This is a genomic window from Streptomyces sp. V1I1, from assembly GCF_030817355.1.
Lineage (GTDB): Bacteria > Actinomycetota > Actinomycetes > Streptomycetales > Streptomycetaceae > Streptomyces.
Genome location: NZ_JAUSZH010000001.1, coordinates 282,711 through 511,127, shown reverse-complemented (window position 1 = coordinate 511,127; position 228,417 = coordinate 282,711). Strand labels below are relative to the sequence as shown.

The following is a 228,417-nucleotide window of genomic DNA, read 5'->3' as shown; positions in this document are numbered from 1 at the left end:
ACGCCTCGTCGGGGATGGCCAGGACGGCTCGTTTGACGGACGGGTTCATGCCGGTGGTGATGGAGAAGTGGGTGCCGGCCCGGCGGCAGGCGGCAATGACACCGGCGTTGTAGAACTGCGAGTCCGCGCGCAGGATGCGGGTGCCGGTGCAGCCGGCCTCGGCGGCGGTGGCCAGGGCCTCGCTGACGAATTTGGGGGCGCCGCGGGAGTCGGCTGCTTTGCCGCGGCGCATCCGTACTGCGGCGATCACCGGCCTGGAGTGTGGGGTGCAGATGGTGGCCAGCAGGGGATGCAGCGTGCGGATGCCCTTGAACCGGCCGTACTCAGCGCCCTGCTTGGCCCGGCCGTAGACCCGTTTGTGGGTGGAGTCGACGTCGATGAACGCCTTTGCGTCAGCCCCGGTAAGCAGAGGGGTGTGCGCGGCCAGTGCGGCCAGGAACCTGCGGTGCACGGCGTGGAGTTGGAGGGCGTGACCGTGGGTGAACGCACGCAGGAACGTGCCGAGCGTGGACGGGGCACGGACCCCTCGGAACAGGGCCGGCATCGCACCGTGCCGCAGGACACCGAGGTCGTCGATGCTGTCCGCGCCCGCGGCCATGCCGCCCACGATGCTGGTGACCTTGGCGTCCGCCGCCGCACCCGCGCCGTTCTTCGCTCCGGGCAGCTTCACCATCTCGCCCGCCAGCCGCGCCAGACCGCACCGCTCGGCCAGCCGCATCACCGGGACCAGCCCAGCCTGCGCGATCAGATTCCGGTCGTCGAACACAGCGGAGACCGCCGCCGGGGTGTGGGAAACTTTCATCTACGAGGTGCCTTGCTGATTGTGCGTGATGGTTGTGTGGTAACTCCCATCTTCGCAGGTCAGCAGGCACCTCTCTTCATTTCTCTATCCACAGGACACGGGACAGTCGGTGGATCGAGGCTAAGCGGCCGATGATGCGTTTCACCGCTGTGCCTCCCTGCGGCTCTGGCACCGCTTGCACTCCGGGAACCGGCACGGGGGGTAGTTCGGTCCGGGCAGGTAGACCACGCCAGAGCACACGTCGAGCGCGCCGCCGTACTTGGTCCACCACCCCTCGGGGGAGTTCCCGTACGGGCCGTCAGGGTCGTCTATCAGGGTCACAAGCTCCGGGGCCGGTAACGGGGTCGGTCCCTGTCTGTGAAGCCTGGCGGTGCCCGTCATGACGGGCACCTGCCGATGTCCGCCGACGCGACCATCAGTGACCCTCCGGGTGCCGCGCCATCAAGACGTTGGCGTCCGTCACGGTGGTCATGTCGCCGCCCGCGCGCGCACGGTCCCGGACGTTCGCCAGCTCGGTGCAACCGGCGCAGCCCGGTACCGGCTGAGGTTCCGGCTCCGTCATCAGCGGCAGTTCCACCGGCTGCCTCGGGTAGGTCTTTGGCTTGCTCATGCCGACCCCTTCGCGTCGTCCGTGTGGTGACAACGCGAGGAACGGCGGAGTCTCAACACCCAGCCGATTGCACGTGATTGCAGAGCGATCACCCGAGTGAGTCCATTGCCGCAGTGATCAGCGCGCGTGCTCTTGCCCCGTAGACCGCCATGTCGGCCAGCATGGTGAACGTGTCGGCGTACGCGCCCACTTCGCTGGGCTGCGTGAGCGTGAGATAGCCCGAGACAAGTTCGACGTTGACCTGTCCCGTGTCGTAGATCCAGAAGCCCTCTACCGGCATCCGTGACCGGCCGAGACGGGTGGGCACCACGCCCAAGCTGACGTTGGGCAGTGAGCCGACCGTGAGCAAGTGTTCAAGCTGCTCAAGCTGTGTGTCCGGCTCGCCAAGTCCGTTCCGTAGGACCGACTCCTCAACCAGGAACGCGAAGCGTCGGATCCCCTCGTACAGCACGCGCTGACGTTCCATGCGCACTGCCACGGCGTCGGCCACGTCATCGACCGCAACCCGCCTTCGCTGCACCGCGCGCAACACGTCTTCGGTGTAGCCGTACGTCTGAATCAGTCCGGGCACGAGCCATGACGAGTAACACCGGAACCAACGGGTGCGCTCGTACAGCGGCAAGCGGGCTTCCTGGGCACGTCGCAGCCCAGCGCGCTCCATCCGACGCCAGTCCACCCACATGCCTTCAACGGCGCGCAGAGAGGCAATGAGATTGTCCGTCTGATCCTCCGCGCCGCAGGCTCGACACCACGCACGAATGTCGTCAGCGGAAGGCGAGGTCTTCGCGGTCGAGATCCGGGACACCTTCGATGGATGCCACCCGCACGCCTGGGCGAGTTCCTTGCCGTCCAACCCGGAGTCCTTGCACATCTCCCGAAGACGATCGGCAAGGACCTGCTGGGCTGCCTGGACGCTTGATGATCCTGATACGGGCATGGTGGAGAGCCAGTCAGACCGGCTTGTACTCCTCATGTGGCGTAGCCCGCTCCCAGACCGCTTCGAACGCCGACCGGACCAACTCCACAACGGGCGCGTCCGTGCACCACTCCCGGTCAACCACCTCTCCGATCCCGGAGAAGTAGGTGAACAGCACCGAAGAGTTGTCGAACATCCACAGGTCGGTTCCGGGTAGCGCGATGTCGGCCGCTTTCCGCCGGGGCAGCCAGCGGACCAACTCACCCGCCACCACGTTCGGGAGCGTCACGTCGTACTCGTAGTGGATGTAGTCCGTCACTGGCTCGGACACGATCCGGGCACGTCGCATCTCCACACCGCGCGCTGTCGTCTCGGCCACCACGTCAAGGAACGGACGCCACCACGACGACCGGTCAGCGGGGTCAAGGCGCTTGCCGTTCTGCCACGCGATGAACTCCGGGTCGCTGGGCTGGTAGGCGTCGCGCATCTCCAAGTGCACGGCTGAATGCCGCGCCTTGGCCAGACCCTCGTGTACGGGTGTCGTCATCGCTGCTACTCGCTGTCGGGTCGGGGGATGTACTGGATCATGACCTTGGGCAGCCTAATGATCGTCTCGTGGTCCGGAACGTCCGTGGAGTGACCGGGAATTGAGCCGATCTCCTGGCACGACTTCACGTCTTCTTCCGTGGCCTTGTAGGACTGGATCAGTAGATCCCCTGTGTCTTCGTCCAGCCAGATAGTGGGTGAGTCCGTGTCGGGCGTGTTCGGGATGATCCCAAGGAAACGTAGCTTCATGACTTCTCCCTCTGTCGATCCGATTGCGCTCGATTGCACGACCATCACCCTGCCGGAGCACAGCGTCAAGGCCACCTGTCAGCAAGGCACTTGCTGGAAATGGTCACGCTGCGCATCTCGCCGACTGAGCGGAGAGTGATGGGATCTGTCGAAAACCCCTGAAGCCCAGGTCAGAGACTCAGCCCTCAGGGAGCGAAAACGGCCTCCCCCGGATTCAAAACGCGGCCAGCCTGCACGCACCTACTGGCCATCGCTCCATGCCTCTCAATGGCGAACCCCAAAGGGTGCGCACTGGGTCACGCTTCACCCTGTCGGCCCAGCCTCCCTGGGCGCACCCGCCCGTCGACTTGCAAGCACACCGACAGCGGTTCGGCCACAGCGAGGTCGGTTGGTCCGGCGGCGACGCGGCGTACCCGCCGCCCGGACCGTCGCCCTGGGTGGCTGTTACTGCCGGGCCGATCCCCTCGTCCTCATGCCATGGCGGCGCAGCACGGATCGCGGAAGTGGGATGCCATGCTCACTGTGCCTGGGGATGAGCTCTGCGGTGGCAGTTGGAGGTACCTGTCACACTCGCCGGATGACGAACGAGGGTGGGAGCGCGGGTCTCGTGGACGTGCGGGCGCTGTTGCTGCGGACGGACTGGAACGCCGTGGAGCACTGCTGCCCGAATGTGGCGCCGAGGACGCCGGTGACCCTTCGACAGTTGCTCGATGACGATCCGCGGGTTCAGGGAACCGCGGTTCGGGAGCTTTCCGCCGCGGTGACGCACTCAGGAAGCTTCTACAGTGCCACGGCGCCGGCCGCGTTGTTCGTCGCAGCAATTCTGGGCGATCCGCGGACGCTGGCATGGGTGACCCTATACGGGACCCTCGGCGTCCGGGCGCTGCCGGGCGACCTGGGGCAGGCGTGGTCCTCGGCCCCGTCGTTCAGGCGATAGCGTGCGCTCCTGGAGAAGGGGAACTGTGCTGTTCTACGAGGGCCTCGCGTACGACGATCTTGTCGACTGGGCTGGTGAGGGAGGCGTTACACGGGCCCATCGCCAGACCGTGGCCAAGTGGCGCATCCCTGAGGCCGACAAGGCGGTCCTTGTCGACGTCGGCGTCCCCCACAGCGACGACGTCCCCCCCACACGAGTGTGCTTCCAGACGGAAGCGGAGCCAGCGGTAGCGACCGCTGACGGACGACTGCTCTACCTGCTCGCTGAAAATCAGAGCCCAGTCCACCCCGGACTCGTCCTGACCTGGTCGTGGGCCGTCGAGCCAGACACCGGTGTCGTCTATTACGTGATGCCGGACGGCGAGGCCTGGTTCGCCAACTCCTCCGTTGTTCTGTGGCTCCAATGCCTGCACCACTACGGACTGCGCGTCGACACCTGCGACCTGCTGCTCAACGCGGACTTCCACGAGGAGGACACCGTCCTGGCCGAACGCGAGGAACTCGCCGCGGAACTCAAGGAATTCGACCCGCCGGCATTCGCCGGGTACGAAGAGTTCATCTGGCCGGAGTACCTCGCCCGCTGGCTCTGGTAACACGAGCTTCATCACCGCTGTCCATCCCTGCCTCCTGTTCTGGCCCCGGAAAGTGCCGCGCCTCTGGCACTTCGGTCGCGTACGATTTCATCCGTGACGAATCCCGAGCAGCTTCCCGGCGCGGACCGTGACGACCAGGAGCACGACGGCGACGTCTCCGCGGTGCGCGAATCGGTCGTCGTGAGAGAGCGAACGAAGACGACGACGTGCTCCTGGTGCGGCAAGACGATCGTGTACGCGGGCGTTGGCCGGCCCCCGCAGTACTGCCGTCACTGCGCAAGCGGGTGCCTCCACTCGTAGGCGTCCCCCGGCAGACACACCTTCGAGGGCCCCGGCGGACCGTGGTGCGCGTCCGGGGCTCGGTCCGCTCGACGACTTCGCGCAGCGGCTCGGTCGTCTGACAGCTGCAGGACGCCGTGCCGTCCGAACGCCCCGCCGGGTTCCATGACGTGCTCGTGCGGGTCCCGAAGGAGACGGCGCGCGTCGTGCGCGAGCTCCAGGAGCAGACCGAGCAGTGCGTCACGGTGGTGCCGCCACGGCGCCCGCCCCGCCCGTCCGCACCGGATGTGGTCTTCGACGGTGGCGTGTCCGCGGTGGCGGACTTCCAGGAGCTGCGCGGAGCCGCCACCGGAGTAGGGGGTGTCGGTAAGGAACGCCTGGTGCCGCAGGCCCTCGTCGTGATCGAACAGGGACAGTTGGGCGCCGGGGTGTGGTCGCTCGCGCCGCACGATGATGCGGGTGCCGGCCGGGTAGCCGGCAAGGTCGACCATGCCGGTCAGCTCGGCGACCTCGGCGCCGTCTCGGAGTGTCCCGTTCTGGTCCAGGGCGGGGTGCCAGACCTGTTCGGGCAGGGTCCGGATCGCGCGGCGGATGGGCTCGGTGACCGCGTATCCGACCGAGAACCGCAGGTCCAGACCGTGCCCGCGCAAGGTCCGGATGTGGGTCAGGAAGGCTTTCGCGGATCCGGCGCTGTCGGCGCGGACCAGGATCTCGGTGCCGTGCCGGTGAGCGTCGGGGATCTGTGTCAGGGCGTCGTTCAACACCGCGATGTGGTCGGCGGCGGTGTTGGCTCCGGAGTTGCCAGGCCGGAGCCGGCCGGACATGCCCTCGCCGGTGTTGGACAGGAAGCACACCAGCGGGTGGAAGCCGAAGCTGCCCTTATAGGTCGGTGCGGCCTGCTCTTTCTCCGAGTGGCAGGTGATCAGCGTGGCGTCGAGGTCCAGGACCAGACCGGGCAGTTCGCGCCCTGTGGCCGTCACCGCGGGTATGCCCTCGCCGGTCTCGGCGGCCTGCAGCCAGGCCACTTCCCGGGCTGAAGCTCGGGCAGCTCGCAGCGAAGCGAGTACGGCGTCGTCGGTGTCGGCGAGCAACCGCCAAGCCGTGGGCGTGGAGGCGACCGGGCCGAACACCCCTGCCTGGTCCCGCAGCACAGCCAGATCCGTGATGGCCTCACCGCCATCGGCGAGCATCACCGCGAGATCGGTGGCGATCCGGCCCGGGTCATGACCAGTGCCGCGCGGCCGAAGTGGCCTGAGCGCGGTGGAATACGCGGTGGTCAGCCCAGTGACATCGGCAAGATCAGCCAGCAACCGTGCCCCGGCATGCCCGACCACCCCCAAACCGTCAGCGGAGACATGGAGCTTGGGACGAGAACCGATACCCTGCACGCAGAAAGTGCCTTCCGCTTGGACTGACAGAACCCCTAGACAAGGTTCATCGTCCCAGCTCAGAAGGCACTTTCGTGTCTCTGCCTCGCGTTCGGCCTCATCCCAACCGAAACGGCGAGGTTAGCAGTCGACGGAGGCGGCACGCAGGATGTTGGCGACTGTGAGACCGGCGGGTCCTGCGCCCACGATGACGACGCGGACGCGCTGTACCGAGGCCGAGTAGGAAGGGGAGGAGTCGACAGTCATCCGAGCATTATGGCGGTGAACTGTCAAAGTGGGCTCCGCTCATGGAAGCGCGGCGGTTGTCCACTGGGCGCAGACACCAGCCGCAGCGCCGCCCAACGGATAACCCGCGCCCTTCCCATCTGTTCCGTCGGCCCCGCCACTTCATTCGCGGCTGTGCCGTACCACAACCGAGCGTCCGCGGGGCGGAAATGGCGCCGGGACGGCTTGATCCGCGATCCGCGATCTGTTTCCGGACAACGATCAGGAACTTGCGAGTCGGCAGGCAACCCGTGGAGGTTTCTCCCGATCTCACATGCCGGCCCACGATTCCGCTCAGCACCCGTCGGACCGTAGCCGGTCGACGGTCTGCCCGTGCGCCGCCTGTTCAGCCTCATGTCCAAGTGGCACTCGCAAGCGAGGAACTGATGACCAGACAGCACCGCAATCGTTTATGGCGTTCGGCGCTCGCCGCCTCCGCAGCCCTCACCGTGGTCGCCGGCGTGGCAGCCGCCACGCCCGTGGGCAAAGCGGCGGAGTCCTCACCCAAGCTGCGTCTGATCGCCGCGTCCACCTCGGTGACCCTCGACCGGTGGGAAGGCGAATCGGGGGTGTACCTGGACCTTGGTACGTACATCACCTCCGAGGGCGCTCCTCTTGAGTTCAACGTGACGCGTAAGTCCTACAAGGACCCCCTCGTCGCCAAGCAGATCATCCGGGAGGGGAAGAAGACCCGGACCAGGACGCTTCCGGCGGGTCTGGTCAAGGACTTCTCCGGCCTGCCGGGCTTCGTCGAGGTCACCCTCACCGACGCCCGCGGCAAGGTAGTGGCGAAGCGGACGGAGACCTTCTGTCCCAACAATGCGTCCGGCCGCATCCGCCCCGACGCCCCGGCCAACTCGAAGTATCCCGAAAGCTGTCCCACGAACCCCTTCACACTGGGCTCGGTATGGGGTGTGGAGAAGGGCTGGGCGTCCAACACCTATGCGGGCTACTACTCCAGCCCGGTGGACGTGCCGGCCGGGAAGTACACCGCCAAGGTGTCCGTGACGAAGGTCTACCGCGACCTGTTCAATCTGCCGGACGAGCCCAAGACGCTCAAGGTGACCGTACGCGAACGCAAGCCTGAGGAGGGAGGCCCAGGCGCAGCGGCCGGGGGCTCGCACGATTCCATGGCTTCCGGACACTCCGGCCACGGAGCGGGGCCGTCCGGGCAGGCGACGAACGGGTCGGGTCACGCCTACCACGAGGGCCGCGGCGCCGATGCCCCCGCGCCGCCCGCACTGCCGTACGCGCTCAAGTCCGGCCGCTCGATGGCGCATCTGGGCGACGGGCCCGGGCACACCGACGGCTCCCGGATCGCCCCCGCGCTGAAGGCGAACGCGAAGCGCCCCACCGGCCGGGCGAGCGTGCCGAACGTACCCAAGCCCGACCTCCGCTCGCTGCCCGCCTGGGACATCGGTATCTCTGACGGAGAGGACGGGGACGTCCCGGGCAAGGACTACATGGTCTTCAGTGCCAATGTGTGGAACGCGGGCCCGGCACCGCTGGTCGTGGACGGCTTCCGCAGCCCGGGCAAGGACCTGATGGACGCCTATCAGTACTTCTACGACGCCTCCGGGAAGCAGGTCGGCTACTCGCCCACAGGCACCATGGAGTGGGACCCTCGCGTGGGCCACGAGCACTGGCACTTCACCGACTTCGCCAGCTACCGCCTGCTCGGCGCCAACCAGAAGGAGATCGTGCGCAGCGGCAAGGAAGCCTTCTGCCTCGCCAACACCGACGCCATCGACTACACGGTGAAGAACGCCAACTGGCACCCGAACAACACGGACCTGTCCACCGCCTGCGGCCAGCAGAGCTCGCTTTCCGTACGGGAAGTGCTTGACGTCGGTTCCGGCGACACGTACACGCAGTACCGTCCAGGCCAGTCCTTCGACGTCACCGATCTGCCGAACGGCACGTACTACATCCAGGTGATCGCCAACCCCGAAAAGCGGCTCTACGAGAGCAACCTGAACAACAACGTCGCGCTCCGCAAGGTCGTCCTGAGCGGCAAGACGGGTGCCCGTAAGGTGACCGTCCCTCCTCATGACCTGATCAACGCCCCCTGACATCCCACTGGTCAGGGTGATGTGAGGTCACGGGCCCGGTCGCGCTCTGGCGCGACCGGGCCCGTGACATGTGACCCGCTGCGGGGATACGGGGGTGTCTCAGGATGACGCGTGCAGCGGCGGTGCGTAGGCGGGCAGGGACTGGAGCCAGTCGACCAGGATCCGGTTGACCTCGGTGGCCCGCTCCTGCTGCACCCAGTGCCCGCAGCCTTCAAGGATGTGCGAGGAAACCAGGCCGGGGAGGGTCGTCGGGTAGGCCTTGATGGCGTCGGCCATCCAGGTGGTGGGGGCGTCGAGGTCCCCTCCGATGAACAGCGACGGCTGGGTGATCGGTGCCCCGTCCCATGCGGCGAGGTCCTCCCAGTCCCGGTCGACGTTACGGTAGCGGTTGAGCGGCCCTGTCAGTCCGGTCCGCTCGAACTCGGCTGCGTAGAAGTCGAGGTCAGCCTCTGTGAGCCAGGAGGGCAAGGTGTCGCTGACGAAGCGGTCGGAGAGCTTTGCGTCTTTGGGGACGAAGAAGAGACTGCCTTCGCCGGCCGGTGGCATCCTGTCGGCGGAGAGCCCGGCGTAGAACCCCGCCAGCCAGGCACGGACATCGAGTTCGATCTCCGTCTCGGCCCGTCCGGGCGCCTGGAAGTAACTGACGTAGAACTCCTCGTTCCCGCCGTTCCGGGCGAACGCATCGGTGGGCCGGAACCCGTTCCGCGGCGAGTAAGGAACGCTCAGCAGCCCGACGGCGGTGAAGATGTCGGGCCGCAGCAGCGCCGAGTTGGCGGCGATCGGTGAACCCCAGTCGTGGCCCACGACCACCGCGGTCTGTGCGCCGAGAGCGTCCACGACTCCGACGTTGTCGGCGACGTGGGCCAGCATCCGGTACGCCTCCACCTCGCGAGGCTTCGACGAGCGGCCGTAACCGCGGACGTCGATGGCGACCGCGTGGAAGCCTGCCGCGGCGAGAGCCGGGAGCTGGTGGCGCCACGAATACCACGACTCCGGAAATCCATGGACCAGGAGGACCATAGGGCCGCTGCCCTGCTCCACCAGATGGATACGACCACCGGGGACCTCCAGCAATCGGTGCTTTGCATCCGGCACCGGGGCAGAAGCCGAAGGGGCGGGCTGCGACATGTGTCCTCCTGGAGCTTTGGTGACGTCGTGCGGGCCATGGAGGGCACCCTCGTCGGCGGGACCTGCTCGCGCCCTCCACCACGATCATGGGTGTGCGCCGTGGCGGTCGCGAGAAACGTTGCCGGTTCGGCAAGCCGGGTCGAGACGGGACTGGTGCGCCCGGCCGGATACTGAGCCGACGGGTCAGTCCTGCCCTTCCTCCGCCGCCGCGGATTCCGCTGCGGCGGCGGCCGATTCGGCGGCATCCACGAGTTTCTTCATCTCGGTGACATCCGACGGTCCGGTGGTCACGGTGCCGTCGGTCGGTCCGCTGCCCTTCCCGGCGCTGTCCTGCCCGCAGCCGGTGAGGGCCGTGAGGAGCACAAGGGCGGTCGCGACGGCCGTAGCCGTACGTCGGCAGGGCATCACTTCTCGCTCCCGTTGTTGTTCGCCTTGCACCAGGTCTTGACTGCGGTCAGGTCCTTCTGGCGCTTCTCGAGCGTGGGAACGAGGGAGCGGCGGAAGGTGAGTTTGTCGTTGAGGAAGGTCTCGATCTCGGTGTGACCGGCCGCCTTGGCGTTCTCCACCCGCTTCTCCAGCCGGGCGATGGAGCCGCGCTGCGTCGCATCCCCGTCGAGGCGGTCCAGTGCCCGCTCAAGACGCTTCTCGATCTTCGGTACCCGCTTGCACAGCGCCTGCGCGCCGTCACCGGTGGGCGCGGTGTCCGGCGATGGTGTGCCCCCGCCGGCGGAGGCTGTGCCTGCCGCGGCGGTGAGCAGTGCTGTGACGCTGGTCAGAGCCAGGGCAGCGGTCCTTGCGATCCTCATGACGGTGTCTCCTCCGGGAATGGGAACGGGAATGGCGACAGCAACGGGAACGAACGGGGCGAGGCCCGGTTGCCTGCGCGTGCCCAGAAGTTAGGAGCTGTCCTTGTGGAAACCTTGTGGGTGCTCCGCAGTTCCGATCAGCCAGTCCCGCTCGGCCGGCAAGAGGATCTCGGTCTGCCTGCTCTCTCGGACGGGGAGCCGGACCTCGATCCGCGTGCCACTGCCGCCAGGCCGGTCCTGGACCTGGACACGGCCTGCGTGCAGGGCGGTCTGCTGCGCGACGAGAGTGAGGCCGAGCCCTGAGCCGGGGCTGTCGGGCCTGCGCTCGAAGCGATGGAACACCGTGTCACGGCGTGACGGCGCGATGCCGGGCCCCCGGTCGTCCACCGTCAGCACCGCGACCGACCCCGCGGGATGTCCGCCCCCTCGCAGGCCCAGCTCTATCCGGGCCCGTCCGTCGCTGTCCCGCCCGTGAACCATGGCATTGGCCAGCAGGTTGTCGACGATCGTCCGTACTCCCGGCTCCCAACCATGCACGCTCAGGCGTGGCATGACCGGCACAGTGATCTCCACCGCGGAATGCCTGCGCCGGGCATCGGCGACCGACGCGTCGATCACCTCCGCGAGGTCCACCCGGCCGAACGCGTCGGCCTCGATCAGGTCGCCCCGCCCGAGTTCCCTCAGCATCACCAGCAGGCCAAGCAGCCGGGAGTGCTCACTGTGCAGATCGTCCAGCACCTCCGCCCGGTCCGCCGGTCCGAGGTCGGGGTGCTCGGTGAGGATCTCCAGGTTGGTCTGCATGCTCATCAGCGGGGTGCGCAGTTCATGCGCCGCGGCGGCCGCGAACGACCGGGCGGTGGCCAGGGCACCCGTGGTCCGGGCGGCCTGTTCGTCGTAGCGGGCAAGTACCGTCTGGAGCGTCCGGGCGAGATCGTCGACCTCGGTGACCCCGGTGCGTGTGTGGTCGAGCCTTGCCGTATCCGCCCTCGGGTCAAGACCGTTCGTACGTTGCTGCAGCCGGCGCAGCGGGCGGCTCGCCCGTGAGGCGACAGCCAAAGCCAGCAGACCGGAAATCGGAGCGGCCAGCAGCGCCACGGTCACCACGCGCCGACGTACGAGAGCCAACTGGTCCTCGCTCGTGGTATCGGGGGAGAACAGCCACAGCGTGCCATCGACACCAGGACGCGAGCCCTGCACGCGGACCATCAGCACCCGCCAGCTCCTGGCACCGTCCTCGACGGTGACCGGCCCGCGCGTGCTGTCCGGGAGGGGCACGGAAGCATCGGGCTGCGGTCCGCCCGAGACGGTGCCCTGCGGTCCGGTCAGCCGGATGCCGACATCCAGGCCTGAGGCGTACAACTGCCGCTCACGCGCCTGCTCGACCACCGCAGGACGGTCGGCGGCGGTGGCCCGCAGCAGCCGCCGGGCATCCTTGGCCACCACGACCGCGCGCTCACGCAGATGCGTGTCCTGCTCGGCATGCAGATCACGGGAGACCAACTGGAGCAGCAACCATCCCGCCGCCAGCACCAGGACGGGCACGGTGGCGCCAACGGCGAGAGCGATACGTGTGGACAGCTTCACGTGCTCCGGCCCCCGTTGTGCGAGCGATGGTCGTCCGAGGGATGGTTGTCCGAGTGGTCGTTGTCCGAGCGCAGGACGAAGCCGACTCCCCGCACCGTATGGATCATGCGTGCCCTGCCGCCGCTCTCCAGCTTGCGCCGCAAGTAGCTGACGAAGGTGTCGACGGCATCCGTGCGCACGTCGAAGTCGTACCCCCAGACCCGCTCCAGCAACTGGCTCCGGGTGAGCACGATCCCTGCATTGCGTGCCAGGACCCCCAGCAGCTCGAACTCCCGCCGGGTCAGCGTCAGCAACTCATCGCCCAGCCGCGCCTCGCGCGCCGCGGGATCCAGCACCAGATTGCCGATGCGCACCACGTCCGTGGCCCTCGGCGGCCGCCGACGCAACAGCGCTTCCAGCCGCAGCACCAACTCCTGCAACGCGAACGGCTTGACCAGATAGTCGTCGCCACCCGCCTGCAGCCCGGCAATCCGGTCCGTCGTCTCATCCAGCGCGGAAAGCATCAGCACAGGCACGTCGTTACCGTCGTCGCGCAGCGCCCGGCACACCTGAATTCCGCTGAGATCGGGCATGGATATGTCCAGCACGACCACATCCGTCGGCCCCCGGCGCACATGGACCAGGGCGAGCCGCCCTCCCTCGGCCAGGGCCACCGTGAAACCGGCCAACCGCAGTCCACGCGCCAGCGAACGCCGGATGGCCGGGTCGTCATCCACCACCAACACCTGTCCCCGACCCACGTCACCAGCCATCCGCCCCTCCCGCCTCTCAGTACTCCGCGCCACGCCGGTACCCGCCCCATCGTGCGCTTCCGGGACGACGCGCGGCCCGCACCGTTATAGGCGTACAGGATGGCAAGCATCGAACCGCGACCGGCCCCGAGTCAGCGAGGCGCGTACACGATCCAGATCTGTCCCGAGACGAAGGCCATGGACCTGCCGTCAGGCGTCGTGAATGCTGTCCCGGACTCGGCATTGCCACGTTCCCACTGGGCCTCGTGTGCTTTGCCGTTGCGCAGGACGAGCGCGGTGCCGGAGCCCACGGTCTCGGTGTACGGAGACGTGTTTCCCCCTCGGTCGTGGAAGCGCGACGGGCGCACGGTCACATACTGCACGACCACGGTGGCCGCTCCCAACTGCCGCCCTGCCGGTGTGCGGGAGGGGGCCCCGTCCATCGCCACCAGCCACTGTTGCCGGGCTGCCGACCAGGTGAAGCCGAAGCGTGCGGCTGGATAGCGGACGCTGTACTCGGTCACCGGTCTGCCGCCCGGCGGCGGGGGACCGAAGCCGAAGCCGGCGTACTTGGCGGCGTTCACACCGGGCGGGTCGTGCAGGGCGCGCTCGGGTCGTAGATAGAGGTTGTGCGGGGCGGCTCTGTCCCGGCTGCGAAAGTACGCGTCCGGTGCCTTCTCCGGTGGAAGTGCGTCCACAGGAGCTGCCTCGATGAGCGGCAAGAGCTTGGTCTGTGCCCCGGAGAAGGCGAGGGTCGGCCGGTCGAACTGCCGGAGCAGCTCCAGGTCGCTTTCACGGGCGCTGCGCACCGGGCCGACGACGGGCGGCAGCTGGGAGGAGTAGACGGCGAGTATCCGGCTGAGCCCCGCCTCAACTTGCTCTACGTAGACGATGTCCGCCTTTTCGAGCCCTGTCTGGGGCCGGGCCGGCGCGACGTTGTCGATTTTGACCGCGAGGATGTGGGAGCCGGGAGCGGATTCGCCGGCGGACGGGGACCGGCCGTCCGGCGTCTGCGTACCCTCGCCGCCCTGGCACCCCGACACGGCAAGGGTGAGTGCGGCCGTCAGCATCGCGAGTATGGCTGTAGCTGATCTCATCTTCGTTTTCGCGGGCATGGCCGACGCCCTCGGGGAGCACTACGAATGGGTGGCACCTTCATACACCCTCGAACGCCCATCCGAACAGGTGTCAGGTGCAGCAGCTTATGGACGATCAGAAAGGCCGGTCAGAAAAACCGCCCACCAGCGCCGCGGTCATGGCCGGCAGCCGGTTCAGAACCGCCCATGTCCAGTCTGAAGGGCGGGTACGTGTCGGTCATGAGGCCCGCGTAGGCAGCAACCCGAAGCACCCAGCGGTTGAGCCCGATGATGAGGTCGAACAGGTCCTTGGGGTACTTCTCGGTGAAGGCGAGGATGACGGCGGCGATGATGGCCAGCACGAAGACAAGCCCACCGCCGCACGAGCCGGAGCCGTACCCGCCGACGAAGAAGCCGATCACGATGTAGTGAGGGATGGCGAGCAGCCACCACTTCACCAGGACAAGGCCGCGCGACAGCCGCTCCGGGTAGGCGATGTCCAGCCGGGCCGGGTAGTCGGGCTCCGCGCCCAGACTGAACGGCGGGTAGCGGTCGGTGGCCAGCGCTCCGTACCCCGTAGTAAGAGACCCTCCAGGTCCAGCGCAGCACGCCGACATTGAAGTCGAACAGCGGCCGCGGATAGCGCTCCGTGATCAGGATGGCGAAGAACGCGACCACGCTGACCAGCATGAAGGCGATCCACAGGAAGATCAGCACAACGTAGTGGGGGATCAGGAGCAGCCATTTCACCAGCCACAACCAGCGCGACAGCGGTGCTTCCAGCGCCGCATCCACTCTCACCGGGTCGTACGCCGCTGGAGGCGTCGTCATGGCTGTCAGCTCCTTCGTACACGAGGCCTTGTAGATCGAGGGGCTGATTCCAGGTTGGGCCGGACCCGGGTCCGGCGCGAGCTCTGGACTGGCACATGGTGTCAGCCGTTCCAAGTCGATGGTGGTGTTGAGGAATTCTCGTAGCCGTCGATATCGGACGTATCGCGGTGACCGTGTAACGCGTCATCCGCGTGCGACGCAGTTCCAAATAGGGAAGCGGACAGCGACCCTTATGCGGCCACGGCCGGGATTTCTCCTGTGGGGGAGGTAGCGCCGTGCGGTGGCCGCTCTTCCGTGCCGTCGAGGCGGTGTACGCGTGAGATTGGGACTCCAGTGAGTAATACCGAACCCCTGCCGGAAAACCAGCGATACGACCTCAACCAGGGCGGCAACCAGCGATACGACCTCAACCAGGGCGCCAACCACCGCTACGCACGCGGCGGGGACGGCTCCGCCGCGCGACGGGCGGCCCTGGTCATCCACACAATCGCGGACATCGCCGCCGTATTCCTGGGCATGTGGATCCTGCTCTACCTGCTCGAAGCCAACCAGGCGAACGTCTTTGTCGAGTTTGTGGAGGGAATGGCGGACTGGTTGGCCTGGTGGTCACAGGACATTTTCACAATGGACACAGATGGCCTTCGCGTCCTCCTTAATTACGGCCTGCCCGCCGCAATTTACCTGCTGGTCGGGCACGGAATCGCCGCGCGGCTACGCCGCCTCTGACTGTGAGCCGCGGGCCGGAATCAGGCCGTGTTCCGCAAAGCCGGGCGTCCACCAGACGCGGACGTCAGCGGTGACCGCGAACGCCTCGATGCCGTCGAGCGACTGGATCCATTCGCGGGCGTCGTCGCCCATCGCGAACGCGGCGGTGGCCATGGCGTCCACCTCGGTGAGGTGCCGTCCGACCAGGGTGATCGAGACCAGCCCGGTCGCCGGCCGTCCGCTGTGCGGGTCCACGATGTGGTGGCCCCGCTCGGCGGTGCCGGATGTTGCGACCGCCAGGTCACGGCCGCGGACCACGGTGGTGAGGTCGCCGGGGTGCAGAGGATGGGCGACACCGACACTCCAGGGCCGGCCGGGCGCGGCCTCACCTCTTGCCTGGATGTCGCCACCACCGTTGAGGCAGTGGTGCCGGGCGCCCGCCTCGTAGAGGATCTGTGAAGCTCGCTCCACCGCCCAGCCCTTGACCATGCCGGACGGGTCGAGGCGCCCGCCGGGCGTCGAGCTGAACCGTCCGCCGCTGGTGCGGGTGGCGGTCCGGCACAGATCGAGCACCTCGGCCACCTCCTGGTCGCACTGGCCGACGGTCAGCTCACCCCGCCCGAGGCGGCTGATCTGGCTGTGAGTGCGATAGGGGGAGAACACCGCGTCGACCCGGTGCAGCCAGGCCACCGCGTCGGCCATCGCCCGGGTCACTGCGCGGGTCGGCTCGCTCCGGACGGCGAACGAGAACACGGTGCCCATCGCATGCTCCACATGGCGCAGGACCCGGTCCTCACCCACGGGCCCGGTCCAGCGCACTTTGCAGGGAGGAGATGTAGCCCTCGCTGGTGAAGGTGGCGCCCGACACGGCGTCGATCTGTGCGTTCTGCGCGGCCAGTGCCTGCTGGGTCAGTCGCGGCACGGCCTCGGCGCTGGGGCCGCGCTCGTGCACTCCCTGCAGGACGTCCACCGCGGTCAGCCTGCCCTGGCCCATGGTGATCCTGACCTGCACCGGTCCCTGGGCGGTGGTGACGGTGTCCCCGGTGAAAGTGCCTGACAGGCGGCCGGGGTCCCGGTTGGCCGAGGGGCTGCCGCCCGTCGGCCCGTCGTCGGGCGTGCCGGTGGTGGACGGCGTGACCGGCGGTGTGACCGGCGGCGCGGACGCGGCGGTCGGACTCTGGTGCGGTTTCAGTGACAGCATCAGCACCACGCCGGCGACTGTCGCCGTGGTTGCCAGTACGGCTCGGCTCACAGCGGTACCTCCTCAGAACTCGAACGACTCGTGGTGGATGTGGCGACCCGGCACCCCGGCGTCCCGCAGGGCGCTCTTGGCGGCCGCGGTCATCCCCGGCGGCCCGCACAGGTAGACCTCGTGGTCCGCCAGGTCCCCGATCGCGTCGCGCAACGCGTCCGCCGTCAGCGGCAGGGAATGCCCCGCGCCCTCACCGATCGCGTAGAGCACCCGGGCACCGCGCGCGGCGGCTATCTCGTCCAACTCCCCGCGCAGCGCCAGATCCTCCTCGCGGCGGGCGTAGTAGAGCAGGGTCATTTCGCCGGGCAGAGTCTCGAACAGCGCGCGCAGCGGGGTGATGCCGACGCCGCCGGCGAGCAGCAGCACCTTGGACCGGCTGCGGCGCGCTGCTGTGAAACCTCCGTACGGCCCCTCGGCCCACACCCGGGTACCGGGCCGCAGCCGGGCCACCGCACGGCTGTGGCCGCCGGCCTCCTTGACCGTGATCCGCAGATAGCGGGAGTCGGCCGGAGCGGACAACGAGTACGGGTTGGCGGCCCACCACATTCCCGGGGCGAGGAAGCGCCAGCGGAAGAACTGTCCCGGCTCCGCGCCGAGGCGGTCCAGCTTCTCGCCGGTGAGGTACACGGACACCACTCCGGGCGCTTCGGGGTGGACCTCGGCCACTCGTAGGCGGTGGCGCAGCGCCCGCAGCAGCGGGCTGAGGAAGCGGTACCGCAGCAGCAGCGCCGCAACTGTGAGGTACAGCGTGTACCAGGCCAGCCGCGCAGGACGGTCCGCCATGAAGTCGGCACCGTTCGACAGCTGGTGGAAGAAGGCCAGATAGACCGCGAGATAGGTGCAGAAGTGCAGGTAGTGCCACGTCTCGTAGCTGAGGCGGCGACGCGCGGCCCTGGCTGACACAGCGCCGACCACGACAAACAGCAGCATGCCGATGGTGCCCTTCAGTACGTCCGGGTACCGCAGCACCAGGGTCGTCGTCATGTCCACGACGCTGGTGCTGGAGGTGATGGAGTACCCCCAGATGATCAGCAGCGTATGAGCGAGGGCGAGGGAGACGGTGTACCGCCCGCCGATCGCATGCCAGCGGGCGAGCCGGTCGCTGCCCACGCCCCGGTCGAGCGCCGGGATCCGCGCCATCAGCGCGAGCAGAACGGCGCAGGCATAGCCGGCCAGGAGTCCGGTGATGCGGCCGGCGCCCGTCAGCCAGCCGTCGATGCCGACGACCGAGGGCGTGTTCCGCCACCACAGAGCGAGTACCGCCGCCGCACCGGCGTGGATCACCACCAGGACGGCCGTGGCAGGCGGCCGCCACGGCCGTCGTGTCGGCGGCGACGCGTGTCGCGGCACGGACGTGGCCGCGCCGGTGTGCTGGACGGTGGTCATCAAGGCTCCCCTTCAGCTGGACTCCGGGTGTCGGCCTGGGATTCCGTGGGCGCCAGGGCCCCGGAACCGGCCGGTGGCTCACCCTGGCAGCGGAATTTCTGTGTTTCCTCTGAAGACGGGCCCTCGCCGGGGTCGACCGGAGGACTCAGAGGAAACACAGAGGTTGGGGCGGGATACTGCGAGGACCATGGACACGCACGCCACTCCCGCGACCGACGACGTCTCCACAGCGTCCGCGCCCGCCCTCACCGACAGGCCCATGGCCGACGCCTCTGCCGCCGCACCGGCCGCTCTGCGTCGTCCCGACGGCACGCCGGCGCGAGTGCTTGTGGTGGACGACGAACCCGACCTGGCCGGCATCCTCTGCGACGTCCTGCGTTCCGAGGGCTGGGAGGTCAAAGCAGCCGGCACCGGCGAGGACGCGCTGGCCACCGCCTCGCAGTTCCATCCCGATGCGGTGGTGCTGGACGTGATGCTGCCCGACATCAACGGTCTGGAGGTCCTGCGCAGGCTGCGCGCCGCGGCGCCGGGGGTGTGCGTGCTGTTCCTGACCGCGCGGGACGCCGTGGAGGACCGCATCGCCGGGATCACCGCAGGCGGCGACGACTACGTCACCAAACCGTTCAGCCTGGAGGAGGTACTCGCCCGGCTGCGCGGGCTGCTGCGCCGCGCGGGAATGACGCGTACGCCGGACACCGGCAAACTGCTGGCCGTCGGCGACCTGGTGATGGACGAGGACGCCCGCGAGGTGTCGCGCGCCGGACAGGTGGTGGATCTGACGCCCACCGAGTTCGAACTGCTGCGTTTCCTGATACGCAACCCGCGGCGGGTGCTCAGCAAGGCACAGATCCTGGACCGCGTGTGGAGTTACGACTTCGGCGGCCAGGCCCATGTGGTCGAGCTCTACATCAGTTACCTGCGCAAGAAGATCGACGCCGGACGCACCCCCTTGATCCACACGGTGCGCGGAGTCGGCTACGTACTCAAGCCGGACGTGCGATGAAACGTCTCTCGATACCGTCCGCCCGAAGCCTCAGGGTGCGGCTCACCCTCGGCCTGGTGGTGCTGCTGGCTCTGAGCTGCCTGGCGGTCGGCGTCGCCACGACCGCTGCTCTGGAAGGCTTTCTCGTACGTCGGCTCGACCAGCAACTGACGGCGGTCGGCGGCCATTTCCCGGCCAGCCTGGATCCTGCCAAGGCGTCAAAGGCGTCCGCGTCCGGCCCCGACACTCGCGGGCAGTCCACGGGCACCTTCGGCGCCTGCGTTCTGGACGGGTCGGTGACCCAGGCCGCCGTGGTCCGCGACCGGACCGAGATCTCCGTGCCGCTGAGCGCGTCCGACCGCGAGAACCTGGTGCGGGTGCCCGCCGACGGCCAGGGCCGCAGCGTCCACCTCTCCGCGCTGGACGAGTACCGAGTGATGGGAATCCGCGGCCCGGCGGGCGATGTGCTGATCACCGGGTTGCCGCTGCGACCGGTGGAGGAGACCGTACGCCGGCTGCAACTGGTCGAGGCAGTGGTGTTCGGCGGGGCTCTGCTCGCTGCCGGTGTCGCCGGCGCTCTCTGGGTGCGGCTCTCGCTGCGCCCGCTGCGGCGGGTGGCCGCGACCGCCTCCCGGGTTGCCCAGCTTCCACTCGGTGGCGGCGAAGTGGCCATGCCGCAGCGCGTGCCGGACACCGATCCGCGGACCGAGGTGGGCCGGGTCGGCAGTGCGTTCAACAGGATGCTGCAGCACGTCGAGGACTCGCTGGCGCGCAGGCATGCCAGCGAGCAGCGGCTGCGCCGCTTCGCCGCCGACGCCAGCCATGAACTGCGCACCCCGGTTGCTTCGATTCGCGGCCACGCGGAGCTCGCGCTGCGCAGCCAGGCGCCGATCCCGGACGAGGTACGGCAGCGGCTCGGCCGGGTCCAGTGCGAGTCGGTGCGGATGGGCGAGCTGGTGGACGACCTGCTGCTGCTGGCCCGGCTGGACGCCGGCCGCCCGCTGGCCAGCGAACCGGTGGACTTGACCCGGCTGGTGCTCGACGCGGTCAGTGACGCCCGCGCCGCCGGACGGGACCACCGCTGGATCATGGAATTGCCGGAGGAACCGGTGGTGCTGCGGGGCGACGAGCGGGGGTTGCAGCAGGTGCTCACCAATCTGCTCGCAAACGCCCGTACGCACACACCGGCGGGTACCCAGGTCACCGTCCGCCTCGTGGAGCGGGAGGACGAGGTGGAAATCCTCGTCCAGGACGACGGGCCAGGTGTGCCCGAGGGGCTGCAGTCCGAGGTCTTCGACCGGTTCGTACGGACCGATGACGGCCGGGCGAGAAGCGTCGGCGGTACGGGCCTGGGGCTGGCGATCACCCACGCGGTGGCCACCGCGCACGGCGGGCGGGTCGATCTGACCAGCCGCCCCAGCCACACGGCCTTCCGGGTGTGCCTTCCGCGACTGGTGGAACCGTAGCGCGGCAGGGCAGATCTGTGCCGCCGTGCCCCGCTCGTCTATGCCTGGACCAGTTCGGCCGACGGGTTGGCGCCGGCGGACATGGCCTCGCCGAGCGCGTGGCGCAGTACCCGTTCCCGCTCATGCGGACCGGTGGCGGCGAGCAGTGCGGTGAGCACGGCGATCCGGGCCTGGCCGGCCCGCAGTGTGCCGGTCGGCACGGCACCCGCGGCCACGAGGTCGACCGCGCCGCCGTGGGTGTAGATCTCGGTGACCGGCCCGGCCTGGACCCGGGTGGTCAGGGCGACGAGCACACCGCGGGAGGTGGCGGCGGAGACGGCGTCGACGATCTCGGGGGTGGCGTTGCCGGCGCCGGTGGCGACCAGGACGATCCCTTGGGCCCCCGCGTTCACGGCCGCGTTCAGCAGCAGCGGGTCGGCGTCGGCGTGGTGCATCACCATGTCGACGCGGGGCAGGGTGTCCGGCATGCCGGGCAGGGCCAGCGCGGCCGGGCGCTGGGGGTGGCGCAGTACGGAGATCCGGCCGAAGCCGACGTTTCCGATGCGGGCGCCGGACGGGTCGCCGAAGGCGTCGGCGGCGAGCGTCTGCGTCTTGACGGTGCCGCGGGCGGAGTGCACCTTGCCGTCGAAGGCGACCAGTACCCCGAGACCGCGCGTCGTCGCGGCGGTCAGCAGCGCGTCGTGGAGGTTGCCGGGTCCGTCGCCGTCGGCCGCGTCGAGCGGAAGCTGGGCGCCGGTGAAGACGACCGGGCGCGGGTCGTCGTGGTGGAGGTCGACCAGGAACGCCGACTCCTCCAGGGTGTCGGTGCCGTGGGTGACGACGATGCCTTGCACGCCGGGGTCGGCGAGCACCTCGTGCACCGTGTGGAGCAGGGTGAGTTGGTGAGCGGTGGTGAGGCGCGGACTGTTCACGCTGAACAGATCGACGACCTCGACGGTGACGCCCTCGGGCAACGGGGCGGTCGCCATGACCTCTTGGCCACCCGCGTCGGCGGCGAACCCTGAACCTTGCCAGCGGCTGGCTATCGTCCCGCCGGTGCTGATGACGACGACCCGTCCCACAGCGCCTCATTCCTTGTTCGTGCCGCAGGTGTGGCGGCGAATTTTGGCGAGGCACGCTGCCCGGCCTCGCTCGTGGCCCTGGCCGGGCTGCGCCCCATGGCTGACCCGGGGATGCCGGAGCAGTCGAACGCAATGATAGGAGCCTTGCCCCGCAATATGATCGCTCATTTTGACTTCATTGCAACACGAGCTGGTGGATAATTGCGCCATGGATGGAATTGACCGAGATATCTTGCGTGAGCTTCAGAACGATGGACGGTTGAGCAATCAGGAGCTGGCGCAGCGGGTGGGTCTGACCCCCTCGCCGTGCATGCGCCGTGTCCGGCAACTGGAGCAGGACGGGGTGATCCAGGGCTATCGCGCGGTGATCGACCCGGAGGCGGTAGGCCGGAGCTTCGAAGTCCTCGTCTCCATCGAGGTGAAGCGCGATCGCGAGGTGGTCGAGGCCTTCGAGGCCGGCCTCCAGGACATCCCCGACGTCATCGAGGCGTACCGGCTTTTCGGGAGCCCGGGATGCCTGCTGCGTATCGCGGTCGCGGATCTGCGCGCGTACGAGCGGCTGTGGATCGAGAAGCTGACCGCGCTGTCCGGTGTCACAGAGGTCAACTCGCAGATCGTCATGAAGCGGATCAAGGAGCCTCGCGGTCTGCCGGTGGACGGCTGACGCCTCGGGCTCCGGTCCGCCGGTTCTGATGGCGGCGAGAACACGTCATGCCATCCCGGCGCCCGCCCGCGGTTCGGGAACGCGGCTGTCACCTGTGGGAACACGTGGGCCGGCACTGCGGAGCATGCGCTCGAGCGGGTGCTCCACCCAGTGATAGGCGCATGCGGAAAGGGCCAGACTGGCCACGATCACCACCAACCACACCTGGGCTGTGCCGAGTACGTCCTCCGGGCGTCCGTACCTCCCCAACCACACCCGGATGACGATCTCGTGGATGAGGTACCAGGCGAACGACCAGTGCCCCAGCCGCACTGCCCATGCTCCGCCGAGACCGGTCCTCCGGCCGTCCAGGTCCGCGCGGGCGGCCGCTGCCACAAGCAGCGCGAAGACGGGCGCGGAGAGCAGTTGCGAGGCCTGGTACGGGCTGTACCAGAGGGCGTCGGGAACGGCCTGAGACCAGGGCACCAGCGCGAGGTGCCAGCCGACGGTCAGTACCACGGCGGGCCACAGACCGATGGGCGGCCGCCGGCCGCGGGCCACCGCGAGGCCGGCCACGACGCCGAGGAGGAACTGCAGCGTGCGGGTCAACGGCAGATAGTCGAGGGCCCAGACCCGCAGGCTCGGGTCGACGATCAGGGATCCGCTCAGCCACACGAGGACGGTGCCCACACAGGCCATGACCCGGATCCGGCGGCGGCCGCGGGCTGAACGCAGGGCCGGGAGGGCCATCAGCAGCGGGAAGACGAGATAGAACCATGCCTCGTCGCTGAGTGACCATGCGGCCGGGTTTCCGCCCTTCAGTACGGCGTTGTCCGGTATCCAGGCATGGATGAGGAGCAGCGACGCGACCACGGCCTTGGCCGACACCGCCTTGCCCAGCGCGACCCAGACCCCGACGGACAGCACAGTCGTGGCCGCGAGGAGCGGCCAGATACGGGCGAAGCGCCGCCAGAGAAAGACCTGCGTGGGAACCTGCTTGCCGTCGTACGTCCATGCCAGGACGAATCCGGACAGTACAAAGAAGAAGGTCACTCCGGTGCGGCCGTACCAGACGGCCTCGCTGGCCCCGGGTATCCGGCCGACCTGCCGCGACAGGTGGTACAGCACCACCAGTAGAGCCGCCCAGAAACGCAGCCCGGTCAGGGAGGCCAGCCTGTCTCTGCCGGACAGCTCGGTGGAGGATCGGCGGGGGCGGGGCCTGTGTTGCATCGAGTGATTATGGCCAGCGATCAGGGCCTTCTTCACGCAGGCCCCGCGCTCGCCTTGCCCGGCGACTTCCCCGGCCTCGCCGCACGCGACCGTGGCTTGTCCCAGTTTTTCAACTCCTGCCACAGACGGGCTGGATAGTCCTATTATTGGCGCCTTGCTGGGCCCAATTTGGGGGGTGCCCGGCCTGACCCCGAGGGACGTTCATGCTCCGTACCCGCTCCATAGCAATTGCCTCGACCATCGCGGCCTTCGCCGGCCTCATCGCCCTGCCTTCGCCCGCGCAGGCGGCCGGCTCGGTCCATCTGTACAAGATCTACTACGACAGCCCCGGCTCGGACCGTGGCGCCAACTCGAGCCTGAACGCGGAGTACGTGCAGATCCGCAACACCACCGGCGGTGCGGTCAGTCTGAAGGGCTGGGTGCTGGTCGATGCGAAGAACCACAAGTACACCTTCGGCACCTTCACGCTCGCCAGGGGCAAGACGGTTACGGTGCGCACCGGCAAGGGCACCAACACCGCGGCCAACCGCTACCAGGGCCGCGCGTGGTACGTGTGGAACAACGACAAGGACACCGCCACCCTGAAGAGGGCGAACGGGACCAAGGTCGACACCTGCTCCTACAACTCGACAAGGGTCGACTACAAGATGTGCTGACCGGCGGCTGGGCGCCACAGCGGCCGACGGGCCCCGCCCAGGGGAAGCCGTCGGCCGCAGTCGGGCGGCATGGCCCGTCAGGGCGTCAAGGTCGCTGATTCAGGCTCGCCCTCGTCCTTCGCCATCTGCGCCTGAAGCCGCGAGTGGTGGCGGCTGTACAGCACATACACCGCCAGGGCCACAGCAATCCAGCAGGCGAACATGGCGTACGCCGGCAGCGGTAGTCCGTAGAGCAGGTAGCCGCAGAAGGCGATGGACAGCACCGGCACCACCGGGTAGCCCGGGACCTTGAAGCCGCGTTCCAGATGGGGCGCCCTGCGGCGCAGGATGATCACGCCGGCCGAGACGACGGTGAAGGCCACCAGCGTGCCCAGGCTTGTCAGGTCCGCCAAGATGTCCAGCGGGAACACCGCGGCCATCAGGGCCACGAACGCACCCACGATGACCGTGCCCAGCACCGGGGTGCCGGTGCGGCGGTCGACCCGGTGGAAGGCGGCGGGGAGCATTCCGTCGCGGCCCATGGAGTACAGGATGCGGGTCTGTCCGTACAGCACCACGAGCGTGACGCTGACGATGGAGAGCACCGCGCCCGCCGAGAGGACCACCCCTGGCCAGCCGGCCCCGGTGACCTTCGCCAGGATCGCCGAAAGGCCCGCTTCCTGGCCCGCGAACGCCGTCCACGGCTGGGCGCCGACGCCCACCAGGGCCACCAGCACGTACACCGTGGTGACCACGAGGAGTGCGCAGATGATCGCCAGTGGAAGCGTGCGGCGGGGGTTGCGTACCTCTTCGCCGGCCGTGGAGACGGCGTCGAGACCGATGAAGGAGAAGAAGACCGTGGAGGCCGCGGCGCCTATGCCCGCCATGCCCATCGGGGCGAAGGGGTGCAGGTTCGCCGAGTCGAAGCCGGTGACACCCAGCACCACGAAGAGCGCCAGCACCGCCAGCTTGAGCAGCACCATCACGGTGTTGACCATCGCCGACTCCTTGGCACCGCGCACCAGCAGTACGCAGCACAGCAACACCAGTACGGCGCCCGGCAGATTGAGGTAGCCACCGTCGCCGGGTGGTGCGGATATGGCTGCCGGCATCTGCACGCCGAAGAGGCGCTGGGTCAGGTCGTTGAGGTACTGGCCCCAGCTCACCGCGATGGCCGCGCCGGAGACGGCGTACTCCAGCAGCAGGCACCAGCCGACCGCGTAGGCCGCGAACTCGCCGAGCGTGGCATAGGCATACGAGTACGACGACCCGGAGACCGGTACGGCGGAGGCGAGTTCGGCGTAGCACAGGGCGGTGAGGGCCGCCGTGACCGCGCCGATGGCGAAGGAGAGGATGACCGCGGGACCGGCCTCGGGGACAGCCGCGTTGAGGGCGAAGAAAATGCCGGTGCCTATCGTGGCGCCGATGCCGATCATCGTGAGCTGGAAGACGCCCACGGTGCGGCGCAGGCCGCCGCCGTCGGCTGCTTCGGCGTCCGCGAGGAACGCTTCCACCGGCTTGCGTCGCAGGAGTTGGTGGCGGAGTGTCACGTCGAGTCTCAAAGCAGCCTCATTCCGGGGAGCGGGGGGAGTCGTCGTCAGGGGAGGTCGCGGCGCATCAGGTCTGCGTGGGTCTCCCGGCGCACCACCGCGCGGGACTGCCCGTCGTGGCAGAAGACCACCGGCGGCCGGCAGGAGCCGTTGTAGTTGTTGGAGAGGGAGTAGGTGTAGGCGCCCGTGACGGGTACGGCGATCAGGTCGCCCGGGCGCGGGTCGTCCAGCAGTACGCCGGCGCTCAGCGTGTCGCCGGATTCGCAGTGCCTGCCGACGAGCCGGCACGGTTCGCCGCCGCCCACCCGCGTGGCGACCGTGGCCTCGAACCGCTGCCCGTACAGGGAGACTTCGAGGTTGTCGCCCATGCCGCCGTCCACGGCGACGAAGGTCTCGCCACCACCACGTTTGACCGTGACGACGCGGTAGAGCGAGACTCCCGCCTCGGCCACCATCGACCGGCCGGGCTCGACGATGACGCGGGCACTGGCGGGCAGCAGCGCGTCGGCCGCGGCCGTCAGGGTGTCCAGGTAGTCCTCGACGCTCGGAGGCCGGTCTTCGTACGTGTAGCGGGAGCCGAGGCCGCCGCCGAGGTCGTACACGTCGAAGTCGCCGAGCTCCGCCACCGCCTCCACGGCCTGGACGAACGGTTCGCTGTCGAGGATCTGCGAGCCGACGTGCACATGCAGCCCGTCCAGCCTCAGCCGGTCGCTGCCGCGCAGCCGGGCGATCGCCTCGCGGGCCTGGGGCAGCAGCAGACCGAACTTCGACCCGCGCTGGCCGGTGGAGATCGCCTCGTGGGTGTCGGGGCGGACGTCGGGTGTGACTCGGACCAGGACGGGCTGCTCGCGGCCGGGGGTGCCGGCGAGGATGCGTTCCAGGCGGTCGATGTCGTCGAAGTTGTCGATGACGACCAGGCCCGCCCCGGTCTCGACGGCCGTGCGGAGGTAGTCGTCGGTCTTGGCGTTGCCATGCACGATGACCTTCGCCGGGTCGGTGCCTCCGGCCAGGGCGAGGGCCAGCTCGCCGTCGCTCGCGACGTCGATGGAGAGGCCCTCCTCGGCGAGCAGCCGGTAGACCGCCGTGCAGGGAAAGGCCTTGGAGGCGAAGGCCACCGCCGAGTTCGGCCGACGGGCGGCGAGCCCGTCGGCGTAGCGGCGGGCGCGGGCGCGCAGCGCGCCCTCGTCGATGAGCAGGGCGGGGGTGCCGTAGCGCTCCGCCAGCTCGGCCACATGGCATCCGCCGATGCGTAGGCCCCCGTCGGGTGCGGTGACGGTGCCGGGCGGGAAGAGTCCGAGCAGATCGTTGTACGAGGGCTCGTCGTACGGGAGGCGGACGGGCGTCGCGGTCCCGGGGACCATGGGCCTTCTCCTTGATAGGTGTTGCTGCGTGCCATCGGGCCGCCGCGTGCCGGCTCCCGGACGGGGATCGGTTCCGCACCATGCTGAGGCCGCCGCCGGTCCCCGTCGTTGGCGCGATCGCCTAAGGTCTGGCCATGGAGATGACGGATTCGCCAAACCTGCCGAGCCTCGGCGGCACCAGCGAGGAGCTGTTTGCTCTGGCCAACGCCGTCGCCGCGGTCATCGGCGGTTCCGTGGCGATTGAGGACCTCGACCACCGGGTGCTCGCGTACTCGTCGATCCCGGGCCAGCGGATCGACGATCTGCGCCGACGCGGAATCCTGGAGCGGCGCGTCCCCGACGATCCCGAGCAGGTGCGCCAGTACCGGGAAGTCCTGGCCGCGCCCGGAGCCGTACGGCTGCCGGTCATCGCGCCCGACGAACTGCCGCGTGCCGCCGCCGCCATCCGGGCGGGGGACCTGCCGCTGGGCACCATCTGGGCGATCGAGGGGGTGTCCCCGCTCGACGCGGCGGGCAACCGGGCGCTGCTGGACGGCGCGCGACTCGCGGCGTTGCACATGCTGCGCCGCCGCAGCTCGGCCGAGCTCGACCTGCGGGCGCGCGAGGACGCGCTGCGTGCCGCGTTGCGAGGCGACCAGACCGAGCAGGAGATCCGCTTCCACCTCGGTCTGCCCGAGCGGCCGCAGCTGATGCTCCTTGGGTTCGCACCGGCCGCGTACGGAACCGACCGAACGGGCCCGGCGGTCGTCCGGCTGGGCGCCGCGGCCGCCCGGCACTGGGCCGCCGTGCACGACGAGGCGGCCGTGGCCACCGTCGGCCGTACCGTCTACACCCTGCTGCCGCAGTCCCGTCCCGCCGAGGCCCGCCGCCTTGCGGAGCAGGCCATCGCCGCACTCGGCCGCATCCTGGAGATACCGCTGCGCGCCGCCGTCAGCCGCGCTGCGGGCGGACCGGCGGAACTGCCGGAGCTGCGTGCCGAAGTGGACGACATCCTCCGAGTGACCACCGCGTCGCCGGACACGCCGGCCGTCGCGGGACTCGCCGAGACGCACGCCCAGGTGCTGCTGCTCCACTTCGCCGACGAGCTCGCCCGCCGGCCGCGGCTCCGCCATCCCGGCATCGATGCCATGCTCGAACACGACCGCGTCCGGGACACGGATTACGCCGCGTCAGTCGCCATCTGGCTGGACGCGGTCGGCAACGTGGGCGAGGCCGCGAAACGGCTGACCATCCACCCCAACACCCTCAAATACCGGCTCCGCCGCGCCCGCGAGCTGTTCGGGATCGACCTTGACCACCCCGACGTCCGGCTCTCCTGCTGGCTGCAACTGCGGCTGACTGGGGCCGACGCGTGCGCGCAGGAGGCTCGTGTGCGGTCCGGCCCGTCCTGACCCGGTGACCTGCTCGCGGCGCTGTTGCGGTGAGGGCCATTCGCCGATAGGCGCCCGACCTTCGGCTCGCGAAGCGCGGTGTCCCTCCTGCCCTTGGCGGACCTCCTCATCGAGCCTGTCAGGATGAGCCGCTATCGTGCAGTTGTGACCGGTTCTGCAGAGCCTCCACTGCTCTTCCTCGATGTCGACGGACCACTCATTCCATTCGGCGCGGCGCCGCAGCAGTATCCGGACGGATATCCGACCTGTCCGGCGGGTCCCGAACCATGGGAGGCCGACTCGAATCCCCTTCTGGCCAGGATCAATCCCAAGCTCGGGCCCCGATTGACGGCGCTACCGTGCGATCTGGTCTGGGCCACAACATGGATGGCCGAGGCGAACGAGTGCATCGCCCCGCGGATCGGCCTGCCGGAGTTGGCAGTGGTGATCTGGCCGGAGCCGTCCGACCAGGATGAGCAGGATGGGCGGGACGGACTCCATTGGAAGACCCGCGCCCTCGTCGACTGGGCAGCGGGACGCTCATTCGTCTGGGTGGACGATGAGATCACTGATATCGATCGGGCCTGGGTATCCGCACACCATCGAGGACAAGCCCTGCTCCATCGCGTCGACCCCCACCAGGGCCTCACCGAAGCGGACTTGGTCGCCCTCAACGAGTGGTTGCGAAGGACTCACGGGACGCCCCCGTCGCGTGGCGCGGCTTAAGACTGCCCCTCTCGCGCCGCGGCATCGCGAAGGTCCGCGCGGCGGACCGACTGGCTCGAAGCGGCCATCGACAACGGCGAGTTCACCCTGGACGAGCAGCTGCCAGGCCGGCCGGCCTGCAGACCACGCGGCTGGTCGCCGCCACCAAACTGAAGAAGTCGGTGCGGACGCGGTCAAAGCACGAGGCCCTTGGAGCGCGCGGAGATCACCGCGCGCTCCAAGCGATCAGCGGGCTCACGCCGTTCGGATCAGGCTGGCGCCGTGTCGTACCACCCTTCTAGAGAAATTTCGCCCCGGCGCGACGCGTGCCCGCAGGCATGTCGATCCCACCGGGTGTGTCCGGGTCAGGCGTCGAGGACGAGCAGCTGGGCGGGGTCCTGGTCCCAGCCAATGCACACGTCCGCGTCTAGTTCGGCGGCAGTGCGCGAGGTCGGGGACATCTCACGCATCAGCAGCTCGTGTTCCCCCACACGCAGCCGGTGGCGGATGGTGGCGCCGAGATTGGTGGAGGACACCACTCGGCCCTTCGCGCTGTTCTCCGCCCGTTCGGCGGGAATGAACGCCAGATGCTCCGGGCGGATGGACACCGCGTACCGATCGCCCTTGGCCCCGCGGTCCCGTACTCGGCAGATCCCTAGCCGGCCGAGGTCGACGACGGCTGTGTCGCCCGAGCGTTCCACGATGCTGCACGGCAGGAGATTGGTGTCGCCGAGGAAGTTGGCCACCCAGTCGGTCGCGGGATGCGCGTACACGTCCTCCGGAGCGCCCTGTTGCACGATCCTCCCGTCGCGCATCACGACGATTCTGTCCGACATGGACATGGCTTCGTCCTGGTCGTGGGTGACGAACAGCACGGAGATGCCCAGCGACCGCTGGATCGTCTTGACCTCCTCCTGCATCTGCTCGCGCAGCCTTTTGTCCAGCGCTGCCATCGGCTCGTCCAGGAGCAGTGCCGACGGATTGAAGACCAGGGCGCGTGCCAGCGCGACACGTTGCTGCTGTCCTCCGGACAGCTGGCGCGGGCGGCGGTCGCCCAGCTTGGCCAGGCCGACGCGTTCGAGAGCCTCCTCGGCCCGCTGACGCCGCTCTGTCGGCCGGACCTTGCGCATGCGCAGGGCGAACTCGACGTTCTCCCGGGCGCTCATGTGGGGGAACAGGGCGTAACTCTGGAACACCACACCGAGGTTGCGGTCTTTCGGCGGGAGCTTGTCGACCCCTTCGCCGTTGATCAGCACCATGCCGGAGGTGAGTTCCTCGAAGCCGGCGACCATCATCATGGTCGTGGTCTTGCCCGACCCGCTGGGACCGAGAAGGGTCACGAACTCGCCGGGCTGCACGGTCAGATCGAGGTCGTCGACCGCGGTGACGTCGCCGTAGGTCTTACGCACCCGGCGCAGTTCGATGGAACCGTTTTCCTGATTCCCGACCACCGGCGAGGCAGCCGTCGGGAGCGTAGCGGACGTTGTCATGGAACTCACCCTGTCTGGTCGGCGGCCGCCGCCGTCAGCGGCAGCATCCGGGCGATGGAACGGCGGCGGAGCATGAAGAAGACCTGCACCAGCAGTCCGACCGTGGCGACGGTGACCAACATGGCCGAGGAGACAGCGATCTTCGGTGTCAGGTTGTACTGGATGTCGGTGAACATCTTCACCGGCAGCGTGGTCGCGCTCGGCGACTGGAGGAACAGCGCAATCACCGTCTCGTCGATGGAGACGGAGAAGGCGAACAGCGCCCCTGCGACGAGACCGGGCCGGATGACCGGGAGGTACACGAACCGTGCCACGGACGGTGTGCCGGCTCCCAGGCTCTGCGCGGAGCGCACCAGGGCCGGATTCAGGCCGGAAAGGCTGGCGCGGACGGTGAGGAACGCGTACGGCGTCGCGATCACGGCGTGGGCGAGGCCGATCGGAAGAATCGTGCCGACCAGTGCGACGGAGTTGAAGAACTGGTAGAAGGCCAGCGCCAGCACAACGGGTGGGACGATCATCGGGGCGAGGATCACCGCGGTCACTGCGGACCGCCCCGGGAACTGCCGCCCGTGCAGGGCTACGGCTGCGCTGCCGCCCAGCAGCACCGCGAGTACCACGGCGATTCCCGCGGTCTGCAGGCTCGCCAGTACGGCCGACATCCAGGCCGTGTCGGTAAGGAACCCGGTGACCGCGTCGGTGGAGAACCGATCCGGCGGGAAGGTGATGTACCGGCTGTGGTTGAAGGCCATCGGCACCACGATCGCGGTGGGTACGACGAGGAACACGAAAACCGGTACGGCGGCCAGCAGCGCCGGGGAGAACCGAGAATTAGCCGACCTCATGGGTACCTCCTGCGCGGAGGATCCGCTGGTACACCGCCACGAGCACGCTCACGATGGCGGTCAGCGCGAGCGCGAGCGCGGAGGCGCCGGCAAAGTCGGTCAACTCCATGGCGTAGAAGTCGATCTGATTGGCAATCATCATATCCCCAGGGCCACCGAGCACGACCGGAGTGATGAAGAAGCCGGTGCTGATGATGAACACCAGCAGCCCCGCGGCCGAAACGCCCGGCACGGTGAGCGGAAGGATGACCCGGCGGAAGACCGACAGCTCGCCCGCGCCGAGGGAACGCGCGGCCAGCTCCAGCCGGTTATCGATCGCGGCCAGCGCGGCGAAGATCGGGAACACGGCGTAGGGAAGGAGGTAGTGGACCATGCCGAGCACGACCGCGAACCGGTTGTGCAGCAGCGTCAGCGGATGGTCGGTGAGTCCGAGCCCCTGCAGGGCTCCGTTCACCAGACCGTTGTCCTGCAGAAGGACCGCCCAGGCGAAGTTCTTCACCAGGACACCGGTCCAGAAGGGCAGCAGCACCAGGGCGAACAGGACGACCCGCATGAGCGCGCTACTGCGCCAGATCACCCAGGCCAGCAGGTAGCCGATCACGATGGTCACGAGCGTGGAGACCGCGCTGATTTCGAGCGTGTTGATCAACGACCTGATCACCAGCGGGTCGCCCAGCACCCGCTCGTAGGCCTGGTTGTGCGTGCTGGAGGAGACGAGTGTCCCCAGCGGGGTCAGAAACAAGATGGCGTCGAATGCGGCGATCGGCGCGAGGAGCAGCAACCACGCCCCGCGGACGCGGAAGGCGCGTCCGCGGGGCGTGGCGCAGGCCTGCACAGGCGCTGCGGCGGCGAGGGGCATCGTCAGCTTCCCGCCTGCCACAGCTTGAACCTCTGCTCCGTCGCCTTGAGGTTCTCCGCCCACCATGTGTCGTCGCGTACGAGAATGCTGTCCGCCATCTTCGGGCTGGTGGGAAGAGTGTCGGCGACCGCGGCGGGCAACTTCGCGAGCGCGGGGGTGTTGGCCAGCGTCAGGTTCGTCGTCTGGTCGAAGTCGGCCCCGGCGTCCGCATCGTTGCTCATGAAGTTCATCAGCCGGAACGCTGCCTCCTTGTTCCTCGCGCCCTTGGGGACCACGAAGTAGTCGCCGGCAAGGACGGCGTTGGAGGAAGTGAAGTTCAGCCGGGCCCCGTCCTTGCGGGCGGCGTTGATCCGGTTGTTGAAGCTGGTCGACAGCGTGACCTCACCCGAGGTCAACTGCTGGACCGGCTCCTGGTTGGCCGTGTGGTAGATCAGCTTGTCGCGTCCGGGGTGCTGCGCCAGGTAACGCAGCGCCGCGTCCACATCCAGCGGATAGATCTTGTCGAACGGAACACCCTCGGCCAGCCGCGCCGCTTCCAGCACCGAGCTGTCCGACAACTGCCCGTACACCGAACGCTTGGTGGGATATCTGCCCTGATCGAAGAATTGAGCCCAGTTCTTCGGTGCCTGCGCGTCGGGGATGTGCTTTTGGTCCCAGGCCATCACGAACAGGAAGCTCAGGTACTTGATGCCGTACTCCGCCTTCGCGTAGGAAGGCAGCCCCTTGTCGCTGATGATGCCGTAGTCGAATTTCTCGAGCAGGCCTTCCTTGACGGCCTGGACGTACTCCGGAGCCGTCAGCTCCACCAGGTCCCACTGCACGTCGCCGGACTGCACCTGCGTCTTCAGGGCCGCCAGGCTGGTGTTGGCGAGCAGCGTCGAGCGGATGCCCGTCTTCTTCTCGAACGGCTTCAGGATGGTCTTCGTCAACTGGTCGTTGTAGGAGCCGCCGTACGAGGTGACCGTCACGGCCTTGTTCGCCGGTGCGGCATTGGAGGACTTGATGCTGCAGGAGGTGAGCAGGCTCCCCGCGAACGGGACCGCCAGCGCCGCACCGGCTCCCGTCCTCAGAATCGACCGCCGGCTGATGGGTGTGGTTGGCTGCGTCATTTCGGCACGGCCTCTCTGGGAAATTCCACGCATGCGGGAATAGGGCGATGACAACTTCAGGCTGAGCAAAGGGGGATCTACGCCATCTCATGGCGGAGTGGGGAGTGCGGCCGCACCGCTGGGGCCGTCGACGAATCGCTGTGGCTTTGCGGGTTCCGCTTATGCCATGGCGCGTCGCGAACCTTTGGATCTTGAACGATCCATGATTCGTCACGGTGGCTGCGTCACACCGCCGACCGCGTGCCGCAAACCATAGGGTCCGGTTGTCTGGCCGTCAACGACTGTTTTTCCAGCATGCAGAGTCGGATGAGGCGAGGCGGAACCGGGATCCGTTGGCTGAGGCCGAACGGGTGCGCCTTTTCAGGCGGTCCGGCCCGATGATGCACCCTTTCCGTATGTGCAGGACATCCACTGAACAGCCGACCAGTGGATGGAACGTACACTTCCGGCCCGCTGGTGGCCGACTTAGGTTCGTACCGCGAGACGGCAGTCGACCGTTCGCGGCCCCGGGCGACCCCCACGCAGGCCGTGCGGTTCCGCCCCGCACCCGGCACTCCCGCCCAAACCTGGGTCCGACGTCACACGGACCCGGCTCCGCCTACTGGCGTACCCCTCGAACACGCTCCACCGCGTTTGCCGCACTGCTGCGACGACGCGGCCCACAAACACACCACGACTAACACACCACCACGGCCCGTGCAGCGGCGCGGCGGATCGGAGGATCGCGCGGCCATCGACTACATCGTGGTGATCGCCTACCTGCTCAGCCCCGCAAAGGCAGTCAGATTGTGACTGCGCTCGGGGCGACGCGAGCGCAGTCCTCGCACCGCCGCCCGCAGCGGCGGACCGAGGAGGAGCCCCCCGAGCAGGCCGATGGCAAGGCCGAAGAGGGGGCCGCGGCACAGCACGCTCGGCAGTCCGCGGAACTGTCGTGGAAGCGTGCTGAGTCCGCGTAGCGAGTTGAGGTCTTCTCGTCTGTGCCGCAGCGGAGGCTGGACGGCACATCCGCCCCCCGCTGGGCAGGTCAGCCAGTTCCACAGTGTTCTTCAAGTGCGACAGGTGTGGGTAGCATCCGCCCTCAACAGTTGTACAAGGAAGGTGAGCTGTCATGCCCGAGGGCAATCCCACTCTGCAGTCCCAATACGCCAAGCAGGTCGACGCCGATCTGGAGCGCAACACCAGAGAACAAGAACACATCAGGTCCGAGGCTGCCGCCCTGCAGGCCCAGCTTGAGGAACTCCAGAAAGACCACGAGCTGCTGGTGAGTTTGCAGGCGACCCTGGGCACTCCACCCGTGGAGCAGGCCAAGGCGGCCAAGACGGCAACGGTTCCCAGGGCACGGCGCACAAAGACAAGCACCGACACCGACAAGCGCCCCAGGAAGACGGCAAAGCCGAAGACCGAAGCGAAGGGGAAGGCGAACAAGGCTGCGCCTCCACTGCGGGAACTCGTCGTCGCCGTCCTTGCCGGGCACCAGGAGCCAAGGTCGGCAGCCGAAGTCGCCCAAGAGCTGGCACAGACACACCCCGAACGCACGCTGAGCGTCACGGTAGTTCGCAACGCCCTCGAGGCATCAGTAGCCAAGAACCAAAGCGTGCGAACCAAGCAGCAGAAGTCCGTCTACTACAGCACCATCAAGAAGGAGTCTGCAGCGGAAGAGCCGACTGCCGCCCGGAGCACAGTGGACGCATAGCCGCCCCCTGGTGTGTGCCCGCGGTTACCGCCTCGGCGGGGCCGAGTTGGAGCCGGGCTGGGGGCCGTAGGCGGTCAGGAAGCGGTCGCGGAAGGTGTCCATCCGCCAGACCGGGGCCTTCGGGCCGGGCTTCAGGCCGTCCTGCCAGCCCCAGCCGGAAATCTGGTCCATAACGGCCGGATCGTGGGCGACGATCGCGATCGGTACGTCCCGGCTTGCGTCCTCGCCGGTGACTATCGGGGCGGGCTGATGGTCGCCGAGGAAGACGAGCACGGTGTTGTCGTCGCCGTACTTCTCCACGTAGGAGATCAGGCTGTTCAGCGAGTACTCGATGGAACGCCGGTACTCGGTGCGCACCTTCTTGGGGTCCTTCCACACCTCTTTGGGGTCCTTGCCCGCCTTGTTGATGGCGTCGTAGACCGAGCCGTCACCGACCTCGTCCCAGCCGATCATCTTGGGGATGGGCGCCCAGGGGTTGTGGCTGGAGACGAGGATGATCTCCGCCATCATCGGCTCGCGGCCCGGCTTGCCGTGCTCCAGGCGTTCGAAGGCGGACAGGCTGTACTGGTCGGGTACGGGTGCCCAACTGAAGTTCGGGCCTTTGTACCCGAGGTACCGGGAGTCGTAGATGCTGTCGAGGCCGTAGAACTGCCCCTCCGGCCAGGACCGGGTGACGCCCGGCATGATGCCGACCGTCCGCCAGGTGCCCGCGCGCTGGAAGGCGCCGGTGAGGGCCATGCGGTCGCTTGAGGTGACGCTGTCGTAGCGCTTCTGGTTCTTGATCCACAGGCCGGACATGAAGGTGGAGTGGGCCAGCCAGCTGCCGCCGCCCGCCGTCGGCGAGGTGAGGAAGGCGCTTTGGGAAGAGAACCCGGCCGCGCGCAGCCGACTGGTCCCGTCCGCCAGCAACGCGCCGACCTGCGGTGCCATCCGCGGGTCCTGGACCGCGCTGCGGCCGTAGCTCTCGATGAAGGCGAAGATGACGTCCTTGCCGCGCAGCCCGGTCAGCAGCTGGTCGGCCGGGGTGTCGCGGAAGTCGTCGGTGGCGGCCTCCTTGGCGAACTCCCGCTCGTCCTTCAGGCCCGCAGTCACCTGGTACGCACGGTCGTGAAGGAGCGCGGCCGTGCTTCTGGAAGCGAGCGGTGCGCCGGCTATCTGCACGCCGAGCGCTGCGCAGGTGATCCAGACGGTCCCGAGTACCAGGAGGGTACGGATCGCAGCGGCTCTGAGCCGGACCATGAGGTGGCTCAGCCGGACAACCGCCAGCGTCATGAGGACGAGCAGGGCGAGGACGAGGACCACGACCCCGATGACGGCACCGATCGCGCCGGCCTGGCCGACCGAGTCCCCGAGGAACGCCTCGGCGTCGTCGAACAGGATCCAGTCGAGCATCGGGTCGAAAGGCCGGTCGAGAGCCGAGTAGAAGCCGATGTCGAGGAACTTCAGGATGGTCAACAGGCCGAGGCCCACCCCGGCGAGCACAGCCACCACCTTTTTCGCCTTCGGGGGCAGGACGAGCAGCAACGCGGCGCCGAAGATCCCCTCCACCGGGATGCGCGCGAACGCGCTGGGCGCGAGGCGGGTGGGCTCGTTCGGCAGGAGGAGGGCGAAGAGCACAAGCACGGCGGCCAGGGCAGTGGTCACCCAGGTCACGTTCCGAGCCGCGGTGGGGTGCTTGCCCCGCCAACCGCCGCCTGCGACAGCCTCGTCCGCGTCGTCCGCGTCGTCACTGGCGGCGTCGCCTGCGGTGGCGTCCTCACCAGCGCCGGTGCCGTCACTCGCGGCGGTGTCCTGACCAGCGGCGGTGTCCCCCGGCGGCAGGTCCTCCCCCGTGGGTGCCTTGTCCGTATTCGGCAGCTGACGAGAGCGCGTGAAGAGCGACAACCCGAAGGTCCTTCCGTGCGAAGCCCGGTGGTGGCACGACGGACCAGGCTCTGGAGGTCGGGGCCGCCGTTATCAGTACGGCTTGCAGGCGGCTTCAGTTCAATCACCAGGGTCGCCCGCGCGGGGAGCGTACGCCGGTGAGGGTGAACCGGGCCACCGGCGAGTGCCCGCGACCGCTGGGTGGCGGGCCGGGGTCGACACCGACGACGGGTGCCCCGATCTGCCGCTCGCCGACGAGCAATTCGGCGCGCTGGACACGCGACGGAGGACTGGGCGTCGGCGGCACTTCACTCGTGCCGGCCGGGCAGTACGAGACTGACCAGCTACTTCGCCGTTCTATAAACGCGGTAAGTGTGGGTAGCATCCGGCATCAACACACCCACGAGGAAAGAGAGCTGTCGTGCCCCAGGACAACCCCACCCTGAAATCCCAATACGCGCAGCAAGTCGCTGCCGACATCGAGGCCAACGCGAGGGAACAAGAACGCCTCGAGTCCGAGGCTGCCGCACTGCAGGACCAACTCGAGGCGCTACAGCAGGATCACGAGCTGTTGGTGAGCATGCAGGCGGCCCTGGGGGCCGTCCCCGCAAAGGAGACCACGGCGGCAACGGCCTCAGTGGTTCCCGGCGCACGTCGCGCCGGCACGGTTGCCGGCAAGGGCAAGCGCCCCAAGAATGCGCTAAAGCCGAAGGCAGATGCGAAGGCACAACCTGCCGGTCCGCCGCTGCGCGAACTCGTCGTCGCCCTGCTCGCCGAGCACCAGGAACCGCGGTCAGCGGCCGAAGTCACCAAAGAGCTGGCGCAGGCACACCCGAAGCGCACGGTGAACGTCACACTGGTGCGCAACGCCCTGGAAGCATCGGTCGCAAAGAACCAAAGCGAGCGCACAAAGCAGCAGAAGTCCGTCTATTACAGCGCTCTCACCGGCAATCCCTCCGCCGAACAACCGGCTCCTTCGGCTGGGTGAGACCTGGGTTGTGTTTTGGGCTTGTGGTCCCGTCAGAGTTCGCAGACACGGTCCTGCGTCGCGGCAGCCGTGCGGTGCGGCATGGTCCGAGCGGACACGTTCACGGTCCTGTGCTGCCCGGGGTTTTTGTGCTGCGGGTGCGGTAAGTCGCCAGCCCCCACTGGTGATCGACGATGAGGGTCAGTCCGTGGTGGGTGAAGACGGGCAGAAGTCGTTGGATCCGTGCCTTGAGCGCCCGAAGTGTCATGGGGAGGCAGGGTGTTCCCAGGAGCAGTCTGAGGTGGTGGCAGCAGATGGGGGCCTGCGCTCTGATGATGACGTCGAAGAGGAGGCGCTGGCTGGCGGTTCCTGCCGTTGATGGGGATGGTGCGGGCAGTGGTGGGCGGCGTCTGAGGTTGGCGTGGATGCGACAGGCGAGTCCCGGGGAGGGCTGAGTCGGGTCTGCCATCGTCGCCGCCGTTTCTGCATCGTCCCCCTCGGAACGCCACGCCGCGCGCCGGGCAGGTGGCGACCACCCTAGTTGCAGCGTGTGTTCCGCTTGTGGCGGGCACGAAAATTCGACGGCAGGCTGCCCGGGCGGGAGCGGTGACCGCGGAGGGCGGCGCCGGCCTGCTCAGCGGGGACCCGTCACCTCAGTCCCGGGAGTGCCCAGGGCCAGGGTGCGGTGGCTGCCGCCTCGTCGGCGTTGGAGTTCAGGCAGGTGATCACGACGGACGGCCGGACACGGCGGTGGAGGCCAAGTGATCGCTGAGCAGCCTCATGACCTCGGTTTGCTGATCGGTGAGATAGAAGTGCCCTCCCGGCAGCACCTGGAGGTCGAATCCGCCCCTGGTGTGATCCTCCCAGGCCAGGGCCTCCTCGAGGGAGGTCTTCGGGTCCTCGTCCCCACGATCGCGGTCACGGGGGAGCTCAGCACCGCCCCCGGCCACCGGGAAGTGGAAGCTCGCCGAGCCCCCGGCGTGTGGAAAGCAGACCAGACGGTCACCCCCGTCAGGAGCCGGATGGAAGCGCCGGCACCACAGACCCTCGTCCACAGAGGATGAACTCATGGGGCTGATCCGTCCTTTCCAGTAGACCGGCGCCTCGGGAGTCGGTGCGAAGCGGGCGACGGTGGTTCGAGCCGATTCGGGAGATGCGGGCTGCTGCCCTGGACGTATCCAGGCAGTACGGGCTCCGCTGCGCAAGGGCTGACCGCAGGATGCTGGGGAAGTCTGGTCATTTCCCCGGTACTTCACGGCGCGACCTGCGACTTCGATTGGTCCGCTTCGTGAGCGCGACGTAGTCTCACCCTGGCCAAGCGTGGCGAGTGGCTGCTCTGCGCCGAAGTCTCGCGAGGTCAACCACCACAGGTGCACCGACGGGAGACTGCGATGATCGACGAGTTGCTGCCGGACTCGGCCTCCGTGGCGGAGATCTTCGGCGACCCGCCGGCCGGGGCGCTTCTGAGCGAAGAGGAGCCCTTCGTCTCGCGCGCGGTTGACAAGCGCAAACGGGAGTTCGCGGCAGGCCGCTGGTGCGCCCGCCGGGCAATGGCCGGGATCGGCGCGCCGCCCGCACCGATCCTGCCGGGACCGCGCGGGGAACCGCGATGGCCGTCCGGGGTCTTGGGGGCCATCACCCACTGTGACGGGTACGCCGCCGCCGTCGTGGCGCGGCAGGGGGACGTGCTCGCTCTGGGCGCCGACGCCGAGCCCGCAAGTCCGCTGCCGGACGGGATCCTGGAGGCCGTGGCGCTGCCCGGGGAGCGTGCCGGGCTTCTCCGGTGCCGTCGCCGCGAACCGTCGCTGCCCTGGGACCGGCTCCTGTTCAGTGCCAAGGAGGCCGTGTACAAGGCGTGGTTCCCGATGACCGGGCGTCCGCTGGAGTTCGAGGACGCGTTCATCACCTTCGACCCGGACGGCGGGACCTTCACCGCAGAGCTGCTGGTGCCCGGATGGCGGCTCGGTGACTCCGTGCTGACCGGATTCGAGGGGCGCTGGGCCGTGCGGGCGGGCCTGGTCATGACGGCAATCGCCGTACCCTCCGATCGCTCACGCACGGCGCACGGAGCCGGGATTGCGATGGGGGCACGGCGCTGACAGTCTGCACACCCGACGCCGACGCCGACGGCCCACGTGGCGAAGCCGCGGCGACGCGTTCTTGCGGTCGGGGCGTTACTGCGCCGCCCTTCCGGCGTCGAAGAACGTACCGAGACCCCGGCGCCCGGAGACCCCGAGCCGGTCTGTGTGCGATGACCGTAGGCGATGTCTTCGAGCAGCGCGAGGACGACGGCTGCGTCGTGTTGCGCGTGAGCGAGCCACCAGAGCACCTGACGGAAGCGGTGGAAGAGGCGGAGCAGTGTGTCCCTCCCTGGCCATCACGGTGGACTCCACCGCACCTTGACCACACTCGCCACCGGGATGGAAACGTGAAGGCTCTCGTGTTGTCCGGGGGCGCGGGTACGCGCCTGCGGCCGATCACCCATACGTCCGCGAAACAACTGGTGCCCGTCGCCAACAAGCCGATCCTCTTCTACGGTCTGGAAGCGATCGCGGCAGCGGACATCGTCGAAGTCGGCATGATCGTCGGGGAGACGGCCAAGGAGACCGAGCAAGCCGTCGGCGACGCCTCCGACTTCGGACTCAAGGTCACCTACATCCCGCTGTTCATCACCAACCTGCTGGACGGCCTGACAGTGCCGCTGTACGGGGACGGGCTCAACGTCCGCGACTGGCTGCACATCGACGACCACGTGCGCGGTGTCGATCTCGTCCGCACCAAGGGCGTTCCCGGCGAGGTCTACAACATTGGCGGGGGCACCGAGTTGAGCAACAAGGAGCTGACGGCCCTTCTGCTGAAGGCATGTGGTGCCGGCTGGGAGATGGTGGAGTACGTCGAGGACCGCAAGGGCCACGACCGGCGCTACTTCGTGGACTGGAGCAGGATCCACGACGAACTCGGCTATGTGCCGCGCAAGGAGTTCGCGAGCGGACTCGCCGAGACCGTCGTCTGGTACCGGGACAACCGGCCCTGGTGGGAACCGCTGAAAAAGCACGTCCTGGCGCCTGCGCCCGCCGGACGGGCCGGGGGCCGCGGGTGATTCCCCTGCGCGAGGTCGCGGTCGTCAGCGGGTTAAGCGCGAGCCGCTACGCGCCAGGAGCTCGGTACTGGATTTCCTCGGCCTTGCGCAGGGCGTCCATTGTTTCGCCAACGGTCAGAAGGACTGTCGTTTCCAACGAGCTAAGCGCACGGCCGCCAGTAATCGCCAGCGCAACGGCGGCCATGGAAACGTTGTCGGGGGCTTCCCACAGGGTGTAGCCGTCGTGTCTGCCGAAGGCGTACCAGAACCCATGGAGCTTGCCACCGACCGACTCGACATACGATTGAGCGGCCTTTCCACGGTCCTCTGGGTTGCCAATCAGCCTGGCCCAGGTCTCCGGCGTGTAGCTGAACCTCGTCAGATAGAGCGGCATTATCTCTCCCTCTCATTCGCCGGTTCCGCGCGAGTTTCCGTCAGGCATCGAACTCTAACCGGCGGAAGCAGCCTGAGGCGGGCTGCAATGCTTGTGCGTGTCATGCACCACCCCACAAAGCAGAAGCAGCAGCGTCCGTATTCTCAACTGCAGACAATTCTAGAAGCAGCAGTGGGTGGAGTACCGCTCCGAGATCACGGCGTACGAGCTGCGGAACAATCTGCTATCCGGATCGGCCGCGCAGCAACGGGCGGGCGGCGTGACGGGTTCGAAGAGATCAACAGCCGTATAAAGAAGGCCTGTTGGGTCACCCGCTCAGGTCGTAGGATCGGCGCACGACCTGGGGGAGGTTTCGTGCCCTATGCGCGAACGTTACGGACCTGCTGTGCGGTGCTGGCGGGCGGACTGATCTGGAGCGGCTGCTCCTCCGAACCGGAACCAGCGGCCAAAAGGGCAAGTCCGACGACGACCGCGCAGCAGAAACCGAGCCCCACCGCGACGCCGAGTCCCACCGGGATGGACTTCACCCCCGGCCCCGAGCGTGCCCCCAAGACCGCCGCGGACGGTGTGCGTCTCGCCCGCACTGTGGCCGCCGGACCCGAGCACTTCGGCCCCGGCTTCGTCAGACGCGCGCCGTACGAAAGCGATCCGGCCGTGTGGGCCGTCCTTGACGGGGACTGCCTCTGGCAGCAGTCCCCGCTGCCTTCCGGCGTGCTCGCCAGCCTCACCCGCCACAGCGAACTCCCTGCCCAGGGCGGCAAAGGCCCCCTAAGCGTCTCCGCCGTCGTGACGGTTCACCGCGATGTCAGGGGCGCCGACTGGGAGTTGGCCCGCACCCTCGAGGAGGTGCTGCGCTGCCCCCAGCAGCAGCTGAGCCGGAGTGAGAAGATCACCGGTCTGCTTTCCCAGGGCACGGTGTTCGGTGCCGGCGGCAACCGCTACGCCGACGACGCGCTCGGCGAGTTGGGCGAGTACTACAGCGACGATCTCGGCGGCCCTCACCCCTACTACTGGGACCAGGCGCGCATCGGCCAGGTGACGGTCGCGGTCGTGAGCAAGGGATCGAAGGGCCGTACCAAGGAGGAGCTGGACGCGGCTACGAGCGCCGCCGTCAGCTCCATGCTGATCCGCCTTCAGAAGGAACTGGAGGCCGCTCAATGACAAGTGAGCTGCTGCCTTCCGATCCTTCGCGCATCGCGGGCTATCGTCTCCTCGCCCGGCTCGGCGAGGGCGGCATGGGCGTCGTCTACCTTGGCCGTACGGACCAGGGCGCGCTCGCGGCTGTGAAGGTCATCCAGGCCGAGTACGCCGCCGAGCCCGACTTCCGCGCCCGATTTCGCCGCGAGGTCGAGGCCGCCCGGCGGGTCACCAGCCCCTGGGCGGTGCCCGTCACCGGTGCCGACCCTGACGCGGATTCACCCTGGCTCGCCACCGCCTTCGTGCCCGGGCCCTCGCTCGCCGAGGCGGTCGCGGCCTGCGGCCCGCTGCCTCCGCGGTGCGTACGGGTGCTGGGCAAGATGCTCGCCGGGGCACTCGACGCGGTGCACGCCGCGGGCCTGGTGCACCGCGATGTGAAGCCCGGCAATGTGCTGCTCGCCCTGGACGGCCCGAGGCTCATCGATTTCGGCATCGCGCGTTCCGCCGACGACACGGCGATCACTTCGGCGGACATGATCGTCGGCACGCCCGGCTTTCTCTCGCCCGAGCAGGCGGAGGCACGCGGCGCGGAGACGGGAGGGCCGAGCGACATTTTCTCGCTGGGCTGCCTGTTGGCGTACGCGGCGACCGGGCGGCCGCCGTTCGGCGCGGGCGCGGTCGACGCGCTGCTGTATCGCACGGTCCATGACGAGCCCGATCTCGACGGCGTGGACGAGGAGACAGCCGGGCTGCTGGCCCGGTGCCTGGCCAAGGACCCGGCCGAGCGCCCCACTGCCGCGGAACTCGACGAGGGCCTGGTCGACGACGCACCCGAGGACAGTGTCGACTGGCTGCCCGACGACGTCGTACGGATGATCGCCGAGCGCTCCACCGAGATGCTCGCGCTGCCCGACATCGAGCCGACCCGGGCCGATGCCGCGAGCGACGAGACACCGGCCGCGGAAGCTGCGGAACGTCAGGCGTCTGCCTCCCGGCGAAAGTTCCTGCTCGCCGCCGGAGGGGCCGTCATCCTCGCGGGTGGCGGTGTGGGCGCCTGGGCAGCGCTGCGCGACGACTCCTCACCTGCCGCGGACAACGCCGCGCAGGCCCGCGGCTGGACCATCGGCGTACAGGCCGATCTCAGCGGCGAGAACAAGGCCGCCGGCCGCGCCCAGGAACAGGGCGCCCGCCTCGCCGTCGAGCAGTTCAACTCCCGCCGGGACAAGCCCTTCAACCTGGGCCTCAAGGCGCTCGACGACGGTGGCAGCCCCGCGCGCGCGCCGGCCGTCGCCAAGCAGTTCACCGCAGACCGCAGGGTGCTCGCCGTGCTCGGCCCGACCGGTGATGAGACGGCCCGGGCTGTACTGCCCACCTACGACGAGGCGCTGCTGCCGCTGATCGCCGTCTCGCCCGGCGCGATGGATCTGCCGAAGGCGGACAACCGTTCCTTTCTGGCGGCCCGGCCCGGAGACGCGATGGTCTCGGTGCCCCTCGGCCTCTATCCGGCGGCCGAACACAAGTCGGCCCGCCCGGGCCTGCTCCAGGACCGGACAGCGGGCCAGTACGGCTGGGAATCGGTCACCATCGCCAACTACGGCATGCGCGCCTTCGGGCGCGTCCCCTATCCCCGGGTCGTGCCCGCGAACCTCGAGGACTTCAAACCCGTGATCGCCGACATGCTCAAGGCCGGTGTGGACTCCTTCAGTTACTGCGGCTACGCGGAGGGGGCGGGCCGGTTCGCCCGCGATCTGGCGGCGGCTGGCTTCACCGGACCGCGCATCGCCCCGCAAGCGGTGCTGGACTCGCAGTTCGTGGAATCGGCGGGGGAGGCCGCAGAAGGCTGGATGCTCGCCGCGTCGTTCGTCGACCCCGCCGCCGTGCCCGCGGCGAAGACGTTCACCTCCGCCTTCCGCAAGCGGTACAAAGCCGCCCCCGGCTACTTCGCGGCCGAGGCGTACGACGTCGTCAACCTCGTCATTCAGCAACTGGTCGCACACCACAAGCAGCAGCGGAGCGTGCCGGACCGCAGGACTCTCGTCGGGTTGCTGCGCAGGAGCAGCTACCGGGGCATCACCAAGCCGTACGCCTTCCGGCCCGAGGACGGGCGCTTCAAGGCAGGGGGCGTCTTCTACCACCGGGTGGAGGACGGCGCCTTCCGCCATGTCGGCCCCGCGCCCTCGACCTGGTGACTGTTAATGCAGTCACTCACTGCGGGCGATCCGCCCGGTATCGGGGGCCATCGGCTGCTCGGCCGGCTCGGCGCGGGCGGCATGGGAGTGGTGTATCTCGCGCGCTCGCCGGGCGGCGCGCTGGTCGCGTTGAAGGTGATCCGTGCCGAGCACGCGGCCGACCCCGTCTTCCGGGCCCGTTTCGAACGGGAGGCGCGGGCGGCGAGCCGAATCTCGGGCCGCTGGACGACCACGGTCGCCGCCGCCGACCCGCAGGCCGATGAGCCCTGGCTGGCCACAGCGTTCGTCCCCGGGCCCTCGCTTTCGGAGGCGGTGTCCCGGTACGGGCCGCTGCCGGAGCCGAGTGTGCGCGTCCTGGGCGAGCGGCTGGCCGAGGCGCTCATCGAGGTGCATGCCGCGGGCCTGGTGCACCGTGATGTGAAGCCGGGCAATGTACTGCTCGCGCTGGACGGACCCCGGCTGATCGACTTCGGCATCGCACGGGCGGTCGGCGCGACCGCGCTGACCGCCACCGACTTGGTGATCGGCTCGCCCGGCTACCTTTCGCCGGAGCAGGCGCAGGCCGGCCGGGCAGGTGAGATCGGCCCGCCCAGCGACATCTTCTCGCTGGGTTGCGTCCTGGCATACGCGGCGAGCGGCCGCCGCCCCTTCGGCACCGGCACTCCGGCGGCCGTGTTGTTCCGCACGGTGCATGAGGAGCCCGAACTCGACGACCTACCCGGCCCGTTGCTGTCGCTCGTGACCGCCTGTCTGGCCAAGGCCCCGGACACACGGCCCACCGCTGACGGCATACGGGCCGAGCTGGCCGGTTCCGTCAGCCGGCCCGGCGAGTGGCTGCCGTCCGAGCTGCCCCGGCTGATTGCGGAACGCTCGGCACAGGTCCTCGAACTGCCCGACCCCGAGCCGCAGGAGACGACGCGGACTCATAACCGCGTCGCGGCGGCTCCCAATCGCCGCCGCTTCCTTGCGCTGGGCGGCTCGGCGGCGACAACGGCCGCGATCGGCGGAGGCATCGCGGCCTATCTGGCGAGCCGCCCCGACCGGGGCGGAGACGGTGGACAGGTCTCCTCCGGGCCGCTGCCGCGTCACACCGTCGGCCTCCAGACGGATCTGAGCGGCGGTGGCAAGGCGGTGGGCCGGGCCCAGGAACGAGGCGCGCGTCTTGCGGTCGAGGAGTTCAACGCCCGTAAGGACCGGCCTTTCGAGCTGACCCTCAAGGTCCTCGACGACGGCGGAGAGCCGACCCGGGCCCGGGCAGCCGCTGCCCAACTCGTCGCGGACCGCGCGGTGCAGGCGGTCATCGGCCCCTCCTCGGTCGCCGCCGCGGAGGCCGTTGCGGCTCAGTACCAGAAGGCGCTGCTGCCCGTGCTGACAGTCTCCGTCAGCACAGACCGTGTCTCGAGCGCCACCAATCGCGCTTTCTTCCAGCTGAGTCCGGACAGCAGCGTTCTCACCCTGGCCATGGTCCACTACTTCACCGTGGTGACGAAGGCGGACCGCACGGCGATAGTCGAGGATCTGGCGGCCGGGAAGGCGGGCTGGGAGCTGGCCAACAGCATCCAGGCGACGCCCCCGTCCGAGGGCGTCACCACGGTGCATCAAGTGGCGGCGACGAGCGACGACTTCGGGCCGGCCGTGGCTGCTGTGATGGCCGCCCGCGCCCAGGGCGTCGTCTTCGCCGGTACCTCCCCGCGCCGGGCCGCGCTCTGCGCCCGAGCGCTCCATGAGGCGGGATTCAAGGGCGCCCCGATGGCAACCGGAGCCGTGCTGGAGCCGGCGTTTTTGTCCGAGGCCGGTACGGCGGCCGAGGGCTGGCTCTTCTCCACGGCCTTTGTCGACGCGGCTGAGCAGCCGGGAGCCGAACATTTCGTCGCGGAATTCAAGAAGCGCTTCGGGGTGAGGCAGGTGGATCGGTACGCAGTTGAGGCGTACGACGCGCTGTTCCTCGTCGCCCAGGGTATGAGCGCGCTGGGCAAGGGCGGTGTGGAGCGCGGTGCGATGGTGCGCAGACTGCGGGAGCTCTCGTACAAGGGACTGGCGAAGACGATCGCCTTTGAACCGCTCACCCGGGTGATGCCGCCGGAGAGCGGCCAGTTCCTGTACCGCGTGGAGGGTGGCCGGGTGCGTTTTCTGGGGCACTACGCAAAGGTCAGGAGCGCGGGCTCCTGACTTCACGCGCCGAGAGTCTGCCTGGCCTCAGCCCACAGCCGCTCGAACTCCTCTGCGGGGACCTCACTGGCATGCGGCTGGTCCTGCCAGCCGTCGAGGCTGCCCTCGGCGAGAACGCCGTACTGCCGCTCATACCGGCCCATCGCCGCGAGATCGGCGTGGTCGCGCAGATGCAGCACCTCCTCAAGGGAAGCCGCTGTCACGGGCTTCGAGTCCGCCCCGCGGACCTCGACCTGACGAACCGCCCAGCTTTCGTCATCTGCCTCGAAGTACAGCCACAGGTCTTCGTCCTCGTAATAGGTGCGGAACCAACTGGTCATGCCGCATTCTCGCCCACCCTTCGGCCATGGACGCCACCCCGCCACCTGACCAAGAACATAGGGGCACCCCCCTCGCGCGTGCGGTCGTTATTCGCCTCGCCAAATGTTGTCGAAGGCCGCCCCCTCGATGGCTCGCCGTTGCCGTTCGACCGCCAGTTCCCTCAATGCATCATTGACGGCGGCGAGCACTGTCGCCACCGCGTCGTCGGCCACGCCGGGGGAGTCTCCAGCCCGCTCGTCGCCGATCCCGACGGACGCCGCAAGGGCGGCGAGGATGGGCTCATCCGATGTCCAGCGGTCCACCGCCAGGCGGCGAGCCGGCGAATCGGTCAACACCATCCGGCTGGTCCCGAACGGCATCCAGCGGTGGCGTCGTTTCCGAGTGAGCTGCCCTTCCGCCTCGAGCGCGGCCAGATAGGCCGCGGACAGGCCGCGGCCTCTGCGCCACAGCCAGTCGCCGACCGACTCGTACGGCGCTTGTCGGGCAAGCGACGACGCGGCCTCATCCAACAGGTGATCAGTTACTGCTTGCCCGTTGCTCGGCACGATGTGACCGCCATCCAGTCTGATGGCTTGAGCACCCAGGAGGTCGATCGCTTCGGCTCCCGCGAGCGCAAGCGACAGATCGCCTCGCTCCGGAGGGCTACCGGACGCCATGTCCATGGTGACGATCAACAGGTCTCGCGGTGTGGTCATGAATGGCTCCACGTCAGGGGCATCAGCAACCAGCCTGCCTCGGCGATTGTCGCTCGTGGTGACCACGACTGCCAGTGAGGGACACGGCATTCCCAGGGTTGAACCTGTCCTTGCCGCGAGGTACAGGCGGCAAGCCTGGCGAGTGCCGAGGCTCGGGCCGGGCAGCAGGCGAGTGCCGGCGACGCGTCGCTGAGCAGCTGGTCCGGCACCCCGCGTGAAGTCGAGCGGCAAGGTCAGCTGCCGTTGTCGGTGGCCGCCGCGATCGCTGCACGGATTTACTGCGCGTAGCCGGCGGCCGTGAAGTCCTGCCCGACACCGTCAACCAGGATCAGGTCACTGATCGTGTGGGTCTGTGCACAGGGCCAGGATCTTCCCGTCTCATGCGAAGGACCCCGCCTGAAGCCTCGCATCCCACCCCGTCTCCCGCCCGGTCGCCTTCCGTGCCCGCGCCGGGGGTGCTGCGTTCCTGAGGCACTCGACCGCACACTCCGCGCAGCGCGTGGAGTGTGCGGACAGCAGAAAGCTACGAGTGACGGACATCGCCGACCGCATCGAGCGGTTCCAGCGCCGCTACGCGTCCCCGGCCTCCGGGGACTGACCGCCGGATGTCCTGATGGGGCCGCCGAGCGGCGCGGCCCCCGCAGCCTTGGGCGGATCAGGACTGCTCGGATTCCGGGATCAGATGCATCGCCGCCTCCTCCGCCGAGGCGGCGCCGTCAATGCCGATGTCGGTAGCGATCAGATCCTTCTCCTCGTCGGAGTGGGCCCCCTCGTCAGGGGCCACAAGACGGCCGGCGCGGTCCGCCCCGACCTCGTCGTCGATCAGCTCGCCGTCGGTGTCCCAGGCGTCCCCCAGCCCGTCGCCCGCGGAAACAGTGACGTCCGGTGCCTCCTCGGCCAGCCGCTCATCAAGGCTCTCGCCCCGGCGCTGCTCCGCTGCAGTGGTGCCCACCCGCTCCACGGCCCACGGCCTCTCCGGCGGGGAGTACCCGTCGGAGAGGATCTGCAGCGCGGGATTCTCGAGCGTGTCCTCGGCGTCCAGCAGTCCGGCGTCGTCCTGCACCTCGGACCCGTCCGGCTGGTAGACCTCGTCGCCCATGGAGCTCTCGCTCATGTCTCCTCCTTACGGCCCCGTGCTTTCAGTTTCCGCCAGGCTGCGGCGCCGGGCGCCCCGTGGCGCCCAGGCAGCGATCTCGTGGTCCGTGCCCAGACGCGGGAGCGCTGTTCGAGGACCCTCCTGGCGTGTCCTTGGGGAGGTGGAGGGTGCCTGGGTCGGGTTGGTGGTCTCCGTGGATTTCCGCATTGCGTTTGCCGTAGGCGTCGCGGACCAGCTGCTCCAAGGAAGCGTTGGTGGTGGCGAGTTCCGGGTCCAGGGAGAGCAGAGCCGTGGCGCCGGTGGCCATCTGCGCACCGCCCGCCCGCGTTGGTGATGCCGTCGGTGGCGGTGATCGTGACGGTGGCTCGGCGCGACAGTGCGGCTACGACGCGGCGTGAGCCACATCTCTCGCCCTTTGCCTCAGAGGGTCATTCTGGCGTGCGGGCACTCAGTGGAATCTGAAATTCCAGATATGCCTCCTTTGCTAAAGCTTGAGACCTGCACCCTTGCGATCCGAGTGAACCGCCGTCAAGGATATGTATGCGCTTACAGGGGGCGTATGCGTGCCTGCCTGCGGCGTTCCCAGGGTGCCGCCGGAAGACAGCCCGTTGCACGTAATTCGTCCCGCAGTGGAGAACTCGGAAGGAGATCAATGTTCGCCGTGCCGTCACTGGGGACCGACGGCCCCCTGGTCGGGCGGGAAACGGAGACGGCCCGGCTCGCGGGGATGGTGGAGGCCCTCGGGTCCACGCGGGGCGCTGTGCTGGAGATCGCGGGAGATCCGGGCATCGGCAAGACCCGGCTGTTGGGTGTTCTGGCGGAGCTGGCCGAGAGGCGCGGGGTTCGGGTGGCGCGAGCCCATGCCACGCGCCGGGGCACTGCCCCGTACCAGGTGTTCCGGGACGCTTGGGGGGACCGGTCAGGCTTCTGCCGGTTTCCGGCCACCGCCGACGGTCTCGGCGCGACGCCGGCACCTCAGCGGCCGTTGACTGTCGACGGATCGCTGTTCCGCGCCATTCGAACCCTTCTTGCGGACTGGGCAGTAGAGGGGGGAGGAGGCCTGCTGCTGCTGGACGACTTCCACCTGTGCGACCAGGAGTCGGCGGCTCTCGCCGCCCAGCTCATCCGCACCCCCATGTCCGGTCCCTTCCTTCTCGCCATGGCACACCGCCCCCGGCAGACCCCCGCCGCGCTCCTTGAGGCACTGGACTGCGGTGTGCAGACCGGATCCGTGGTGCGCATCGAACTGGCTCCGCTGGACCCCGGCGCGGTGGCCACGCTGCTCGAAAGCTGGCGGGTGGGTGTGGGCTCTTCCGCCTTGGCGGGTATGGCGTCCAGCGGTGAGGCTTTGGCTGGTGGCGGCGGCTCGAATGGGCGGCTCGACTCCAGTGCGTACGCCGGGCCGTTGTATGACGCTTCCGGGGGCACCCCTCGCAGTGTCCGGATTCTCGTGGCCGCGGGGTGGCGGCCCGACGGGTACCCGGAACGCCCTGGTGCCGACCGGGACGGGCTGCTGCGTGAGGTGGCGGGGCTGACCGCAGAGCTGGATGCGCTCACTCCGGACGCTTCTACGGCCGCAGACGCGGCGGCCGTTCTTGGTGACCTGTTCTGCCCTGCGGACGTGGCGGAGGTTTCCGGACTCGGTCTGGGCCGCACATTGGGTGCCCTGGCCGAGCTCAGCCGTGGCGACGTGGTGCGACCGCTGGCGTGTGGCGGGCGGTTCGCCTTCCGTGACCGCGTGCTGCGCCATGTCGCCCATGAGCGTACGGAGCCTTGCGTCCGGCTTTCGGTCCACCGCCGGGCGCTGGAGTTGTTCACCCGACGCGGTGCCTCCGCCGCAGCGCGGGCCCGGCACGCCGAACATGTCCTGGGCGCGGACAGCACCGCGGCCCTGAGTGTACTGGCCGAGGGCGCAGCAGAGGTCATTGCCGAAAACCCCGGTACCGCGGCCCGGTGGCTGCGCCTGGCGCTGCACGCCCTGCCGGGCCACGACCGCGACAGCCCGCCCCGCACCACACTGATGCTCGCCCGCTGTCGCGCCCTGTCCGCCGCCGGACGTCTCGAGGAAGCCCGCGCCCTCGCCCATGAGTTGCTGCGCGACCCCTCGAACCTCCCTGCGGACCTGCGGTTGAGTACATACGCTGTCTGCGCCGGGATCGAGCGGCTGCTCGGCCGGTACGAAGAAGCCGAGGCCTTGGCACGTACCGCTCTCGATCGGCTGCCGCGGCCCCTGCCCGCCCAGGCCGCCGAACTGGCCTTCCAGTACGGACTGGTGCACCTGCTGCGCGGAACCTACCAGCGGGCACGCCCGACGGTCCGCGAGGCCGCGCGGGCGACGGCGAAGGCCGACGATGCGGCACACATGGAGCTTCGGGTCCTCGCGGCATGCGGCGACGCCTACCGCGGAGACCTGACCACAGCCGCACCCGAAGCCACACAGTTGGCAAGGCTGGTCGACGCCCTGCCGGACGCCAGGGTGGCACGTCCCCCCGAACTGCTCGCCATGCTCGGTTGCTCCGAGCTCTACATGGAGCGCTTCTCGGACGCGTCCCGGCATCTGCGCCGGGGACTGACGATCGCCAGTGGCGGCCCGCAGCAGCGCATCATGATGCATCATCAACTGTGGCTCTCCACTCTCGACCAGTGGACCGGGCGACTGGACGGGGCCGAGCACCGGGCACGGGAGGCGGAAGGCCTCGCCCGCGCCATCGGGGCGGACGACGCGGTGGGGCTGGCCATGACCATGCGTGCCTCTGCACTGATGTGGGCCCGAGGACGACGGGAAGCAGCCGAGATCGTCGCACTCGCCGAGCAGGGCGCCCGCAATACCTTGCCCGGCCGGAACTGGTGTGTGAGCTCCGCGGCCGGACTGCTGGCCCAGATACAGCTGATGAACGGGGACCCCTCCGGCTGCCTGCGGACCTTGCTCGAGCAAGGGGGCGGTGAGAACCTTCCGCTGCTCCAGCGGCCGTTCCGCCCCTCGCTGCTGGCCATGCTGTCCACGGCGGCGCTCCAATGCTGTGACGTAGGCGCCGCCCGCCGCTGGGCCCGGCACGCGGACGCGGCGGCGGAGCAGCTGGGACTGCCCGTCCAGCAGGCGTACGTCCACCAGGCGCGGGCCCTGCTCCATGTTTCGGACGGCGAGTACGACGCGGCGGCCAAGCTGTTCGAGCAGTCGGCGGAGGCTTTCCGGCTCGCCGGGATGCCGGTGCAGCACGCCTGGACTCTGGTGACCGGAGCCCGCTCGGTCGAGGCGGCGCACGGCCCGGCGATCGCACTGCAGTGGCTGGACACGGCGATGTTCGTGTCCCGGACTTGCGGGGCACTGCGCGTCCGGGAGCAGGTGATACGGGTACGGGGCAAGCTTGGGACGCGCGGGTCCGCTCGCTCCTCAGCGGCCGCCGTGGGGCCGGCGGAGCTGGGCCTGCTCACCGAGCGGGAGCGCGAGATCGCCCAACTAGCGGCTGCGGGCAAACGCTCGCGGGAGATCGGGGAGCAGCTCTTCCTCAGCCCCAGGACGGTGGAGACCCACCTGTCCCGGATCTACCGCAAACTCGACGTCTCCTCCCGCGCTGCCCTGGCCCGCATCCTCCACCATGCCTCCGTCGACCACTGATTCCGCGACGGCTCCGTCTCCTCGCGGAACAGCCGCATATGTATGCCACCTGTGGAGGCCGCCCGGGCGTGCCCGCCTCACCTTAGGTGTGGCCCAGCTTGCAGGCTCTCAGTCGAGTCCTGCGGGCTGCTACGACCAGGCGCTCGGTCTTCGAGTCGTTCCGGGTGAGCCAGGGCGGCCAGCTGGGTCAACAAGGGTGTGAACGCGGCCTGGAGCCTCTGCGGGGCTTTGCCACTGGCAATCCCCAATGTCGCCGAGGCGCGGTCGGCGCGAGCTCGGGCGCTTCGGGAACGCCGCCTTCCAACGGGCCGAGGGTCCCACGGACCAGCTGGACATCGGCAGGCTTCCAGGCCCCGAGTGGCCTGTGACCGCGAGTGGATGACGACGAGCCGGACGGCGTCGGCGGCGGCCGAAGTTGTGGGGTCTTCCCCAATGCTACGGGCCTGGTTGGCAGAAGAGACTCAGCGTGAGCCCGGGGCCGGACCCGTTTTCCCCGAGGCTCCCAATTCATGCCAACCCCCCAGGAGAGGTCTGTTCTGTGACCAAACGTCATGGGCGTCATGCCCGACCGAAACGCCAGAACCCGGTCGTGCGTCGCGCAGCGATCGTCAGCGGCCAGGCGATCGGAGTCTCCGCCCTGCTCGGGTCGCTCGCCGGTACAGCCAATGCGGCGGCCGGCGACCCGGGGCACGTCCGCATCACCGTGGTCGGCGACTCGTACACCAGTGGCGAGGGTGCTTCGGCGGGTACGTACAAGACCGTGCAGGTGACTGGAGCCGAAGGCTCGGTCCTGAACCAGATCGACCCTGCCCATCAGTCCGCGTCCGCCCCGACTCTCCGGGCCATCGACAAGATCGCGCAGGAGAATCCCAATGTGACGTTTGACGTGACGTTCGTCCCGGTCTCGGGGGCGACCCGCGCCTCGTTGTACGAGACGGTACGGCCGGGGACGGAGTTCGAGCATTCGCCTCAGATAGACGCGGTCAACGGCGCCAACATCGTGATCGTCGGCGTCGGCGGCAACGACGCGGGGTTCGGCAACCTGGCGCAGACCGTGGTCACTTCCAGGGAGTCGACCACGGAGCAGAAGTTTCCCGGCCTGATGGGACCGCTGCAGGACGGGACGTACCTCGACGCGCAGGCGGCGGTGTACCAGGACATCGCCTCCCGGGCCGCTCCGGGCGCCACGATCGTCACCCTCGGCTACCCGAAGGTCATGCCCGACACCATCCCCGGCGGCTCTCCCTCGCCCGTGAGCGAGTTGCTGATCAGCAACCGCGAGGCCCAGCTGGTCAATGAGTTCGGGTCGACCATCAACTCGCTGAACCAGCAAGCGACCCAACTGGCGGCGCAGCAGACCGGTGCCAACGTCACGTACGCGGATGTGTCACAGGCGCTGTCCGGGCACGAGCTGTTCTCACCGCAGGAGGGCCTGAACGGCCTCGACTTCCTCAACGTGCAGGGTTCGTACCACCCCAATGACCTCGGCCAGGCACTCATCGCCAACACTCTGACTCCGGCAGTGAACGGGGCGGTCATTCACGAGCTGGGCAACCAGGGACTCGTCGGCCCGCCGGCCCCGGAGCCGGACCCGCTGCCACCCGTCGACCCGGCGCCGGAGAACCCTCCGGCGCCGGCTGACCCGGTGGTGCCGGATCCGATCACGGATCCGATCACGGACCCGGTGGTGCCGGATCCGATCACGGATCCGATCGCGGACCCGGTGGTGCCGGATCCGATCACGGATCCGATCGCGGACCCGGTGGTGCCGGATCCGATCACGGATCCGATCGCGGACCCGGTGGTGCCGGATCCGATCACGGATCCGATCGCGGACCCGGTGGTGCCGGATCCGATCACGGACCCCATCACGGACCCGGTGGTGCCGGATCCTGTGGTGCCGGATCCTGTGGTGCCCGACCCCATCACGGATCCGGGCTTCTCCGACCCGGGCTTCTCCGACCCGGGCTTCACGGGCCCCATCACGGATCCGGGCTTCACGGACCCCGGTTTCTCCGACCCCGGCTTCACGGACCCCGGTTTCTCCGACCCCGGCTTCACGGACCCCGGTTTCTCCGACCCCGGCTTCACGGACCCCGGTTTCTCCGACCCGGCTTCACGGACCCCGGTTTCTCCGACCCCGGCTTCACGGACCCCGGTTTCTCCGACCCGGGCTTTTCCGACCCCGGTTTCTCCGACCCCGGCTTCACGGACGTCGGCTTCTCCGACGCGGGCTTCTGACCCAGGAGCAGACGTCCCAGCGTTCTGACCCGATCACGGCCCGTGTGCCATCCGGCTGAGGGGCGTGAGCTGAATACCCTGCGCTGCAGCCGTGCGCGGATCGCGTGTGAAAGTACGCGCGATCCGCGCCGACACGCAGGCGATCGTCAATCTGGCCATTGCCCTGCGGGAGTTGCAGGACACCGCCCGTGCGGAGGAGGCGGCCGTCGACTGGTCTGTTAAGGCATCGTGCTGGATCGGGGCCGGAAGTAGGTGCCGGACGACTGTTCTCCGGTGACCGTGGCGACACAGCGGAATACGCGCAGACCGTTGGTGTATTCGGTCTGCGAGGGCGGGAGCACATCGACAGTCCACCCGGTGGGGGCGATCTTCAGTGCTTTACCCAGCCGGGACTTCGTCATGACGTCGCGTGAGCAGAGCTTGCGCACGTCCGGGTGGTTCGCCAGTTCCTGCTGGTTGATGGTCATCCCGTCCGTGGGCAGCGGGGCGATGGCAAAGGTTTCCCACGGGTGCTCAACCGTGCAGTCCGAGCGGTTGACGCTGACGATTCCGGTTATGACGACCATGCCGCCCCAGCACTCGGCGGTTGTGGTGCAGCGGCCGTTCACACCGTCCACCGATGCCGCCGGGCAGTCCTTGGTGGTCGTCGGCACCTTGAAAACAGTCTTGGCGGACGATTTCTCGCCTTCGGGAGTCGTGCCTCCTGTGGATGTGCGAGAGGGCGAGGCAGACTCATTGGCCGACTGTTGGTTCTGGTAGGCCAGCACTCCGGCCGTGCCGAGGACGGCCGCGGCCAGTGTCAGGACCGGGACGACCAACCGCAGGCGGAGACCCTTCCTCCCCCGGCCCGCTGTCACGACGGGCTGCGTCTCCGCGCCACTTCCTGAACGCAGAGACGGAAAGCCCTGTGTCGCCTGCGGCAGCGGGGGATTCCCGCTCGCCGGGGTGGACTGGACGTACGGGGCGGCGGGCGCTGTGGTGTTGTGGAGGTCGAGGCCGGCAAGGGCGTCCCGCAATGCCTCGGCGCTCGGCAGGCGGTGGGCGGGGTCCGGGGCCATGGCCTGCCTGAGGACCTCGGTCAGCGCAGGGGGTGCGCCCGGCAGGTCGGGTATGGGCAGGCCGTGCCGCGTGATGAGTTCCGCGATGCTGAGGCTGCCCTCTTCGGGGAAGTGGGGCGGGCGGCCGAGTACAAGGGCGTAGATGGTCGCGCTGAGCGAGTACACGTCCCCAGCCGGCGTTGGATCGGTCAGGAGGAATGCCTCCGGCGGGGCGTACGCCGGGGTCAGCGCTTCCCTCGTCACCGACAGTTCGTGCCCCGGTCGCGGCATGGCGGCGAGCCCGAAGTCAGCAAGAGCGACCCCGCCGTACTGGTTGATCATGATGTTGCCCGGCTTGATGTCCCGGTGCAGCACTCCGGCGGCGTGCGCCGCGGCCAACGCGTCGGCGATGCGCACGCCAACATCTCGCGCCTCCTGCAGAGGAAACGGACCGTGTCGGTGGAGCCGGTCGCCCAGAGAACCGCCCGGGCACAGTTCCAGCACCATGTACGGGCGGCCGTCGGCGAGTACACCGGCGTCGTACACCGCGACCACATGCGGGTGGCCCGACAACTGTCCGGCCGCGGTGACCTCGCGCATGAACCGCTGACGGTCGCGGGCGGAGGACAGCACACGGCCGTCTATCTTGAGCGCGACCTCCCGGCCCACGGCGAGCTGGCGCGCGCGGTACACGGTGGCGAACCCGCCCTGACCGAGGACTTCGACGACCTCGTATCCGGGCAGGTCCACGTGTTCGGTCCGCATCTTCGTATCCCCCAAGAAGGCTCCCCCAGCTGTGTGGACGTGCCGTGTATCAGGGGGTAGAGCGAGACTGTAACCCACGCCGCCGACCGGGCATCCATTCCGGGCTGAGCCTCCCAATCGGCCCTTGTCGGAAGCATCGGTAGAACTACGTAGCCGGGTACGGAGGTTCTCCGACCGGCCACGGGCGAACTGTCCTTTTCGGCCGACCTTTGCGAGGCATCGCCGGCGCCCGGCCACCCGCTTGGGGGCGGCCGGGCACTGCGCCGGGGTGTTCGGGGGTGTTGCTGGCGTGGCCCACTCGGGGTGACGCGGGCCGGTGCGGCTGGGCCCGGTCAGCCGACGGTGTGCCAGGAGGCCCGCACCAGCGCGCGTTCGGTCGCCGCGAGGTGTACGGCCGTGCCGAGCCACGCCCAGGCGTAGCGGTCGGTGTCGGGGTCGGTGAGCCGGCCGAAGGCGTCCCGGCCACGGCGGTCCGCCTCGGCGGCGAGCTGGGCGGCCAACTCGGCGGCGGCCTGGAAGCCCGCGCGGCGCAGCGGCGCGAAGCCGTCACCCCCCACGGTGCCACCGGTGCGTGCGAACTCGCCGACCGACCGGCGGCCTCCGGCGACGGCCAGTTCCACCAGGTGGCGAAACTGCCACAGAGGGGCGTCGGCCATCGGGTCGGGCAAAGTATGCGCGAGTGCGGGCATGGCGGGACACGCCTCGCGCGGCGGGAGATGCGAGCCCTGGAGGCGGTCGTATCCGAGATCGGCCCGGTCCAGCCAGCCTGCGGGCAGGCGCAGGGTCGCCTCGGCGTACGGCACCGGGCCGACGGCGAGCGGGCGCAGGGTCGTGGCCCGGTCCGGGTCGAGCCGTCCGAGCACGCGTATCCGGAGGCCGGGGCGGGAGGCGAGCTGCTGGAGGTTGGCCGTGTGGGCGAGATCGGGGTGCCCGCTGGCGGGCACCAGCCGGATCAGGGGACCGGTCGGCGCGGCCGGTGAGCCGTCCACGGAGGGCGCCTGCTCCTGACCAGGTCGCAGCTCGTGCGCGAGGAGGTGATCGCCTGCGGCTCCGGCCACCACCATGTCGCAGCCGACGAGTTGCCCGACCGCCTCCGCCCGCTCCGGGTCGTCGCCGGGTGTTGTGGACAGCAGCGTGGCGACTGCTTCGGCCAGCGGGCGGGCGAACAGGGCGGCCATCGGCCCGGAGGACCAGGGCAGGCCCGCAAGCGGGGTGGCCCGTACGCCGCGGCCGGAACCCAGGCGGCCGTCCGGCGAGACGGTTGCCCCGGTGACCAGCAGGCCGCCGCGGGCGAGTTGGGCGTGATCGAGGGTGGCCGCGCCGAGGGCGACGGTGGCGGTGGCTGCTCCGCGGGCGCGGGCGGGGCCGCCCGGCTTGACGTCGGCGACCGAGAACCACCGGCCGTCCTCAGCGAGGAGGTGGGTAACGACGCCGCCGTATCCGGTGGCGCTGATCACCGGTTCGCGACAGACCCCGTGGACCCGGAGACTGCCGCCCGGCTGGTAGCCGCGGCGGGCCGTGCCGATCAGAGCCGGGTCGGGCTCGGACGCTGCCAGCAGCCCCGTGGTGAGCAGCAGTTCGCGCAGTGCGGAGACCAGGTCGTCCAGGCGGTGGCTGTCGTGCCGGGCGCGGGCGCTGCGCAGCCCGCGGACGACGCGCAGCGCGGCGGCCTCGGCCCGGTGCAGTCCGGCCAGCCGGGCGGTGTGGGCGGCGCGCAGCAGATCGGCCTGCGGCACCGCACCCGCGGCGGGGACCCCGGCCGCGAGCGCGGCCGCCGCGGCCGACCACAGCCCGGCTGCGGCGGCCACTTGGGCCGCGGTGGGCCCTGCGCTCCCAGGGTCGGCGGGGAGGGTGCCGATGCCCGCCGGGGACGCGGACGGGCTGCCCGCCGATGCGTACGGAGCCGGGGTGTGGCCTGATGCCACGCCTCGGTCTGATGCCACGCCTTGGTCTGATGAACCGTCATCCGGAGGAGCGGTCGGCGCCGGTGTGGTGTCGGGGTCGGCGACTGGGCAAGCGCCGAGGACGGCCGCGCGATGCAAGCAGCGGGGGGCGAGCAGGCAGGTGCAGCGTGCCTGGTCCGCATCGGTGACTGTGCCGGACCGTCCCGGCGCCAGGGTGACCACGGCGTCCTCGCCGCAGCTGATGCTGACCGTGTCGCCGTCGGCGGTGGCGGGGGCAGCGGCGTACTGCTCAATCGCCGCGTCCAGCTTCTTGCGCAGCCTGGCACTGAGGTTCTCCACGGCGGCGGCGGACACGTCAGCGGCCACCGGAGGGAGCGGAGTGGTCATGGTGGGAGGTGTCATCGGGGTTCTCCGCGCAGGCGGTCGCCCACCCAGCGGGCGAGGGCGAGAGGGCTGAGGGCGGCCACGGGCATACCGGCCGCGACGAGTTGCTGGGCGACGGGCACCGAGTACCGGGGGGTCCCGGTGTCGTCCAGGGCGGCGCAGCCCATGAGGTGGACGCCGGACGTGGCCAGGGCGCGGACCTCGCCGAGCAGACCGCCGAGTGGGTAGCCCTCCTCGAAGTCGCTGACGACCACCACAAGGGTGCGGCTCGGTACGGTCACCAGCGAGCGGGCATGCGCCAGTCCGGCGGCGATGTGGGTTCCCCCGCCCACGCGCACCTCCAGCAGCAGCGACAGCGGGTCGGTGACCCGGTCCGTCAGGTCGATCACCTGGGTTGAGAAGGCGAGGAAGTGCGTGGAGAGGGTGGGTACCCCGCCCAGCACGGCGGCGGTCAGCGCGGACCAGACAACGGATGCCTCCATGGAGCCGGACACGTCGACCACGAGGATCAGCCGCCAGTCGGCCTCGCGGCGGGAACGGGTGCTGAACACCGGCCGCTCCGGCACGACGACGGTCCGGCCGTCGTCGAGGCGGCGGGTGTGGGCGAGGTTGGCCCGCAGGGTGCGGGGGAGGTCGAGCCGGCCGCCGGGGCGGCGGGTCGGGCGTGGTGTGGCGAGCCCGGTCAGGGCGGGACGCAGGCGGGTTGCCAACTCCCTTGCAAGCTCGTCGACCAGGCGGCGGACCAGCGGCCGGAGCCGGGCCAGTTGCTGTTCCGGCATGCCTCCGGCCAGGGAGAGGACGGACGTCAGCAGTTCGACTGAGGGGCGCACCGAGGCAGGGTCGAGTTCGGCGAGGACGTCGGTGCGGCCGGTGTCGGCGGCCCGGCCGAGGACCTCCTCGCGGACCTCCGCGCCGAACAGGGCGTCGAGTTCCTCGGCCCACTCCCGGGCGGTGGGGAAGGAGCCTTCCTGCCCGCCGGCGTTGCCGTCGGGTCCGCGCCCGATGTCGGCGGCGCCCTCCCCTCGGCCTGCGCCGTACAGCTCGTCGAGGGCGTGCGCATAGCGGCGTGCGCCGTCGGGCAGCCGCTCGGTCTGCCGTCCGAGGAGCAGCCGCCACCGGTCGGCCGGGGCGAGGCGGCGCGGGGCCGCCGGGGGTGCTGTCGCCTTCTCGGTGGCCGGGCCCGCTGGAATGGGGGGCGCTGCCGTGTCCCCCGTTCCCGGGTCCGCTCCCGTCCCGGCGGCCGAACCGTGGTGCGGCGGGGGTACGGCGCAGGCGTCCCCCACGACGCCGGACACCGGCTGGCCGGACGCCGTGTCCGTGGGGGAGTCCGCGAGGGACGACGCGGGGGAGTCCGCGAGGGAGTCCGGAAGGGGGATCCGCAGGGCGCGCAGGGCGGCGAGCCCGGCGGTGTCCGCAGCAGTCCACAGGGCGAGCAGTTCCGGGGCTGCGGTCAGTGTCAAATCGAGCCGGTCGCCGAGGCGTTCGGTGACGGTGTGCAGCAGCCGGTCGCGGGCGGCCGGGGCAAGGGTGTCGAATCCGCCGCGCAACGCCGGCAGTCGATCGAGGAAGCCCTGGTCGGTGAGATCGTCGATCCGGTCCAGCAGCGGGCCGAGGGCGGCCGGGGCCGACTGGAGCAGTGGGCCCGCCGCGGTGAGGAGGCCGGTGAGCAGACGGGACATTCGGTGGCGCCCGTCGGGGCCGGTTGCGGCGTCGACCCACCCGGCTGCACGGGCGCCAAGAGTGTCGGGACCGTCCAGGTCCAGCAGGACCCTGGCCGCCAGGGCGGTTCCCTGGACGAGCGGGGAGCCGGTACGCGCGAGCGTGCCCAGAGCGCCGTCCAGCCGCAGGCCCAGACGGTGCTCGCCGGCCCGGGTGACGAGGGCGACGAGGGCGGCGGCATCGTCCGGCTCGTCGCTGCCGGCCAGACCGGGCAGCGCGCGGACGGCGGCCTCCAGCAGAGTGTCGGCCAGTGCGACGGCCCGCTCCCGCCCCGTCGGAGTGGTGCCGGGCAGGTGCTGACGGCGCAGCGTCTCCAGCAGGTCCAATGCTTGCAGCAGTTCAGGGAGTGTGGCGCTGGAGGGCAGGACGTCGGCGGCATCTTCGAGACGGTCGGCGACAAGGTCGGGAAGGTCGCACTGGGCCGCCGCGCGCAGGCCGTGGATGATCAGCGCGCAGGTGGCTCCGCCGTCGGCGCAGTCGCGGCGGAAGGCGTCGCGCAGTGTTCCGGCGGCGGCCTGGGCGGCGGTGACGCCGCGGACTCCCGCCAGGTCCAGCCGTGCGGGCACGGCCGGCGTCCAGGAGAGCCGCCACCGGGTGGTGAGCGCGGTCGAGTCCCCGGTACCGGCCACCTCGATCTGCTCGCCGTATCCGGCGCCGCAGGCCAGCAGTTGCTGGAGCAGGATCTCGCGGCGGCGGTCGAGGTCGGAGCGGAGCGGGTCGAGTCGGACCTCCCGGGGCTCGGGGCTGTCCGGACAGGGCAGGCGCAGCGCGGAGAGTTCAGCCTCCACGGACGGGCCGAGCCCGGAACGCGGCGTGCCGGGAGCGGTCCTGCCGCGGTCGGTGCCGACCAGGACCGTCTCCAGGGCACGAGCCAGTGCCCGGCCCCGGCCGAGCGGTTCGCCCTGGCTGAGCACAGTCGTCACGGCTTCCAGCAACTCGCCGCGGCCCGGCGCGGGCAGGGAGCGCAGCCGTGCCAGGTCACAGGCCAGCCGCAGGGCCTCGGCGGCCTCGCCGGTGCCCGCGGTGTGCCCGGCCGCGCGCAGTTCCCGGCACAGGCCGGTGATCGCGCGGGCGGCGGCAGTCTTCACCCGGTCGGGATCTCCGCCGGCGGTGAACACGGCCTGCTGCCAGCGCGGGTCCCGGATGCCGGCGGGGTAGCCCGAGCGGGAGTCGAGCAGGTCGAAGGAGTACGGGACCAGCGAGGTGACGGGCGCAGGGGTCGCGTCCGCCACCGCCGCGGCCGAACCCACTGCCTGCGCCCGCCCGTTGTCCGGTCCGGGCTCTGTGGCCCCGCCGGTTCCGGGCGCGGCGGGAGTACCGCCCTCGGCAACGGCGTGGCCGGGCGCGGTGCCGCCGGGCACCGCATCGGACCCGGCCGGATCCGGCGCGGTCCCGCGCGGCACCGCGAGGCCCGCTGTGGACCCTCCAACATCTCCCGGATCGCCGCGCCGACCGCCTCCGTTGGACGCCGGACAGTTGGCACCGTCCGCGTCGAGCCGGACCGCGGCAGGTCCAGCCAGTGCCGGGGCGTGGAAGGCACCGACCACCGCGGCGAGCCGCCGCCCCGCGGCGCCGGCTCGCGCGATCACATGGCGCATGTGTGCCTCGCGGGCCAGGTCTGTGGCCGGTACGCCGCCGCGGGCCCGCGCGTCCTGGCGCAGCGCCCAGCCCACGCCGAGCGCCGCCCGCCGCAGCGACTCGGGCCCGCAGCCGGGGGCCAGCACCTCCACCGCGCGGTCCCAGAGGTCGTCCCCGTCGCGGCCGGTTCCGGCTGTGGCGAGCCCGTCGGCGAAGGCGGTCCCGGAGCGGGCCGCCTGGTCCGGCACCGCCGTGTCCTGCTGTGCCGCATCGGTCGCGGACCAGCCGGGGTCCGACAGCGGGAGGTCGCAGCAGAGAACCTCTACCCGGTGCTCGCGGGCCCAGCGGATGGCGGCCAGCTCCGGCGAGAAGTCGGCGAACGGGTAGAAGCCCAGCCGCCCGCCCTCGCCGATCCCGGCAAGCGCCACCGGGGCGACCGTGCCCGGATCGGCGAGATACGGCAGCCACGGCTGGAAGTCCGCCGGCAGCTCGACGCAGACCACCTCGGCGCCTGCGGCGTCCAGCAGGGCTGGGACCGCGGCGGCCAGTGCGGGGCTGTGGTGGCGCACGCCGAGGAGGTACGGATCTGCGGAGCCCGCGAGGGCGGCCACGGCGTCCCGGGGGTCGGTGGCACCGGTGGTCGCGGCACCGGGCTCCTGGGCCACGGCGGTGATTGTGGACTGATGGATCGTCAACGCAGGTTCTCCCGGAGGTCCCAGAGGCGGCGCCACAGGGCGGAGCCGTCCTCGGCGCGGCGCCGCACCGGGCCGTCCCAGTAGCCGAGCAGTCGGCCGTGGTCGGCCGGGTCGTCCTTGCGGACGACCCCGAGGAGGTGTCCCGGCACCAGGTCGAGGACATCGCCACCGGGCAGGTAAGCCGTGGCCACGGCGAGCGAGGCGGCGACCTGCACCGCCTCGGCGGTGGACATCACCGTGCCCGGCCGCTCCACGTCCCAGCCCTCGGCGGACCGGCCTGAGCGCAGATCGCGGAAGACGGTGACCAGCGCCTCCAGCACGGCGTCGTCCACGCCGAAGGCGGCACCGGCCCGCTTCACGGCGGCCGTTGCCTGACCGCGTACCAGGGAGGTCTCGGCGTCGGCGTCGGCGATAGGGTCGACGGTCTCGAAGTTGAAGCGTCGCTTGAGAGCTGCCGACATCTCCGAGACGCCCCGGTCGCGCAGGTTGGCGGTGGCGATGACGGTGAAACCGGGGGTGGCCGCGACCAACGCGTCGGCGGTACCCGCGAGTTCGGGCACGCTGAGCCGCCGGTCGGACAGGATCGACACCAAGGCGTCCTGCACCTCGGGCAGGCAGCGTGTGATCTCCTCGACCCGGGCGACCCGCCCGGTCCGCATCGCGGTGAGTACGGGCGAGGCGACCAGCGCCTGCGGCGTCGGCCCCTGGGCGAGCAGCAGGGCGTAGTTCCAGCCGTAACGGAAGGCGTCCTCCGTGGTGCCGGCGGTGCCCTGGACAGTGAGGGCGCTGGTGCCGCAGACTCCGGCGGCCAGCAGCTCGGAGAGCATCGACTTGGCGGTGCCGGGCTCGCCGACGAGCAGCAGGCCGCGCTCACCGGCGAGGGTGACCACGCACCGTTCCACCAGGGCGCGTTCGCCGACGAACTTGGGGGCGATCGCCAGCCGGGCAGGCAGCTCGCCGTCGGCACGGCGCGATTTCGGCAACTCCAGGGTCTCGTCGCCACTGCCGCATATGAAGGTGACCACGGCGCGTGGGGTCAACGCCCAGCAGGGCGGGCGGGGTCCGTCGTCATGAGCGGCGAGGAACGCGAGCTCGGCGGCGTACCGCTCTTCGGCAGGCAGCACCTGCCGGGCGGTTGGGGCCGTGGCCTGGTCGGCGGTCAGGGTCATGTGAAGTCCTCTGTGGTACGGGCTGTCTTACGTCGTGGTGGTGTCAGGAGGTGGTGCGGCGACGACGGGTTCGTCGCCGCACCACTCTCACAGGGTCAGCGGCGCCTGCCGCGCCGGACCTTGAGTTCCGCGAAGCGGGGAGCGTCGCCTTCCCGGATACGCTGCCAGGCCCTGCGGTAGAGGTCGGCGGCGGGTTCGGTCGGGACGAGCACACCCAGTGGCGCACTCTCACCGCTGACCAGGTCGTACAGCGGCAGCTTCCACTGCTCCAGCGGCAGCCGCGGGGCCTTGAGGTCGACCCAGCCTCCCGGCAGGAAGAGCGAGCGCGCGGCGCGGGTGCGGCTGGCTTCGACCACCAGGTCGGTGGCGGCCAGTTCGGCGCGGGCGGCCTTGAGGCGGGCGGGCTTCCAGCCCGTCCACCTCGCGGTGTTGCGGTCGGTGGGGTCGGGCATGGCGAGCAGAGTCAGGTAGAGCGCGGCGGTGTCCTCGCTGATGCCGTACTCCTTGGCTGCCTCGGTGACCAGTTCGGGCACCGACAGGGTGGGGTCCTGCGCCCACCAGGTGCCGTCCTTGCCCCGCTCTCCCGCGGCCGGGTCGCCCGGGTCGGCGAGGAACGCTTCGAAGCGCGGGTCGCGGGCGAGACGCAGAGCCACCTCGGCAGGGAACGGCTGTTGGTCGTCGCCGCGCAGGGCGGACAGGTAGGGGTCTTCGCCGGTCGCGTCCAGCAGTGCCGTACGGATTCCCGGCGCGGGCTGGTCGTCGTGGGTGGCCATGATGACGGCGCCGTAGCGCTCGTAGCCCTCGCCGACCTCAGTCGGGGCACCCGCCACCTTCCGGAAGTCGGGAAGGCCGACGTACCGGCCCAGGTCGAGCATCAGCTCGGGGTTGGCCAGTCGGTCCCGTACAGCGGTCAGCGCGGTGGGCAGGGCAGCGCGTATCCGGTGGCCCGCGGGCAGCCGATGGGCGAGCCAGGCGGCCAGGGCGACCGAACCGATCAGCGTGTTCGCGGTGAACCCGTTGGCGTCCTTGTCCTTGTCGGCGGGGCGGACGCGGTCGCCGCTGACCGCCCAGGCCAGGTCCCGGTTCAGCTCCGGCGCGGCGGCCGGGTCGAGCAGGGCGGGCAGCGCGCGGGCCGACTGCCACCATGCGGGCTTCACGGCGCGAACCGCCTCCGCGAGCAGCCCTTCGGGGACGGCGACCCGCCTGCCCACCTTGCTGTTCCAGATGTCCGCCGCCGCGGCCACGTCCGGGCCGTCCTTCCACAGCCGGGCGGGTTCCGCGGGCAGCAGAGCCGCGACGACCGCACGCCGGATGTCGGCGCCCAGCTGGCGCAGCTCATCTCTGGCCACGGCCGATTCGGCCACCTTCACCCCGAGCGTCGTCCGTGCCTCGGTCGGCAGGAAGCTGCGCTCGTACGTGTCCACCTGCGGCATCCCGGCCACGACCAGCCGGGCCATCGTCTCCGTGACCCCGGTGAGCCGCGCGAACTCCTCGGCCGCCTCCGGGAACCAGGGCGCCGGGCCGCACCCGGCCGACTCGGTCAGGAACGCCCCCAGCCAGCCCGCTTCCCGGGTCTCACCGACGCGGGACGCGGACAGCACGGTGTAGGGCGCGGGAACGTCGAAACGCCCGGACGGATCGTGGAAGAGCGCCGTGAACTCGCAGCCGTTACTGTCCGAGCTCCCCGTGTCCACGAAGGCCAGGAAGGCGCCGCCGTTCAGCTGAAGCAGCCCGCGCCAGGTGCCGTCCCGCCGTGCACCATCCGCCTTGGTGAGCAGGTTGTCGTCGAGGTGCAGCCGGAAACGGCGCCAGCGGGCGGGCTCGTCGGCCGTGGACAGCCCGAGTGAGTCCAGTTCGCGGAGCAGTTCGTGCAGTGCCTCCCGGTGCTCCTGCTCGGCGACCACCGATGCGGCCCGGAATGCCATAGCAGCGCAGGTGTCTAGCAGGGTTTCCCAGTTCAGGACGGCTTGCGGGAGTTCCGGCCCGTCGAAGTGCAGGCGGACTGCCGGGGCGGGCTCAGGAGCGTCGCGCAGCGCCTGGCCGATCGTACGTAGCTGGCGGAAGGCGCTGTCGGACTCCCCACTGCGGTACCACCGGTAGCCGCTGGAGCCACCGAGGCCGCTGATCGCTTCCTCGAGCAGCTCGTCGGCGGGGCCGGCCGGCGAAGCCTCCAGGTGCCCGCCCTCGAGGGCCTGGGTGAGCCGGGCCGCCACCGAGTCGAGCGAGGCCTGCTGCGCGGCGGCGAACCGCACCACCCCGGCGATGCCCGTAACCAGCGCGTCATGGCTGACCTGGGGCAGCAACGTACGGATCAGGGCGGGCAGTTCCTCCTTCTCCCCGGCGTTGGCGGCCTTCAGCAGCGCTGCCGTGGTGTCGCGGTCGATCCGGCGCAGGGCCACGGAGCCCTGCGGGTCCCGGGGCTGAAGGCAGTGCCAATAGCGCAGTGGCGGCAGGATCAGAGTGCCTTCTGCGAACGTTCCCGGGGGATCGTCCGTCTTCGCCACCGCCGTGACGACGCCGTCCGGGTCGACCAGGCTGACCTTGTAGCTGCCCTGGACGACCGCCCGGGGCCGGTCGTCCCCGGGAAAGACCACTGCACGGGACGGCCGTTCGGAACCGTTCGCCATGGTGACGGTGTGTCCGGCCAGATCCTCGCCGCGCAGTGAGCCGTCGGGCAGCCGCACCACCCGCCAGCCGAGCAGTCCGTTCACCGGGAACCCGGCGGGAGTTGCTTCGGCCGACGGGGCGGGCAGCAGCCAGCCGGAGTGGAAGGTGCTGCCCGCCGGGGCGTTGCGCAGCGCGTCGGCGAGGAAGCCGGGCATGCCCTTACGTCCGTGCTCCCCGGTGGCCGGGTCGTACTCGTACCACCCTGCGGTGTCGTGATCCGACCCGTCCCACGTCCACACCCAGTACGAGGTTCCGTCGGTGATCACTGACCGCTCCTCGGGCAGTGCGGTGTCCCCGCGGTGCAGCACTCCGGTGCCGGTGGTCCGCCCGCCGCTGGGCAGCGGCAGGGTGGTCGCCCCGGTGCTGCGATACCAGTTCATACGCGTGCCTCGGGTACTGCTGCCGCCATCCATCGGCTTCAGGCGGTCGGCGGAGGTGTGCCAGTATCCGCGCAGCCCGTTGCCCAGTGCCCGGGAGTTCCAGTAGACGAGCAGTTCACCGTCCACGTGGTGGAAACCCGGGTCGCCCCAGCCGTCCCCGGCCGGTATCCGCAGGTCGTGGGTGAGTACGGTGCCTTCGGCACCGATCACCCTGGCCTGCGATGGGCGTGCGACGATCAGATGGGGCCAGGCGTCCGCGATGATGAGGTCGTCGACGTCCTTCGGGGCTACGAGGGCGGCTGCCGCCTCCTCCCACGCGGGCCAGCTCAGTTCGTCGAAGAGTCCGGCCCTCAGCGCCCGGGCGAGTACGGGGGCGAGGTCGGTTCCGGCAGCCTCGCGCACCTCGTCCTCGGCGAGCACCAGGGCCTCGCCCGGCAGCCAGGCCAGGCGTCGCAAAGCGTCGGGCAGTTGCGGCAGGCCGGCGGCAGACGACTGCTGGGCCACCTCGCGCGTCCACTCGGCCAGCATCGGGCGCCCGCCGGGGGACTGGGCCAGCACTCGAAGCGCCCGCAGCCCGTCCTGGTCGTTGCTCAACCTGTTCGCCCCGCGGTGGAATGCGGGCCGGAACCGGGGGTCGGCCTCCAGCGCGACCAGATCGCGCTGCCCCTCGTCCATCGCCCACTGCTCCAGGCTCAGCCCGGTGTTCTCTTCGGGGTCGGCGACCGGCACGCCCAGCGACAGCAGCAGGTCCAGCAGGTCTACGTCGTGGTTCGTGGTCGGCAGCGCCCGGCCCGACCCGGCGAGTTCGGCGCGCAGCTGGTCGGCCATCCGCTCCACCAGCGGGTAGAGCACCGGCAGGCGGGTACATTGCCGCCAGCCGGACCTCCGGAACGCCAAGAACCGCTCGAACCAGCCCGCGGTGCCGTCCCCGGGGCGCTCTTCCCCGGGCAGCGTGGCGTCGCAGAGCCCGGCGGTGGCGCCGGACTCCTCCAGCAACTCCAGCCACAGCCCAGGCATTTCACCGTCGCCACTGGAGGGAATCAGGCTCAACAGCGTTCCGCGCGTCGCGGGTTCCTGCCGGGCCAGGGCCACCAATGCTGGACGATGGGCCTTCCACCAGCCCGTCGCTGCCCGCAGCGTGGCGGGCAGGAGCAGCAGCTCGGCCAGGTAGGCCCGCTCCTCGGCGTCCGCGTCCGTACCCGCCGCCCGCGCCAGTCGGCGCAGGTCGCCCGCCATCTGCGCCGACGGCTGCAGACCTCCCGCGGTACGCCGCACGCACAGCCTGCGGAACCGTCGGAATGCCTCCTCCGCGGGCACCCGCGCGGCCAGTTCCTTCGCGTACCCCGACAGCACCTTCACCGGCAGTGCGCCGGCCAGTGCGAACTCCAGGAACACCTCGTCCAGCCGGTCCTCGTCGACCTGCAGGCCGTGCCCGGCCTCGGCCTTGCGGGCCTGGGTGAACATCTGCGCGGCGTATGTTGCGTTCTCCACCGCCAGGAAGACTCGCCCGGCCTGCTCGTAGAAGGTCGGCAGGAAGTGCGGCACGGCGGCGGCCAGTTGACCGGCGAGCTGCTGGTATGCGTCCAGGGCCACCTTCGGCTTCGACTTCGCCTGCCGGGCCGCCCGCTCCAGCTCCGGGACCACGGCCAGCGCGTGGTGGCCGTCCTCCGGGTGGTGCACCAGCACCCACTCCGGGAAGCCCAGCGACTGCCGCAGCCCCAGACCGACCTCTGACGGCTCGGCGTCCTGCTCCAGGCCCAGGAAGCCGGCCGCCAGATCCTCCGCCGCGCCCAGTTCACCCGCGACCAGGCGCACCACCACCCGGTCGTCCAGCCCTGGATGCCGGTACGTACGCGCCGTCAGCGGCACCGCCCGCTCGCCCGCACCCTCCGTACCCGGCGGCAGTACCGCCCCGGCCGTCAGCAACTCCACGGCCTCCCTCTGCGATACCTCAACCGTGTTACTCATGCGTCCTTCCCCTCCTCGACCGAGCGGCCGGCGTACAGCGCCGCGGCCATGCGCATTCCCTCGGACCAGGCCACCGGGCTGACCTCCCGCAGGGGGAGCGACCGGCCGTCCAGGTCGTGCCAGGTCAGGCCGCCGGTCTCCGACTCGCCGTCCCAGTAGGGCTCCCCGATCCACACGGCGGCCTCCGAGGTCCCCCCGGCGTCCCGCACCCGGTGCGTGGCGTACCCCCCGGAGACCCGGTAGCCGAGCGAGGTGGCCCGAGCGGCGAGACCGAACCGCGAGGCGAACTTCCCGCCGGCGAACTCCCGTACCTCGGTGGCCTTCTCCGTGAGGTCGGCGTCGGCCGGCTTGGCCCAGGTGGCCCGGTGGATCTGCTCCACCCCCTGCACCACGCCCAGTTCGGCGGCGAACTCCCGCAGGTCGTCCAGGTCTTCCAGCAGCACCGGATGAGGCAGAGTCACCGTCCTCGGCGAGAGCCGAACCGTCTCGCCGTCCAGGTTCACCACTCGCAGCTCGCCGGAGTCGGTGGCGTCCCGCAGGAAGCCCACCTCGTCCGGGTCGTCGCCGACCACGACCAGGTCGCGCAGCGCCGACTGCCAGGCCTCGTCCGCCCATACTCTGGCCAGCAGCCCGGTCGGAACGGGCAGCGACGACACCATCCAGGTGTCCACCTGCGCCAGGCAGGTGGTGGCATGCCGGTCCAGCCACTCGGAGAACCGGCGCAGCCGGTCCACCTCGGGGTGCTCCCGCAATGCCTTCGGCAGCGACTTCAACTGCCGCCCCGCAGCCCGGCCCGCTGTGGCCCTCGCGGCCACCCGGCCCTCCACCAAGGCGATTTCATAGCCGTCGCCGGCGGACAACCAACCCATCGGTCCTCACCTCTTGCCATCAAGGAATCATCGAAATACGCAGGGGGAACCGGACCCCTCGGTAGTGTGCGGAACCCTAGCCACAGCCACTGACAAGCGAACTCATGGCACCGACAGCGCATTGGGGCACCGGCACCCGTACTCGTGTGTGTACACGGGGACCAACGGCCGGTGGCGGGCGGCGTTGTACGGACGAATGATGTCCGCTGCTGCGACTACGGGGCATCAGCGGACCCCATGTGCCATCGCGGCGGCGCCGGTCAGCCGCCGAGCGCATCGACGCCGTCGGTATCGTGACGCACCAGGCTGTCGAGAGGCCGACTTTCCCGGACCCCCATGCCGGCGGCATCAGCGAAACTGCGTAATTCGTTACGTAGACACGCTGTCTGGCCGCCGTGGGCGCCGGGCTGTGGTGGGTGTTCACGGTGCCCGCGCGGAGGGTGGAGGGTGTGTCAGTGCCCCAACTTATGCTCAGGCTGAAGCTTGTAGGGGGCAGCCCACCGTTCGCTTCTCCGACACGGCTCACCCGGCCGAGGCGGGATGCAGAGACATTCTGCTGCTGGGGTCAGGGCGAGGCGAGGAGGAGCGCAGGTGTTCGTGGTGCCATCGCAGGAGACGGACTTCCCCATGGTCGGGAGGGCAACGGAAGCCGCGCGTGTAACCGGCGTCCTGGAGGCTCTAGCGGCAGGACAGGGGATCGTCGTGGAGATCGCCGGGGATCCAGGGATCGGTAAGACCAGCCTTCTGGGCCTGCTGGCCTCTCGCGCCGCGGCAACCGGTGCACGAGTGCTGCGAGCGCACGCCGTACGCGACACGAGAATCCCCTACCAGGTATTCAGGGACGCATGGGACGGTCACGCCGTTGGCGGGCCCGGCGGAAACCGGGGCGCCCCGGGGCTGCCGCCGTTCCCGGCACCACCCGCTCCCGCACCGGCACACTCCGACTTCCAACTGGGCACAGAGGTGCGGAGCGCTTTGGGGCAGTGGGCGTCCCCGCGCGGCGGCGTGCTGGTGCTGGACGACCTGCACCATTGCGGCCGGCAGTCCGCAGCGCTCGCCGCTCAGCTCGTGCGTACTCCCGTGCCCGGCCCCTTCGTTCTTGCCCTGGCCCATCGCCCCCGGCAGACCGGCTCGCTGCTGCTGGAGGCGCTGGAGCACGGTGTGCATACCGGAACCGTGCTGCGCGTGGAACCGGACCCACTGGATGTCGGCGAGGTGGCGGCGCTGCTGGACCACTGGCGCACCAATGGCAGTGCCGCCACCGAGCGTTCACCCCACGCCTCCTTGCCAGGCCAGGAGTCCATCTCGTGGGCCGGTTCCTGGGAGCACCTCGGTCCTGAAACGTACGCCGAGCAGTTGCATGCCGCTTCCGGTGGCAACCCTCGCAACCTGCGGATCCTGGCTGCCGCGGGCTGGCATCCCGACAACTGGCCGGAGCGCCCCGGAGTGAATCCTGACGGCCTGCTCCGTGAGGCCGTGGCGCTGACGGCCGAACTCAACGCTCTCAGCCCGGACGCCACGACGGCAGTCGGCGTGGCAGCCGTGCTCGGCGACCCCTTCCTTGCCGGGGACGTCGCCGAGGTCTCCGGACTCGGCCTGGAGCGCACCCTGGGTGCCTTCGGCGAACTCGCACGCGGAGACCTGATACGGCCGTCGCACTGGGGCGGCCGGTTCGCGTTCCGCCACCTCGTACTCGGCCATGTCGCCCTGGAACACGCGAACCCCTCGCTGCGGCTGCCCGCCCGCAGACGTGCCCTCGACCTGCTGACCGAGCGCCGGGCCCCTGCCGCCGCACGCGCGCGGCACGCCGAGCACCTGCTGGGCGCGGACGGCGACGCAGCCCTCCAGGTCCTGATCGAGGGCGCGACGGAGGCCGCAACCGAAACGCCCGCTACCGCAGCCCGCTGGTTCCGCCTGGCACTTGACACCCTGCCGGGCGGCGAACGGATCAGCGCGTCACGGGCCAACCTGGCACTGGACTGCTGCCGCGCACTGACCGCCGCCGGACGCCTCCGGGAGGCCCGTACCCTCGCTCACGACGTGCTCGGCCATCACTCGGACCTTCCCGATGAGCTGCGGCTGAAGGCCTACGCGGTGTGCGCCGATGTCGAGCGGCTGCTCGGCCGGTACCAGGAGGCCGATGCGGTCGTGCACGCAGCCCTGGATCTGCTGCCGCACCCGCTGCCGGAGCCGATGCCCGACGCACCCGGCCGGCTGATCCTGGCGTACGGGCAGGTGCAGGTGTGGCGCGGCACCTACGGGCAGGCACGCGCCCTGGTCCGGGAGGCGGCGCGGACGGCAGGCGAGGCCGACCAGGCATGGGGGACGGCGGTGCGCGTCCTCGCCGCTTTCGGCGAGACCTACCTCGGAGACCTGGTGAAGGCCGCGCCCGAGGTCACACGGTGCGCCCGGCTTGTGGACGGCCTGCCGGACACAGTGGCCGCGGACATGCCCGAGACACTGGCGTTGCTCGGCTGCGCCGAGATGTACCTGGAGCGGTTCGTGGATTCCTACCGGCATCTGAGCCGGGGGCTCGAAGCCACCAGCGGCGGCAGCCAGAAGCACGTCCTGATGAACCAGCTGATGGGCCTGTCCATCCTCGACCAGTGGACCGGCCGGCTGGAGGACGCCCGGCGCCGGGCTCGGGAGGCGGAAATGCTCGCCCGTGCTCTCGGCGCGGACGACGGCGAGGGACTGGCCATGACGATGCGCGCCGCAGCCCTGATATGGACACGCGGGCGGCGGGACACCGCCGGGCTGGTCGCGCTCGCCCAGAAGGGCGTTCGCAAGACCTCCCGCGGGACCGGCTGGTGGGCCAGTTCCGCGGTCGGGCTGCTCGCTCACACCCAGTTCGTCGGTGGAGACCCGGCCGGGTGCCTGCGTACCCTCCTTGAGAAAGGCGGCGGCGAGGAACTGCGGCTGGTGCAGCCTCCGTTCCGCCCGTCGCTGCTGGGCATGCTGTCAACGGCGGCGCTGCGGTGCGGCGACATCGGTGCGGCCCGCCGCTGGGCCCAGGCTGCTGAGACCGCCGCGCAGCAGCTGGAACTGCCGATCCAGCTGGAGTACGTCCGACGGTCGAGAGCCGCACTCCACGCCACCGACGGCGAGCACGACGCCGCGACAGAGCTCTTCCACCAGTCGGCGGAGGGTTTCCGCCGTGCAGGCATGCCGGTCCAGCAAGCCTGGACGCTGGTGACCGGAGCGCGCTCGGCCCAGGCTGCACAAGGCCAGGACGCGGCCCTGACCTGGCTCGATTCGGCCCTGGAGATATCCCTCGGCTGTGGCGCCCTGCGCATACGCGAGGAGGCGGCACGGGTCCGGGCACAGGTCCAGGCGACACGGGAGTCGGCCGTTCCGGGTGAGAGCGCGACGGATCAGGAGGCTCCGGACGTGCTCACGACGCGTGAGCGCGAAATCGCCGAACTGGCGGCAGCCGGCAAGCGTTCACGAGAGATCGCCGATCAGCTCTTCGTCAGCACCAGAACCGTGGAAACCCACCTCAGCCGGATCTACCGCAAGCTCGGTATCTCCTCCCGCATGGCCCTGTACCGGGCCCTTCAGCGGATGCCCGACGCCGACGACCGGTGAGCGGGCTGCGCTGGTCCGGCCGTACTCGCAACCCACCGGAGAGCCGCGCACCAGGTTTACGTAGTTCTACGGATGTGTCATGCACAGGAGGCTGCGAGCCTGGGCTTCACAGCCGATCGCGATGGCGCTGCCTCTCCGAAAGAGCACTCCTCATGAGCTTCCCGTTCATCGGGGCAGGTGACGCCGCTTACTTCGAGCGGGCTGAAATACAAGTCCTGTTCAACCGCGAGCCATCGGCAGCGGAGCGGGCCGCCTACGCGATACGCGGCATCCGGGATATGGCCGGCGGGCCGCGGTGAGAGGCGGAAGGAACAACATGTCCCCCACGCCTCGTTCGGCGACGCCCCTGGCGGACCGGGAGCGAGAGGAGGCACGCCTGCGTCTCGCGGTCGACGCCTGTGCCGAAGGCCGGTCGACGGTCGTCGAAGTCACCGGCGACCCCGGACTGGGCAAGACCAGGCTCCTGACGGAACTCGCCACGCGGGGCACGGGAGAGCGGGCTGGCCGTGCTGTCCGGCCGGGCCTCGGAGTATGAGCGGGAGCGCCCCTTCGGGGTGGTCGCCGAATCACTGCGTGCCTGCCTGGAGGACACGGAGCGCCTCGCGGAAGCGGCCGTGGACGATGGGACGCGGGAATTGGTCGACATGGCGTTGACCCATCCGTCCAAGCCCGCTCCCTCCGGCACGCCGCCGCTCGTCGTCGAACGGTTCCGACTGTTCGGAGCGGTGGCGCGGCTACTGGAGAGAACAGGCCGGGACAGAGGTGTCCTGCTGTGCCTCGATGATCTCCACTGGGCCGACGACGGCTCGCTGGAGCTGCTGAATTACCTGCTACGGCACCCCCCTCAGGCGCCCGTGGTCCTCGCCTGCGCCTACCGGCCGCGCCAGGCCCGGCCGAGGCTGCTCACATGCCTGTCGGAGACCGCCGACGCCTACCGCGCAGAGCGGCTGCGGCTCGCGCCGCTGGGCCGTGAGGCCGCGGAACTCCTGTTCGGCGCGGCGCTGCCACAGGAACAGCGTGACGCGCTGTACGACGCCGGCGGCGGCAATCCCCTCTATCTGGAAGTGCTTGCGCGGCTGGCGGAGCGGCCGCAGGAGGTGGGCGCGGGGCGCTTCGCCGACCTGCCCCGTTCGCTGCGGGCCGCCCTGGTCAGGGAAGTGGCGCTGCTCGACCCGTCGCAGCTCACCGTACTGAGGGCAGCCGCCGTGCTCGGTGACCCCTTCGATCCGGAACTCCTCGCGGCCGTCGCGGACTTTCCGCGCAGAACAGCCCTGGAGACACTGGACATCCTGGCCCGGATGGACCTGGTCCGTCCTGGCGGGCCCTCCGGCGCGCCCGGGCGGATGCTGGAGTTCCGGCACCCGCTGCTGCGGGAGCTGATCTCCAGTGAGTCGCCGCCCGGCTGGTGGCTGGCGGCACACGGCAGAGCCGACCGGGCGCTGCGCGACGCCGGAGCCGGCCCGGTCGAGCGGGCTCCCTATGTCGCACGGTCGGCCGAGCCCGGCGACTTGGACGCGGTTCAGCTGCTGTGCGAGGCGTCCGAGCGCACCATGTACTCCGTGCCGGCGACCGCCGCGTCCTGGCTGAGGGCCGCGCTACGGCTGCTGAAACCCGCCGACGGACCGGACGAGGCGAGGTTCGGCGTGCTGCTCGCGCTGTCGCGTGCCCTGGGGCTCACCGGCGACCTCGCGGGTTTCCGGGAATCACTGGGGGAGGCGCTGGAGCTGCTCCCGCCCGACCGGCGCGACCGGCGGGTCCAGGTGGTGACCCTGCAGGCGCAGGTCGAGCGCATCCTGGGCAGCCTCGGCGAGGCACAGGCCGTGCTGGAGGCGGAGCTGGCCGCCTGGCCCGAGACCAGCGCCGTCGCCAACCCGTTACGCCTGGAGCTGGCGACCGTACGGATGGTCCAGCGGGCGTACGACGAGTCGGCGGCGTACCTGGACACGGCACTTGGTCACGCCACGCGTACCGGAGACCGGGGAACGCGGACCGCCGCCGCCGCGTGCCGGGCCCTGGGCGCCGCCTACAACGGCGAGACCGAGGCACTGCTGGCGCATGCCACGCGGGCCGCGACGGTCGTGGACGCCATGGAGGACGAGGAACTGACTGCCTTCCTCGATCCGTTGAGCCAGCTGGGCTGGGCCGAACTGCTCGCCGAGCGCTATGACGACACCGTCCGCCATGCCAGCCGCGGCATCCGCATCGCCCGGCGCACCGGGCAGAGCCATGTCCTGCCCTACCTCCTCCTCGGCCACGCGTGGGCTGTGCGTGAGGTGGGACAGCTCGCGGACGCGGTCGGATCGGCGGAGGACGCCGAGGAGATGGCGTATCTGCTGGACCAGTCCGATCTGCTCGGCTATGCGCTGGCGCTGCACGCGAAGGCGGTCGTGCTGCGCGACGATCCGATGACCGCCGCGCCCCTCGCCGAGCGCGCCATGCGGACCGTCCGGGCCCGCGGCCGACTGTGGGGGCTGACGGCCGGAGTGCTCGCTGCCATACGTCTCGAGCAGGGGCGGCTGGAAGACTGCGTCACGCTCGTGCAGGAAGTCATGGCCCGGCCGGAGCACTCCGGGCCGACGCACTCCGTCAAGGCGGCCTGGTACAGCACCGCCGCACAGGCCGAGGCGGCGCGTGGCCGGCCAAAGGCGGCACGCGCCTGGGCGGAGCGCGCGGCGGAAGCGGCCGCAGCCGTGGGGCTGCGAGGCCAGCACGGATACGCGGCCGTCGCGCGGGCCTGCGCCGTGGATGGAGACACGGACGCCGCCGTCGAGTCACTGGCCTCGGCGGCGGTGGACTTCGCGTCCACCGGGCAGGTATTCGACGAATGCCGGGCCTGGCTGTCGCTCGCCCAAGTGCTGTCCGAGGCGGGGCGGCTGGACGACGCGGTGGAGAACGTCCGCCGGGCCAAGCAGACCGCGATGGCGTACGGCGCGCGTCACCTGCATACGCAGGCGGTCAACGCGCAGCGCCGGATCGGGGCGCTTGGGCCGCGGGCGCGTGACGCGGCACCGTCCGCACTTTCCCCGCGTGAGCGCGCGATCGCCGAGATGGCGGGCCAGGGCCTGTCCAACAGGGACATCGCGCAGGCGATGTTCCTGTCGGTCAAGACGGTCGAGGCCCACCTGACGCGTGCCTTCCGCAAGCTCGGGGTCGATAACCGGTGGGCCCTGACCCGACTCTTCGGCGACAGCGGCGCTGCTCAGGACGGAGACGTCAGGTGACCAGCAGCCCGCCCGGGCCCGCGGCTTCGGCGGCTCGGCGCTCGAGCTCGGCCATCAGCCGGCTCTCCTGGTCTCGGTCGACATCGTTGACCACGTCCCAGGGGACCGGCTCGTACGGATCCAGCCGCCGTAGATAGCGGCGGTGGTCGAGGCCGTGCGCGGCGAGGGCCTCCCGGAGCTGTTCGGCGGAGAGCTTGGCCGGATCCGTGCCCGCGTCGTGCAGCGTCTCCAGGACGTACCCGATCCTCCGGTCCCCGCAGGCACACGCTCTCCAGGAGGAGCCGGCTCGATTCCACTACCGGCGCCATTGGCATGGGCCGTGCCGGCCAGCGAGCCGAGCAGGGCCGAGGCGCTGAGCGCCTGGCCGCCAACGATGGCGGCACGCCGGGCCACGACGCCACGGCGCGACGGTCTGGCGTGCCGCCCTTGATGCTTGCCTCTCTGGTATTCGTCAGACGCTGGCGGCCCATACGGCGATGCGTTCGGGGGGACGGTGGCACCGCCGTACGGGCGGATATCGATCATGTGTTCTGTGCGGGCGCCTAGCATCGGGGATCACCCCACACTTGCGCCGATGATGTTTGTGGCTGCACGCGCGCGGAAACGGCGCGAAGCCCCTGGTGGAAGCGGTTCGCGTGGTCGGTTCCCAAGTCGCTGTGCAAGCAGGTGGGTTCGGCGCCGCTCGGCGCAGCGTTCAAAGGGGCTCATGCGGACCGGGTGCGTAGCCCCGTCCGGGGTTCGCGACGGCCAAGCGAAGGATCAAGGCCCGGATGCGCCGTTCTTGCTCATGTGCTACAGGGGCGCTAGCTTGATCCTCGGGACGGTGAATGCGCTTACACCCTGGTGTGCAAGCGAGAGTGGATGGTTTTCGGTGAGTGTGCCCACGGTGTATGACGTTGCCGAGCGAGCAGGCGTCTCGATCGCGACAGTCTCCCGTGTCTACCGCAATCCGGATGCCGTACGCGCCCAGACCCGGGACCGCGTCCTGGGGGCGGCTCGCGACCTGGGTTACGTGCCGAGCGGTAGCGCCCGCGGCCTCGCCAGCCGCTCCACCGGAGTGCTGGGCCTGTGCTTTCCCGACTACGCCGACCCAGAGGCGGAGAACGCCCAGGACGACGACGTCGAGGCGATGCTGTACTCCGACGAGATCATCCGAGGCATGGAGCGGGCGGCGCGTCGGCACGGCTATGCACTGCTCATCGCGGCGTCGCTCAGCGGAGGTCCAGAGGGGTTGGTGGCGAAGGTCGCGGGCCTGGTCGACGGCTTCGCCGTGCTGGCCGGGACGATTCCCGCCGAGGATTTGGAGGTCATCTCGCGGCGGATGCCGGTGGTGATGCTCGCCGGGCCCCGCGGGATCGACCACTTCGACCACATCGAGGTGGCCAACTTCGACGGCCAGGCGGAGCTGACGCGGCACTTGGTGAAGGACCACGGCCTGACCCGGCTGGCGTTCGTCGGCGGCATGGCCGACTCCCCGGACGCCGAGGCCCGCTTCCAGGGCTATCGCGCCGCCTGCCGCGAAGCGGGTCTGCCGGTGCCCAGCGTGCCCGATGTGCGAGGCAAGTTGACCCAGACCGAGGGGCGACTGGCGGTTGAACGGCTGCTGGAGCGGGGCGGCAGGCCACCGCAAGCCATGCTGTTCGCCAACGACCAGATGGCCGTGGGTGGCCTGCATGCCCTGGAACGGCTCGGCCTGCGGGTGCCGGACGACGTGGTGGTGACCGGATTCGACGGGATCCCGCTGGGCCGGACGATCCGACCGGCGCTGACCACCGTGCGACAGCCGATGCGTCGGCTCGGCGAGGAGGCGGTGGAGCTGCTGCTCAAACGGTTGCGCACGCCGGACCGGGCGCCCGAGTCGGTGATCCTGCCGGTGACGCTGACCCGGCGCGCCAGTTGCGGCTGCATCGTGGCCTGAGCCACGTCTCTTGCCTCTTGTCTCAGGGGTCCCTTTCGGGTCCCTTTCGGCGTGCGCTCACGCAGCGGAATCTGACATTCCAGGCAGAGTCCCCGTTATCAAAGCTTGATGTTCACGCCCCTTGCGGGGCTGAGCGGCCTGCCCTCAAGGTCTTGTATGCGCTTACAGGCAGCGCATACATTTTCGCCGGACTCAAGGAGAAGTCCCATGCACCGCACCACTAAGGTCGCCGTCGGGGTCAATGCGCTCCTGGCTTTGTTCACCATCACCGCCTGCGGCGGCGATTCCGGGGGTGCCGGCGCCAAGGCCGATGCCAAGCAGACGCTGACGGTGTGGGCCATGGGCACGGAAGGGCAGAAGCTCGCGGACGTCGCCAAGGCTTACGAGAAGCAACACCCCAACATCACCATCAAGGTCACCCCCATCGGCTGGGACACCGTCCACCAGAAACTGGTCGCCGCGGCCGCGGCCGGGACGCTGCCCGACATGGCGCAGATGGGCTCGACCTTCATGGGTGAGTTCGCGGGCATGGGCGTGCTGGAGCCGGTCGACGAGACCACGTTCAGGAAGGACGACTTCTTCCCGGCCGCGTGGAACGGCAACGTCGTCGACGGCAAGACCTACGGCGTCCCGTGGTACGTCGACACCCGGGCGCTCTACTACCGCACCGACCTTGCCCAACAGGCCGGGGTCACCGAAGCTCCCAGCACCTGGAGTGACCTGCAGAGTCTGGCGTTGGGCTACCAGAGCACCGCGAAGACCAAATGGGGCATCTCACTTCAGCCAAGCGGCCTGGACACTTGGCAGAACTGGCTGCCGTTCCTGTACTCGGCAGGCGGTGACCTGGTGAAGAATGGAAAGCCGACGCTCGACACCCCTGAATCGGTACGTTCGTTGACCGAATACCGCACCTACTTCGACAAGGGCCTCGCCAAGAAGAGCGTTGCGCCCGGCTACGACGTGGTGAAGGACTTCGGCAACGGCTCGGTGCCGATGTTCTTCTCCGGACCCTGGCAGATCACCAACATCAGTACCCAGTTCCCCGCGTTGAAGGGCAAGTGGAAGGCTGTCGCCGTCCCCGGCGACAAGACCAGCGCTTCCTTCGCGGGCGGCTCCAGCCTCGTCACCTTCAACAAGAGCCCGCACAAGGCGGCGGCCACCGAGTTCCAGAAGTACCTGACGTCCGCCCGGCAGCAGGCCGACTGGTTCACCAGGACCAGCGATCTGCCCGCGAACAAGGCTGCTTGGCAGCAGGCGCCGCTCGCCTCGGACGCAGGTCTGAAGGTGTTCGGCAACCAGATGGCGACCGCCAAGGCAGTGCCGCCGCTCGCCAAGTGGGCAGAGTTCGGCGCGCAGTTGGACTCCGCGATCGAGAGCGTCACCCAAGGCAAAGCCAGCCCCGCGGAGGCCGCGAAGAAGATGCAGTCCGCGACTGAGGGCCTTGTGGGCTGACAGAGATGGGCGCCACCACTGACACCCCGATCGAGGCCGGCGCTGCGCCGGGCCGTCCGGCCAGCTTCGTCGCCGACCGGCCCCGGCGCTCGAGGATGGGTGTGCAGCATCTCGCCGGATGGCTGTTCTCCACTCCCTTCCTGGCAGTGTTCGGCACCTTCATGGCTCTGCCGATCCTCGCCACGCTCGTGATGAGCTTCACCGACTTCGGCCTCGGCAACGTGACCGATCCGTTCTCCGCGAAGTTCATCGGCTTCGGCAACTACACGAGGCTCTTCCACGACGCCACGTTCGTCGACGCTCTGCTGAACACCGCGTACTTCGTCGTGGTCGGCGTACCGCTCACCATCGCGCTGGGCATGGCGGCGGCGGTCCTGCTGAACTCGGGGGTGGACCGGGCACGCACGTTGTTCCGCGTCGGCTTCTACGCGCCAGTGGTTACCAGCATCGTCGCGGTGGCGGTGGTGTGGCGGTTCGTCCTCGATCCGTCCGACGGCCTCATCGCTGGTGTCGCCTCCGAAGTCGGGCTGACCGCGCCGGACTTCCTCGGCAGTGAGACGCTCGCGATGCCCTCGCTGATCGCGCTGGCGGTGTGGCGGAATCTCGGCACAGTGATGGTGCTGTTCCTCGCCGGCCTGCAGGCCATCCCGGGCGAAGTGCGAGAGGCGGCCCGGTTGGACGGCGCCGGCGCGTGGGACGAGTTCCGCCGGATCACCGTGCCGTTGCTGCGCCCCACCACGCTGTACGCCACGGTCATCACCACCATCGGATATCTCAATGTCTTCGAGGAGCCGTTCGTGATGACGCAGGGCGGACCCTCCAACAGCACGATGACGGTGTCGCTGGACATGTACCGGGAGGGCTTCAACTTCTTCCACATGGGCTACGCGAGCGCGATGGCCTATGTGCTCTTGGTCGTGATCATGGCCATCACGATGCTTCAGCTCCGCCTGCTGAAGGACAACACCACATGAGCCGCGCGCGCAAGACACTCACCCTGGCCGTACTGTGCACGGCTCTGGTCGTGATGGCCGCACCCTTCGTGTGGATGACGCTGTCCGCGTTCAAGACCAAGCCGGAACTGGCTGCCTCACCGCCGGTGTGGATCCCCACCGAGTGGACCCTCACCAACTTCCGGGACCTGCTCGACCGCCTCGACCTGCCGCGCTACTTCCTGAACTCGACACTGGTGGCGACCTTGGTCACCGCCTGCAATCTGGTCTTCTGCTCGATGCTCGGCTATGCGCTGGCGAAGCTGAACTTCGCCGGCCGTAAGCAGCTGTTCGGGCTGGTCCTGGGTGCGCTGATGGTGCCTGGCAATCTGATGCTGCTCCCGCTGTTCGTACTGATGAGCAAGTTGCAGCTGCTCAATTCGTACGCGGGCCTGGTGCTGCCGTTCGCCGCAGGCGCGTTCGGGGTGTTCCTGATGCGGCAGTTCATGATGTCTGTGCCGGACGAGCTGCTGGAGGCGGCCCGCCTCGACGGGGCGGGGGAGTGGTACATCTTCTGGCGGATCGTGATGCCGCTGGTCAAGCCCGCGCTCGCGACGCTGTCGATCCTGACGTTCCTGGCGTCCTGGAACAACTTCGTGTGGCCGTTGATCGCCACCAACGATCCGGGCAAATACACCTTGCCCGTCGCGCTGGCCACGTTCGCCACCGACCCGAACCAGGCGGGCGGTTCCAACGGGATGCTGATGGCCGGGTCCTTCCTGGTCATTCTCCCTGTCTTGTTCGTCTTCATCGTTCTCCAGCGCTACTTCACCCAGGGCATCGCGACCGCCGGCATGAAGTAGGCCGCGTTGCGAGCAAGCCCGCCAGCCATCGAGGAGCACTCATGATGGACCGTCGTACCTTCCTGTCTGCGGGCGCGGGCGCGGCCGCAGTTGTCGGCCTCGGCGTGGGCACGGCCGCCGCCGCCGAACGTTCCGACGACGCTCCGCTGTACCGCTGGTTCCAGGCGACCTACCGTTCGATGGAGGCGCTCACCACGCCGCTCGGCCTGCCAGCCGACACCCTCGACCTCAGCGGCCGTAGCCCTGTCCGCTCCGGCAACACATCCCCGACCAACATCGGCTGCCTGCTGTGGTCCACCGTGGCCGCGGGCGGTCTCGGGGTGACCGGCCGGACCGAAGCAGCCCGCCGGATCGCCCGTACCGTGCGCGCCGTCGAAGGCCTGGAACGGGCGCACGGCTTCTGGTTCAACTGGTACGACCCGGCGACCGGCGCCATTCTCACCAGCTGGCCGGGCACCGGTGCACCCGTACGCCCCTTCCTGTCAACGGTCGACAACGCCTGGCTGGTGACGGGTCTGAGGATCGCGGCGGACGCGGTGCCCGTGCTGCGCGGGCGGATCGAGCGCCTGCTCGCCGCCTGCGACTGGTCCTTCTTCTACACGCCATACGACGCGGCCGACCCGGTCAAGGGTCCGGGCCAGCTGCTCGGCGGTTACTGGACGGACGACAACACCGTCACCGGATTCCATTACGGAGCGCTCAACACCGAGCCGCGGATGGCCAGTTATCTCGGGCTGGCCGACGGCACCCTGCCGCCCTACCACTACTGGCACCTGTTCCGCACCCTGCCGCCACAGTACGGACAGGAGCAGGTCCCACAGGGCTCGAACCGCACGGTCGACGGCGTCGAGTACTTCGCCGGGCACTACACCTACCGTGGGCGCTCGCTTGTCCCCTCCTGGGGTGGATCGATGTTCGAGGCGCTGATGGTGCCGCTGTTCGTGCCCGAGCGCGAGTGGTCGCCGCGCGCGTGGGGAGTGACCCACTCCCGTTATGTCCGCAGCCAGATCGAGTTCGGCCTGACCGAGACAGGTACCGGCTTCTGGGGCCTGTCGCCCAGCAATGTTCCTGAGGGCGGCTACCTGGCCTACGGCGTTCCCTCTATCGGCATGACGACCGATCACTACGCCTCCACGGGGGCGATCACCCCGCACGCCTCGTTCCTCGCTCTCCCGTATGCCGAGTCCGAAGCCGTCGCCAACCTCCGGTCGCTGGCGGGCGAGTTCGGTGCGTACGACAAGACCTACGGTTTCCGCGACTCGGTCAATACCGCCACCGGCCGCGTCTCGGACTTCGTTCTCGCCCTGGACCAGGGGATGGTCCTCGCCGCCCTCGCACAGCGGCTGCGCCCGGGTCTGCTCCAACGGCCCTTCCGCAGTGGCGGGTTCACCTCCCGCGTCCGTCCGCTGCTGGGCCGTGAGGACTTTCTGCTCGGCTGAGCCGACCCTCGATCCGCCCGGCCGGCTTGTTCCCGGCAATTCCGCACACCCCGCACACGAAAGGCTGGTCCTGTGACCGACACCACGGACAAGTCCGCTGCTCGCTTCGACTGGGAGCAACGGATCGGCGTCCTCAGCGACCAGCGGTTGACCGGCATCGGCGCACTTCCCGCGCCGCGGGGCCTGACCGCTGACCACGGCGCTGGGCTCGTACGCCTCGACTGGCAGCCTGTGGAGGGCGCCCTCGGCTATCTGGTGCACCGCGCCGACCACGCCGACGGGCCGTTCCGGCCGCTGGACCACCTGGGCGGCGACGTTCTGGCCGTGCCGCATCCGCCGTACGCGGACACACTGGTCGAGCCAGGCCGCACCTATTGGTACAAGGTCGCGACGTGGAGTGACGAGGGCGCGGGAGCACTGTCCCAGACGGTGACCGGCACTCCCGCGGCGGGCGACGGGCGCCCGGCCGCCGTCACCGTCTCGGTCGCCGCCGCCGCCGAGCCCGTCCCGATGCCCGACGTGTGGCGGCGCATGATCGGCGCAGAACACTTCTCCCTGCTGGTCCGGGACGGGCCCGGCCCGGGCGGGTCTGATGTCGCGCAGGAGTACGGGCAGGCGCTGAGGATTGTCCGTGACGAGATCGGAGTTCGTTCGGTGCGGGCGCACGGCACCTTCCTGCCGGAGATGGTGACGGTCCGCGCTGACGGGTCCTTCGACTTCTCCGGCCTGGACGAGGTCTACGACAGGCTCCTGGCCGGCGGTCTGCGTCCGGTTGTCGAACTCTCCTTCATGCCGGTGGAGTTGGCCTCCGACCCGCAGTACACGGTCTTCGACTACAAGGCGCTGGTCTCCACCCCGAAGGGCTGGCACCGCTGGGGCGACCTGTGCCGCGACCTCACCGTCCACCTTCGTGAGCGCTACGGACCGGACGCGGTCGCGACCTGGGAGTTCGAGGTCTGGAACGAGGCCAATCTTCAGGTCTTCTGGAACGGCACCCAGGACGACTATCACCGCCTCTACGAGGTCGCGGCGCGCGCGGTGAAGTCCGTCGACGAGCGGATCCGGGTCGGCGGCCCCTCGTCGGCGGCCGCCGGCTGGGTCGGCGCACTGCTGGAGTACTGCCGCGAGCGCAACGTGCCGGTCGACTTCGTTTCCACCCACACCTACGGCAACGCACCGCTGGACTTCCGGCCGCTCACCAAGTCCTTCGCCAAAGCCACCGACAAGCCGGAACCGGAGATCCTGTGGACCGAGTGGGGTGTCACTCCGACCCATTTCCACCGGGTCAGCGACGCTGTGTTCGCCGCACCCTTCGTACTCCGGGGCATGAAGAGCGCCCTTGCCTCGACCGATTGCCTCTCCTACTGGGTCGCCTCCGACCAGTTCGAGGAACTCGGGTGGCCGCCCAAACTGTTCCACGGCGGCTTCGGCCTGCTGACAGTCGGCAATTTGCGCAAGCCCCGCTTCTGGGCGCTCTACCTGCTGTCCCAGCTGTCCGGGGGACGGATCCCGGCCGTGGCGAGCGGGGACGGCGCCGAGGCGACGGTGGAGGCCCTGGCCACGCGTGGTGAGGACGGCACCACAGTGGATGTCCTGGTGTGGAACGGCACCCTGGATCAGTCGAAGATCGACGGAGCCACCGTACTGGACAGGTCGGTGACCATTGAGGTGTCCGGACTGCGCCCCGACATGCCCTACCAGGTGTCCTCACGGCGGGTGGACGAGACGCACGGCAATATCCAGCGTGTCTGGGACGGGTTCGGTGGTGGTGACTGGCCCGACGCCTCGCAGTGGGAGGCGTTGCATGCGGCCGACACCCTGCCGATCGAGCCGCTTGCGCAACTGACTGCCGACGCCGATGGCACGGCATCGGTCACGATCACCGTTCCGATGCCGGGCATACGGTTCCTGCGCCTGACGGGGCGCTGAACTCCGGGGGCCGGGTGGACCTGACACCACCCGGCCCCCGGGACCGGCAACAAGCGGTTCGGGACCTCCAAATGACGGCGCACGCGGGACACCGCGCAGCCCCGCGAGCACACGAAGGCGGACCGGGTGATGTGTTACGACCAACCTTCCACCCACCTTGCTATGGCGCCTGAAGCTATTCCCCAGAGCAAGAACTGAGGGTCTCCTGTTACGAATGCGGCGCCCCGCCCCCTGGCCGTGCTCATCGACAGCCTGAGACTCAACCCCGTCGGCACCCCGGACGCCTACCCCCGACCTCCAGCGCCGCGTCCCGGACACCCAACTCGCCGCACTCCTCCCCGGCCGAAGCCCCTGACAACTGACCAGAGTTCGTCGTTCAACCGCAGACGGGACCCCCCACCCTCAAGGTGCCTGATGTTCAAAAGACTTGGTCAATCTCCCTCCACAGCACTTGATACTCATCCGGCACGGGACGACGAGACGTTACGCCGTGCGTGCCAAGACACTGCGATGGGCCGCTGGGAAGCGGCCCGTGACCTGCTCCAAGCCACTGGTCAGGACTGGGACCGCCGGATCTTCCGGCTGCAGGTCCTCGCTCATGGCGCAGCCGGGCTGCGGTGGGCGGAAACCTGGGCCAACGCTGAACGGGCCAACCCGGATGCCCTCGTGATGCTCGCTTACGTCCAAGCCGTGCGCTCCCTCCTCGTCGGCCCGGAGAGTGGGCGGGAGCTGCTGGAGCAGGCATGGGCGACCTGCCAGGACGCCGCCGAAGCGTTGGAGAGTGATCCCTCCCCATGGGTGGTGCGGATAGTGCTGCTGCGCGTGCACTGCCCCGACAGGAAGACGCTCATGGAGTTATGGAGGGAGGTACGCGCTCGCGACCCGTACAACCGGGAGGCCTATCACGAGCTGCTGACCTACGTCTTCGAGCGCCACCACGGCTCGAACGGAGAAATGCACAACTGGGCCCACGAGCTGGCCTCCTTAACGCCGCGCGGCACGCCTCTCGCGGTGCTGCTCCTCGTCGCGCACGCCGAGAGCCACCGCATTCGGCTGGAACAGAACAGCCGGACCTACGGGCTGACCATCCACCCGTGGCTGGACTGCCCGGACATCGATCGAGTTCTGGACGGCTGGTGGCGCTACCGGGCTCCGCAGCCGCACGCGCATTTCATGGACGACGCCAACTATCTGGCACACGCCTTGTCGTACGCCAATCGTCACGAGGAGGCGTTCGAGGTCTTCGAGGCCATCGGCCCGTATGCCGCACGCCTGCCCTGGGCTTACTGCGGAGACCCGGCACAGCTGTTCCTGCGCCATCGGGCCTGGGCCCAGAAGGCGATCGACCCTCGCTGACCCCATGATCCGCCGACCCGGGGCAAATCCCGGAATCCACGTGTCCGTCCCTGCCTGAAAGGAACCCTTCTCCGGTGCCCTTCGACATTCCCCCCGTCTCGGACGAGGAACGCCTGCGCCAGCTGGGCTATACCCAGGTACTTGCCCGGCGTATGTCCGGTTTCTCGAACTTCGCCGTGTCCTTCACCATCATCTCCATCCTGGCCGGATGCCTGACGCTGTACGGGTTCGGTATGAACACCGGCGGCCCCGCGATGATCATTTGGGGCTGGGTCGCCGTCGGTCTCATGACGCTCTTCGTCGGTCTGGCCATGGCGGAGGTGTGCTCGAGCTATCCCACTTCGGCCGGCCTCTACTTCTGGGCGCACAAACTGGCCCCGCCCCGTACGGCGGCTGCCTGGGCGTGGTTCACCGGCTGGTTCAACGTGCTCGGCCAGGTCGCAGTGACCGCAGGAATCGACTTCGGCGCCGCCTCCTTCCTCAATGCCTATCTGGACCTGCAGTTCGACTTCGCGGCCACCCCGGGGCACACCATGATGCTTTTCGCCGCGATCCTGGCTCTGCACGGGCTGATCAACACTTTCGGCGTGCGCCTGGTGGCCATCCTCAACAGTGTGAGTGTGTGGTGGCACATCACCGGTGTCCTCGTCATCGTCGGCGCGCTCGCGCTCATCCCCGAAAAACACCAGTCCGCGGACTTCGTGTTCGGGAGCTTCGTGAACAACACGGGCTGGTCTTCCACCTTCTACGTCGGCGTGCTTTCCCTGCTGATGGCTCAGTACACCTTCACCGGTTACGACGCGAGCGCCCATATGACGGAGGAGACCAACAACGCCGCCGTGGCCGGGCCGCGGGGCATCATCCGCTCCATCTGGATCTCCTGGGTCGTCGGCTTCGTGCTCCTGGTCGGGCTGACCTTCGCGATCCAGGACTACGATGCGGCGCTGGGCAGCTCCACCGGCGTCCCGCCGGCCCAGATCTTCATGGACGCCGTCGGCGTGGCCGGCGGCAAGATCCTGCTGCTCATAGCCATCGGCGCCCAGCTGTTCTGCGGGATGGCCTCCGTCACCGCGAACAGCCGGATGATCTATGCGTTCTCCCGAGACGGGGCGCTGCCCTTCTCCCGCGTCTGGCAACGCGTCAACCCCAACACGCGTACCCCCACCAACGCGGTCTGGCTCGCCGCACTTGGTGCCCTGGTCCTCGGCCTGCCCTACCTGATCAACATCACCGCCTACGCCGCCGTTACCTCGATCGCGGTGATCGGCCTGTACATCGCCTATGTCATCCCCACATTCCTGCGTTTGCGCAAGGGGGAGGGCTTTGAACGCGGACCGTGGCACCTGGGCCGGGCCAGCCGCGTCATCGGCACCATCGCGGTGATGTGGGTCGGCTTCATCACGGTCCTGTTCATGCTCCCGCAGGTCAGTCCTGTGACGATGGAGACCTTCAACTACGCCCCGATCGCAGTCCTCGTCGTGCTTGGCTTTGCCGCAGGCTGGTGGCTGGTCTCGGCCCGTAAGTGGTTCCTCAACCCCGAGGGTGACCGCAGGCGTCGCGCCCGCCACGCCATCGGTGTCCGCCTGGATTCGGTTGACTGATAGGTGTGCAGGTACGAGGCAGGTGCTCGACGCCCTCGATCCGGCCACAAGCTGATCGCGTGGCCGCGCAGCGGCGGGGGTCTGCCGGCGCCACTCAACCGAGCTTCAGGCGCTGTCCGGCACGGTGGAGGCTGCGCGGAGCCGACTCAAAGTGCTGTACGACGCCAGTGTGAGCATCGGCACCACCCTCGAGGTGACCCGGACCGCCGAGGAACCGGCCGAGGCGGCGGTACCGCAGTTCGCCGACTTCGTCACTGTGGACCTGGCAGAGTCGGTGCTGCTCGGCGAGGAGCCGGGACGCTGCACCATGGCGCGGGCCGGCCATCCCCTGCCTGCGCTCGTCCGCCCTGACGGCACCGTCGAGTTTCTCGAGTTGCCCGCCGGTCCACCGCTCGGCCTGGGCGGTCTACCCTTCGAGGCGGCCGAGCTGGAGCTGCCCGAAGGCAGCAAGCTGGTCCTCTACACGGACGGCCTCATCTGGAACCGGGAGCGGGACATCGGCAGCTGCCTCGAAGTCCTGAGCAGCACCCTGGGCACCTTCGACGGAGGGCCGGAGGAGACGTGCGGCGCGGTGATGAAGGCCCTGCTGCCCTCTCGCCCGAGCGACGACATCGCCCTGCTTGTCGCCTGGACCCGCGTTCTGCCGCAGGATCAGGTCGCGCGCTGGGACGTGCCGCGCGACCCCGCGGCCGTGGGACATATGCGTGCTGTCGTCGCCGGTCAGCTGGCCGACTGGGACCTGGAGGAATCCGGCTTCATCACTGAGCTGATCCTCAGCGAGCTGATCACCAATGCCATCCGCTACGCCACCGGTCCGATCGGCGTGCGGCTGATCCTCGACCGGGAGCTGACCTGCGAGGTTTCCGACGGCAGCAGCACCGCGCCCCATCTGCGCTACGCGGCCGACACGGACGAGGGCGGGCGGGGCCTGTTCCTCGTCGCCCAGTGCGCCGACCGCTGGGGCACCCGATACACCCCCGAAGGCAAGGTCATCTGGGCCGAACAGCCGCTTCCCGACCGGACAATGGACTGATTGGCCCCGCACCCGGTGCGCATCAACACCATCGCGCCGGGGCTCGTACCCTCGGCGACAAGTCTCCTGGCTGCCGCCGCCTCCACCGTCGCTGCGAACGCAAGGCCGAGCACTTCCTCGTCCGCGGCGGTGTAGTAGTGCCTGTTGGTGCGGAACAGTCCAGGACGAGAAGGGGAAGCTCAAGTCCGGGTTCCCTCGGCCCAACGCTGCGCAGGGCGTTGTCCTCAGGCAGCGATCTCGGGCACTCCGAGCAGGAAGCTTCAACTGCCCGTCTCCCGCGCGCTCCAGTAGAGAAATGTGCCAACCGGATCGTGGTCCGGGTTCTGGACCTGGGCGAGGTCCCACGGGTACAGCGTCATATGGCGGCCGATGCGGCGGAAGGCCCGGGCCGCTTCGGGAAGGCGCTGGGTGCGGATCAGGGCGAACGCCAGGAGGTTGAGGTCGGCCATCGCCTGGGCGTGCGGCTGGGCGGGAGTGTCGAACCAGCGGGTCAGTGCGGTGTCGATCTCCTCGGCGACGCCGGGGCCGTGCCAGTGCGTGCCGGCGCCGAGGGCGTCGGGGCTGCCCGGGCGTAGGCGGTGGCCGTAGTGCTCTGTGCGGGCGGCGAGGGGGAGCAGGGCGAGGGGCGAGCCGTGCGGTGCGGTTTCCGCGACGCGTCTGGCGAACCCGGACATGCCGACGAGGGACCCGCATTCACGAGGGGAGATGTAGTGCAGGAGTTCGTGGTGCGCGTGGCGGTTCCAGGGATCTCGTACGGCGATCTCGTTCCAGACCGGCTTCGCATGCCGCACCGGTACGCGCATGGCGCGCAGCAGGGACAGCAGTGCGATCCAGGGAGTGGGGTCGGCCGGGCAGGCTTCGGCGGCGCGTATGCAGAGCTGTTCGGCGCGGGCGGCGGCTTCCCGGCCGTGCTCGGGGGCCCGGCCGGCCAGCACTTGGGCCTGGACGACCGCCGCGTCAGGCGAATCGGGGCGGGCGGTGGCCCAGCGGTCGGCGACTGCTGGCGGCAGGGTCCGGGCGAGTACGGAGATCCGGTGCGTACGGCGGTCCCAGTCGTGGCCGGTCGCGCGGAGAAGATCGGAGACGGGCTGTCAGGCCGCGCCGGTGTGGTCGGCGCCGAGGCCGTGCAGTTGGTGGGAGGGGCGGATCTCGGCGAGGACGCGGCGCAGGTCGCGGTCGTCGAGTTCGGGGCTGATGCGGACCTGACGGATCCGGCCTCGGCGTCGCAGCATCTGGGGTCCTGGAGGTGAGTGGGGTGCCGTGCCGGCAGGTACGGCGGCACGGCACCCCGGTTCGGTCAGCAGCAGCGGCTGCTCGGATGGGAGTCTTGATGCCGGGTGCGCATGTGCTCATACTCCCGACGGGTCGGGACGGGGGCGGACGGATGGTGGCGGCGGTGCCGTTCGCAGTAGCGGTCGTACGCGGCCTCGCCGGTGAACTCCCGTACGTACCAGCGCAGTCCGTCCAGCATGCGACGGAGCGTCATTCGCGGGCTCCGGCGAGCGCCTTACGGGGTTGCGGCACCGGCACGTCGATCTGCGAGGCGACGTACGGTACTTCGGTGGTCGGCAGCGGGGCGGCCGAGCGCAGGGCGCGGGCGCACACCACAGCCGCGTTGACCATCACGGTCACGACCAGCAGGAGGAAGAGGGCGATGAGGACGCCGTCGACGGTGGAGTTGGTGACCACCGTGTGCATGTCCTCCATGGTCTTGGCGGGAGGAAGGACGGTGCCGGCGTCGATTCCGTCGGCGTAGCGGGTCCGCTGGGCGAAGAAGCCGACGCGCGGGTCGTCGGAGAAGATTTTCTGCCAGCCGGCGGTGAAGGTGACCGCGACCACCCAGGTGAGCGGGACGGCGGTGACCCAGGCCCAGCGCCGTCGGCCGGACTTGACGAGGACGGTGGTGCAGACGGTGAGGGCGACGGCGGCGAGCAGTTGGTTGGCGATGCCGAAGAGCGGGAAGAGCTGGTTGATCCCGCCGAGCGGGTCGGTGGCGCCGGTGTAGAGGAAGTAGCCCCAGGCAGCGACGACCAGCGCGCTGGTGATCCAGATGCCCGGCTTCCAGTTGACGCGGCCGATCGGCTTCCAGACGTTGCCGAGCATGTCCTGGAGCATGAAGCGGCCCACCCGGGTGCCGGCGTCGACCGTGGTGAGGATGAACAGCGCCTCGAACATGATCGCGAAGTGGTACCAGAAGGCCTTCATCGCGGCGCCGCCGAAGACCCTGGAGAAGATCTCCGACATGCCGACCGCCAGTGTGGGTGCGCCGCCGGTGCGGGCGATCAGCGTCTGTTCCTCGACCGCCTTGGCGGCGGCGGTCAGCTGGTCGGGGGTGATGCTGAAGCCGAGACCGGCCACGGCCTGGGAGGCGGATTCGGCAGTGGTGCCGAGCAGCCCGGCGGGGGCGTTCATCGCGTAGTACAGGCCCGGGTCGAGGACGGCGGCCGCGATCAGGGCCATGACGGCGACGAAGGACTCCATCAGCATCGCGCCGTAGCCGATCATCCGGACCTGGGACTCCTTCTGGATCAGCTTCGGGGTGGTCCCGGAGGCGACCAGGGAGTGGAAGCCCGACAGTGCGCCGCAGGCGATGGTGATGAACAGGAACGGGAAGAGAGAGCCGGCGAAGACCGGTCCGGTGCCGGAGGTAGCGAAGTCGCTCACCGCCTCTGCCTGCAGTTTGGGAGCGGCCACCAGCACACCGACGGCGAGCAGCGCGATTGTGCCGATCTTCATGAAGGTGGAGAGGTAGTCGCGCGGCGCCAGCAGCATCCATACGGGCAGGACGGAGGCGACGAATCCGTAGCCGGCCAGGCAGAAGACGAGGGTCGTCGGGCTCCAGGTGAAAGCGCCCGCGAGTGAGGAGTTCTCGACCCAGCCGCCGCCGACGATGGCGAGGAGCAGCAGCGCGACACCGATCAGACTGGTCTCGGTAACCCGTCCCGGGCGCAGGATGTGCAGGTAGAAGCCCATGAAGAGGGCGATGGGGATGGTCATGGCGACCGAGAAGGTGCCCCACGGGGAGTGGGCGAGGGCATTGACGACGACCAGCGCCAGCACGCCCAGCAGGATGATCATGATGACGAAGACCGCGATCAGCGCGGCCGCCCCGCCCACCTTGCCGATCTCCTCGCGAGCCATCTGCCCCAGGCTCTTGCCGTCCCGGCGCATGGACAGGAACAGCACCACCATGTCCTGCACCGCCCCGGCGAAGATCACGCCGACAACGATCCAGATGGTCCCCGGCAGATACCCCATCTGGGCCGCCAGCACCGGCCCGACCAGCGGCCCGGCCCCGGCGATCGCGGCGAAGTGATGGCCCAGCAGCACCCGGCGGTCGGTCGGCTGGAAGTCGACCCCGTCCTCGAGGCGCTCGGCGGGGGTGGCCCGGCTGTCGTCGAGCTTCAGCACACGGCGGGCGATGAAGCGTGAGTAGAAGCGGTACGCGATGGCGTACGAGCCCAGCGCCGCGACCACCAGCCAGACGGCGGAGATCTCCTCGCCCCGGGCCAGGGCCACCATGCCCCAGGCGAAGGCGCCGAGCAGGGCGACGCAGGTCCACAGCAAGATCGATCTCGGGTTTGCGCTGTTCATCCGGTTCGTACGGACGGATCCGGGCATGGCGGCTCCTCACCTTGGCAGGCGAATAGACGTGATCAACGGGGGAGAGGTGTACGGGAAACGGCTCGAGAGGTGTGCGGGACAGGGGCCGATCAGGGCTCGGGCGGGCGCCGGGTCAGCAGATACGCCGCGAGCATGGCGAGGCTGCACCCCGGCACCCAGGCGAGCTGGTACCAGTAGAAGAACGGCACCCCAGCCAGCTCCGGCCGGTCCTGCGCGTACCAGGGCACCCAGAGCAGGGCGACGACGGGAGCGACGAGGCAGGCGCCGGCCGCGACCCGGCGCCAGACGTGGTGGGGGAGCACGATCCGAACCACTGTGACCTCCTCATTCCTGTCGGTCTGTGCAAGAGTTGTCGGCGTCCGCGATTCGGTTGACAGCAAATTTCCAGAAGATTTCCCAGGGTTTCCTGTCATCGCAACCGGCCCCCCGCGCAACTCGTAGGCGACAGGGCTCGCGCACTCCCAGGACACCAAGGACGGTGACCGATGACCGAAGGCCCCATGGCCGCGGCGTTCCTCGCCGTCATCGGTGGTGCGTCCCTGCTCGCCGTCACCGCCCGCCGACTGCACGCCAAGGACGACCTGCCCTCCCTGGAAGGCTGGGCGCTGGCCGACCGGAGCCTCGGCACCATCTGGACATGGCTGCTGCTGGGCGGCACGATCTTCACCGCGTACACCTTCGCCGCCGTACCCGGCCTGGTGTACGGCAACGGGGCGCCCGCCTTCTTCGCCCTCCCCTACACCGTGATCGTCTGCCCGCTGGCCTTCGTCCTGCTGCCCCGGATGTGGAGCGTTGCGCGGGACCACGGCTACGTCACCGCTGCCGACTTCGTGCGCGGACGCTACGGTTCGGCGCCGCTGGCCCTGGTGGTCGCGCTCACCGGCATCCTCGCCACCATGCCGTACCTCGCCCTGCAGCTACTGGGCATCCGGGCGGTGCTCACCGCGGGCGGGCTCTACCCGAGTGCCGCCACCGGTGACCTGGTGATGGCGGCAATCTTCGCCGGTCTCGCGGTGGCGACCTACCGGCACGGTCTGCGCGCGCCCACCGTCATCTCGGCGCTCAAGGGTGTGGCGGTCTTCGGCTCGGTACTCGCCGTCTGCTGGCTCGTCCTGGCCCGGCTCGGCGGACCCGGTGCGGTCTTCGACGAGGCCGCCCGCCGGCTCAGTGGTCCGGACGCCGGCAATGCCTCCCTCGTCCTCTCACCGGACCAGCAGCCGGCCTTCGCCACCCTGGCCCTGGGCTCGGCACTGGCCCTGCTGATGTATCCGCACGTCCTCACCGCCGCCTTCGCCGCCTCCGGCCCGCGGGTCCTGCGCCGGGTCGCCGTCGCCCTGCCGGTCTGGACCGCGGTGCTCGCCCTCTTCGGCCTGCTCGGCATCGCGGCGCTCGCCTCGGGCGTACGCGCCCCCGAGGGCGGCGCCGAGGCCGCGGTCCCCATCCTGGTGGACCGCCTGATGCCGGCGCCGCTCGCTGGTCTGGTCTTCGGCGCGATCACCGTGGGAGCGCTGGTCCCGGCCGCCGTCATGTCGATCGCGGCCGCGACCTCGTTCGTACGCAATGTGTACGTCGAGTACTTCCACCCCACCGCCACCCCCAAGCGCCAGGTGCGGATCGCCAAGGCGGTCTCCCTCACCGCGAAGGCGGGAGCGGTCGCGTTCGTCTTCGGGCTGCGGGATCAGGACGCCATCAACCTCCAGCTCCTCGGCGGCGTCTGGATCCTTCAGATCTTCCCCGCGGTGGCCATCGGGCTGTTCACACGCCGGCTGCACCACCGGGCGCTGCTCGCGGGCTGGGCCGCCGGGATGGTGTTCGGCACGGTCATGGTCGTACGGGAGGGCTTCTCGCCAGTCGTACCGCTCGGCCTGCCTGGCATGTCCGGTCATCCGCCGGAGATCTACGCGGGGCTGGCCGCCCTGATACTCAACCTGGCGGTCGCGCTGGCCGGCACCGCGGTGCTGGACCGGATCGGCACACCCCGGGGTACGGACTCCACCGCACTGCCCCCTTGTCTGACAGCCAGGCACCGGCCCGGGACGGGAGCGAACAACCCATGAGACGCACCATCAGAAGCACGGCTGTCCCGCTGTCCGCGGGACAGCCGGTGGTGAACGGCGGCGCAGCCGCGGACAAGGCCCTGCCGCGCCAGGTTTCGGCCGACCCGGTCGAACAGGAGCGAGAGGCGGCCGTCGCCCTGCTCTTCGACCAGCACTACGCCTCGATGCTCCGCCTCGCCGCGCTGCTGGGCGCCGACGACCCCGAGAACATCGTGGCCGAGGCGTACTACCAGATCTACCGGAAGTGGCGGAGACTGCGCGATGCCGACTCCGCGGAGGCGTATCTGCGCTCCACCGTCTGCAATCTGACCCGGATGCGGATACGCCATCTCCAGGTCGCCCGCCGGCACGCCGAGGCCCCGTCTGCCGACCCGGTCACCTCCGCCGAGAACTCGGCCCTGCTCCGTGACGACCAGCGGGTGCTGGTCGACGCCCTCCAGCAACTGCCCGCCCGGCAGCGGGAAGCCCTCGTGCTGCGCCACTGGCTCGGCCTCAAGGAACGCGAGATCGCCGCGGCGATGGGCATTTCGCCAGGATCGGTAAAGACCCACACCGCGCGCGGCCTCGCCGCTCTCACTCAGGCGATGGAGGCACGGCGATGAGCACCACCCCGGGTGCCCCAGGTACCGAAAAGCAGCTCCGCGAGGCCCTCGAAGCCCTCGCACATCAGGTGCAGCCCGCCCCCGACGCCTATCGCGCCGCCCGCGGCGACTGGCTCCGCAGGGAACGCAGGCGCCGCCTGGTCCTGGCGGTCCTCATCACGGTCGTCTTCGCTCTCGCCGTACTGATCGGCCTCTGGGTCCTCAACCAGACGCCTTCCGGCTCCGGCGCGATCTTCAGCGGTGCCCACAGCCCGGTCGCCTCGGCATCCCACGCGCCGGTCCGGCCGGTCATCAGCCCATGAACGTCCAGTGCCGCTCCGCAGGCGGCTGACGCGGTGGGGGTTGGTGCAACGCTCGCGGCGGCGGCGGCGGCGGGGGTGTCGGGTGGGGTGCGACATTCCCGCTGCCGCCGGGCGCGTGTCAGGCGTCAGGCGCGTCGCCGCAGTCTCCTTGCGACGACGAACACGATCACGCCCAGCCCTGTCGCCCCGATCGCGGCGAGTGCGACGGGGACCGTCGAGCCCGACCCGGTTGCCGCGAGGTCTCCGGAGCCGCCGGTGGTCACGCCCTCCGTGCCCCCGGCCGTGCCGGAGCCTCCGGACGTCTGGCCGGTGCCGCCTCCGCTCGTGCCGCCGGCGGCCGCGGTGGCGGTGACCGTCAGGAAGCCGAGGTTGTTCCGCCCGGGAGCCGCCCTCCCCTGACTGAGGAACACCACTCCTCGCGCTTCGTCGAGCGTCCGGGTGGCCGTGAGCGTGAAGCCGAGTACGGGCTTGATGCCCGGCAACAGCTCTCCAGGAACCCTGCACCGGTACAGTGCGCCCGTCGGGACAGGAGCGTCGTCCTCGGGACCGTCACCGAACGTGGGATCCGTGTAGTTCTCCCAGTGCGTGGTGTTGGGCGTGGCCTTGCACCGCTTGTCGAACCCCAGCACCTTCAATCCGCGCGGGATCTCGACCATCACGGCCTCTCCGGGGCCGCGATACGTCGCCCGGCCCCGGTTGGTCACTCCGACGACGGCGGTGAACCGCTCGCCGACGCGTGTCTTCACGGTCGCGCCCGCGGCTGCCAGATCGGCCACCTGGCCCGTGTCGAACCCGACGATCACGGAGTTGTCGGAGCCGTCGATCTCGCGGGGCGGCGGTGCGGCCTGCGCAGCCTTCTGCTGCGGCTTGGGCGCGAGCTTCAGCACGCCCGAGGTGCCGCGCACGCCGCGGGGCTGCTCCGGGACATTCGGCAGCACCATGTACTCCAGCCTGCTGAACTCCTCGTACTTGCCCATTCCTACCTTCAGCGGCGGGGACAGCACGTGCCGCGCCGAGTCGGCCGGGAGCGGGGTGTTGAGCAAGCACACGGCGCCGACCTTCGGGGACTTGGCGTTCTTGGGGTCGCGGGTCTGGTACCAGCAGTTGGTGTAGCTGCCGAGCAGCTCCGCCCGGTCGTCGCCGTCGAAGCCCCAGATCCGCAGATAGGTGCGCGGCACGGTCTGGCTTCCCGCGTTGGACACCTCCAGCGGCAAAGGGACGCTCCCGCCGGCGGGCACCCGGATCCGGTACTGCGCCGGCGGAGTCAGCACCAGGTCGGCGGCCTCGGTGACCGTGACGGCCGTCGTGAGCCGGCTCTCCTTGCCGAGCGGGGTGTTGGCCGAGCGGGCGGTGTACGTGACCTGTCCCGTGGCGCCGTTCGCCGCGCCGGCCTTGGCACGGACTTTGTAGGAGTACGTGAAGCTGGGCTCGGCGTTCCAGCGCACTTCGACATCGCCGACCGGGCACGTGGCGACCGCCCCCGCCACAGCACAGTCCGCTGCGAAGCGGAACTCCGCGACATCCTTGGCGCCGGTGGTGTCGATCACCAGCTCGACGTCCTCCACCAGATCCTGCTGGGGACGGACGTTGACGAACTGGATCTGGACATCCTTGAACCGGGCGTCGTTGGGTACCGCGCCTGCGCGGGCCACCTCGTGCTTCGGCGGCGCGTACACCGCGAAGTAGCCTTCCGGTGCGGGGTCGGCGGCAGAGGGCGGCGCGGCGGCCAGGCCGAGGCCCAGCACCATCGCGGCGCACCAGGCCAGAGCGGCGCGCGCCCCGGTGGTCAGTCTCGGTCTCATGGTCGGCCTCTCCAATGGCGCCGGCCCGTGGCCTCGGCCGATCGCCTCCGGTGGAGGTGGGCGTATCGGTGGCGGCCCGTCAGGCGCTGGTCCTCGCACGTTGGACTCGCAGTCCGCCGTTGAGGTTGTACGCGCGGATGGTCGGACACAGCCCCGAGCCCCGAGGGCGACACCCGCCGAGGCGGCCGCCGGCGACTGGGTCGTGGTCACCGTCCCGCTGAAGAACTACCGCCAGGTGCCGGTGGCACCGCTGGCGGGGAAGGTCGTTCTCGACACGAACAACTACTACCCCGAGCGTGACGGACGGATCGCCGAACTGGACTCGGAAGAGACCACCACCAGCGAACTCCTCCGGCGGCATCTGCCGGACTCCCAGGTCGTCAAGGCGTTCAACAACATCTTCTACGCGCATCTGGCCGCGCTGGCCCGGCCCTCCGGCGCTGCCGACCGCTCGGCGCTGCCGACCGCCGGCGATGACCCTGAGGCGAAGGCCGCCGCCACCCGGCTGCTCGATCTCCTCGGATACGACGCCCTGGACGCGGGGCCCCTCGCCGACAGCTGGCGTTTCCAGCGCGACACTCCGGCCTATGTCGTTCCGTACGCGAAGAACCCGCAGGGTCGCGGCATCTCCATGGACGACCCGGGAGCGAGCGCGGACTTCGCGACGCTGCGCGCGGCCCTGGCCGCGGCCGAGCGCGGCTGAGGAGCGACCGAGCTGGGCTGAGCTGGTCCTGCCTTCCAAGCGTAGGCCTGAGCTTAAGCCTTAAGGTCCGTCAGATGCCGGGTCGTCGGGCGCAGCAGCGAGCAACTCTCGTACGCGGGGTATCACTTCGCGCCCGTAGAGCAGGCACGCTCGGCGGCGAACGGTCCGTCGGTGCCGAAGGCCAGGGCAGCGAAGCGTTCGCCGATGCGGCGGTGTGTGGCGGCGTCCGGGTGGAGCTGGTCGGGCAGCGGCAGCTCAGCGAAGTCCGCCTCGCCGTAGAGGTCGTGGCCGTCGAGGTAGTGCAGGTTCGGGTCGTCGGTTGCCCGCTGCTTCACGACGCGGGCCAGTTCGTCCCGGATGACGTTGAGCGTCAGCTTCCCGCTGGCCCGTTCCGCGGGGTCGCCCGCGGCCCGGAACTGCAGCTTCCCAGTGCTGAGGTTGCTGAAGTCCGGGGCGCTGGGGCCGGGAGTGTCCTCGTGGATGGGGCACAGGATGGGCGAGACGACCAAGAGCGGAGTGGCGGGGTGGCCCTCGCGGATGGTGTCGAGGAAGCCGTGCACCGCCGGAGTGAAGGCACGCAGACGCATCAGGTCGATGTTGATAAGGTTGATGCCGATCTTGACGCTGATCAGGTCCGCGGGGGTGTCCCGCAGGGCGCGGGCGGTGAACGCATCGAGCAAAGCGCTGCCGCCCAGACCGAGGTTGATCAGCTCCACGCCGCCGAGGGAGGCGGCCAGCGCCGGCCAAGTCGTGCTGGGGCTGGCTGCGTCGGAGCCGTGGCTGATCGAACTGCCGTGGTGCAGCCACACCCTGCGGCCCTGTTCCGACACGGCCTCGACGGGGGCGTCAGTGCGCAGGGCGACCAGCTGGGTGATCTCGTTGTGCGGCAGCCAGATCTCGACATCCTTCACACGGTCGGGCAGACCGGTGAACCGGACGGTGCCGACCGGGCCGGGCCGGGTTTCCGCAGACCCGGTGGCCATGTCCACCATCAGGACGTTGCCGCCGGTGACACTTGCCCGCCCGGCCAGACGGCCATCGACGAGCAGGTCGTACACACCGTCCGGACGAGGCGGGGCGCCCTGGTAGGCCACCTTGGTGCGGAGCGTGTCCAGCTCGACGGCGGTGGCCCGGGTGCGGAGGACCAGCCGCACTCCGGAGGGCTGGGCCTCCGCCATGGCCAGCTGCCCGTCGGCGCACTGCGCGCGGGCCCGGGCGGGCAGCCGGTGCGGCAGCACCCCGTGCTCGGTGCGCTCCAAGTCGAGTGCGCCGCGCAGGAGGTCCGCGGTGACGGGCCTGGTGATCCAGGCCGTTGTCCGGGGCGTGGTGGAGGAGCCGGGGACGTCGTCGTGCTGGTGGTTCATGATCTCAGCCTGTCAACCGGATTCCTGATCCGCACATAGTTTTTTGGCCCACCACCCTCGTGGTTGAGGCCGACGGTCGCCGTCCGCCAGGCGATCAGCGGGATCATCCACCGGCTCGGCACCGTCTGCCGTTGTGCAAGCCATCCGCCCATGATCGGGGAGGCAGCTCTGGTCGTGGCGACAGGGGAAGAGCATCGATCTGCCCGTCGGCGATACGGACTTGGTCACTGTGGGTGCGGTGAGTTCAATGGACGGGGTGTGCCTCCTCCGCTCCCGGGTGTTCGAACTGGGTGCGGTACAGCTCCTCGTAGCGGCCGCCGGCGGCCAGGAGTTCAGTGTGGGTTCCGCGTTGGACGACCTTGCCCTCCTCGACGACCAGGATCAGGTCTGCGGCTCGTACGGTCGATAGCCGGTGGGCGATCACCACGGCGGTACGGCCCGACAGTGCCTCCCCGAGGGCCTCCTGGACCGCCGCCTCGGAGGTGGAGTCGAGGTGGGCGGTCGCCTCGTCGAGGATGACGACTCGCTGGCGGGCCAACAGCAGCCGGGCGATGGTCAGCCGCTGCCGCTCGCCGCCGGAGAGCCGGTAGCCGCGCTCGCCGACGACGGTGTCCAGGCCGTCGGGCAGCGAGGCCACCAGCCCTTCCAGGCGGGAGCGGCGCAGGGCATCCCAGATGTCGTCCTCGGTGGCGTCGGGCCGGGCGAGGAGCAGGTTGGCGCGGACGGATTCGTGGAAGAGGTGGCCGTCCTGGGTGACCATGCCGATCGTCTCGCGGATCGAGTCCGAGGTCAGGTCGCGTACGTCGATGCCGTTGAGCCGTACGAAACCGGCGTCGGCGTCGTACAGCCGCGGCATCAGTTGCGCGATCGTGGACTTGCCCGCGCCGGAGGAGCCGACCAGCGCGACCATCCGGCCGGGTTCGGCGCGGAAGGAGATGCCGTGCAGAACCTCTGTGCCGCCGCGGGAGTCGAGAGTGGCGACCTCTTCGAGGGAGGCGAGGGAGACCTTGTCGGCGGAGGGGTAGCCGAAGCGGACCCCGTCGAACTCCACGGACACCGGACCGTCCGGCACCCGGCGGGCGTCCGGCTTCTCGGAGATCAGTGGTTTCAGGTCGAGGATCTCGAAGACCCGCTCGAAACTGACCAGTGCGCTCATCGCCTCGACACGGGCGCCGGCCAGTGCGGTCAGCGGGGCATAGAGGCGGGTGAGGAGCAGGGCGAGGGCGACGACGGCTCCCGGGTCCAGGCTGCCGCGCAGTGCGTAGTAGCCGCCGAGTCCGTAAACCAGGGCGAGGGCCAGTGCGGACACCAGGGTGAGGGCGGTGATGAAGACGGACTGGGCCATGGCTGTACGGATGCCGATATCGCGCACCCGGCGGGCCCGGGCGGCGAATTCGGCGGACTCGTCGGCGGGGCGCCCGAAGAGTTTGACCAGGGTCGCGCCTGGGGCGGAGAACCGCTCGGTCATCTGGGTGCCCATGGCGGCGTTGTGGTTGGCGGCCTCGCGCTGCATCTTGGCCATGCGGGAGCCCATCCGGCGGGCGGGGACAACGAACACCGGCAGCAGGACGAGGGCGAGCAGGGTGATCTGCCAGGAGATGCTGAGCATCACGGCAAGAGTCATCAGCAGGGTGACGAGGTTGGAGACGACGCCGGAGAGGGTGTTGCTGAAGGCCCGTTGGGCCCCGATGACGTCGTTGTTGAGCCGGCTCACGAGTGCGCCGGTGCGGGTGCGCGTGAAGAAGGCGACTGGCATCCGCTGGACGTGGTCGAAGACCGCCGTGCGGAGATCGAGGATCAGCCCCTCGCCGAGATTGGCCGACAGCCAGCGGGTGAGCAGACCGAGCCCCGCTTCGGCGACGGCGATGACAGCGATCAGCAGCGCGAGCCGGGTGACCGTGCCGGTCTGCTGGCCTTTGACGATCGCGTCGATGACGCGGCCGGCGAGCACAGGTGTCGCCACGGCGAGCAGGGCGGTGACCACACTGAGCAGCAGGAAGCGGTACAGCTGCCGACGGTGCGGCCGGGCGAAGGAGACGATGCGGCGCAGGGTGGCCCGGGAGAAGGGTCTCCGGTCCTGCTGGGCGTTCATCGCGCTGTGCAGCGATGTCCACGCGGTGACTTCCATGTCCATGGGGTGCCTCCGGAATCTGGTGGTGGGCCGACGCGGTTCCCGTCGGCCGGTGTGGCCCGGGGCGCACCCAGAACGCTATGACCTAAACCAAACTTGAGGTCAACCGATTCCTCTCGGTCCTTCAGCGGGCCAGCTATTCCAGGTTCACTTGCCACTCATGCGCTGTCGGCGGTCGGCGGGTTGACCATCGCCTTTCCTGCGCCCGCTGGATCACCGGCCAGAGGGTTGAGGCCGCCGGCCCTCTGTTCCTGGGCCCGGCGGGGGAGCGGTGCTGCGGTGCCACCTTGCAAAGCAAGGTCAATCGGTTGACTGGACGGCGTAGGCATCCTGCGCGGCCAGGACCGTCGGCATCTGCCTCTGCAGCAGACCGAGGAGTTCCGTCAGCTTGTCGGCGGTCTCGCGGCCCATGTCTGTCGGGGACTCATCCGTGTCGAGCCAGCGAAAGGACCTGCCCTCATGTCAACAAACTCGCCATCTGCACCGAGCGCAGGGCCCGTGTCATCGAGGCGTTCATCGCGCTCGCCAACGCGATCACCATCGTCCGCCGATTACCGGCCCAAGCCTGGACCAGCCATCGCTGGGACACCCGGCCCAGCCGATGCCCCTGACCTATCCGCGCGATCTCCAAGAACAACCTCAGGGCGAAGAACACCTGTTCAGTCGATGATCGCGGTGGCTTCGACCTCAACCAGATGGTCGGGTACGTCCAGTGCTGCAACGCCCAGCAGCGTGCCCGGCGGTACCGGGGTGACCCCCAGCTTCGCGGCCGCCCGAGCGACTCCCTCTCCGAAGAGGGGCATCTTGTCGGGGGTCCAGTCGACGACGTAGACGGTTAGTTTCGCTACGTCGTCGAAGGAACCACCGACCCCGGCCAGGGCGGTGGCGACGTTGAGGTAGCACTGCTCGACCTGAGCGGCGAGGTCACCTTCGCCGACCGTGACCCCATCGGCATCCCAGGCGACCTGCCCGGCGATGAACACCAGCTTCGACCCGGTGGCGACCGACACGTGCCGGTACGCCTCGACCTTCGGCAACCCGTCAGGGTTCACCAGGGTGATGGCCATGCTGCCTCCTTGTTGCGAGAGCCCGTGGGCCCGCTTCCACCAAGCCACAACGCGCTTGGTCACTTGTGGTTACTGAGGAACCGTAGGAGAGTGGCCGCTGACATGGAAGAACGCACTTTTCAGTGACTGGGGAACCTTATGGTGACCAAGCAGTTCAGCCGCTCGCCCAAGGAAGCAGACCTGACGCGCGCGGACTCTTTGGCGCGGGAAATCTTCTCGGACGTCGCCAACAAGTGGGCATTCCTGATCATCGAGGTTCTCGGTGAACGGACCCTGCGCTTCAGCGAGTTGCGAAATGAAATCGAGGGCATCAGCCACAAGATGCTCACCCAGAACCTGCGCATGCTGGAGCGCAACGGCCTGGTCGAGCGGAACGTCCACCCCACCGTGCCGCCGCGGGTCGAGTACACCCTCACCGAGCCGGGCCAAGCCCTACGAGGGACGGTCGATGGAATGTGCGGCTGGACCCACCAGTACCTCGGTCACATCGAGGCCTCCCGCCGCCGCTTCGACATCTGAAGCTGGGTTCAGGGACGAACTGGCCGCGCAGCCAGGGGAAGTCGGCTTCATCCACGATGATCGTGCCGAGAAGAGCGTCCTTGCGCATCAGCCGCCACACGCCGTCATCCGCGGTCATCCTGGCCTCATGGATTCAGCCGTCCGGCTCAGGCCCGGAGCCCTGCCTGGCAGGAGCGCCGGACAGCAAGAGGTTAAGGAGGGCTCGTTCGTCGTGTTGGCTTGAAGTAGGGCTAGCCCCCATGTAGTTGTTGAATAACCGATTAGCATCTGGCCATGGACTGGGGGACCTTGGTGGGTACCGCGCTGGGCGCGGCTGTCGGCGTGGGGACAACCATGCTGGCCGAGCGTTCGCGCTGGAAACGTGATCATTCCTCTCGCGAGCAGTCCGTCAAACGACAGCTCTATGGTGAATACCTTGCGGCGCTCTCCCTGACCACGCACCGGTTGCGCGACCTGAGACGTTCCCCATCGCTGACGCTTGAGGACCGGGTGCGGCAGGCGGGCGAGATCTTGGGCTCCGGCGGCGCCTACGGGCTGCGCTATCAGATGCTGATCACGGCCCCCGAACCGCTGGGACACATGGCGGATCAGGCATTCACGAGACTTCGTGATCTGCGTGACTGCTTCGATGAACCCGACGTACGCGCGGACCCTCAGTGGAGCGACGCACTATCGGCGCTCACCGACACCCTCAAAGCGCTCCGGGCAGCAATGAGGGACGACCTCTCCGCTTCCTAGGCATGGGGGGCCTAGCGGAGAGCTTCGAACGGCGCTTCGGGCTTGGTCACTCGTATCGGTATTCGCCCGACGTGGAGGCGGCCTTCGTCTGATCGTGTGCTCCGACCAAGGTGCACGTGACCACGACGAAGGCCATGATGGTGAGCCTGCCGGTCGATGATGTCCGGCGGGAAGCGTTCGCGGAAGCGTCACGCTTCCCTTTCGCCCTCGCCACCACCCTCAGTACCTCCGAACGCCCCTCCCGCTGGGGCCAGTTGGAGTCGCTCCGGCGGGCCGCTGAAAGCCGCCCTAGCCAGTTCACGGGAACGGACAGCGGTTCGGACGGCACCCGGGCGTCGGCCCGGGAGCCAAATGTCCACGAGTTCTGACAGCGCCGCACCTTCCTTGCAGGTCGAGTATCCGGGGCACTCCAAGCTCAGTCAGAAGCAGGTTCAGGACAGGTCGAACTCCACCTGTACCGGCCCCGATGCGGCTAGGCCAGGTGTGCGCGGCAGCTAGCGCGCGCCCTTCACGGCAGCGGGACGGGGCCCGGGCGCGGACCGCGTCCGACGCCGCGGAACAGACACTCTGCGTCTTGGACTTTGTCGGCGTACACCCGAATGTGCTCAGCCGCGTGCACAGCTACGTACCCAGCTTCCGTGTCGTGCGGGATCACCTGTCCCAAGTCCCCTCATAGGGCCGAGATACCAATGGCGTACCGGCCGGCGTGCGAGCTGCTCGCCACTGCTGTCGGCCGCGACCTCGTGCCGGGCGCAGCCGAAGGGACGTCACGTCGTCGAGTGACGCCCCATCGTGATGTGGTGCAAGACACGCTTGTGCGGTACATCGAGCAACGTGCGTTGTGAGTCCGAGTGGTTGGTACGAAAAGAGATCAAGGAAGTGGCAAAAGGTGACCAACCGCAAGATTCTGGCCATGACGGCACTGTGCGTGACCGCCACCGTCGGCCTGACCGCCTGTGGCGAGTGGTGTCCCGGCACCGCGACGCCTCTCTGACCTGCGGTGATGTCGCTGGTTGCGGGTGATGCGCAGGTTGGTTGGGCGTTGCGCAGTTTCGCTGGGCCGCGCCCACCCCGCCTGTATCACGTCTCTCTCAACCGACCTGCTGACGCAGCGATTTGACCCCCACGCGCAGCCTGTGAGGCTACTGCACGCCGGGCGTCAATTCGATGCGCATGCCGTCGGCTTCCCGGAGGACGTAGACATGGTCGGTCCTCGCGCTCCAGCCGATGGGCACGGCGTAGTAGCGCCCGTCGCGCGCCGCGATGAGCCGCAGGCCCGTGTACAGGTACCGAAGGTGGACACTCTCGCCGAGGTCTTCAAAGTAGAGGTCGGTGACCGGGAGGTCAGGCCGAGCCGTTCGGCGCTGAAGACGACGAGGCCGGTGCGCTGGACCACGTCACGTGCGGCGTTCCTGGCGTGCCGCTCGCCGAGCTGGCCGGCGGCCAGGGTAACGGTCCAGAGCAGGAACACTTCGGCGGCGAAGATCGGTACAGCTGTGTCCCGCAGGCCCCTCGGAGTGTGATCGACGTCGATCTGGCGCGCCTCTCCCAGCAGCAGGCCGAGGCCGATGAGGAGTGGACCGAGGCAGCGGTACGGCAGAAGCAGTTGCCATACCCACCACAGGACGAGCAGGATCAGGCCGGCTACCACGACGACCAGGTAGTAGCGAGCCAGCGCCGAGGTGCCGAGCGAAGCGCCGTGCACCACGCCGCCGGGGAGTGCTTGCCGCGGCCGGCGTCCGCTGATGGCGACGGCGATGAGCAGCACGACGGCACCCACGAGGACCGGGAAGGTCATCAGATGCAGGCTCTGCAGAACGGATTCGGCGAAGCCGAATCCGAGGAAGAGCATCCACGCCCAACTTCCACCATAATGCGGGCGATGTTCTGGACTTCGCAGGCGGCCTTGAGCGTGGCCGAGAGCTTGTCCGGCTCCCCACCGCCCACTCCCCATGGCAGGCCCAAGGATCAACTCGCCATGTAGAACACGCTCTTACCAGTCCACGCGGACGTCCCGCCGCTCCGGCGGACCCTCGACCGTGTGTACACGTCCGAGTCGGCGCTCGGCGGGCTGCCGCAGGCGTCAACTCCTCGAGGAATCGACGAGATGTGGGCCACATTCCGGAAGGCAGATTGAGACAAGGCCGCACGGGCTGCGTATCGCCTCACAACGGAACAGCGAAGCCCGACCCGTGCCGCCCGGCTCTCCGTCACAGACCCACCCGTGACCACCATCCGACGTTTTGATGCGTATCCGCCCATGAAAGACATCCCTGGCCTGTCCGCGACAAGACATTCCATGGACGTTGGTTGAGGAGGACTGCCGGTGGGATCCAACGACACCGAACCTCAGCGAGCTCACAGTCCAGGTCCTGATCTCGCGCAAGAGATACGGGACTCCTTCCAGGCCGTGCTGGACGCCTTGGACGCCGCACGCGCCGACCTCTACGCGGTCGACGAGCAGCAGGGCCGGCCCGAGTCCCCGCCGCCGTCCTGGCAACAGCCCAGCGAAGCGGCCAGGGACGCAGGCTTCACTCATCCGACCCCCTCCCTGTCCTCGCCCCCGGCTCCGCCCCCATCCCGACGGACACAGCCGGTGGGGCCTGGGCCCGAGCGCCTGGATCCGGATCCTCCGCACGCCGTCGAGCCGTATGTGGTGGAGCCGCTGCGGACCGGTGGCGTACGGCAGGTCGACGCTCCGGAGGATGTCGTGGTGGAGCCGCTGTGGTTGCGCGCCACGCATCTGGAGCCTGTTCCGCCCCCGTCATTGGGAACGCCACCGCCGGTGGGAAAGCCGCCGATGGCCAGTGGCGCAGGCCCGACGTACGCCGCACCGCCGCTGACCTTCCCTCCCCCGCAGGAGGGCGCGCGCGGCCGGACCGGTCCGCGCCCGTACACCAGAGCGTCGGCTACCCCCGGGCGCCCGGCCCCGCCCTCGGACCAACTCCTCGCCCCGTCCTCGGAGTCGCCACCGCCACCCGTCCGCGCGCACGCGAGGAACAGAAGCCGAGGATGGCGGCGCTTCACCAACCGGCGGGACACTCGTGTCGCCGGAGTCTTCGGACTGGGCGCTGTGAGCGGACTGATCCTCGCCTCTTCGCTGCTGGGCAGCGACAACCCCGCACCGGCGGTCCCGTCCGCGCCCTCCGAGCAACTTGACCGGCCGCCGCTGCCCGACAACCCCGCACCCAGCCTCCCCGAGATTCCGGGCACGGGTGTGCTGCGCCAGGGCGACAGCGGGCATGGGGTATACGAGTTGCAGGTCCGTCTGCTCCAGGTCCCGAACATGTACGACGGCGGCGCCATCGATGGTCGCTACGACAAGGAGGTCCGATCGGCCGTGGCCAGATTCCAGCAGTGGTACGGCGTCCGCGGTGACGAGACGGGCGTCTACGGCGACAACACGCGCCTCGCCCTCATGTTGCGAACCAAGTAGGACTCCGCTACTTCCCCGCCGGCTCGGGTGACGTTTTCGCTGGTCTGACCTCGACTGGCGTCTTCAGTAGGTGTTTTTGAACCTCGGCTGTCAGTCAGCGCAGGTCAGCCACTCGACGGTCCGGCGGATCCGCCGGAACCGTCGAGGGGAGCGCCACGGATGTGGCTGTCGGCGTACAGGTTGACGTGCGCTGCTGCGCACGGATTAATGTGCACGGCCTCATCCCGGACCGGCACGGGGAGGACTCAATGCGGAGGCAATGTCGTCGCTGCGGCCTGCGTGAGGTGTTCCAGCAGCGCCACAGTCGCTGGTGGGTCGGGCGCTTCTCCGTGCACCGCAGCGTTGATCAACCGTTCCTGATCGGGTAGGCGTACCAGCCTTACTGAGGCGTTGCGTTGGGCGGCCAGGGCCAGGGCCGGCAGTGTGGTGACGCCCAGCCCGGCCGCGACGAGTGCCTGTACTGCGACGTAGTCGTCGGTGGTGAAGGCGATGTCAGGCGTGAAACCGGCGGCGGCGCAGGATCGCACCAGGTGCTTCCGGCATCGCTCGCACCCCGTGATCCACCGACGCATGGCGTGGTCGGCGAGAGTGTCGCCGGGCAGGCTGGTCGGGGTCACGAGGTAGATCGACTCGGTGAGCAGCGGCGTTCGGCGTAGCCCGTCGTCGGCCGGTGATGTGTCTGGGTAGGTGAACAGCAGCGCCACATCGACCTCGCCCGATCGCAGCAGCCGTGCCGCATCGGGCGGTTCGGCCTCGGTGAAGCGCAACTCGACATCAGGGTGGGCGGCGGTGAACGCGGCCGCGGCCCGCGGGACGAACGTACCCAGGGCGGAGGGGAACGCGGCCAGGCGGACCCGGCCTGCACGCAGCCCTGTGTGCGCGGCAAGTTCGGCCTCTGCCGCGTCGAGGCGGCCCAGGATCTCCTCGGCGCGCTCGGCCAGCATCCGGCCCGCGTCGGTCAGGCGAATGCCGCGGCCCACCCGCTGCACGAGCTTGCTGCCGGTCTCGGTCTCCAACCGGGCCAGGTGGTGGCTGATCGATGGTTGTGCATAACTCAGTGCCCGGGCCGCGGCAGTAACCGAACCGTGTTTGGCGACCGCGGCAAGCACCCGCAGGCGGGTCACGTCGAGCATGGCATCCAACCTATCAATCTTATTGATGAGTCTACATGAACAATGGCATTGGACCTATGGGATGGTCGGGCCCACGATGGCAGCATGGAACACGAACTCACCTATGCCGACGTCCTGGCTGCACGAGACCTCCTGGCCGGGCACCTACCCGTCACGCCGATGTGGTCTTACCCGGCGCTCGATGCAGTGACCGGCGCAACCGTCTATGTCAAGCATGAGAATGTGCAACCGGTTGGGGCCTTCAAGGTGCGCGGCGGGCTCACGCTGCTCGCCACCATGGCTCCGGCGCAGCGAGCCCGCGGACTGGTCACCTATTCCACAGGCAACCATGCGCAGTCGCTGGCCCATGCCTGCGCCGAGTTCGGCGCCCCCTGCACGGTGGTGATGCCGGCAACAGCCAGTATGGAGAAGGTGCGTGCCGTACGCGCGCTCGGTGCCACGGCGGTTCTGCACGGCGCGGACATGGCCGCGGCACAGGAGCGTGCCGAGCAGCTGGCGGCTGACGACGACCGGCATCTGGTGAGCCCCGCCGACACCCCGGCCCTGCTGGCCGGCGTCGGCACGGCATATCTGGAGATCTTCGAGGCTCGGCCCGACCTCGACGCCGTGGTCGTACCCGTCGGCAGCGGCACCGGGGCCGCCGCGGCCTGCCTTGTCGCCGCGAAGCTCGCGCCGGACTGCCGGGTCGTCGCGGTGCAGTCGTCCGCCGCGCCCGCGGCACATGATTCGTGGCGGGCCGGTGCCTGCGTACGGCGTCCCGATCGGACCGCCGTCGAGGGCCTGGCCACGGGACGCGGGTTCACGCTGCCACAGCAGCTCATGCGTGCAGGCCTCGCCGACTTTCGCCTGGTCTCCGACACGCAGATCTTCGAAGCACAGCGGCTGCTGGCCAGTCACGCGCACACCCTTGCCGAAGCCGCCGGCGCAGCCGCGCTGGCAGCCGTACTGGCCGACCCGGACGGCTTTGTCGGACAACGCATCGCCGTGGTGTGCACCGGAGGCAACGCCTCTGCTGCCGAGATTGCCGCACTGGCCGACCGCGCCGCGGACGCGGTGGCCGGCCATGTTCAGGACTGATCCACGATGACCAACGATGCGTTCGTATCGCCTCTGCTGTTCGCGGTGGTGGCGACGATAACCCCCGGCGGTGCCACGACACTGGTGACGGCGTCCGGAGCGCATTTCGGCTTTCGCCGCTCCGTGCCGCTCATCGCAGGCATCGCCATCGGCCTCGCGACGCTGGCGGCCGCGGCGGCCGCCGGACTCGCAGGTCTCCTCCTCGCAATACCGTCGCTACAGCTGATCGTGACCTTGACCGGATCGGCCTATCTGATGCGACTGGCCTGGAGGATCGGCAGGAGCGGACCGCCGAGTCCGCCAACGAACGTGCCTGCACCGACGAGCCTCATCGGCGGCATGGGCCTGCTCTGGCTGAATCCCAAAGGCTGGACCATGACCCTCGGCGCGGCTGCATCCTTTACTGCCGTGGCAGGCGGACCGTTCCACCTCGCGGCGTTGCTCGGGACGGTGTTCGGTTTCGCGGCCGCTGTATCGCTGACGCTGTGGTGCGCCGCCGGGCTGCTGCTCGCCCGGATGCTGCGGACAAACCGGCATTGGCGGGTGCTGAACACCGTGCTGGCCCTCCTGCTGATCGCCTCGATCATCCCGATGTGGTTGGGGTAGCGGACTACAGCGCGGTGACCGTTCCCCACCGACGAGGCGAGAGGCTGCCGGCTCGACCGATCAACTCGTGGCGCAGCAGTCCGTGTCCACCGGCCCGGTCCGGTCGTCCGCCCGCACGTGCCTGCAGCCCCAGGCGACCAGTGGCCCAGCTGGTCGCGGATCTGTCCGATGATCCCGGCGGCGGCCCACCGGGCCATGAAGCCCCAAACGGTCCGCCAGGGCGGGAAATCCGCAGGCAGGGACCTCCGCCCACACCTGGCCTGTCCGGCCCGTGCACCTAAACCCTCACGGCCCGGTCCGGGACGGCCACTCGGCTCGAAGAACCAGTGGTCGCCACCCGCCACGGCGTGGGCAAAACCGTGAAACGCCCCGAGAACATCGCCGAACGCAACCAACTCAGACCTCAAAAGACAAGCTCAGGGCTCCGGGGAACTGCCAGGAGCCAGCGCCGGTGCCGCGTGCAGCGGCCCGGCTTGCCCGCTGGCCGGCCTACTGCAACCAGCGGCGACGCCACTCCGGCGATCGGCTACCTCACCCCGGGTCGAGTTCGAACGGTGGATGATCACATCACGTAATCTGTCACGCGTCGCATGAAACCCGGTGCCCACTCCCGAGGTTCAACCTCATGCAGGTGGCACGCGCAGTGTGTGGACAGTCCAGCGAGAGGAATCCGATGATTTTCATCACGGCTAGGTTCAAGGTTCGCCCTGAGTACGCCGACCGGTGGCCTGAGATCGCCGCCGACTTCACCGCCGGCTCGCGCGGTGAGCCGGGCTGCCTGTGGTTCGACTGGTCGCGGAGCATTGAGGACCCCACGGAGTACGTGCTGGTCGAGGCCTTCCGAGACGACGATGCCGGGGCAGCGCACGTGCACTCCGAGCACTTCAAGACCGCGCAGCGGACTCTGCCACCCCACCTGGCCGAGACACCCCGGATCGTGAACGTGAAGGTCCCGCATGACGACTGGTCACTGCTGGGTGAGATGGCCGTCACCGGCGTGGAATAGCCCGCTCTGTCCGCGACGGGGGACGTAGACAGACCGAGGCGGCGGTGGGGCGGCCGCTACCCGTGGGCGTGGACGAGGAGGGTGCCGCCCTTCCGCGGTCCGGCCGGGGCCGGCAGCACGCGGGCGGTCGCTGCGGCGAATCCGTGCCCGGCCAGGATCTCCATCCACCGGTAGGGCTCGTAGTCCCACCGCTTCACCGCGAGCTGGTCCTCGTCCTCGGACGGGTCGATGTACGAGGCCTGGCAGCCGTAGCAGCCCTCTACCGGCGGGCGCTGCGAGAACGCGAGCACGCCACCCGGCGCCGGAGATCAGGCGGGAGCGCAGTCTGTGCGACACCGCACCAGCCTGCGACAGCCGCGGAGGCCGATGACATCGTTTCCGCCTTGACGGTGGTACCGCACGGCGCGGTCGGCGTTGACCTGGCCGCCGTCGGCCTCGTCGTTGACAGCGGTTGTGTACGTCATGCGCGGCGGATTCCGTCAACGCCATCCGCTTGCCGAAGCCCGGCATCGCATTGCCGAGAACCTGCACGGTGCGGCGCTCGAGGCGGGTGCGATTCCCAAGGCGCTCCAGGCATCAGGCATCCAGGAAAGCTTCTCTATCGTGACGGAAATTACATTTCTCCGATTTCTCCTATTTTCTGGATTATTCTGTGCGAATTCACTCGTGCAGGTCTGCTCTGGCTGGCCAAACGCACCATTCCGGCGGTCGGCGCTACAGGGAGAGACATGGGACGCGCACGCAGCGCGACGGGCAACTGGCGGATCGTTCTGTCCGTCGCAGGTGGGGCTGTCGTGCTCGGGTTGGGTGGCCTCTACGTCACCGGGCTGGTGGCCGGTGACGACATCGCAGAGGGCACAAGGGTGCGCGCGGTCGACATCGGCGGAATGGGCCGAGCGGAGGCCCGGCAGGTCCTGGACCGAAGGCTCGGGCCGGTCTTCGCAGCGCCGGTCGCGTTGAAGATCGGTGACCGCATAGAGAAGGCCGATCCCGGCGCGCTCGGGCTGTCCCTCGACACTGCAGCGACCGCCGACCGTGCCGCAAGGGCAGGATCCGATCCGGTAACGGCAATCGGCAGGCTCTTCGCCTCCGGCGGCCGGGACGTCGAGCCGGTAATACGCATGGACGAGCGGACGAGCCGGGCGGAAGCCGACCGTATCGCCGCGGCCAGCAAGCGGCAGGTCCGGGATGGGGCGATATCGTTCGAGAAGGGGAGAGCGAAGGCCGTCGCTCCGGTCACCGGCGTCGCCATGATCACAGACAAGGCGCTGGACACTATCCGCGACGGCTACCTCCGCACTCCGGATGCCGCCCCCGTCGTGATGCCGGTGAGGCAGACGCAGCCGCGGATCGGCCCGCACGAGACCGAGCGGGCCATGAACGAGTTCGCCCAGCCCGCGATGTCCGGACCCGTCACGCTCACCCTCGCTGAGAAACGCATATCCATTGGCACCGCCGCGCTCGGCAGGCATCTGACGATGAAGCCCGACAGTCGAAACCGCCTCGTGCCGGCCCTCAACTCCAAGGGTTTGCTCGCCGACCCCGCTGTCTCCCGCCCGGTGCGCGACGCCGCCCAGGGCCCTCGGGATGCCGTGCTCCGGCTCGACGGCGACGACCGCGTGGTGGTGGCCCAGGAAAGCTCCGTGGGGCGGCAGGTCACCGCGAAGGCATTCGGCGAGGCCGTGGTACCCCTGCTGACCGGCTCCGGCGCGGCCCGCACCGGTGAGATCGCCACCGTAGTGGTCCAGCCGCAGCTCACGAGTGCATCGGCACAGCGGCTCGGCATCAAGGAGAAGGTCTCCTCATTCACCGTCGCTTTCCCGCCCGCCCCTTACCGCAGCACCAACATCGCGCGCGCGGTGGAGTTCATCAACGGCTCGGTTGCCCTGCCCGGACAGGAATGGAGCTTCAACCGAACGGTCGGTGAGCGTACGAAGGACAACGGCTTCGTCGACGGCATCATGATCAACAATGGTCAGTACGTGAAGTCGCCCGGAGGCGGCGTCTCTGCAGTCGCCACCACCATGTTCAACGCCATGTTCTTCGCGGGCGTCAAGCCGGTGGAGTACGGCGCCCACTCCTTCTACATCGAGCGCTACCCCGAAGGCCGCGAAGCCACGGTCGCGTGGGGCACCCTCGACCTGCGCTGGACCAACGATTCTGGTCACGCCCTCTACATCAAGGCCGAATCCACCGACACCTCGGTGACCATCAGCTTCCTCGGCACGAAGAAGTACGACGAGATACGTGCGACCAAGGGGCCGCGCACCAACATCAAGCCGCCGGGCACACGCACGGGCAGCGGCCCGACGTGCGAAGTCCAGAGCCCACTCGAAGGGTTCGACGTCTCTGTCGGCCGCGTCTTCGTGCAGGAGGGCCGGGAGGTCAAGCGCGAAGACTTCAAGACCCACTACACGCCTCGCGACAAGGTCACGTGCACCCCGGAGGAGCCGGCCTCCGCAGCGGCGGTGGGCCGACCGGACGCACCCCGCGCGACGGCAACGAGTGACAGCGCCCCTCGCGGCTGATTCGTTGTCCGTGTAGTCGCGAAGCTGCCCAGTCGGGTACGCGTGAACGGGTTCTTTCGCTGATCGACACGCCCCGCAAATGCCGGGGCCGCCCCGGCGGCCTTGGTGGGTCCGGACCTGGCAGGTCAGACCTGGCCGGCCTGCTCCAGTGCGGTGCAGCAGGTGTCGACGATCAGGCGGGTCACGACATACGGGTCGACGTTGGCGCCAGGTGGAGGGCGTACGGCCGTCGTAATCGCTGGAGGAGGGCGCGGCTCCCGACGCCAGACAGGCACGTACTCCGTCGGCGTCGCCCAGCCCGCTTCCGGTACGCGCAGGCGCTGGGGGACCGCGGGGCCCTGGCCATCCGCTGCGGCAGGATCCCGGAGGGCCGTGCGGACCTCCAGGAGGCGGTCGGACGGAGATGTAGAGGCTGCACAGGCTGAGCAACAGGGCGCAGGAGAGAACGACGACGACGGCGCTGTTGCCGCGTCGGTCGGCACGAGCGGGCAACGTGGGCGGCCAGGGTGCTCCACCGCTTCGGCGGCATCGTGGTTGCACCCCGGCTTCACCGCCCCGGTCAAGTTCGCGGACGGCAATCCCTACGGCACCTCACACGTGGACGCCCAGGGCACGAACCCGGTGGACGACAGACACCACCCGCGCCGCGGCCCGGCACCAGGCCGAGCGCATGGTGAAGATCGCGGCGCAGCTCAAGGCACGCCTGACCACCCTGACACGCCGCCGAGTACAGGCCCGTACGTCGGCGTCGCCGTTCCCGGCGGCGCCGAGGCCGCCGGGCGCCCTGTTCTCACCGGCCTCTTGTGGCTTGAACGGTGGTTGCAACCGTGCCCAGTGCGGTGAGCTGAGGCTCGGGATTCGCCTTGGGGGCGACGGCCGGCACCGTTGTGGAGACGTTCCTGAACCCGGCGGACGGTGGTCGCCGTAGTTGAGGTCGAGACCGTGAAGGTCAGCGGGGGGTGAGCACCATGCGGAAGCGGGCGGTGCCGGACATCATCTTCTGGTACGCCTCATCGGCTTGGTCAAGCGGCATGATCTCGGTCATCGGGCGGATCCCGTGCAGGGCGCTGAACGCCATGGTGTCCTGCACGTCCTGCGCGGTGCCGGACGGGTGGCCGCGGATGATCTTGCCGCTCATGAGCAGCTGGTTCGGGCTGACTCCCAGCGGCTCGGCGGTCGCGCCGATGACCACCAGCTCGCCGCGGGGGGAGAGCCCTTCCACGGTTGCCGTCGCGGCGTCGGAGTTGGCGGCGGTGGCCAGGACTACCTTGGCCCCGCCGAGGGACTGCAGGGCGTCTGCGACGGTGGTGTCCGCGGTGCTGTCGATGTAGTGGTGCGCGCCGAGCTGCTTGGCGAAGTCCGCCTTGGCGGCCCCGCGGGCGATCGCCACGGTCTCGAAGCCCATGGCGGCCGCGTACTTCACCCCCAGGTGGCCCAGGCCCCCGATGCCGAGTACGGCGACCAGATCGCCCGGCCGTGCGGAGCTGCGCCGTAGCCCGTTGTACGTGGTCACCCCCGCGCAGGCCAAGGGCCCCGCATCCGTGGGCGCCAGCGCGTCGGGGATCCCGGCCAGGGCGTCGGCCGGTGCGATCACCGCCTCGGCGAAACCCCCGTCGTACGCCCATCCTGGGACCTTCAGGTTCTCGCACACGATGAAGTCGCCCTGTCGGCAGCGCCTGCAGTGGCCGCAGCTGCCGCCGAACCAGCCCACCGCCACCCGGTCGCCCACCTGCCAGCCGCGGCTTTGCGTTCCCTCGCCGAGCTCCTCGATGCGACCGGCGATCTCATGCCCGGGGACCAACGGAAACCGGACGCCCGGCAACAGGGCGTTGACGAAAGCGGCGTCGCTGTGGCAGATCCCGCAGGCGTCCACGGCAACCCGCACGTGGCCGGGTCCCGGCTGCGGTACCTCACGCTCGACGATCTCGAACGGCCCGCCGGCGGTGGCTACCTGAGCAGCTCGATAGGTACTCATCTCGACCTCTCCCGGGTACTGCTAGGAACGGTCCCCCGGAACCATGGGACCATGTCCGGCCCTGTCGCGCGCGCGGGCCTGCGCGCCTTCGTCACTCGCCTCGCCAAATGTTGTCGAAGGCCACTTCCAGGCAGGAACTTGCTCCCCGAACAGGGTTCAAGAGCGACCTTCACGCGGGTGTCGCCGGACACGAGAACGTCAATCGTTGTTGGACACGGGAAGTGTCAGTGATCCCGTGAGCGGTGCTGTGGCCGCACCGGGGCCAACGCCTGGCTGGGTACCGGCTGGCTCATCTCTCCACCCGGAGATCGCCCCCAAACGCCGCAAGGCTGCCTCCTGGCGTGACTGCGACGTCCGATGATGGCGAAGGCGTCACAGGCGTACGGCGACCAGGGCGATGTCGTCGCGGGCGCCGCCGCTGACGCCGAGGCGGGCGAGCAGGGCGTCGGCGAGGCGCTCGGGGCCGAGTCGGGCGTAGCCGGCCAGGGCGTCGGTCAGCCGGTTGAGGCCGGCGTCGATGTCTTCGCCGCGGCGCTCGATGAGCCCGTCGGTGTAGAGGACGAGGGTGTCGCCCGGGGTGTAGGGGAGGCTGGCCTGGGGGCGGGGGACGTGCTCGGGGCGGGCGCCCAGCGGTGGGTCGGTGGCCCGGTCGAGCAGCTGGCAGGTGCCGTCATCGACGATCACCAGGTCGGGTCCCAGCACCAGGTAGGGGCTCGGCGTGTCGGCGAACAGCGCCGCGTAGTCGATCTCCGGTGATGTCACGTGCTCCCTGCCAGCGTCGGTGAACCGCTGCCTCTTAATCTACGAAGCATCCGCCGCTCGCGCCCGCCGCAACATCATGTGCCGCACGCTGTGGAGAGCGATGTCCGACCAGGGGGGCCGAGCAACCGCCGAGGATCGTGCGGGGTCGGTGGCTGGGGCTCAGCCGGAGGAGTGCGGAAACACGCCCCCGGCTCCGACGACGTGCCTCAGGCGTGCAGATCGTCGTTGAGGCGCTGGCGCAGCAGCTGGAGCACCGCGGTGTCGGCGAGATCGCTGAGCAATCGCGCCGGGTTCCCCCCCCGCACCCGGATCGCCGACGACGCCCAGAGTTTCACCGGCGTCAGGCCGTTTCCTGCGGAGTGTCCCCAGTCTTTCGTCATCGTCATGCCCGAGAGTGGTGCGTCGTCCTGGTGGGCACGGTGTGGCTACTTCAGCAGGTCGTGGTCAGCGGTGAGGTAGCCCGCTTGGAAACGGCTTTTCGGCGCCGAGCATGTCGAAGATCTCAGCGATGTATTTACGGCAGGTGCGCAGGGAGAAGCCGAGGCGGCGGGCAATGGTCTCATCGCGAGCGCCTTCGCCGAGCAGATGCAGGATGTTGCGGTGGACGTCGCTGAGGGCGGTGAGGTCGGGGCGGTTTTCGGCGAACGGCGTGCCGAGGTCCCAGGCCCTTTCGAACGCGCTGTGGAGGAAGGCGATGGTGGAGGGGTCGCGTACGACGGCGCCGCCGCCGGGGAGGGAGTGGTGGGGGATGAACGCAACGGCACGGTCGAAGACGATCAGGCGGCCGAAGAGTTCGGGGCAGGTACGGACCTCGGCGCCGGCGCTGGTGACCTGGTAGACGTAGGCGCGGGTGGGCGGATGGTGGCGGGCGGAGTGCTGGTAGAGGGTCCGCATGCGCACACCGCGCTCAAGGAGTTCGAGGTCGCGGGCGACGGCCTGTTCCAGCTGTTCGACGGGACGGCCGCCGCCGGGCTGGCTGCTGATCATCTCCGTCTTGCAGCCGCGGCTGGCCTCGTCGACGAGCGAGACGACATCGGACAGCGAACCGAAGACTTCCACCGAATTCTGGGTGGGCCGTGCGGTGCCCAATACGGAATAGACATCTCGCAGGTGGTTCGCCCCACCGCGAGAGCAGCGATTGCTGCCGTGACGCCGTTCCCGCCCACCCGGTCCAGGGTGCCCCGCGGCGCATGACCCGCCGATCCCGGCAACGCGGTCACGTACGGGCCGATACAACGGCGCAAGCCCCGCCGATCCAGATCTGGTGAACTGAACGGCGGCGTGTGCTCGCCGATTCGGCCACCGCAAGCCGTTCCCTCGCCGGTGCGTCACAAGGCACAGTGCATGAACGCGAGGTGCTGCGCGCGAAGCCCCATTCGCTGCCGGGGTTCACGACGTCGTCCGGGAGAGGATCGGTATGGCGGGCAATCAGCAACCGGATATGGGTGAGTTCGGCGAGCTGGGCGAGGGATACGACACCTCGTTCGACGGCGAGGCTGCGGCCGCGAGCCTCGGCCGCCTGGCTGCTCGGCTGCCGGTCGCTCTGCTGCAGGTGTGGCGGCTGGCCTGGGCCGCGAGCAGGCGCGGCGCGGTACTGCTGGTAGTCGCGCAGCTGGTAGCCGGGGTGGCCACGGCGCTGGCGCTCATGGCCACTGCACGAGCCCTGGGGTCGTTGTTCGCCTCAGGTCCGGCGCCGGAGCGAGTCAGCGACGCCCTGCCGGCAGTGGCCGCCGTGACGGTCGCCACGGCGATGCGGGCTGTGTTGGAGACGGTGGTTGCAGCAGCCCAGGCGCGGCTGTCACCGGGAGTGCGGCGGGTGGCGGAGGACCGCCTGCACGCCGCGGCGGTCGGCGCGGAACTGGGAGCTTTCGACGACGCCGACTGGCACGACACCATGGCCCGCGCCCGCGACCGCGGCATCGACCACACCCAACTGGCCCTGGGCCACGCAGTCGAGTTCCTCGGGGCAGCGGTGGGCCTGCTCGTCGGCGTCGGGGTGGTGACGGGGCTGCATCCGGTACTGCTTCCGCTGCTGGCCCTTTCGATAGCCCCGCAGGGGTGGGCCGCGCTGAGTTCGGCACGTATCGGCTTCGTGGGGATGGTCCGCCAGATGTCCCTCTACCGGCGACTGTGGCTGTTCGCCGATCTCCTCACCTCCCGGGAGGCGGCAGCCGAGGTCAGGGCCTGCACCGCTGAACGACCGCTGCTGAGCGAATTCCGGCGGCTGGCCTCGCTGGTGGAGCGGGAGGAGATCCAAGTGGGGTATTCCCAGACCCGGGTGGGAGCGGTCGGCCGCGCACTGTCGGGCCTGGCGCTGGCGGCCGCGTACACCGCTCTCGGCTTGCTCGTCCATGCTCAGGTCGTGCCACTGGCCGTGGCCGGGACCGCCGTTGTGGCGGTACGTGCCGCCAGCGGCTCACTCGCCACGCTGATGGTGGCCGTCGACCGGCTCTACGAGAAGTCCCTCTACATCACCGACCATCACGCCTTCCTCGCCGAGGCCGCGGCCCGCTCCCGCCCGCCGACCGGCCGACCCGCCCCCGCCGGGTTCACCGAAATCCGGCTGAAGGACGTCCACTTCTCGTATCCGGGCAGCCCGCATCCCGCGCTCCTCGGCATCGACTTCGTCCTACGGCAGGGCGAGACGGTGGCGTTGGTCGGCGAGAACGGATCCGGGAAGACGACGCTGGCCCTTCTGCTCGCCGGTCTCTACCTCCCGGACAAGGGGACAGTCCACTGGGACAGTACCGATCTGGCAGATGTCGACCCTGCCGGGATCCGTGAGCAGGTGGCGCTGGTGATGCAGCAGCCCACGCGCTGGCCCGTGACGGCGCGCGGCAACATCGCCCTGGGACGTGCCGACCGCTCTGACGTGGACGGCTCCGCCTTGCTGCGCGCCGCGCGCGACTCCGGAGCCCATGAGGTGATCGAGCTGCTGCCGTACGGCTACGAGACCTTGCTGTCGAAGAAGTTCAGGGACGGCGTGGACCTGTCCGGCGGTCAGTGGCAGCGAATCGGCGTCGCCCGCGGCTTCTACCGCGACGCCCCCCTGCTGATCGCCGACGAGCCGACGGCCGCGCTGGACGCGCGCGCCGAGCAGGCGGTGTACGAGAACATCCGGCTGCTCGCGGCGGGCCGCACCGTCGTCCTCATCACCCACCGCCTTGCCTCGGTGCGGGACTGCGACCGGATCGTCGTCCTGCGGCGGGGGGAGGTGGTCCAGCAGGGTACGCACGAGCACCTGATGCGGGCGGGCGGCGAGTACGCGGACATGTACCAGATCCAGGCGGCTGCCTACACCGACCGGCCTGGTGCGGGTGGCCACGGGTGACTTCCCGTCCAGTACCGCAACGGTCTTTGGCGTGACTGGTTGCCAGACTGTTGGTTGGCCTGGGCGTGGGTGGGGACCTTGGTGATGTCAACGCCCCTCCGGGACTCCACGAGCCCCGCCCTGCGCAGCTCGCCGAGCAGCCGCCCGATCACCACGGGGTTGGTGTTCGCGCTGGTCGCGATCTGCTCGGAGGTGGCGACCTCGTGGCCCTGGCGCTGGTAGAGACCGATCCAGGCCAGCGCGTGGGCGGCGATGGTCAATCTGCTGTTGGCGCTCATGAACCCCTCCTCTGGCCGCATCGCGCACCCCGAAGGACGTCGCGCCTTCGGGGGCGCGCACCGCTGACGAGCACCACCAGCACCATGGCGCACACCCGGCGTGCGGTGAGCCGCTCGCGCGGCACGACGAAGCCGACCATCGCCCCCACGGCAGGGCTCAGCCCGAGCATTGGCGGCCGCCGCGCGCTGAACCCCCACCGACCGCACGCCCTTCTTCCGGAAGCCAGTGTCGTCAACGATCAGGACCGCCTCCGGGTCGCCAGGGTGCTCGACCACGTACTCGGGCACGTCATCCAGGACCTCACCAGCCTCCCGGTCAATCCGGTTCAAGAGCCGATGGATGCGATCCGGGCCTGCATGCCCGGCCTCCTCCGCCAACGTCCAGCCGTTCTTCCGCTCCAAAGGAGCGATCAGCCCCCGCATGCACGCCAACGCCGACTCACGCGGCTCGACCCTGGCGAACCGACGCAAGAACATACAGCTCAGCCAACCCCGCCCACCGCTCCCCGTCATCCGCCCGCACCGTCTCCCACCCCCATAACCAGCACAAGGCCCCCAGCTACTCCACCGTCACGCAAAAAACCTTGCAGTGCTAGAGCCCGTCGAGCAGCAGCAGCGACGGCACCGTCCCGTCGCCGTCGCCGTCGAAGTTGACGGAGCGGCACATCCGCAGGAGCTGGTGCAGGGCGCCCGAGCTGCCGGGCAGCAGGCTCGCCGTCACCGTGTGGGCCACACCGTCGGAGAGCGGGCCGTACTCCTCCAGGCCGGTGAGCACGATCGCGTCGAGCCGCCCCTGTGTCAGCTCCTCGCCGCCCAGGTGGGCGCTCAGCGGCCCCGGGGCTCCGCCCAGTACCGTGTCGACCATCTCCCACGAGCCCAGGTCTCCGTGGCACAGGGTGTAGTCCCAGCCGAAGCCCGTACGCCAGGTGGCGGCCGCCGCGCGCACGGCACGGTCGAGGTGGTCGGGTGCACCGGTCCTGGAGTAGAGGTCCCAGGCGGCGAGGCCGACGCCCGTACTCCCATGGCACCACGAGTCGAGATACAGCGACTGGTCCGCTTCCCTGCGGTCGAGCCAGCTACCTGCTTCCGGCCGGTACAGGCTCTCCTGGAACGCGGTGGCCGCCTCGCCGAGATCCAGCCAGCGCTGCTCCCCGGCGGCGAGGCCGAGGCGGGACAGGGCCCAGCCGATTCCGGCGGCTCCGTGGGCGAATCCACCGATGCCCTGGGGGAAGAGCTGAGTCGGCCAGGTGGCGGTGACGCCGGTGGCGGCCTCCTGTACGGCGGCGCAGTCTGCCAGGTGCCGCGCGGCGGAGTCGGCCACGTCGAGCCACACGGTGTCGCCGGTGTGCCGGGCCAGAGCGAGGAGAGGGACGATGAGTCCGGCGGCCCCGGCCGCGATGTCGAGCATCGAGTCGTCCGCGAACAGGCCGGCGGCGCGCCCGGCGTGACGTTCCGCGCGGTCCAAGTCCTGAGGGTGGCCGGACGCACCGTACATCGCCAGCCAGGTGCGCACGGCCGAGCCGATCCCGTCGAACGCGCCGAGGCGGCCGGTGGGCACGGCGTCCTCCATGGCCGCCAGCGCGCGGACCGCGCCGTCGGCCACCCCTTCCAGGCCGTCCACCGGCGGTACGCGACCGGCGCGCGATTCGGCCACATAGGCATGCAGGGCAAGGGCCACGCCTGCCTGGCCGCTGTAGAGGTCCGCGGCGAACGGTCGGACGTTGAAGCCGCTGTCCGTGTACACGGGACCGATCCAGGTGGCGGTCCCGTCGTCGCCCATGACGGCCCGCGCGCACAGGTCCTGGGCCAGCCGGCGGGCGAGGGCCCGCCGCCGTTCCTCCAGGTCGCCGCCACGGGGCACCACCGGACGATGCCGGTCACCTTCCGGCATGGCGCTGCGGTCGCGGTAGACGCCCAGCAGCGAGGAGCGGATCACGCTCTCCTCGAACCCCGGGCTGCCCTCCCGCCAGCGCACGACGCTCTGGTCGATCAGCTGACCGGGCGCGCCCCATGTGGTCCCGCGTGGGCCGTCCAACTGGCCGCGCTCGGGCCGCATCGTAAAGAAGGGAATGTCCCCGTCGAGGAGATCGGCGACTTCGGCATCCACGACCTCCTCGCTGGAAGGGGCGCCGTGCAGCGCTTTCGCCTGCCGGGTCAGTACGTCGCGGGCGCGATCGAGCGCCGGCGCCTCGTCGTGAAGGGAGGCGGGGTGCCACAGCATCCTGGCGACTTCGACGTAGACCTGGGTGGGCCGCAGCACCACGCGCAGGTCGCAGCCGGTGAAGACGTCCAATGCCGGGCGCAGCTTCCCGGAGCGGTCCATCGCGTCCAGGCGGCCGCGCAGATCGCGGTAGCCGCGCACGATGTCGTCCTGGTGAGCGATCGGGTCGGGGTCGGGGGCGGGCAGGTTGGCCGAGCCGGGTATGTCTGCGGGTTCCATCGCCAGCCGTGCCTGGTCGGTGCCCGCACCGGCGATCACTGGTACCGGTACGAGTGGCTGCTGGCCGGGCAGCGCGCCGACCGCCGACATGTCCACGCCCTGCAGCGCGAGTTGGGACAGCCGCATGGGCAGCAGTCCGGTGCGCAGCACGGTGCGACGCACCGAGGCGGCAGCCCTGTCGAATGCGTCGCCGAGCTCGCTGGCGCCCACGTCAGGCTCGGGGCTGAACAGAGTCTCGCAGTCCACGACCCAGGCCACGGGGCCGCAGGCGATGACGTTGTCCGCGTGCAGGTCGGTGCCGCCGAGCAGCTGAACGACACACATCCACTCGCCCAGCCCCTGGTAGAAGCGCGACTGTTCGGCGGCGTCGGCGCAGTACCGATGGCCGATGTGCTCGGCCCAGCCGTAGCTTTCGCCCTCCACGACGCGTGGCACCTGGATCCGCCCCTCGGGCGGAGTTCCGGCCAGCAGCACGTCGAGCGTCGCGGCGAGCGCGGTATCCACGGTGAGGGAGCGCGGCTTGTACACCGTGCGGCCGCCTTCGAACCGTAAGAGCGCCACGGTCCGGCCACCGCGGTGCGAGTCTCCCGCGTCCATGGAGATCTCCATCAGTTCCCCCGGCAGGGCTCCGAGGAGATCGTGCAGCCGCGGGCGGTCTGCGGCCAGCCGCTGAGCGAGGGCGAGCACCGCGGTGCAGCGGTTGCGGACCACGCGGTTCAGGCGGGGAGTGAATGCCGGATAGTGCGCGTCGAGCGCGCTCCAGAACGGGGGGTCAGCGGCGAGTTCGAGAAATTCGTCCCAACGCTGCTGTGAGGTCCCGCGGGTGAGGCGGCCAGACATACGTGCCGCGTGCAGTTCGAGCAGGAGGAGGCGATTGGCTTTGGGCCGTACAGCGCCGAGCAGGCAGCGGCGGGCGGCGAGTAGCAACGTCTCCCGTTCGCCGGCCGACAGCGGGTCCGGCACCGTGCGCAGCCGCCGCCGGAGACGGTCGAGTGCGGGCGCGACCAAGGGCTCAAGCGCGGCGTCGAACTCTCCCGCGTCGTCGTACGCCACCACAGGACGGGGCCGGACTGGGAGCGCCATACGCGCATCTCCTCCCATCGATCACGGACCCGTCTCCCGAAGCCGACAACTGGCTTCGGGAGACGGGTCGTTGGGGATCAGATCAGCAACAGGGCCGGGTACGCGATCCAGAGCACGCGGTGCCGCATGTCAGCGCAGCCACGTCGATCTCGGTGAGCCCACGTTCGGTCGCGGAACCGCCGATGTACAGGGAGCCCGCGGGATTGCCCGCGCCCTCGGCCGATTCGGCGCCGGAGCGCCAGGCGCTGACCACACTGTCCGTAGAGGCATTCGATGCGAAGTGCATTGCGATACCTTTCCGCCGATGCCCGTGCGTCCGCCGGTGCGTGCCGGGGTTGCCGGTCACCGGCCCTTGGCTAGGGAAGTACGGAAGGGTCACGGTAGCGCCGGAGTGGAACGGAAGACAGGCCTTCCATTTGGTGCGACGTGGTGCGACGTGGTGCGACAACGGCGTTAGCGGCTCAGCCCAGGTAGAAGTCCTTGCGAGCGGCCACGAACGCCCCGACCGATTGGGCAGGTAGGCCCGTCACGCGTTCGACGTCGTCGGTCGCGCGGTCGTAGCGGTTCTCGCGGTGCAGTCGGGCCATGGTGGCGATGTTGCTGTTCGGTGTGCGGCGGCCGGCCCACCTTGGCGAGTACCTCGGTCCGCCACTGGTCCAGCGGCACGTCCACGTAGGACACCGGACGCCCCAGCGCCCGTGAGAACTCCTCGGCCATCTCGGTCATGTCGACCGCGCGTGGCCCGGTCAGCTCGTAGGCGTGTCCGATGTGCGGGGCGGGGTCGCGGAGCACGGTGCGGGCGACGTCGGCCACGGCGACCGGCGAGGTGCGCCCCGCGCCGAACGGCAGCGCGATCGTGCCGTTCTCCTGGATCGACCGTGCCGGCAGCGTGGTGAACAGCGGGTTTTGATGAGTTCCTCACGGGTCATGGTGGAGCGGCCGGGGATTCCGGCGTCCGCGGCGCGCTGGTAGAGCTCTGCCTTGGCCAGGGAATCGAATGACGAAGCCTTCGTCTGCTTCTTGGCCTTCGCTGTCTTGCCGGTTCGGCGGAAGGCATAGGCGGCGTGGCTTGTGCGGCACGGTTTCCGCGGTGGCAGAGGTGAATACGACCGTTGGGCTCAGCGGTTTCGTGAGCCGGTCGGCGGCCCATGCCTGTGCTCGGCGAGGACCGCGTGCAGGGTGGACTCGACCTCATGCTGGACGTCCTCGCTCACTGTGTGTCCGGCGTCGGCAGCCATTTGCCGCGCCTGTCGGGCCAGCGCGCCGACCAGGGCGTGCTGCTGGCGGCTGAGCTCGCGCAGCACCGCACTTGCGCTGGGCGGCCCGGTTCACTCGCCGAGGAGCATCCGATCGAACGGCATCGGGTTGTCGTACGGGTTGTCGATGGTCGGCCCGTCCGCCGGTCCACCTCGCGCGCGAGTTCCCGGGCTGCTCGTAAGAACCGGCTGACCAGCGACGCCTGTAGCAGCGCGGGCAGGCGCTTACGCGGCGCCGACGGGAGCCGACGCGAACGTCGGCTCCCGTCGGCTCGTGGGCGTGCGGGTCCGTGGACCGTCTGAACGTCGACGTCTGTCTGTGACGCTGCCCGCCGCGGACGTGGCCACTGGCATCAGCACAGGGTGGCGACGGCCGTGCGGTGAAGGAAGCCCTCGGCCCGGTCCCACGACCAGCCGTTCTCGACCACCAGGGTGCGCCAGCCGGTGGGGCCGAACCAGAACCACAGCAGGTCGGCAGTCTCCTCCACCGGGCAGGAGGGCGGTGGAGTCAGGGTGTGCAGATGGCGGGAGGCGGCGTGGAGTGCGTCCCGGTAGGCGGCGGTGGCCCGCTCCCACAGTGCCTCGCCGTTCTCGTGGACCGGCAGCGCCTTGCGGATCGCTTCGTGCACCGTGAACTGCCCCTCGTTGCCCCTGCGCGTGCCGTGGGCCAGCGCTTCGAGCACCGCTTCGCGTGTCCGCAGGGCGAGCAGTTGCCGCATGGACCGTTCGTAGCCGGAGGCGACCACGCCCTGGTCGACGATCCGGTCCAGGATGTCGCCCTTGCTCCCGACGCTGGCGAAGACGGTCTTCGACGCGACCCCGGCCGCCGAGGCGATGTCCGCGACAGTCACCCGCCCATAACCCCGCTCGGCAAACAGTTCGGCGGCTCGCTGCAGGATCAGCGCGCGGGTCCGCGCGGCGGCCTGCTCGCGGAGGGGGGAGACGTAGGCGCGCTTGGAGGGCATGCCGCCATCCTAACCGCGTTGATCCTATAGCTTCCCTATTGATTAGGCGTCATATAACCTCAATAATCGGTCGGCACCGAACGCTCGACGCGGGCAGCCCTGCCCACCGGATCCGCCGTCACAGCGCAGCGCACCGCCGACGAAAGGCATGCACATCATCGGAATGGACACCACGGACCTGGCCCACGGGCTCTTCCGGATCCTCGAGACAGGGGATCCGGCCCTGGCCGCCGATGTGGTGCACGAGGACTTCCGCAATCGCGAAGCGGCCGGGGCGCCGCCGGCGTGCGCGACCCCGGGACCGGCAGGCGTGCTCGCCTCGGGCGCCTGGATGCGGGCCGCGTTCAGCGACATGCGGCTGCCCGTCCTCGGCACTGCCCGCAACGACGCACAGGTCTGGGTACGCCTGCGCATGCAGGGCCGCCACACCGGTGCCTTCGTCCGCTTCCACGACGGGGTCCTTGACCAGGCCATACCCCCCACTGGGCGGGAGATCGACGTCGAACAGATCCACGTGCTCGACCTCCGAGACGGCAAGGTGATCGGGCATGAAGCGGTGCGCGACGACATCACCATGCTCGGTCAGCTCGGCGTCTTTCCCCCGGCCCCGGCCACCGCGCTACGCATGCTCACCTGGCGGGTGACCGGACGAGCCACCCGCGCGGCCACCCAGGTCACGGCACAGACAGCCGAAGCAGCCGCCCTGCTGCCGCACAGGCCGGCTGGGAGCGCCGACCGGGTTTGAGCAGTGCACCGTGGTCTGCGACGGTCGACCTTCATACCAGGGATACAGCGCGCCCTCTCAACGGCCACGTCCTATCAACTACGTGTCTTTCCTGCGTCGCCGCGTCGAGCTGCATGGCGCAATGTGGCGAAGGACATCACGGCGAGGGCCGCGGTGGCTGCTGCCAGCAGGATCCAGCAGAGGGTTGGTGGTCGCTGGCCTGCCCAACTCGCGCCAAGGGCACCACCACATGGACCTCGCCCGAGCCTGGCTGTAGGACGGCAACTGCTCGGCGATCCGCCGCCGCACCGGCAGCGGATCCCACGGCGACTGGCTCACGAACTGCTGGAGGGCCTGCACGTTCCCGTCCGGCAACCGCTAAGCCATCGGCTGGATCGGCTTACGCCGCCCATCCAGCATCAGACCCCGCAGATAACACCCGCCCCACCGACACGTATCCCGCCGCGGAAGCGAGGCGAACACATCAGCAACGAACTCCGATAACTCACCCCGGAGCCGTTCCACCTCCCCGAGCATCATCCCTCCACCATGCCCCCGACCAGCCCAGATCGGCAGACCTCACGAAGCACTACTAGCAGTGTCTCGCCGATCCGGCCGGAGGGTGTCGTCGATCCAGTCGAGGATGACGGTTTCGGCCAGGGCGCGGTTCTGCTGTTCCTGGTGGTCGCCGGCGCCGTCGGCCGGGGTGAACTTCTGGAGGATGGTGGGCGCTTTGAGGCGGGCAAGGGTGGCTTCGGCGTTGCGGGCGAGAGGGTCGGCGTCGGCCATGGTCCCGAGCACGGGGCAATGGATGCTGTCGCTGTGTCCTTTCAGGGTGAACGCGGCGATCTTCCGGAAGTAGTCGCGCAGGTCGCGGGCGCCGTTGATCCAGAACCCGCGCTGGATGAGGCCCCACTTCGGCCGGGGAGTTCATGGACAGCCGCGTTGAGGACTGGATGGTGCTCGCGGACTTCAAACGGCGGAGGCGCCCCCCCAACCGGGCACCCCCGGCAACTGGCCCGGCACCGCACCATGGTGCCGGGCCGGTTCGCGTCAGCGGAACCACGCCGGGTCTCCGTATCGCCGCCGACTACCGCCCTGCGGTCGTGTCGGAGCCGGCGGAACCACCCGCTGGAACAACTCCCGCAAGGAAGAGGGTGCACCGCGATGGCGTCTCGCTGCACCGCTGGGCGATTCTCGCTCGCTGGTTCGACGGTTCCTGGCACTCGTGGACCCGGCGAGAGAAGTCGGCTGGCAGTGATGAGAGTTCGAGTGGCCTGGCCTTGGACGCGGTGCGGCCGTCCGATCCCTGGCCGAGATGGCCGAGATGGCCGAGATGGCCGTGGTTGCCGGGTGCGTGCTGGGGGAGATCATGCGACAGGTACCGCCGGACACGATCTCCCCCCACCGTTTGTGCTCGGTCGGTGCGATGCTCGTCGGCCGGGGCGAGGAGCAACAGGCCCCGCGCCCCGGCCGGCCGCTTCACGCGCTCTCTGCCGCGACAACGCACATCGGACCTGCTGTCAGGGGCAGTTGACCATCGAGTCGCCGGTGTCGCGGTTGCAGGAGTCGAAGGCGAGACCGCCGTCGAGGCTGTCGTTGGCGTTGACGCCGTCGGTGGCGTTGAGGGTGTCGTTGCCCTCATTGCCGCTCAGGGTGTCGTTGCCGCTTCCTCCGGCCAGGGTGTCGTTAACCGGTGTTCCCGTTGAGGGTGTCGTTGCCCTCGTTCCCGTTGAGGGTGTCGTTTCCGGCATTGCCGTTGATGGTGTCGTTCCCTCCCAGCCCGGAGATGGTGTCGTTCCCAGGCCCACCGTTGATGGTGTCGTTGCCCGGAGTCGCTGCCGTGAGGCCGAAGACCCCGGTCGGGTCGTCGCCGACAAGATGATCCGCGCGGGGGCCGCCGTTGAGCTGGTCCTTGCCGCCGCCCCCGTAGAGAGTGGCGGGAACATCCAGATTCGGGGAGACCGTGATGTCGTCATCGGCGTCCTGGCCGTTGACCTGCACGGCCGTGGGGAGCGGGCACGCCGCGGTGTTCTCCGACCGTGCCTCGCAGGGGGCGACGGCGCGCACCCCGTCCGCGTTGTCCGACACGAGGACGACGCTGCCCTGACGGCGGATGGTGATGTCATTGGCCACGCCCTGATCCGCCGTGACGAGCAGGGTGCCGCCGGCCATCTCGACCACCGTGGCGCCCGCGAGGTGCCGGGGCTCGGCGGTGAGCGGGGCCGCCGAGGCCGAGGTGCCGGCCAGCGCAGCGCAGAGGAGCGCTCCGGCCGACAGGATCACGTAGATACGTCGCGCTGTCATGGTTGTGCGTCTCCTTCGTCGTGTCGCTGGCACTGCGGGCCTGTCTCCGCGCCGTTCGCGCTCGCCGGTCACGGGCACTCTGTGACACTGTCGCCCAGGTCGGCCGTGCAGCTGTCGACCTCTGTGCCCCCCTGGACGTAGTCGTTGCCGCTGACCTCGTCGACGGCGTTGATGCTGTCCCGGCCCGCGCCCCCTTCCACGAAGTCGTTGCCGGTGCCCGCGATCACCTGGTCGCCGCCGTTGCCACCGCTCACCACGTCGTTCCCGGCGCCTGCGTTGATGACGTCGGAGCTGGCCCGGCCCTCGATCGAGTCGTTCCCGGCGCCGCCGAAGATCCGGTCCGGGCCGCTGGCGCCGATGAGCGTGTCGTTGCCGTCTCCACCCGAGAGGAAGTCGGAGCCTTCGTCGCCTTCCAGAGTGTCGTTGGCGCTGCCGCCCTGGAGGCTGTCGTCACCCGCGCCACCGACGAGGGTTACCCCCGGACTCGCCAGGGAGGAAGTGACGTTGTCGGCCTGGTCACCGGCGTTGACGACAACCTCGGTGAGGCTGCCGGCGCCCGGACAGACGGCCTCTGTGGCGCTGACCGCGGTGCACCCGCCGAAAGCCACGATGGTGTCACCGGTGTCCCTCACCCGGATCGTGTCGCCGACCTGCCGCACGGAGATGGTGTTGCCCAGGCCCACGGCGGCGGTGACGGTGACCGACGTGCCGTTCTTGCTCACCAGCGTGCCGGCCACAGCGGAGCCGGGCGGCTGGGTACCGGGGGTCGCACTCGCCGGGCCGGTGAGGCACAGCGTGAAGCCGAACACCGTTGTCAGGAGCGCAACGGTGCGATGAAGCGCCTTGTCCATGGCCTGCCTCCTGGAAAGCGTGCGGGATCGTTAATTCGGCTCGAAATGCTTTCGTGGCCCAGTGGTGACATAGCGCAGCGGCGCCACCCGCATGCCTGGAACGGTGTTTGCAGCTTGGGTGCGTTGGGCCGTTCCACGGGCCCGCGAATTGTTGCCTCGTCACCTTGGTACGGGACAGCGGAATTTTGCCCGCCGGAAACGGCCTCTTACGGTGTGCTCGCCTTCCCGGCGTTCATGACGGCAGTACGGCAGTGCGTGGTGGTTCACAGCAGAACTGGGCGTGCATTGTCGGAAACGTCGCCACGCATCGGATGATGCCAGGCGCCCCCTCGGGTGCCGGGCCTGAGTATGCCGTGTGGAGACCTTGTGGAAGAGAGGGTTTAGCGCCATTGAAAGGACAATTCCGCGAGTTTCTGACGTGCGGTGCAGGCCGTGCCGGCGGCAGGAGTGCTGCGGAAAGGAACGCGTCCAGGGTGGCGGAAAACACCACTCATGGCTTCCGGAGCGCAGGCATGAGTCGTGCCCCCAGCCGCGTACGAACGGCTACGGGCTGCCGCGGCTTCGTTCGCCGGCGATCCCGCGGCTGCACCCTTCGTCGCTTCGCCCACGGAGCTCGTGCAGGCGCAGGCCGAACGCACCGGCTTCGTTGTGCTGCACGAGTGGGCCGAGATCCTGGACTGGCACTTCCCGCCCCAGCAGCCCGATGGCACCGGCCGACTGACTCTGGTGCTCCCATGCGGGCAATGGCGTGGCGGCTCGGTTGGTCACCGGGCCCAGCCCGGGCGCGTGAGTGGCGGGCGCCTGTGACCCGTCATCGAGCTCTGCAGATGTCAACACAGTGCGCGCACCGGCAGGTTGACGCCATCGGTCAGCGTGCTGGTGCTGACCACGGCCGGCAGGCTGCCGCTGCGCAGCGCGTCCTCAACGGCCTCCAGCACGTCGTTGGGCAGTGCGGCTGCCCCTGGGCGATGTGGTGGGCCTCGTCCACCACGATCAATGTCACGTCCTTCAGCGCCTGCTCCGGGCCGTTGGCGCAAGGCGTGTATCAGGCGCTCGGGAGTGATGACCTCGATTCCGGGAGCTGCTCTTCCTGACCAGGAAGCTCCCAGAGGCCAGGGGCCAGGGACCAGGGAACTCGGGGAGGTCCGCCGACCGATGGAAACGTCGAAAGGTTTGCGCGCCGCCCCGAAGACCAGGACATGAACGAGGGGGCAACCCGGCGTGTTGATTCTTGTCCCAGACCGCGCTGCGGCCATCATCCGCGAGTCCGGCTCCTGGGGGGCGGCTCTCACTGCGCATCAGCCAGCCCGAACAGCTCGCTGTGGGCGGTGGCATCTCCGAACACGAAGGCTCCATCTTCCCGGTGGATCCGGCCCCGTGCAGCGGCTGCTGGGCAGTTGCGACTCTGTTCCGACCGGCTGTTGGTACGGGTTAGCTCGCAACTCCACCTGGAGTGGCTCGACTTGTGCATCCGGAAGGACGCGGCGCATGGCCCTCGACGAATTCGAAGCTGCTGTGCCCAGCGGATACAAGACGCGTGGAGGATCGCCCGGCGCCCTGACACTGGTCATCTGGCCCGTGCTCCTGCTGTCACGTCCAGTGAGAGATGCGGTCCATCGAGGGCTCGGAAGACAGGGAATGGCGCGGCGGGCATCTGCTCGCAGAGGGAACGATCTACGTGAACAGCGGCACGGCCGTCAGCGCGTTGGACCTGGGCGGCGGCGCGTAACCCGGCGAGGGGTTGCGATCCCGCAGTGTGCCGTCCGAGGCGAGTCGGCGCAGCCGTATTGCCGTGGACCACAGGAACCTAGGCCACCGCCGCACTCGCCGGTGCGTCCCTGGGCGCCGCGCCAGCCCTTTTTGGACGGTGTCCTCATCAGCGTGATCGAGCATGTCAGCTGCGTCCGTTGTGGTGTTCTTGTGTATGGCCGACGCTTGCCGATAGCCTGAAAGGCTTTCCACTCCCCGTGGAGAGTGCCCCATACTTCCGTCCGCGCCGGGACCATGGATGGCGTGGTTGCCCTGGTGTATCCACCGGGACACCCTCACACGATGGGTGCTGGATTCCGCCTGGCCGGTTGCCGCAGACAAAGGAAGGAGTGTGTCGCCGTGAAGTGGCGAACCTAGCCGCCCGCCCGGAAGGTCCGGGAGCCTGGGCGGCGGTTCCGGAAGGAACGAGATGTCCCGTACGGACAGGACGAAGCCGTTGTGGGTGCGCCTCGCGGAGCACAACCCCCGGCCGGTCCACGATCACCGCTACGGCGCCTGCGATCTGCCGCCGAACCCGACGTGGGAGGACGCGGACACACGCTGCCAGTGGGAACACTCCGGGTTCGGCCACACCTGCTGTTCGGGACCCAGTGGGCGGGCTGCCAAGAAGGAGTGGGGGGAAATGAATAGGGCCCGCAACCGCAAGGAACGCTACGCAGGCCGGCGCGAGGCTCGCCGTTTTGCCGCCGGAGAGGACAGCGACTGACTCCGCCCCTCATCGCCCAGGACCTGGATTGACGCGGCCCCGTTGCTCCTTCTGAACAGGGAAATGGGCCCTGCCTCGGTCTCGTACGACACTGCTGCACCGCTCCCGCCGCATGCCACTGAGGTGGCGGCCCTCACCGCTGTTCTGAGGGTAAGTCAGGGGAAGACAGCCCCGGCGTCAGAATGATCGACGACGTGCAGTTGGAGAGAGTCCGCCTGGACTTGCATGCCAAGCTCGGCGAGCCCGACGTCAAGAGCACACCGAAGGGCAATATCGAGGTGTGGCAGCTGTCGGACGACCTGAAGGCGACCGTCACCTATCGCCCGTTCAGTAAATCCGGTGGAGCGACCGTTGACCACAACGGCGTGGACGGCCTGGATATGAAGCGATTCCATGTCCCGCAGCATGGGAACTGAGCCATGGTGAACCAGGACGCGTATCGCCGCGAGCTGGAGTATCTGATCCAGTACGCTCACGACGACTGGCTCGGTTTCTCGGTCATCAGCGGGTCCGTGGGCAGCCCTCCTCGGACGCGGCGCCTCGTTCCAGGAACAGCTGACGCTGCTCCTGCGGATCGTCGGCGATCCGTATGACGCTGGAGCGCGAGCGGGCGATCTGACGGCGTCGACGCGGGAGCCTTTCCTGCCATGGCAATTGGAGAAAGCCGAAGTCCTGGCGCGGATCGCGGCAGAGGTTCAGCCGCATTCCCGGTTGCCCGGTTCCGGTGACGTCTGCTGGCTCACGGTGCCGTGATGACGCCATGGCCGCCGTGATGCCCAGCATCACGGCGGCCATGCGCGCCGAAACCATCGCCAGGCCTGGTGGAGGGCGTTGGGCGTACCTCCCCGAGAAGCTCAAGCCGCCGGGCAGGTGAAGGTGGTCACGGCTCGTAGCGAGTCGAGGGCGCTCACCGCGTTCGCTGCCGTCGACGCGCCGGGCACCGAGGTCGTCTTGGAGTACCTGGCCGTCACCGAGCAGCAGATCGCCGACTACGGGCTGCCCACCGCGCCACCGAAGGCCCAGTGACCACCGGTCGTTCACCGGCACGTCCACCACCCAGCCCGAGGCCCTGCCGCCCGATGCTCTCTGCGTACCACGGTACCCACCAGTCCATTTCGACGAAGAAAGCCAGGAAGCCCGCGCGGAACGCCCATCCAAGCGGGTTCCAGAACGGAGGTCCGGGCTACACACCGGGGCCGAGCCCTCGGCACGCCCGATCGGCAGCCGACCTGACCTGCCTCCAGCAGCACCTCCAGGGCGCCTCCGGCCTACCCGGCCTGGGGGCCAGCGCAGCGCGCGATCATCTGGGAGTCCGCGGCGGCCTTGTCCGCCGCGGTTGCACCCCGCCGCTGCTCGGAAGCCGTCCGGACGCTCAGGTGTGGGCCCGGGTGGTGACGCTGAACAGGGCGCCTTCGGGGTCACTGAACGTCGCCAGTTCACCCTCGGCCGTGTGACGGTGTCCGAGGACCGTGCCCCCGCTTCGGCGTGCCGCCTCGAGGGTGGCGGTGACGTCGGCGACGGGGAAGCGGAAGAGCCACCGGGGTACCCGGGCAGGTCAACTCCATTCCGTCACGGCGTACCAAGTACCCTTGCAACGTGACGATGCACAAGACCGTCGATGTGAGTGTTGACGCGATGATTGAGGACCTCAGGACACTCGTCGAAATCGAGTCTCCATCGCGCGATCTCGACGCCTTGACGGCATCGGCCAAAGCTGTCGCCGCTCTCATCGAGAGCCGCCTTTGCGGGCAGGCCATCCTCGTTGAGAGCGAAGCCGGGCCGCACGTCCACTGGTCAGCTGGTGGCGATCCCAAAGTACTGATCCTCGGTCACCATGACACGGTGTTTCCGCTCGGCACCCTTGAACGCAGCCCGTTCATGGTCGAAGACGGGCATGCGACCGGCCCCGGGGTCTTTGACATGCTTGGCGGTTTGGTACAGGCCGTTCATGGCCTGGCGACGCTCGATGACCGGTCAGGCGTCGAGATCCTGATGACCGCCGACGAAGAGGTCGGCTCCCGCTCCTCTCGAGCTCTCATCGAAGAACGAGCCATTGCCTGCGGCGCTGTACTTGTGCTCGAGGGCGCCGCTGATGGCGGAGCCCTGAAGACCGGCCGTAAAGGCTGCGGCACGTTCCAAGTCTCCATCGTGGGCCGGGCGTCGCACGCCGGCCTTGAGCCCGCAGCCGGGGTCAACGCCCTGATCGAAGCATCACACCAGGTACTAGATATCGCAGCGCTTGGTCGCCCCGACATTGGCACGACTGTTACCCCGACCGTCGCGTCCGCAGGAACCCTGGACAACGTCGTTCCCGCAGAGGCGACCGTCATCGTCGACGTCCGGGTCGAGTCGGCCGGCGAGAAGGAACGAATTGAATCTGCGTTCGCAGCACTGGCTCCGCGTCTCGATGAGGCGGAGATCGCGGTTCAGGGAGCTATCAGCCGACCCCCGATGCCTGAGTCGGCGTCGACCGAGCTCTTTGCGGTGGCAAAGCGACTGCTTCCTGGCCTCGAAGGCAAGGCAGTCGGCGGCGGAAGCGACGGCAACTTCACGGCCGCACTGGGGGTGCCAACACTCGATGGCCTTGGAGCAGTCGGGGGCGGTGCCCACGCCGACCACGAGTACCTGGTGATCGAAGCCATGGCCGAGCGGGCGAACCTTGTTGCTGGACTGGTGAACGCCATTCAGAACACATAGGAGAACGAGAGCATGCGCGACCTGTGAGCGATCACGCGAGGTCGCGATCTGCGATCACTGAGATTCGCGTTCGGTGACCGGGCCAGCTGCCGGGGGTGCCGTTAGCGGCGGCCCCTTTCGGGGTGGGTAGCGCAAACCGACTCATCCGTGTCGAGCCAGCGAAAGGACCTGCCCTCATGTCAACAAACTCGCCATCTGCACCGAGCGGAGGGGCCCGTGTCGCCGATGGCTGCGATGGTGACGGTGGCTTCGTAGCGGACGGCGAGTTTGTCGTATCGGGTGGCGACGGCGCGGTGTCGTTTGAGGCGGTTGATGCCGCATTCGATGGCGTGGCGGGCCTTGTAGTCCTCGCGGTCGAACGCTGGCGGGCGTCCGCCCGCCGGCCCGCGTCGTTTGCGGTTGCGGACCTGGTCGGCGGGTTCGGGGATGGTGCAGGCGATCCCGCGTCTGCGCAGGAGCGCGCGGTTCGCCCGCGAGCTGTATGCCTTGTCGCCGCGCACCCGCCGCGGGTGGGTGCGCGGCCTGCCCGGTCGGGGCCTGGGCACGCGGATTGCGTCGAGGAGGTTCGCGAACTGCGATGAGTCGCCGCGTTGTCCGGCGGTGATCAGCAGGGCCAGCGGGCGCTGGCCCTGCTCGACCACCAGGTGGATCTTCGTGGTCAGCCCGCCGCGGGACCGGCCGAGCGCGTGGTCGGCGGGTTCGTTGACGAGCCCGCCGGGCGGCTCGCGTTGCAGGTCCCCGTTACCGTTTTCGTGGCCCCGCAATGGGGCTCCCGGTCTCCGAGCCCGGTATGACTTGGTCCCCTTGTCGCCATGATCGAAAAGGTGGTGTCACCGGGACTCGGAGGCATTGGCAGACCGCTGATCAGGGGCATGACCGCTCGCATCCGTCCTGGGTGGGGCAGGCCTTCGTAACGTGGATGCCGGCACGCTGATGCCGCAGCTGAGGCCGGGAAGGGTCTGCTGGGGAGGGGTATGTGAACGACACGGGCGAGGTCGATGTCTACCTTGGTCTGGACGTCGGCAAGGGGGAGCATCACGGCACCGCGCTTACTCCGACAGGTAAGAAGGTCTTCGACAAGCAGTTGCCCAATAGCGAGTCGCGGTTGCGTGAGCTGTTCACGAAACTGCAGGCCAGGCACGGAACGGTGCTGGTCGTGGTGGACCAGCCTGCCTCGATCGGCGCCCTGCCGCTGGCTGTGGCTCGCGATGCTGGCTGCCGCGTCGCCTATCTGCCGGGGCTGACGATGCGGCGGATCGCCGATCTTTATCCGGGCGAGTCGAAGACCGACGCCCGCGATGCGGCGATCATCGCCGATGCCGCCCGGACCATGCCGCACACTCTCCGGGACCTGGCACCGGATGACGAAACCATCGCCGAGCTGAACATGCTCGTGGGCTTCGACGACGACCTGGCCGGCGAGGTCACCCGCGTCAAGAATCGTCTGCGCGGGCTCCTCACGCAGGTCCATCCCTCGCTCGAGCGCGTCCTGGGTCCTCGCCTGGATCACCCGGCCGTCCTGTTGCTCCTCGAACGCAATGGCTCCCCGGCCCAGTTGAGGAAGGCCGGCAGGCGGCGGCTGGTATCGCTGTTGCGGCCCAAGGCACCGCGCATGGCCGAACGGCTGGTCGAGGACATCTTCGACGCGCTCGACGAGCAGACCGTCGTCGTGCCGGGCACCGACGCTGCCGCACTGATCGTCCCCAGCCTCGCCGCCTCGCTCACCGCCGTGCTCGATCAGCGAAAGCTCCTCACCACAAGGATCGAGGAGCTGCTGGAGGCGCACCCTCTTTCCCAGGTCCTGACCTCCATGCCCGGCATCGGGGTCAGGACCGCAGCCCGGATCCTCATCGACGTCGGCGACGGCAGCGGCTTCGCCACCGCAGGCCACCTGGCCGCCTACGCCGGCCTTGCACCCGCCACCCGCCGATCCGGCTCGTCCATCCGCGGCGAGCATCCCTCCCGGCGAGGCAACAAGCAGCTCAAGAGGGCTTTCTACCTCGCCGCGTTCGCCTCACTGGCCCAGCCCGACTCACGCGCCTACTACGACAGGAAACGACGCGAGGGAAAACACCACGTCGCAGCCATCGTCTGCCTCGCCCGCCGCCGCATCGACGTCCTCTTCGCCATGCTCCGAGACGGCACCTTCTACCAGCCACCCACCCCGGTCACCGCTTGACGAAAACCATAGGGGCACCTTTTGCGGGCCCCGACGGCGTGCTGGTGCGCGCGGGAGACCGTGGAGTCGACGTTCACGTCCCAGGTGATCAGCCCGCGCGTCGGCGCGGACCTGCAAATGTTCGAGGACCCGCGCCCAGGTGCCGTCGCGCTGCCGGCGCCGGAACAGGCTGTACGCGGACTCCCACGGTCCGTACCGCTCCGGTACGTCCCGCCACGGCGCACCCGTCCGGGTCCGCCACCGGATCGCGTTCACCTGGTCCCGCCGCGTGAACGCGGTCGGTCGGCCGCGCTTGCGCGCGGACGGCAACAACGGCTCCAGCATTGCCCATTGACCCTCGGTCAGATCTCTCCGCGCCACCCGAAGATCATCCCAGACCAAGATCCACTTTCAAACAGACCCTAAGCCTGGACGAGCCACCGCTGGGACACCCGACCCAGCCGATGCCTCTGACCTATCCGCGCGATCTCAAAGTCCCGAACTTCCGTGCCCTGCACCAAGGAGGCAGATGAGCGAGCGCCCTGGCTCCCACCACGACGAGAGCGCCGCCGACCTTGCAGTCACCGTCGGCTGGTCCCACGAGGGCGCCCCGCCTGCCTTCGGTGACCCGGCCAAGGCGTATGCCCGCTGGGCCCCACGGGGACGGTGCCGAGTGGTTTCGATGAGCCGCCGCAGCTCGCGCGGGACCGCATCCGTCGTCGGGTGGAGCTGGCTGGTGATCCGCATTTCCCGTCCGTCGGGAACGGGCTGGACTACCTCGTCAGCGTGGTGGAAGACCTGGAGAGCCGAGACGGCGAGGGCAGTGCCCGGAACCTCAAATACGCGGTGCTACGCCTGGCGGCCGGAGTCGAGGTCCTCCTCAAGGCACGTCTGCAGTATGAGCAGTGGAGCCTGGTGTTCGCGCAACCCGGGACCGCGACGCGGGAAGTCCTCGCCGAGGCTCCCTTCAGGTCCCAGTCGCCGCTGCCGAAACGGAAGCCGTCGTACTCGAAGCCGACCAGGGCAGCCCGCGCGTCGGCCTCGGTCTCCAGGCCGGAGTCGATGCCAACGATCCCATTCCTCGCAGCGGGCCTGAGCCGGAGCTACGCCACGCAGAACTCGTTGCCCTCCGGGTCCTGCATGATCCACCAGTGCCCGGCCGGCCCCTTGTTCACCTCGCGGATGCGGGTTGCCCCCAGGTCTTCCAGTCGGGCCACCAGCTTGCCGAGCCCGCCGGGCTCGCTGTGGACGTCCAGGTGCAGACGGTTCTTGCCGGACTTGCCCTCGGGTACCTCCTGGAAGAGCAGGCGGCGGCCATGGCCGATGCCGCTGGTCTCGTCGTACGGGTCCTCGGGATGGCGGATTGCGGCGTAGCCGCGGAAGGTCTTGCGGCCGTGGTGCTCGGCGACCGCGTCCTCGCTGATTTGTCCGGCGGCCAGCAGGCGCTCGATGAGGGAACTTGGGTCTTCCACCTCGTAGTCCAGCGCCGCGGCCCAGAAGTCCGCGAGGGTGGGTGCGTTCGTGGTGTCGATGACGAGCTTCCAGTGCAATGCCATGTAACCACTGTCTCTCATAAACGGTTGTTTGTGAGAAGGCTGGGCGCGCACTTTGGTGCTTGTTCTCGTCCGGGAAAGTTGGTTGATACGCGAGAGGACGGTCAGCCGGCCGAGGACGTTTGCGTGGGGGAGTCGGCGTCGTGGGTGGCGGCCCAGGAGGCGAGTATGCGCAGTCCTTCTTCGGAGGGTGAGCCGGGTTCGGCGGTGTAGATGGTGAGGGTGAGGCCGGGTTCGGCGGCCATCTCCAGGCCCTTGAAGGCGAGGGTGAGCTCGCCGACAGCCGAGTGGTGGAAGCGTTTGGTTCCTGTGCCGTGGTGGCGGACGTTGTGGGCGCCCCAGCGGGTGCGGAATTCCTCGCTGCGCGTGGAGAGTTCGCCCACGAGGTCGTGGAGGTCTTTGTCGTGGCCGGCTTCGGTGCGCAGGATGGCGACGCAGGTGTCGGCGGAAGGTGTCCCAGTCGGGGTAGAAGCGGCGGGAGGCGGGGTCGAGGAAGTTGAATCGGGCGAGGTTGGGCTGCTTCGGGGCGCTGGTGTAGACGTCGGAGTAGAAGGCGCGGGCGAGCGGGTTGGCGGCGAGTAGGTCCATGCGGCCGTTGCGGACGAACGCGGGCCCGGCGGTGATGGCGTCCAGGGTCCATTGCAGGCTGCGGTGCGGTGTCCACTGCTCTTTGACGCGCCGGCGTCGTGGGCGCGTCAGAGCATCCGAGCCGTCGGCTGCCTGGGCCAGATGGAGGAGGTGAGCGCGTTTGGCGTCGTCGAGCTGGAGCGCTCGGGCGACGGCTTCGAGGACGGCCGGCGAGATCCCAGCGAGGTTCTCGCGGGTGGGACGGGACGGCGCATCTGCTTGCCCCTCGGCGGCCAACCGCCGCCGAAGGCATGCTTGTTGAGGTTCTGCCCATGGGGAGAAGCACCGTGGACAGCCGTGGCGGGATGAGGCGCTCGAGCGGGCCGTTCGCGCCGCCAACGAGCGGGAGAATCGAGGCCGCCGAGATCAACGCGGTGAAGGAAGTGACCGAGTCCGCCAGCAGGCAAGAGACCACTGCCATCGAGGAGACAACGCGTCAGGTTGTCGGTGGCACCTCGGTCATGCATCGGCGTCGGCCGGGCCGTTCAGGGCCGCCGTTATGAGTACGCCTGCCCGGCGATCACGTCCCTGGGCGACCCGCAGGTGCCGGGACTGCATGGGCTGGAGTTGGTTCGACCGGCCCCGCTGCAAGGCATGTTGGGGGTTTGTGGCGAAGGTGACCAGCCAGCACTGCGACGTCAGCCAGCGCGAGGTGGCCGCCTTAGACGGGGTCTGTCGGCTCTGCCGTCGCCAGGCCAGCCTGATCGCCGGTCCGGACAACAAGACGCGCGTCGACCTTGCGGTCGCCGCCTGGACCGGGCAGCAGCTGTTCATTATCGGGCACCCTGCGGCCACGCGGCGGGTTCCCGCCGAAGATGGACGATCAACGGCTCCATCCCGAGCCGCTCGGAGGACGTCTGCACGGTGTTCGGCCGCATTGGACGGAACTCTTCCTCTTCGAGATGGCCCGCGATCTGAGTGGCGTCAGCAGCCTGGCACCGCTCCTGGACCGGAACTGGCCACGACCCTGAGTGCACGAGCGGCGCGGATCGCGGGACTTCGCGGCTGGCCACCCCGCACCCTTGGTTCGGTGCGGCGGGGCATGCGGATTCTTTGCGCGGTGCACCGGCCGGGCGAGGCGATCCGGGCCTCGAGGGTCGCCCAGCTCACCCACGCGGCGGTGCCGGCCAATCACGTCCTTGAGGCGTTCGAGGGCTTGGAGATCTTCCTCGATGACCGTCTGGACTCGCTTGATGCCTGGTGCGAGAAGCACTTCGCCTCGCTGGCGCCGGATACTAGGGCCGAGCTGAACATCTGGATCAAGGTCCTGAGGCACGGGACTGACGCGTTGGCCTCTTCCTCGATGGCGTCAGCGGTCTGCTGCAGGAAGTAGCTGCGCTCGCGGAACTTGTAGTAGCCGGTGAACATCGCGGCCAGCGTGATGGCGAAGCTGATGCCGGTCAGGGTGACGCTCTGACAGGTCAGTTCCTTGCCGGTGTCCAGGGCGGCGAGGGTGGTCGTGGCGGGCTGAGCCGATCATGATGAGGGACTGCAGGCCGTTGTAGACGCGCCGGTACTTGCGGCTGTCGGCGTGGTATTGCTCGATGGCGCTGGCGACTTCCTTGCGGTAGAGCTTGCGCCGCTGGTCCAGCGGCGGGCGGGCCTTGAGCTTCAGCTAGCACAAGCAACTCCTGCCCCGAGGCCAGGGACACCTCGGCTCGCCGACGACCTCAACGGGCAACTTGCCGCATACGGCAGGGCGGTACGTCTCGCTGGCGAGACGTACCGCGGGATGTCTGCAGATGAACGGTGAGCACGGAGTACAGCGGCGCCTCAGCGTCCGCTGCGGGTCCGCTTCCGAGGCGATCCAGCGCGTCACACGTGTTGTTCTGGTTGTCCGCCCACTTGCTGGACGACGTCACGCAGGAGCTGCTGAAACGGTGACCCCGCCCTCGCACCCCTCACCTTGGCAGAAATCCGGAGACTCCTGGACGCTCTCCATCCCGGCTCAGCGCGCCACCGGCATCCCGAACGCACGCTGATCTGGTCCCGCTACAGACGACGCCACCAAGCCATCGCTAAACGCTGCCACTACGCCCGCCGCACCGCTGGTCACGAACCACCGCCACATGACGAACCGTCACCCAGCTACACTCAAAAACCAGCCTCTGACCAGCGGCGGTAGCGAACTACCGCTGGAATACTAGTAGGGCTTTGTTAGGTGGTGTCGTAGGGCTGCCAGGGGGTGGGTTGTCGGCAGGTGGGGCAGGTGCCGGTCCAGGTGGCCAGGAGGTGTTGGAGGAGATCCAGGGCCTGGTAGAGGGTCAGGCCCTGGCAGGGGCTTTTGGGCAGGTCCGCTGTTCGGTCAGGAACAGGTGGGCGGCGGTGACGAGGGTGACGTGCCGGTGCCAGCCGGTGAACGAGCGGCCCTCGAAGTGGTCGAGGCCGAGGGTGGTCTTCAGCTCGCGGTAGTCGTGCTCGATGCGCCACCGCAGTTTCGCGATGCGGACAAGGTCGCGGGCGGGGATGTCTGCGGGCAGGTTCGAGATCCAGTACTTGACCGGCTCGTCCTCGCCTTCGGGCCACTGGGCGATGAGCCAGGTCAGCGGGATCGTGCCGTCGGTGGCGGGCTTGGGCCGCCGCCCCGCGAGACGGATCCTCACAAGAACGAAGTGCGAGCTCATCGCGGCTTTGGAGCCCCTGCGCCAGGTCAGGGTTCGTCCCTGGCGTCGTCCGGCGGCCAGCACGTGATCCCGTAAGGACACCGGGCGGGTGCGGTAACGCGGAAGGGGCCTGGGCCCCAGGCCGCCATAGGCAGGCTGGTGGGGTTCGGCATCCTCACTGTGGGCGGTCATTTCGGCCTTGGCCTGCAGGACGTAGGCCAGGCCGCGGTCTTCCAGGCCGCGGCGGAAGTCGGCGTTGGCGCCGTATCCGGTGTCCGCGACCAGCACCGCCGGCTTCAGCCCGGTGCCGGCCAGGTCGTCGAGCATCTCCAGCGCCAGCTGCCACTTCGGGCGGTGATGCTCGTCATCAGGGATGCGACAGCGTTCCCGACGGCTGGCCGCTTCTGGCGTGTCCCAGCTCTCGGGAAGGAACAAACGCCAGGACAGCGGACACGAGGCGGTGTCGGAAGCGGCGTGGACGCTGACGCCGATCTGGCAGTTACCGACCTTGCCCAGGGTGCCCGAGTACTGCCGGGCCACCCCGGGCGACGAGATGCCGTCCTTCGGGAACCCGGTGTCGTCCACCACCCACGCCTGAGGACGGACCACCCGCACGGCCCGCCACGCCAACCGGGCCCGCACCGCGTCAAAGGCCCAGGTGGAGGACGTGATGAACTGCTGAAGCTGCTGGTGGTCCACCCCCAGGCGCCCGGCCATCGGCTGCATCGACTTACGCCGGCCGTCCAGCAGCAGCCCCCGCAGATACAGGGCACCCTTCTCACGCTGATCCCGCCGCACCAGCGGCGCGAACACCTCCCCACCGAACTCCTCCAACCGGACACGACACGAAGCGAGTTCCCCGACCCTCATACCAACAGCGAACTACCAGACACCCAACGCGACAAGACCCACCTAACAAAGCCCTACTAGGCCTTGTCCGGCCGATCATGGGGGGCTGGTCCCTTTGGTCGGTCCTGCGACGCACCAGCGTGGTCAATCATGCCTTCATCCCGAACTGATCACCGCCGTTAGGCGGGGTCTACCTCGGCTCCATTACGGCAGCGACGTCCTCGACGGCTGCCTCACCGGCACGGGACTCATCCGTACATCACGGTTTCGAGGTCCATAACACATCGGAAGAGATCAGTCCGCCCATCCTGAGGGGGCTCACCGAGCAGCGGGAGCAGACCCGATGACCACCACTCGTGCCCACGCGGGCGGCGAGTCCGGCACGTAGTCGGGATCGTCCTCGTCCCATGACCGGGCTGCCTGCTGCCGAGGGAACAGACCCACCACCGTCCGGCACGGTGGTCGCGTGTCCGGCCAGGGTGTCTGCCCGTCGGTCAGGACCACGATGACATCCGGTCGGGGCCGCGCTCGGAGCGCCGTGGCGAAGCCCGTGCGCAGATCCGTACCGCCACCGCCTACCAGCGGTATTCCCTCCGCACGGCACAGCGGGTGCACGATCCGGGCCGCCGCGTCGCACGGCACCACTGTGACCAGGTCCCGACGGCCGCCCACGGCACGGGAGATCGCGGTGACTTCGAGGAGCGCGCTGCCCAGTTCGGCGTCACTGACCGACCCGGACGTGTCGATGACGACGGCGACCCGAGGCGGCCTGCGCCTCAGACTCGGCAGAACGACGCCGGGCACCCCGGCCGAGCGCCGCGACGGCCGGCCGTAGCTGTAGTCCTCGCCCGCGCCGGAGCCGGAGGCCGCCGAGCGGACCGCCGCTCCCAGCAACTCCCGCCACGGCTGCGGCGGGTGGAACGCCTCTTCCGCCCACCGCTGCCACCCCTTCGAGGCGCTCCCCGGACGGCCAGTGATGCGCTGCGCCACCCGGAACCGGACCGCGTCCCGTTCCTGCGCACTGAGGCCGTGCGCGCCGTCCGGTCCCAGATCCCACTCCCGTTCCAGCCCGTCGGCGCCACTGCCGCAGTCCAGCCAGGCCAGGTTCTGCGTACGCGGCCCGAGCCGGAACTGGCGCAGGTAGTCCTCCATGAGCTCCCCCTCGGGCAGCCCCAAGGACACCGGCTCGACAGCACCTTCGGGCCGGACCAACCCGTCACCGAACACGTCGTCGTTGATCTCGCAGTCCGCGGCGATGTTCATCCGCAGCCGTTCGGCCGGGCCGGTCAGCCCGCGCTGCCGCGCGACCCGGTCACTGCGCCCGTGATGGTCGCGCAGCAGGTGCGACACCTCGTGCACCCATACCCCGGCCAGTTCCTCCACCGACGTCCGGTCCACGAAGACCGGCGAGACGTAGCACCGCCAGTGCCCGTCGACGGCCATCGTCGGGACCGTCCGCGACTCCACGGTGTGCAGGGCGAACAGCGCCGTCGCCAGGTAGGGCCGAACCCGGGCGGCGTGCAGTCGGGCGGCGAAGAGCTTGTCGACGTCGAGCGCCCCCGGCGCGTCCGGGCTCATCGTCCGGCCTTCGTGGCGACCGCGGCCCGGGCCGCCGCATGGTCCGCCCGCCGGGACAGGGACACCGCTCCGGCGAGCCGCTCGATCGATGCCGGAACGTCCCAGTCCTCCTGGCGCAGCGTGGCGAGTGTGGTCGCGGGGACGACCACCAGGTCCGGGGCTCCGGTCTCCACCGCCCGGACCAGGAGCGTCCATGCCGCGTCCCAGCGGGACTTCTCCGGCCGCTTGCGAACCGCCTCCACCACACCGTCGAGCACGGCTTGGCGCAGATCCCCCCGCTCGGGCAGGGCGGCACCCGTCGGGTCGGCGAGAAGCATCTCGGGGGCCGGGAGGTCCATCCGGTCCAGGCTCGCCAGCAGCTCAAGGCCCGGACCGTCGCCCACCGTGCCCCTGACCAGCAGGGAAAGCACGTCCCGGGAGGAGGTGGCCGCGGTCGCGAAGGCGATCAGACTCAGGGTCATCTCCCAGCTCCGGGGTGACGGCCAGGGGCCGCCCCGACGTGTCTCACCGCTGGGCAGCCGGTGCACGAGCCCAGGGCGGGCGGAGAGGAGCCCGCACACCGCACGGCGGGCGAAGTCCACAGCCTCCGGCAACTTCTCCGGGGCGAGCCGTGGCAGTATCGCCCGGGGCCAGGTCCCGCCAAGGCCACGTACCACCACCTCGTGGTCATGAGTCCACTGAAGATGAACGAACCGGTTGGCCAGCGGCGGGCTCAGCTCCCAGCCGTCGGCCGCCGAGGACCGCGGATTGGCGGCAGCCACGATCCGGACCCCCGGCGGCAGTTGCAGGGCGCCGATCCGCCGTTCGAGCACGAGGCGGAGCAGGGCGGCTTGAACGGCCGGCGGTGCGGTGGACAGCTCGTCCAGGAACAGCAGCCCTCGGCCGGCCCGTACCAGTCGCACCGCCCAGTCCGGCGGGGCCATCGGGACGCCGTGTTCCGCCGGATCGTCTCCGACCACGGGCAGCCCCGAGAAGTCGGACGGCTCGTGCACACTGGCGATCACTGTGGTCAGCGGAAGGTCCAGGGCCTCGGCGAGCTGTGTCAGCGCCGCGGTCTTGCCGATTCCCGGCTCTCCCCACAGGAGTACGGGCAGGTCGGCGGCCACGGCCAGGGTCAGGGCCTCCAGTTGTGTGTCGGGGCGCGGTTCAGTGGTGGCGTCGCGCAGCAGCGCCAACAGCTCATCGGCGACGTCGAGTTGGGAGACGTGGGCCGAGTCGGAGGGGGCGTCAATTGCGGTGAACGGGGTGAATGTGGGCATGTTTGATCACCTTTGGGTTCGTGGTGGGCCGAGTCGGAGACGGGGCGGAGGCCCCCCGGAATCAGCGAGCGGTTGTATGGCGGGGGTGGGAGCGGTGCTCACGGGGGCGGCTGGGGCCCGGGCGGATACGGCCAGGTCCGGGTCCGGCCAGGCCCGCCCTGAACAGCCCATAGGTGATCCGCCGCAGCGCGGCCGCCTCCAGTTCGTCCCGTAGAGCGCCGTTGCGCAGCACTGCGTCGGGGCCAAGGAGGCCCTCGACGACAGCCAGCGCACCGGCGGTGTCGCCATGGTCCAGGCGTTCGCGGACGCCGGTGAGGCAGTCCGGACGACGGTGCGCCACATCGATGGCCTGCAGGCAGGGAAGCGGAGTACCGGTCAGTGCGGCCAGCAGCTCCTCCCGGCGGATCTCGGCCGGGTCGTGGTCCAGTGCCGCAAGTACCCCTTCGACCAGGCCGATCCGGTGCTGAGCTCCCCGGCACTCCACGAGGCGCGGTCGTCCTGCCCGGTCCGGCCGGTCCGGCCGAACCGGAATCCGGGGGGAACCGGCCGGCGAATGATCCAGTACCAGTGCCGAGACGACCAGTGGGTGCAGCCCATCGACCTCCATCAAACCGGTCCGGATCAGTTCCAGGTCGGGCAGGACCCAGGTCGCCGCGTCGGGCAGGACCGGCAGCGCGGAGGCGCTGCCGTCCGGGGGTGCCGCCGCGATCCGTACGGCGGGCGGCCCGAGGCCGTCCCGGTCCGCGACCAGTTCCAGGACCAGCCGATGCCGGGCCCCGATCCACACGGTGACGGTACTGGTCGTCCGCCCCTCGGCGTGGAGCAGAATCGCCGCCTCGGCCGCCCACCGGTCAACGACACAGCGGCGCCCCTGCGGCACCGTCCCCAGCAGATCCGGGTCCACCGGACGGCCGTCGGCGGGCAGCAGATCGGCCCCGGACCGGACCCGCAGCTCATCGGTCCTGCGCGCGTCCCACAGGTGGCGGTGCAGGTCCAGGCGGAACCGCCGGTCGGGACGGGGATGCGGATGACGGCAGGCGCCGACCTCGGCGTGGGATCCGTCCCACAGCGAGAGGCTGATCCGCTGACCGCCGTCCGCCCAAGCCGGCGGAGTCCGGACCACGAGGTACACCGGGCGTTCACCGTCACGCCCCGCAGGGTCGTACCGAGCCAGTGCGATCGTCAGACCTGGGCGCAGCAGCCCGTCAGGAGCGATCCTCGGCATGTGCCAGCGCAACAGGTCAGGCGCCAGATGGCGGAGATCGGCCCGGAGTTGGGCTGCGAGATCGTGGCCGTGAGTGCGCGCCACGGAACGCAGATTGAGATCGACATCGATGCCTGCGGCGGCGCACGCCCCCGCCCAGTCCCCGGTACAACGGCGGGCGGTCGCAGTCTCGATCATGGACGGCGGCACGGCGAACTCGCGCACGCGCAGCCAGAAGGAAAGGCGGGAATCCCCATTCGCGGTCTGAGTGAGCATCAGCACTCACCTTGCGCGGACGGGACCCCCAATCTGCCAAGAGAATGAGTCATCATCGCGGCGAGCATAACGCTCCTGACCGTGATCTGTCAGGAGCCCCCGGGTTGGAGCACCACCCGGGCCCTGACAGCGGACGCGGAGCGCACGGACTTCGAGCCCCGGGTCGTAGACACGCGGCGGGGTGGGCCGCCTCATAACACGGTCGGAGCGGAGCCGGCCGAGGATCTGCACCGGCAGGTCGCCCAACAGGTGGGCGATGCGGGGAGCGTCGTACCCGGCGTCCAGCACCACCAGGACCTCAGGATCGCCCTCTTTCAACTGGCCGGCCACGATGAGCCGTTGGATGACCTCACGGATCTCGACCGTGGTCACCGCGGCGACGTCGGCAACCGGCTCGAGGCGGATCGCGTCCAGCACCGCCGTCCGCGACGTTCGGCCGGTCTCCACCGCGGCCACGATCGAGTACGGCCAGCCCGCAACCATCTGATGCTTGCCCTCACCCCGGCCGAACGTGTGGCAAAAGGACCGGTCCGCACAGGCGTTGGCGTCCGGCAGTAGCCATGGCGAGACGTCCACGGCCAGCACGAGCCGGCCGTCCGCCGCCCTCGGCAGCGGCATCGCCGCGAGAGCGCGACGCAGGCGGGCGACATTGATCCGCCCCTGGTTGAGCCCGCCGTAAAGAGCTCCGTGCCCGCGGCGGTGTTCGGGCGCGAGCGCGGGACTCCACGCACGCGAGCGCGAAAGACCGCGACAACGGGGCCTCCTGGTGCTTGGTTTGGTTCGCACCCCCGAGCTATCAAGAGGCCCTGCTGCCATGCGCCGGTTCTCGCGCGATCACCGATCAGGAACCCTGTTCGACTAGGTCAGCCCATGATCGATAAGCGGATGGCGTCTTAGAACCTCAAGGCGCCCCTGCCTGGAGGCAACCGAGAAGCCGCTGCCGTCGGCTTGCAGTCAACTGCCCTGTCGGCTAGGGCAGTCTGGGAGGAATTCGCTTAGGCCGGAGCGGGGCATGTTTCGCGGAGTGGAGTCGTCTGTGTAATTGTCGACGGTGTACCTGTCGCGCACCTGGTCCGTTGCGTTGGCGATGCCGTCGCTCTGGCTGCCGAGGCGCGCTTCCGTCTGGTAGACGCCGTCGCCGGCGTAGGTGTAGATAGCCAGGTCGGGATAGCGGTCGTGGTTGTAGTCGGCGACGGCGATGCCGCGCGTCTCACCAAGGTCGAGGTCGCGGGTGCGCTGGCCGCCGCCTGCAGCTGAGAACGGTCCCCACCGAACCTGGGCGACGCGCGGGTCGATCGGATCGTCGCCGCGCCACTTTCCCGTGGCCACCACCACAAGGTCGGTCCACCCGTCTTGGTCGAAATCTGAGACAGTGGCCAGGACGTCGTGCTGATCTTTCCCGGCGCTGCCGACCAGTTGCCTGGCCCCCACTGGTGTGCCGTAACCGGAGTCTTTACCGAAGGCGATGGTCAGCCGCTTTCCGACATGTGACGGATCGGAGACGCGATCGGCGTGGCCGTCGCCGTCCACGTCCACGACGAGATCGTTCGATGGCGTCAGACAGGGCTCGATCGAGGGCTTTCCGGTGGGGCGCGGGGGTGCGGGCGGGTCGCTGGCGCACGCGGCGATCGGCAGCAACGCCGCTCCCATGGCCGCCGCCATGGTCCCCCGCGTGATCCGGATCCGGACACGCGGAGGCGTGTGGGTCTTCATACGGGTTCAGACGCCGGTGGGTCACGAACAGTTGCGGTGCATGCTGGTTGGCGAACCGGGGCCACCGCGGTAAGCGGACCCCTCTGCAGTTGGCGAAGATCTTGTGATGCCCATCGGGGCCCCTCAGGACGGGGGCGCCATCGTGCTGCCGTGACCGGTTCTGTACAACGCCCGCTGCTCTTCCTCGATGTCGACGGACCGCTCATCCCATTCGGCACGGCGCAGCAGTATCCGACGTATCAGACTGGTCCCGAGCTGTCGGAGACCGACTCGAATCCGCTTCTGGCCAGGGTCAATCCCGAGCACGGGCCCCGGCTGGCGGCGCTGCCGTGCGATCCGGTCTGGGCCACGACATGGATGACCGACGCGAACGAGTACATCGCGCCACGGATCGGCCTGCCGCAGCTGGCCGTGGTGATCTGGCCGGAGCCGTCCGACGTCGATGAGCAGGATGAGCAGAACGGATTGCACTGGAAGACCCGCGCTCTTGTCGACTGGGCAGCCGGGCGCTCATTTGCCTGGGTCGACGATGAGATGGTCCTTGCCGACACGCATCCCGGCGGCGTCGTGGTGGCTGTTGTGGAGTCCACGCTGACCAGCGACAAATCCGTTCTCCCCGAACGGGCCGCCCCGGCGATCAGGCCTTGCAGGAGAGCGGAGAAAACACCGGCGTCCCGCCAGACCCTAAAGCGCCCGTAGACGGTGGCCCAGGGCCCGAACTCGGAGGGCATCTCCCGCCACTGGCCGCTGGAGCGGAACCGCCAGATCACCCCCTCGAACTGTTCCCGCAGCCGTTCGGGGTACGGGCCGTACCTGCCGATCGGCAGGTACGGCCCGATCAACTTCCATTGAGCATAGGTGAGTTGCCTCCGTGTCACGGTCAATTCCTACCGGGTTCCACCCCACGAAGAGGGCGGAACCCAGCAACTGATCACGACATCACGCAGGCCCTAGGCGCGCCCCTGCGTCGGCGGGCCTGTGCGGCCTCGGGTCGAGCGTCGTCGCGATCGATACCGTCAACGGCTGCCCTTGCCTCCCGGGGCTCCGGGCCCCCTCGCACGCCGGTTAGCTGCGGGCGGTGCGGCGGTCACGGTCGATGGCGAATGCCTCCGCGGTGTTCAGCGCGGTGGTGTCGATCTCGCCGCCGAGGGCGTACACACAGGTGTCCTTGGCGTACCGGCGGTCGCTGTCGAGGTCCTTGGGGCAGGGCGCCGCTGCCGCCGCCAGGAAGTCGCGGGGCGTCGGCAGCGACGGCAGGGTCGCCCACCTGTTCGTGACAGGGCTGTACTCCTCCACCGTGCCCAGGACCTCCGTAAAGTTGAGGCCGCCGATGGCGTACACGCAGGTGTTCTTCGGCCCCTCGGTGCACGGTGCCGCTGTCCCCGCCAGGAAGCCGCGGGGAACCGACAGCGAGGGGAGGGATACCCACCGGTTGGCGGCGGGGCTGTATGCCTCGACCGTGTCCAGGACCGTGACTCCGTTGAACCCGCCGGCGGCGTACACGCACGTACCGCGCAGGCCCTCGACGTCCTTCGGGCACGGCGCGGCCGCCCCTGCCAGGGTCCCGCGGGGCGTCGGCAGCGAGGGGAGGGTCGCCCACCGGTTGGTGGCAGGGCTGTATGCCTCGACCGCGCCCGTGGCGCCGGCTTCGCTCAGGCCGCCGATGGCGTACACGCAGATGCCGCGCAGGCCCTCGACGTCCTTCGGGCACGGCGCGGCCGCCCCCGTCAGGCTCCGGCGGGGAGTCGGCAGCGAGGGCAGGGACTCCCACTCGTCGACGGCCGGACGGTACACCTCCACCGTGTCCAGGAAGCCGGACTCCAGGTTGGACCCGCCGATGGCGTACACGCAGTCGCCCTTGGCGGGCCCGCGGTCGCCGTCGCGCTCCTCGGGGCAGGGCGCCGCCACGCCGGCCAGCCGGTCGCGGGCGGTGGGCAGCGGGGACAGGGTCTGCCATTCGTTCAAGTCTGGGCGGTACGCCTCCACCGTGTTGAGGACGGTGAGACCGGGCGAGTGCGTACTCCCGCCGAAGGTGTACACGCAGGTCTCCTTCGCGTGCGCCCGGGTGTCGTCCGACTCATCGGGACAGGGCGCGCTGGCCCCCGCCAGAGCCGCGCGGGCGGTCGGTACCGGGGGCAGGGTGAGCCATGCGTCCTGAGCGTTGGCCGCAGTGGCCGTCAGGGCGAGCAGCGGCGCGAGCGAGGTGACGGCGAGCCGCCGGCACAGCGAGCGCCGACGTGACGGTTTTCGGCTGCCCGTCATCGAGTCCGGTCCTGGACCGGCCGGGACGCCGCGACAACGTCGCAGCAGGACCTCCGCAGCGCTCTCCCGCCGGCCGGGCTGGTTACTGCTTCCCATCGGATACCTCTTTCGCGGCACGCCGCAGCTGTGCGCTGCGGCGTGAAATCAGAGCTTTGTGCCCATCTATATCCGGACCTTGGTGAGTACCCGTCACCGACGCCGCCGAACGGTGCAGACCACACCCACGCGCAGCAGCGGCAGCACCTGCCCGCCCGTGACACGCGTACCCGCAGGTCTCGCGGCTCGTCGACCAGCACGGTCAGCGGCGGGCCTGATCGACACCTTCCATACGACGGTGCTGCGAGACCGCCGGGTCATCCGTCGGGCGGAGCCGGCCGAGGCCCTGTCCGCTCTGCAGTGGCGCCCGGGATGCACGCAGTGCCCACAAGAAGAAGGGCGCGAGAGGCGGCCGGCCCGTCAGCCACGACGCCGATCTTTACAAGGAACGGAACACCGTCGAACGCCTGATCAACAACCCTAGTGCCGCATCAGACGACTTTTGCCCTGTTGTGCGGTTGTGAGCTGCACGGTCCTCGGATCGGGAGAGTAGGTCCGACTTGTGTGGTCGAGTCTTAATTGCTGGTTCCGTAGGCGGCCATGAACATGTCCAGCAGACCGTCGACCGCGTCCTCGTCGATGGGGCGGGTTGACAGCAGGCTGCGGTAGTACAGCGTGCCGCACAGCACCTCGGCGGCGAATTCCAGATTCGCTTCCGCGGTCAGTTCACCGGTGCGCTGGGCGCGGGTGATCCGATCGAGGGTGCTCTGCTCGACGGTGACCAGGAATCGTTCGTGCAGGGTCGCCCGCAGCATGGAATCGGCCTGCGCCTCGGCGATGACTGCACGGTAGACGGGGCCGATCGGCGGGCTGGAGAGGGCGAGGCCCGAGCGTAGGAACTGTTCGCGCAAATCCGCGCGGACGTCCCCGGTGTCGCGGTAGTCCAGGTCACTGGTCCACACGCGGCTGAGCGCGTCGAGCAGCAGCGCCGACATGGACGGCCAGCGCCGGTAGATCGTGTGTTTTCCGACCCCGGCCCTTCGGCCGACCGCCTCGATGCTCAGGCCCGCGTAACCGACCTCCGCAGCCAGATCGAGGGTTACCTGCAGCAGCTCTTCGGTGCGCGCGGCGCCTCGGCGCCTCGGCGTGGCGGGCGGGTCGGTCATGTAGCCATCCTAACGGCACATGGCGTGCCGTTGACAATGTCGAGGACTGCGCGCAGTATTCAGACGCGATCGGCACGTCGCGTGCCGATGTCGGGTGTGGCGGCACGTCGCCACCCACGCGTCCAAGATCCAGCACATCAGGTAGTCAAGGGGAGATCTGCCATGAGCAGCACCGAAAGCAGCACGCACGAGGGTTCACGGCCGAGGAGCGGGCCGCGATGAAGGACCACGCCCAAGAGCTGAAGACGGCAGCGCGCCGCAGCTCGCGCGCGGACAAGGCGGCGGAGGCGGAGCGGGACGTTCTCGCGAAGATCGCCGAGATGCAGGACTCGGACCGGATCATGGCTGAGCGCGTCCATGCCGTCATCACAGCCAGCGCCCCGGCCCTCGCGCCGAAGCTCTGGTACGGGATGCCTGCCTACGCGCTGGACGGCAAGGTCGTGTGCTTCTTCCAGAGCGCGGAGAAGTTCAAGGCGCGCTACGCGACGCTCGGGTTCAGCGACCAGGCGAAGCTGGACGAGGGCACGATGTGGCCGGCCGGTTTCGCCCTGACCGAGGTGACGGCCGAGGTGGAGGCGCGGATCGGTGCGCTCGTGAAGCAGGCGGTGAGCTAAGGCGCGCCCGGTGAACGGGCTGGGCGTGGGGCACCTTAGCGTGCTCGACGGCCTGGCGCTGCTGGTACAGCATCTGCTGCGCGTCTTCACCGACGACGTCGAGGCGCCAGGCTGAGCACTGCAGGCGCAAATCCCGCCAACTACAGTGCTCAGTCGCAGATGTGACGCGCCGTCCGGGTGCCGCTTCGGGCGGCGCGCGTGCGCCAGGCTGGGCCGATGGCAGAGCGAGTGCGGGTCCGCGAGATCGATGACGCCGAGGGCAGACGGCTGCTGCGGATCATCCGCAGGGGCACCGGGTCGGTGGTGACCTGGCGGCGGGCCCAGATGGTGCTGCTGTCCGCCCAGGGCATGCCCGTGGCCAGGATCGCCGAGGTCACGTTCACCAGCGCGGACCGCATCCGGGACGTGTCCACAGCAACACCGACGGCTTCGACGCGCTATATCCCAAGTACAAGGGCGGGCGCGGGCGGCCGAGGAACTTCACGCTGCCGGAGCGCCGCGAGATCAAGAAAATCGCCAAGTCCACGCCGACCGAGCACGGCCTGCGGTTCTCGATGGAAGGAGGGCGTCACCTTTTAGCGCGTGAAGACCTGGAAGACCTCGAAGGATCCCGACTACGCCGCCAAGAAGGCCCGCGTCGAGCACCTGTACGCACTCGCTGACGGCGAGGTGATACCCGAGGAGGGCGAGCCCGACGTGGGACCGGGAGGGCGGGGACAGAGCCTGACGCACGGGTGCGCATGGTTCCGGACAGGCGGCGCTGCCGCTTCTTGACGATCTGCTGCTCGAAGCTGCCGACGGTGCTCCGGGGCACCCTGACCTCGACCGGGCCGACGTCGGTCAGCACGGTCTTCGCACGAGTGCCGTTGCGGCTGTTGCCGTTGTTCTTCCCAGCCGGATCGTGCTTCTCGTAGCCGACATGGTCGGTGATCCCGCCCCCTCCAGCGCGGACTCCAGCACTCGCTTGGTCAGCTGCTGCAACAGCCCACCCTCGCCGGTCAGCTGCAGGCCCTCGCTGCGGGCCCGGTCGACCAGCATCGCGACGAGCTGTTCATCCGACGCGGCCGACGGCATCGCACCACCGGCCGACTCGTCGACGGACTCGTGCTCGATCGTCGTCTCGCTCACTTGGCGTCTCTCCTTGATCAGCAGATCCGCCGTTGATTAGACACTCCCCGGGCCGCGTGGACCGATGGGCATCTTGGCCCCGGCCTCGGAGGGTGCGCCGCCAGCGCCTTGGCCGTCACCGTCGGGCCGTCGCCGGGGCCTATCGGCGTGTCGGCACGGCAGCGGCTCTGCGGCGCTGTGCGGGGCAGCCGTTGTTTTGCTGCTTCGAGGACTGTTTCGGCTATATGGGGGCGGCTTGTGCGTGGGGTTGGGTGGTGGTGTGCGGCTCCGGGGTCCTGCGGTGGGTGTGTTCGGTCTGTGCGTCGTGGCGGCGTGGCCGTTACGGCTCGCGCGACCCCTGGGCGGCGGTGTCTGGTTCCGGGACGGTCGGGGGCTGTCGGGCGGCGCTTCCGCGGGGTTTTACGCGATGTGTCTGGGTGCGTCAAGTCCCGAGTCCTCGGAACGTGACCGTGTGCTGCCGGTCGGGCCTACTTGAAGTGCGGCCCCACCCGAAAGGGAACGGGGCAGCACGGTAAGGCGGAAATCCTCGCCGAGGATTCTCCCTTCAAATAGTCCCTCTTTATCAGTAGGAGAAACTCATGAACCGCACTGTTCACACCCACAATGACGACCGTCCCAAGCGTCGGGGCCTTCGCCTTGCGACGGTTGTCGCCTCGGCCGCTGTGATCGGTGGAGGTGTCATCCTTCCGGCAACTGCCGCGACGGCGGCCCCGATGCCCGCCTCGTCGGTCGTGAGCCTCGCCGACTCCCACAAGCACTCTGACAAGCATCACGACAAGCATCACGGCAAGGGAAAGAGCAAGAGCAAGGGTAAGGGAAAGGGAAAGAACAAGAATAAGGGCGGTGACGCCAAGGGTGGTAACGCTTCCGGTACTGGCACCAACACCGGTGGTAACGCTCAGGGCGGTAATGCTTCCGGCGTTGGCACTAACACTGGTGGTAATGCTCAGGGTGGTAATGCTTCGGGTGTGGGCACCAATAAGGGTGGTGACGCCAAGGGTGGTGACGCTTCCGGCGTCGGTACTAACACTGGTGGTAATGCTCAGGGCGGTAATGCTTCCGGCGTCGGTACTAACACTGGTGGTAATGCTCAGGGCGGTAATGCTTCCGGCGTAGGCGCTAACACTGGTGGTAATGCTCAGGGCGGTAATGCTTCCGGCGTCGGTACCAACACCGGTGGTAATGCTCAGGGCGGTGACGCCACGGGCTAGGAGCTGACTGGCGCGGACAGCGTCGAGTGAGTTCGCAGTCTGGCTGGGTGGCAAAGGCCGGCGGCTACGCCACCCAGCCAGACCGCCGAATGTCCGCAGGTAAGCGGAAGGTGCGGCTGCTTCAAGCGGCCCTGCACCGTGGGGCGAATGCGCCCACCCCGGCATCGGGTAAAGACCCGTCTCGAAAGAATAAGAATTTTTCGCTCGTTCTCACCTTCTCGAGAGCATGCGGAAGAGGAACGAGAATTCTCATGAAGCGTAGTATCCGGAAGAGCGGTCTGGCCGTAGCCACCGCCTCCGTCCTCCTGGCTGCCGGCGGTGTACTGATCCCGGCGAGCGCGGCGTTTGCGGCACCGACGCAGCAGAGCCAGGCGGTGTCGGCAGCCAGCGGCGACCACGAGAAGCGTGACGGTCACAAGAAGAGCGACAGTCACAAGCACAAGAAGCGTGACGGTCACAAGAAGCGTGGCGGCCACGGAAAGCACGGCAGTCATAAGAAGCGTGGCGGTCACGAGGACTACTGCCGCAGCGGCACGGGCGGGGATGGCACCGGCGGCAACGGGACGGGTAGCAACGGCCCCGTCTGCCAGGCTCCGGGGGGCACCGGCACGGGCGGCACCGGCCGCGGCGGCAGGGGCAGCTGTGGTGGCCGCGATGGCAACGGCCGCAATGGTACGGGCACCAACGGCAACGGCGGCGGCCCCTGTCCTGACACACCGGCCCCGCACGCGCCGCCCAAGGACGACACCGGCAGCCCCTCCACTCCTGACACGCCGGCCCCGCAGGATCCCCCCAAGGACGAGACCGGCAGCGCCTCTGTTCCGGAGCCGGCTCCGCAGGCTCCGCCCAAGAAGGAGACCGGCAGCGCCTCTGTTCCTGAGCCGGCGCCGCATGCTCCGGCCGACGACGTCATCGTCAAGTGACCGCGCGGGGGAACACGCCGAAGGTGGATGGCGCCGTCCTGCGGACGTGGCCCCGGGACGGTCTCCTCGCCCATTTGCGGGTGTGGTGATGTTGCCGGACGTCGCCTGGCTGGAAGGCTCGTGAGGATTGTGGGTTCTTGCCCCGCCGCATCTGCGGCGGGGCAAGACTCGTTCCCGTGGCGATGGGGGAGTGGGCCAGCCTTGCCAAGGTTCGGTGGACGAGCCACCGGCAGGTCCTGGACCGGCACGTCTGGCAAGCTCGACAACTGTCAGCTGGGGGTGTTTTTCGCCTATGCCTCCGAGCATGGGCAGGCGTTGATCGACCGGGAGCTGTACCTGCCGACCTGCTGGATCGAGGATGAGGTCCGGCGGGCGGATGCGAAGATCGGTGACGAGGTCGGCTTCGCCACCAAGCCGGCGCTGGCCCGCGCGATCGAGGCGGGGTGCCGTTTCGCTGGGTGACAGGCGATGAGGTACACGGCGGCGACCCCGTGCTGCGCGGCTGGCTCGCCGAGCAGCGGCTGGCCCATGTGCTGGCGATCTCCTACACGCACTGGTTGGGGCCGCGTCGCCAAACGCCCGCACCCTGGCCGCGATCCTGCCCGCCGAAGCCTGGGAGATCCGCTCCGCCGGCGACGGCGCCCACGGGCTGCGCGAGTACGCCTGGGCCCTGGTCCCACTGGACACCTCCGCCGACCCGGAGTTCGAGGACGCGCTGCTGATCCGCCGCTCGCTCACCGACGGCGAGCTGGCCTACTACCTCACCCACGCGCCGGCCGGCACCCCGCTGACGGAGATCGTCCGGGCGGCCGCGGCCCGCTGGGCGATCGAGGAGTGCTTCCAGGCCGCGAAGAACGAGGCCGGGCCGGCACATCACCCTGGCCTTGGCGGCTGCCGCCCACCTGACCGCGATCCGGGCCGCCACCAGCGAAACGGGGACCGTGACCTGATCCGACTGAGCGTGAACGAGATCGGCCGCCTGCTGAGCAAACTCGCTCATGCCGTCCGGCACGAAGCCGAACACGGCCTGCACTGGTCACGCTGGCGTCGCCGCCACCAGCATCGAGCCCGCCTCAGCCACTACCGCCGCCGCGGTCACCGACCCCCGTAACTGCGGGCTGCAGTACGAGCCGCAAAAGCGTTTGACGCCCGTCGGCGTTCGGCGATCGGATGGCGCCCCATGAGCACAGGGCAGATGCATCCAGGCCTGCACCCCATCGACGACGACCTCGTACGGCGGCTGATCGCCGGGCAGTTCCCGCAGTGGTCGGGGCTGGCGGTGGAGCGGTTTCCGTCCGGCGGCACGGTCAACGCCATGTACCGGCTGGGCGGCGGCATGGTCGTACGGCTGCCGCTGGTGAAGGGCGGAGCCAAGGACGTATCGATGGAGCAGGAGTGGCTGCCCCGCCTCGCGGCCCGGCTGCCCACGGCCATCCCCGAGGTGCTCGGGGCCGGGGAGCCCGCCGAGGGGTATCCGTGGCCGTGGTCGGTGTACCGGTGGCTGGCGGGGGAGAACCCCGAGGCGGGGGCGCTGAGCGAGCCCGTGCTGCTGGCCAAGGATCTGGCCGAGTTCGTGGCGGCGGTGCGGAGCATCACCCTGCCGGGGGCGCCGGTGGCCTACCGCGGCGGGCCGGTCGCCTCGCTCGACGCGTCGACCCGGGCGGCGATCGAGGAACTGCGCGGGATCCCGCAGGAGGGCGTCGACTGCGATGCCGCGGCTGCCGTATGGGAGGACACGCTGCGGGCCCCGGGCTGGGACGGGCCGCCAGTGTGGCTGCATGCCGATCTGATGCCAGGCAATCTGCTGGTGGACGGTGGCAGGCTGACCTCGGTGATCGACTTCGGGTGCATGGGGGTGGGCGATCCGGCCTGCGATCTGTTCCCGGCGTGGAATCTGCTGCCGGCCGATGCAAGGGAGGTCTTCCGCGAGGCGCTAGGCGTGGACGACGCGTCCTGGAACCGCGGCCGGGGGCGGACGCTCTCGCAGGCGCTGATCGCGCTGCCGTACTACCGGAGGACGAACCCGGCGATGGCGCACAACGCCCGGCACGTGATCCGGGCGGTGCTGGGAGAGGGCTGAGGCCTCTTGGCACTACAGCCCGTACAGGGCGCGTCGGTTGGTGGGACCAAACCCCGCATGCGCGGGGGACCACGGCTGGCACGACTTCACCCACGTCGTGCGGAAGGGCGCGGGGACCACCTCACCTCGGTCATCACGGCGCTCACTCCGGCGTGGACCAGCCCCGCAGGCGCAGGGACCACAAGGCCCGCACGACCCAGTCCTACTACCCGCGGGGACCACCGGTAGGGGGCCGCACTCGCACCAGGAGGTACGGGACCAACCCCGGCTCCGACAGCGGATGGACACTGCAGGCCAGAGAGTTGAGGGCTACCCGGGGCACGCTGAGTAACTCTTCGAGGGGCAGGGCCGGGTGAACCGTGCGGTATGCGGAGCGGAGTCGGGCCAGTCCGGTCCAGCCAGTCCGGGCGGGTGACTACGGTGCGCGGATCGCAGGCGATCCGGGCGACCTCCCAGGCTGTGTACCTCAGCCGCGGAGCCCTGAAGTGGACTCCTTGATCGAAAATTCGGCGGTGTGGGTGTGGGCCGTGTGGCGATGGTTCGTTGGATGGTTTGGTCTGGGTGCTTGTTCAGTCTCTGGTGAGGGTTTGTTCGGCCCAGATGGTTTTGCCGATGGGGGTGTTGCGGGTGCCCCAGCGGTGGGCGAGTTGGGCGACGAGGAGGAGGCCGCGTCCTCCTTCGTCGTAGGTGCGGGCGCGGCGCTGGTGGGGGGCGGTGTTGCTGGAGTCGTAGACCTCGCAGATGAGGGTGGTGTCGGCGTGGATGAGGCGGAGTTGGATGGGTGGCTTGCCGTAGCGGATGGCGTTGGTGACCAGTTCGCTGACGGTCAGTTCGGTGATGAAGGTGGCGTCGTCCAGTCCCCAGGCGGTGAGTTGGTCGGTGGCGTTTTTGCGGGCTTGGGCGACGATGGCGGGGTCGCAGGGCAGGTGCCAGGTGGCGACCTTGTCGGCGTGCAGGGCCCGGGTGCGGGCGATGAGGAGGGCGATGTCGTCGTCGGGGCGGTGGGTCAGCAGGGCGGTGAGGACTCTGTCGCAGACGGTGTCCAGGGTGGGGGCGGGGTGGGCGAGGGCTTGGAACATTTTGTCCAGGGCTTCGTCGATGTCGTGGTGGCGGGGTTCGAGCAAGCCGTCGGTGTAGAGGGCGATGAGGCTGCCTTCGGGCAGTTGGGTTTCCATGGTTTCGAAGGGCAGGCCGCCCAGGCCCAGGGGTGGGCCGGCGGGGACGTCGAGGAAGTAGACGGCGCCGTCGGGGGTGACCACGGCGGGCGGGGGGTGGCCGGCCCGGGCCAGGGTGCAGTGGCGGGAGACGGGGTCGTAGACCGCGTACAGGCAGGTGGTGCCGATGCCTCCGGCGGTTTCGGCGGCGCCTTGGGTGCCGCTCTCGTCGGCGGACAGGTGGATGACGAGGTCGTCGAGGTGGGTGAGCAGTTCGTCGGGCGGCAGTTCGACGTCGGCCAGGGTGCGTACCGCGGTGCGCAGCCGGCCCATGGTGGCCGAGGCGCGGATGCCGTGGCCGACCACATCGCCCACGACCAGGGCGACGCGCGCGCCGGACAGCGGGATCACGTCGAACCAGTCGCCGCCCACCCCGGCCTGGGTACCGGCGGGCAGGTAGCGGGAGGCGATCTCCAGTGCCGCCTGATCGGGCAGCGTATGCGGGAGCAGGCTGCGCTGCAGTGTCATGGTCGTGGTGCGCTCCCGGGTGTAGGGGCGGGGGGCGAGGTACTCCCCGGAGCCGGAGTGCGCCGTCAGGCACACGGCGCGCACCCGGCCGTCGGGGTCTTTCAGCGGGGCCAGCGAGGTCGGCCAGCCGCGCTCCGGGCTGACACCTGTGGGGCGGATGTAGGCCTCCACCTGCTGCGGCTCGCCGCTCTCCAGCGCCAGCCGCATCTTGCTCTGGGCCTCCTCGCTCACCGGGTACGGGGCGATTTCCGGCAGGCGCAGCCCGCGCATCTGGTCCTCGGTGAGGGACAGCGCACGCTCCATGGCGGTGTTCGCCCGCACCAGCCGCAGGTCCGCATCGAAGATGGCCAGGATGTCGGGGGACTGGGTGAAGGTCCATTCCCTCAGCGCTTCGCTCCCGGGCGTGCGGGGCCTGCCCGCCACGGCGGACACCACCAGCCACTCGGCGATACCGCTGTCCGGTGTCCGGCGGTGTGCGAGCAGTGGCCGCTGAAGCCGGTGGCCGTCCCGGTGGAGCAGCGCCACGGTGCCGCTCCACCTCTCCCGCCCGGCCGTATCCCGCCGGGCGGCTTCCCGCCGGGCCGTCTCGTCGACGTCATCGGCGAGCAGCCGGGCGGCGGCCTGTCCCACGACCTCCGAGGGCGGGTAGCCGAGCAGCCGCCGGGCACCCTCGCTCCACCCCGTCACGATGCCCTGCTCATTGACGGTGGCCGTGGCCGTGTATGCCGCCCCGGGACAGGCGTCCGACTCGTCCGGCCGCTCACCGGCAGGGGTGGGAAGTCGCTCCATCGCCGCTCATCTCGCCGTTCGGGAACCTGCACGGCCGGGGCCCTCCTGACAAGCATGATCCTCAGGGGCACGGAGCACCAACCCGGCGCTGTCACCAGGGGCCCCGCCCCAGAAGTCGACCGGGGGGCAGGTCATCTCCGCAGCCATGCGGCTTCTCTGTGGTCGCGCTGTGGCGTGCCTGCGGAACGTGCCCTGTGACAGGCCTGTGACAGTCGGCGGACACCGTCATGAAGTCGCCCGGGCAGGCTCTTCAAAAGAGGACAAATTGCAGCATTCGGGCATTTGTCCCCTGCTTCCGAGGGTGTGAGCAGCGATGACCGAGCCGATCCGTCGGAGGAAATCCCATGAGCCTCACCCTCACCACGCCGTACGCCCAGGCCCCCGCACCTGCGCTGGCCCCGCGTGAGCAGGAGACACTGCGGCATATCGCCGCAGGGCGCACCTACCTGCAGACGGCCCGCCACATGGGGCTCTCCAAGCACACGGTCGACGCCTACCTCCGCCGTATCCGGGCCAAGCTCAACATCAACAGCACCGCCGAACTCACCCGACTGGCCATCTCCCTGGGACTGTGACGCCCGGCCACCCGAGCGGAAACCCGCCACGAACGCGATCCGGCGCCCGTGCACACCCCCAGCACCCGCCGACCGGAAGACCGGCATGGCCCTCGGCATCACCAAGAGCTTCCGCATCGGCGAACGCGACGTTACCCACAACGCCCCGTCCCACGCCGTGCAGAACACGCTGACCCGCTCCTGCCACACCGCCGACCGCACCATCACCCCAGGCCACGTCCCGCGCCTGCGCGACCTCGACGACCAAGACCTGCACACCCAACTCACCCAGGTCGTCCCGCCGTTCGCCCGCAAAGCAGAGGGCCGACCTCCAGCACCCCGACCACGGCGTGGCCCGCTTCGACCACGACCACTACCTGAAGAACTGGTCCCACACCGACCCGAAGACTGACGCCGACCTCCTCCCCCTCGACCAAGCCCAGGACACCAACCCCGTCCCCGAGCAGGTCTTCACCGCCCAACGGGCCGGCACCGCCCGCCAATCGCCCTGGAGAACGCCTACCACGTCGTCAGCTCCCTGGGAGACGCGGCCATGGCGCTGTGCGCGATCACGTTCCTGGCCTGGCTGTTGCGCGTCCGGGACAACGCCCGCTCTCTCTCGGGACAGCCGCCGCGTTACGCCTGGCCGTGGATCTACGCAGGCTGGATCGTGCCCGTCGCGAACCTGTGGATGCCACGCGGAATCGTCGCCGACATCCACCGTGCGAGCGCCCCGGGAGAGAGACTGCCGCGCGCCGTGACCGCGCCCTCACCGCGACGCAGCAGCAACGCATCAACGACTCCCTACGGCACGACACCGCCCCAACCCCCAGCCCGCCAAGCGGCCCGCGTCCCGCACCGCAAACGCCCCGGCCGGCCGTCTGGAACCTGATCACCGGGTTCTGCGTCGTATCGGGCACGTCGTGCTCATGGCTGCGGGGCGAGGACGTGTCCGAGGCGGATGGGTGAGACTTGGTGGAGCGGGCGAACAGCTGTGTGGCGCCGGGGTCAAAGACTGCGGCGCTCCGGCGGTGGCTGCGTTCCATCGACTGGTGGCGTTGGGGCAAGGATGCGAGAGGCCGGTCACCCTGGGCGCGTGGGCGTGTTCTCGCGTTGCTTGCCGTGCTGACCGCCGGCCTATTGGCGTTCCACGCCGCTGTGCCCAACACCGTAGGCCGCCTCGGCAGCCTGTTGGAGGCGTTCCTGCCCTGGCTCGGCTTGGCCATTCCGGTGTTGCTCGGCCTGGCACTGCTGCGCCGCTCGGTCACCGCGCTGGTGGCCCTACTGCTGCCCGCAGCTGTTTGGGCGGACCTCTTCGGCGGGCTGCTTCTCGCCGGGGACCGCGGCGCGCACGACATCATGGCGCTCCAGCACAACGTCAGTGACGAGAACATCGACCCCGCGGGTACCGCGGTTGCACTGATCGAGTCCGCACCGGATCTCGTCGCTCTGGAAGAGCTGACGCCCTCCGCGCTGCCGGTGTACGAGACAGCCCTGGCGTCGGACTACCCCTACCACGTGGTCGAAGGCAGTGTCGGACTCTGGTCGCGGTACCCGCTGGCAGAGGTCCGGCCGATGGACATCAGGCCGGAGGGGATCGGGGAGGGGTGGCGCCGTGGGTTGCGGTCCAGCGTACGTACGCCATGGGGCGAGATCGCGGTGTACGTCGCCCACCTGCCCTCGGTCCGAGTCCGATTGAACGGTTTCAGTTCCGGTTGGCGGGACGAAAGCGCTGGACTGCTGGGCGCGGCCATCGCCGCCGAGAAGCTGGACAGGGTGATCCTGCTGGGTGACCTGAACAGCACGGTGGACGACCGTGGGCTGGTCCCGGTCACCTCGCAGATGAACTCGGCAGGGCGGGGCTTCGCTTTCAGCTGGCCTGCGGCTTTCCCCGCGTCCCGGATCGACCACATCATGACCCGCTCGGCGACCGTTACCGACGTCTGGACTCTGCCCGCCACCGGCAGCGACCACCTGCCGATCGCCGCCGGCATCAAGTTTGGACCCTGATCGCTGAGCGCGCCTGTTGGCGAGTCCCGGCAAGTACGGCGCTCAGTCACACGACGCCGGGTGAACTCGCGTGCCAGGGCCGACGGGGACGGCATGGAACGCTCCTGGTGGAGCAATCGCCGCGCGCCCGTCGGCCCGGGCGTGCGCTGTTGGGTCATGGGCGTCCTTTGGACAGGTCACGTCACCTGCGGAATGGTCAGCGTGCCGGTGCGTTTGTAGGCTGGGACCGAGGACCCGCGCCCGCGGATGAACCAGGTCCACACCGCCGATGGGGCCAGAATTCCACACCGAAGGGTGTGCGAAGCCGAAGCCCGCGCGATGAGGACCTGGACCACTTGCCCCTGGCCACCCGCCAAGACGGTGGAGATCATCGGCTTCGTCGGTGAGCAGGACGTCGACCCGCTGCTGTACGACCGAGGCTACTTCGCCGGCCCGGACGGACAGGTCGCCCAGCGCCCCTTCCCCCTCCTGGTCGAAGCACTCGCCCGAACCGGCCGCGTCGGCATCGCCAAGTTCGCCGTCCGCACCCGCGAGCGCCTGGCCGTGCTGCGCCTACGCCGCGGCGTCCTGGTGGTCCACGCCCTGCGGTGGCCCCAGGAGCTCCGTGAGTACCGCGCCCGGCACCGACGCGCCGGCCCGCTCACCGCCTCCTCAGATGCCGTCACAGCTCCGCCTCCCGCCATTTGTCCCGGCCGCCCGCGGCGTCCCGGAGACGCCGTCGGCACCCGAAGAGCCGACACTCGCGCCCCGGGGGCCTCCGAGGACGACGTCGTCGGCTTGGCGCCAGGCCCAGCAGAAGCACATGCCCGACATCACCCTCGCCGGGCCCGCAACCGCCCTCGCGCCGCGACGGGCTCCGCCGACGTGTCCTAACCGGGTTCGAGGACACAATGGGGCCCCTGGGAATTTCCCAGGGGCCCTGCGTACGGAGTCGTGCGGTGGTGGGGCCCGATGACCCCCACCGCAGGCCCGACCACCGCACGACCACGGGTGTGGCCGGGTGACCGCCCGCGTCGGGGTGACGTTGACATGGGGGCCGTACGCAGGACGTGTGCCGCAGCGGACCGGTGTGGGCCCGACCCGGTGCCGCGCAGCAGGGCCCATTCGTCATAGGCGCCCTTCTCACGATCACGGTGCAGCGTCGCGCAGCGAGGAGCCACGAGGGCATCACCGCAGCGATGGCCGGGCTCGGCGGCGACACAGACGCGAAGACCGGCACGGCGGAGGTCGACAGCCAGACCAAGTCCAACAGCTGGTTCACGGGATACCGGGGCGATGTCGCGGCGGCCGCGGTGACTCAGGAGGGCGGCCACGGCGGTGATGCGGCGGGCCCGATCGTGGCGGCGGTTCTCCGCGCGGGGGGCTGAGGGCGGGGGCTGAGGAGCGGCCGCACATCTGCCGCCCCTAGTGTGGGGGACCTCTTGGTGAGGAGCTGAGGGATCGGCGAACGGCGGAGGACTTGTGGGCAAGAGAGGGCGCGCCGCGCGCAGGAGAACGCACCCTGCGCTGATCGGCGGCGTGGTCGCGGTGGTCGCGGGCGGCGCGGGGTTCGCCGCGTACAGCATGTACGGCGCCACGGCGGATGGGGACACGACGGCCGGCGGCACTGCGAAGACGTTCAAAGCAGGCCCGGTGACGGCTGCGGAAGTCCGGGCCACGGCCGACGGGTTCCTCACCGCGTGGCAGGGAGGCAGCGCCGCGAAGGCCGCCGCGTACACCGACGACACGGCGGCGGCGCAGACCGCGCTGACCGGGTTCCGCAAGAACGCGTACATCGACGACGTGATGCTGACCCGTGGCGAGGCGTCCGGCGCCACGGTGACGTTCAAGGTCTCCGGCACCGTCTCGTACAAGGGCAAGAGCAAGCCCCTGGCCTACGACTCCCAGCTCACGGTCGTCCGCCGGGCGAAGGACGGCAAGCCACTCGTCGGGTGGCAGCCGTCCGTCGTGCACCCGGACCTGAAGCAGGGCGACACCCTGGTCACCGATGAGGCCGGGGACCCGCCGGTCAAGGCAGTGGACCGTAACGGCGCGGAGCTCACCGAGGCGAACTACCCCTCGCTCGGCACCGTCCTGGACGGTCTGCGGGAGAAGTACGGCAAGAAGGCCGGGGGTACGGCGGGGATCGAACTGCGGGTGGTCCGCGGGGACAGCGCGGACGCCGCACAGAAGGACGACGGCTCGGGGAAGAGCGAGGAGAGTGACGACGAGACCCCCGACAAGACGCTGCTGACGCTGTCCGATGGCACGCCGGGGACACTGAAGACCACGCTCAGCGCGACCACCCAGGCCGCCGCCGAGCGGGAAGTGGGTGAGCGCAAGCGGGCGTCCATAGTCGTCATGAAGCCGTCGACCGGTGAGATCCTCGCCGCCGCCAATTCGAGCCATGGCTTCAACACGGCGCTCCAGGGGTCCCTGGCGCCCGGCTCCACGATGAAGATCGTGACGTCGTCGATGCTGCTGGAGAAGGACCTCGCGTCGATCGACAAGCCGCATCCGTGCCCCAAGTACGCGTCGTACGGCGGCTGGAAGTTCCAGAACGTGGAGAAGTTCGAGATCAAGAACGGTACGTTCCGTTCGAGCTTCGCTGCCTCCTGTAACACCGCCTTCATCACGCAGGCCGAGAAGCTCGACGACGACGATCTGACCAAGCAGGCCCAGCAGGTCTTCGGGCTCGGGCTCAACAACTGGTCGATCGGGGTGTCCAGCTTCGACGGGGCCGTGCCGGTGCAGAGCAATGCGCAGATGGCGGCGTCGCTCATCGGGCAGGGCGGGGTACGGATGAACCCGCTGAACGTCGCATCCATCATCTCCACGGCCAAGACGGGCGTCTTCCGGCAGCCGTACCTGGTCTCGCCCGACGTCGACCACCGCACGCTCGCGACGGCCGCGCGCAAGCTGGACGCGTCCGCGCAGACGCAGCTGCACGAACTCCTGAACTACACCGCGATGTCGGGCTCCGCCGCGGAGGCCATGGCGGGCGTCGGCTCGGACATCGGCGGCAAGACGGGCTCCGCGGAGGTCGACGGCCAGACCAAGCCCAACGGTTGGTTCACCGCATGGCGCGGCGACCTCGCCGCGGCGGCGGTGGTCCAACAGGGCGGCCGGGGCGGCAAGTCGACGGGGCCGCTGGTGGCGGCGGTGCTGAAGGCGGGCAGCTGACGGCCGCCCACAGCGGGAACGGGACTCACTCGCGTGCTCAGTACGCCGACCGCTGGCGTTCCGTCCATGACGAGGTCGCCGTGGAGCGGCTGTGGGGTGCCGTCGAGGAGGTCGGTCCCAAGTCCGGAACAGCCGACGGGCACGTTGTCGACGAGGTGCCAGGACATGGTCTCGATGTCGCGGGCGAACTTGTGCTGGTAGGCGCCCAGTGTATTGACCCGCAGGGTTGTTGACGCGGGTGATGGGTGGCTGGCCTGCGAGTGCGGTGTGGCAGCGGTGGTGGTTGTAGGTGTGGAGGAAGTCTGTCAGGGCTGCGGTGCGTTCGGTGTTGCTGGTGTAGGGCCGCAGGTAGGCCCATTCGTCTAGGAGGGTGCGGTTGAAGCGTTCGACTTTGCCGTTCGTTTGCGGGCGGTAGGGCCGTATGCGCTTGTGCGTGATGCCGGCCGCGGTGAGCGTGTCGAGCCAGAGGCGTGATTTGTAGCAGGAGCCGTTGTCGGTCAGGACTCGTTCGACGGTGATGCCCAGGTCGGTGAAGAAGGCGTGCGCCAGCTGCCGGAAGGCTGCGGCGGTCTCTTTGCGTTCGTCGGTCAGGACTTCGCTGTAGGCCAGGCGGGAGTGGTCGTCGACGGCGGAGTGGATGTAGCTGTAGCCGATCACTGGGCGGGAGCTTTTGCGGGCGGTGGTGGTGGCCTGGCGGTTGCGGTCGCCGGTCGCCCTGCCGACCGTGCGCCAGCCCCCGCCGTCAGGGATGTTGCCGAGCTTCTTGATGTCCACGTGGACCAGTTCGCAGGCCGGGTGCGCTCGTAGCGCCGGATGGGCTCTCCGGTCGGCCGGCCGAGCCAGGCCAGGCGGTTCAGGCCGTGGCGGGTGAGGATGCGGTGCACGGTCGAGGCGGGCAGCCCGAGGATCGGGCCGATGCGGGCCGGTCCCAGCTTGCGGGTCTGCCGGAGTTCGCAGACACGGGCTTCGGCCTCGGGTGCCGTGCTCCGCCGCAGGAAATACCGTCGTACTTTGCCGAGTTCCGCCGGGCTCTGACCGTGGATGGCACCCTCCTGCTTGCCTTCTTCGAGTCTGAGGGCGGGCCGGTGGCGGCGTTCGACCACAAAGTGGCGGCGGCATACCGATGGCCGATTGACGACCTCGCCGGGCTGGCCCGGGAGGCCGGGTTCGTCGAAGTCGGCCGGATGCTGCGCGAGCCCCGCGAGGTCTTGTTAGGGCACGAGTGGCCGACCACCACGGTCGGCTATCTGACGACGGCCAAGGGGGATCCGGAGCGGGCGAGTCTGGAGTCGTCCCGCCATGCGGCACGCCGACTGAGTGGGGAGACGTGAGGCAGTGAAGTGGAATCTGCGCTGGGTAGCGGCCCGGCGGGACATCTGGCGGCCCAGCCAGCTGAAGATGGCCTTCGAGGAGGTCAGGTTCACCCCATCGCTGAGCAAGGTGGCCGCTCTGTGGTCGAACAAGCCGGTGACGGTGCGCTTGGACGACCTCGACATGATCTGCGCGGCGCTGCAGTGCACGGTCGAGGATCTTATGGTTGCCGAGCCGGTGGCGGTCGAAGTCACGGGCCAGGACGGCTGGCGGCGGGCCGTCGGGGAGAGCGGAGCTGGCAGCGGTGAGCAGCCGGTGCCGAAGCAGAGCGGCGGCAGGGGCGGAATCCGGCGCTCCTCGCCACCGAACTGACCGTGCCGGGCGTACCTCGCCAGCCGCGGGTCGGATCATGTGGGCTATGGATCGGCTCCAATCCGCCTGCGACCAGGTCGGCGGGGCACGGAACCGGCTGTCCTTCGTACTCGCTGCTGTCCACGCCCTAGCAATCATGACCAGCGTCGACTGAACCGTTCCGGGTTTGATCGAGACTCTATGGCGTGACTGTGACCTGGTGTTTTGTGGCTGTCAGGTAGTGGTGGGCTTCGTATTCGGCGGGTGGGACGTGGCCGATCTCACCGTGAAGTCGGCGGTGGTTGTACCAGTCGATCCATTCGGCGGTGGCCAACTCGACCTCGGACAGCGTCTTCCAGGGCCGCTGAGGCTTGATCAACTCGGTCTTGAAAAGACCGATCGTGGACTCCATCAGGGCATTGTCGTAGGCGTCGCCGACTGATCCGATGGACGCCGCTATGCCCTCGCCTTGGAGATGGGTGGCCAGCTTGAACGAGGTGTACTGACTGCCCGCGTCGCTGTGATGGATCAGCTGCCCGGGTTGGTGCGGACTGCCTTCCCGATCGCGCTGCCATAGGCCCATCTCCAGTGCGGCCAGGACCAGTTCGGTGTGTTTGGTCGTGGCCGCCGACCAGCCGACGATGCGGCGGGAGAAGGTGTCCACGACGAACGCGATGTAGACGACCCCGGCCCAGGTGGCGATGTGGGTGAAGTCCGCGACCCAGCAGCGGTTCGGCGCCTGGGCGACGAAGTCCCGGTCGACCAGGTCGGGGGCCCGGCCGGCGGCCGGGTCGGTGACCGTAGTGATGACCTTCTTGCCGCGGACGGCGCCGGCGAGGCCGAGCTCGCGCATCAGGCGCTCGACGGTGCACCGGGCCACCGCATGACCTTGTCGGTTCAGCTCGCGCCAGATCTTCCGGGCCCCGTAGACGCGGTAGTTGGCGTCGAACACCTGCTGGATCAGTGCCTTCAGTTCCGCGTCCCGGGTCGCCCGAAGCGACGGAGGCCGGGCCTTGGCTGCGTAGTAGGTGGAGGGGGAGATACCGACACCGTGCTCGTTGAGAACGGTGCAGATCGGCTCGACGCCGCCGAAGCGGTCCCGGTTCTCGTCGACGAAGGTCACGAGCGCAGATGTGGCCGGTCGAGCTCGGCCGCGAAGAAAGCCGAAGCGGCCTTGAGGATCTCATTCGCCCGCTTGAGCTCGGCGACTTCCTTCTTCAACGCTTTGACCTGGGCAGACTCATCGGTCGTGACGCCAGGCCGGGCCCCGTTGTCGATCTGGTCCTGGCGGACCCACTTGCGCAAAGTCTCGGTCGTCCCGATCCCCAGCTTGGCGGCGACCGCCTTCATCGCGGACCACTCGGTGTCGTACTCCGGCCGCACCTCGGCGACCATGCGGACCGCGCGCTTGCGCAGCTCAAGGGGGTAAGGGGAAGGACGTGCCATGACTCGATCCTCTCAAACGATCGAGTCCCTACCGAACCCGGAACGGTTCAGACTGCTGATCGACAGCCTCGATCGCAGCCACGGACATCTGACCGTCCAGCGCCGCGGCAAGCTGGACCACACGGTCTACCTGGACGAGTTCACCTTCCATCTGGCGACCGTGTGGCTGGCCGAACGACATCGCCGGTGGCCGACCAGCACCAACCCGTACCTGCTGGTGAGCCGCCTCACCGCCGTCGACGACACGCACTCGATGATCAGCCCAGAGGCGATCAATTGACCGCTGCGCCGCCTGGGTCTGCAGGTCGGTCGTCTCCGGGTCGACCGCATCCTGGACGAGGCCAAGCACTCCGACGATCCGCTGCACCTGATGCGACTCTTCGGCATGGCCCCGGGTACCGCCATGAAGTACCTGCGCGCAGCTCACCCCGAGCGCTACGGTCGCGATCCACTGTCCCCATGAGTGAGATCGCACCGGTCGCGGACATAGCCCTGGTCCCGTGTCTGAGCCCTCTTTCTGCTGCTCACAGCGTTATGCGGCGAGTCGGCCAGCCGCCATGCTGGACGACGGAGGTCGGCAGGGGGCTCGGGCACTGGGCGCTTGAGCGAGGGTATGCGTATCGGTGACAACTCGGGCTCCTGTTTACGACAATTGGGGTGAGCGGACGGAGTCGTACGTCGTTGGGGGTGGGTGCTATGGGCAAGGGGCGATGGGGCAGGACCCGGGGCAACGGGTCGGCAGTTCCCCGCTGGCGGGTCAGGGGACCTGATCAGGGCAGGAGGGAAGGCGGTATCCCACCGCGCCGGGACACTACGCCTCCGGCGGAGCGCACCCCTGGACCGAGGCCCACCGGTGGCGGCAGTCAGCCTCAGCCCGACTCCGATGCGGGCGCCAGCTGGGACCTCGACGCTGCCACTCGGCACAACGAGCGCTCGCGGTCTGGCGCCGCGCCTCATCGTGACGCAGGTGTGTCTGCCCCGGACGCCAGTGCGGGGCCCTCGTCGTCCGGCGCCCCGCAGGCGGCTCCCGCCCCGTCTCGTGGGCATGTGGATGTGGGCCCTGCGGGCTACCACAAAGCGCCGCCCGTCAAGGGGGATCACCACTCGGCCGACTGGACTGAGAAGGCGCCGCAGGCGATCCCCCGCAAGGAACCGTCGGACACGTCGATGCCGCACGGTGTGCCCGGCTCTGCGGCGGATGCCGGATTCCCGCCGGGGGTCGCTCACCTGCACGCACATGCTGACAAGGATCCGATGGGCCCGAAGTCACCGCACTATGCCGAGCAGTCTCCGCACGGCCTGGGAGACGCCGGCTCGTCAGGAGGTCCGCCGACGGCTCATGTCCAGTCTCCCGGCCCCGGCGTTCCCACTCCTGCTCCAACACATGTCTCCAGGGGCGGTTCCGACGACGAGGGAACGGCGTCCGGAACCGCCCCGGTGGCAGACGCGAGCACCGAGGCGCCGGCGCCAGCCCCTATCCCTGTTCCTCCGCCCACCGATGCCGGGCAGATACAGGGACCCGACGACATCGTGGACGGTGTCCGCGTTATCGGAGAGCCGACAGCGGCGGATTCGCCGACAGCGGAGGCACTATCGAACACGGTCACTACCACGCCGTCGACGGGGCAGGGCGACGGGGCCGGACAGCCGCAACCGCCCGCTGCTTCGGGCGGTTCGGGGCAGGAGGCTGGACAGCGCCAGTCGTCCACCTCCACTTCCGGTGACACCGGGCAACTGGGGCACCACGTTGCCGGGGAGGGGTTCGGAGCCACCGCCTTCGACTTCGATGGAGGGTGCCCCGACGGCCCCGTGACGGGCACCGACACGGACGGCGTTGGCCTTCCGGACGGCGACTCGGTGGCGAGCGGCTTCGACAGCTTCACCTCCATGGCCCCGCCCGAGATGATGGCGTAGCCGGACAGACCCGTGGCCGTCAGGTCCACGGGCCCCGGATGGGATGGCGCTCAGGGAAGGTCCGTGACTCGACGTATCGGCCGATCTCCCGGACCTCATTTGGGTTGCCGATCCCGGAGAGTTCCACGTACGCCGTGGAGGAGGCCCCCGCCTCGTTGTAGCGCAGGCCGAGGGAGGCCGTATTGGTGAAGTAGGTGCCGAACGTCCGCACGTAGCTGGGTGATTCGACGATCTGGTAGTACCAGATGAACTGGACCTTGCGCTTGATGAAGCCGGACTTCACATCGACTCCGTACTCGTAGAAGTCCGCGCCGTTTGTCCGCGGTCTCACCAGCAGGAGGATGAGTGAGGCGAGGAAGAAGATCCACGACACGAGAACCGGGAGCAGGATCAGACCGCCGCCCATGAGACCAACTCTGCCGATTAGCGGTACGGCCAGCGTCAGGACGGCGGAGATCAGGAAACGCTTCGCGATCAGGATCAGAAGATGGCGTGCCTTGAGCCGGACCGAGATCCTGGGCTCTCCACGGTCCGCGACCCGGTGGGCATCGGACTGGGACCGCAGTGTTGGCGGGCCCGGGGTGAGGGGCCTACCGGCGAGGGGCGGGCCCCCGGGGGCGGGAGAAGGCACGCGCGCGGCGGCGCCGAGGGCATCCTCGCAGGCCCTCAGCCTGGCGGCGGTATCGCGAAACTCGGCAACCACCGAAAGAACTTGGCGATAGGCCTGCGATGCCCCGTCCAAGTCGATATCGGCCTGGAGAAGCCGGCCGAGACGGTACGCGGCCTGATGGTGCCGCGGATCGCTATCCAGGACACGCCTGAACTGGACTTGGGCTTCGGCGTGCTTGCCCGTATCGGTCAGGCAGATGCCGAGCGCGTAGCGCGCGGCGACATCGTCGGGCTCCCGTTGGAGAAGTTCCTGCAGCAGCGGCATCGCTTCCTCCGGCCGGCCCCGTTGATGGAGATCACTCGCTCGCTCGTACAGCGACCTGTCCACCCCGTCAGCTGACGACGCTGTCATGGTGCCCCCTGGCCATGCTGATCCCCCTGCGTAGCCGTGCGCTCACGCAAGCAGCAGCATTGTGCCGTCCTGCGGGCCCGGCCAGGAGCCAAAGCAGGAAAGTCCAGGCTGCAGATCAGCCCCACGGGAGCGTCGAAGAACTCCCGATACGTTGTCGCTGCTGTCCCTCGGACACCACAGTCACCGTTTGGGCCCTATCGAACCGCTTCTGCTGGCCCCCGCCTGGCGGCCCGCATGAACTGTGAGCGGTTGAGGCCGGGCTGCTGGACGAGTCGAGAGCTACATCGGCTTCTCCGTCGACAGCGGCTGACCTACCCGGCGCGACGGGCGGAGGCGCACTGCCTGGTCGACGCGCTGGGGGATGAAAAGTCGCGCTACCTGGCGCTGGACGCCGAGCACCGGGCGTAGCGGGCCCGGTCGGTGGCCGAGGAGTGCGGCGACCCGCGCCCGTCCCCGACGAGCTGGGTCGGACAGTCAGATCATCGTTGAGTGACGCTGTCCGCCGAGCGCCGCCACTGCCCCCGGGGGGAAGGCGGTGGATGTTGTCTGCCCGGATGCCTTCCGCGTCCAGGGTGACGTTGAAGAGGACCTCCTCACCCGGGACCAGCCTGCGGGGCTCAAGGCCTTGAATCGCGGAGCGGTACGCGACAACATCCGAGCCTCCCCTGTCCTGGGCGATCAGACCCATACCCCGCTCATCGTCGAACCACTTCACGACGCCGTTGGGCACACGCATCGCCACCTGGACTGACTGGACCGACGGGAGCGCAAAGCGTCCGCCCGCTCACGACCAGCCACAAGAGCGCACGTCGCGGGCGTGCGAGGCATAGACCCCGCGCTCGCGGCACTCCTCACACCAACGCGCTCGCGTTCGATACCCGGCTCGCCCGAAACTACCCGGGTACTCAGTTCAAACGGTACGCAGACGACGCAGTCGCGCACTGCGCCAGCGAGCGGCAGGCCCGCGCGGTCCTGGCCGCACCCGCGAACAGGATGGACGACGTCTGGCTGCGCCTGCTGTTGGACGACTCTCTGCATGAGCGACACTCGCGGTGGGCATGAGTGTCGATCTTGATGGGCAGTCTGATCACGCTTTGTGCGCGACGACACGGTGTGCACGAGGTGGAGGTATGGAGTGCTCAATCGTCGACACCGATGCCGTACGTGTGGAACGCCAGCTGCGGGCTTGGGGGTTGGCCTGTCCGTCGTGCGGGGCGGTCTCGCTCCGTGGGGCATGGGCGACTCCCCGAGGTCAGTGAATCGCTGATCACGTGGGGCGTCGATCACGCTGATGGGGAAGCGCCTCACCCGCCGCAAGACCCAGCCAGCCACCCGCCGCGACTACCTGCAGCGAGCGGCCTGATCACCGACGGACGCCTTCCAGTGGTCCGAACCTGGCCTGCGCACTCGTCTTCTGGAGGCGCCTCAAGAAACACCGACCGTGATCATGTTACGAGCTCACTGGGGTATTTACCGCCTGCTCACCCTTGTGGCACGCTCGGGTTCCTTGGGCGGGGGGAGCGCGGATGGGGCATAGGTTCACGGAGGTCGGTGCGCTCTTTCGCTCACTGAGGATGGTCACCGGGTTACCCTCGGCCGCTATGGCCGTATACCGTTCGTTGCCTGGACTCACTCAGGCATACGAGCAGGTCGTCGCCCCGTTCTTGACGGAAACCCTCACAGACCCGCGCGAGCGCGACCGAGCTGACCGGTCCCTACGCGCGATGAGCGTGAAGTTCGGCCTGGCCATGCTCGGTTACGCCCGCCTCACCGGACGTACGCTCCAACTGGACGTCGCCGTCCTAGCCGGAGGAGTCACCCGGCTCTACGACGACCTCATCGACGGCGACGTCGATCCCTCCGCAGATGCCCGCCTCGCCGACCTACTGGGCAATCGGCCATTCGTAGCGGGCACGGACGCCGAACTGCTCCTCGGACGGCTGGTGTACGAGATCGAGCGCAGACTCGGCCACACCCCCGACGAGTCCGTGTTCATGGCGCTCGCCTCGCTGCACGAATACCAGGTCCTCTCCCGCCGCCAGCGCGAAGCGGACGTCCCCGTCGATGTACTGGAGAAGATCACCCGCGGTAAGGGCAGCGCAGCCAACCTGATCCTGTGCAGCATCGTCAAACCCAGTTTGGAGCCCGCCGAACGCGAGCTCGCCATGGATCTGGGCGAGGCCCTGCAATCCCTCGACGACTACATGGACGTCGACCTCGACCGAGCCCACGGCGTGACCACGCTCGCCGGCCTCGGCGTGGTCACCCTGCCGCATATCGCGGGGCAGCTGCGCGCCATGCGGCCGCGGCTGATGGCGTGTTACGGCCGCCGGTCCACCGGACCGTACTGCGGGATGCTCTACTTCCTGCTCCTCAAGTCGTGGGTCGGCCGCAGGCTCCCCGTCCTCGGCCGACTGGCGCGCCGCCCCGCCCGGAGGTCCGCCGTACTGGCCTTCCTCTCCCGCGGTGCGGACGCCCTCCCGCCGGCCGGACCGGGGACCCTGCCATGAGGGCCCGGCAGGCGCTCACGGTGGTCGTCTACACCGCGCTCGCCATAATCCTGGCCGCCACGCTCGTCGTGGCTGTATGCGGTATCAGGAGCGGCGATTTGAAGGCGCTGGACCTGTGGGCCTCCCTCATCCCCGTGGTACTCACCGTCGCCACCATCGTGACGACCGTGCTGCAGGCCGGCCGCCGTCCGCCAGCCACGCTGGACGAGGCGGTGGCAGCGCAGGTGCCGGCGCTGGCGCGGAAGGTGGCCAAGGACTGGGCGGAGGAGAGCCGTCACCGCGGCCTCTTCCCGGAGCGTCGGATGGCGGTGCGATGGCGGCGCCGGTCCGGTTCGGAGCGGGTCTCGCGGCTGGCCGCCGAACTGCCCGACGAGGGCGTACTGGACCAGCTGACGGGCGCCTTCGCCCGGCACATCCGCGCGGGCAGTCTGTCCCGGCTGGTGGTGACGGGGGAGCCGGGCGCCGGAAAGACGGCGGTCTGTGTACTGGCCACGCTGGAGCTCGCCGAACCGGCGGGCCCAGCCGTTCCCGTGCTCTTCCATCTCTCCTCCTGGAACCCGGCCCGCCCGCTCATGGACTGGATGACGGACGAGCTCACCGCCAACTACCCGGCCCTCGCCGACCAGATGCGCAGCCGCCGGATCGCCGCCGAGCTTGTCCAGCACTGCGTAATGCCCGTTCTAGACGGACTGGACGAGGTCTCCGACCCGGCCACCGCACTGCGGCGTATCGAGGACGAACTGGAGGGCCGGTCCTTCATCCTGACCTGCCGCACCGCCGACTTCGCCCGGCTGGACGCCGACGGGGTGCTGAGCGAGGCGCTCGTCGTACGGCTGCAGCCGCTGCGTGCGGACGAGGCCCGTGGGGTCCTGGAGACCGCCCGCCCTGGCCCGGTCCTGGAGCCGCTGGTCTCCGCCCTGGACGCCGGGCCGGGCGGACCGTTGGCGCAGGCGCTGGAGACACCGTTCATGCTCTCCCTGGCCGTGGCGCTCGGCGGTTCGCTGCCCGGGGAGATGCTCTCGGCCACCGGGCCGGAGGCCGAGGAGCGGATCAAACGGCATCTGCTGGGGGCCTTCATCACCCGGGCCTACCGGCGCGGTGACGTCGACGCCGACGAGGCCTGCCGCTATCTTGCCTTCCTCGCCCGGAATGTCGACTCCGGCACCGGCAGACTGGCCTGGTGGCAGCTGCACCGGGCGGTGCCGCGGGGGGTGTATCTGACGCTCGCCGTGGTCAACGCGGCGATCGGCTGCTCGGCTGCGGCGATCGCGCTCTTCTCCCTCTTCAAACGCCCGCTGCTGGGCCTGTGGATCGGGCTGGGCGCTGCGCTGGTTGGCGCGCTTGTGGTGGAGCTGGTGCCCCAGGACGATCCGCGCCGCGCCAAGCCGCGGCTCCGGTCCGTACGACCGCCTTCCTCGCACGCACTGCAGCGGGTGCTCGGCTTCGGCGTGGTGGGCGGCGCTGCCTGCGCGGTGATCGTCTGGTTCCTTTACGAGAAACCCCAGTACGCCGTGATCGGTGGTGTGCTGAGCGGCATCGCTTTCGCCGCCACCCGCTACTTCAGCGAACCCAGCGACCCGATGGAGGCCGTCACCCCCACCACCCTGCTCCGCTCCGACCGCTCCGCGGTGCTCTACGCCTGGCTGGCTGGCGGCGTACCCGGGGCGCTCACCGGCGCCTACCTCGGCGCGTCCATCAAGGACGGCCGGCGCACCCCGCAGCTCGACGACGTCACCCTGATCGACGAACTGCCCACCGCCATCGAAGCGCTGATGGGTGCCGCCGGCGGTGCGCTGCTCAGCGCCACCGGGCTCGGGCTGATGGCGATCGGGTCCAGCTCATGGGGGCGGTTTGTGGCCACCCGCAGCTGGCTGGCTGTACGCGGGCATACGCCGAGGCGGCTGATGGCGTTCGTGGAGGACGCGCGTGAGCGGGGGGTGCTGCGGCAGATGAACGGCTACTACGAGTTCCGGCACAGGCTGCTTCAACGTCACCTGGCCGAACCGGCCCGGGCCGTCGCCTCCGCCGCCGACACCAGCACCGGCCCGGACAGCACCCAGTAGGCCCGCTGGGCAGGCCGCCGCCCGGTGTCGGGCAGCGGCAGATAGCACGCCTCAGGGAAGCGGACCCAGGCCTGGGGGGCTCCGGGCCGTACTGGCAGGAACTCCAGCTCGGCCAACTCCCGGCGCACCTCGGCTACGACCAACTCACCGCGGCCGGCGGCGCAGACGAACTGAAGGGTGGCCCGAGAGAAGGTGTCGGCGGCCCGCTCCCGCTCCCGTCGTCCGAGCAACTCCCCGACCTGGTCGCCGCTGGTCAGGTCGCAGACCCGGGGCGGGCCCGGTGCCTCGTCCGAGGGGACTGCGCAGCGCAACAAGGGGAAGTCGTGCCCGCGCAGGGCGGTGGTCTGATCCGCCAGCCAGTGCGGTTCGTACGCATGCTGAAGCCGCTCGAAGGCGACCAGAAGAAGCGACCTTGCCAGCACACCTATCCCGAGAACCACCGCAGACGCCAGCGCGGGGGCCCGCACGTACGGCACCAGCAGCCCCACCAGCGCCACGGCGAGCGGCACCGCCGCCCACCCGGCCCCAATGAGCTGCGCCCCGGCGAACTCCGGCCCCCTCAACCCGGTGCCGTAACGCCGCGCCACGTGCTTCAGCCCCCGCAACGGCGCCAGCGGAACCGCCGCTTCGGGCCGCAGCAGCTCAGGCTCGTAGCTCATCGCCCCACCCGCCCGCCTTCCATCGACGCCACTCCATGTCTCTACCCCGTGACGCTACTACGGGAGCGCGAACGCGACAGTACGCCGTGCTGCGGCCACGGGGACGTGGCGGCTGACACCCCGCGCCGCCAGCGCGCCCCGGGGGATCCCTAGTAGGGCTTTGTTAGGTGGGTCTTGTCGCGTTGGGTGTCTGGTAGTTCGCTGTTGGTATGAGGGTCGGGGAACTCGCTTCGTGTCGTGTCCGGTTGGAGGAGTTCGGTGGGGAGGTGTTCGCGCCGCTGGTGCGGCGGGATCAGCGTGAGAAGGGTGCCCTGTATCTGCGGGGGCTGCTGCTGGACGGCCGGCGTAAGTCGATGCAGCCGATGGCCGGGCGCCTGGGGGTGGACCACCAGCAGCTTCAGCAGTTCATCACGTCCTCCACCTGGGCCTTTGACGCGGTGCGGGCCCGGTTGGCGTGGCGGGCCGTGCGGGTGGTCCGTCCTCAGGCGTGGGTGGTGGACGACACCGGGTTCCCGAAGGACGGCATCTCGTCGCCCGGGGTGGCCCGGCAGTACTCGGGCACCCTGGGCAAGGTCGGTAACTGCCAGATCGGCGTCAGCGTCCACGCCGCTTCCGACACCGCCTCGTGTCCGCTGTCCTGGCGTTTGTTCCTTCCCGAGAGCTGGGACACGCCAGAAGCGGCCAGCCGTCGGGAACGCTGTCGCATCCCTGATGACGAGCATCACCGCCCGAAGTGGCAGCTGGCGCTGGAGATGCTCGACGACCTGGCCGGCACCGGGCTGAAGCCGGCGGTGCTGGTCGCGGACACCGGATACGGCGCCAACGCCGACTTCCGCCGCGGCCTGGAAGACCGCGGCCTGGCCTACGTCCTGCAGGCCAAGGCCGAAATGACCGCCCACAGTGAGGATGCCGAACCCCACCAGCCTGCCTATGGCGGCCTGGGGCCCAGGCCCCTTCCGCGTTACCGCACCCGCCCGGTGTCCTTACGGGATCACGTGCTGGCCGCCGGACGACGCCAGGGACGAACCCTGACCTGGCGCAGGGGCTCCAAAGCCGCGATGAGCTCGCACTTCGTTCTTGTGAGGATCCGTCTCGCGGGGCGGCGGCCCAAGCCCGCCACCGACGGCACGATCCCGCTGACCTGGCTCATCGCCCAGTGGCCCGAAGGCGAGGACGAGCCGGTCAAGTACTGGATCTCGAACCTGCCCGCAGACATCCCCGCCCGCGACCTTGTCCGCATCGCGAAACTGCGGTGGCGCATCGAGCACGACTACCGCGAGCTGAAGACCACCCTCGGCCTCGACCACTTCGAGGGCCGCTCGTTCACCGGCTGGCACCGGCACGTCACCCTCGTCACCGCCGCCCACCTGTTCCTGACCGAACAGCGGACCTGCCCAAAAGCCCCTGCCAGGGCCTGACCCTCTACCAGGCCCTGGATCTCCTCCAACACCTCCTGGCCACCTGGACCGGCACCTGCCCCACCTGCCGACAACCCACCCCCTGGCAGCCCTACGACACCACCTAACAAAGCCCTACTAGGGTCTGTCCGGCGGATCTTGTGACCGTCGTGGTCTCGTGTCGTTGGCATGGTCATGGGCGGGGAGATCTGACGAACGCGGAGTGGGTTCGGCTCAGGCCGCATCTGCCGAAATGCGGGCAGCGTGGTGGCCGTTGGGCCAGTCACCGCAGGCTCATCAACGCGATCTTGTGCCAGCTGCGCACGGGGATGCCATGGCGGGATCTTCCTGCGAGTTTCGGTCCGTGGAAGACCGTGTACGAGCGACATAGATGCTGGTCGGCGGACGGCACGTGGGACAAGATCTTCGCGGCTGTCCTGGCCGACGCCGACGCTGAAGGTCGGATGGACTGGTCGATGGTGAGCGTCGATTCGACTACCTGCCGGGCCCACCAGCACGCCGCCGGGGCCCGCAGGAGCGTGCCGCAGGTGCCGGGAAAAGACGCCCGCCCCGGCAGCACCGGCCCGACGAGCAACTCGGGCGCTCCCGGGGCGGCCTGACCTGCAAGATCCATCTCGCCGGTGAGGGCGGGCGCCGCCCGCTGGCCCTGCTGGTCACCCCGGGCCAGTGGGGCGATGCCCCGCAGCTCATCCCGGTCATGGAACGCATCCGCGTTGGCCGGCCGGGCGGCGGACACCCGCGCACCCGGCCCGACCACCTTGGCGGCGATAAGGCGTACTCGTTTCGCCGCAACCGTCGCTACCTGAGACGACGCCAGATCAAGCACACCATCCCCGAGCCGAAGAACCAGCGGGCCAACCGGCAAGCCCGCGGCAGCAAGGGCGGCCGACCCGTCGGTTTCGAACAAGACGATCTACAAGCGCAGGAACGAAGTGGAGCGGACAATCAACACCCAAGAACTTCCGGGCAGTAGCCACGAGGTTCGACAAGTGCGCCTGCATCTTCCACGGCACCGTCATCGTCGCCTCGATCCGACTCTGACTCCGCTCGTCATCGGCGACTGGCTAGTCGTCCGAGCCGGTAGCCGACGGCGGTACCTCGACGACGAAGAACAGGAAGTTGGTTTTGGTCGAAAGGTCATGGAAGTCGTCGGGGAACAGGTCACGGGCGGCCGGGTCGGGCTGCGGCTCGCTGATGACGACAAGGCGGAAGCTGGCGGTGGTGAAGGCATCGGTCATCGCGTGCAACGGCCTGCGCCAGAACCTCATCGGGAGGGACTGCCCGTTGATCGTCCAGTCGAAGGTATAGCTGGTGGTCGCGAAATAGTCGGGCCGAGGATCCTGGATCGTGTAGGCCACGAAAGGGTGGTCCACCGACGCGATCAGCCGGCCGCCGGGCCTGAGCACTCGCCGTATCTCGGCCAGCGTCGGCCCCCAGTCCTCCAGGTAGTGCAGGACCAGCGACGCGACCACGTCGTCGAACGCACCGTCGTCGAACGGCAGACGGTCGCTCAGGTCGACCAGGTGCAGGGCCGCGTCGGCACCGAGCCGCCGCCTGGCCAGTGCCAGCATCCCGGCGCTGGCGTCGATGCCGGTGACGTCGGCACCGCGGTCGCGCAGCGCAGCGGACAGGGGGCCTGAGCCGCAGCCAGCGTCCAGGATCCGACGGCCGGACACGTCTCCGGCGAGGGCTAACATCGCGGGCCGCTCGTAGTACGCGTTCACGAGGTTGTTCTCGTTTTCCGCCGAGTACGCCTCGGCGAAGCTCTCGTAGTCATTCACCCGGGCCGGATCTGCAGACTGGGCGAGACTCTCGGGCACATCGGTTACTCGGTCCATCGTCGCAGCCTAGTAGTCACATGATCCGCCGGACAGGCCTAGCCGCGGCGGGGCAGATCACCACTGCCATGTCTCGTTCAGGAACAGGCACTGAGCTTGTTCTTCAAGGTCAATGCCGTTGACGGAGTCGCTGGATCACCGCCGCGACCGCCGGGAACGCCAGGTGCGGAGATCTCGAAACCCTCAATGACAACGACAATGCCTCCAGCTGCCCTTGCCATCATCCGGCAACGTGCAAGGGCCGTACGGAGACGGCAGGGTCGGAGCCAACTCTCCTGAGTCCAGGGCAGATGGCGCTCTTGTCGGCGCATGTCAAGCAGCGAGCCCAGTGCGCCTGACGGGCGGCGGCGGCGTGGCTTCGGTCCGGCGCGCCGGCGACCGCCGGGCTGAGGCCCTTGCGGATACAGGCCGGGACGACGAACCGTGACGGGCTCGGCACCGGCTGGTCCACCCGGCAGGTGGACGCGCCTGCCGCGGTCTGCTCGCTGCCGAGGAGAGCGAGCCCGTGCCTGTCGCGGGCACGGTGCTGGGTGCCCTGGTGGGCGCGACGCTGGCAGGCCGACCGGTGCGCCAGCCCCGAATCCGCCATGGGTCCCGCGTGTCGTCGTTGCTCTGTCAGAGGATCTGGGGCTGGAGTGAGCCAATGCCGAAAGGATTCATGAAACCCGGCTATGGCTCGGCAGCAGGTCTCTTGCGGGGGGAAAGGGCTTGCCGGCCCACCGGAAAAGGTCCGATCACACCGTGTGGAAGCCCCCGATCAGAGAGACGTTATGACGATGTTCCGCAGGGGGCTGCTCGCATTCCCCCATGCTGTCGCTGCCTTGCTGCTCCTCGGGGGCGCGGCTGCTGACCTCTTCGGGCCGCAGCCGTACATGGGTCTGCCTCTTCTGGCGGCCGCCCCGCTGATCGCATGTGTCCTGCTGACGTTCCGCATCGGGCTGGCATTCGCTGTGCTGGCGTGCGTGCTCTCGATTGCGCTGGACCTGCACCTCCGACGTCCTGCGACTGCGCTCTTCGTCGACCTGGCCGACGTACTCATCGTCAGTACGATCGCGTTGGGGATCAACCGCCTGCTGCATCGGCAGGGACGCTATCTTGCGCAGGCCCGCGATGTTGCCGAGGCGGTGCAGCGTGCGGTATTGCCGGACCCTCCGCACCGCGCCGGGCCGCTCGCCGTGGCCGCTCGCTACGAGACGGCGCAGGCAGAGGCTCGGATTGGTGGAGATCTGTACGCCGTGCAGACCACCCCATATGGAGTTCGCGCAATTATCGGTGATGTTCGGGGTAAGGGGCTGCAGGCAGTCTCCTCCGTCTCGGTGATCGTCGGAGCGTTTCGCCAGGAAGCCGAGCAGGCTCCCACGCTGGCAGAGCTGGCGCACCGGCTGGACAGCGCTCTGTCCCTGGAGAGCGACCGTCGCCGGGAGACCGCCAGCGGCTTTGAGGACTTCACTACCGCAGTGCTGGTCCAGATCCCGCCAGACGGCGACGCAGTCCAGCTGGTCAATCGTGGCCATCCGGCGCCTTTCCTGGTGGAGGGAGGAACCGTGGTCCAACTGGAACCAGCGAGTTACGAACTGCCGCTTGGGATGATGCTGCCGGAGACCGGGGCGGGGGGCAGTGTGTCCGCCGCAGATGTCTTTACGCTGCGGCCGGGCGCCTCACTTCTGCTGGTCACCGACGGCGTGACCGAAGCGCGCAATCAGCACGGCAGGTTCTACGATCCTTGCACCCAGCTTCCCGCAGGCGAATACAGCCATCCGAGCCACCTTGTAGACGCCCTCGCACAGGACGTGTCCAGCTGGACTGGGAATCAACGGCAAGACGACATGGCAATCCTCGTTCTCACCCGAACTGAGAACGGGCCCCCGGAACCCACCACATGAAGGTTATTCAGGCTTGACGCTCAGACATCCGCACGTTGTCGTCGCTTCCTGCGGAGGCGGCTCCGTCCGACACGCTGCGACGGGCTGTTCTCCGATTCCTGCGTGATGTCGCTTTCAATGGGAGAACGATGGGAATGAGAGGCGATTCCGCATGAGCACGCACCCCCCGGCCGGTTACGCCTACGGTTCGACTCCGCCCAGCCCAGTCTCGAGGGATGAGCTGGCCAAGCTGGAAGCCAGTGTTCTGTTCACCACCGATGACAAGGAGGCCTTGCACATGGCGGGGGAGGTGCTGGAGGACCAGGTCGAGGACGTCCTGGACGTCTGGTACGGATTCGTGGCCTCCCATCCGCACCTCGTCGCATACTTCGCGACCTCGGACGGTACGGTCCTCGACGACTACCTGGCGCGTGTCCGCAGGCGATTCGGGCAGTGGATCATGGACACCTGCCGCCGCCCGCACGACGAGGAGTGGCTCTCCTACGCGCATGAAATCGGACTCCGCCACACCGAAGACAAGAAGAACCAGACCGACGGCGCCGCCTCCGTCCCTCATGTCCCCCTGCGCTACATGGTGGCGTTCATCTACCCCATCACTGCCACGATCCGACCGTTCCTGGCAAATAAGGGCCATGACGAAGCGGCTGTGGAACGCATGTATCAGGCATGGTTCAAGTCGGTGACGCTGCAGACCGCCCTATGGCTCCGGCCGTACGCCGCCGACAAATGGTGATCGACGCTGGTTGGGCCGCCGGTCTCAGCACTAACCGCACCGACCAACACGCTTCCACGGTCGGCAGCCTGAGTAAGAATTCGCTTCCCGCCCCGCGACGATGGTCCCGATCACCTGAGGGCAGTGCACGCCCGTCAAACGTGCTGCCCGCACCTGCGGAGATGGTTCTACGCGCGCCTGAGCCTTCTTGCGGGCCGCTACCTGCTCCTCGCACCCGCGGGGAGGGTCCCGTCTTGCCCCCGATTTTAGACCGAGTCCTATGTGGTGAGTTTCAGGAATCGCTTGTAGCAGCACATGGCCGACGTCGATGAGGCCCGCGTCGTCGAGTTGGTGCAGCACCGCTTCGTGAAGCCGGCCCCAGACCCCGGCGCGCGACCAGATCATGAACCGGCGGTGGGCCCTCGACTTCGATATGCCGAAGCACGGCGGCAGGGCCCGCCAAGCGCAGCCGCTGACCAGCACGTAGATGATTGCTGCGAACAGCGTCTCATCAGGAGTGTTCGGTGTTCCACCACGCTGCGGTCGCACCCGGTCCTCCGGAATCAACGGCCTTGCGAGCTCCAACAAGCCGTCCGGAACAGTCCAACTCCACGTACCCCGCCCCATGAACAGCCCAACGAGTGATCATCACATAGGACACGGTTCACCTTCACCGTGGACTGGGACAGGAAACGTGTGACGTGCCCGAACGGGATCGCCAACATCAGCTGGAGAAGACCGCTCACAGCATGGCCTGCCTGTCGTCCGCGCGCTGTTCTGCGCACGTGACTGTCGGCCGTGTCCCGTCGTGCAGGACTGTGCCCCCAATCTCAGGGACAAAGGGCGAGCCATCACGCTGCGGCCGCAGCAAGCTCATCGCGAACTTCAGCAGGCCCGCGCGCTCCAGCAGACCGACGAGTGGAAGGAACGCTACAAGGTCCGGGCTGGGATCGAAGGAACCATCTCCCACGGGGTCCACAACTGCGGCCTGCGCAGATCCCGCTACCGGGGGTTGGCGAAGACCGATCTTCAGCATCTCCTCACCGGCGCAGCGATCAACCTGACCCGCATCGATGCTCACCTGATCGGCACCCGAGGGCCCGCACCCGCACCAGCCACTTCGCGGCCCTTCGCTCCGCCATCTCTGACGGAGCGAAGTAGCAAGGGCCTCGAATTAATCAACGGCATCTGCTCAACCGGCGGGGAACCGTGGTCTCTACCCGCACCCTGCGGACGCTCGCGCCCGGCAGGCTACCCCGATCGAACCAGCCCTTTACTGCTCGCCGACGGGGGGTTGACGGGCGAGGAACTCGGCGAACGCCTCCGACTGCTTCGGGTCCATATACCCCTGCCGCCCGCTGCGCGCCCAGTCCTCCAGCCACTCAAGCCACCCGGCACGGCGCAGTTCGGCCACCACCACCCGGCCCCGGGTGAACGTCATACGCTCGCCGTCCGCGTGCACGTACCGCGTGTACGGGCCGTGCTGCGCCGGTCCGGGCGGCCGTTCCTCGGCCGTGTCCGGCAGGGGTATCAGGGCGCCGTATGCCCGCTGCGCCCAGTGCTCCAGCTCGGCCAGCTCAGCCGCCGGGAGTAGCACGCTCGCCGGCTGGCCGTCCTCGGTGAGGGTCACGCGCTCGCCGGTCTCCTCCACGAGAGCGACCAGGCGGCCAAAGTCCTCGACGTCGTCCGTCAGTTCAACACTGTTCATGGACGTCGACGCTACCGACCGCCGGGCCCCGGGCGGTCAGCCGGTCAACACGGGTTCGCGCACAGCACCCAGGACGACGTCGGCCTTCACGACCACAACCAGATCGTGAAGGCCGACGTCACGCCACCCCCGAATTGACCAACGGCATCACGAACCATGTCGGCGGGGCGCGGCGCTACTCGCTACCGACGTCGTGGAGGACGCTCGTGCTCAAGTTCAGCCCCCCGCCGCAGGATCGGCCGCCCGCGTCCTACTCGCCCTGGGCTCCGCTACCCGCACACGCCGCGGCGGCTTCCGGTCGCCTGGAGCAGGTGATGGACGGCCAGGGCGAGGACCTGGTCGACGTGAATATGTACGACGACGGAACCGACCGCTTCCCAACTGGAGTTCCGTTGGGTTCCCGAGAGGCGGTGTGGAGGGTAGCAGTGAAAGTGGGGAGGTGAGAGCGCTGTTCGTGGCTGTCACCTGCACGTCTGAGGTTCCCGCAGTTACGGTCAGATTCCGCGAGTTGAGTCAGTGATTTGCCGCTCCATGCGGGAATCGGGAAGTCGCCGCCACTGTGTCCGCGCGGCCCACCTCGAGCTCTTCGGCATCGACCCCACGCAGGCCTGACAAGCCGCTCAGCTTCGTCGGGCTTCGATTAGGAAGCGCTGCGAGTACGCCACGACGGGGCCGTGGCGCTCCATGAAGTCATGGAGCTCCGCAAGACGATCACGATACGCATCCACCGTGAAGCCCGGGACGATCCAAATCACCTTGCGCAGGAAGTGGATCACGGCTGCAATGTCGTGGAACTCCATCCGGAGTGCTTCCTGGCGCAGGTCGACAACCTCCAGGCCCGCCGCTTCCGCGCTGGTTGTGGCCTCTATCGGGCTAGCGCCGGCGGTCGTCATGAAGGGATCCTGGAGCGGATGATCGGCAGCTTGCTGCGGCCCCATCATGAAATCGGTCAGCTCTCGCACCGAGCCTGAGCCGACCTGTTGGGAGAGGTAAGTGCCGTTCAGACGCAGAACGCGACCAACCTCATCCCAACGGGTCACTACGGGGTGACGGCTGACGACCAGGTCGAAGTGATCCGGCGGGAACGGCAGGTCGGCCGTATCGTCCACCTCAACGACGGTGGCATTGAACTTGGCCAGTTTACGCCGGGCGATCTCCACGTTCGGCTGCCAGGACTCCGTCGCCGCTAAGGCCGGCGGGGCAACTGGGATGGAGCCCAGCACCTCGCCACCGCCGGTTTGGATGTCGAGCGCGGCCTCGGCCTTCGCCATCCGGTCCGCGAGCAACCTCGCATAGCCCCAGGACGGACGCTGTTCGGTCGCGCGTCCGGCGAACCAGGAGAAGTCCCAGCCCTCCGTCGGGACGGCTTCCCCTTCGGCAACAAGATCTTCAAACCTGGACATGGGGCGAGGATGGCAGACGGCGAAGAGGCAGGCATCAGGATTACCGAGGCGCCGGGGGCGGGACCTGTCCCTCAGGGGAGGAACCCGAGGCGTTCTCTCTCTTAGAGACCCCAGACCCCAGCGGGTCCAGGGAGCAGGCACCTCCGGATTCCGCGAACCCGCTGGTTTCGGAGTTCGACTGGCACGACGCCCCCAAGAACCTGGTCACTCGGCGCCAGTTACGGGCCGCCGGCCTTTCCCCGGGCGGTCACGACCCGGACGCCCAGCTTCGGTGCCGCCGCTGCTCCTACCGGCAGGGCACGACCTGCACGCACCTGGCCTGGCCGTACCGCGTCGACCTGGCGAAGCCGAAGAGGACGCCGACGCTTGCTCAGGAATGGGCGCTGGACCGGGCGATGGCCGCGAGGCAGACCTGCCCGGAGTCCCGTCGCCGCTACATCTACTGCCTGCCCCTGCGCACCCAGGGCTGTTGCAGCGAATGCAACGACGGCACACGGGCCGACCCGAGCCACTTCACCGCGCCCCCCGTTCCGGCCACGCATCGGCTGGCCGCCTGAACGCACCTCGGCCCGGGCCACACCGGCCGGGGCGAGGCCCCAACGGGGCACCGCAGCATCGGCAAGAGGCCGGCGCCCTGCTCCCTTCACCCGTTTCGAGATCAGGGGAGATCCAGCATGCACCGTCCCGCCTTCTTCGCCGCCGTCTTCGGCTTGGGCCGCGCAGGTTCCAATGTCGGTGATCATTTCGTTCAGAGCGACTACTGCGCTCGGGTCAAGGGCGCCACCGATGCCAAGCCCGTCCACTTCACCACCGGCAACCCGGACGACGAACCGACCGTCCACGGCACGGCCGACGGCCGGAAGGCATGCGCCTGGCACTGCCTTTCTCTCGGGCTTAAGGGGCGAGTGGACGCGGAGGGCGCCAGGTTCTCCCAGTTCACTGGCGTGGCCCGTCCGGTGTCTGGTGTGCGACAGGTGTCGTGGACGGATGCTGCCTGATGCTGTTCTTCGAGAGCCTGCTGGCGCATCTGGCCGGCGACTACCTCATCCAGTCCGACTGGATGGCAACCGAGAAGGTCAAGCACTGGTGGCTGCGGTAGTTCACGGAACCACGTATGGACTGCTGTTCTTGCTGATCACGCAGTCTCCGCTGACCCTGTCCGTGATCGTGGTGACGCATATCGTGCTGGACCGCTATCGGGCGGCGAAGTACCTGGTCTGGGCGAGGAACCTCTTGGCGCCCGCCTCACGGCGGGTGAAGTGGGCTGACGTCCGGGCGAACCAAGGATCGCCGGTGACTGTCCGGTGCGTTGATCCGGTGAGGCGTGACCATCCTGCTGGGTGTCTCCTGGGGAACTCGCAGTGGCAGGTCGATCTGTGCGCCACGATCCGCCGGGATCACCGTGAGGGGATGCCTTGATCCGGGGCTGTGCAAAGTCCCGCCGGGCCGGAGGCGCGGGGGCATGCCGGGCGGGGGCCCGGCCGTCTGTCACGGGAATCGCCTTTCGTGCTGAGCCGTCGAGGGTTACTGTTCGGGCAGCGAGTGACCCATGAGGAGCTAAGACATGCCCGGTCGTCCGAGCGCGCGTTGACGTTGTAGGCCGTGATCGGCCTGTCATCGCGTGCTGCCCTTGATGTTGCGGCACAGCGAGCCTCCCCTGCCTGAATCGCAGGCGCACCTGGTGTGCGCCGGGTGATGGGCCTCGTAGTCGGCAATCCAAGGGATCTTCGTGCCGTCCACTTCCTCCGCTGTATCCGATTCCAGTCGATCTGTTCCGCCAAGTCTGTGGCGGGATCGCGATTTCCGCAGACTCTGGGTGGGTCAGACGGCCTCCCAACTCGGCGAACACACCACTCTGATCGTTCTCCCGCTCTTCGCCGTCCTGACGCTCAACGCCGGCGCCGGCGAGTTGGGCGTCCTGCGCGCGGTGGGGCAGGCGCCGCTCCTGTTGCTCTCGCTCTTCGTCGGCGCGTGGGTGGACCGGTGGCGGACCCGCACGGTGATGGTGGTGACGGACGCCGGCCGGACCCTGATACTGGGCGCCGCCGCCGTGGCCGGTCTCCTCGGTTGGCTCGGTCTGCCCGCGCTGCTCGTGGTCGCCTTCGCCGTCGGGGCGCTGTCCGTGTTCTTCGACGTGGCCTATCAGGCGTCTCTCGTACGACTGGTAAAACGCGATCAGTTGCTGCAGGGCAACAGCGCGCTCGAGGGCAGCCGGTCCGCGGCGCAGATCGGCGGGCCCGCCCTCGGCGGTGCGTTGGTGTCACTGCTGTCGGCACCGATCGCTGCTGCCTCCAGCGCGGTGTTTTTCGCGCTGTCGCTCCTGTCGATCCGGCGGATCCGTCGGACCGAATCGATCCCGGAACGCTCGGAACGTTTCCCTCGGGTATGGCGACGGATCCATGAGGGCCTCCGCTTTGTCGTCAGCGATACCTCGCTGCGGACCGTGTGCCTCGCCTCGGCCGCCTTCCAGTTCTCCTTCTCGGCCATGATGACCGTCTATCTGCTCTTCCTGCCGCGGGAACTGCACTTGTCTGGCATCACCGTCGGGCTGGCGCTTGCGGCGATGGGGCCGGGCGCGCTGCTGGGCTCGATGCTGGCCGCTCGCCTGCCGAGCCGGTTCGGTTACGGCACGGTGCTCGTGTCCGCGGCGGCACTCGGCGACGGCGTGTTCCTGTGTGTGCCCGCGCTGCACGGCTCCTCTGCGGTGACGGTTCCCGCGCTACTGGCGGTCAACTTCGTGTTCGGGACCGGCGGTCAGTTGGTGAATGTCACGGTCATGGCCGTGCGGCAGGCCGTCACTCCGGACGGGATGCAGGGCCGCGCGGCCGCGACGATCACGTTTGTCGGCATGGGGATGACCCCGCTCGGCTCCCTGCTCGGCGGATTCCTCGCGATGGAGTGGGGGCTGCGCACCAGCCTCCTGGTGACGGCCGCAGGCATGATGCTGTCCCCGGTGGTGATGGCTATGTCCCCGCTCGCACGCCTGGGACGGGCGCTTCCGGCCGTGCAGGACGCGCCGCCGACGGTCGCCCGTTCTGAAGCCCACGAGACGGCCGCCCGCGAGACCAGCAACTGCCCTCCAGGTGACGTCGAAACCCGCTCACATTGATCATGGATACGGCCTTCACATGACTCCCGAAGCCACCGTCAACCGATGCAAGGTCATGCTGGACCTGTGCAAGATCACGTGCAGCTTAGAGCTGACCTATGCAAGATCCACAATTACGAGACAGTGACCGCCCAGTCCGGCCTTGCGAACGCGCTGGTCATCGTCGCGGACAACACGGTGCATCTGGCGATCAACGCCGCCGCCCTGACGTGGTGGAGGTGACGGCGATGACGCGGTCAGCGGTTGAGCTGGGCCATCAGCTCACGGTTTGCGGCACGGGCGGCTTCGAGGTCTTCGTCCCGTTCCGCGAGTTCGCCGCGGAGGTCGAGAATCTGCTGTTCCAGCTCGGTGGTGCGGCGTGTGAGCGTCTCGATGTCGGCCGGGGCGCCGAGGCCGGAGGCTTCCCAAGCTGTCTGTCCCAGGGCCTTGGACAGGCGCCGTTCGAGCCGGGTGATGTGCGCGGACAGTCGCCCGTTGCGGGCCGTGAGGTTCGCGACGTCGGCCAGCAGCGACTTGCGGCTGACCTGCGTTCCGGCGGTCGTGCCGGGTGGGGGCTGGCCCGCGCGGGCGATGACGGCCGCTTGCAGGTCTCCGTGGCGATGAATCAGGCTGCGGTGGACGCCGGCGGCGCGGGCGACCGAGGAGACGCTGATCGCCTCCCCGGCAGCGGTCAGTTGGTCGAGGGCTTTGAACACCCGGTTTCGTCGACGGTCGGAGTCCGCTGCCCGCGCTCGGGTCAGGTGGTCCGGTGATGTGCTCACGCGTCACGCTCCAGCCGCAGGTCCGGCTCGGGCGGGCGGATGCCGGGCATGCCCAGGGAGACGGTGCGGGACTTGCGCAGGGTCCGGGTGGCGTCCTTGATCTGCTCGCGTTCGTCGTCGGTGAGCCCGTCGAGGTCGGTCTCGACGCGGCGGATCAGTGCGCGGATGCGCTTGATCTCCTCGTCAGACGGAGTCGCTTCGGTGCGGGCCCAGGCATCGAGGTCCGAGGCCGCGGCGAGGCGTTCGCGGTCCCGCAGCAGGGTGTCCAGGTAGGTCCGCAGCTCCGGCAAGTACGACGGGTCGGTGCGGAAGTGGTCGCAGCCCACGCAACGGAACCGGAACGGGCAGCCGTGGCCGCCGGCCTTGACGTTGCTCGGCTCGACGCAAATGCCGTAGGGGACGGACACCTGGCCGATCCGCAGGCGGGCGTGCTCGTGCTCGTGCTCCAGGAGCTGGCGGGCCTGGGTCCAGATCTTGTTGCCGTGCCGGTCGAACTGGTGCGAGACAAGTTTATCGACCGCGGCCCGGGTGCGTTTCTCCGTGACCCGGTAGTAGCCCTGAGTGGTCTGCAACGACCGGTGACCCATGAGCTCGCGCAGCACGTCAGGCAGGGTTCCGGCGTCGGCGTGCCGCTGGGCGTAGGAGTGGCGGTAGGAGTAGGGCACGACTTCCAGCTTGGGGAACTCGGTGCCGTCGGCCAGTAGCAGTGGGGGCATGGCGTTGATCCAGCGGCGGTGGACGTTGCCGATGTGCTGCATCCGGAACGGCTGGGTGCCCTCGGAGTTCTGCCGGGGCCGGGGGAAGAGGACCAGCTTGGACAGCTCGGTGTCCGGGAAACGGGCGCGGATGGACTTCTTCTGCCGGACGATGATCTCTGCGGTGGAGTCCGGGATCGGCAGGCGGAGGCCGACGCGGTTGTTCTTGAAGTCGGTGTAGACGAGCACGGATTTGCCGTGCTCGTCGGTCTCCATGCAGTCCCAGGGCAAGCACCCGATTTCGTCGGGACGTCGACCGGTGTCGATGAGGATCTCGATGGCGTGGCGCATGTGCTCGCTGCCGTCGCGGATCCGGTCGAGGGTGGGCAGCCGCTCGCAGAGCTGGCTGAGGATCTCCTTCGCCAGGGCTCTGCCCGGTCCTTCCTCGGTGATGACCGGGGGCATGTCGTGCCTTCGCAGCGCGAAGTCGTCGGGCAGGTCGGCGAGGATCTCGCCGGGCCGGGTCAGGCCCAGGTCGCGGATTTCGCGCAGGAACTGGCTGGTGAAGCGGCAGACCGTCGTGCGGCGGAAGGCGCTGATCTCGCCGGTGTGCGCCAGGTGAGCCACGTGCTGCGTGAACGTCTCGATGTCGCTTAGGCCGAACGCGGCCATATCCGCTCCGCCGTCCTGACGGGAGCGGACCACAGCGCCTGTCCCCGGTCGGCGGGGAACCCACGTACACCGCGTCCTCGCTGATCCAAAACAGTCCGACCATCGCCACCACGGTTCACTACCACCTCTTACTTCCGGCGCGGGGCGCGCGCGGCCCTATGAGTGCGCGGGTGACAAGCACGATGTTCTGCAGATCCCACACTCTCCGTACGCAGCCTGGGATCAATAGTCCAGCGTGGGGAACCAGTTGCCGCGGCCGGCGGGGGTGAGGTCCAGGAGGTTCCATACGGGGGCGAGTAGGTCTATGCCGCGCTGGTCGATGTCGGCGGACATGCGGGGGTGCGCGGAGTAGAAGTGCCGGATCGTGCCGTCATCGTCGCGGGTGAAGACGGAAACGGTCGAGTCCTGCTCGCCGTCCTTGTCCTCGCTGCCGAGGTCGTACTTGAAGGTGCTGTCGCCGCAGCTCAGCAGCCGTAGCCGGGTCCAGCCACGGTTGCGGGCGTGCTGCCGCAGCACGGGAGGGTCGGCGGCCGCGGCGACGGCGAAGTCGGCGGTCCGGGTGATGTGGTGGGAGATCCCGTTGAAGCCGTCAATCCACAGGGTGCACATCGGGCACGGGTCGGTCTGCAGCTTGCCGTACATGAAGTGGTAGACGATCAGCGGGCGGTCCGGGGCGGTGAACAGACCGCTCAGCGGGACCTCGCGGACCGGGGTGTCACCGGCGTCGAGGTCGGCGGGGCCCTCGATGAAGACGTGGTCGTCGACGGGCGGCCCCTGGGGGAGCGCCCGGCGCTGGGCCGCGACCTGTTCGTGGTGGCGCATGAGGTCGATCTCGGCCAGCCTGAGCTCTTCGCGGGCGGCGAGGTAGTCCGCGGATTCGCCGACCAGTCTGGTGTGTCGCATGGGGTCCTCCCGGGTGGTGATCCCCCCGGTACCTCCGGTCTCTCGAGTCTATGGCGGTTCTATGAGGGCGGCGGAGTCTTAAGGGGGCGGTCAAGCCGCGGCTGTCGCCGTGGGTGGGGCTGTGAAGAGCCGGTTGTCCCGTAGGAGGGCCCCAAAGACGGCGACTCGTCGGCGGGCGAGGGCGATCACGGCCTGGACGTACTTGCAGCCCTGGACTCGTTTCTTGAGGTAGTAGTCGCGGTTGGGGCCTTCACGAATAATGCTGGTCTGGGCAGACAGGTGGAACCACCCGGCGGAGGCGGTGAACAGCCCGTCGGCGTCCGTAGCGGGCGATGGTCGTGCTCAGCTGCCGGTCGTCGGCATCTTCAACGCCGTCGCGTCAGCTCTTTCGGATGTGTGGTCGAGTACGGGCTCGGGCTGGTGTGGGATGCCGGTGCTCTCTTTGCTCATGTGCGGCAGCCGACGGTCGAGCCAGCGAGGAATCCACCAGTTCGCACGGCCTATCAGCGCCATGGCTGCGGGCACCAGCACCATGCGGACGATCGTCGCGTCGAGCACGACCGCCGTTGCCAGGCCCAGGCCCATCATCTTGACGATCGGCGACGGGTGGGCGACGAAGCTGAGGAACACCACCGTCATGATCAGCGCGGCGGAGGTGATCACGGGGCCCGTGCCTGCGATGCCGCGCGCTACCGACTCGGCGTTGTCACCTGTGGCGTCGTACTCCTCGCGGATACGCGAGAGCAGGAAGACCTCGTAGTCCATGGACAGACCGAAGAGGACGGCGAAGAAGATCGTGGGCAGCGGGGAGGCGATCAGGAGCGTCCCTTCCAGGTTGAACACGTCCTTGAGCCATCCCCACTGGAACACGGTGACGACGGCGCCATAGGCCGCGCCGATCGAGAGCAGGTTCATCACGGTGGCTTTGAGCGGCACCGCGATGGAGCGGAAGACCACCATGAGCAGCAGGAATGACGCGGCCAGGATCGCGGCGATGAAGATCGGCAGAGTGTCGGCGAGCTGCTCGGTCAGGTCGTCGGTCATGGCGGTCAGGCCGGACACGGTGACGTTCGCGGGCAGCAGGTCGCGGACGCGCTCGAGGGTCGCGGACGTCTCGGCGTCCGAGGACGCGGTGGTGGGGATCGCGGGCAGCACGACGGTGTCTGTGGTGGGGGAGATCTGCGGCGTGCCGACCTTGGCGATGCCGGGGTCGGCGGCGACGCGCTTCGACAGCGCCGGGATTGTCTGGGCGCTCACGCCGGGACTGCGTAGGTCGGCGACGAGCAGGAGCGGGCCGTTGAAGCCCGGGCCGAAACCCTCCGCCAGCAGGTCGTAGGCGCGACGGTGCGTGGTGCTCCTCGCATCGTCGCCGGCGTCGGGGAAGCCGGTTTCCATCCGCAGCGCGGGGGCGGCCAGCGCGAGCAGCGCCACTGAGGCAAGGACCAGGTACGGCCATGGCCGACCGGAGACGCGGTGGGCGAAGCGCCACCATGCCGTGTTCTGGGACCGCTTGACGAGGCGTCGGCGGCGCATGAGCCGTCCTGCGTCGATGCGGTCGCCGAGCAGCGACAGCAGTGCCGGCAGCAGTGTGAGCGCGGTGGCCACCGCGAAGAGCACCACCAGCGAGGTGCCGAGGCCGATCGAGGCCAGGAAGCCCGCCCCGGTCAGTACGAGCGCGGTCATCGCCACGACGACGGTGCCGCCTGCGAATACGACGGCGGAGCCCGAGGAGCTCATGGCGTTCGACAGTGCGGTGGTGCTGTCCTGGCCTGCGGCGCGTTTCTCGCGGTAGCGGGCCACGATGAACAGGGCGTAGTCGATGCCCACGCCGAGCCCGATCATCGCGCCGATCGTCGGCGCGGCGCTTGAGACGTCCATCGCGTTGGCCAGCAGCAGGATGCCTCCGAGGCCGACGGCGACGGCCACCAGGGCGAGCGCGATGGGGACCAGTGCGGCCACGATCGTCCCGGACGCGACGACCAGCACGACCACTGCGGCCAGCAGACCGGCCGCCTCCGCGCCCGAGGTTTCGGTCTGGGCGTTGATGAACGCTGCTTCGCCGCCGAGCTCGGCCGCGACGCCGGTCTGTCGTGCCGGCTCCATCGCGTCGGTGATCGTGCCGAGCGGCTTCGGTCCGAGGTCGCCGGACGGCAGGTCGAAGGCTATGTCGGCGAAGCCGATGCGCCCGTCGGGCGACACGGTGCCGGCGGTGAACGGATCGACCACCGTGGCGACGTGCTCCACCTCGGAGATCCGGGCGACCGCCGCGTCGACGGCGGGCCGGTGGCGCTCGAGTCGCTCCCCCTGCGGCGCGGCGAAAACCGCTATGGCAGTGCCGTCGGCCGCTTGGGGAAAGCGCTCCTCGAGGAGCTCCATCGCCTGCTCACTCTCGCTGCCGGGAGCGACGAGGTCGTCGACGAACGCGCCACCGGCGGTAGCGGCCAGTGCTATGACGATGGCGGCGCTGACCAGCCACGCCCCGATCGTGGCCCATGGTCTGCGGGCGCTGGCGTCGCCGATGCGACGGATGAGGCGATGCACAACGGTGCTCCTTCGGTGGTGCGGGTCGGACGACAGGTGGGCCGGCGGTGACGGCGTGGTCTCACTGTGCGTGCCCAGACCGGCACCGTCGCCCGCCTCAGGGCGGGGCGGCGCTCCCCTCCGGAGGCGGGTCGTGCGGGTTGACGGTGCGTGGGTCTCCCCCCGGAGGGCGGAGAGCCGCATCCGCCTGCAGGCTGATGACCGCGCCCGCGACCCTGGCCTACGGTGTGCCGGTGACCGCTGACGACCCGCGGCGGCCACCGCCCGCCCTACCGTGGAGCGATAGTGAACCGCGCGTCGCTGCGATCCCTGACGCCGCTGGGGAATGCCCCGGGCAGGTTCCGGGGCCCGTTCACCCGCTGGCCCCGCACCGCGGACGCCGTCCTGGCGACCGTGATCTTCCTCGCCATGGTGTTTGTGGTGGAGGGACCCGGCGATGCGTTGGTCATCCGCCCCCTCGGCGATGTCCCGTTCGCTGCTTTGCTGGTGTTTGCCGCCGCCGGTGCAGCGCTGTACTGGCGCAGGCGCGCGCCCTTGGTCGTTTTGGGTGTGACGTTGGGCGCCTGGGCCGTGACGCTCGCAAGCAGTTACACGGACCCGGGCGGGGCGGCGATCATCGCCCTGTACAGCGCGGGGCGGTACACCACCGAGGACCGGTGGGGCCACGTGGGCGTCGCCGTGGCCATCGTCGTGGTCAACATCGACGCCCTCGATGATCCGGCCCCGTGGGTGGAGTCGGCTGTCGTCGGCGGCGTCGCCCTGTCCGGGGCGTGGTACGTCGGGCACCGCCTGCGCCTGCGCAAGGAGCGCGCCGCCCAACTGCTGCGGGAACAGGCCGCCGAGGCCCGCCGGATCGTGACCGAGGAGCGGACCCGTATCGCGCGCGAGCTGCACGATGTGGTCGCCCACCGGGTGAGTCTGATGACGGTGCAGGCGGGCGCAGCCAGGACCGTGGCCGCCGAGGACCCCGCGGGCGCCCGCCAGGCGATGGCGGCGGTGGAGGAGGTGGGACGCCAGGCGCTGGACGAGCTGCGCCACCTGCTCGGTGTCCTGCGACCGGAAACCGGCCTCGACGGGCTGGGTCCGCAGCCGGGCCTCGCGGATCTCGCCCAGCTCCTCGAGCAGGTCCGCAGGGCGGGTGTGGACGTCACGCTGGTGGACTCCTTGCCGACAACGCAGGCTGTGCCGGGCCAGATTCCGGCGCGCGTGGACCTGTCCGCGTACCGCATCGTCCAGGAGGCGCTCACCAACGTGCTCAAGCACGCCGGACGCGGTGCCCACACCGTGGTGCGGCTCAGCGCCGACCGGAGCGGGATCGTCATCGAGGTGCTCGACGACGGTCACGGCGCCACCGTCCCACCCGGACCGGGCGTCGCCCAGGGCAGTGCACAAGGTCATGGCATCGTCGGGATGCGGGAGCGGGCACTGCTGTTGGGCGGGACCCTCGACGCCGGGCCGCGCGCGGGCGGCGGGTTCCGCGTCGTCGCCCACCTGCCCACCGGAGGCGAGTCGGCGTGAGCATCAGCGTCGCCGTGGTCGACGACCAGGCACTGGTCCGCGGGGGCTTCACCATGATCCTGCGGATCCACGACGACATCGAGGTCGTCGCCGAGGCCGGAACCGGACTCGAGGCGATCGAGGTGGCACGCCGACACCGCCCCGACGTGATCCTGATGGACATCCGGATGCCCGGGATGGACGGCCTGGAGGCGACCTCCCGGATCCTGGCCGAAGCAGACTGGAACGTCCGGGTGGTGATCCTGACCACGTTCGATCCGGACGAGTACGTCTACCAGGCATTGCGCGCCGGTGCCAGCGCCTTCGTGCTCAAGGACATCCCACCCGAACAACTCGCCCCCGCCGTCCGCACGGTGGCCGACGGCGGGGCACTGCTGGCACCGTCGATCACCCGGCGCCTCATCGGCAAATTCGCCGCGCCACCCAACGTCAACACCGCAGTCTCACGCCGCCTGGAACGCCTCACCGACCGCGAACGTGACGTGCTCGCCGCCGTCGCACGGGGGTCCAGCAACTCGGAGATCGCCGAGGAACTCTTCATCGGAGCCGCGACCGTCAAGTCGCATGTGTCGAGCATCCTCATCAAGCTCGGCCTGCGCGACCGCACCCAGGTCGTGATCTTCGCCTATGAGAGCGGGCTCGTCGAGGCCGGTGCCCGCGACATCGGTCACTGAGCATCCGGACAGGCACAACCGGCGCCAGGCCCGCACCAGTCACTACACACGTCGCGGACACAGCCCGTAGAACTGCCCACCCATCAGCGCAAACACCGTTGCAGTACGAGCCACGGCGTGCTCGTCGCGGCCCTGCGCACCGGGGACCGGAAGGTGTTCGCGATCAACCCGCTCGCAGCTGGCCCGGGATGGCCAGTTGAGGGACGAGCGGGCTTCGGGCAGCCCGCCGTTCGTCGACCCGCCGGTCGCGCTCGGGGTGCTGGCTCGACGGCTCGTAGCCGAGTTGGCCGCTCAAGATGCGCAGGCACCTCTTGGTCAGCCAGCAGACCGCGATGGACGCCGACCACCCGCCCGTCGACATCACCATGCTCAAGCGGACCTTCCGCGAGGTGAAACTCTCGTTGTCGGAGCTCCGGCAGGACCGCATCTTGCACGAGGCCCGCGTCTCCGGCGACCCCCTCCGCCTCATGCGGTTGTTCGGCATCAGCGACGGCACCGCCATGCGCTACATCTCGGTCGCCCACCCCGAGAAGACCGCCCGGCTCCCTCGCCGACCACCGACCAGGGTTGAGCAATAGTCGCTGAGTTCCCGGCCTCGTCCACGGCTGACCGACGTTCTTGAGAGTGCCTGTACCAGGACCTGTTACCTCGTCCGGGTGACCGAAGCCCGTTCTGGCCCAACCTCGCCCTGAGTGCGCAAGCCCTTCTGTCGAGGCTCTTGCCTCTTCAGAACCAGCTCCAGACTACGAGATCCCGATTCCAGGAAAATTCGTCGATGGATCAACCTGACAGGACTAGTGACCTGAGTCGTTGATGCGTCGATGGTAGCTGGCGAGGTTTCGAGGATCTGGTCGGCGATCTTGTGCCATCCGTAGGGCCAGGGGTTGGTGTGACGCGTGCGCAACTCGCCGACGCCGAACAGAGGTTTATCGAGACGTTCCTGCCGGTCGGCAGGTTCGGTCCTACCCCGCGGGATGGGACTTGGGTGCCGCCAGCCGCCCCCGCTAGAGCTAGTCGGAACCCTCCAAGCCCAGCTAGACATCGTTGTGCCGGTCAAGATCACCGTGTTCATCCGCACGGCCGCAGACTTGCAGGACGGGGTGGCCGAGGCGGCCGCCGCGTCCTTGTCCGTGACGACACCTGGGACACCACACCGTGAGCGAACGCGTCATTGCGCCCAAGAGCCGGGGCTTCCTGTTCCTCGACTCCCATCCTGGCGGCTGCCGACAGCTGGTGGACGAGATGTGGCGGGCCGTCCCCGCCCCGGTCACCGCCGGGGGCGAACGGCCGGTGGCTCTGGTCATCGGCTCGTCCGCCGGGTATGGCCTGGCCGCTACGATCGCGGGCCTGGCCCGTGTCGGTATCCGTGGCATCGGCGTGTGCTTCGAGAAGGCGCCCGCGCGGCGCACGGGCACGGCCGGCTGGTATCGCACCGCCGCCACCGCCCGGCTCGCCCAACAGCACGGGCGGGACATGATCTTCCTCAATGGCGATGCGTTCAGCGACACGGTGAAGGAGCAGGTTGCCGACCTCCTCGCCGAGCGGTTTGGGGGACGACTAGACTTCCTGATCTACTCGGTGGCCGCGCCTCGTCGCACCGACCCGGACACCGGCAACGTGTATGCCTCGGTCCTCAAGCCGATCGGCTCGCCGTACACCACCAAGACCCTCGTCTTCGACGAGTACGGTGCCCCGGAGGTGAAGGAGGTCACCACCGCGCCGGCCGTGGGCGACGACATCGAGCAGACTGTGGCGGTGATGGGCGGCACCGACTGGGAACGGTGGATCACGTTCCTGGCCGACCGGTCCCTGCTCGCCGACGGCTTCGCCACCGCCGCCCTGTCCTACATCGGCTCGCCGCTCACCGCGGCGATCTACCGGCAGGGCACCATCGGCGCCGCAAAGTCCCATCTGGAAGCCACCGCACGCACGTTGGACGAGCGCCTCGGCAAGACCCTGGGCGGCCGGGCCGTGACCTCGGTCAACGCCGCTGCCGTCACCCAGTCCTCCACCGCCATCCCCGGCATCGCCCTGTACGTCGGGCTGCTGCGTGGCGTCCTCGGCGACGCCATGGTGGCCCCGATCGGTCAACTGGTTGAGCTGTGGGACCAGCTGACCGGCGCCCGCCCCCTCGACCTCGACGACGAGGACCGGGTCCGCCTCGACACCTGGGAACTCGACCCCGCCGTGCAGAACGCCGTCGCCGAACGCTGGAGCACCGCCACCAGCGACACCATCACCGAACTCGCCGACCTCGACTGGTTCAGCGACGAAGTCCGCCGCCTCTACGGCTTCTCTGTCCCCGGCATCGACTACACCGCCGCCGTCGAAACCGACGTCCCCTGGCCCACTCTCACCATCTGACCCGCGCCACGAACGCCCCCGATCGCGTCGTAAAACGAGGTCGCGGCGCCAGCCCCAGCGACCTGGGCCGTTGATGCGTCGGCAGTAGCTGGCGAGGCTGTTGAGGCTCTGGTCGGCGGTCTTGTGCCACACATATGGGCGGGGGTTGGCGTTCCAGCCTTTGATCCAAGCGCGGATGTCGCGTTCGAGGGCGGGGACCGAGCGGTGGACGCTGCACTGGAGCTTCTTGCAGGTGAGCTCGGCGAACCACCGCTCGACCAGGTTCAGCCAGGACGAGCCGGTCGGGGTGAAGTGCAGGTGGAAGCGAGGGTGGGCCAGCAGCCACCTCCGGACCGGCTCGGTCTTGTGGGTGCCGTAGTTGTCCACGATCAGGTGCACGTCCAGGCCGGCCGGGACCTCCCGGTCGAGCTTGGAGAGAAACTTCTTGAACTCCGCGGTGCGGTGTCGGCGGTGGAGCGAGCCGATCACCTTGCCGCTCGCGGTATCCAGCGCGGCGAACAGGGTGGTGGTGCCCGCGCGCAGGGAGTCGTGGCTGCGGCGTTCGGGCACCCCGGGCATCATCGGGAGCACCGGCTGGGACCGGTCCAGCGCCTGGATCTGCGACTTCTCATCCACGCGCAGCACCAGCGCCCGCTCCGGCGGGTCGAGATACAGACCCACCACGTCGTGCACCTTGTCCACAAAGAACGGGTCGGTGGACGGCTTGAACGACTCGGTGCGGTGCGGCTTGAGACGGAAGGCCCGCCAGATCCTCGACACCGTCGACTGCGACATGCCGGCCCGCCGGGCCATCGACCGGGTCGACCAGTGAGTGGCGTTCTTCGGCCTTGTCTCCAGCGTCAGGCGCACCAGTTCGGCAACCTGCTCGTCGGTGACGGTCCGCACCCGCCCCGGCCGGGGCGCATCACCCAGCCCGTCCAGCCGGTGGGTGACGAACCGGGCCCGCCACTTGGCGACCGTCTCGGTGGTGACCCCGAACTCCCGGGCCACCGAACTGGCCGACCGCGGCAACCCGTCCGGCTCCACCTCGGCACAGCCCACCACGATCCGCGCCCGCAACGCCAGGACCTGGGGCGTGGATTGAGCCCGCACCCACTTACCCAGCACCTGACGCTCATGCTCGGACAACACCAGCTCAGCCCAACCGCGGCCCCGGACGCCCCATGCATATCAAACGACGCATCAATGACTCAGGTCACTAGGAGTCTGCCAGCCACGCCAGCAAGCGGCCCTGCGACCAGCAGCGGCCAATGGCCTCGGCGCGCAGAGCCGACCCGTCGAACACCGCCAGGCCGATGATGCTGTGGCCAGAGGCGCGGCGATCGCCAAGTGTCGGTATCGTCGGCGCGACTCCGACCCCCTCCGCTGACACCCACGCCACCGCCCGGCCGGCCGCCGCTTCGTCGAGGCGGTGCAGGAAGCGCAGGCGGCTCTCGAGCGGGAAGTGCGACAGCGCCCACGTCGTGGTGACGACAGGCAGGGCGTCCGCGGGCACACGGGCGAAGGCGTCGGGCACCACCTCGACGGCGTCACCTTGCAGCAGCAGCGGAGGGGCCGTCGCCGCCAACGCTGCCATCTCCGCTTCGAGCCTCGCGACCCGCTCCGGCTGATCCGGCCACAGGCAGGCGCGCAACCATCGGGCGTCATCCGCGTCGGTCACGTCGACCGGATCGAGGTCGACGCCGACCCGGGCGACGACCTCGGGCATCGCCCGCGTCGGGATGGGCCGGTCTCCCACGATCGAAGACGACAGCTGCACGGGAGATGACGGGTCGCCCAGCGATTGGCCGTTGCTGTACGTGATGCCAACGCGATCGACATTGAGATTGAGCCCAGCCGAACAGCCCACGTCGATCAGCCCAACCGCATTCGCGCCTACCCAGCGCGCCGCCTCGGCAATGGCCGGATACAGCACGGCGCAGCGTCCGGTCTCGTCGGTCCGCGTCTTCCGGCGCACGGCGATGGCCACGACCGAGTCGGTCATTCGCAGCAGCGTGTCGATCGCCGCGCCCGCGGCAGCGTCGCCGTCCGCAGCGGCATAGGCCGCGGCAAGCGCCGGGGCGCGTCCGGCGAGGGCGAGGTCGTGCAGCGCGGCGAGGATCACCGTGGGGTGCCGCTTGCGCGCCGGCGCCGCCTCGATGGCGCGCAGCGCCTCGTCGGACTCACTCAGGGCGACGGCGACGCGCTCGTACAGCGGCGATGTTTCGGCGGCGTCGACCTCACCGAAGTGTCGGTACACCTGAGCGAGTGTGCGCGCCCTGCCCACGGGTACGGCGCTTCCTGCGGTTGGCCCTGGCATCCGACGATTCTAGCCATTGGAACGAAACCCCCGACCCTTCTGGTGGCTCATCCTGACCTTGGCGAGGTAGTCGGCAAGGGAGTTGAGGATCTCGTCGGCGGTCTTGGTCCAGGTGAACGGCCTGGGGTTCTGGTTCCAGGTGTCGATCCACGCTCTGATGTCGTCCTCCAAGGCTTTGACGGAGGTGTGGACGCCGCGGCGGATGAGCTTGTCGGTGAGTAGGCCGAACCACCGCTCGACCTGGTTGATCCAGGAGGAGCCGGTCGGGGTGAAGTGCACGTGGAAGCGGGGGTGCTTGCCCAGCCAGGTCCTGATCTCGGCGGTGTTGTGGGTGGCGTAGTTGTCACACACCAGGTGGACATCGAGTCCGGCGGGCACGGCCTTGTCTATGGTGACCAGGAACTTCTTGAACTCGAGGGCCCGGTGGCGTCGGTGGAGTTCGCCGATGACGGTGCCGTCGGCGATGTTGAAGGCGGCGAACAGGCTGGTGATGCCGTGCCGAAGGTAGTCGTGAGTGCGCCGTTCGGGCATGCCGGGCATCATCGGCAGCACCGGCTGGGACCGGTCCAGCGCCTGGATCTGGCTCTTCCCGTCCACGCACAACACCACGGCCCGCTCCGGCGGGTTGTGGTACAGACCGACAACGTCGACGACCTTCTCGACGAACTGCGGGTCGGTGGAGAGCTTGAAGGAGTCCTGCAGGTGCGGCTTGAGGTCGAACCTCTTCCAGATCCGTCCGATGGTCGACTTCGAGAGCCCCGTGCGCTGGGCCATCGAGGCCCGCGACCAGTGCGTGTCCTCGCCCGGAGTGGACTCCAAGGTCGCCACGATCACCTCCTCGACCTGGTCGAGCAGGATCGAGGGCGGCCGACCCGGCCGGGGCTCGTCGTGCAGGCCGTCGAGGCGTTTGGCGATGAACCTGGCCCGCCAGCGGTCCACGGTCGACTCACCGACCCCCAGATCCGCCGCGGCCTGCTTGTTCGTCCCGCCCTCCGCGCACCGCAGCACAATCTTCGCGCGAAGCGCCAGGAACTGTGACGTCTTCGCCCGCCGGGCCCACCGTGTCAGCTGGGCCCGCTCGGCCTCGCTCAGGACCAGGCCGGCCTTCGGCAGGCCGATACGGCCGGCGTCCTCAAGCCCGGCCATCCGCTCCGCGGCGAAGCTCCGGCGCCATTTGCCCACCGTCTTGACCGCAACGCCGACAGCCCGCGCAGCACCTGCATTTGACATGCCGTCAGCACACGCCAGGATGATCCGGGCCCGCTCCGCCGACCGCCGGTCCGGCAGTCCCGCCCGGCGTACCAGCTCGGCAAGGCGTTCGACACCGCGTTCCTGACCATGATGGTCAGGAACCACGAGGGCGCGGTCGAGATGGCCAAGACCGAGCAGAAGGACGGCGCCTACCAGCCCGCTAAGGACATGCCAGGCGCCATCGTCACTTCCCAGACCGCCGTCCCACGCAGCAGCTTCAGCTAAACATGCTTAGCACGTCCAGGTGCCCTCGCTCCAGCCGGGGTCGGAGTTGGCGATGTTGGCGTAGGAGTACGGGTCTCCGTCGATCCTGAGTCTGTAGTTGGAGTAGAGGCCGCTGATCTCCTTGCGCATGTAGTGGCCGGGGGTGACTTCGCCTCGTCCGACGTAGACGCCGTTGCCGGTGTCCCAAGACTTCCACCTGGTGGTGGCGCGGAACCAGCCGGAGTCGCAGTTGTCGACCTGGATTCACACGTAGTGGTGGCTGCTGTTGGCGGAGACCGCGTTGGTGGTGCAGGTGGTGGTGAACGGATAGATCATGCAGCTGGAGTGGCGGCGGCGGGCTGGGCTGATGTCGCGGCGAAGGATGCGGCCACGACCGTGAGGACCACGCCTGCTGGTCTGAGCTTGCGCAGATTCATTGCGGGTTTCTCTTCCCTTGTCGGTGACCCACGCGGGCGGAACCCTAAGGGTCGGACTCCGCGCGGCGTCAACAGATGGGACAAGCGGCACCAGGTGCCGCGGCGGTTCCGTTCGTGTCACCGTGACCGTGGGCTCTGGGCATCAAGCCGATCATCGCCCGCCGTGGTGTCCTGCACGGATCGGGACTCGGTGTCCACCGCTGGGTCGTCGAGCGGTGGCGTGGCGTCGCCCTGCCAGAAGTTCCACTGGTATCCCCAAGGGTCAGTGATGGTGAAGGTCCGCGGCCCATAGGGCTGGTCCACCGGGGGGGCTACCTCGGTGTCGGCTGCGGCTCGAACCCGCTCAAAGTGTGCATCGACGTCGTCGACGTGCACGATGAGGATGGCGTTCTTCCCGTCGTCGCTCGTGCCGCCGCCGCTGACCCCGATCTTCGCCGGACCGGCATAGATGTCGGCCTCGAACGTCCGCCCCGAGTCGTCGCGCCAGCGGACCGCGCCGGTAAAACCCAAGACCCGCTCCATCCAGTCCAGCGCGGCATCTGCGTCGTCGTACCGCAGGTAGGGAGAGACGCTTTCGATCGCCATCCGATGCTCCTTCGGGTCTGGGGAACCGACATCATTTAAGTCCTCCCCTGATTCACTTCGAGCGATCGCCCGGAGTGTCGATCGGTTCTTCACCGGCTCCACCGTGTGCCGGAAACGGCCTGTCGGGAAGGCCTGGTGGCGTCGGACAAACAACACCGGACAAGAAACCGGCGTCCGCGATGTCAGCGATCCAGCTCGGTGCGAATGTAGTCCTGGTTGGGAACGGTCGTGGGGGTGGACCATGACAGCAGGAATGGGTACGGCATCGGCCACAGTGAGTGAGTCCGCTGTGCTGACGGCCGTGTCGCGGAAAAACAGAGCTGGGGTCAACGCCGGTCACCGAGCTTATGGGACGGCCTCCGTGAGCCGGGTCCGGCTCAGAAGTGGCTCGGCACGACCTGGTAGCAGTTGTCGATCGATACACCCCAGGGCGTTGTCCAGGGGCCATTCTTCTCGACCTTGGCGTGCTCGATCCCCCAGAGAACCTCGCTGCCGGTGTTTTTGCCGACCTTGCCGTCGACGGACAGCCCCAGGTCCCCCTGGAAGTTCTTGACCTGGCTCAGGGTGTGATTTCCGAACTGCCCGTCCTGCGAGGTCCAGGCATCTGATCGTTGGTGATAGCTGATGCCGACCTGGACGCAGTAGACCTTGAATCCGGTCATTCCGTATCTGATCTCGGGCGCGTTGGGCGAGGCGCTCGCGGTGCTGATCGTTCCGGCGCCTGCCGGGGGGAAGCGGAATGGGTGCCCTGCTTTCGCGGTATCTGAGTGAGCTGGCGACATCCGGTCACGAATTCCGTGCCGACGACTCGGCCCGGCTGTCCACCATCACACTGGACCTGATCTGGGCCGTGATCGCCCGTGGTCTCGACGCAGAGGGCTCCCTGTCGCCGTCCGCCCGGCAACGGGTCCTGCTCGTGCGAATCCATGCCTTCATCCAGCAACGGCTCGGCGATGTCTCCCTCTCACCGGACATGATCGCCGCCGCCCATGGCATCTCGACCAGGTCCCTGCACCGGCTTTTCCGCGACCAGGGCGTGACCGTCACCGAGTGGATCCGTGCTCGCAGGCTCGATCGTTGCCGACGGGATCTGGCCGATCCCCTGCTCCAGACCCGGCCGGTGCACGCCATCGCGGCACGCTGGGGATTCACCAACGCGGCCTGTCGGGCACCGCCGTCGGGCTGGCGCTCGCGGCGACCGGGCCGGGCGCGCTGCTGGGCTCGATGCTGGCCGCCCGCCCGCCTGCCGAGCCGGTTCGGTTACGGCGCGGTACTCGTGTCCGCGGCGGCACTCGGCGACGGCGTGTTCCTGTGTGTGCCCGCGCTGCACGGCTCCTCTGCGGTGACGGTTCCCGCGCTCCTGGCGGTCAACTTCGTGTTCGGGACCGGCGGTCAGTTGGTGAATGTCACGGTCATGGCCGTGCGGCAGGCCGTCACTCCGGACGGGATGCAGGGCCGCGCGGCCGCGACGATCACGTTTGTCGGCATGGGGATGACCCCGCTCGGCTCCATGCTCGGCGGATTCCTCGCGGAGGAGTGGGGGTTGCGCGCCAGCCTCCTGGTGACGGCCGCAGGCATGATGCTGTCCCCAGCGCTTATTGCTTTGTCCCCGCTCGCTCGTCTGGGTCGATACTCTGCGACCCCACCAGGCCCTCGACGAACGCACACCACGCGCGGCTTACCTCGCCGTCGAACACTGCGGTTAGCGTGTGGCCTTTGGCGGACCCGCTACTTGACTGGGAGGTCCTGACATGACCAGTAAGTTCACCGAGCTTGCGATCGACTGTGCCGATCCCAACGGTCTCGCCCGGTTCTGGTGCTCGGTCCTTGACTACGAGGTGCAAGACGAAGACGACGGAATTGTCACAATTGGCTCCCCTGTGGTACCTGAAGGCAAGAACCACCTTGGCCCAGTGCCACCGACGTTGACCTTCGCGCACGTGCCCGAGGGCAAGACCGTCAAGAACAGGCTCCACCTCGACGTCAACCCAACCGACAGGGAGCAAGACGAAGAGGTCCGTCGCCTGCTCGACCTAGGTGCTCGACACGCCGACGTCGGCCAAACAGGCGATGAGAGCTGGGTCACACTTGCCGACCCAGAGGGGAACGAGTTCTGCGTCCTTGCGGGCCGCTGCCCCTGATCGGAGGCCGCACACCGCGCATCCACACCGCGCATCCACACCGGGCTCGCGCACCTGCGTCAGGTCGCGGCCGCACGTGGTCCTCCGCCGGTGACGGGGGACCGCAAGTGGGGATACCGGCTGCTGGACGACGCGCCGGTGTGGATCGGCTACGACTCGGCCTTCAGTACAGCCGCTTGCGGCCCCACCAGATGATGAACACCGCGACGACGGCCGTGAGTGCCAGCAGGATCGCGGACCCGGTCCACAGCATGGGGGACAACTCAGAGGGGGGCAGGTAGTCCACCGACCAACCGACGATGTCCTTCTTGTCCAGGCACGCGTTGATCGCCTGCTCGATCCCCAAGGCGCAGCTGTCGCGGCCGAGGAGCTCTCCCGAGCCGGTGAGGAAGGACCGGCCCATTTCATAGGCGGCTTCGGGCAGCGGGAACGTGTCGGTGCGGGCACCGTCATGCGTGGTGACCGTCACCGTGTTGCCGAGATCCAGCCAAGAGGAGGCCCAGACGAGTTGTACCGTGACGGCGAAGCCGAAGGTGACCACCATGGACAGCAGCGTGCGGCGCAGGACCATGCCGATCGCCACACCTCCGACCATCGTGAACAGGGTGAGCGCCACCGGCACCGGGCCCGTGGCGCTGCCCGCCACCCAGTAAAGGGCCTTGTCCTCCTTGCTGACCGGTTCCAACCACCAGCCGAACGCCGCGGCGAGTGCCGCGGTGCACACCGTGACCACGAGCACGGCCATGCCGAGCTTCATGGCGAGCCAGCGGCCGCGGCTCACCGCCTGCGACATGACGAGCATGCCGGTGCCGTGCTCCAGGTCGTTCGCGATCAGCGGGGCGCCCAGGAAAACGCCCACCAGGACGGGCATAAGGAGGCCGAGTGCGGACGAGGTGTTGGACAGCAGGGAGTCGTACCTCTCGAAGCCGACCGACCAGTTCGGCAACTTCGGGTTGGGCCAGCCGATCCCGTTGAGGTAGTCCATCATGCTCGCGCGCTGGTAGGCGAACCATGCGATGCCCGCGGCGGTGACGGCGAGCCCGGTCCAGAACGCCGCTCGGTGCTGGCGCCATACCAGCCAGGTCAGGCCGCTGAGCCGCGGGCCGCGACGGAACGGCGCGGAGGCTGCGGGGGCTGCGGCGGGGGCGGTGGTCGTGGTGCTCATGCTGCAACCGCCTTCGGGTCGGCGTGGGCGCTGGGGCTGATCAGGGGTGGTGTGTCGGGGGAGCGGAGGTAGGCGAGGAGGACCTCTTCGAGGTTGGGGGTCTCGGCCTCCCAGGCGCCGGCGACCGGTCCATCGGGCCGGACGAGTGCGGTGACCTGCCGACCGCTGACGCGGGATTCGACGACCGTGTGCCGAGCGAGGTCCTGTGGTACGCCCTCACCCGTGTGGGCCCCCGTGAGCAGGGTGTGGGCGGTGAGGAGCTCGTCGACGTCGCCGGCCAGGCGGACGCCGCCCGAGGCGATGACGATGAGGTAGTCGCAGATGTTCTCCAGGTCGGCGAGCAGGTGGGAGGACATCAGCACGGTGGTGCCGTGCTCGGCGGCCTCGGCCATGAGGACGGACATGAGTTCGTGGCGTACCAACGGGTCGAGGTCGGACATGGGCTCGTCGAGGATGAGCAGGTCGGGACGCCTGCCGAAGGCGAGGGCGAAGGCCACGCGGGTTCGCTGCCCGCCGGAGAGGGTGCCGATCCGGGCGGTGAAGGGCACATTGCCGGAACGGACGATCTCCTCGGCGGTCTTCTGGTCCCAGCGGGCGTTCAGCTCCCGGCCCAGGCGCAGGATCTCGGCGACGGTGAACCGCCGGAACAGCGGCTTCTCCTGGGCGAGGAAGGCGGTGCGCCGGTTGGCCTCCTCAGACCCCGGGTCCGCGCCGAACACCCGGACGGTGCCCGTCGTCGGCTTCAGCAGGTTTACCGCCATCCCCATCAGCGTGGTCTTGCCAGCGCCGTTCGGGCCGACGAGCCCGCAGACCCGCCCGGCCGGCAGCCGGAACGAGCAGTCCTGGAGCGCCCAGCCGCGCCGGTACCGCTTCCCCAGTCCGTACGCCTCGATCGCGGATTCCTCCGCGAACCCCCCATTGCCTATGACCGTACTCACTTGAGCTCCTTGCTTTCACCGCTGTGACTGCTTCCGGCGGTCGTCGCGTCGCTCGCGGCGTACCGCTCCTCCAGGACCGACGCGACCAGGGCAGTCACGTCGTCCCGCTCGAGACCCGCCGCGCGGGCCCGGTCCATCCACGCCACCAGCTCTCCGCGCAGCGGGGAGTTGGCGGCAGCCTGAGGCTGGGCCAGTGACCGGAGTACGAACGTCCCCAGGCCGGGGCGCGGTTCGACCAGTCCCTCCCGCTCCAGCTCCCGGTAAGCCTTGAGGGTCGTGTTCGGGTTGACCGCGCTGGTCTCCGCGACCTCCTTGGCCGTCGGCAGTCGGTCACCGGGCAGGAGAACGCCAAGCCGCAGGGCCTGCTTGGTCTGCAGGATGATCTGCTGGTAGGCGGCGATCCCGCTCCGTCTGTCGATACGGAACTCGATCTCCTTCACCACCCTTTAGCTAGTTAGTTAGTGGAATGACGATGGAGGGTGGCGCGAGCTTTGTCAAACCAACTGGTCAGCGCGTACAGAGAGTTGAAGCACCGCGGAGTTGAGACGCCGCCTAACTGGATTCCTCGGACGGTGTACACATATCGGCGTGGTGGCACTTCATGGCGAGAGGCGCTCAGGCTCCGTTCCGCGGGGAAGCCGGATGGTGAACACCGCCCCGGCGCCGGGCTCGCTGTCGGCGGTAACGGTTCCACCGTGTGCCTCGACGAGCTGGCGGACGATGGACAGGCCCAGTCCGCTGCCGCCGGTGCGTCTGCTCCGCGACTTCTCGGCCCGCCAGAAACGCTCGAAGACATGAGGCAGGTCCTCGGGCGCGATGCCGCCGCCCGTGTCCTCCACCGTGAGCACGGCCAGGTCACCGGTCTGCTTGGCGGTGAGCGTGACCGTGCCTTTCTCCGGGGTGTGCCGGAGCGCGTTGGCAAGGAGATTCCCCAGCGCCTGGCGCATCCTCACGGGGTCGGCCTCCAGCCAGAGACCGGGGTCGGTGCGGGTGCACAGGCGGATGCCCGAGGCCTCGGCGCGGGTGCTGTGGGCGGACACTACCTGGGCGACGAGTTCGTCCACGCCCACCGGCTCGCGGTGCAGGCTCAGGGTGCCGGAGTCGACGGCCGCGAGGTCCTGCAGATCGTCGATGATGTGTTGCAGCAGCAGCGCTTCGTCGTGCAGGGAAGCTATGAGGTCCGGGTCCGGGGCGAGCAGCCCGTCGCGGGTGACTTCCAGCCAGCCGCGGATATTGGTCAGCGGGGTCCGTAGCTCGTGGGCGATGTCGCTGACCATGGCCTTGCGCTGGGACTCCAACTGTTCACGGCGCGCGGTGAGATCGTTGAAGGCGGCGGCGAGGTAACCGGTCTCGTCCTTGGTGGTGACGGCAACGCGCGCGTGCCGCTGCGGTGGCTGCTGGGCTGCGGCCGTCAGCGCTCGCAGGGGACGGACGAGGCGGATCGCGACGACTGCGGTCATGGCGACGGTGATGACCAGGACGAGCCCCGTGACGCCGACGATCTTGGCTTTGTTGGCGGGGGAGAGGTTGAAACCTGCGGGCTGCTGGCCAAGGCTGCCCAGATAGAGTCTGGCCCTTGGCGCGACGTACGGGTCGAGTTGTGTGCGGCGCGCGCTGTCGACACAGCTCTGCGTCCGCTGGCTGCCACCAAGCCGGCGGGCGTTGTCGCTCGCCGGGGTGTTGGAGCCGGGAACCAAGTCGATGCCTGCCCCGGCCACCGGGATTCCTCGCCACTGCTCGAGACCGGGGCAGGAAGCGATCAGGGCGTTGAGTTCGTCCAGTGCCTTCTGCTCCGTGCGAGTGGCCGTGTTGAGTTCTCCGTCGGCGCACTGCAATGGCACGGATGCCTCCCCGTCGTCGGGTGTGATCACCGTGCGGCCGCTCGGGCTCTGGCGGCTGCTGCCGCCGCTTCCGTACCGCCGCATACACGCCAGGCGCTTCTCGGCGAGCGTCTTTACCTGTGCCCGTTCGGCCGCGGGGAGAAGATACGGTCCCACCGCCCGCGGGTCGATCCCGGCGAGCTGGGCCCCCGGTTCGGTGTACGTGTCGGTGTTCAGCGGTTCGACGGTGGCCGAGGCGCGGGCGGGCAGGGCGGTACTCGGGGCGGCGGAGTCGGCGATGGGGTATCCGGTCTCGGTCGTCAGGGCGATGCGCCGGCCCATGGTGTGTGACAGCGTACGCACCAAGGTCTGCACGCCGTTCCAGTCGGTGTGGGTCGCGGCGAAGCCGCTGACCTGCCGCAGGATGTCGGTGTCGTCGGAGAGAACCTGACCGCGCTCCTCCTGGATGGCACGCGTGGTGGTCTCCACGGCCAGCCAGGACGTGGCGCCCACGGAGACGACGGTGATCGCCATGGAGGTGAGCACAAGCCGTACCAGCAGGCTCTTGCGCCAGGGAATACGAGGACTAGGCGTCATGGCGGCCGTCGACGAGCTTGTAGCCGACGCCGAAGACCGTCAGCAGCCGCACCGGCCTGCGCGGGTCGGGTTCGATCTTCTTGCGCAGGTTCATGATGTGTACGTCGATGGCGCGTTCGGTGGAGGCGCGGTCGTGGCCACGGGTGTACTGCAGCAGTTGACGGCGCGAGAACACCCGGTCGGGTTCTGCGGTCATGGCGTGGAGGATGGCGAATTCGCCGGGGGTGCACGTAACGGGGGTGCCGCCACAGGTCACCAGGTGCCGTACGGGATCGACAGTGATGCAGCCCGCGCGCAGCAAAGGGGAGTTCCCCGCGGGGCGCATGGAACGGCGCAGCACGGTGCGTATGCGGGCCATCAGCTCCCGTGGGCTGTACGGCTTGGTCATGTAGTCGTCCGCGCCGAGTTCGAGGCCGAGCAGCACGTCTTCTTCGGTGGAGCGGGCGGTGAGCATGAGAACGGGTACGTCCCCGTCCTGGCGCAGCACGCGGCACACGCCGAAACCGTCGACCCTGGGCAGCATCAGGTCCAGGACGACCAGATCGGGTCTGCGGCTCTTGGCCTCGTCGATCGCGGCCCGGCCGTCGTGGACCACGACGGCGGTGTGACCCTCTTGAAGCAGCAGCCGGCGTATGAGCTTGGCCTGCATTTCATCGTCTTCCGCCACCAGAATATGTGCGCACACGCCACTGACTCTAAGCGCGCGGGATCGACGTCAGGCCGATGTGCGGGCCTTCCCACACCCTGACAAGTTCCTGATACGCGTGCGCCAGGCTGGCGCTGCCCTTGGTCGCGTTCGGCGCTGCCATCACGCCGGGCAGCTGCCGGGTGTGACGGCAACGGCGAGCCGAAGAGCTGCGGCCGGGCCGCAGCAACGGCAGCGGTGTCGCCCGACCCGATGAGTCACGCGAACTGTGATGAGTCATGCGAACAGTGCCGAACCCGCCGCTCGAACCCGGGGCTGCGTTCCCTCCACTCGGTGGGCTACGCCACTCAACGCGCACGACGGAGATCCCATGCACCGCACCCGCCCCGCCCCTGCCCTCGCCGTCCTGTCGATTTCGCTATGCCTTCTTGCCGGGTGCAGCACTGCCCCAGGAGACGCGAACGACCGCGCGAAGGCCCCGCCGGCCGATGCCCAGGCCACGGTCACGCCGCGCATACACCTGAACGCCGCCGACGGACAAAGGCATGTCTCCGTCGAACGCGGCGGCCGAGTCACGGTCGAGGCGGGCAGGATCACCAAGGTGACCCTCACCACCGCGGCCGGCCGGACCGTTGGCGGCGAACTCACCCCGGACAAAAGGACCTGGGCACCCGATGCCGCCCTCGGCCATGGCACCGCCTACCGGCTGACCGTGGTGGCCGCCAACGACGACGGACGCGAGGAGACGAAGAGGATCGCGTTCACGACCCTCGCCGAAACCGACCGCTTCACCGGCACGTTCACCCCCAACAACGGATCCACCGTCGGTGTGGGGATGCCTGTCTCGTTCACCTTCGACAAAGCGATCACCGACAAGAAGGCAGTCGAGGCCGCCATCGAGGTCAGCCCCAGCAGCGGACAGCCCGTCGTCGGCCATTGGTTCGGCACGCAGCGCCTCGATTTCCGTCCGCAGCACTACTGGAAGGCCCACTCCACCGTTACTGTCGGGATCCGCCTCGACGGGGTCAAAGGTGCCGAGGGCGCCTATGGCGAACAGAACAAGACCCTCCGGTTCACCGTCGGCCGCAGTCAGGTCTCTACCGTGGACGCTTCCGCGCACCGGATGACGGTTGTCCGCGACGGCAAGGCCCTGAAAACCATACCCATCACGGCCGGTGCCAAGAACTCGCCCACATGGAACGGCCAGATGGTGATTTCGCAGAAGCTGATCACCACGCGGATGGACGGAGCCACGGTGGGTTTCGCCGGCGAGTACGACATCCCCGATGTTCCGCACGCCATGCGTCTGTCCACCTCGGGCACGTTCATCCACGGCAACTACTGGGGTGCCGACGCGGTGTTCGGGCGGTCCAACATCAGCCACGGCTGCGTGGGACTGAACGACGCCCGGGGCGGCGACGACCCCGGTCAGGACGGCGCCTGGTTCTACGACCACTCCCTCGTCGGTGACGTGGTCGTGGTGCAGAACTCGAACGACAAAACGATTGCCCCCGACAACGGTCTCAACGGCTGGAACATGCCGTGGAATCAGTGGAAGGCGGGCTCCGCACGCTGAGGCGGACGGTGCGGGAGGGGATGCCGGAAGCGATCTGCTAACGGCATCGCCCGAAGGCACACCCGATGCTGCCGCAAGCGTTGCCCCTCGTCTGACCTCGTCTGACCTCGTCTGACCTCGTCTGACCTCGCGTGCCGGAGCTGACAAGTTCCTCACTTGTTTCATCCAGGCTGACACCATGGCCTCATCAACCAGTCGCCCCCCGCGACGGCGTCCCTCTGCGCCCTTTGGGAACCGTCAAACGACCACCTTCATAAACCCGGGCCTGAACCGTCTGGGAATACCGGCCGCTGTCCTGGCCCTGTCCGTAACCCTCACCGGATGCGGGGACCTGCACTCAGGAACAGCTGACGACACCTCGTCGGCGGCCGTCGGTGCGCTCGACGCACCAGGGGCGGCGTCCGGCGCCCCCGGCACGACCCAGCCCAAGCCCCGGCCGACACCTGCGGACACCGAAGCGACCGCCGTATCGGTCCCCGCGCAGCTGCCGGGCCTCGGCCCCCAGACGCTGGCCGAAATCCCTAAGAACGCGCGCCAAGTTGTCCTGGTCACCGGCCGCGGCAAGGACTCCCCGAAGTCGCAGGTGGTGCTCTATCGGCGCACGAGCGCGGGCTGGGAGCCGGGAGCCACCTGGCCGGCGCACAACGCTCTCAAGGGCTGGGCGGACGACCACCACGCCGGCGATCTCCACTCTCCCATCGGCGTGTTCACCCTTACCGATGCCGGCGGGCTGCTCGCCGATCCCGGCACCAAGCTGCCGTACGATCAGTCACGGGGCTTCACCATCGGCGGCACGGGCTTCGAGGGCGAGCCGCTCGCCGGCTCCTTCGACTACGTCGTCGCGATCAACTACAACCGCAAAGCCGGAGCCACCCCCCGCGACTGGACCCGCCCGCTCGGCGCGGACAAGGGCGGCGGCATCTGGCTGCACGTCGACCACGGGGGGCCCACGCAGGGCTGCGTGAGCCTGGCGCAGAAGCACATGAAGGAACTGCTGCTCACGCTCGATCCCGACCAGCACCCGGTGATCGTCATGGGAGACGCCGACTCCCTCAAACGCTGATGCGCGCAGTCGAAGACGAAAAGCCAGGAGCGCCCCGGAGATCCCGGGGCGCATGGGCGCTCGGACAAGTGCCAAACAGGAGGGGAACCTTGATCCGTACTCGCTGCATATTGGTCGCCGCTGCGGCGATACTCGCGACTGCGGTCGGATCGCCATGGCCGGCTGCCGCTGAGCACACTGCCGCTCAACAGATCGCCGATCCCCAACCGTCCGCGCGACAGGTTGGCCTTGACGGCCAACTCCCGTCCGGTTGGCAGATCACCGGAAAGGGCTCGGGGCAGCAGCTGATCTAGCACTCCGCAGCCCCGGTGCCCATGAGCGACGCCGGCGTCGAGTTTTACGCCGGAAACCGGTTCCTCGGTCGGCCGGTGGCTGGCAAGGGCCAGCGCACGTTCCGGCTCGAGCTCCACGGTGCACACCTTGGACCGGCGACGGAGCTGCAGGTGCGAGCGGGGGGACGCCGTCTGGACGAAGCCGGCGTCGCCGCGGGTTCGGACAGCCGACGCACCGCATCGGCAGCGAAGCAGCTGACCTCGCTGCCGGCCAACCCCGTCGACCCCGGCAAGCCGGGCCGGTACCGGACGGTCACCGGCGAATACACCTTGCCCTCGGTGCGGTTGCCCGGATTTTCCGCCGCCGTGGAGATGCGTGTCGTTGTGGTGGCACCGACCGGGGCCTCGGGCCGCCGGCCGATGGCGCTGTTCCTTCACGGCCGCCACGAGACCTGCTTCAGGGACGGCGTCGACCGGTTCGGCACATGGTCCTGCCCGTCCGGTTCGAAGCCGGTGCCGAGCTACGCCAGACTTCTCGGCGGCGTTCAGGGACCCTCGACTGGCGCGCTCGTCGGCGCTTCCGTCACGGTTCGAGGCGTGCAGGACAGCCCGGTTACGGCGCGGTTCAGGTCCAGCGGCGGCGCGTCGGCCGAAGACGGTTCTTGGGTCACCCTGCGTCCAGTTCAGCAGAACCTGTTTCTGATCTCAGCGACCATGCGCACCCGCGACATGTGTGCGGGACGCGGGACCCTCCGGTACCCGGCGGGCGCGTACCACCTCAGACCGCGGGCGGTGAATTCACCGATTCGGTGGCGCGGCGGTATTCGGCGTTGATGCGCTGGGCTTCTTCGAGCTGGTCTTCGAGGATGACAATGCGGCAGGCGGCCTCGATGGGGGTGCCCTGGTCGACGAGTTCCCGGGCCCGGGCCGCGATACGCAGCTGGTAGCGGGAGTAGCGGCGGTGTCCGCCCTCGGAGCGGAGCGGGATGATGAGGCGGGCTTCGCCGATGGCGCGGAGGAAGCCCTGGGTGGTGCCGAGCATCTCGGCGGCCCGGCCCATGGTGTAGGCGGGGTAGTCGTCGTCGTCGAGACGGCTGTACGAGTCGTCTGCTGTCATTGCACCTCTCTGTGGAACGTGTGGAGGGGCCCTGGTGCCGTACGGCACCAGGGCCCCGAAGGAACTGCTACACCATCTGCCGGCCCCGGTACTGCGCCGGCCTTCTGTGTCCGCAGACCCGACCGAGATGCTGTCGGGGGTGCGGGGATCGCGGTTGCTTGACCGGAGACCACCTCACTATCGATGTCCTGCGGTACCCGGGCTCATGACTTCCGCCCGGGCGATCCTGGGATGGCGCTTGGCTCCTCCGTTCTTCCCTCGGTGATCAACTGCTTACCAAGCGGGGGACTGCGTACTGCTGGTACTGCTGGTGCTGCTCTACTGCGTACTGCTGGTGATGCGAACTGCTCAGTGGCCTGCGACAGCGCCACTCTTCGGCAGCCAGCCCCGTCGCCCATCTTGCGTCTGCTCTGGCTTAGAACCCCGCTGCCGAACCTCCCGGTGCGCGCGTCCGCAGCCGACGCCTTCACCGAGGTGCTGCTCACTGACTTCACTGCTGGGTACTGCGAACTGCACTTACGGGTACTGCCACTGCGAGGTACTGCTCACGGCGGCTCCTGATCACTGCGGGCCACCCGGTCCGGTCGGTCAGTCCCGTCGCCGTCCTGCAACAACCCTGGCTTCGGAACTCCACCACGGCACCGTCCTGCGAACTGCAACTGCGGGTACTGCTGCCAGGCAGTTCGTCTCTGCCAGGCCCTGCGGTCTCTCTGGGCTACGAGAGAAACCATAACCACACCACCGCCCAATGTCTACTCCGGCCAACATAGATTTTCGCGTGTTCGACGGTGAGGTAATCAACCTCGAACAGCGACTGGAGGGCGGGAGCAAGGCCGTCACCGCCGGGTTAACGGGCCGCAGGCCGGGGCGCAAGCCCCCGGGCAGACACGACCGGGCATTGACGATCCAGAGACCAGGGGGACCTGATGGACACGATGAGCGTCAACGTCGCAACCCTCCGCTCCGCGACATCCGTCGCCGGCGCATGCGACAGCGCCCGGGATTTCCTCGAAGGGCTCTGATCAGTCGGCTGCGCGGGTCGATGAGCACTTTGACTACGGTGCTGGCCAGCGCGCCGTCGACCGCTCGGGCGTACAGGCCGAGTACCTCCAGGGCCTGTGCGGGGCTGGGAACGGCCCGGATGGCTGCGCTCAGGGCGCTGCGCAGCATGCCCATGACGGCGGCGGCCTGCAGGCCGTGGCCGACGACGTCCCCGATAGCGATGGAGTAGCGGTCGGGCGGCAGATCGACCACGTCGTACCAGTCGCCGCACACGTTGAGTGATCCGCTGGCGGGCAGGTAGCGCACGGCGATGTTCCGGTGCCTGGCCTAGTCGGGCGAGTGGAGCATGACCTCCTGCAGGGTGACGGCGATTTCACGTTCGCGGGCATGCGCCTGGCGCAGTTGCTCGTTCAGCTGTTCCAGATCGTGCGACCGGGCGTAGACCTGGGCCGCGATCGCTGGATCGAGCCGCGCCCGAGGCAGCAGAGGGCAGGTCCGACCGGTGCACCGAGTTCGCGCAGGTCTTCCAACGCATGGCATCGCGCACGCCGCGGGCGACGGCAGCCGGTGGTGCCGCATCCCGCACCCCGTCCGGTTGTACCGGCTACCTCGAGTTCGACTTCTGACCCGGCCGTGACGACGCGCGCCCCGACCGCCGGTCCGGGGCGCGCTCACCGATGTTGCGCGTCGGAGGGGCCGCCGAGCCGGTCCGTCGCCAGAGCCCCGGACTGTGGGTGAGACAAGGGCGTGGCTGCGCTGTCGTACCCGGCCTCTACGGCCCTGTATGTCGGGCGCCGCCCATGGATCGGGGCACGGCTGCGGCGGTGTCGGCCAAGGTGCGCAGAACGGTCGTGCTGGCGAGCACCAGCGCTGAGAGCGGCAGACTGGCCCATCGCGTCAGGTCTCGCTGCAGGTCCGGGTCCACTTCGATGATCAACCGGACGTATCTGCTGTTCAGCGTGATGCTTTTGGAGGACGGGGCAGCGATGCCCCCTCCGCGCTGCAATGCCGCGCGGTACCTGTCCTTGCGCTCCTTCATGCCTCTTCCTGACGCTTGATGAGTTCATCGGCGAGGTCCATGTACGCCGACCCCTTGGCCCGCACCGGACTTCCGAACGACTGGGCGTACAACTCGAGCCGCGCAATCTGGGTGTCCAGCACCACGAACCCCCACTCGGTGAGCGCCTCACGAGCGTCGGCATCGGGGCCGGTGCGTGTGGCGTCGGGACGATTGGTCCGGTTCAGGAGGACTGCAGTGCGGGCCGGCTCGGCGCGCAGGGACTGGACGTCGTCCATCTCGGAGCGGATGGGTGCCATCCGGTCCAGTTCGATGGGAGCGGGCGTCACCGGGACGATCCACGCACTCGCGTACCTCATGATGCTGCGGGCGATGCGAGGATGGTCCTCCAACTGCGGCGCATCGAGCACCACAGCCTGCCGATTGCCCAGGAAGTCGTTCACGCGGCGGTGCACGTCACCCACTGGCAAGGCGATGACGGGAAACGGAAAGCCGTCGGCCAATTCGCTCCAGCGCAGTGCGGAGGAGGCTGGGTCGCCGTCGACCAGAAGCGGCGAGTAGCCCGACTCGTGAAGCGCGTGGGCCAGCCATACGGCACTGGTCGTCTTGCCGACTCCAGGCTTGAGATTCACAAAGGCAAAGCTCAGCGGCATGGGAGCCAACCATAGCGGGCATGATCGAGCGGATGGGTTCGACGCGCGTGCGGAGCTCCATCGTTCACTCGCAAGCAGTCAGGAACCGCTCTTCGGCCGGTGGTCGAGCCGCACGTGAAGTGCCGCCCAGCAGGCTGAGGCGAGCTTTGCAGGGGTCCGATTCGCGGTCGTGGTGCCCGATCATTGGAGGACCTGGTACCAGGTGCTGACGCGCAACCCCTTCGGTTTCACGTACACGCCCCTGTTCATCAGCGCGCTGGAGGACCGCCGGCGCCTTCACCCTCCAGCGGCTTCTGGAGCTTCCGCACCGCGACATGGTGGCCGACGTCGCCGCCCAGCTCTACCAGGCTGCGGGCGGCCCCCTTCAGGCTCTGCCCGCCCGTACGACGGCGGAGGACCGCATCGCCGCCGGTCACTGCCCGGTGTGTGCCCAGGCGCTGCCCGGAGCCAGCGGGGGTGCCACTGGCAGCTGGCGCAGGACGCGCGGCGGCACCAGCTGTTCGCGGCCCACGTCGTCACGGTGACGAACCTGCACATCCATCGGCCGCTCCCTCCGCGCCGCGCAGTTTGATGTGAGCTGCGGGCAACACGTCCACAGCGTCACGGCCCCTGCAGCGGCCGCGGAGCCGGGCCGACAGCGTTCACCCGAAGGGGTGTAAGCGGGCTTGTGCTCTTGGCCGAGGCTGCAGTACGCCGCTGCACGGGCGCAGGCCCAACTCGGCGCAAACCGCGGCCGTTCTGGGCGCCGCCATCTGCCGTGCCCGCTCCGCTGACCGCTGGCGAGCTTCCGGCCATGCCCGCCTCGCTGCGCAGCACAGAGACCATCCACGCCTGGCTATGTCTGCGGCTACGGGAGGCGTTGTTCCCTACCGTGGGGGCGACCTTCCTTCCGGCACTGGTTATCTCGCTTTGTTCTGACGGCCGTTGAGGTTTTGCAGTGGGAGTGTGGGCCTGCTCTCCGATCGAGGACTGGCACCGCAACTCGAACTTGGCTTTGTGCGGGGCGGGCTCGCCCTTGTGGAACTTGTCCCGGTCGGCCTTGGAGGGGTCCGCCTGAACCTGGCTCCAGTGTTCGAGGGATAGACGGGCTTTGAGAGGTCGTTAAGTCCGTTTCTGGTAGCGGCCGCGTCCGGGTTGGGTGAGGAAGCCTTGGCGGGTGAGGCGTCCGAGGCGGCTGCGAGTGACGTTCATGGCTGGGTCGGCGGTGGGCATGCCGAGGAGTTCGTGCAGTTCGCGGACTTGGATTGTCTGGTGGGGGTGCTGGTGGAAGGCGTTCACGATCTGCTGGTAGGCGGTGGCCATCTCGGGTTCGGGCCCGGTCTCGGCCGGTACGTGTTCAGCGATGATCTTCCGGGTGGTGGCCAGGTCCGCGAGGCGGGCCTCGGTCTCGGCGAGAGCGGTGGTGAGATGCTCGATCTGGTCGCGTAGCTCACTGGCTCGGGTCGCTGCCTGATCGTGCTGGGCCTGGAGGTCCTGCAGGAGTTCGGTGACGTTCATGCCGCCAGCCCGAGGGTGTCGCGCCAGGCCGGTGCGGGTGTAGTCAGGCGGCGGGTCAGTTGGCGGTGGAGGCCCAGTAGACGCGCGAGGCGGAGTTGTCGGGCCGGTGGGTCGTACTCGCGGGCCAGGCGCCGGTGCAGCATCAAGGTCACGTTGGCCTGTTCCACGATCCATTTCTTCGGTTGCGGGACGAAGCCCTTGCCGCGATCGTCGGGGTTGCGGCAGACGGTCTCGACGGTGATGTCCTGCAGCGCGCCGTGGATCACGACCTCCTCCTTGAATCCCTGGTCCACCAGGGCCTTCTCCAGGCGGTTGCCGCAGCGTTCGGCTGCCTGGTCGAGCAGGGCGGTGCCGGCGGCGTTGTCTTGGGCCGAGGCGGCCAGCACGACCACGCCGATGATCAGTCCCAGGACGTCCACCGTAGCCCCCGCTTGCGGCCCGGCGTCTTCTTGTTCGCGTCCAGTCCCGTCGTGGCCTTCGGGACACCCGCGGCCGCACGCACGGACTGCGTGTCGATGACCACGAGGGACGGGTCCTCCAATCGGCGGGCCCTCTCCCGCACCTGACAGCGCAGCAGTTCCTGGATCCGCTGGTCGAGCCCGTCCTCGCGCCACAGCGTGAAGTAGTAGAACACCGCCGACCAGGCCGGCAGATCGCTGGGCAGGTAGCGCCACTGACAGCCCGTCCGGTTCTGATAGAAGATCGCGTCCACGACCTCCCGCAGATCGCACGTTCCCGGATCGCCGGTCGCCGACCGCTTCACCCGCTTCTGCTTCCAGGCCGTGATCATCGGCTCGATCAACGCCCACTGCTCGTCCGACAAGTAGCTCGGATACGGTCTTCGCTCCACGCCCCGCATCTCGGCATGTCCATGCCTAACGGCGAGCCCGCACGGCGATCAGTACCCGAACGAGCGATCACGAACCGAGAGAGAAGGGACTTAACGCCCTCTCGGAGCCTCAAGATCCACTGTGGTGAACGCCCGGGCGCTTCGTCTCACGATCTTGTCCCATGCCGGCTGCGGGGGATGGATCGCGGGCTCGTCTACTTGACTGCGATCGGATTTACCGGCGCACCGACCGCTGACTCACCCTCGCCCTGTTTGGCCTCACCACCCACTGCCGCCCCGTTACTTTCTTCGTGGCCCTGAAACGGGGCTCCTGGCCTCCGGGCCCGGCATGACTGTTGCCCCCTGTCGAAGCGATGACCTGGGGGGTGGTGTCACCGGGTCCGGGGCACCGTCTGACCGCTGATGAGAGGCCCGACCGTCACCCGGCCGAGCGCAACGCCCGGCCGTTGAAGGGTGGCAGGTCTGCGTAACGTGGATGCGCGCGCTCGGTGCCGGTGGGTGAGGCCGGGACGGAACGACCACCCTCGGGGGGTGCGGTGCTCGACACCGGTGAAATCGCGGTCTTCCTCGGCCTGGACGTCGGCAAGGGCGACCACCACGGCCACGGCCTGACAGCGGGCGGCAAGACCGTCTACGACAAGCGGCTGCCCAACAGCGAGCCGAAACTGCGGGCCGTGTTCGACAAGCTCACGGCCAGGTTCGGCCGCGTGCTGGTCATCGTGGACCAGCCCGCATCGATCGGCGCCCTGCCGCTCGCGGTGGCCCGGGACGCCGGCTGCCACGTGGCCTACCTGCCAGGGCTGGCGATGCGGCGGATCGCCGATTTGTATCCCGGTGAGGCAAAGACCGATGCCCGCGACGCGCACGTGATCGCGGACGCCGCCCGCACCATGCCTCACACCCTGCGGGCCCTGGAACTGGCCGACGAGACCGCGGCCCAGCTGACCGTCCTGACCGGCTTCGACCAGGACCTCGCCGCCGAGGCCACCCGCACCAGCAACCGGCTCCGCGGCCTGCTCACCCAGTTCCACCCGAGCCTGGAGCGAGTACTGGGGCCCCGCCTGGACCACCAGGCTGTGACGCACCTGCTGGAACGCTTCGGCTCGCCCGCCGCCCTGCGCAAGGCCGGACGCCGCAGGCTCGTGAACCTGATACGGCCCAAGGCCCCGCGCATGGCCGAACGCCTGGTCAACGACATCTTCGACGCGCTCGACGAACAGACCGTCGTCGTCCCGGGCACCACCACCCTGGACGTGGTGGTGCCCTCGCTGGCCCGCTCGCTCGCCGCCGTCCACGAACAACGACGCGCTCTGGAAGCCCAGATCAGCGAGCTGCTGGAGTCGCACCCTCTTTCCCAGGTCCTGACCTCGATGCCCGGAGTCGGTGTCAGGACCGCCGCCACCTTGCTGGTCACCATCGGCGACGGATCGTCCTTCCCGACCGCCGCCCACTTGGCCTCCTACGCCGGCCTTGCCCCGGCCACGAAGTCCTCCGGATCGTCCATCCACGGCGAACACGCCCCCAGAACAGGCAACCGACTCCTCAAACGCGCCATGTTCCTCTCCGCCTTCGCGGCCCTGCACGACCCCGCCTCCCGCAGCTACTACGACCGGCAGCGAGCCCGCGGCAAAACCCACACCCAAGCCCTCCTCCGGCTCGCCCGCCACCGCATCAGCGTCCTGTTCGCCATGCTCCGAGACGGAACCTTCTACGAGTCACGCACCCCGGAAGCGACCCCCGCATGACCCACGCAGGCTTGACGAAGGACATAGAGGCACCCCCCGGACGGCTAACTGATCGTTTCAGGATGAGGTTCGGAGGCGTCGCAAGCAGATGATGCTGCAGGCGAGTTGGAGGGCCCCAGGTGGAGGTCGGCTCGTATCTCGTAGCGGATCCGCAGTCGCTTGAACTGGTGGAGCCAGGCGAAGGTCCGCTCGACGACCCAGCGGGTCTTTCCCAGGCCGGAGCCGTGTGCTGTGGCTTTGCGGGCGATCTTCGGTGTGATGCCCCCTGCACGTAGAAGCCGGCGGTACTTGTCGTAGTCGTAACCGTGGTCGGCGAACAGCCGTCCGGGCCGGTGGCATGCCCTGCTCCGGCGGCCGCGAATGCGGGGTATGGCGTCCAGCAGCGGCATGAGCTGGGTGACATCGTGACGGTTGCCGCTGGTCAGCGAGACGGCGAGAGGCGTTCCGTGCCGGTCGGTGATCAGGTGGTGCTTGGAGCCGGGCCGGGCGCGGTCAAACGGCGAAGGTCCGGTGTGAGCCTCCCTTTCAAGGCCCTCACGTGTGAGCCATCGACCGCTGCGTCGTCGAGGTTCACAAGGCTGGCCCGCCGCGGCTCCGTCAGAAGAACCGCGTGCAGGCGGGGCCAGACGCCTGCTTCAGTCCAGTCCCGCAGGGCAGCCCGATCGTCCACCGGCAGCCGCCCCGGGTATCGCCGGCGCCGCGGTAGACGGGGCGGCAGCAGTGGAGCGACACGTTCCCACAGCTCATCAGCCACAAGATCATCCGACACCCGCAGAACTCTGCCGTCGGCAACCTCAACCGCCAAGCCCCTGCACCCAACTGTTTCCGAAATGATCAGTTAGCCAAATGAGTTGGCTTCTCACTCTCAGGACGAGTCTCCGTAGCGGGTGGCAATCGCGGCGGCGCGGTTGCGTAGGGAGGTGCGCATCGACTGCGGGGCCAGGGCTTCCGCGTCCGTGCTGAGCTGCCACAGCGCCCATTCGGCGTGTCGGGAATCTTGGAAGGTCACCTCCAGCCGCAGCCAGCCGTCTGCGTCGGGTTCTTCTGCGCGGACAGCCAGCGCGGTGTCCAGCAGGTCCTCCCGCCGCGCCGGGTTCACCCGTACCAGCACGGTGATGTGGTCGCCGCCGGAGAGGAACTGCGCGGAGCGTTCCCGCCAGATCCGGTCCAGATCGACCCGGTTTGGTCGCTGTGCCGTTTCGGGGAGTTCCTCGGCGGCCAACACCCGCGACAGCCGGTAGGTGCGGTCCGCGCCAGATCTCGTGGCCAGCAAGTAGCCCCGGTCGCGTACGGTGACCAGGCCGATCGGGTCCACCGTGCGCCACTGTGGTGTCTGGCCTGTGGCCGCGTAGTGGATGCGCAGCTTGTGTCCGGCGAGCACCGCGCGCCTGACCTCGATCATTGTGGTGTCAAGTACCTCCTCAATGACCAGCCGGCGTGAGAGCAGGTCGGTCTCCGGGTTGACGAGAAATCGCTGGGCCGCGTCGCTCGCGGAGGCCCGGTGGCTTTCGGGTAGCGCGTCGACCACCTTCCGCATGGCCGAAGCGAGCGCCGAGCCGAGGCCGAATACCTGCTCGCCGCGCCCCGATCCGGCGGTCAGCAAGGCGAGAGCCTCGTCGTGGTTCAGTCCGGTGAGCTCGGTCTGGAAACCGGGCAACAGCGCGAAACCGCCGTGCCTGCCGCGTTCGGCGTAGACCGGGACGCCGGCCGCGGACAGCACCTCGATGTCGCGCAGCACGGTACGGGTGGATACCTCCAGCTCGCGGGCCAGCGTGTCCGCTGTCAGCCGACCGCGCTGGCGCAGCAGTAGCACCAGTGAGACCAACCGGTCGGCACGCATACGAGAACTTTAACGGAATACATGACTGAGGGTGTCGTGATTTGTTGGGAGGCTCGTTGACGCGACGTCAAAGCTGGCGGCTACCGAGCCGATGGACGTACGTACTCCCGATGAATCGAATGGAGCTGATGTGGCAGTGGAACGAACGGCGGTCAACCCGGTGACGTGGTCGGTGGAGATGGGTTTCAACCAGGGTGAGGTCGTCTCCGGGCACACACGGACCCTGTACATCTCGGGGCAGACCGCGATGAGCGGCGACGGCAAGCCCCAGCATGACGGTGACATTTCGGCGCAGTTGACGCTGAGCATCGACAACCTGGAGGCCGTGCTCGGCGAGGCCGGCATGTCTCTCGCGAACCTCGTCCGGCTCAACGTCTACACGACCGACGTCGATCTGCTTTTCCAGCACTACGGCGTGCTGGCGGCGCGGTTGGGTGCCGCCGGGGTGGCGCCGACCTCCACGATGCTCGAGGTGGCGCGACTGGCGATCCCCGGCCAGATGGTCGAGCTTGAGGGGACCGCCGTCGCGTGATGCGACCTCGCCGCCCCTGCTACTCGTGCCGGTTGAACCGGCACGAGTAGCAGGCAGATGGGTGATTGCCTGTGCTCAGAATGGTGACAATCGGCGTCTATGGCCTCGACGGCGAGTCCTTCCTGCAACGACTGCGGCACGCAGACGTCCGCCTGCTGCTCGACGTACGTCAGCGCCGCGGTGTCCGCGGACCCGAGTACGCCTGGGCGAACTCAATCCGGCTGCAGGGTACTTGGCTGGGCCTCGGGCACCCCACGGCCTTTCGCAAGATCTTTGGAACGAGTATGGGCGGAAAAATTCATGGGGTACCTGGGCCGATAGGACGTAGTAGCGGTACCGACAGAAACCCCGGTCAGAAAGGGAGTTCACGTGACCGCCGCTGCTACGCCGCCCTCCGACCCGGGCCCCGAGGACCCCGGCCCCCTGCTCACCGCTCATGCCGCCATCGTCCTCCTGATGGCTTCCTTCACGGGGGGGCGATTGCCGGAATGCGTACCCTCTACAGCACGGACGCGGCCGCCGCCGCGCTGCTCGCTGGCGTGACCGGCTTCGGCGTCAGCATCCCCGTACTGCACAAGCTGATCGGCCGATGAGCCGTGGAACCGCAGCGGAGAACCCTGCGGTGAGTGCGTGCCGACAGACCCTCAAGTAGTCGTGCACACATGCTTGGTGACTGATCGGTGTTGGTGGGTTCCTATACCCAAAAGAGCCGGTGACCACAATGCGGGTCACCGGCTCCCGGCAGGTCATGCGCCAACGACCTGCGCCGACCATCATGGGCAGGGCGCCTGGCCCGCATCTGGGGCACCATGACCGAACGCGAGCAGCGCGCCGCCCTGCGCGCCTTCGCGCTCAACCTGCCCCCCAGGCCGAGGTCACCCTCCAGATCGTCCCCCCCCGACGAGGCATAGTCCCAGTCGCCGAAGGGCCCGACCGCACTCAGCGGCCAGGCCTTCGGCGTGAGCCGGATGTCCACGATCCCCGAACCGCACACCCTCACGGTGCGTACCGGCGACGCCGCATCATCAACGCCCTGCTCGGAGTCGCCGAAGGAGGTTGCTACGGGCCGGGAGCACGTGGGACGGGGTCGTAGGTGCTTTCAGTGGTGGGAACCGGTTCACGGCCTGTGGCCGGTGGCTGGGCGACCGCCACCAGGACACCGACGACGGTCACCGCGAGCATGATGAACGCCGCGGCCGCTTGCAGAGGTTGGCGCAGGGAGGGCTGACGGTAGGTCGCCCAGGCGACGCCTGCGGCGCCGACCAGCAACACGGTGATCAGGAGGCATCCGAGGAGAAGTGTGGACAGGGCCATGTCCGTTCCTTTCACGTACTCCGATACAGGTGGCGGGCACCGTCCGGTCACCCGAGTTCGCTTGCCGGGAGCCGGACGGGCTGCCCGGCGGGTATCACCGCCCCGGACCGGGTCACTCATTCCTGCTCCCTCCCCCTCCGGCAGGACGCGGGCTGCCTGTGGGCGTTTGGTTCGCACGCCATGGATACGTCGGCCGCGTACTGGGAGAGGTAGCGTCCGCGGCAGTCGTTGCTGCTGGTGAGCCCGACCCGCAGGCAGAAGTCGCCTGCTGTGGCCCCGGAGGCGTAGGGCCCGGGTTCGTAAACCACCCAGTAGCCAGGCCGCAGGGAGGCGAACGCGTTGCTGTCGAGGACCTCGGCGGTCGGCACCTTCAAACGGATCACCGCCAATGCCTGGTCACGAGCTGCGGTGCCGCCCGTCTTGGGGACCGACGCGAGTTGGGCGATCCACCCTCCGGAAACGGACGGCATCGGGGGCAGTGTGGGGAACGTCGCCTGCACGGCGGTCGGCGTCGCCGCAAGGGCGGCGAGAAGGCCGTCGGGCCCGGGCACGCCGACCAACAGGAAGCCCGCAAAGGCAGCGGCCGCTGCGGCCGCGAGCTGCCAGCCGCTGCGGTGGCGTCGGCCTCGGGCCGCGTTGTGCCCCGGACGGTCAAGCCCCCCCGGGGGCAGATCCGCACCAGTGGCGACGCCGGCGGATCGGCATCCGGCAAGGACCCACCACGCGGTGCAGGGGAGGTCGGGGTGCGCTCCGCGCGGGCCACGGGCGCCCCTGCGACCCGGTCCGGTTCGGCGCGGGGCAACAAGTCGAGGCCGTCATCGTCGTGGTCCTCTTCCCCCACGTCGGCCGTCATCCACGCCACCAGCTGCTCCCGCCTGCGCTGGTGATCGGTGTCCAGCCCCGACGGGATCAGAGCGTCCGCCTGGCGCAGGAGCTCCCCCAGCGACAGGGTGGCCTCGTCCTGGTCGGTGCGCCGGTTCTCGTGGTCCATCATCCGCCCTCCTCCCCGGTGACCGGTTTCGTTGCGGCCGCCTTTGCGACCGGATACAGGCACTCGGCGGCCATGGGTACGTCGACGTACGGCTGCACGGCCGACCGGATCGTTTGAGCCGCGAGAGCCAGCTGCTTGCGCACGCCCGATGACGCCACGCCCAATACCTCGGCGATTTCGGCCGTCGAGTAGTCCGCCAGCCAGTACAGCTGCGCGATCACCCGGCGCCGGTGCGGGAGGCGTTCCATCGCCCCCAGCGCAGCCTCCAACGCGGTCCGGGCCTCAGCCTGCGCTGCCGGGTCGGGACGCTGGTCAAGCTCTGGCACAGCCAGGGCATCGTGCAGGCTGCGGAACCTCGTGCGGCGTCGCAGCTCGTCGAACCACTTATTCGCCGACACCCGGCGCAGCCAGCGGCGCCGGGAGGCCGCTCCAAGATCCCGCACCGTCTCCCACTGGCGCGCGGCCTCCATGAAGGCCAATTGGGCCAGGTCCTTGGCCACGTCGGAGTCCCCAGGTGAGCCAAGTCGCGTGCCGCACCAACGCGTCCTGTTCCCTCCCGAAGAACTCGGCTACCTCTTCCACGTGTTCGGGTGAGATCCGTTGCGTCACGCCCCTCCTCCGCTCCCATCAACCTGCCGGGGCAGGGCGCCCCCTCCAGTCGTCCGAGCGTGCGGCCGGATCCCCATGCCTGGCGAGACCCCTCCACGGCCCTTAGTCGTACGGGGTCCT

At 69.1% G+C, this 228,417-nt stretch carries 186 protein-coding genes and 38 pseudogenes (1 of these 224 cut by a window edge); 100 read left to right on the top strand and 124 right to left on the bottom strand.

Annotated elements, in window-relative coordinates; genetic code table 11:
• The 5 genes from QFZ67_RS02575 to QFZ67_RS02555 form a co-directional block, all read right to left on the bottom strand.
• On the bottom strand, positions 1–802 hold the 5' portion of the coding sequence (locus tag QFZ67_RS02575; protein ID WP_307659140.1) for an IS1380 family transposase. Its footprint begins 596 nt before the window's first position; the window shows 802 of its 1,398 coding nt (coding positions 1–802); it begins with the start codon at positions 800–802; the stop codon falls past the left edge of the window.
• 415 nt (positions 803–1,217) lie between these two features.
• Positions 1,218–1,412 carry a hypothetical protein gene (locus QFZ67_RS02570; RefSeq protein ID WP_307659446.1) on the bottom strand — a complete coding sequence of 65 codons (195 nt, stop codon included), beginning with the start codon at positions 1,410–1,412 and terminating at the stop codon, positions 1,218–1,220.
• Between the two features lie 88 nt (positions 1,413–1,500).
• Complete coding sequence (locus QFZ67_RS02565; RefSeq protein WP_307659445.1) at positions 1,501–2,349, bottom strand: helix-turn-helix transcriptional regulator; 849 nt, start codon at positions 2,347–2,349, stop codon at positions 1,501–1,503.
• Between the two features lie 13 nt (positions 2,350–2,362).
• Entirely contained in the window at positions 2,363–2,875 is a 513-nt protein-coding gene (locus QFZ67_RS02560; RefSeq protein WP_307659444.1) for a DUF6879 family protein, read from the bottom strand.
• Positions 2,876–2,880: 5 nt separating this feature from the next.
• Positions 2,881–3,123 carry a hypothetical protein gene (locus QFZ67_RS02555; protein WP_307659443.1) on the bottom strand — a complete coding sequence of 81 codons (243 nt, stop codon included), beginning with the start codon at positions 3,121–3,123 and terminating at the stop codon, positions 2,881–2,883.
• A gap of 577 nt (positions 3,124–3,700) precedes the next feature.
• Here QFZ67_RS02555 and QFZ67_RS02550 point away from each other — a divergent pair.
• The 3 genes from QFZ67_RS02550 to QFZ67_RS02540 all read left to right on the top strand — a co-directional run bounded on the left by QFZ67_RS02550 (position 3,701) and on the right by QFZ67_RS02540 (position 4,952).
• Positions 3,701–4,060 carry a hypothetical protein gene (locus QFZ67_RS02550; RefSeq protein ID WP_307659442.1) on the top strand — a complete coding sequence of 120 codons (360 nt, stop codon included), beginning with the start codon at positions 3,701–3,703 and terminating at the stop codon, positions 4,058–4,060.
• Between the two features lie 25 nt (positions 4,061–4,085).
• On the top strand, positions 4,086–4,652 hold the full coding sequence (locus QFZ67_RS02545) for an SUKH-4 family immunity protein (RefSeq protein WP_307659441.1): 567 nt from the start codon (positions 4,086–4,088) through the stop codon (positions 4,650–4,652).
• 93 nt (positions 4,653–4,745) lie between these two features.
• The gene (locus tag QFZ67_RS02540; protein WP_307659440.1) at positions 4,746–4,952 is read left to right on the top strand and encodes a hypothetical protein; all 207 of its coding nucleotides are present in this window, start codon (positions 4,746–4,748) and stop codon (positions 4,950–4,952) included.
• 188 nt (positions 4,953–5,140) lie between these two features.
• On the opposite strand, the pseudogene QFZ67_RS02535 reads toward QFZ67_RS02540, so the two are convergent.
• Positions 5,141–6,349 (bottom strand): annotated as a pseudogene (locus QFZ67_RS02535) (IS1380 family transposase); the annotation flags it as partial.
• Positions 6,350–6,442: 93 nt separating this feature from the next.
• Positions 6,443–6,565 (bottom strand): annotated as a pseudogene (locus tag QFZ67_RS02530) (FAD-dependent monooxygenase); the annotation flags it as partial.
• 404 nt (positions 6,566–6,969) lie between these two features.
• Between QFZ67_RS02530 and QFZ67_RS02525 the strand changes: the two are divergent.
• Positions 6,970–8,655 carry a lysyl oxidase family protein gene (locus QFZ67_RS02525; RefSeq protein ID WP_307659439.1) on the top strand — a complete coding sequence of 562 codons (1,686 nt, stop codon included), beginning with the start codon at positions 6,970–6,972 and terminating at the stop codon, positions 8,653–8,655.
• Positions 8,656–8,754: 99 nt separating this feature from the next.
• On the opposite strand, the gene QFZ67_RS02520 is transcribed toward QFZ67_RS02525, so the two are convergent.
• From QFZ67_RS02520 to QFZ67_RS02490, 7 genes and pseudogenes are all read right to left on the bottom strand, one after another.
• Complete coding sequence (locus tag QFZ67_RS02520; RefSeq protein WP_307659438.1) at positions 8,755–9,783, bottom strand: alpha/beta fold hydrolase; 1,029 nt, start codon at positions 9,781–9,783, stop codon at positions 8,755–8,757.
• A 183-nt stretch (positions 9,784–9,966) separates the two neighbouring features.
• Complete coding sequence (locus tag QFZ67_RS02515; RefSeq protein ID WP_307659437.1) at positions 9,967–10,188, bottom strand: hypothetical protein; 222 nt, start codon at positions 10,186–10,188, stop codon at positions 9,967–9,969.
• A complete protein-coding gene (locus QFZ67_RS02510) occupies positions 10,188–10,589 on the bottom strand; it encodes a hypothetical protein (RefSeq protein WP_307659436.1) in 402 nt (133 codons plus the stop codon). The genes QFZ67_RS02515 and QFZ67_RS02510 overlap by 1 nt, the downstream gene beginning before the upstream one ends.
• A gap of 90 nt (positions 10,590–10,679) precedes the next feature.
• Positions 10,680–12,173: a HAMP domain-containing sensor histidine kinase gene (locus tag QFZ67_RS02505; protein WP_307659435.1), complete on the bottom strand. Its 1,494-nt coding sequence runs from the start codon at positions 12,171–12,173 to the stop codon at positions 10,680–10,682.
• Positions 12,170–12,925, bottom strand: coding sequence for a response regulator transcription factor (locus QFZ67_RS02500; RefSeq protein ID WP_307659434.1), 756 nt, complete (start codon positions 12,923–12,925; stop codon positions 12,170–12,172). The genes QFZ67_RS02505 and QFZ67_RS02500 overlap by 4 nt, the downstream gene beginning before the upstream one ends.
• A 131-nt stretch (positions 12,926–13,056) precedes the next feature.
• Positions 13,057–13,974: a DUF3048 domain-containing protein gene (locus tag QFZ67_RS02495; RefSeq protein ID WP_307659433.1), complete on the bottom strand. Its 918-nt coding sequence runs from the start codon at positions 13,972–13,974 to the stop codon at positions 13,057–13,059.
• Positions 13,975–14,129: 155 nt separating this feature from the next.
• A pseudogene (locus QFZ67_RS02490) lies at positions 14,130–14,811 on the bottom strand (DUF4389 domain-containing protein).
• A 333-nt stretch (positions 14,812–15,144) separates the two neighbouring features.
• Here QFZ67_RS02490 and QFZ67_RS02485 point away from each other — a divergent pair.
• On the top strand, positions 15,145–15,537 hold the full coding sequence (locus tag QFZ67_RS02485) for a hypothetical protein (protein ID WP_307659432.1): 393 nt from the start codon (positions 15,145–15,147) through the stop codon (positions 15,535–15,537).
• Here the strand turns inward: QFZ67_RS02485 and QFZ67_RS02480 are convergent.
• The 3 genes from QFZ67_RS02480 to QFZ67_RS02470 are packed head-to-tail and all read right to left on the bottom strand — an operon-like array spanning position 15,523 to position 18,154.
• Entirely contained in the window at positions 15,523–16,278 is a 756-nt protein-coding gene (locus tag QFZ67_RS02480) for an FAD:protein FMN transferase (protein ID WP_307665707.1), read from the bottom strand. The genes QFZ67_RS02485 and QFZ67_RS02480 overlap by 15 nt on opposite strands.
• 31 nt (positions 16,279–16,309) lie before the next feature.
• Positions 16,310–16,768: an FMN-binding protein gene (locus QFZ67_RS02475; protein WP_307659431.1), complete on the bottom strand. Its 459-nt coding sequence runs from the start codon at positions 16,766–16,768 to the stop codon at positions 16,310–16,312.
• A 12-nt stretch (positions 16,769–16,780) separates the two neighbouring features.
• Positions 16,781–18,154, bottom strand: coding sequence for a ferredoxin reductase family protein (locus QFZ67_RS02470; RefSeq protein ID WP_307659430.1), 1,374 nt, complete (start codon positions 18,152–18,154; stop codon positions 16,781–16,783).
• 259 nt (positions 18,155–18,413) lie between these two features.
• On the opposite strand from QFZ67_RS02470, the gene QFZ67_RS02465 reads away from it, so the two are divergent.
• Both QFZ67_RS02465 and QFZ67_RS02460 read left to right on the top strand, forming a co-directional pair.
• Positions 18,414–19,157 carry a response regulator transcription factor gene (locus QFZ67_RS02465; protein ID WP_307665706.1) on the top strand — a complete coding sequence of 248 codons (744 nt, stop codon included), beginning with the start codon at positions 18,414–18,416 and terminating at the stop codon, positions 19,155–19,157.
• Positions 19,154–20,602 carry a cell wall metabolism sensor histidine kinase WalK gene (locus tag QFZ67_RS02460; protein ID WP_307659429.1) on the top strand — a complete coding sequence of 483 codons (1,449 nt, stop codon included), beginning with the start codon at positions 19,154–19,156 and terminating at the stop codon, positions 20,600–20,602. The genes QFZ67_RS02465 and QFZ67_RS02460 overlap by 4 nt, the downstream gene beginning before the upstream one ends.
• A 38-nt stretch (positions 20,603–20,640) precedes the next feature.
• Here QFZ67_RS02460 and QFZ67_RS02455 read toward each other — a convergent pair whose 3' ends face one another.
• Entirely contained in the window at positions 20,641–21,663 is a 1,023-nt protein-coding gene (locus QFZ67_RS02455; protein ID WP_307659428.1) for an asparaginase, read from the bottom strand.
• A 208-nt stretch (positions 21,664–21,871) separates the two neighbouring features.
• On the opposite strand from QFZ67_RS02455, the gene QFZ67_RS02450 reads away from it, so the two are divergent.
• Positions 21,872–22,327 (top strand): Lrp/AsnC family transcriptional regulator, encoded by a 456-nt coding sequence (locus QFZ67_RS02450; protein ID WP_307659427.1) that lies wholly within the window; start codon positions 21,872–21,874, stop codon positions 22,325–22,327.
• 45 nt (positions 22,328–22,372) lie between these two features.
• Here QFZ67_RS02450 and QFZ67_RS02445 read toward each other — a convergent pair whose 3' ends face one another.
• Complete coding sequence (locus QFZ67_RS02445; RefSeq protein ID WP_307659426.1) at positions 22,373–23,536, bottom strand: acyltransferase; 1,164 nt, start codon at positions 23,534–23,536, stop codon at positions 22,373–22,375.
• A 203-nt stretch (positions 23,537–23,739) separates the two neighbouring features.
• On the opposite strand from QFZ67_RS02445, the gene QFZ67_RS02440 reads away from it, so the two are divergent.
• Positions 23,740–24,192 (top strand): lamin tail domain-containing protein, encoded by a 453-nt coding sequence (locus QFZ67_RS02440; RefSeq protein ID WP_307659425.1) that lies wholly within the window; start codon positions 23,740–23,742, stop codon positions 24,190–24,192.
• 77 nt (positions 24,193–24,269) lie between these two features.
• Here QFZ67_RS02440 and QFZ67_RS02435 read toward each other — a convergent pair whose 3' ends face one another.
• Positions 24,270–25,733, bottom strand: coding sequence for an APC family permease (locus QFZ67_RS02435; protein WP_307659424.1), 1,464 nt, complete (start codon positions 25,731–25,733; stop codon positions 24,270–24,272).
• A gap of 35 nt (positions 25,734–25,768) precedes the next feature.
• The gene (gene lysA, locus QFZ67_RS02430) at positions 25,769–27,082 is read right to left on the bottom strand and encodes a diaminopimelate decarboxylase (RefSeq protein WP_307659423.1); all 1,314 of its coding nucleotides are present in this window, start codon (positions 27,080–27,082) and stop codon (positions 25,769–25,771) included.
• 140 nt (positions 27,083–27,222) lie between these two features.
• On the opposite strand from lysA, the gene QFZ67_RS02425 reads away from it, so the two are divergent.
• Together QFZ67_RS02425 and QFZ67_RS02420 are read left to right on the top strand one after the other, a co-directional pair.
• Positions 27,223–28,473 carry a CdaR family transcriptional regulator gene (locus QFZ67_RS02425; protein WP_307659422.1) on the top strand — a complete coding sequence of 417 codons (1,251 nt, stop codon included), beginning with the start codon at positions 27,223–27,225 and terminating at the stop codon, positions 28,471–28,473.
• A 144-nt stretch (positions 28,474–28,617) separates the two neighbouring features.
• Complete coding sequence (locus QFZ67_RS02420) at positions 28,618–29,178, top strand: HAD domain-containing protein (RefSeq protein WP_307665705.1); 561 nt, start codon at positions 28,618–28,620, stop codon at positions 29,176–29,178.
• 344 nt (positions 29,179–29,522) lie between these two features.
• Here the strand turns inward: QFZ67_RS02420 and QFZ67_RS02415 are convergent, their stop codons facing one another.
• The 4 genes from QFZ67_RS02415 to QFZ67_RS02400 are packed head-to-tail and all read right to left on the bottom strand — an operon-like array spanning position 29,523 to position 33,457.
• Positions 29,523–30,647 (bottom strand): ABC transporter ATP-binding protein, encoded by a 1,125-nt coding sequence (locus QFZ67_RS02415; RefSeq protein WP_307659421.1) that lies wholly within the window; start codon positions 30,645–30,647, stop codon positions 29,523–29,525.
• 5 nt (positions 30,648–30,652) lie between these two features.
• Positions 30,653–31,489, bottom strand: coding sequence for an ABC transporter permease (locus QFZ67_RS02410; RefSeq protein WP_307659420.1), 837 nt, complete (start codon positions 31,487–31,489; stop codon positions 30,653–30,655).
• A complete protein-coding gene (locus QFZ67_RS02405) occupies positions 31,476–32,369 on the bottom strand; it encodes an ABC transporter permease (RefSeq protein ID WP_307659419.1) in 894 nt (297 codons plus the stop codon). Before QFZ67_RS02405 ends, QFZ67_RS02410 begins: the two co-directional genes overlap by 14 nt.
• Entirely contained in the window at positions 32,351–33,457 is a 1,107-nt protein-coding gene (locus QFZ67_RS02400; protein ID WP_307659418.1) for an extracellular solute-binding protein, read from the bottom strand. The genes QFZ67_RS02405 and QFZ67_RS02400 overlap by 19 nt, the downstream gene beginning before the upstream one ends.
• 1,108 nt (positions 33,458–34,565) lie before the next feature.
• On the opposite strand from QFZ67_RS02400, the gene QFZ67_RS02395 reads away from it, so the two are divergent.
• Positions 34,566–35,150 (top strand): hypothetical protein, encoded by a 585-nt coding sequence (locus QFZ67_RS02395; protein WP_307659417.1) that lies wholly within the window; start codon positions 34,566–34,568, stop codon positions 35,148–35,150.
• 24 nt (positions 35,151–35,174) lie between these two features.
• Here the strand turns inward: QFZ67_RS02395 and QFZ67_RS02390 are convergent, their stop codons facing one another.
• On the bottom strand, positions 35,175–37,034 hold the full coding sequence (locus QFZ67_RS02390; protein WP_307659416.1) for a sulfatase: 1,860 nt from the start codon (positions 37,032–37,034) through the stop codon (positions 35,175–35,177).
• A gap of 400 nt (positions 37,035–37,434) precedes the next feature.
• Here QFZ67_RS02390 and QFZ67_RS02385 point away from each other — a divergent pair, with 400 nt between their 5' ends.
• Positions 37,435–38,001 (top strand): hypothetical protein, encoded by a 567-nt coding sequence (locus QFZ67_RS02385; protein ID WP_307659415.1) that lies wholly within the window; start codon positions 37,435–37,437, stop codon positions 37,999–38,001.
• Positions 38,002–38,705: 704 nt separating this feature from the next.
• Here QFZ67_RS02385 and QFZ67_RS02380 read toward each other — a convergent pair.
• The gene (locus QFZ67_RS02380) at positions 38,706–39,050 is read right to left on the bottom strand and encodes a thioesterase II family protein (protein WP_307659414.1); all 345 of its coding nucleotides are present in this window, start codon (positions 39,048–39,050) and stop codon (positions 38,706–38,708) included.
• A gap of 321 nt (positions 39,051–39,371) precedes the next feature.
• Between QFZ67_RS02380 and QFZ67_RS02375 the strand changes: the two genes are divergently transcribed.
• The 3 genes and pseudogenes from QFZ67_RS02375 to QFZ67_RS39010 all read left to right on the top strand — a co-directional run.
• On the top strand, positions 39,372–40,079 hold the full coding sequence (locus QFZ67_RS02375; protein ID WP_307659413.1) for a 4'-phosphopantetheinyl transferase: 708 nt from the start codon (positions 39,372–39,374) through the stop codon (positions 40,077–40,079).
• A 209-nt stretch (positions 40,080–40,288) separates the two neighbouring features.
• A pseudogene (locus QFZ67_RS39015) lies at positions 40,289–40,627 on the top strand (sugar phosphate nucleotidyltransferase); the annotation flags it as partial.
• A 9-nt stretch (positions 40,628–40,636) separates the two neighbouring features.
• A pseudogene (locus tag QFZ67_RS39010) lies at positions 40,637–41,080 on the top strand (GDP-mannose 4,6-dehydratase); the annotation flags it as partial.
• Between the two features lie 46 nt (positions 41,081–41,126).
• Here the strand turns inward: QFZ67_RS39010 and QFZ67_RS02365 are convergent.
• Positions 41,127–41,453 (bottom strand): GYD domain-containing protein, encoded by a 327-nt coding sequence (locus QFZ67_RS02365; protein WP_307659411.1) that lies wholly within the window; start codon positions 41,451–41,453, stop codon positions 41,127–41,129.
• Between the two features lie 354 nt (positions 41,454–41,807).
• On the opposite strand from QFZ67_RS02365, the gene QFZ67_RS02360 reads away from it, so the two are divergent.
• From QFZ67_RS02360 to QFZ67_RS02350, 3 genes are read left to right on the top strand one after another with little or no spacing between them, the layout of a single operon-like run.
• The gene (locus QFZ67_RS02360; protein ID WP_307659410.1) at positions 41,808–42,614 is read left to right on the top strand and encodes a hypothetical protein; all 807 of its coding nucleotides are present in this window, start codon (positions 41,808–41,810) and stop codon (positions 42,612–42,614) included.
• Positions 42,611–44,779, top strand: coding sequence for a bifunctional serine/threonine-protein kinase/ABC transporter substrate-binding protein (locus tag QFZ67_RS02355; protein ID WP_307659409.1), 2,169 nt, complete (start codon positions 42,611–42,613; stop codon positions 44,777–44,779). Before QFZ67_RS02360 ends, QFZ67_RS02355 begins: the two co-directional genes overlap by 4 nt.
• Positions 44,780–44,785: 6 nt before the next feature.
• Positions 44,786–46,948: a bifunctional serine/threonine-protein kinase/ABC transporter substrate-binding protein gene (locus QFZ67_RS02350; RefSeq protein WP_307659408.1), complete on the top strand. Its 2,163-nt coding sequence runs from the start codon at positions 44,786–44,788 to the stop codon at positions 46,946–46,948.
• A gap of 2 nt (positions 46,949–46,950) precedes the next feature.
• Here the strand turns inward: QFZ67_RS02350 and QFZ67_RS02345 are convergent, their stop codons facing one another.
• The 3 genes from QFZ67_RS02345 to QFZ67_RS02335 form a co-directional block, all read right to left on the bottom strand.
• A complete protein-coding gene (locus tag QFZ67_RS02345) occupies positions 46,951–47,268 on the bottom strand; it encodes a hypothetical protein (RefSeq protein WP_307659407.1) in 318 nt (105 codons plus the stop codon).
• A gap of 87 nt (positions 47,269–47,355) precedes the next feature.
• A complete protein-coding gene (locus QFZ67_RS02340) occupies positions 47,356–47,964 on the bottom strand; it encodes a GPP34 family phosphoprotein (protein WP_307659406.1) in 609 nt (202 codons plus the stop codon).
• Positions 47,965–48,619: 655 nt separating this feature from the next.
• Complete coding sequence (locus QFZ67_RS02335) at positions 48,620–49,078, bottom strand: DUF5709 domain-containing protein (protein WP_307659405.1); 459 nt, start codon at positions 49,076–49,078, stop codon at positions 48,620–48,622.
• A gap of 634 nt (positions 49,079–49,712) precedes the next feature.
• Between QFZ67_RS02335 and QFZ67_RS02330 the strand changes: the two genes are divergently transcribed.
• On the top strand, positions 49,713–52,676 hold the full coding sequence (locus tag QFZ67_RS02330; RefSeq protein WP_307659404.1) for a LuxR family transcriptional regulator: 2,964 nt from the start codon (positions 49,713–49,715) through the stop codon (positions 52,674–52,676).
• A gap of 589 nt (positions 52,677–53,265) precedes the next feature.
• Complete coding sequence (locus QFZ67_RS02325) at positions 53,266–54,945, top strand: GDSL-type esterase/lipase family protein (RefSeq protein WP_307659403.1); 1,680 nt, start codon at positions 53,266–53,268, stop codon at positions 54,943–54,945.
• A 190-nt stretch (positions 54,946–55,135) separates the two neighbouring features.
• On the opposite strand, the gene QFZ67_RS02320 is transcribed toward QFZ67_RS02325, so the two are convergent.
• The 6 genes from QFZ67_RS02320 to QFZ67_RS02295 form a co-directional block, all read right to left on the bottom strand.
• Complete coding sequence (locus QFZ67_RS02320; protein ID WP_307659402.1) at positions 55,136–56,719, bottom strand: serine/threonine-protein kinase; 1,584 nt, start codon at positions 56,717–56,719, stop codon at positions 55,136–55,138.
• A 332-nt stretch (positions 56,720–57,051) separates the two neighbouring features.
• Positions 57,052–59,010, bottom strand: a complete 1,959-nt coding sequence (locus QFZ67_RS02315; RefSeq protein WP_307659401.1) for an SWIM zinc finger family protein — start codon at positions 59,008–59,010, stop codon at positions 57,052–57,054.
• A gap of 11 nt (positions 59,011–59,021) precedes the next feature.
• Entirely contained in the window at positions 59,022–62,978 is a 3,957-nt protein-coding gene (locus tag QFZ67_RS02310; RefSeq protein WP_373430198.1) for a DUF5682 family protein, read from the bottom strand.
• A gap of 17 nt (positions 62,979–62,995) precedes the next feature.
• Positions 62,996–64,168, bottom strand: coding sequence for an AAA family ATPase (locus tag QFZ67_RS02305; RefSeq protein ID WP_307659399.1), 1,173 nt, complete (start codon positions 64,166–64,168; stop codon positions 62,996–62,998).
• A 95-nt stretch (positions 64,169–64,263) separates the two neighbouring features.
• On the bottom strand, positions 64,264–69,183 hold the full coding sequence (locus QFZ67_RS02300; protein WP_307659398.1) for a DNA-binding protein: 4,920 nt from the start codon (positions 69,181–69,183) through the stop codon (positions 64,264–64,266).
• Positions 69,180–70,052 carry a DUF4132 domain-containing protein gene (locus tag QFZ67_RS02295; RefSeq protein ID WP_307659397.1) on the bottom strand — a complete coding sequence of 291 codons (873 nt, stop codon included), beginning with the start codon at positions 70,050–70,052 and terminating at the stop codon, positions 69,180–69,182. Before QFZ67_RS02295 ends, QFZ67_RS02300 begins: the two co-directional genes overlap by 4 nt.
• Before the next feature lie 591 nt (positions 70,053–70,643).
• Here QFZ67_RS02295 and QFZ67_RS02290 point away from each other — a divergent pair.
• The 13 genes and pseudogenes from QFZ67_RS02290 to QFZ67_RS02230 form a co-directional block, all read left to right on the top strand.
• Complete coding sequence (locus tag QFZ67_RS02290; protein ID WP_307659396.1) at positions 70,644–73,640, top strand: LuxR family transcriptional regulator; 2,997 nt, start codon at positions 70,644–70,646, stop codon at positions 73,638–73,640.
• A gap of 152 nt (positions 73,641–73,792) precedes the next feature.
• Positions 73,793–73,939, top strand: a complete 147-nt coding sequence (locus QFZ67_RS02285) for a hypothetical protein (protein ID WP_307659395.1) — start codon at positions 73,793–73,795, stop codon at positions 73,937–73,939.
• 17 nt (positions 73,940–73,956) lie between these two features.
• Positions 73,957–74,175: an ATP-binding protein gene (locus QFZ67_RS02280; protein WP_307659394.1), complete on the top strand. Its 219-nt coding sequence runs from the start codon at positions 73,957–73,959 to the stop codon at positions 74,173–74,175.
• Positions 74,147–76,861 (top strand): LuxR C-terminal-related transcriptional regulator, encoded by a 2,715-nt coding sequence (locus QFZ67_RS02275; RefSeq protein ID WP_307659393.1) that lies wholly within the window; start codon positions 74,147–74,149, stop codon positions 76,859–76,861. The genes QFZ67_RS02280 and QFZ67_RS02275 overlap by 29 nt, the downstream gene beginning before the upstream one ends.
• An 871-nt stretch (positions 76,862–77,732) precedes the next feature.
• Positions 77,733–78,779 carry a LacI family DNA-binding transcriptional regulator gene (locus QFZ67_RS02270; protein WP_307659392.1) on the top strand — a complete coding sequence of 349 codons (1,047 nt, stop codon included), beginning with the start codon at positions 77,733–77,735 and terminating at the stop codon, positions 78,777–78,779.
• 207 nt (positions 78,780–78,986) lie between these two features.
• Positions 78,987–80,231: a sugar ABC transporter substrate-binding protein gene (locus tag QFZ67_RS02265; protein WP_307659391.1), complete on the top strand. Its 1,245-nt coding sequence runs from the start codon at positions 78,987–78,989 to the stop codon at positions 80,229–80,231.
• Between the two features lie 5 nt (positions 80,232–80,236).
• Positions 80,237–81,205 (top strand): carbohydrate ABC transporter permease, encoded by a 969-nt coding sequence (locus QFZ67_RS02260; protein ID WP_373429923.1) that lies wholly within the window; start codon positions 80,237–80,239, stop codon positions 81,203–81,205.
• The gene (locus QFZ67_RS02255; protein WP_307659390.1) at positions 81,202–82,026 is read left to right on the top strand and encodes a carbohydrate ABC transporter permease; all 825 of its coding nucleotides are present in this window, start codon (positions 81,202–81,204) and stop codon (positions 82,024–82,026) included. The genes QFZ67_RS02260 and QFZ67_RS02255 overlap by 4 nt, the downstream gene beginning before the upstream one ends.
• 44 nt (positions 82,027–82,070) lie before the next feature.
• Entirely contained in the window at positions 82,071–83,465 is a 1,395-nt protein-coding gene (locus QFZ67_RS02250) for a glucoamylase family protein (RefSeq protein ID WP_307665703.1), read from the top strand.
• A gap of 72 nt (positions 83,466–83,537) precedes the next feature.
• Positions 83,538–85,394, top strand: a complete 1,857-nt coding sequence (locus tag QFZ67_RS02245) for a glycoside hydrolase (RefSeq protein ID WP_307659389.1) — start codon at positions 83,538–83,540, stop codon at positions 85,392–85,394.
• 510 nt (positions 85,395–85,904) lie between these two features.
• Positions 85,905–86,750, top strand: coding sequence for a hypothetical protein (locus tag QFZ67_RS02240; RefSeq protein ID WP_307659388.1), 846 nt, complete (start codon positions 85,905–85,907; stop codon positions 86,748–86,750).
• Between the two features lie 74 nt (positions 86,751–86,824).
• Complete coding sequence (locus QFZ67_RS02235) at positions 86,825–88,351, top strand: amino acid permease (RefSeq protein WP_307659387.1); 1,527 nt, start codon at positions 86,825–86,827, stop codon at positions 88,349–88,351.
• A gap of 193 nt (positions 88,352–88,544) precedes the next feature.
• Positions 88,545–89,384 (top strand): annotated as a pseudogene (locus tag QFZ67_RS02230) (SpoIIE family protein phosphatase); the annotation flags it as partial.
• Between the two features lie 260 nt (positions 89,385–89,644).
• On the opposite strand, the gene QFZ67_RS02225 reads toward QFZ67_RS02230, so the two are convergent.
• The 5 genes from QFZ67_RS02225 to QFZ67_RS02205 all read right to left on the bottom strand — a co-directional run bounded on the left by QFZ67_RS02225 (position 89,645) and on the right by QFZ67_RS02205 (position 93,322).
• Positions 89,645–90,319, bottom strand: coding sequence for a hypothetical protein (locus QFZ67_RS02225; RefSeq protein ID WP_307659385.1), 675 nt, complete (start codon positions 90,317–90,319; stop codon positions 89,645–89,647).
• Positions 90,320–90,475: 156 nt separating this feature from the next.
• The gene (locus tag QFZ67_RS02220) at positions 90,476–90,616 is read right to left on the bottom strand and encodes a hypothetical protein (protein WP_307659384.1); all 141 of its coding nucleotides are present in this window, start codon (positions 90,614–90,616) and stop codon (positions 90,476–90,478) included.
• A 65-nt stretch (positions 90,617–90,681) separates the two neighbouring features.
• A complete protein-coding gene (locus QFZ67_RS02215) occupies positions 90,682–90,870 on the bottom strand; it encodes a YbdD/YjiX family protein (protein WP_307659383.1) in 189 nt (62 codons plus the stop codon).
• Positions 90,867–93,005: a carbon starvation CstA family protein gene (locus QFZ67_RS02210; RefSeq protein WP_307659382.1), complete on the bottom strand. Its 2,139-nt coding sequence runs from the start codon at positions 93,003–93,005 to the stop codon at positions 90,867–90,869. The genes QFZ67_RS02215 and QFZ67_RS02210 overlap by 4 nt, the downstream gene beginning before the upstream one ends.
• 92 nt (positions 93,006–93,097) lie before the next feature.
• Entirely contained in the window at positions 93,098–93,322 is a 225-nt protein-coding gene (locus QFZ67_RS02205; protein WP_307659381.1) for a DUF3311 domain-containing protein, read from the bottom strand.
• 171 nt (positions 93,323–93,493) lie between these two features.
• On the opposite strand from QFZ67_RS02205, the gene QFZ67_RS02200 reads away from it, so the two are divergent.
• Genes QFZ67_RS02200 through QFZ67_RS02190 form a run of 3 tightly spaced genes read left to right on the top strand, consistent with a single transcriptional unit; the run spans position 93,494 to position 95,969 of the window.
• Positions 93,494–95,065 carry a sodium:solute symporter gene (locus QFZ67_RS02200; protein ID WP_307659380.1) on the top strand — a complete coding sequence of 524 codons (1,572 nt, stop codon included), beginning with the start codon at positions 93,494–93,496 and terminating at the stop codon, positions 95,063–95,065.
• Positions 95,062–95,667: an RNA polymerase sigma factor gene (locus QFZ67_RS02195; protein ID WP_307659379.1), complete on the top strand. Its 606-nt coding sequence runs from the start codon at positions 95,062–95,064 to the stop codon at positions 95,665–95,667. Before QFZ67_RS02200 ends, QFZ67_RS02195 begins: the two co-directional genes overlap by 4 nt.
• Positions 95,664–95,969 (top strand): hypothetical protein, encoded by a 306-nt coding sequence (locus QFZ67_RS02190; protein WP_307659378.1) that lies wholly within the window; start codon positions 95,664–95,666, stop codon positions 95,967–95,969. Before QFZ67_RS02195 ends, QFZ67_RS02190 begins: the two co-directional genes overlap by 4 nt.
• Before the next feature lie 125 nt (positions 95,970–96,094).
• Here QFZ67_RS02190 and QFZ67_RS02185 read toward each other — a convergent pair whose 3' ends face one another.
• Positions 96,095–97,771 carry a hypothetical protein gene (locus QFZ67_RS02185; protein WP_307659377.1) on the bottom strand — a complete coding sequence of 559 codons (1,677 nt, stop codon included), beginning with the start codon at positions 97,769–97,771 and terminating at the stop codon, positions 96,095–96,097.
• 100 nt (positions 97,772–97,871) lie between these two features.
• Here QFZ67_RS02185 and QFZ67_RS02180 point away from each other — a divergent pair, with 100 nt between their 5' ends.
• Positions 97,872–98,474, top strand: a complete 603-nt coding sequence (locus QFZ67_RS02180) for an NADPH-dependent F420 reductase (RefSeq protein WP_307659376.1) — start codon at positions 97,872–97,874, stop codon at positions 98,472–98,474.
• A 122-nt stretch (positions 98,475–98,596) separates the two neighbouring features.
• Here QFZ67_RS02180 and QFZ67_RS02175 read toward each other — a convergent pair whose 3' ends face one another.
• Both QFZ67_RS02175 and QFZ67_RS02170 read right to left on the bottom strand, forming a co-directional pair.
• Complete coding sequence (locus QFZ67_RS02175; RefSeq protein ID WP_307659375.1) at positions 98,597–99,838, bottom strand: GDSL-type esterase/lipase family protein; 1,242 nt, start codon at positions 99,836–99,838, stop codon at positions 98,597–98,599.
• A 244-nt stretch (positions 99,839–100,082) separates the two neighbouring features.
• The gene (locus tag QFZ67_RS02170; protein WP_307659374.1) at positions 100,083–101,972 is read right to left on the bottom strand and encodes an ABC transporter ATP-binding protein; all 1,890 of its coding nucleotides are present in this window, start codon (positions 101,970–101,972) and stop codon (positions 100,083–100,085) included.
• Positions 101,973–102,436: 464 nt separating this feature from the next.
• Between QFZ67_RS02170 and QFZ67_RS02165 the strand changes: the two are divergent.
• Positions 102,437–102,580: pseudogene (locus tag QFZ67_RS02165) on the top strand (IS5/IS1182 family transposase); the annotation flags it as partial.
• Between the two features lie 48 nt (positions 102,581–102,628).
• On the opposite strand, the gene QFZ67_RS02160 reads toward QFZ67_RS02165, so the two are convergent.
• Positions 102,629–103,036 carry a RidA family protein gene (locus QFZ67_RS02160; protein WP_307659373.1) on the bottom strand — a complete coding sequence of 136 codons (408 nt, stop codon included), beginning with the start codon at positions 103,034–103,036 and terminating at the stop codon, positions 102,629–102,631.
• Between the two features lie 138 nt (positions 103,037–103,174).
• On the opposite strand from QFZ67_RS02160, the gene QFZ67_RS02155 reads away from it, so the two are divergent.
• The 3 genes from QFZ67_RS02155 (at position 103,175) to QFZ67_RS02145 (ending at position 104,661) form a co-directional block, all read left to right on the top strand.
• Positions 103,175–103,555 carry a helix-turn-helix domain-containing protein gene (locus QFZ67_RS02155; protein WP_307659372.1) on the top strand — a complete coding sequence of 127 codons (381 nt, stop codon included), beginning with the start codon at positions 103,175–103,177 and terminating at the stop codon, positions 103,553–103,555.
• A gap of 273 nt (positions 103,556–103,828) precedes the next feature.
• The gene (locus QFZ67_RS02150) at positions 103,829–104,293 is read left to right on the top strand and encodes a hypothetical protein (RefSeq protein ID WP_307659371.1); all 465 of its coding nucleotides are present in this window, start codon (positions 103,829–103,831) and stop codon (positions 104,291–104,293) included.
• A gap of 116 nt (positions 104,294–104,409) precedes the next feature.
• On the top strand, positions 104,410–104,661 hold the full coding sequence (locus tag QFZ67_RS02145; protein ID WP_307659370.1) for a hypothetical protein: 252 nt from the start codon (positions 104,410–104,412) through the stop codon (positions 104,659–104,661).
• A 791-nt stretch (positions 104,662–105,452) separates the two neighbouring features.
• Here QFZ67_RS02145 and QFZ67_RS02140 read toward each other — a convergent pair.
• Positions 105,453–106,145, bottom strand: coding sequence for a hypothetical protein (locus QFZ67_RS02140; protein ID WP_307659369.1), 693 nt, complete (start codon positions 106,143–106,145; stop codon positions 105,453–105,455).
• A gap of 474 nt (positions 106,146–106,619) precedes the next feature.
• Between QFZ67_RS02140 and QFZ67_RS02135 the strand changes: the two genes are divergently transcribed.
• Positions 106,620–107,729 (top strand): peptidoglycan-binding protein, encoded by a 1,110-nt coding sequence (locus QFZ67_RS02135; RefSeq protein ID WP_307659368.1) that lies wholly within the window; start codon positions 106,620–106,622, stop codon positions 107,727–107,729.
• A gap of 245 nt (positions 107,730–107,974) precedes the next feature.
• On the opposite strand, the gene QFZ67_RS02130 is transcribed toward QFZ67_RS02135, so the two are convergent.
• Positions 107,975–108,862, bottom strand: a complete 888-nt coding sequence (locus tag QFZ67_RS02130; RefSeq protein WP_307659367.1) for a LysR family transcriptional regulator — start codon at positions 108,860–108,862, stop codon at positions 107,975–107,977.
• 84 nt (positions 108,863–108,946) lie between these two features.
• On the opposite strand from QFZ67_RS02130, the gene QFZ67_RS02125 reads away from it, so the two are divergent.
• The 4 genes and pseudogenes from QFZ67_RS02125 to QFZ67_RS02105 all read left to right on the top strand — a co-directional run bounded on the left by QFZ67_RS02125 (position 108,947) and on the right by QFZ67_RS02105 (position 111,551).
• On the top strand, positions 108,947–109,939 hold the full coding sequence (locus QFZ67_RS02125; RefSeq protein ID WP_307659366.1) for a threonine/serine dehydratase: 993 nt from the start codon (positions 108,947–108,949) through the stop codon (positions 109,937–109,939).
• A gap of 6 nt (positions 109,940–109,945) precedes the next feature.
• Positions 109,946–110,545, top strand: coding sequence for a LysE family translocator (locus QFZ67_RS02120; RefSeq protein ID WP_307659365.1), 600 nt, complete (start codon positions 109,946–109,948; stop codon positions 110,543–110,545).
• A 174-nt stretch (positions 110,546–110,719) separates the two neighbouring features.
• A pseudogene (locus QFZ67_RS02110) lies at positions 110,720–110,949 on the top strand (transposase); the annotation flags it as partial.
• 269 nt (positions 110,950–111,218) lie between these two features.
• A complete protein-coding gene (locus QFZ67_RS02105; protein WP_307659364.1) occupies positions 111,219–111,551 on the top strand; it encodes a putative quinol monooxygenase in 333 nt (110 codons plus the stop codon).
• 56 nt (positions 111,552–111,607) lie between these two features.
• Here QFZ67_RS02105 and QFZ67_RS02100 read toward each other — a convergent pair whose 3' ends face one another.
• The gene (locus tag QFZ67_RS02100; protein ID WP_307659363.1) at positions 111,608–111,841 is read right to left on the bottom strand and encodes a hypothetical protein; all 234 of its coding nucleotides are present in this window, start codon (positions 111,839–111,841) and stop codon (positions 111,608–111,610) included.
• Between the two features lie 99 nt (positions 111,842–111,940).
• Between QFZ67_RS02100 and QFZ67_RS02095 the strand changes: the two genes are divergently transcribed.
• Positions 111,941–114,079 carry a VanW family protein gene (locus tag QFZ67_RS02095; protein WP_307665702.1) on the top strand — a complete coding sequence of 713 codons (2,139 nt, stop codon included), beginning with the start codon at positions 111,941–111,943 and terminating at the stop codon, positions 114,077–114,079.
• A gap of 509 nt (positions 114,080–114,588) precedes the next feature.
• Positions 114,589–114,785 (top strand): annotated as a pseudogene (locus tag QFZ67_RS02090) (NAD(P)H dehydrogenase); the annotation flags it as partial.
• A gap of 243 nt (positions 114,786–115,028) precedes the next feature.
• Here QFZ67_RS02090 and QFZ67_RS02085 read toward each other — a convergent pair.
• From QFZ67_RS02085 to QFZ67_RS02070, 4 genes and pseudogenes are all read right to left on the bottom strand, one after another.
• Positions 115,029–116,054 carry an alcohol dehydrogenase gene (locus tag QFZ67_RS02085; RefSeq protein ID WP_307659362.1) on the bottom strand — a complete coding sequence of 342 codons (1,026 nt, stop codon included), beginning with the start codon at positions 116,052–116,054 and terminating at the stop codon, positions 115,029–115,031.
• 372 nt (positions 116,055–116,426) lie between these two features.
• Positions 116,427–116,789 (bottom strand): annotated as a pseudogene (locus tag QFZ67_RS02080) (PP2C family protein-serine/threonine phosphatase); the annotation flags it as partial.
• A 233-nt stretch (positions 116,790–117,022) separates the two neighbouring features.
• Positions 117,023–117,202 (bottom strand): hypothetical protein, encoded by a 180-nt coding sequence (locus tag QFZ67_RS02075; RefSeq protein WP_307659361.1) that lies wholly within the window; start codon positions 117,200–117,202, stop codon positions 117,023–117,025.
• A 58-nt stretch (positions 117,203–117,260) separates the two neighbouring features.
• Positions 117,261–117,875, bottom strand: a complete 615-nt coding sequence (locus tag QFZ67_RS02070) for a LuxR family transcriptional regulator (RefSeq protein WP_307659360.1) — start codon at positions 117,873–117,875, stop codon at positions 117,261–117,263.
• A 358-nt stretch (positions 117,876–118,233) separates the two neighbouring features.
• Here QFZ67_RS02070 and QFZ67_RS02065 point away from each other — a divergent pair, with 358 nt between their 5' ends.
• Complete coding sequence (locus tag QFZ67_RS02065) at positions 118,234–120,147, top strand: ABC transporter ATP-binding protein (protein WP_307659359.1); 1,914 nt, start codon at positions 118,234–118,236, stop codon at positions 120,145–120,147.
• An 89-nt stretch (positions 120,148–120,236) separates the two neighbouring features.
• Here the strand turns inward: QFZ67_RS02065 and QFZ67_RS02060 are convergent.
• The 7 genes and pseudogenes from QFZ67_RS02060 to QFZ67_RS02035 all read right to left on the bottom strand — a co-directional run.
• Positions 120,237–120,425 (bottom strand): annotated as a pseudogene (locus QFZ67_RS02060) (Rrf2 family transcriptional regulator); the annotation flags it as partial.
• A gap of 165 nt (positions 120,426–120,590) precedes the next feature.
• Positions 120,591–120,899, bottom strand: a pseudogene (locus QFZ67_RS02055) (transposase); the annotation flags it as partial.
• Between the two features lie 118 nt (positions 120,900–121,017).
• Positions 121,018–123,948: a type 2 lanthipeptide synthetase LanM family protein gene (locus QFZ67_RS02050; RefSeq protein WP_307659358.1), complete on the bottom strand. Its 2,931-nt coding sequence runs from the start codon at positions 123,946–123,948 to the stop codon at positions 121,018–121,020.
• Positions 123,949–124,030: 82 nt separating this feature from the next.
• Complete coding sequence (locus tag QFZ67_RS39005) at positions 124,031–124,234, bottom strand: DUF6229 family protein (protein WP_356234122.1); 204 nt, start codon at positions 124,232–124,234, stop codon at positions 124,031–124,033.
• A 175-nt stretch (positions 124,235–124,409) separates the two neighbouring features.
• A complete protein-coding gene (locus tag QFZ67_RS02045; RefSeq protein WP_307659357.1) occupies positions 124,410–124,535 on the bottom strand; it encodes a hypothetical protein in 126 nt (41 codons plus the stop codon).
• A 531-nt stretch (positions 124,536–125,066) separates the two neighbouring features.
• On the bottom strand, positions 125,067–125,252 hold the full coding sequence (locus QFZ67_RS02040) for a hypothetical protein (protein ID WP_307659356.1): 186 nt from the start codon (positions 125,250–125,252) through the stop codon (positions 125,067–125,069).
• A 305-nt stretch (positions 125,253–125,557) separates the two neighbouring features.
• Positions 125,558–126,169 carry a TetR/AcrR family transcriptional regulator gene (locus tag QFZ67_RS02035; RefSeq protein ID WP_307659355.1) on the bottom strand — a complete coding sequence of 204 codons (612 nt, stop codon included), beginning with the start codon at positions 126,167–126,169 and terminating at the stop codon, positions 125,558–125,560.
• A gap of 163 nt (positions 126,170–126,332) precedes the next feature.
• Between QFZ67_RS02035 and QFZ67_RS02030 the strand changes: the two genes are divergently transcribed.
• Positions 126,333–126,914 (top strand): ester cyclase, encoded by a 582-nt coding sequence (locus QFZ67_RS02030; RefSeq protein WP_307659354.1) that lies wholly within the window; start codon positions 126,333–126,335, stop codon positions 126,912–126,914.
• Between the two features lie 78 nt (positions 126,915–126,992).
• On the opposite strand, the pseudogene QFZ67_RS39000 reads toward QFZ67_RS02030, so the two are convergent.
• The 5 genes and pseudogenes from QFZ67_RS39000 to QFZ67_RS02005 all read right to left on the bottom strand — a co-directional run bounded on the left by QFZ67_RS39000 (position 126,993) and on the right by QFZ67_RS02005 (position 130,051).
• Positions 126,993–127,433: pseudogene (locus QFZ67_RS39000) on the bottom strand (transposase).
• A gap of 39 nt (positions 127,434–127,472) precedes the next feature.
• On the bottom strand, positions 127,473–127,682 hold the full coding sequence (locus tag QFZ67_RS02020; RefSeq protein ID WP_307659353.1) for a hypothetical protein: 210 nt from the start codon (positions 127,680–127,682) through the stop codon (positions 127,473–127,475).
• A 734-nt stretch (positions 127,683–128,416) separates the two neighbouring features.
• Positions 128,417–128,647, bottom strand: coding sequence for a hypothetical protein (locus QFZ67_RS02015; RefSeq protein ID WP_307659352.1), 231 nt, complete (start codon positions 128,645–128,647; stop codon positions 128,417–128,419).
• Positions 128,583–129,200, bottom strand: coding sequence for a hypothetical protein (locus tag QFZ67_RS02010; protein ID WP_307659351.1), 618 nt, complete (start codon positions 129,198–129,200; stop codon positions 128,583–128,585). The genes QFZ67_RS02015 and QFZ67_RS02010 overlap by 65 nt, the downstream gene beginning before the upstream one ends.
• Before the next feature lie 68 nt (positions 129,201–129,268).
• Entirely contained in the window at positions 129,269–130,051 is a 783-nt protein-coding gene (locus tag QFZ67_RS02005; RefSeq protein WP_307659350.1) for a calcium-binding protein, read from the bottom strand.
• A 1,606-nt stretch (positions 130,052–131,657) separates the two neighbouring features.
• On the opposite strand from QFZ67_RS02005, the gene QFZ67_RS02000 reads away from it, so the two are divergent.
• The 3 genes from QFZ67_RS02000 to QFZ67_RS01990 all read left to right on the top strand — a co-directional run bounded on the left by QFZ67_RS02000 (position 131,658) and on the right by QFZ67_RS01990 (position 132,943).
• The gene (locus QFZ67_RS02000; protein WP_307659349.1) at positions 131,658–131,780 is read left to right on the top strand and encodes a hypothetical protein; all 123 of its coding nucleotides are present in this window, start codon (positions 131,658–131,660) and stop codon (positions 131,778–131,780) included.
• Positions 131,781–132,230: 450 nt separating this feature from the next.
• Positions 132,231–132,527: a hypothetical protein gene (locus QFZ67_RS01995; protein ID WP_307659348.1), complete on the top strand. Its 297-nt coding sequence runs from the start codon at positions 132,231–132,233 to the stop codon at positions 132,525–132,527.
• A gap of 182 nt (positions 132,528–132,709) precedes the next feature.
• A complete protein-coding gene (locus tag QFZ67_RS01990) occupies positions 132,710–132,943 on the top strand; it encodes a hypothetical protein (protein ID WP_307659347.1) in 234 nt (77 codons plus the stop codon).
• Positions 132,944–133,028: 85 nt separating this feature from the next.
• Here QFZ67_RS01990 and QFZ67_RS01985 read toward each other — a convergent pair whose 3' ends face one another.
• A complete protein-coding gene (locus QFZ67_RS01985) occupies positions 133,029–133,322 on the bottom strand; it encodes a hypothetical protein (protein ID WP_307659346.1) in 294 nt (97 codons plus the stop codon).
• Between the two features lie 81 nt (positions 133,323–133,403).
• Here QFZ67_RS01985 and QFZ67_RS01980 point away from each other — a divergent pair, with 81 nt between their 5' ends.
• Positions 133,404–133,553 (top strand): hypothetical protein, encoded by a 150-nt coding sequence (locus QFZ67_RS01980; protein WP_307659345.1) that lies wholly within the window; start codon positions 133,404–133,406, stop codon positions 133,551–133,553.
• Between the two features lie 346 nt (positions 133,554–133,899).
• Here the strand turns inward: QFZ67_RS01980 and QFZ67_RS38995 are convergent.
• Positions 133,900–134,055: pseudogene (locus tag QFZ67_RS38995) on the bottom strand (VOC family protein); the annotation flags it as partial.
• Positions 134,056–134,129: 74 nt separating this feature from the next.
• On the opposite strand from QFZ67_RS38995, the gene QFZ67_RS01975 reads away from it, so the two are divergent.
• Entirely contained in the window at positions 134,130–135,224 is a 1,095-nt protein-coding gene (locus tag QFZ67_RS01975; protein WP_373430197.1) for a M20 family metallopeptidase, read from the top strand.
• 179 nt (positions 135,225–135,403) lie between these two features.
• Here the strand turns inward: QFZ67_RS01975 and QFZ67_RS01970 are convergent.
• Positions 135,404–135,916 (bottom strand): annotated as a pseudogene (locus QFZ67_RS01970) (IS5 family transposase); the annotation flags it as partial.
• Positions 135,917–136,200: 284 nt separating this feature from the next.
• Here QFZ67_RS01970 and QFZ67_RS01965 point away from each other — a divergent pair.
• Positions 136,201–137,403: an IS110 family transposase gene (locus QFZ67_RS01965; RefSeq protein ID WP_307659343.1), complete on the top strand. Its 1,203-nt coding sequence runs from the start codon at positions 136,201–136,203 to the stop codon at positions 137,401–137,403.
• 186 nt (positions 137,404–137,589) lie between these two features.
• On the opposite strand, the pseudogene QFZ67_RS38990 reads toward QFZ67_RS01965, so the two are convergent.
• The 10 genes and pseudogenes from QFZ67_RS38990 to QFZ67_RS01915 all read right to left on the bottom strand — a co-directional run.
• Positions 137,590–137,727 (bottom strand): annotated as a pseudogene (locus QFZ67_RS38990) (transposase); the annotation flags it as partial.
• Between the two features lie 758 nt (positions 137,728–138,485).
• Positions 138,486–138,938 (bottom strand): VOC family protein, encoded by a 453-nt coding sequence (locus tag QFZ67_RS01955; protein ID WP_307659342.1) that lies wholly within the window; start codon positions 138,936–138,938, stop codon positions 138,486–138,488.
• 101 nt (positions 138,939–139,039) lie between these two features.
• Positions 139,040–139,757, bottom strand: a pseudogene (locus QFZ67_RS01950) (transcriptional regulator); the annotation flags it as partial.
• A 936-nt stretch (positions 139,758–140,693) separates the two neighbouring features.
• Positions 140,694–140,930: a hypothetical protein gene (locus tag QFZ67_RS01945; RefSeq protein ID WP_307659341.1), complete on the bottom strand. Its 237-nt coding sequence runs from the start codon at positions 140,928–140,930 to the stop codon at positions 140,694–140,696.
• Between the two features lie 896 nt (positions 140,931–141,826).
• A complete protein-coding gene (locus QFZ67_RS01940) occupies positions 141,827–143,035 on the bottom strand; it encodes an IS701 family transposase (protein WP_307659208.1) in 1,209 nt (402 codons plus the stop codon).
• A gap of 297 nt (positions 143,036–143,332) precedes the next feature.
• Positions 143,333–144,592, bottom strand: a complete 1,260-nt coding sequence (locus QFZ67_RS01935) for a VWA-like domain-containing protein (RefSeq protein ID WP_307659340.1) — start codon at positions 144,590–144,592, stop codon at positions 143,333–143,335.
• The gene (locus QFZ67_RS01930) at positions 144,589–145,851 is read right to left on the bottom strand and encodes a MoxR family ATPase (RefSeq protein ID WP_307659339.1); all 1,263 of its coding nucleotides are present in this window, start codon (positions 145,849–145,851) and stop codon (positions 144,589–144,591) included. The genes QFZ67_RS01935 and QFZ67_RS01930 overlap by 4 nt, the downstream gene beginning before the upstream one ends.
• 61 nt (positions 145,852–145,912) lie before the next feature.
• Positions 145,913–147,331 (bottom strand): hypothetical protein, encoded by a 1,419-nt coding sequence (locus tag QFZ67_RS01925; RefSeq protein ID WP_307659338.1) that lies wholly within the window; start codon positions 147,329–147,331, stop codon positions 145,913–145,915.
• A 135-nt stretch (positions 147,332–147,466) separates the two neighbouring features.
• A pseudogene (locus QFZ67_RS01920) lies at positions 147,467–148,048 on the bottom strand (transposase); the annotation flags it as partial.
• Between the two features lie 237 nt (positions 148,049–148,285).
• Positions 148,286–148,993, bottom strand: coding sequence for a VCBS repeat-containing protein (locus QFZ67_RS01915; RefSeq protein WP_307659337.1), 708 nt, complete (start codon positions 148,991–148,993; stop codon positions 148,286–148,288).
• A 201-nt stretch (positions 148,994–149,194) separates the two neighbouring features.
• On the opposite strand from QFZ67_RS01915, the pseudogene QFZ67_RS01910 reads away from it, so the two are divergent.
• Positions 149,195–149,599: pseudogene (locus tag QFZ67_RS01910) on the top strand (hypothetical protein); the annotation flags it as partial.
• Here the strand turns inward: QFZ67_RS01910 and QFZ67_RS01905 are convergent.
• The 3 genes and pseudogenes from QFZ67_RS01905 to QFZ67_RS01895 all read right to left on the bottom strand — a co-directional run.
• Positions 149,573–149,922, bottom strand: a pseudogene (locus QFZ67_RS01905) (transposase); the annotation flags it as partial. The pseudogenes QFZ67_RS01910 and QFZ67_RS01905 sit on opposite strands and share 27 nt — an antisense overlap.
• A 187-nt stretch (positions 149,923–150,109) precedes the next feature.
• Positions 150,110–151,306, bottom strand: a complete 1,197-nt coding sequence (locus QFZ67_RS01900) for a kelch repeat-containing protein (protein WP_307659336.1) — start codon at positions 151,304–151,306, stop codon at positions 150,110–150,112.
• A 611-nt stretch (positions 151,307–151,917) separates the two neighbouring features.
• Positions 151,918–152,508 (bottom strand): TetR/AcrR family transcriptional regulator, encoded by a 591-nt coding sequence (locus tag QFZ67_RS01895; RefSeq protein WP_307659335.1) that lies wholly within the window; start codon positions 152,506–152,508, stop codon positions 151,918–151,920.
• A gap of 218 nt (positions 152,509–152,726) precedes the next feature.
• Here QFZ67_RS01895 and QFZ67_RS01890 point away from each other — a divergent pair, with 218 nt between their 5' ends.
• Positions 152,727–153,122, top strand: a complete 396-nt coding sequence (locus QFZ67_RS01890; protein WP_307659334.1) for an iron chaperone — start codon at positions 152,727–152,729, stop codon at positions 153,120–153,122.
• Positions 153,123–153,271: 149 nt separating this feature from the next.
• Here QFZ67_RS01890 and QFZ67_RS01885 read toward each other — a convergent pair whose 3' ends face one another.
• Positions 153,272–153,520 (bottom strand): hypothetical protein, encoded by a 249-nt coding sequence (locus QFZ67_RS01885; RefSeq protein ID WP_307659333.1) that lies wholly within the window; start codon positions 153,518–153,520, stop codon positions 153,272–153,274.
• Here QFZ67_RS01885 and QFZ67_RS01880 point away from each other — a divergent pair.
• Positions 153,447–153,821: pseudogene (locus QFZ67_RS01880) on the top strand (IS630 family transposase); the annotation flags it as partial. The gene QFZ67_RS01885 and the pseudogene QFZ67_RS01880 overlap by 74 nt on opposite strands.
• A 46-nt stretch (positions 153,822–153,867) precedes the next feature.
• Here QFZ67_RS01880 and QFZ67_RS01875 read toward each other — a convergent pair.
• Positions 153,868–154,196: pseudogene (locus QFZ67_RS01875) on the bottom strand (transposase); the annotation flags it as partial.
• A 632-nt stretch (positions 154,197–154,828) separates the two neighbouring features.
• Here QFZ67_RS01875 and QFZ67_RS01870 point away from each other — a divergent pair.
• The 3 genes from QFZ67_RS01870 to QFZ67_RS01860 all read left to right on the top strand — a co-directional run bounded on the left by QFZ67_RS01870 (position 154,829) and on the right by QFZ67_RS01860 (position 156,846).
• Complete coding sequence (locus QFZ67_RS01870; protein ID WP_307659332.1) at positions 154,829–155,461, top strand: hypothetical protein; 633 nt, start codon at positions 154,829–154,831, stop codon at positions 155,459–155,461.
• A gap of 251 nt (positions 155,462–155,712) precedes the next feature.
• On the top strand, positions 155,713–156,384 hold the full coding sequence (locus QFZ67_RS01865) for a hypothetical protein (protein WP_307659331.1): 672 nt from the start codon (positions 155,713–155,715) through the stop codon (positions 156,382–156,384).
• A gap of 201 nt (positions 156,385–156,585) precedes the next feature.
• Positions 156,586–156,846, top strand: a complete 261-nt coding sequence (locus tag QFZ67_RS01860; protein ID WP_307659330.1) for a transposase — start codon at positions 156,586–156,588, stop codon at positions 156,844–156,846.
• An 82-nt stretch (positions 156,847–156,928) separates the two neighbouring features.
• On the opposite strand, the gene QFZ67_RS01855 is transcribed toward QFZ67_RS01860, so the two are convergent.
• Complete coding sequence (locus QFZ67_RS01855) at positions 156,929–157,384, bottom strand: hypothetical protein (protein ID WP_307659329.1); 456 nt, start codon at positions 157,382–157,384, stop codon at positions 156,929–156,931.
• A 180-nt stretch (positions 157,385–157,564) separates the two neighbouring features.
• Here QFZ67_RS01855 and QFZ67_RS01850 point away from each other — a divergent pair, with 180 nt between their 5' ends.
• Entirely contained in the window at positions 157,565–158,464 is a 900-nt protein-coding gene (locus QFZ67_RS01850) for an aminoglycoside phosphotransferase family protein (RefSeq protein WP_307659328.1), read from the top strand.
• Between the two features lie 569 nt (positions 158,465–159,033).
• On the opposite strand, the gene QFZ67_RS01845 is transcribed toward QFZ67_RS01850, so the two are convergent.
• Positions 159,034–160,935, bottom strand: coding sequence for a SpoIIE family protein phosphatase (locus QFZ67_RS01845; protein ID WP_307659327.1), 1,902 nt, complete (start codon positions 160,933–160,935; stop codon positions 159,034–159,036).
• A 344-nt stretch (positions 160,936–161,279) separates the two neighbouring features.
• Here QFZ67_RS01845 and QFZ67_RS01840 point away from each other — a divergent pair, with 344 nt between their 5' ends.
• From QFZ67_RS01840 to QFZ67_RS01810, 7 genes and pseudogenes are all read left to right on the top strand, one after another.
• Complete coding sequence (locus QFZ67_RS01840) at positions 161,280–161,510, top strand: response regulator transcription factor (protein WP_307659326.1); 231 nt, start codon at positions 161,280–161,282, stop codon at positions 161,508–161,510.
• A gap of 85 nt (positions 161,511–161,595) precedes the next feature.
• Positions 161,596–161,901, top strand: coding sequence for a hypothetical protein (locus tag QFZ67_RS01835; RefSeq protein ID WP_307659325.1), 306 nt, complete (start codon positions 161,596–161,598; stop codon positions 161,899–161,901).
• 90 nt (positions 161,902–161,991) lie between these two features.
• Positions 161,992–162,381: a DUF4328 domain-containing protein gene (locus QFZ67_RS01830; protein WP_373430196.1), complete on the top strand. Its 390-nt coding sequence runs from the start codon at positions 161,992–161,994 to the stop codon at positions 162,379–162,381.
• 152 nt (positions 162,382–162,533) lie between these two features.
• Complete coding sequence (locus QFZ67_RS01825; protein WP_373430195.1) at positions 162,534–163,499, top strand: endonuclease/exonuclease/phosphatase family protein; 966 nt, start codon at positions 162,534–162,536, stop codon at positions 163,497–163,499.
• 318 nt (positions 163,500–163,817) lie between these two features.
• On the top strand, positions 163,818–164,372 hold the full coding sequence (locus QFZ67_RS01820; protein WP_307659322.1) for a Ku protein: 555 nt from the start codon (positions 163,818–163,820) through the stop codon (positions 164,370–164,372).
• A gap of 203 nt (positions 164,373–164,575) precedes the next feature.
• Positions 164,576–164,866, top strand: a pseudogene (locus QFZ67_RS01815) (penicillin-binding transpeptidase domain-containing protein); the annotation flags it as partial.
• Positions 164,867–164,960: 94 nt separating this feature from the next.
• Positions 164,961–166,661, top strand: coding sequence for a penicillin-binding transpeptidase domain-containing protein (locus QFZ67_RS01810; protein WP_307659321.1), 1,701 nt, complete (start codon positions 164,961–164,963; stop codon positions 166,659–166,661).
• A 210-nt stretch (positions 166,662–166,871) separates the two neighbouring features.
• Here the strand turns inward: QFZ67_RS01810 and QFZ67_RS01805 are convergent.
• Positions 166,872–167,644: pseudogene (locus QFZ67_RS01805) on the bottom strand (IS481 family transposase); the annotation flags it as partial.
• Between QFZ67_RS01805 and QFZ67_RS01800 the strand changes: the two are divergent.
• Together QFZ67_RS01800 and QFZ67_RS01795 are read left to right on the top strand one after the other, a co-directional pair.
• Positions 167,645–167,992 (top strand): annotated as a pseudogene (locus tag QFZ67_RS01800) (hypothetical protein); the annotation flags it as partial.
• Positions 167,993–167,996: 4 nt separating this feature from the next.
• A complete protein-coding gene (locus tag QFZ67_RS01795) occupies positions 167,997–168,344 on the top strand; it encodes a helix-turn-helix transcriptional regulator (protein ID WP_307659320.1) in 348 nt (115 codons plus the stop codon).
• A 178-nt stretch (positions 168,345–168,522) separates the two neighbouring features.
• Here QFZ67_RS01795 and QFZ67_RS01790 read toward each other — a convergent pair.
• A protein-coding gene (locus QFZ67_RS01790; RefSeq protein ID WP_307659156.1) for an IS3 family transposase occupies positions 168,523–169,769 on the bottom strand; the annotation gives its coding sequence in 2 pieces (ribosomal slippage) (positions 168,523–169,487 and positions 169,487–169,769; 1,248 coding nt in all).
• Here QFZ67_RS01790 and QFZ67_RS01785 point away from each other — a divergent pair.
• Entirely contained in the window at positions 169,768–170,049 is a 282-nt protein-coding gene (locus QFZ67_RS01785; RefSeq protein ID WP_307659319.1) for a hypothetical protein, read from the top strand. The genes QFZ67_RS01790 and QFZ67_RS01785 overlap by 2 nt on opposite strands.
• A gap of 1,653 nt (positions 170,050–171,702) precedes the next feature.
• On the opposite strand, the gene QFZ67_RS01780 is transcribed toward QFZ67_RS01785, so the two are convergent.
• The 3 genes and pseudogenes from QFZ67_RS01780 to QFZ67_RS01770 form a co-directional block, all read right to left on the bottom strand.
• The gene (locus tag QFZ67_RS01780) at positions 171,703–172,386 is read right to left on the bottom strand and encodes a hypothetical protein (protein WP_307659318.1); all 684 of its coding nucleotides are present in this window, start codon (positions 172,384–172,386) and stop codon (positions 171,703–171,705) included.
• Between the two features lie 30 nt (positions 172,387–172,416).
• Positions 172,417–172,617: pseudogene (locus tag QFZ67_RS38985) on the bottom strand (tetratricopeptide repeat protein); the annotation flags it as partial.
• A 202-nt stretch (positions 172,618–172,819) separates the two neighbouring features.
• A complete protein-coding gene (locus QFZ67_RS01770; protein WP_307659316.1) occupies positions 172,820–173,440 on the bottom strand; it encodes a cold-shock protein in 621 nt (206 codons plus the stop codon).
• 988 nt (positions 173,441–174,428) lie between these two features.
• Between QFZ67_RS01770 and QFZ67_RS01765 the strand changes: the two genes are divergently transcribed.
• Both QFZ67_RS01765 and QFZ67_RS01760 read left to right on the top strand, forming a co-directional pair.
• Positions 174,429–175,214, top strand: a complete 786-nt coding sequence (locus tag QFZ67_RS01765) for a class 1 isoprenoid biosynthesis enzyme (RefSeq protein ID WP_307659315.1) — start codon at positions 174,429–174,431, stop codon at positions 175,212–175,214.
• Entirely contained in the window at positions 175,211–177,277 is a 2,067-nt protein-coding gene (locus QFZ67_RS01760; protein ID WP_307659314.1) for an NACHT domain-containing NTPase, read from the top strand. The genes QFZ67_RS01765 and QFZ67_RS01760 overlap by 4 nt, the downstream gene beginning before the upstream one ends.
• On the opposite strand, the gene QFZ67_RS01755 is transcribed toward QFZ67_RS01760, so the two are convergent.
• Positions 177,205–177,936 (bottom strand): hypothetical protein, encoded by a 732-nt coding sequence (locus tag QFZ67_RS01755; protein WP_307659313.1) that lies wholly within the window; start codon positions 177,934–177,936, stop codon positions 177,205–177,207. The two genes, QFZ67_RS01760 and QFZ67_RS01755, sit on opposite strands and share 73 nt — an antisense overlap.
• A gap of 209 nt (positions 177,937–178,145) precedes the next feature.
• Between QFZ67_RS01755 and QFZ67_RS01750 the strand changes: the two genes are divergently transcribed.
• Positions 178,146–179,354: an IS701 family transposase gene (locus tag QFZ67_RS01750; RefSeq protein ID WP_307659208.1), complete on the top strand. Its 1,209-nt coding sequence runs from the start codon at positions 178,146–178,148 to the stop codon at positions 179,352–179,354.
• A 149-nt stretch (positions 179,355–179,503) separates the two neighbouring features.
• Positions 179,504–180,395 (top strand): annotated as a pseudogene (locus tag QFZ67_RS01745) (IS5 family transposase).
• A gap of 23 nt (positions 180,396–180,418) precedes the next feature.
• Here QFZ67_RS01745 and QFZ67_RS01740 read toward each other — a convergent pair.
• Entirely contained in the window at positions 180,419–181,192 is a 774-nt protein-coding gene (locus QFZ67_RS01740; RefSeq protein ID WP_307659312.1) for a class I SAM-dependent methyltransferase, read from the bottom strand.
• 770 nt (positions 181,193–181,962) lie between these two features.
• Here QFZ67_RS01740 and QFZ67_RS01735 point away from each other — a divergent pair.
• The 3 genes and pseudogenes from QFZ67_RS01735 to QFZ67_RS01720 all read left to right on the top strand — a co-directional run.
• Positions 181,963–183,075 carry a PP2C family protein-serine/threonine phosphatase gene (locus QFZ67_RS01735; protein WP_307659311.1) on the top strand — a complete coding sequence of 371 codons (1,113 nt, stop codon included), beginning with the start codon at positions 181,963–181,965 and terminating at the stop codon, positions 183,073–183,075.
• Between the two features lie 151 nt (positions 183,076–183,226).
• The gene (locus tag QFZ67_RS01730; protein ID WP_307659310.1) at positions 183,227–183,808 is read left to right on the top strand and encodes a protoglobin domain-containing protein; all 582 of its coding nucleotides are present in this window, start codon (positions 183,227–183,229) and stop codon (positions 183,806–183,808) included.
• 733 nt (positions 183,809–184,541) lie between these two features.
• Positions 184,542–184,799: pseudogene (locus QFZ67_RS01720) on the top strand (transposase); the annotation flags it as partial.
• Between the two features lie 261 nt (positions 184,800–185,060).
• Here QFZ67_RS01720 and QFZ67_RS01715 read toward each other — a convergent pair.
• Positions 185,061–185,495: a type II toxin-antitoxin system Phd/YefM family antitoxin gene (locus QFZ67_RS01715; protein WP_307659309.1), complete on the bottom strand. Its 435-nt coding sequence runs from the start codon at positions 185,493–185,495 to the stop codon at positions 185,061–185,063.
• A gap of 620 nt (positions 185,496–186,115) precedes the next feature.
• Positions 186,116–186,898, bottom strand: coding sequence for a methyltransferase domain-containing protein (locus QFZ67_RS01710; protein WP_307659308.1), 783 nt, complete (start codon positions 186,896–186,898; stop codon positions 186,116–186,118).
• 161 nt (positions 186,899–187,059) lie between these two features.
• Between QFZ67_RS01710 and QFZ67_RS01705 the strand changes: the two genes are divergently transcribed.
• The 5 genes from QFZ67_RS01705 to QFZ67_RS01685 all read left to right on the top strand — a co-directional run bounded on the left by QFZ67_RS01705 (position 187,060) and on the right by QFZ67_RS01685 (position 190,229).
• Positions 187,060–187,455: an RRQRL motif-containing zinc-binding protein gene (locus QFZ67_RS01705; protein ID WP_307665701.1), complete on the top strand. Its 396-nt coding sequence runs from the start codon at positions 187,060–187,062 to the stop codon at positions 187,453–187,455.
• A 117-nt stretch (positions 187,456–187,572) separates the two neighbouring features.
• Positions 187,573–187,896, top strand: coding sequence for a hypothetical protein (locus QFZ67_RS01700; protein WP_307659307.1), 324 nt, complete (start codon positions 187,573–187,575; stop codon positions 187,894–187,896).
• Positions 187,896–187,997: a DUF3307 domain-containing protein gene (locus tag QFZ67_RS01695; RefSeq protein ID WP_307659306.1), complete on the top strand. Its 102-nt coding sequence runs from the start codon at positions 187,896–187,898 to the stop codon at positions 187,995–187,997. Before QFZ67_RS01700 ends, QFZ67_RS01695 begins: the two co-directional genes overlap by 1 nt.
• Before the next feature lie 684 nt (positions 187,998–188,681).
• Positions 188,682–190,007 (top strand): MFS transporter, encoded by a 1,326-nt coding sequence (locus tag QFZ67_RS01690; protein ID WP_373430194.1) that lies wholly within the window; start codon positions 188,682–188,684, stop codon positions 190,005–190,007.
• 78 nt (positions 190,008–190,085) lie between these two features.
• Entirely contained in the window at positions 190,086–190,229 is a 144-nt protein-coding gene (locus QFZ67_RS01685) for a hypothetical protein (RefSeq protein WP_307659304.1), read from the top strand.
• Between the two features lie 14 nt (positions 190,230–190,243).
• On the opposite strand, the gene QFZ67_RS01680 is transcribed toward QFZ67_RS01685, so the two are convergent.
• The 5 genes and pseudogenes from QFZ67_RS01680 to QFZ67_RS01660 all read right to left on the bottom strand — a co-directional run bounded on the left by QFZ67_RS01680 (position 190,244) and on the right by QFZ67_RS01660 (position 195,579).
• Entirely contained in the window at positions 190,244–190,768 is a 525-nt protein-coding gene (locus QFZ67_RS01680; RefSeq protein WP_307659303.1) for a hypothetical protein, read from the bottom strand.
• Positions 190,765–192,135, bottom strand: a complete 1,371-nt coding sequence (locus tag QFZ67_RS01675; RefSeq protein WP_307659302.1) for a site-specific integrase — start codon at positions 192,133–192,135, stop codon at positions 190,765–190,767. The genes QFZ67_RS01680 and QFZ67_RS01675 overlap by 4 nt, the downstream gene beginning before the upstream one ends.
• A 222-nt stretch (positions 192,136–192,357) precedes the next feature.
• Entirely contained in the window at positions 192,358–193,038 is a 681-nt protein-coding gene (locus QFZ67_RS01670) for a DUF899 family protein (protein WP_307659301.1), read from the bottom strand.
• Positions 193,039–193,128: 90 nt separating this feature from the next.
• Positions 193,129–193,354 (bottom strand): annotated as a pseudogene (locus QFZ67_RS01665) (IS110 family transposase); the annotation flags it as partial.
• A 26-nt stretch (positions 193,355–193,380) separates the two neighbouring features.
• A complete protein-coding gene (locus tag QFZ67_RS01660) occupies positions 193,381–195,579 on the bottom strand; it encodes an MMPL family transporter (RefSeq protein ID WP_307659300.1) in 2,199 nt (732 codons plus the stop codon).
• 285 nt (positions 195,580–195,864) lie between these two features.
• Here QFZ67_RS01660 and QFZ67_RS01655 point away from each other — a divergent pair, with 285 nt between their 5' ends.
• Positions 195,865–197,097, top strand: a complete 1,233-nt coding sequence (locus QFZ67_RS01655; RefSeq protein ID WP_307659299.1) for a sensor histidine kinase — start codon at positions 195,865–195,867, stop codon at positions 197,095–197,097.
• The gene (locus QFZ67_RS01650; protein ID WP_307659298.1) at positions 197,094–197,771 is read left to right on the top strand and encodes a response regulator transcription factor; all 678 of its coding nucleotides are present in this window, start codon (positions 197,094–197,096) and stop codon (positions 197,769–197,771) included. The genes QFZ67_RS01655 and QFZ67_RS01650 overlap by 4 nt, the downstream gene beginning before the upstream one ends.
• Before the next feature lie 163 nt (positions 197,772–197,934).
• Here the strand turns inward: QFZ67_RS01650 and QFZ67_RS01645 are convergent, their stop codons facing one another.
• Entirely contained in the window at positions 197,935–198,066 is a 132-nt protein-coding gene (locus tag QFZ67_RS01645) for a hypothetical protein (RefSeq protein ID WP_307659297.1), read from the bottom strand.
• 1 nt (position 198,067) lies between these two features.
• Here QFZ67_RS01645 and QFZ67_RS01640 point away from each other — a divergent pair, with 1 nt between their 5' ends.
• On the top strand, positions 198,068–198,349 hold the full coding sequence (locus QFZ67_RS01640; RefSeq protein ID WP_307659296.1) for a hypothetical protein: 282 nt from the start codon (positions 198,068–198,070) through the stop codon (positions 198,347–198,349).
• A 577-nt stretch (positions 198,350–198,926) separates the two neighbouring features.
• Entirely contained in the window at positions 198,927–200,135 is a 1,209-nt protein-coding gene (gene fabV / locus QFZ67_RS01635; RefSeq protein ID WP_307659295.1) for an enoyl-[acyl-carrier-protein] reductase FabV, read from the top strand.
• A gap of 75 nt (positions 200,136–200,210) precedes the next feature.
• Here fabV and QFZ67_RS01630 read toward each other — a convergent pair.
• From QFZ67_RS01630 to QFZ67_RS01620, 3 genes and pseudogenes are all read right to left on the bottom strand, one after another.
• Positions 200,211–201,269: pseudogene (locus QFZ67_RS01630) on the bottom strand (IS630 family transposase); the annotation flags it as partial.
• A 64-nt stretch (positions 201,270–201,333) separates the two neighbouring features.
• Entirely contained in the window at positions 201,334–202,374 is a 1,041-nt protein-coding gene (locus tag QFZ67_RS01625; RefSeq protein WP_307659294.1) for a DUF2332 domain-containing protein, read from the bottom strand.
• Between the two features lie 69 nt (positions 202,375–202,443).
• Complete coding sequence (locus QFZ67_RS01620) at positions 202,444–203,790, bottom strand: IS630 family transposase (RefSeq protein WP_307659293.1); 1,347 nt, start codon at positions 203,788–203,790, stop codon at positions 202,444–202,446.
• On the opposite strand from QFZ67_RS01620, the pseudogene QFZ67_RS01615 reads away from it, so the two are divergent.
• Positions 203,743–203,910: pseudogene (locus QFZ67_RS01615) on the top strand (DUF305 domain-containing protein); the annotation flags it as partial. The gene QFZ67_RS01620 and the pseudogene QFZ67_RS01615 overlap by 48 nt on opposite strands.
• A 6-nt stretch (positions 203,911–203,916) precedes the next feature.
• Here the strand turns inward: QFZ67_RS01615 and QFZ67_RS01610 are convergent.
• The gene (locus QFZ67_RS01610) at positions 203,917–204,039 is read right to left on the bottom strand and encodes a hypothetical protein (RefSeq protein WP_307659292.1); all 123 of its coding nucleotides are present in this window, start codon (positions 204,037–204,039) and stop codon (positions 203,917–203,919) included.
• A 419-nt stretch (positions 204,040–204,458) separates the two neighbouring features.
• Here QFZ67_RS01610 and QFZ67_RS01605 point away from each other — a divergent pair.
• A pseudogene (locus tag QFZ67_RS01605) lies at positions 204,459–204,542 on the top strand (IS5/IS1182 family transposase); the annotation flags it as partial.
• Between the two features lie 33 nt (positions 204,543–204,575).
• Here the strand turns inward: QFZ67_RS01605 and QFZ67_RS01600 are convergent.
• A pseudogene (locus QFZ67_RS01600) lies at positions 204,576–204,911 on the bottom strand (VOC family protein); the annotation flags it as partial.
• A gap of 377 nt (positions 204,912–205,288) precedes the next feature.
• Positions 205,289–205,573, bottom strand: coding sequence for a peptidoglycan-binding protein (locus QFZ67_RS01595; RefSeq protein ID WP_307659291.1), 285 nt, complete (start codon positions 205,571–205,573; stop codon positions 205,289–205,291).
• A gap of 77 nt (positions 205,574–205,650) precedes the next feature.
• Between QFZ67_RS01595 and QFZ67_RS01590 the strand changes: the two are divergent.
• From QFZ67_RS01590 to QFZ67_RS01580, 3 genes and pseudogenes are all read left to right on the top strand, one after another.
• Positions 205,651–206,010: pseudogene (locus QFZ67_RS01590) on the top strand (helix-turn-helix domain-containing protein); the annotation flags it as partial.
• Between the two features lie 62 nt (positions 206,011–206,072).
• Positions 206,073–206,661 (top strand): annotated as a pseudogene (locus tag QFZ67_RS01585) (MFS transporter); the annotation flags it as partial.
• Position 206,662: 1 nt separating this feature from the next.
• Entirely contained in the window at positions 206,663–207,052 is a 390-nt protein-coding gene (locus QFZ67_RS01580; protein ID WP_307659290.1) for a VOC family protein, read from the top strand.
• A gap of 163 nt (positions 207,053–207,215) precedes the next feature.
• Here QFZ67_RS01580 and QFZ67_RS01575 read toward each other — a convergent pair whose 3' ends face one another.
• The 5 genes from QFZ67_RS01575 to QFZ67_RS01555 all read right to left on the bottom strand — a co-directional run bounded on the left by QFZ67_RS01575 (position 207,216) and on the right by QFZ67_RS01555 (position 212,257).
• Positions 207,216–208,217, bottom strand: a complete 1,002-nt coding sequence (locus tag QFZ67_RS01575; protein ID WP_307659289.1) for an ABC transporter permease subunit — start codon at positions 208,215–208,217, stop codon at positions 207,216–207,218.
• Complete coding sequence (locus QFZ67_RS01570; RefSeq protein ID WP_307659288.1) at positions 208,214–209,155, bottom strand: ABC transporter ATP-binding protein; 942 nt, start codon at positions 209,153–209,155, stop codon at positions 208,214–208,216. The genes QFZ67_RS01575 and QFZ67_RS01570 overlap by 4 nt, the downstream gene beginning before the upstream one ends.
• Entirely contained in the window at positions 209,152–209,586 is a 435-nt protein-coding gene (locus tag QFZ67_RS01565; RefSeq protein WP_373430193.1) for a GntR family transcriptional regulator, read from the bottom strand. Before QFZ67_RS01565 ends, QFZ67_RS01570 begins: the two co-directional genes overlap by 4 nt.
• Positions 209,587–209,754: 168 nt before the next feature.
• A complete protein-coding gene (locus QFZ67_RS01560; RefSeq protein WP_307659286.1) occupies positions 209,755–211,572 on the bottom strand; it encodes a cell wall metabolism sensor histidine kinase WalK in 1,818 nt (605 codons plus the stop codon).
• Positions 211,562–212,257 carry a response regulator transcription factor gene (locus QFZ67_RS01555; protein WP_307659285.1) on the bottom strand — a complete coding sequence of 232 codons (696 nt, stop codon included), beginning with the start codon at positions 212,255–212,257 and terminating at the stop codon, positions 211,562–211,564. The genes QFZ67_RS01560 and QFZ67_RS01555 overlap by 11 nt, the downstream gene beginning before the upstream one ends.
• A 331-nt stretch (positions 212,258–212,588) precedes the next feature.
• Here QFZ67_RS01555 and QFZ67_RS01550 point away from each other — a divergent pair, with 331 nt between their 5' ends.
• From QFZ67_RS01550 to QFZ67_RS01540, 3 genes are all read left to right on the top strand, one after another.
• Positions 212,589–213,794: an Ig-like domain-containing protein gene (locus QFZ67_RS01550; protein ID WP_307659284.1), complete on the top strand. Its 1,206-nt coding sequence runs from the start codon at positions 212,589–212,591 to the stop codon at positions 213,792–213,794.
• A gap of 178 nt (positions 213,795–213,972) precedes the next feature.
• Positions 213,973–214,857: a L,D-transpeptidase family protein gene (locus QFZ67_RS01545; protein ID WP_307659283.1), complete on the top strand. Its 885-nt coding sequence runs from the start codon at positions 213,973–213,975 to the stop codon at positions 214,855–214,857.
• A 314-nt stretch (positions 214,858–215,171) separates the two neighbouring features.
• A complete protein-coding gene (locus QFZ67_RS01540; RefSeq protein WP_307659282.1) occupies positions 215,172–215,963 on the top strand; it encodes a hypothetical protein in 792 nt (263 codons plus the stop codon).
• Here QFZ67_RS01540 and QFZ67_RS01535 read toward each other — a convergent pair.
• The 8 genes and pseudogenes from QFZ67_RS01535 to QFZ67_RS01500 form a co-directional block, all read right to left on the bottom strand.
• Positions 215,908–216,246 carry a MerR family transcriptional regulator gene (locus QFZ67_RS01535; RefSeq protein WP_307659281.1) on the bottom strand — a complete coding sequence of 113 codons (339 nt, stop codon included), beginning with the start codon at positions 216,244–216,246 and terminating at the stop codon, positions 215,908–215,910. The two genes, QFZ67_RS01540 and QFZ67_RS01535, sit on opposite strands and share 56 nt — an antisense overlap.
• Before the next feature lie 1,020 nt (positions 216,247–217,266).
• Positions 217,267–217,701, bottom strand: a pseudogene (locus QFZ67_RS01530) (PP2C family protein-serine/threonine phosphatase); the annotation flags it as partial.
• A 319-nt stretch (positions 217,702–218,020) separates the two neighbouring features.
• A complete protein-coding gene (locus QFZ67_RS01525; RefSeq protein ID WP_307659280.1) occupies positions 218,021–218,287 on the bottom strand; it encodes a hypothetical protein in 267 nt (88 codons plus the stop codon).
• Positions 218,284–218,919, bottom strand: coding sequence for a ParA family protein (locus QFZ67_RS01520; RefSeq protein WP_307659279.1), 636 nt, complete (start codon positions 218,917–218,919; stop codon positions 218,284–218,286). The genes QFZ67_RS01525 and QFZ67_RS01520 overlap by 4 nt, the downstream gene beginning before the upstream one ends.
• A gap of 248 nt (positions 218,920–219,167) precedes the next feature.
• On the bottom strand, positions 219,168–219,335 hold the full coding sequence (locus QFZ67_RS01515) for a hypothetical protein (protein WP_307659278.1): 168 nt from the start codon (positions 219,333–219,335) through the stop codon (positions 219,168–219,170).
• On the bottom strand, positions 219,332–219,460 hold the full coding sequence (locus tag QFZ67_RS01510) for a hypothetical protein (protein WP_307659277.1): 129 nt from the start codon (positions 219,458–219,460) through the stop codon (positions 219,332–219,334). Before QFZ67_RS01510 ends, QFZ67_RS01515 begins: the two co-directional genes overlap by 4 nt.
• A 560-nt stretch (positions 219,461–220,020) precedes the next feature.
• Entirely contained in the window at positions 220,021–220,416 is a 396-nt protein-coding gene (locus QFZ67_RS01505) for a hypothetical protein (RefSeq protein WP_307659276.1), read from the bottom strand.
• Positions 220,413–221,266, bottom strand: a pseudogene (locus tag QFZ67_RS01500) (IS5 family transposase). Before QFZ67_RS01500 ends, QFZ67_RS01505 begins: the two are co-directional and overlap by 4 nt.
• A 536-nt stretch (positions 221,267–221,802) precedes the next feature.
• Here QFZ67_RS01500 and QFZ67_RS01495 point away from each other — a divergent pair.
• Entirely contained in the window at positions 221,803–223,011 is a 1,209-nt protein-coding gene (locus QFZ67_RS01495) for an IS110 family transposase (protein ID WP_307659275.1), read from the top strand.
• Positions 223,012–223,068: 57 nt separating this feature from the next.
• On the opposite strand, the pseudogene QFZ67_RS01490 reads toward QFZ67_RS01495, so the two are convergent.
• Together QFZ67_RS01490 and QFZ67_RS01485 are read right to left on the bottom strand one after the other, a co-directional pair.
• Positions 223,069–223,780 (bottom strand): annotated as a pseudogene (locus tag QFZ67_RS01490) (IS5 family transposase).
• Positions 223,781–223,876: 96 nt separating this feature from the next.
• Positions 223,877–224,851: a YafY family protein gene (locus QFZ67_RS01485; protein ID WP_307659274.1), complete on the bottom strand. Its 975-nt coding sequence runs from the start codon at positions 224,849–224,851 to the stop codon at positions 223,877–223,879.
• 136 nt (positions 224,852–224,987) lie between these two features.
• Between QFZ67_RS01485 and QFZ67_RS01480 the strand changes: the two genes are divergently transcribed.
• On the top strand, positions 224,988–225,383 hold the full coding sequence (locus QFZ67_RS01480) for a RidA family protein (protein ID WP_307665700.1): 396 nt from the start codon (positions 224,988–224,990) through the stop codon (positions 225,381–225,383).
• A gap of 1,059 nt (positions 225,384–226,442) precedes the next feature.
• Here QFZ67_RS01480 and QFZ67_RS01475 read toward each other — a convergent pair.
• From QFZ67_RS01475 to QFZ67_RS01465, 3 genes are all read right to left on the bottom strand, one after another.
• Entirely contained in the window at positions 226,443–226,697 is a 255-nt protein-coding gene (locus QFZ67_RS01475; protein WP_307659273.1) for a hypothetical protein, read from the bottom strand.
• A gap of 116 nt (positions 226,698–226,813) precedes the next feature.
• The gene (locus tag QFZ67_RS01470) at positions 226,814–227,248 is read right to left on the bottom strand and encodes a hypothetical protein (protein ID WP_307659272.1); all 435 of its coding nucleotides are present in this window, start codon (positions 227,246–227,248) and stop codon (positions 226,814–226,816) included.
• A gap of 439 nt (positions 227,249–227,687) precedes the next feature.
• On the bottom strand, positions 227,688–228,188 hold the full coding sequence (locus QFZ67_RS01465; RefSeq protein ID WP_307659271.1) for an RNA polymerase sigma factor: 501 nt from the start codon (positions 228,186–228,188) through the stop codon (positions 227,688–227,690).
• Positions 228,189–228,417 lie beyond the last annotated feature (229 nt).

Excerpts from the sequence above, each read along its gene's own strand:
- QFZ67_RS02515 (WP_307659437.1), bottom strand. The coding sequence starts at position 10,188 with ATGCCCTGCCGACGTACGGCTACGGCCGTCGCGACCGCCCTTGTGCTC.
- QFZ67_RS01770 (WP_307659316.1), bottom strand. The coding sequence starts at position 173,440 with ATGCGTGTGCCCAACGGCGTCGTGAAGTGGTTCGACGATGAGCGGGGT.
- QFZ67_RS01835 (WP_307659325.1), top strand. The coding sequence starts at position 161,596 with ATGGCCCTCGGCATCACCAAGAGCTTCCGCATCGGCGAACGCGACGTT.
- QFZ67_RS02280 (WP_307659394.1), top strand. The coding sequence starts at position 73,957 with ATGTCCCCCACGCCTCGTTCGGCGACGCCCCTGGCGGACCGGGAGCGA.
- QFZ67_RS01870 (WP_307659332.1), top strand. The coding sequence starts at position 154,829 with ATGAACCGCACTGTTCACACCCACAATGACGACCGTCCCAAGCGTCGG.
- QFZ67_RS01765 (WP_307659315.1), top strand. The coding sequence starts at position 174,429 with ATGAGCGTGAAGTTCGGCCTGGCCATGCTCGGTTACGCCCGCCTCACC.
- QFZ67_RS01850 (WP_307659328.1), top strand. The coding sequence starts at position 157,565 with ATGAGCACAGGGCAGATGCATCCAGGCCTGCACCCCATCGACGACGAC.
- QFZ67_RS02045 (WP_307659357.1), bottom strand. The coding sequence starts at position 124,535 with ATGGCCCGACTGCACCGCGAGAACCGCTACGACCGCGCGACCGACGAC.
- QFZ67_RS01945 (WP_307659341.1), bottom strand. The coding sequence starts at position 140,930 with ATGTTCACCGGCTACTACAAGTTCCGCGAGCGCAGCTACTTCCTGCAG.
- QFZ67_RS01750 (WP_307659208.1), top strand. The coding sequence starts at position 178,146 with ATGAGGGTCGGGGAACTCGCTTCGTGTCGTGTCCGGTTGGAGGAGTTC.
- QFZ67_RS02465 (WP_307665706.1), top strand. The coding sequence starts at position 18,414 with ATGGCCGACGCCTCTGCCGCCGCACCGGCCGCTCTGCGTCGTCCCGAC.
- QFZ67_RS01505 (WP_307659276.1), bottom strand. The coding sequence starts at position 220,416 with ATGAACGTCACCGAACTCCTGCAGGACCTCCAGGCCCAGCACGATCAG.
- QFZ67_RS02560 (WP_307659444.1), bottom strand. The coding sequence starts at position 2,875 with ATGACGACACCCGTACACGAGGGTCTGGCCAAGGCGCGGCATTCAGCC.
- QFZ67_RS02450 (WP_307659427.1), top strand. The coding sequence starts at position 21,872 with ATGGATGGAATTGACCGAGATATCTTGCGTGAGCTTCAGAACGATGGA.
- QFZ67_RS02265 (WP_307659391.1), top strand. The coding sequence starts at position 78,987 with ATGCACCGCACCACTAAGGTCGCCGTCGGGGTCAATGCGCTCCTGGCT.
- QFZ67_RS02155 (WP_307659372.1), top strand. The coding sequence starts at position 103,175 with ATGGTGACCAAGCAGTTCAGCCGCTCGCCCAAGGAAGCAGACCTGACG.
- QFZ67_RS01900 (WP_307659336.1), bottom strand. The coding sequence starts at position 151,306 with ATGACGGGCAGCCGAAAACCGTCACGTCGGCGCTCGCTGTGCCGGCGG.
- QFZ67_RS02050 (WP_307659358.1), bottom strand. The coding sequence starts at position 123,948 with ATGGCGCTCCCAGTCCGGCCCCGTCCTGTGGTGGCGTACGACGACGCG.
- QFZ67_RS02150 (WP_307659371.1), top strand. The coding sequence starts at position 103,829 with ATGGACTGGGGGACCTTGGTGGGTACCGCGCTGGGCGCGGCTGTCGGC.
- QFZ67_RS01580 (WP_307659290.1), top strand. The coding sequence starts at position 206,663 with ATGACCAGTAAGTTCACCGAGCTTGCGATCGACTGTGCCGATCCCAAC.
- QFZ67_RS01715 (WP_307659309.1), bottom strand. The coding sequence starts at position 185,495 with ATGAACAGTGTTGAACTGACGGACGACGTCGAGGACTTTGGCCGCCTG.
- QFZ67_RS02160 (WP_307659373.1), bottom strand. The coding sequence starts at position 103,036 with ATGGCCATCACCCTGGTGAACCCTGACGGGTTGCCGAAGGTCGAGGCG.
- QFZ67_RS01525 (WP_307659280.1), bottom strand. The coding sequence starts at position 218,287 with ATGAAGGAGCGCAAGGACAGGTACCGCGCGGCATTGCAGCGCGGAGGG.
- QFZ67_RS02295 (WP_307659397.1), bottom strand. The coding sequence starts at position 70,052 with ATGGGTTGGTTGTCCGCCGGCGACGGCTATGAAATCGCCTTGGTGGAG.
- QFZ67_RS02380 (WP_307659414.1), bottom strand. The coding sequence starts at position 39,050 with ATGAGTTCATCCTCTGTGGACGAGGGTCTGTGGTGCCGGCGCTTCCAT.
- QFZ67_RS01785 (WP_307659319.1), top strand. The coding sequence starts at position 169,768 with ATGACTCGATCCTCTCAAACGATCGAGTCCCTACCGAACCCGGAACGG.
- QFZ67_RS02525 (WP_307659439.1), top strand. The coding sequence starts at position 6,970 with ATGACCAGACAGCACCGCAATCGTTTATGGCGTTCGGCGCTCGCCGCC.
- QFZ67_RS02340 (WP_307659406.1), bottom strand. The coding sequence starts at position 47,964 with ATGACCACACCGCGAGACCTGTTGATCGTCACCATGGACATGGCGTCC.
- QFZ67_RS01520 (WP_307659279.1), bottom strand. The coding sequence starts at position 218,919 with ATGCCGCTGAGCTTTGCCTTTGTGAATCTCAAGCCTGGAGTCGGCAAG.
- QFZ67_RS01885 (WP_307659333.1), bottom strand. The coding sequence starts at position 153,520 with ATGCGGTCCGCGCTGGTGAACGTGACCTCGGCGATCCTGGCCACGGGC.
- QFZ67_RS01990 (WP_307659347.1), top strand. The coding sequence starts at position 132,710 with ATGATCGACGACGTGCAGTTGGAGAGAGTCCGCCTGGACTTGCATGCC.
- QFZ67_RS02220 (WP_307659384.1), bottom strand. The coding sequence starts at position 90,616 with ATGCTGCGACGCCGAGGCCGGATCCGTCAGGTCCGCATCAGCCCCGAA.
- QFZ67_RS01890 (WP_307659334.1), top strand. The coding sequence starts at position 152,727 with ATGAAGGACCACGCCCAAGAGCTGAAGACGGCAGCGCGCCGCAGCTCG.
- QFZ67_RS02125 (WP_307659366.1), top strand. The coding sequence starts at position 108,947 with ATGGAACACGAACTCACCTATGCCGACGTCCTGGCTGCACGAGACCTC.
- QFZ67_RS02315 (WP_307659401.1), bottom strand. The coding sequence starts at position 59,010 with ATGACCACTCCGCTCCCTCCGGTGGCCGCTGACGTGTCCGCCGCCGCC.
- QFZ67_RS02105 (WP_307659364.1), top strand. The coding sequence starts at position 111,219 with ATGATTTTCATCACGGCTAGGTTCAAGGTTCGCCCTGAGTACGCCGAC.
- QFZ67_RS01485 (WP_307659274.1), bottom strand. The coding sequence starts at position 224,851 with ATGCGTGCCGACCGGTTGGTCTCACTGGTGCTACTGCTGCGCCAGCGC.
- QFZ67_RS02400 (WP_307659418.1), bottom strand. The coding sequence starts at position 33,457 with ATGACGCAGCCAACCACACCCATCAGCCGGCGGTCGATTCTGAGGACG.
- QFZ67_RS02345 (WP_307659407.1), bottom strand. The coding sequence starts at position 47,268 with ATGACCAGTTGGTTCCGCACCTATTACGAGGACGAAGACCTGTGGCTG.
- QFZ67_RS02035 (WP_307659355.1), bottom strand. The coding sequence starts at position 126,169 with ATGCCCTCCAAGCGCGCCTACGTCTCCCCCCTCCGCGAGCAGGCCGCC.
- QFZ67_RS02075 (WP_307659361.1), bottom strand. The coding sequence starts at position 117,202 with ATGACGATGACGAAAGACTGGGGACACTCCGCAGGAAACGGCCTGACG.
- QFZ67_RS02460 (WP_307659429.1), top strand. The coding sequence starts at position 19,154 with ATGAAACGTCTCTCGATACCGTCCGCCCGAAGCCTCAGGGTGCGGCTC.
- QFZ67_RS02375 (WP_307659413.1), top strand. The coding sequence starts at position 39,372 with ATGATCGACGAGTTGCTGCCGGACTCGGCCTCCGTGGCGGAGATCTTC.
- QFZ67_RS01535 (WP_307659281.1), bottom strand. The coding sequence starts at position 216,246 with ATGACAGCAGACGACTCGTACAGCCGTCTCGACGACGACGACTACCCC.
- QFZ67_RS02350 (WP_307659408.1), top strand. The coding sequence starts at position 44,786 with ATGCAGTCACTCACTGCGGGCGATCCGCCCGGTATCGGGGGCCATCGG.
- QFZ67_RS01975 (WP_373430197.1), top strand. The coding sequence starts at position 134,130 with ATGCACAAGACCGTCGATGTGAGTGTTGACGCGATGATTGAGGACCTC.
- QFZ67_RS01940 (WP_307659208.1), bottom strand. The coding sequence starts at position 143,035 with ATGAGGGTCGGGGAACTCGCTTCGTGTCGTGTCCGGTTGGAGGAGTTC.
- QFZ67_RS02320 (WP_307659402.1), bottom strand. The coding sequence starts at position 56,719 with ATGCGGACCGAACACGTGGACCTGCCCGGATACGAGGTCGTCGAAGTC.
- QFZ67_RS02210 (WP_307659382.1), bottom strand. The coding sequence starts at position 93,005 with ATGCCCGGATCCGTCCGTACGAACCGGATGAACAGCGCAAACCCGAGA.
- QFZ67_RS02480 (WP_307665707.1), bottom strand. The coding sequence starts at position 16,278 with ATGGGCACCGTGTTCTCGTTCGCCGTCCGGAGCGAGCCGACCCGCGCA.
- QFZ67_RS02305 (WP_307659399.1), bottom strand. The coding sequence starts at position 64,168 with ATGACCCTGACCGCCGACCAGGCCACGGCCCCAACCGCCCGGCAGGTG.
- QFZ67_RS01845 (WP_307659327.1), bottom strand. The coding sequence starts at position 160,935 with ATGGAGCGACTTCCCACCCCTGCCGGTGAGCGGCCGGACGAGTCGGAC.
- QFZ67_RS01595 (WP_307659291.1), bottom strand. The coding sequence starts at position 205,573 with ATGACCGGATTCAAGGTCTACTGCGTCCAGGTCGGCATCAGCTATCAC.
- QFZ67_RS01915 (WP_307659337.1), bottom strand. The coding sequence starts at position 148,993 with ATGGCGGCGGCCATGGGAGCGGCGTTGCTGCCGATCGCCGCGTGCGCC.
- QFZ67_RS01640 (WP_307659296.1), top strand. The coding sequence starts at position 198,068 with ATGCGCAGGCACCTCTTGGTCAGCCAGCAGACCGCGATGGACGCCGAC.
- QFZ67_RS02010 (WP_307659351.1), bottom strand. The coding sequence starts at position 129,200 with ATGACAGCGCGACGTATCTACGTGATCCTGTCGGCCGGAGCGCTCCTC.
- QFZ67_RS01930 (WP_307659339.1), bottom strand. The coding sequence starts at position 145,851 with ATGCCCACATTCACCCCGTTCACCGCAATTGACGCCCCCTCCGACTCG.
- QFZ67_RS01865 (WP_307659331.1), top strand. The coding sequence starts at position 155,713 with ATGAAGCGTAGTATCCGGAAGAGCGGTCTGGCCGTAGCCACCGCCTCC.
- QFZ67_RS01695 (WP_307659306.1), top strand. The coding sequence starts at position 187,896 with ATGCTGTTCTTCGAGAGCCTGCTGGCGCATCTGGCCGGCGACTACCTC.
- QFZ67_RS02120 (WP_307659365.1), top strand. The coding sequence starts at position 109,946 with ATGACCAACGATGCGTTCGTATCGCCTCTGCTGTTCGCGGTGGTGGCG.
- QFZ67_RS01475 (WP_307659273.1), bottom strand. The coding sequence starts at position 226,697 with ATGGCCCTGTCCACACTTCTCCTCGGATGCCTCCTGATCACCGTGTTG.
- QFZ67_RS01995 (WP_307659348.1), top strand. The coding sequence starts at position 132,231 with ATGTCCCGTACGGACAGGACGAAGCCGTTGTGGGTGCGCCTCGCGGAG.
- QFZ67_RS01675 (WP_307659302.1), bottom strand. The coding sequence starts at position 192,135 with ATGGCCGCGTTCGGCCTAAGCGACATCGAGACGTTCACGCAGCACGTG.
- QFZ67_RS01540 (WP_307659282.1), top strand. The coding sequence starts at position 215,172 with ATGAGCGACGCCGGCGTCGAGTTTTACGCCGGAAACCGGTTCCTCGGT.
- QFZ67_RS01510 (WP_307659277.1), bottom strand. The coding sequence starts at position 219,460 with ATGGATGTGCAGGTTCGTCACCGTGACGACGTGGGCCGCGAACAGCTG.
- QFZ67_RS02565 (WP_307659445.1), bottom strand. The coding sequence starts at position 2,349 with ATGCCCGTATCAGGATCATCAAGCGTCCAGGCAGCCCAGCAGGTCCTT.
- QFZ67_RS02250 (WP_307665703.1), top strand. The coding sequence starts at position 82,071 with ATGGACCGTCGTACCTTCCTGTCTGCGGGCGCGGGCGCGGCCGCAGTT.
- QFZ67_RS02195 (WP_307659379.1), top strand. The coding sequence starts at position 95,062 with ATGAGACGCACCATCAGAAGCACGGCTGTCCCGCTGTCCGCGGGACAG.
- QFZ67_RS02410 (WP_307659420.1), bottom strand. The coding sequence starts at position 31,489 with ATGAGGTCGGCTAATTCTCGGTTCTCCCCGGCGCTGCTGGCCGCCGTA.
- QFZ67_RS02570 (WP_307659446.1), bottom strand. The coding sequence starts at position 1,412 with ATGAGCAAGCCAAAGACCTACCCGAGGCAGCCGGTGGAACTGCCGCTG.
- QFZ67_RS01560 (WP_307659286.1), bottom strand. The coding sequence starts at position 211,572 with ATGACGCCTAGTCCTCGTATTCCCTGGCGCAAGAGCCTGCTGGTACGG.
- QFZ67_RS01730 (WP_307659310.1), top strand. The coding sequence starts at position 183,227 with ATGAGCACGCACCCCCCGGCCGGTTACGCCTACGGTTCGACTCCGCCC.
- QFZ67_RS01840 (WP_307659326.1), top strand. The coding sequence starts at position 161,280 with ATGAGCCTCACCCTCACCACGCCGTACGCCCAGGCCCCCGCACCTGCG.
- QFZ67_RS01820 (WP_307659322.1), top strand. The coding sequence starts at position 163,818 with ATGAGGACCTGGACCACTTGCCCCTGGCCACCCGCCAAGACGGTGGAG.
- QFZ67_RS02170 (WP_307659374.1), bottom strand. The coding sequence starts at position 101,972 with ATGGACATGGAAGTCACCGCGTGGACATCGCTGCACAGCGCGATGAAC.
- QFZ67_RS02355 (WP_307659409.1), top strand. The coding sequence starts at position 42,611 with ATGACAAGTGAGCTGCTGCCTTCCGATCCTTCGCGCATCGCGGGCTAT.
- QFZ67_RS02085 (WP_307659362.1), bottom strand. The coding sequence starts at position 116,054 with ATGAGTACCTATCGAGCTGCTCAGGTAGCCACCGCCGGCGGGCCGTTC.
- QFZ67_RS02365 (WP_307659411.1), bottom strand. The coding sequence starts at position 41,453 with ATGCCGCTCTATCTGACGAGGTTCAGCTACACGCCGGAGACCTGGGCC.
- QFZ67_RS02335 (WP_307659405.1), bottom strand. The coding sequence starts at position 49,078 with ATGAGCGAGAGCTCCATGGGCGACGAGGTCTACCAGCCGGACGGGTCC.
- QFZ67_RS01670 (WP_307659301.1), bottom strand. The coding sequence starts at position 193,038 with ATGCGACACACCAGACTGGTCGGCGAATCCGCGGACTACCTCGCCGCC.
- QFZ67_RS02550 (WP_307659442.1), top strand. The coding sequence starts at position 3,701 with ATGACGAACGAGGGTGGGAGCGCGGGTCTCGTGGACGTGCGGGCGCTG.
- QFZ67_RS01735 (WP_307659311.1), top strand. The coding sequence starts at position 181,963 with ATGACGATGTTCCGCAGGGGGCTGCTCGCATTCCCCCATGCTGTCGCT.
- QFZ67_RS02190 (WP_307659378.1), top strand. The coding sequence starts at position 95,664 with ATGAGCACCACCCCGGGTGCCCCAGGTACCGAAAAGCAGCTCCGCGAG.
- QFZ67_RS02330 (WP_307659404.1), top strand. The coding sequence starts at position 49,713 with ATGTTCGCCGTGCCGTCACTGGGGACCGACGGCCCCCTGGTCGGGCGG.
- QFZ67_RS02440 (WP_307659425.1), top strand. The coding sequence starts at position 23,740 with ATGCTCCGTACCCGCTCCATAGCAATTGCCTCGACCATCGCGGCCTTC.
- QFZ67_RS01760 (WP_307659314.1), top strand. The coding sequence starts at position 175,211 with ATGAGGGCCCGGCAGGCGCTCACGGTGGTCGTCTACACCGCGCTCGCC.
- QFZ67_RS02030 (WP_307659354.1), top strand. The coding sequence starts at position 126,333 with ATGGACACCACGGACCTGGCCCACGGGCTCTTCCGGATCCTCGAGACA.
- QFZ67_RS02260 (WP_373429923.1), top strand. The coding sequence starts at position 80,237 with ATGGGCGCCACCACTGACACCCCGATCGAGGCCGGCGCTGCGCCGGGC.
- QFZ67_RS02425 (WP_307659422.1), top strand. The coding sequence starts at position 27,223 with ATGACGGATTCGCCAAACCTGCCGAGCCTCGGCGGCACCAGCGAGGAG.
- QFZ67_RS02065 (WP_307659359.1), top strand. The coding sequence starts at position 118,234 with ATGGCGGGCAATCAGCAACCGGATATGGGTGAGTTCGGCGAGCTGGGC.
- QFZ67_RS02240 (WP_307659388.1), top strand. The coding sequence starts at position 85,905 with ATGGGCCGCTGGGAAGCGGCCCGTGACCTGCTCCAAGCCACTGGTCAG.
- QFZ67_RS01895 (WP_307659335.1), bottom strand. The coding sequence starts at position 152,508 with ATGACCGACCCGCCCGCCACGCCGAGGCGCCGAGGCGCCGCGCGCACC.
- QFZ67_RS02300 (WP_307659398.1), bottom strand. The coding sequence starts at position 69,183 with ATGAGTAACACGGTTGAGGTATCGCAGAGGGAGGCCGTGGAGTTGCTG.
- QFZ67_RS01955 (WP_307659342.1), bottom strand. The coding sequence starts at position 138,938 with ATGGCATTGCACTGGAAGCTCGTCATCGACACCACGAACGCACCCACC.
- QFZ67_RS02200 (WP_307659380.1), top strand. The coding sequence starts at position 93,494 with ATGACCGAAGGCCCCATGGCCGCGGCGTTCCTCGCCGTCATCGGTGGT.
- QFZ67_RS02185 (WP_307659377.1), bottom strand. The coding sequence starts at position 97,771 with ATGAGACCGAGACTGACCACCGGGGCGCGCGCCGCTCTGGCCTGGTGC.
- QFZ67_RS01710 (WP_307659308.1), bottom strand. The coding sequence starts at position 186,898 with ATGTCCAGGTTTGAAGATCTTGTTGCCGAAGGGGAAGCCGTCCCGACG.
- QFZ67_RS02215 (WP_307659383.1), bottom strand. The coding sequence starts at position 90,870 with ATGACGCTCCGTCGCATGCTGGACGGACTGCGCTGGTACGTACGGGAG.
- QFZ67_RS01550 (WP_307659284.1), top strand. The coding sequence starts at position 212,589 with ATGCACCGCACCCGCCCCGCCCCTGCCCTCGCCGTCCTGTCGATTTCG.
- QFZ67_RS01700 (WP_307659307.1), top strand. The coding sequence starts at position 187,573 with ATGCACCGTCCCGCCTTCTTCGCCGCCGTCTTCGGCTTGGGCCGCGCA.
- QFZ67_RS02415 (WP_307659421.1), bottom strand. The coding sequence starts at position 30,647 with ATGACAACGTCCGCTACGCTCCCGACGGCTGCCTCGCCGGTGGTCGGG.
- QFZ67_RS02500 (WP_307659434.1), bottom strand. The coding sequence starts at position 12,925 with ATGGCTGGTGACGTGGGTCGGGGACAGGTGTTGGTGGTGGATGACGAC.
- QFZ67_RS02495 (WP_307659433.1), bottom strand. The coding sequence starts at position 13,974 with ATGCTGACGGCCGCACTCACCCTTGCCGTGTCGGGGTGCCAGGGCGGC.
- QFZ67_RS01575 (WP_307659289.1), bottom strand. The coding sequence starts at position 208,217 with ATGAGCACCACGACCACCGCCCCCGCCGCAGCCCCCGCAGCCTCCGCG.
- QFZ67_RS02175 (WP_307659375.1), bottom strand. The coding sequence starts at position 99,838 with ATGAACCACCAGCACGACGACGTCCCCGGCTCCTCCACCACGCCCCGG.
- QFZ67_RS02395 (WP_307659417.1), top strand. The coding sequence starts at position 34,566 with ATGCCCGAGGGCAATCCCACTCTGCAGTCCCAATACGCCAAGCAGGTC.
- QFZ67_RS02555 (WP_307659443.1), bottom strand. The coding sequence starts at position 3,123 with ATGAAGCTACGTTTCCTTGGGATCATCCCGAACACGCCCGACACGGAC.
- QFZ67_RS02140 (WP_307659369.1), bottom strand. The coding sequence starts at position 106,145 with ATGCTCTTCCTCGGATTCGGCTTCGCCGAATCCGTTCTGCAGAGCCTG.
- QFZ67_RS01610 (WP_307659292.1), bottom strand. The coding sequence starts at position 204,039 with ATGCGCAAGGAGATCAGCGGCCTCTACTCCAACTACAGACTCAGGATC.
- QFZ67_RS01855 (WP_307659329.1), bottom strand. The coding sequence starts at position 157,384 with ATGAGCGAGTTTGCTCAGCAGGCGGCCGATCTCGTTCACGCTCAGTCG.
- QFZ67_RS01545 (WP_307659283.1), top strand. The coding sequence starts at position 213,973 with ATGGCCTCATCAACCAGTCGCCCCCCGCGACGGCGTCCCTCTGCGCCC.
- QFZ67_RS02005 (WP_307659350.1), bottom strand. The coding sequence starts at position 130,051 with ATGGACAAGGCGCTTCATCGCACCGTTGCGCTCCTGACAACGGTGTTC.
- QFZ67_RS02285 (WP_307659395.1), top strand. The coding sequence starts at position 73,793 with ATGAGCTTCCCGTTCATCGGGGCAGGTGACGCCGCTTACTTCGAGCGG.
- lysA (WP_307659423.1), bottom strand. The coding sequence starts at position 27,082 with ATGGTCCCCGGGACCGCGACGCCCGTCCGCCTCCCGTACGACGAGCCC.
- QFZ67_RS02445 (WP_307659426.1), bottom strand. The coding sequence starts at position 23,536 with ATGCAACACAGGCCCCGCCCCCGCCGATCCTCCACCGAGCTGTCCGGC.
- QFZ67_RS02020 (WP_307659353.1), bottom strand. The coding sequence starts at position 127,682 with ATGGCCGACGCCGACCCTCTCGCCCGCAACGCCGAAGCCACCCTTGCC.
- QFZ67_RS01925 (WP_307659338.1), bottom strand. The coding sequence starts at position 147,331 with ATGCTCACTCAGACCGCGAATGGGGATTCCCGCCTTTCCTTCTGGCTG.
- QFZ67_RS01740 (WP_307659312.1), bottom strand. The coding sequence starts at position 181,192 with ATGGACCGAGTAACCGATGTGCCCGAGAGTCTCGCCCAGTCTGCAGAT.
- QFZ67_RS02520 (WP_307659438.1), bottom strand. The coding sequence starts at position 9,783 with ATGTCGCAGCCCGCCCCTTCGGCTTCTGCCCCGGTGCCGGATGCAAAG.
- QFZ67_RS39005 (WP_356234122.1), bottom strand. The coding sequence starts at position 124,234 with ATGCACTTCGCATCGAATGCCTCTACGGACAGTGTGGTCAGCGCCTGG.
- QFZ67_RS02130 (WP_307659367.1), bottom strand. The coding sequence starts at position 108,862 with ATGCTCGACGTGACCCGCCTGCGGGTGCTTGCCGCGGTCGCCAAACAC.
- QFZ67_RS02510 (WP_307659436.1), bottom strand. The coding sequence starts at position 10,589 with ATGAGGATCGCAAGGACCGCTGCCCTGGCTCTGACCAGCGTCACAGCA.
- QFZ67_RS02000 (WP_307659349.1), top strand. The coding sequence starts at position 131,658 with ATGCGGTCCATCGAGGGCTCGGAAGACAGGGAATGGCGCGGCGGGCAT.
- QFZ67_RS01755 (WP_307659313.1), bottom strand. The coding sequence starts at position 177,936 with ATGAGCTACGAGCCTGAGCTGCTGCGGCCCGAAGCGGCGGTTCCGCTG.
- QFZ67_RS02015 (WP_307659352.1), bottom strand. The coding sequence starts at position 128,647 with ATGCCGGAAACGACACCCTCAACGGGAACGAGGGCAACGACACCCTCA.
- QFZ67_RS02470 (WP_307659430.1), bottom strand. The coding sequence starts at position 18,154 with ATGACCACCGTCCAGCACACCGGCGCGGCCACGTCCGTGCCGCGACAC.
- QFZ67_RS02255 (WP_307659390.1), top strand. The coding sequence starts at position 81,202 with ATGAGCCGCGCGCGCAAGACACTCACCCTGGCCGTACTGTGCACGGCT.
- QFZ67_RS01985 (WP_307659346.1), bottom strand. The coding sequence starts at position 133,322 with ATGGCCGCCGTGATGCTGGGCATCACGGCGGCCATGGCGTCATCACGG.
- QFZ67_RS01935 (WP_307659340.1), bottom strand. The coding sequence starts at position 144,592 with ATGAGCCCGGACGCGCCGGGGGCGCTCGACGTCGACAAGCTCTTCGCC.